209 protein-coding genes and 2 pseudogenes (2 of these 211 cut by a window edge) are annotated in these 229,908 nt (G+C 60.6%); 133 read left to right on the top strand and 78 right to left on the bottom strand.

The features are described from left to right. The 6 genes from C4J84_RS05050 to C4J84_RS05075 all read left to right on the top strand — a co-directional run. Positions 1-708, top strand: the 3' portion of a protein-coding gene (locus C4J84_RS05050; RefSeq protein WP_057724660.1) for a PhoH family protein. 687 nt of this gene lie to the left of the window's left edge; 708 of the gene's 1,395 nt are visible here — the last part of the coding sequence; its start codon lies beyond the left edge, outside the window; it ends in the stop codon at positions 706-708. Positions 709-783: 75 nt separating this feature from the next. Then, positions 784-1,257: a cyclic pyranopterin monophosphate synthase MoaC gene (gene moaC, locus C4J84_RS05055; protein ID WP_124369714.1), complete on the top strand. Its 474-nt coding sequence runs from the start codon at positions 784-786 to the stop codon at positions 1,255-1,257. Continuing rightward, entirely contained in the window at positions 1,254-1,496 is a 243-nt protein-coding gene (gene moaD / locus C4J84_RS05060; RefSeq protein WP_124369715.1) for a molybdopterin converting factor subunit 1, read from the top strand. Before moaC ends, moaD begins: the two co-directional genes overlap by 4 nt. A gap of 2 nt (positions 1,497-1,498) precedes the next feature. Then, a complete protein-coding gene (moaE, locus tag C4J84_RS05065) occupies positions 1,499-1,951 on the top strand; it encodes a molybdopterin synthase catalytic subunit MoaE (protein ID WP_124369716.1) in 453 nt (150 codons plus the stop codon). A 237-nt stretch (positions 1,952-2,188) separates the two neighbouring features. Further along, positions 2,189-4,156 carry a hypothetical protein gene (locus C4J84_RS05070; protein WP_124369717.1) on the top strand — a complete coding sequence of 656 codons (1,968 nt, stop codon included), beginning with the start codon at positions 2,189-2,191 and terminating at the stop codon, positions 4,154-4,156. Positions 4,157-4,195: 39 nt separating this feature from the next. Further along, complete coding sequence (locus C4J84_RS05075; protein WP_124435014.1) at positions 4,196-9,076, top strand: RHS repeat-associated core domain-containing protein; 4,881 nt, start codon at positions 4,196-4,198, stop codon at positions 9,074-9,076. A 60-nt stretch (positions 9,077-9,136) separates the two neighbouring features. Here C4J84_RS05075 and rhlB read toward each other — a convergent pair whose 3' ends face one another. Further along, positions 9,137-10,603, bottom strand: coding sequence for an ATP-dependent RNA helicase RhlB (gene rhlB, locus C4J84_RS05080; RefSeq protein WP_124435015.1), 1,467 nt, complete (start codon positions 10,601-10,603; stop codon positions 9,137-9,139). 95 nt (positions 10,604-10,698) lie between these two features. Beyond that, positions 10,699-11,355 (bottom strand): alpha/beta hydrolase, encoded by a 657-nt coding sequence (locus C4J84_RS05085; RefSeq protein ID WP_124435016.1) that lies wholly within the window; start codon positions 11,353-11,355, stop codon positions 10,699-10,701. 345 nt (positions 11,356-11,700) lie between these two features. Here C4J84_RS05085 and C4J84_RS05090 point away from each other — a divergent pair, with 345 nt between their 5' ends. From C4J84_RS05090 to C4J84_RS05105, 4 genes are all read left to right on the top strand, one after another. Next, the gene (locus tag C4J84_RS05090) at positions 11,701-12,732 is read left to right on the top strand and encodes an amino acid ABC transporter substrate-binding protein (protein WP_048723770.1); all 1,032 of its coding nucleotides are present in this window, start codon (positions 11,701-11,703) and stop codon (positions 12,730-12,732) included. 72 nt (positions 12,733-12,804) lie between these two features. After that, the gene (locus C4J84_RS05095) at positions 12,805-13,986 is read left to right on the top strand and encodes an amino acid ABC transporter permease (protein WP_124435017.1); all 1,182 of its coding nucleotides are present in this window, start codon (positions 12,805-12,807) and stop codon (positions 13,984-13,986) included. A gap of 10 nt (positions 13,987-13,996) precedes the next feature. After that, positions 13,997-15,094, top strand: a complete 1,098-nt coding sequence (locus C4J84_RS05100; protein WP_124361406.1) for an amino acid ABC transporter permease — start codon at positions 13,997-13,999, stop codon at positions 15,092-15,094. Between the two features lie 11 nt (positions 15,095-15,105). Further along, positions 15,106-15,870 (top strand): amino acid ABC transporter ATP-binding protein, encoded by a 765-nt coding sequence (locus C4J84_RS05105; RefSeq protein WP_003171943.1) that lies wholly within the window; start codon positions 15,106-15,108, stop codon positions 15,868-15,870. A gap of 53 nt (positions 15,871-15,923) precedes the next feature. Here the strand turns inward: C4J84_RS05105 and C4J84_RS05110 are convergent, their stop codons facing one another. Together C4J84_RS05110 and C4J84_RS05115 are read right to left on the bottom strand one after the other, a co-directional pair. Next, on the bottom strand, positions 15,924-16,406 hold the full coding sequence (locus C4J84_RS05110; RefSeq protein ID WP_124369720.1) for a type II toxin-antitoxin system MqsA family antitoxin: 483 nt from the start codon (positions 16,404-16,406) through the stop codon (positions 15,924-15,926). Beyond that, a complete protein-coding gene (locus tag C4J84_RS05115; RefSeq protein ID WP_124428742.1) occupies positions 16,403-16,714 on the bottom strand; it encodes a type II toxin-antitoxin system MqsR family toxin in 312 nt (103 codons plus the stop codon). The genes C4J84_RS05110 and C4J84_RS05115 overlap by 4 nt, the downstream gene beginning before the upstream one ends. Before the next feature lie 159 nt (positions 16,715-16,873). Between C4J84_RS05115 and C4J84_RS05120 the strand changes: the two genes are divergently transcribed. The 8 genes from C4J84_RS05120 (at position 16,874) to dacB (ending at position 25,630) form a co-directional block, all read left to right on the top strand. Beyond that, a complete protein-coding gene (locus C4J84_RS05120; protein WP_124406339.1) occupies positions 16,874-17,533 on the top strand; it encodes a FadR/GntR family transcriptional regulator in 660 nt (219 codons plus the stop codon). Further along, the gene (locus C4J84_RS05125) at positions 17,523-18,797 is read left to right on the top strand and encodes a CynX/NimT family MFS transporter (RefSeq protein WP_124435018.1); all 1,275 of its coding nucleotides are present in this window, start codon (positions 17,523-17,525) and stop codon (positions 18,795-18,797) included. Before C4J84_RS05120 ends, C4J84_RS05125 begins: the two co-directional genes overlap by 11 nt. A 227-nt stretch (positions 18,798-19,024) precedes the next feature. Next, the gene (locus C4J84_RS05130) at positions 19,025-19,840 is read left to right on the top strand and encodes a response regulator (RefSeq protein WP_124369724.1); all 816 of its coding nucleotides are present in this window, start codon (positions 19,025-19,027) and stop codon (positions 19,838-19,840) included. Between the two features lie 197 nt (positions 19,841-20,037). Next, positions 20,038-20,673, top strand: a complete 636-nt coding sequence (locus C4J84_RS05135; RefSeq protein WP_124369725.1) for a response regulator transcription factor — start codon at positions 20,038-20,040, stop codon at positions 20,671-20,673. Between the two features lie 69 nt (positions 20,674-20,742). Beyond that, positions 20,743-21,213, top strand: a complete 471-nt coding sequence (locus C4J84_RS05140; protein WP_124361412.1) for a nuclear transport factor 2 family protein — start codon at positions 20,743-20,745, stop codon at positions 21,211-21,213. Between the two features lie 36 nt (positions 21,214-21,249). Continuing rightward, a complete protein-coding gene (locus C4J84_RS05145) occupies positions 21,250-21,522 on the top strand; it encodes a GIY-YIG nuclease family protein (RefSeq protein ID WP_124361413.1) in 273 nt (90 codons plus the stop codon). A 133-nt stretch (positions 21,523-21,655) separates the two neighbouring features. Beyond that, entirely contained in the window at positions 21,656-24,070 is a 2,415-nt protein-coding gene (locus C4J84_RS05150) for a TonB-dependent receptor (RefSeq protein ID WP_124369726.1), read from the top strand. Between the two features lie 102 nt (positions 24,071-24,172). Then, positions 24,173-25,630 (top strand): D-alanyl-D-alanine carboxypeptidase/D-alanyl-D-alanine-endopeptidase, encoded by a 1,458-nt coding sequence (gene dacB / locus C4J84_RS05155; protein WP_124369727.1) that lies wholly within the window; start codon positions 24,173-24,175, stop codon positions 25,628-25,630. A 1-nt stretch (position 25,631) separates the two neighbouring features. Here dacB and C4J84_RS05160 read toward each other — a convergent pair whose 3' ends face one another. Beyond that, the gene (locus C4J84_RS05160; protein WP_124369728.1) at positions 25,632-26,411 is read right to left on the bottom strand and encodes an IclR family transcriptional regulator; all 780 of its coding nucleotides are present in this window, start codon (positions 26,409-26,411) and stop codon (positions 25,632-25,634) included. Positions 26,412-26,531: 120 nt separating this feature from the next. On the opposite strand from C4J84_RS05160, the gene hmgA reads away from it, so the two are divergent. The 4 genes from hmgA (at position 26,532) to C4J84_RS05180 (ending at position 31,274) form a co-directional block, all read left to right on the top strand. Then, positions 26,532-27,815 carry a homogentisate 1,2-dioxygenase gene (hmgA, locus tag C4J84_RS05165; protein ID WP_124369729.1) on the top strand — a complete coding sequence of 428 codons (1,284 nt, stop codon included), beginning with the start codon at positions 26,532-26,534 and terminating at the stop codon, positions 27,813-27,815. 3 nt (positions 27,816-27,818) lie between these two features. Then, positions 27,819-29,105: a fumarylacetoacetase gene (fahA, locus tag C4J84_RS05170; protein WP_124369730.1), complete on the top strand. Its 1,287-nt coding sequence runs from the start codon at positions 27,819-27,821 to the stop codon at positions 29,103-29,105. A 12-nt stretch (positions 29,106-29,117) separates the two neighbouring features. Next, entirely contained in the window at positions 29,118-29,750 is a 633-nt protein-coding gene (gene maiA, locus C4J84_RS05175) for a maleylacetoacetate isomerase (RefSeq protein WP_124369731.1), read from the top strand. A 162-nt stretch (positions 29,751-29,912) separates the two neighbouring features. Then, complete coding sequence (locus tag C4J84_RS05180) at positions 29,913-31,274, top strand: aromatic acid/H+ symport family MFS transporter (protein ID WP_124369732.1); 1,362 nt, start codon at positions 29,913-29,915, stop codon at positions 31,272-31,274. Here the strand turns inward: C4J84_RS05180 and C4J84_RS05185 are convergent. Next, positions 31,271-32,074 (bottom strand): SirB1 family protein, encoded by an 804-nt coding sequence (locus C4J84_RS05185; protein WP_124435019.1) that lies wholly within the window; start codon positions 32,072-32,074, stop codon positions 31,271-31,273. The two genes, C4J84_RS05180 and C4J84_RS05185, sit on opposite strands and share 4 nt — an antisense overlap. Positions 32,075-32,262: 188 nt before the next feature. Between C4J84_RS05185 and C4J84_RS05190 the strand changes: the two genes are divergently transcribed. Further along, entirely contained in the window at positions 32,263-33,282 is a 1,020-nt protein-coding gene (locus C4J84_RS05190; protein ID WP_124369734.1) for a Glu/Leu/Phe/Val dehydrogenase dimerization domain-containing protein, read from the top strand. A 54-nt stretch (positions 33,283-33,336) separates the two neighbouring features. Here C4J84_RS05190 and C4J84_RS05195 read toward each other — a convergent pair whose 3' ends face one another. Further along, positions 33,337-33,597, bottom strand: coding sequence for a YebG family protein (locus tag C4J84_RS05195; protein ID WP_003171979.1), 261 nt, complete (start codon positions 33,595-33,597; stop codon positions 33,337-33,339). A 275-nt stretch (positions 33,598-33,872) separates the two neighbouring features. On the opposite strand from C4J84_RS05195, the gene C4J84_RS05200 reads away from it, so the two are divergent. The 3 genes from C4J84_RS05200 (at position 33,873) to C4J84_RS05210 (ending at position 35,101) form a co-directional block, all read left to right on the top strand. Beyond that, positions 33,873-34,133, top strand: coding sequence for a DUF6124 family protein (locus C4J84_RS05200; RefSeq protein WP_124369735.1), 261 nt, complete (start codon positions 33,873-33,875; stop codon positions 34,131-34,133). 176 nt (positions 34,134-34,309) lie between these two features. After that, positions 34,310-34,492 (top strand): antitoxin, encoded by a 183-nt coding sequence (locus tag C4J84_RS05205; RefSeq protein WP_124369736.1) that lies wholly within the window; start codon positions 34,310-34,312, stop codon positions 34,490-34,492. Between the two features lie 120 nt (positions 34,493-34,612). Continuing rightward, the gene (locus C4J84_RS05210) at positions 34,613-35,101 is read left to right on the top strand and encodes a phosphate-starvation-inducible protein PsiE (RefSeq protein WP_057724703.1); all 489 of its coding nucleotides are present in this window, start codon (positions 34,613-34,615) and stop codon (positions 35,099-35,101) included. Here the strand turns inward: C4J84_RS05210 and C4J84_RS05215 are convergent. Together C4J84_RS05215 and C4J84_RS05220 are read right to left on the bottom strand one after the other, a co-directional pair. Beyond that, complete coding sequence (locus tag C4J84_RS05215; RefSeq protein WP_124435020.1) at positions 35,098-35,415, bottom strand: DUF3509 domain-containing protein; 318 nt, start codon at positions 35,413-35,415, stop codon at positions 35,098-35,100. The genes C4J84_RS05210 and C4J84_RS05215 overlap by 4 nt on opposite strands. Before the next feature lie 325 nt (positions 35,416-35,740). Then, on the bottom strand, positions 35,741-37,117 hold the full coding sequence (locus C4J84_RS05220) for an L-serine ammonia-lyase (RefSeq protein ID WP_124369738.1): 1,377 nt from the start codon (positions 37,115-37,117) through the stop codon (positions 35,741-35,743). Positions 37,118-37,253: 136 nt separating this feature from the next. Between C4J84_RS05220 and C4J84_RS05225 the strand changes: the two genes are divergently transcribed. Continuing rightward, positions 37,254-38,201 (top strand): LysR substrate-binding domain-containing protein, encoded by a 948-nt coding sequence (locus C4J84_RS05225; RefSeq protein ID WP_124369739.1) that lies wholly within the window; start codon positions 37,254-37,256, stop codon positions 38,199-38,201. A 213-nt stretch (positions 38,202-38,414) separates the two neighbouring features. Then, positions 38,415-38,825, top strand: a complete 411-nt coding sequence (locus C4J84_RS05230) for an HPF/RaiA family ribosome-associated protein (protein ID WP_124365933.1) — start codon at positions 38,415-38,417, stop codon at positions 38,823-38,825. A gap of 56 nt (positions 38,826-38,881) precedes the next feature. Here the strand turns inward: C4J84_RS05230 and C4J84_RS05235 are convergent, their stop codons facing one another. Continuing rightward, positions 38,882-40,393, bottom strand: coding sequence for an MFS transporter (locus tag C4J84_RS05235; RefSeq protein WP_124435021.1), 1,512 nt, complete (start codon positions 40,391-40,393; stop codon positions 38,882-38,884). 104 nt (positions 40,394-40,497) lie between these two features. Between C4J84_RS05235 and C4J84_RS05240 the strand changes: the two genes are divergently transcribed. After that, positions 40,498-41,370 carry a LysR family transcriptional regulator gene (locus C4J84_RS05240; protein WP_124369741.1) on the top strand — a complete coding sequence of 291 codons (873 nt, stop codon included), beginning with the start codon at positions 40,498-40,500 and terminating at the stop codon, positions 41,368-41,370. Between the two features lie 160 nt (positions 41,371-41,530). Here C4J84_RS05240 and fecA read toward each other — a convergent pair whose 3' ends face one another. From fecA to C4J84_RS05255, 3 genes are all read right to left on the bottom strand, one after another. Next, entirely contained in the window at positions 41,531-43,867 is a 2,337-nt protein-coding gene (fecA, locus tag C4J84_RS05245; RefSeq protein ID WP_124369742.1) for a TonB-dependent Fe(3+) dicitrate receptor FecA, read from the bottom strand. Positions 43,868-43,958: 91 nt separating this feature from the next. Further along, positions 43,959-44,900 (bottom strand): FecR domain-containing protein, encoded by a 942-nt coding sequence (locus C4J84_RS05250; protein WP_124369743.1) that lies wholly within the window; start codon positions 44,898-44,900, stop codon positions 43,959-43,961. After that, positions 44,897-45,385, bottom strand: a complete 489-nt coding sequence (locus C4J84_RS05255; RefSeq protein ID WP_124369744.1) for a sigma-70 family RNA polymerase sigma factor — start codon at positions 45,383-45,385, stop codon at positions 44,897-44,899. Before C4J84_RS05255 ends, C4J84_RS05250 begins: the two co-directional genes overlap by 4 nt. 169 nt (positions 45,386-45,554) lie before the next feature. Here C4J84_RS05255 and C4J84_RS05260 point away from each other — a divergent pair, with 169 nt between their 5' ends. From C4J84_RS05260 to C4J84_RS05280, 5 genes are read left to right on the top strand one after another with little or no spacing between them, the layout of a single operon-like run. Further along, entirely contained in the window at positions 45,555-45,857 is a 303-nt protein-coding gene (locus C4J84_RS05260) for a DUF3649 domain-containing protein (protein ID WP_124369745.1), read from the top strand. Continuing rightward, positions 45,854-47,428 carry a PepSY domain-containing protein gene (locus C4J84_RS05265; protein WP_124435022.1) on the top strand — a complete coding sequence of 525 codons (1,575 nt, stop codon included), beginning with the start codon at positions 45,854-45,856 and terminating at the stop codon, positions 47,426-47,428. Before C4J84_RS05260 ends, C4J84_RS05265 begins: the two co-directional genes overlap by 4 nt. Then, positions 47,429-47,755: a DUF3325 domain-containing protein gene (locus C4J84_RS05270; protein WP_124435023.1), complete on the top strand. Its 327-nt coding sequence runs from the start codon at positions 47,429-47,431 to the stop codon at positions 47,753-47,755. 7 nt (positions 47,756-47,762) lie between these two features. Continuing rightward, complete coding sequence (locus tag C4J84_RS05275; RefSeq protein ID WP_124435024.1) at positions 47,763-48,341, top strand: RNA polymerase sigma factor; 579 nt, start codon at positions 47,763-47,765, stop codon at positions 48,339-48,341. Further along, a complete protein-coding gene (locus C4J84_RS05280) occupies positions 48,338-49,315 on the top strand; it encodes a FecR family protein (protein ID WP_124435025.1) in 978 nt (325 codons plus the stop codon). Before C4J84_RS05275 ends, C4J84_RS05280 begins: the two co-directional genes overlap by 4 nt. A 137-nt stretch (positions 49,316-49,452) precedes the next feature. Here the strand turns inward: C4J84_RS05280 and C4J84_RS05285 are convergent, their stop codons facing one another. Continuing rightward, positions 49,453-49,803 (bottom strand): glutaredoxin family protein, encoded by a 351-nt coding sequence (locus tag C4J84_RS05285; protein ID WP_124435026.1) that lies wholly within the window; start codon positions 49,801-49,803, stop codon positions 49,453-49,455. Further along, positions 49,803-50,807: a nucleoid-associated protein YejK gene (yejK, locus tag C4J84_RS05290; protein WP_057701465.1), complete on the bottom strand. Its 1,005-nt coding sequence runs from the start codon at positions 50,805-50,807 to the stop codon at positions 49,803-49,805. Before yejK ends, C4J84_RS05285 begins: the two co-directional genes overlap by 1 nt. A 395-nt stretch (positions 50,808-51,202) precedes the next feature. Between yejK and C4J84_RS05295 the strand changes: the two genes are divergently transcribed. After that, positions 51,203-51,484, top strand: coding sequence for an HU family DNA-binding protein (locus C4J84_RS05295; protein WP_003188840.1), 282 nt, complete (start codon positions 51,203-51,205; stop codon positions 51,482-51,484). Between the two features lie 62 nt (positions 51,485-51,546). Here the strand turns inward: C4J84_RS05295 and rlmF are convergent, their stop codons facing one another. From rlmF to C4J84_RS05320, 5 genes are all read right to left on the bottom strand, one after another. Further along, on the bottom strand, positions 51,547-52,566 hold the full coding sequence (rlmF, locus tag C4J84_RS05300) for a 23S rRNA (adenine(1618)-N(6))-methyltransferase RlmF (RefSeq protein WP_124406363.1): 1,020 nt from the start codon (positions 52,564-52,566) through the stop codon (positions 51,547-51,549). Positions 52,567-52,780: 214 nt separating this feature from the next. Beyond that, positions 52,781-55,627, bottom strand: a complete 2,847-nt coding sequence (locus C4J84_RS05305; protein WP_124369752.1) for a valine--tRNA ligase — start codon at positions 55,625-55,627, stop codon at positions 52,781-52,783. Between the two features lie 211 nt (positions 55,628-55,838). Further along, on the bottom strand, positions 55,839-56,213 hold the full coding sequence (locus C4J84_RS05310) for a DNA polymerase III subunit chi (RefSeq protein WP_124369753.1): 375 nt from the start codon (positions 56,211-56,213) through the stop codon (positions 55,839-55,841). 7 nt (positions 56,214-56,220) lie between these two features. Further along, positions 56,221-56,649, bottom strand: a complete 429-nt coding sequence (locus tag C4J84_RS05315) for a DNA polymerase III subunit chi (protein WP_124369754.1) — start codon at positions 56,647-56,649, stop codon at positions 56,221-56,223. 55 nt (positions 56,650-56,704) lie between these two features. Further along, a complete protein-coding gene (locus C4J84_RS05320) occupies positions 56,705-58,195 on the bottom strand; it encodes a leucyl aminopeptidase (protein ID WP_124406366.1) in 1,491 nt (496 codons plus the stop codon). A gap of 282 nt (positions 58,196-58,477) precedes the next feature. Between C4J84_RS05320 and lptF the strand changes: the two genes are divergently transcribed. The 10 genes from lptF (at position 58,478) to tadA (ending at position 68,948) form a co-directional block, all read left to right on the top strand. Further along, entirely contained in the window at positions 58,478-59,596 is a 1,119-nt protein-coding gene (gene lptF / locus C4J84_RS05325; protein ID WP_124435027.1) for an LPS export ABC transporter permease LptF, read from the top strand. Then, positions 59,589-60,668 carry an LPS export ABC transporter permease LptG gene (gene lptG, locus C4J84_RS05330; RefSeq protein WP_124428766.1) on the top strand — a complete coding sequence of 360 codons (1,080 nt, stop codon included), beginning with the start codon at positions 59,589-59,591 and terminating at the stop codon, positions 60,666-60,668. The genes lptF and lptG overlap by 8 nt, the downstream gene beginning before the upstream one ends. Before the next feature lie 151 nt (positions 60,669-60,819). Beyond that, a complete protein-coding gene (gene lepA / locus C4J84_RS05335) occupies positions 60,820-62,619 on the top strand; it encodes a translation elongation factor 4 (RefSeq protein WP_003210439.1) in 1,800 nt (599 codons plus the stop codon). Between the two features lie 5 nt (positions 62,620-62,624). Further along, positions 62,625-63,479, top strand: a complete 855-nt coding sequence (gene lepB, locus C4J84_RS05340; RefSeq protein WP_124361445.1) for a signal peptidase I — start codon at positions 62,625-62,627, stop codon at positions 63,477-63,479. Positions 63,480-63,626: 147 nt separating this feature from the next. After that, a complete protein-coding gene (gene rnc / locus C4J84_RS05345) occupies positions 63,627-64,316 on the top strand; it encodes a ribonuclease III (RefSeq protein WP_003188856.1) in 690 nt (229 codons plus the stop codon). Further along, on the top strand, positions 64,309-65,211 hold the full coding sequence (era, locus tag C4J84_RS05350; protein ID WP_029297473.1) for a GTPase Era: 903 nt from the start codon (positions 64,309-64,311) through the stop codon (positions 65,209-65,211). Before rnc ends, era begins: the two co-directional genes overlap by 8 nt. Positions 65,212-65,353: 142 nt before the next feature. Then, positions 65,354-66,043, top strand: coding sequence for a DNA repair protein RecO (gene recO, locus C4J84_RS05355; RefSeq protein ID WP_124435028.1), 690 nt, complete (start codon positions 65,354-65,356; stop codon positions 66,041-66,043). A gap of 51 nt (positions 66,044-66,094) precedes the next feature. After that, the gene (gene pdxJ / locus C4J84_RS05360) at positions 66,095-66,838 is read left to right on the top strand and encodes a pyridoxine 5'-phosphate synthase (protein ID WP_124365952.1); all 744 of its coding nucleotides are present in this window, start codon (positions 66,095-66,097) and stop codon (positions 66,836-66,838) included. Positions 66,839-67,071: 233 nt separating this feature from the next. Then, a complete protein-coding gene (locus C4J84_RS05365; protein WP_124435029.1) occupies positions 67,072-68,454 on the top strand; it encodes a multicopper oxidase family protein in 1,383 nt (460 codons plus the stop codon). Beyond that, positions 68,454-68,948 carry a tRNA adenosine(34) deaminase TadA gene (tadA, locus tag C4J84_RS05370; protein ID WP_124361449.1) on the top strand — a complete coding sequence of 165 codons (495 nt, stop codon included), beginning with the start codon at positions 68,454-68,456 and terminating at the stop codon, positions 68,946-68,948. Before C4J84_RS05365 ends, tadA begins: the two co-directional genes overlap by 1 nt. Positions 68,949-69,086: 138 nt before the next feature. Here the strand turns inward: tadA and cmoB are convergent, their stop codons facing one another. The 3 genes from cmoB to C4J84_RS05385 form a co-directional block, all read right to left on the bottom strand. Next, on the bottom strand, positions 69,087-70,043 hold the full coding sequence (gene cmoB, locus C4J84_RS05375; RefSeq protein WP_124435030.1) for a tRNA 5-methoxyuridine(34)/uridine 5-oxyacetic acid(34) synthase CmoB: 957 nt from the start codon (positions 70,041-70,043) through the stop codon (positions 69,087-69,089). After that, complete coding sequence (cmoA, locus tag C4J84_RS05380; protein ID WP_124413932.1) at positions 70,040-70,783, bottom strand: carboxy-S-adenosyl-L-methionine synthase CmoA; 744 nt, start codon at positions 70,781-70,783, stop codon at positions 70,040-70,042. Before cmoA ends, cmoB begins: the two co-directional genes overlap by 4 nt. A 111-nt stretch (positions 70,784-70,894) precedes the next feature. Next, entirely contained in the window at positions 70,895-71,284 is a 390-nt protein-coding gene (locus tag C4J84_RS05385) for a protease inhibitor I42 family protein (protein WP_124369762.1), read from the bottom strand. 230 nt (positions 71,285-71,514) lie between these two features. Between C4J84_RS05385 and C4J84_RS26375 the strand changes: the two genes are divergently transcribed. Further along, positions 71,515-71,823: a transposase gene (locus tag C4J84_RS26375; protein WP_256658866.1), complete on the top strand. Its 309-nt coding sequence runs from the start codon at positions 71,515-71,517 to the stop codon at positions 71,821-71,823. An 8-nt stretch (positions 71,824-71,831) separates the two neighbouring features. Next, positions 71,832-72,662, top strand: a complete 831-nt coding sequence (locus C4J84_RS05390) for an IS3 family transposase (RefSeq protein ID WP_256660177.1) — start codon at positions 71,832-71,834, stop codon at positions 72,660-72,662. Positions 72,663-72,740: 78 nt separating this feature from the next. On the opposite strand, the gene lon is transcribed toward C4J84_RS05390, so the two are convergent. Further along, complete coding sequence (gene lon / locus C4J84_RS05395; protein WP_124361454.1) at positions 72,741-75,158, bottom strand: endopeptidase La; 2,418 nt, start codon at positions 75,156-75,158, stop codon at positions 72,741-72,743. Between the two features lie 109 nt (positions 75,159-75,267). Next, entirely contained in the window at positions 75,268-76,257 is a 990-nt protein-coding gene (locus tag C4J84_RS05400) for a GntR family transcriptional regulator (RefSeq protein ID WP_124369763.1), read from the bottom strand. Between the two features lie 345 nt (positions 76,258-76,602). Here C4J84_RS05400 and C4J84_RS05405 point away from each other — a divergent pair, with 345 nt between their 5' ends. The 8 genes from C4J84_RS05405 to C4J84_RS05440 all read left to right on the top strand — a co-directional run bounded on the left by C4J84_RS05405 (position 76,603) and on the right by C4J84_RS05440 (position 84,419). Continuing rightward, positions 76,603-77,952 (top strand): amidase, encoded by a 1,350-nt coding sequence (locus C4J84_RS05405; RefSeq protein WP_124369764.1) that lies wholly within the window; start codon positions 76,603-76,605, stop codon positions 77,950-77,952. Then, on the top strand, positions 77,945-78,823 hold the full coding sequence (locus C4J84_RS05410; RefSeq protein WP_003234086.1) for a polysaccharide deacetylase: 879 nt from the start codon (positions 77,945-77,947) through the stop codon (positions 78,821-78,823). Before C4J84_RS05405 ends, C4J84_RS05410 begins: the two co-directional genes overlap by 8 nt. A gap of 22 nt (positions 78,824-78,845) precedes the next feature. Next, positions 78,846-80,186 (top strand): MFS transporter, encoded by a 1,341-nt coding sequence (locus C4J84_RS05415; protein ID WP_124435031.1) that lies wholly within the window; start codon positions 78,846-78,848, stop codon positions 80,184-80,186. Positions 80,187-80,196: 10 nt separating this feature from the next. Continuing rightward, complete coding sequence (locus C4J84_RS05420) at positions 80,197-80,958, top strand: SDR family NAD(P)-dependent oxidoreductase (RefSeq protein ID WP_124435032.1); 762 nt, start codon at positions 80,197-80,199, stop codon at positions 80,956-80,958. Between the two features lie 137 nt (positions 80,959-81,095). After that, positions 81,096-81,845 (top strand): SDR family NAD(P)-dependent oxidoreductase, encoded by a 750-nt coding sequence (locus C4J84_RS05425; RefSeq protein ID WP_124435033.1) that lies wholly within the window; start codon positions 81,096-81,098, stop codon positions 81,843-81,845. A 13-nt stretch (positions 81,846-81,858) separates the two neighbouring features. Then, on the top strand, positions 81,859-82,161 hold the full coding sequence (locus C4J84_RS05430) for a hypothetical protein (RefSeq protein ID WP_124361460.1): 303 nt from the start codon (positions 81,859-81,861) through the stop codon (positions 82,159-82,161). A gap of 111 nt (positions 82,162-82,272) precedes the next feature. Further along, positions 82,273-83,247, top strand: coding sequence for a GTP-binding protein (locus tag C4J84_RS05435; protein WP_124369768.1), 975 nt, complete (start codon positions 82,273-82,275; stop codon positions 83,245-83,247). Further along, a complete protein-coding gene (locus tag C4J84_RS05440) occupies positions 83,244-84,419 on the top strand; it encodes a PotD/PotF family extracellular solute-binding protein (protein WP_124369769.1) in 1,176 nt (391 codons plus the stop codon). The genes C4J84_RS05435 and C4J84_RS05440 overlap by 4 nt, the downstream gene beginning before the upstream one ends. Positions 84,420-84,500: 81 nt before the next feature. Here the strand turns inward: C4J84_RS05440 and C4J84_RS05445 are convergent, their stop codons facing one another. Together C4J84_RS05445 and C4J84_RS05455 are read right to left on the bottom strand one after the other, a co-directional pair. Then, positions 84,501-86,918 carry a glucose/quinate/shikimate family membrane-bound PQQ-dependent dehydrogenase gene (locus tag C4J84_RS05445; RefSeq protein ID WP_124369770.1) on the bottom strand — a complete coding sequence of 806 codons (2,418 nt, stop codon included), beginning with the start codon at positions 86,916-86,918 and terminating at the stop codon, positions 84,501-84,503. Positions 86,919-87,359: 441 nt separating this feature from the next. Beyond that, entirely contained in the window at positions 87,360-89,378 is a 2,019-nt protein-coding gene (locus tag C4J84_RS05455) for a TonB-dependent receptor (protein WP_124369772.1), read from the bottom strand. Positions 89,379-89,547: 169 nt separating this feature from the next. Here C4J84_RS05455 and C4J84_RS05460 point away from each other — a divergent pair, with 169 nt between their 5' ends. Then, positions 89,548-89,781, top strand: a complete 234-nt coding sequence (locus C4J84_RS05460; protein WP_024073644.1) for a VF530 family DNA-binding protein — start codon at positions 89,548-89,550, stop codon at positions 89,779-89,781. A gap of 4 nt (positions 89,782-89,785) precedes the next feature. Continuing rightward, positions 89,786-90,403, top strand: coding sequence for a Pr6Pr family membrane protein (locus C4J84_RS05465; protein WP_124369773.1), 618 nt, complete (start codon positions 89,786-89,788; stop codon positions 90,401-90,403). 134 nt (positions 90,404-90,537) lie between these two features. Here the strand turns inward: C4J84_RS05465 and C4J84_RS05470 are convergent, their stop codons facing one another. After that, a complete protein-coding gene (locus tag C4J84_RS05470) occupies positions 90,538-91,305 on the bottom strand; it encodes a siderophore-interacting protein (protein WP_124369774.1) in 768 nt (255 codons plus the stop codon). Continuing rightward, positions 91,302-91,850, bottom strand: a complete 549-nt coding sequence (locus C4J84_RS05475; RefSeq protein ID WP_124369775.1) for a PadR family transcriptional regulator — start codon at positions 91,848-91,850, stop codon at positions 91,302-91,304. The genes C4J84_RS05470 and C4J84_RS05475 overlap by 4 nt, the downstream gene beginning before the upstream one ends. 517 nt (positions 91,851-92,367) lie before the next feature. On the opposite strand from C4J84_RS05475, the gene C4J84_RS05480 reads away from it, so the two are divergent. The 7 genes from C4J84_RS05480 to C4J84_RS05510 all read left to right on the top strand — a co-directional run bounded on the left by C4J84_RS05480 (position 92,368) and on the right by C4J84_RS05510 (position 100,040). After that, positions 92,368-92,859, top strand: coding sequence for a CS1 type fimbrial major subunit (locus C4J84_RS05480; RefSeq protein ID WP_124369776.1), 492 nt, complete (start codon positions 92,368-92,370; stop codon positions 92,857-92,859). A 122-nt stretch (positions 92,860-92,981) separates the two neighbouring features. Then, positions 92,982-95,507, top strand: coding sequence for a CS1-pili formation C-terminal domain-containing protein (locus tag C4J84_RS05485; RefSeq protein WP_124369777.1), 2,526 nt, complete (start codon positions 92,982-92,984; stop codon positions 95,505-95,507). Between the two features lie 35 nt (positions 95,508-95,542). Next, positions 95,543-96,739 (top strand): hypothetical protein, encoded by a 1,197-nt coding sequence (locus C4J84_RS05490; protein ID WP_124435034.1) that lies wholly within the window; start codon positions 95,543-95,545, stop codon positions 96,737-96,739. Positions 96,740-96,750: 11 nt separating this feature from the next. Further along, positions 96,751-97,488 carry a molecular chaperone gene (locus C4J84_RS05495; protein WP_124365973.1) on the top strand — a complete coding sequence of 246 codons (738 nt, stop codon included), beginning with the start codon at positions 96,751-96,753 and terminating at the stop codon, positions 97,486-97,488. Then, on the top strand, positions 97,488-97,997 hold the full coding sequence (locus C4J84_RS05500) for a CS1 type fimbrial major subunit (protein WP_124435035.1): 510 nt from the start codon (positions 97,488-97,490) through the stop codon (positions 97,995-97,997). The genes C4J84_RS05495 and C4J84_RS05500 overlap by 1 nt, the downstream gene beginning before the upstream one ends. A 25-nt stretch (positions 97,998-98,022) precedes the next feature. Continuing rightward, positions 98,023-98,748, top strand: coding sequence for a molecular chaperone (locus tag C4J84_RS05505; RefSeq protein ID WP_124403208.1), 726 nt, complete (start codon positions 98,023-98,025; stop codon positions 98,746-98,748). A gap of 65 nt (positions 98,749-98,813) precedes the next feature. Next, positions 98,814-100,040, top strand: a complete 1,227-nt coding sequence (locus tag C4J84_RS05510; RefSeq protein WP_256681384.1) for a hypothetical protein — start codon at positions 98,814-98,816, stop codon at positions 100,038-100,040. 48 nt (positions 100,041-100,088) lie between these two features. On the opposite strand, the gene C4J84_RS05515 is transcribed toward C4J84_RS05510, so the two are convergent. Beyond that, positions 100,089-105,182 (bottom strand): NEL-type E3 ubiquitin ligase domain-containing protein, encoded by a 5,094-nt coding sequence (locus tag C4J84_RS05515; protein ID WP_124435036.1) that lies wholly within the window; start codon positions 105,180-105,182, stop codon positions 100,089-100,091. A 62-nt stretch (positions 105,183-105,244) separates the two neighbouring features. Next, positions 105,245-108,415 (bottom strand): transglycosylase domain-containing protein, encoded by a 3,171-nt coding sequence (locus tag C4J84_RS05520; RefSeq protein ID WP_124435037.1) that lies wholly within the window; start codon positions 108,413-108,415, stop codon positions 105,245-105,247. 377 nt (positions 108,416-108,792) lie between these two features. Here C4J84_RS05520 and C4J84_RS05525 point away from each other — a divergent pair, with 377 nt between their 5' ends. Further along, positions 108,793-110,205, top strand: a complete 1,413-nt coding sequence (locus tag C4J84_RS05525) for an amino acid permease (RefSeq protein WP_124369782.1) — start codon at positions 108,793-108,795, stop codon at positions 110,203-110,205. Positions 110,206-110,634: 429 nt separating this feature from the next. Here the strand turns inward: C4J84_RS05525 and C4J84_RS05530 are convergent, their stop codons facing one another. After that, positions 110,635-111,759, bottom strand: a complete 1,125-nt coding sequence (locus C4J84_RS05530) for an OpgC family protein (RefSeq protein ID WP_124435038.1) — start codon at positions 111,757-111,759, stop codon at positions 110,635-110,637. A gap of 174 nt (positions 111,760-111,933) precedes the next feature. Beyond that, positions 111,934-113,550 carry an FMN-binding glutamate synthase family protein gene (locus C4J84_RS05535; protein ID WP_124435039.1) on the bottom strand — a complete coding sequence of 539 codons (1,617 nt, stop codon included), beginning with the start codon at positions 113,548-113,550 and terminating at the stop codon, positions 111,934-111,936. A gap of 141 nt (positions 113,551-113,691) precedes the next feature. Here C4J84_RS05535 and C4J84_RS05540 point away from each other — a divergent pair, with 141 nt between their 5' ends. Then, positions 113,692-114,207 carry a hypothetical protein gene (locus C4J84_RS05540; protein WP_124435040.1) on the top strand — a complete coding sequence of 172 codons (516 nt, stop codon included), beginning with the start codon at positions 113,692-113,694 and terminating at the stop codon, positions 114,205-114,207. A gap of 30 nt (positions 114,208-114,237) precedes the next feature. Here C4J84_RS05540 and C4J84_RS05545 read toward each other — a convergent pair whose 3' ends face one another. The 4 genes from C4J84_RS05545 to C4J84_RS05560 are packed head-to-tail and all read right to left on the bottom strand — an operon-like array spanning position 114,238 to position 120,304. Continuing rightward, positions 114,238-115,617, bottom strand: coding sequence for an ATP-binding protein (locus C4J84_RS05545; protein ID WP_124435041.1), 1,380 nt, complete (start codon positions 115,615-115,617; stop codon positions 114,238-114,240). Next, on the bottom strand, positions 115,614-117,440 hold the full coding sequence (locus C4J84_RS05550; protein ID WP_124435042.1) for a DAHL domain-containing protein: 1,827 nt from the start codon (positions 117,438-117,440) through the stop codon (positions 115,614-115,616). The genes C4J84_RS05545 and C4J84_RS05550 overlap by 4 nt, the downstream gene beginning before the upstream one ends. After that, the gene (locus tag C4J84_RS05555) at positions 117,437-118,405 is read right to left on the bottom strand and encodes a cytochrome-c peroxidase (protein WP_124435043.1); all 969 of its coding nucleotides are present in this window, start codon (positions 118,403-118,405) and stop codon (positions 117,437-117,439) included. Before C4J84_RS05555 ends, C4J84_RS05550 begins: the two co-directional genes overlap by 4 nt. A gap of 24 nt (positions 118,406-118,429) precedes the next feature. Then, entirely contained in the window at positions 118,430-120,304 is a 1,875-nt protein-coding gene (locus tag C4J84_RS05560) for a bifunctional diguanylate cyclase/phosphodiesterase (RefSeq protein ID WP_124435044.1), read from the bottom strand. Between the two features lie 221 nt (positions 120,305-120,525). On the opposite strand from C4J84_RS05560, the gene C4J84_RS05565 reads away from it, so the two are divergent. From C4J84_RS05565 to C4J84_RS05575, 3 genes are read left to right on the top strand one after another with little or no spacing between them, the layout of a single operon-like run. After that, entirely contained in the window at positions 120,526-121,839 is a 1,314-nt protein-coding gene (locus C4J84_RS05565) for an HD domain-containing phosphohydrolase (RefSeq protein ID WP_124369793.1), read from the top strand. Beyond that, entirely contained in the window at positions 121,836-122,249 is a 414-nt protein-coding gene (locus C4J84_RS05570; RefSeq protein ID WP_124435045.1) for an NUDIX domain-containing protein, read from the top strand. Before C4J84_RS05565 ends, C4J84_RS05570 begins: the two co-directional genes overlap by 4 nt. After that, complete coding sequence (locus C4J84_RS05575; protein WP_124435046.1) at positions 122,246-122,755, top strand: GNAT family N-acetyltransferase; 510 nt, start codon at positions 122,246-122,248, stop codon at positions 122,753-122,755. The genes C4J84_RS05570 and C4J84_RS05575 overlap by 4 nt, the downstream gene beginning before the upstream one ends. Positions 122,756-122,762: 7 nt before the next feature. Here the strand turns inward: C4J84_RS05575 and C4J84_RS05580 are convergent, their stop codons facing one another. Next, positions 122,763-126,944 carry a dermonecrotic toxin domain-containing protein gene (locus C4J84_RS05580; protein ID WP_124435047.1) on the bottom strand — a complete coding sequence of 1,394 codons (4,182 nt, stop codon included), beginning with the start codon at positions 126,942-126,944 and terminating at the stop codon, positions 122,763-122,765. Positions 126,945-127,576: 632 nt separating this feature from the next. Then, entirely contained in the window at positions 127,577-128,494 is a 918-nt protein-coding gene (gene metR / locus C4J84_RS05585) for a transcriptional regulator MetR (protein WP_124435048.1), read from the bottom strand. Positions 128,495-128,676: 182 nt separating this feature from the next. On the opposite strand from metR, the gene C4J84_RS05590 reads away from it, so the two are divergent. The 5 genes from C4J84_RS05590 to C4J84_RS05610 all read left to right on the top strand — a co-directional run bounded on the left by C4J84_RS05590 (position 128,677) and on the right by C4J84_RS05610 (position 132,321). Beyond that, positions 128,677-129,696: an alpha/beta fold hydrolase gene (locus tag C4J84_RS05590; protein WP_124435049.1), complete on the top strand. Its 1,020-nt coding sequence runs from the start codon at positions 128,677-128,679 to the stop codon at positions 129,694-129,696. A 56-nt stretch (positions 129,697-129,752) separates the two neighbouring features. Then, positions 129,753-130,406, top strand: a complete 654-nt coding sequence (locus C4J84_RS05595; protein ID WP_124435050.1) for a DsbA family oxidoreductase — start codon at positions 129,753-129,755, stop codon at positions 130,404-130,406. Positions 130,407-130,622: 216 nt separating this feature from the next. Next, complete coding sequence (locus C4J84_RS05600) at positions 130,623-131,543, top strand: arginase (RefSeq protein WP_124365992.1); 921 nt, start codon at positions 130,623-130,625, stop codon at positions 131,541-131,543. After that, positions 131,540-131,920, top strand: a complete 381-nt coding sequence (locus C4J84_RS05605) for an EamA family transporter (protein ID WP_124435051.1) — start codon at positions 131,540-131,542, stop codon at positions 131,918-131,920. Before C4J84_RS05600 ends, C4J84_RS05605 begins: the two co-directional genes overlap by 4 nt. Beyond that, positions 131,917-132,321: an EamA family transporter gene (locus C4J84_RS05610; protein WP_124365994.1), complete on the top strand. Its 405-nt coding sequence runs from the start codon at positions 131,917-131,919 to the stop codon at positions 132,319-132,321. Before C4J84_RS05605 ends, C4J84_RS05610 begins: the two co-directional genes overlap by 4 nt. A gap of 132 nt (positions 132,322-132,453) precedes the next feature. Here C4J84_RS05610 and C4J84_RS05615 read toward each other — a convergent pair whose 3' ends face one another. Continuing rightward, positions 132,454-133,209 carry a MipA/OmpV family protein gene (locus C4J84_RS05615; protein WP_124435052.1) on the bottom strand — a complete coding sequence of 252 codons (756 nt, stop codon included), beginning with the start codon at positions 133,207-133,209 and terminating at the stop codon, positions 132,454-132,456. 231 nt (positions 133,210-133,440) lie between these two features. Here C4J84_RS05615 and C4J84_RS05620 point away from each other — a divergent pair, with 231 nt between their 5' ends. From C4J84_RS05620 to C4J84_RS05645, 6 genes are all read left to right on the top strand, one after another. Beyond that, positions 133,441-134,139, top strand: coding sequence for an MtnX-like HAD-IB family phosphatase (locus C4J84_RS05620; protein WP_124365996.1), 699 nt, complete (start codon positions 133,441-133,443; stop codon positions 134,137-134,139). Next, positions 134,132-135,526, top strand: coding sequence for an aspartate aminotransferase family protein (locus C4J84_RS05625; protein ID WP_124365997.1), 1,395 nt, complete (start codon positions 134,132-134,134; stop codon positions 135,524-135,526). Before C4J84_RS05620 ends, C4J84_RS05625 begins: the two co-directional genes overlap by 8 nt. After that, positions 135,523-136,434, top strand: a complete 912-nt coding sequence (locus tag C4J84_RS05630) for a carboxylesterase (protein ID WP_124435053.1) — start codon at positions 135,523-135,525, stop codon at positions 136,432-136,434. The genes C4J84_RS05625 and C4J84_RS05630 overlap by 4 nt, the downstream gene beginning before the upstream one ends. A gap of 79 nt (positions 136,435-136,513) precedes the next feature. Continuing rightward, positions 136,514-137,638 carry a GNAT family N-acetyltransferase gene (locus C4J84_RS05635; RefSeq protein WP_124435054.1) on the top strand — a complete coding sequence of 375 codons (1,125 nt, stop codon included), beginning with the start codon at positions 136,514-136,516 and terminating at the stop codon, positions 137,636-137,638. Further along, complete coding sequence (locus tag C4J84_RS05640; RefSeq protein WP_124435055.1) at positions 137,638-139,416, top strand: HAMP domain-containing sensor histidine kinase; 1,779 nt, start codon at positions 137,638-137,640, stop codon at positions 139,414-139,416. Before C4J84_RS05635 ends, C4J84_RS05640 begins: the two co-directional genes overlap by 1 nt. Next, positions 139,406-140,803: a sigma-54 dependent transcriptional regulator gene (locus tag C4J84_RS05645; RefSeq protein ID WP_124435056.1), complete on the top strand. Its 1,398-nt coding sequence runs from the start codon at positions 139,406-139,408 to the stop codon at positions 140,801-140,803. The genes C4J84_RS05640 and C4J84_RS05645 overlap by 11 nt, the downstream gene beginning before the upstream one ends. A 60-nt stretch (positions 140,804-140,863) precedes the next feature. Here C4J84_RS05645 and C4J84_RS05650 read toward each other — a convergent pair whose 3' ends face one another. From C4J84_RS05650 to C4J84_RS05700, 11 genes are all read right to left on the bottom strand, one after another. Further along, the gene (locus C4J84_RS05650) at positions 140,864-141,202 is read right to left on the bottom strand and encodes a GlpM family protein (protein WP_124361500.1); all 339 of its coding nucleotides are present in this window, start codon (positions 141,200-141,202) and stop codon (positions 140,864-140,866) included. Next, a complete protein-coding gene (locus C4J84_RS05655; protein ID WP_124369807.1) occupies positions 141,202-142,539 on the bottom strand; it encodes a sigma-54 dependent transcriptional regulator in 1,338 nt (445 codons plus the stop codon). The genes C4J84_RS05650 and C4J84_RS05655 overlap by 1 nt, the downstream gene beginning before the upstream one ends. After that, entirely contained in the window at positions 142,536-144,437 is a 1,902-nt protein-coding gene (locus C4J84_RS05660; RefSeq protein WP_124435057.1) for a sensor histidine kinase, read from the bottom strand. Before C4J84_RS05660 ends, C4J84_RS05655 begins: the two co-directional genes overlap by 4 nt. Positions 144,438-144,606: 169 nt before the next feature. After that, positions 144,607-145,341 carry an amino acid ABC transporter ATP-binding protein gene (locus C4J84_RS05665; RefSeq protein ID WP_124361503.1) on the bottom strand — a complete coding sequence of 245 codons (735 nt, stop codon included), beginning with the start codon at positions 145,339-145,341 and terminating at the stop codon, positions 144,607-144,609. Beyond that, positions 145,338-146,009 (bottom strand): amino acid ABC transporter permease, encoded by a 672-nt coding sequence (locus C4J84_RS05670; RefSeq protein ID WP_124403238.1) that lies wholly within the window; start codon positions 146,007-146,009, stop codon positions 145,338-145,340. The genes C4J84_RS05665 and C4J84_RS05670 overlap by 4 nt, the downstream gene beginning before the upstream one ends. Next, positions 146,009-146,755: an amino acid ABC transporter permease gene (locus C4J84_RS05675; protein ID WP_010564125.1), complete on the bottom strand. Its 747-nt coding sequence runs from the start codon at positions 146,753-146,755 to the stop codon at positions 146,009-146,011. The genes C4J84_RS05670 and C4J84_RS05675 overlap by 1 nt, the downstream gene beginning before the upstream one ends. Positions 146,756-146,947: 192 nt before the next feature. After that, entirely contained in the window at positions 146,948-147,874 is a 927-nt protein-coding gene (locus tag C4J84_RS05680) for a glutamate/aspartate ABC transporter substrate-binding protein (RefSeq protein WP_124369809.1), read from the bottom strand. Between the two features lie 391 nt (positions 147,875-148,265). Beyond that, a complete protein-coding gene (gene glpD / locus C4J84_RS05685; protein WP_124369810.1) occupies positions 148,266-149,804 on the bottom strand; it encodes a glycerol-3-phosphate dehydrogenase in 1,539 nt (512 codons plus the stop codon). A 249-nt stretch (positions 149,805-150,053) separates the two neighbouring features. Next, positions 150,054-150,809, bottom strand: a complete 756-nt coding sequence (locus C4J84_RS05690; RefSeq protein ID WP_124361506.1) for a DeoR/GlpR family transcriptional regulator — start codon at positions 150,807-150,809, stop codon at positions 150,054-150,056. 94 nt (positions 150,810-150,903) lie between these two features. Further along, entirely contained in the window at positions 150,904-152,409 is a 1,506-nt protein-coding gene (glpK, locus tag C4J84_RS05695) for a glycerol kinase GlpK (RefSeq protein ID WP_124361507.1), read from the bottom strand. A gap of 76 nt (positions 152,410-152,485) precedes the next feature. Next, the gene (locus tag C4J84_RS05700) at positions 152,486-153,340 is read right to left on the bottom strand and encodes an MIP/aquaporin family protein (RefSeq protein ID WP_124361508.1); all 855 of its coding nucleotides are present in this window, start codon (positions 153,338-153,340) and stop codon (positions 152,486-152,488) included. A 325-nt stretch (positions 153,341-153,665) separates the two neighbouring features. Between C4J84_RS05700 and ybaK the strand changes: the two genes are divergently transcribed. Next, a complete protein-coding gene (gene ybaK / locus C4J84_RS05705) occupies positions 153,666-154,136 on the top strand; it encodes a Cys-tRNA(Pro) deacylase (protein ID WP_124406407.1) in 471 nt (156 codons plus the stop codon). A 138-nt stretch (positions 154,137-154,274) separates the two neighbouring features. Here ybaK and C4J84_RS05710 read toward each other — a convergent pair whose 3' ends face one another. Both C4J84_RS05710 and argF read right to left on the bottom strand, forming a co-directional pair. Next, a complete protein-coding gene (locus C4J84_RS05710) occupies positions 154,275-155,318 on the bottom strand; it encodes an ABC transporter ATP-binding protein (RefSeq protein WP_124406408.1) in 1,044 nt (347 codons plus the stop codon). Then, positions 155,315-156,235, bottom strand: a complete 921-nt coding sequence (gene argF, locus C4J84_RS05715) for an ornithine carbamoyltransferase (protein WP_124366008.1) — start codon at positions 156,233-156,235, stop codon at positions 155,315-155,317. Before argF ends, C4J84_RS05710 begins: the two co-directional genes overlap by 4 nt. A 433-nt stretch (positions 156,236-156,668) precedes the next feature. Between argF and C4J84_RS05725 the strand changes: the two genes are divergently transcribed. After that, complete coding sequence (locus tag C4J84_RS05725) at positions 156,669-158,777, top strand: molybdopterin oxidoreductase family protein (protein ID WP_124435058.1); 2,109 nt, start codon at positions 156,669-156,671, stop codon at positions 158,775-158,777. 99 nt (positions 158,778-158,876) lie between these two features. Further along, positions 158,877-159,215, top strand: coding sequence for a Grx4 family monothiol glutaredoxin (grxD, locus tag C4J84_RS05730; protein ID WP_110624405.1), 339 nt, complete (start codon positions 158,877-158,879; stop codon positions 159,213-159,215). Between the two features lie 191 nt (positions 159,216-159,406). On the opposite strand, the gene bfr is transcribed toward grxD, so the two are convergent. Both bfr and C4J84_RS05740 read right to left on the bottom strand, forming a co-directional pair. Continuing rightward, complete coding sequence (gene bfr / locus C4J84_RS05735) at positions 159,407-159,877, bottom strand: bacterioferritin (protein WP_124435059.1); 471 nt, start codon at positions 159,875-159,877, stop codon at positions 159,407-159,409. Between the two features lie 200 nt (positions 159,878-160,077). After that, the gene (locus tag C4J84_RS05740) at positions 160,078-160,296 is read right to left on the bottom strand and encodes a bacterioferritin-associated ferredoxin (protein ID WP_124365113.1); all 219 of its coding nucleotides are present in this window, start codon (positions 160,294-160,296) and stop codon (positions 160,078-160,080) included. A gap of 245 nt (positions 160,297-160,541) precedes the next feature. On the opposite strand from C4J84_RS05740, the gene C4J84_RS05745 reads away from it, so the two are divergent. Continuing rightward, positions 160,542-161,144 (top strand): peroxiredoxin, encoded by a 603-nt coding sequence (locus C4J84_RS05745; protein ID WP_124361514.1) that lies wholly within the window; start codon positions 160,542-160,544, stop codon positions 161,142-161,144. Between the two features lie 65 nt (positions 161,145-161,209). On the opposite strand, the gene rnt is transcribed toward C4J84_RS05745, so the two are convergent. Together rnt and pyrC are read right to left on the bottom strand one after the other, a co-directional pair. Continuing rightward, positions 161,210-161,884 carry a ribonuclease T gene (rnt, locus tag C4J84_RS05750; RefSeq protein WP_124435060.1) on the bottom strand — a complete coding sequence of 225 codons (675 nt, stop codon included), beginning with the start codon at positions 161,882-161,884 and terminating at the stop codon, positions 161,210-161,212. Next, the gene (gene pyrC / locus C4J84_RS05755; protein ID WP_124361516.1) at positions 161,881-162,927 is read right to left on the bottom strand and encodes a dihydroorotase; all 1,047 of its coding nucleotides are present in this window, start codon (positions 162,925-162,927) and stop codon (positions 161,881-161,883) included. Before pyrC ends, rnt begins: the two co-directional genes overlap by 4 nt. 156 nt (positions 162,928-163,083) lie before the next feature. Between pyrC and C4J84_RS05760 the strand changes: the two genes are divergently transcribed. The 3 genes from C4J84_RS05760 (at position 163,084) to C4J84_RS05770 (ending at position 166,599) form a co-directional block, all read left to right on the top strand. Beyond that, positions 163,084-163,992: an OmpA family protein gene (locus C4J84_RS05760; protein ID WP_124369816.1), complete on the top strand. Its 909-nt coding sequence runs from the start codon at positions 163,084-163,086 to the stop codon at positions 163,990-163,992. Between the two features lie 129 nt (positions 163,993-164,121). Further along, positions 164,122-165,339: an argininosuccinate synthase gene (locus C4J84_RS05765; RefSeq protein WP_065886002.1), complete on the top strand. Its 1,218-nt coding sequence runs from the start codon at positions 164,122-164,124 to the stop codon at positions 165,337-165,339. 627 nt (positions 165,340-165,966) lie between these two features. Further along, positions 165,967-166,599, top strand: a complete 633-nt coding sequence (locus tag C4J84_RS05770; RefSeq protein ID WP_003188986.1) for a response regulator transcription factor — start codon at positions 165,967-165,969, stop codon at positions 166,597-166,599. A gap of 87 nt (positions 166,600-166,686) precedes the next feature. Here the strand turns inward: C4J84_RS05770 and C4J84_RS05775 are convergent, their stop codons facing one another. The 4 genes from C4J84_RS05775 to metG form a co-directional block, all read right to left on the bottom strand. Next, positions 166,687-166,869, bottom strand: a complete 183-nt coding sequence (locus tag C4J84_RS05775) for a PA3496 family putative envelope integrity protein (protein WP_124361519.1) — start codon at positions 166,867-166,869, stop codon at positions 166,687-166,689. 106 nt (positions 166,870-166,975) lie between these two features. After that, entirely contained in the window at positions 166,976-167,614 is a 639-nt protein-coding gene (gene nth / locus C4J84_RS05780) for an endonuclease III (protein WP_124361520.1), read from the bottom strand. A gap of 69 nt (positions 167,615-167,683) precedes the next feature. Then, positions 167,684-168,658, bottom strand: coding sequence for an electron transport complex subunit RsxB (gene rsxB / locus C4J84_RS05785; protein WP_124369817.1), 975 nt, complete (start codon positions 168,656-168,658; stop codon positions 167,684-167,686). Between the two features lie 87 nt (positions 168,659-168,745). Next, positions 168,746-170,797 (bottom strand): methionine--tRNA ligase, encoded by a 2,052-nt coding sequence (gene metG / locus C4J84_RS05790; RefSeq protein WP_124369818.1) that lies wholly within the window; start codon positions 170,795-170,797, stop codon positions 168,746-168,748. Positions 170,798-170,969: 172 nt separating this feature from the next. Here metG and apbC point away from each other — a divergent pair, with 172 nt between their 5' ends. Beyond that, positions 170,970-172,064 carry an iron-sulfur cluster carrier protein ApbC gene (gene apbC, locus C4J84_RS05795; RefSeq protein WP_124369819.1) on the top strand — a complete coding sequence of 365 codons (1,095 nt, stop codon included), beginning with the start codon at positions 170,970-170,972 and terminating at the stop codon, positions 172,062-172,064. A 453-nt stretch (positions 172,065-172,517) separates the two neighbouring features. Here the strand turns inward: apbC and fdxA are convergent, their stop codons facing one another. The 4 genes from fdxA to C4J84_RS05815 all read right to left on the bottom strand — a co-directional run bounded on the left by fdxA (position 172,518) and on the right by C4J84_RS05815 (position 176,611). After that, entirely contained in the window at positions 172,518-172,841 is a 324-nt protein-coding gene (gene fdxA / locus C4J84_RS05800; RefSeq protein ID WP_124361524.1) for a ferredoxin FdxA, read from the bottom strand. Positions 172,842-172,983: 142 nt separating this feature from the next. Beyond that, positions 172,984-175,575, bottom strand: a complete 2,592-nt coding sequence (gene mutS, locus C4J84_RS05805; protein WP_124369820.1) for a DNA mismatch repair protein MutS — start codon at positions 175,573-175,575, stop codon at positions 172,984-172,986. A 183-nt stretch (positions 175,576-175,758) separates the two neighbouring features. Further along, the gene (locus tag C4J84_RS05810; protein WP_124366017.1) at positions 175,759-176,130 is read right to left on the bottom strand and encodes a hypothetical protein; all 372 of its coding nucleotides are present in this window, start codon (positions 176,128-176,130) and stop codon (positions 175,759-175,761) included. Beyond that, positions 176,123-176,611, bottom strand: coding sequence for a Panacea domain-containing protein (locus C4J84_RS05815; protein WP_124366018.1), 489 nt, complete (start codon positions 176,609-176,611; stop codon positions 176,123-176,125). Before C4J84_RS05815 ends, C4J84_RS05810 begins: the two co-directional genes overlap by 8 nt. A gap of 263 nt (positions 176,612-176,874) precedes the next feature. Between C4J84_RS05815 and C4J84_RS05820 the strand changes: the two genes are divergently transcribed. From C4J84_RS05820 to recX, 23 genes are all read left to right on the top strand, one after another. Next, positions 176,875-177,609, top strand: coding sequence for an XRE family transcriptional regulator (locus C4J84_RS05820; protein ID WP_124361528.1), 735 nt, complete (start codon positions 176,875-176,877; stop codon positions 177,607-177,609). A gap of 590 nt (positions 177,610-178,199) precedes the next feature. After that, positions 178,200-178,538 (top strand): phage holin family protein, encoded by a 339-nt coding sequence (locus C4J84_RS05825; protein WP_124357270.1) that lies wholly within the window; start codon positions 178,200-178,202, stop codon positions 178,536-178,538. Between the two features lie 19 nt (positions 178,539-178,557). After that, positions 178,558-179,073: a hypothetical protein gene (locus tag C4J84_RS05830; protein WP_124369821.1), complete on the top strand. Its 516-nt coding sequence runs from the start codon at positions 178,558-178,560 to the stop codon at positions 179,071-179,073. 3 nt (positions 179,074-179,076) lie between these two features. After that, positions 179,077-179,685 carry a phage baseplate assembly protein V gene (locus tag C4J84_RS05835; protein WP_124369822.1) on the top strand — a complete coding sequence of 203 codons (609 nt, stop codon included), beginning with the start codon at positions 179,077-179,079 and terminating at the stop codon, positions 179,683-179,685. A gap of 12 nt (positions 179,686-179,697) precedes the next feature. Beyond that, complete coding sequence (locus tag C4J84_RS05840) at positions 179,698-180,030, top strand: phage baseplate protein (RefSeq protein ID WP_124361531.1); 333 nt, start codon at positions 179,698-179,700, stop codon at positions 180,028-180,030. Then, positions 180,027-181,022, top strand: coding sequence for a baseplate J/gp47 family protein (locus tag C4J84_RS05845; RefSeq protein ID WP_124369823.1), 996 nt, complete (start codon positions 180,027-180,029; stop codon positions 181,020-181,022). The genes C4J84_RS05840 and C4J84_RS05845 overlap by 4 nt, the downstream gene beginning before the upstream one ends. Continuing rightward, positions 181,019-181,657, top strand: a complete 639-nt coding sequence (locus C4J84_RS05850) for a phage tail protein I (RefSeq protein ID WP_124369824.1) — start codon at positions 181,019-181,021, stop codon at positions 181,655-181,657. Before C4J84_RS05845 ends, C4J84_RS05850 begins: the two co-directional genes overlap by 4 nt. Continuing rightward, the gene (locus C4J84_RS05855) at positions 181,654-182,184 is read left to right on the top strand and encodes a hypothetical protein (protein ID WP_124435061.1); all 531 of its coding nucleotides are present in this window, start codon (positions 181,654-181,656) and stop codon (positions 182,182-182,184) included. Before C4J84_RS05850 ends, C4J84_RS05855 begins: the two co-directional genes overlap by 4 nt. Before the next feature lie 48 nt (positions 182,185-182,232). After that, positions 182,233-183,015, top strand: coding sequence for a phage tail protein (locus C4J84_RS05860; protein ID WP_124369826.1), 783 nt, complete (start codon positions 182,233-182,235; stop codon positions 183,013-183,015). A gap of 2 nt (positions 183,016-183,017) precedes the next feature. Beyond that, positions 183,018-183,320 carry a hypothetical protein gene (locus C4J84_RS05865; protein WP_164487764.1) on the top strand — a complete coding sequence of 101 codons (303 nt, stop codon included), beginning with the start codon at positions 183,018-183,020 and terminating at the stop codon, positions 183,318-183,320. 88 nt (positions 183,321-183,408) lie between these two features. Next, positions 183,409-183,582 carry a hypothetical protein gene (locus C4J84_RS26220; RefSeq protein ID WP_164487812.1) on the top strand — a complete coding sequence of 58 codons (174 nt, stop codon included), beginning with the start codon at positions 183,409-183,411 and terminating at the stop codon, positions 183,580-183,582. Between the two features lie 2 nt (positions 183,583-183,584). Continuing rightward, positions 183,585-184,751: a phage tail protein gene (locus C4J84_RS05870; RefSeq protein ID WP_124366027.1), complete on the top strand. Its 1,167-nt coding sequence runs from the start codon at positions 183,585-183,587 to the stop codon at positions 184,749-184,751. Continuing rightward, positions 184,751-185,257 (top strand): phage major tail tube protein, encoded by a 507-nt coding sequence (locus C4J84_RS05875; RefSeq protein ID WP_124366028.1) that lies wholly within the window; start codon positions 184,751-184,753, stop codon positions 185,255-185,257. Before C4J84_RS05870 ends, C4J84_RS05875 begins: the two co-directional genes overlap by 1 nt. Before the next feature lie 52 nt (positions 185,258-185,309). Further along, complete coding sequence (locus C4J84_RS05880) at positions 185,310-185,891, top strand: phage tail assembly protein (RefSeq protein WP_124361539.1); 582 nt, start codon at positions 185,310-185,312, stop codon at positions 185,889-185,891. Between the two features lie 128 nt (positions 185,892-186,019). Further along, positions 186,020-188,239 carry a phage tail tape measure protein gene (locus tag C4J84_RS05885; protein ID WP_124369828.1) on the top strand — a complete coding sequence of 740 codons (2,220 nt, stop codon included), beginning with the start codon at positions 186,020-186,022 and terminating at the stop codon, positions 188,237-188,239. Beyond that, positions 188,239-188,622, top strand: coding sequence for a phage tail protein (locus C4J84_RS05890; RefSeq protein WP_124369829.1), 384 nt, complete (start codon positions 188,239-188,241; stop codon positions 188,620-188,622). Before C4J84_RS05885 ends, C4J84_RS05890 begins: the two co-directional genes overlap by 1 nt. Further along, positions 188,615-188,827: a tail protein X gene (locus C4J84_RS05895; RefSeq protein WP_124361542.1), complete on the top strand. Its 213-nt coding sequence runs from the start codon at positions 188,615-188,617 to the stop codon at positions 188,825-188,827. The genes C4J84_RS05890 and C4J84_RS05895 overlap by 8 nt, the downstream gene beginning before the upstream one ends. A 9-nt stretch (positions 188,828-188,836) precedes the next feature. After that, positions 188,837-189,838, top strand: a complete 1,002-nt coding sequence (locus C4J84_RS05900) for a contractile injection system protein, VgrG/Pvc8 family (protein ID WP_124369830.1) — start codon at positions 188,837-188,839, stop codon at positions 189,836-189,838. Positions 189,839-189,861: 23 nt separating this feature from the next. Further along, positions 189,862-190,419: a glycoside hydrolase family 19 protein gene (locus C4J84_RS05905; protein ID WP_124369831.1), complete on the top strand. Its 558-nt coding sequence runs from the start codon at positions 189,862-189,864 to the stop codon at positions 190,417-190,419. Further along, positions 190,407-190,901, top strand: coding sequence for a lysis system i-spanin subunit Rz (locus C4J84_RS05910; protein WP_124369832.1), 495 nt, complete (start codon positions 190,407-190,409; stop codon positions 190,899-190,901). The genes C4J84_RS05905 and C4J84_RS05910 overlap by 13 nt, the downstream gene beginning before the upstream one ends. Before the next feature lie 81 nt (positions 190,902-190,982). Further along, complete coding sequence (locus C4J84_RS05915) at positions 190,983-191,483, top strand: CinA family protein (RefSeq protein WP_124366035.1); 501 nt, start codon at positions 190,983-190,985, stop codon at positions 191,481-191,483. Positions 191,484-191,566: 83 nt separating this feature from the next. Further along, complete coding sequence (gene recA / locus C4J84_RS05920) at positions 191,567-192,625, top strand: recombinase RecA (protein ID WP_005785454.1); 1,059 nt, start codon at positions 191,567-191,569, stop codon at positions 192,623-192,625. An 8-nt stretch (positions 192,626-192,633) separates the two neighbouring features. Further along, positions 192,634-193,101 (top strand): recombination regulator RecX, encoded by a 468-nt coding sequence (recX, locus tag C4J84_RS05925; RefSeq protein ID WP_124366036.1) that lies wholly within the window; start codon positions 192,634-192,636, stop codon positions 193,099-193,101. Between the two features lie 60 nt (positions 193,102-193,161). Here recX and C4J84_RS05930 read toward each other — a convergent pair whose 3' ends face one another. Both C4J84_RS05930 and C4J84_RS05935 read right to left on the bottom strand, forming a co-directional pair. Beyond that, positions 193,162-194,274: a TIGR00730 family Rossman fold protein gene (locus C4J84_RS05930; protein ID WP_124369833.1), complete on the bottom strand. Its 1,113-nt coding sequence runs from the start codon at positions 194,272-194,274 to the stop codon at positions 193,162-193,164. 285 nt (positions 194,275-194,559) lie between these two features. Next, entirely contained in the window at positions 194,560-194,994 is a 435-nt protein-coding gene (locus C4J84_RS05935) for a PA3611 family quorum-sensing-regulated virulence factor (RefSeq protein ID WP_124369834.1), read from the bottom strand. Between the two features lie 178 nt (positions 194,995-195,172). Between C4J84_RS05935 and C4J84_RS05940 the strand changes: the two genes are divergently transcribed. The 3 genes from C4J84_RS05940 (at position 195,173) to C4J84_RS05950 (ending at position 197,232) form a co-directional block, all read left to right on the top strand. After that, positions 195,173-195,892, top strand: a complete 720-nt coding sequence (locus C4J84_RS05940; RefSeq protein WP_124369835.1) for a tRNA-uridine aminocarboxypropyltransferase — start codon at positions 195,173-195,175, stop codon at positions 195,890-195,892. Between the two features lie 251 nt (positions 195,893-196,143). Next, on the top strand, positions 196,144-196,794 hold the full coding sequence (gene erdR / locus C4J84_RS05945; protein WP_124361551.1) for a response regulator transcription factor ErdR: 651 nt from the start codon (positions 196,144-196,146) through the stop codon (positions 196,792-196,794). Positions 196,795-196,869: 75 nt separating this feature from the next. After that, on the top strand, positions 196,870-197,232 hold the full coding sequence (locus C4J84_RS05950) for a diacylglycerol kinase (protein ID WP_003189051.1): 363 nt from the start codon (positions 196,870-196,872) through the stop codon (positions 197,230-197,232). A 3-nt stretch (positions 197,233-197,235) separates the two neighbouring features. On the opposite strand, the gene C4J84_RS05955 is transcribed toward C4J84_RS05950, so the two are convergent. Continuing rightward, positions 197,236-198,162: a LysR family transcriptional regulator gene (locus tag C4J84_RS05955; RefSeq protein WP_010212678.1), complete on the bottom strand. Its 927-nt coding sequence runs from the start codon at positions 198,160-198,162 to the stop codon at positions 197,236-197,238. 124 nt (positions 198,163-198,286) lie between these two features. Between C4J84_RS05955 and fpr the strand changes: the two genes are divergently transcribed. Next, positions 198,287-199,066 carry a ferredoxin-NADP reductase gene (fpr, locus tag C4J84_RS05960; protein ID WP_003189055.1) on the top strand — a complete coding sequence of 260 codons (780 nt, stop codon included), beginning with the start codon at positions 198,287-198,289 and terminating at the stop codon, positions 199,064-199,066. Between the two features lie 123 nt (positions 199,067-199,189). On the opposite strand, the gene C4J84_RS05965 is transcribed toward fpr, so the two are convergent. The 6 genes from C4J84_RS05965 to rimO all read right to left on the bottom strand — a co-directional run bounded on the left by C4J84_RS05965 (position 199,190) and on the right by rimO (position 204,387). After that, positions 199,190-200,122 (bottom strand): transposase, encoded by a 933-nt coding sequence (locus C4J84_RS05965; protein ID WP_124369104.1) that lies wholly within the window; start codon positions 200,120-200,122, stop codon positions 199,190-199,192. A 302-nt stretch (positions 200,123-200,424) separates the two neighbouring features. Next, positions 200,425-201,120, bottom strand: coding sequence for a tRNA (N6-threonylcarbamoyladenosine(37)-N6)-methyltransferase TrmO (gene tsaA, locus C4J84_RS05970; RefSeq protein ID WP_124369836.1), 696 nt, complete (start codon positions 201,118-201,120; stop codon positions 200,425-200,427). Positions 201,121-201,123: 3 nt separating this feature from the next. Next, the gene (locus C4J84_RS05975; RefSeq protein WP_124369837.1) at positions 201,124-201,585 is read right to left on the bottom strand and encodes a DUF1456 family protein; all 462 of its coding nucleotides are present in this window, start codon (positions 201,583-201,585) and stop codon (positions 201,124-201,126) included. Positions 201,586-201,655: 70 nt separating this feature from the next. Further along, positions 201,656-202,366, bottom strand: coding sequence for an rRNA pseudouridine synthase (locus C4J84_RS05980; RefSeq protein WP_124369838.1), 711 nt, complete (start codon positions 202,364-202,366; stop codon positions 201,656-201,658). 109 nt (positions 202,367-202,475) lie between these two features. After that, positions 202,476-202,946, bottom strand: coding sequence for a GNAT family N-acetyltransferase (locus C4J84_RS05985; RefSeq protein ID WP_124369839.1), 471 nt, complete (start codon positions 202,944-202,946; stop codon positions 202,476-202,478). A gap of 100 nt (positions 202,947-203,046) precedes the next feature. Next, on the bottom strand, positions 203,047-204,387 hold the full coding sequence (gene rimO / locus C4J84_RS05990; RefSeq protein ID WP_124361557.1) for a 30S ribosomal protein S12 methylthiotransferase RimO: 1,341 nt from the start codon (positions 204,385-204,387) through the stop codon (positions 203,047-203,049). 149 nt (positions 204,388-204,536) lie between these two features. Between rimO and C4J84_RS05995 the strand changes: the two are divergent. After that, positions 204,537-204,954, top strand: a pseudogene (locus C4J84_RS05995) (hypothetical protein); the annotation flags it as partial. Continuing rightward, positions 204,927-205,313: pseudogene (locus C4J84_RS06000) on the top strand (hypothetical protein); the annotation flags it as partial. The pseudogenes C4J84_RS05995 and C4J84_RS06000, both read left to right, overlap by 28 nt. 9 nt (positions 205,314-205,322) lie before the next feature. Here C4J84_RS06000 and C4J84_RS06005 read toward each other — a convergent pair. Continuing rightward, complete coding sequence (locus tag C4J84_RS06005) at positions 205,323-205,616, bottom strand: DNA-binding transcriptional regulator (RefSeq protein WP_124369841.1); 294 nt, start codon at positions 205,614-205,616, stop codon at positions 205,323-205,325. Beyond that, positions 205,616-205,930, bottom strand: coding sequence for a hypothetical protein (locus C4J84_RS06010; RefSeq protein ID WP_124369842.1), 315 nt, complete (start codon positions 205,928-205,930; stop codon positions 205,616-205,618). Before C4J84_RS06010 ends, C4J84_RS06005 begins: the two co-directional genes overlap by 1 nt. A gap of 770 nt (positions 205,931-206,700) precedes the next feature. Here C4J84_RS06010 and C4J84_RS06015 point away from each other — a divergent pair. The 3 genes from C4J84_RS06015 (at position 206,701) to C4J84_RS06025 (ending at position 210,282) form a co-directional block, all read left to right on the top strand. Beyond that, the gene (locus tag C4J84_RS06015) at positions 206,701-208,602 is read left to right on the top strand and encodes a potassium transporter Kup (RefSeq protein ID WP_124361561.1); all 1,902 of its coding nucleotides are present in this window, start codon (positions 206,701-206,703) and stop codon (positions 208,600-208,602) included. A gap of 166 nt (positions 208,603-208,768) precedes the next feature. Continuing rightward, complete coding sequence (locus C4J84_RS06020; protein ID WP_124366074.1) at positions 208,769-209,875, top strand: NADH:flavin oxidoreductase/NADH oxidase; 1,107 nt, start codon at positions 208,769-208,771, stop codon at positions 209,873-209,875. Positions 209,876-210,096: 221 nt separating this feature from the next. Beyond that, positions 210,097-210,282, top strand: a complete 186-nt coding sequence (locus tag C4J84_RS06025; protein WP_124369843.1) for a hypothetical protein — start codon at positions 210,097-210,099, stop codon at positions 210,280-210,282. Positions 210,283-210,433: 151 nt separating this feature from the next. On the opposite strand, the gene C4J84_RS06030 is transcribed toward C4J84_RS06025, so the two are convergent. Continuing rightward, positions 210,434-212,059 carry a glucan biosynthesis protein D gene (locus C4J84_RS06030; RefSeq protein ID WP_124366076.1) on the bottom strand — a complete coding sequence of 542 codons (1,626 nt, stop codon included), beginning with the start codon at positions 212,057-212,059 and terminating at the stop codon, positions 210,434-210,436. 302 nt (positions 212,060-212,361) lie between these two features. Here C4J84_RS06030 and C4J84_RS06035 point away from each other — a divergent pair, with 302 nt between their 5' ends. From C4J84_RS06035 to C4J84_RS06070, 8 genes are all read left to right on the top strand, one after another. Further along, a complete protein-coding gene (locus C4J84_RS06035; protein ID WP_124369844.1) occupies positions 212,362-213,069 on the top strand; it encodes a tellurite resistance TerB family protein in 708 nt (235 codons plus the stop codon). Positions 213,070-213,260: 191 nt separating this feature from the next. After that, positions 213,261-214,883 carry a methyl-accepting chemotaxis protein gene (locus tag C4J84_RS06040; RefSeq protein ID WP_124366077.1) on the top strand — a complete coding sequence of 541 codons (1,623 nt, stop codon included), beginning with the start codon at positions 213,261-213,263 and terminating at the stop codon, positions 214,881-214,883. Further along, the gene (locus C4J84_RS06045; RefSeq protein ID WP_124369845.1) at positions 214,883-215,395 is read left to right on the top strand and encodes a chemotaxis protein CheW; all 513 of its coding nucleotides are present in this window, start codon (positions 214,883-214,885) and stop codon (positions 215,393-215,395) included. Before C4J84_RS06040 ends, C4J84_RS06045 begins: the two co-directional genes overlap by 1 nt. After that, complete coding sequence (locus C4J84_RS06050) at positions 215,392-216,651, top strand: protein-glutamate O-methyltransferase CheR (protein ID WP_124369846.1); 1,260 nt, start codon at positions 215,392-215,394, stop codon at positions 216,649-216,651. Before C4J84_RS06045 ends, C4J84_RS06050 begins: the two co-directional genes overlap by 4 nt. Continuing rightward, positions 216,648-217,349 carry a chemotaxis protein CheW gene (locus tag C4J84_RS06055; RefSeq protein ID WP_124369847.1) on the top strand — a complete coding sequence of 234 codons (702 nt, stop codon included), beginning with the start codon at positions 216,648-216,650 and terminating at the stop codon, positions 217,347-217,349. Before C4J84_RS06050 ends, C4J84_RS06055 begins: the two co-directional genes overlap by 4 nt. Continuing rightward, the gene (locus tag C4J84_RS06060; protein WP_124369848.1) at positions 217,346-219,613 is read left to right on the top strand and encodes a hybrid sensor histidine kinase/response regulator; all 2,268 of its coding nucleotides are present in this window, start codon (positions 217,346-217,348) and stop codon (positions 219,611-219,613) included. The genes C4J84_RS06055 and C4J84_RS06060 overlap by 4 nt, the downstream gene beginning before the upstream one ends. Then, positions 219,610-220,620: a chemotaxis response regulator protein-glutamate methylesterase gene (locus tag C4J84_RS06065; RefSeq protein WP_124369849.1), complete on the top strand. Its 1,011-nt coding sequence runs from the start codon at positions 219,610-219,612 to the stop codon at positions 220,618-220,620. The genes C4J84_RS06060 and C4J84_RS06065 overlap by 4 nt, the downstream gene beginning before the upstream one ends. A gap of 52 nt (positions 220,621-220,672) precedes the next feature. Beyond that, positions 220,673-221,674 (top strand): diguanylate cyclase, encoded by a 1,002-nt coding sequence (locus tag C4J84_RS06070; RefSeq protein WP_124369850.1) that lies wholly within the window; start codon positions 220,673-220,675, stop codon positions 221,672-221,674. 462 nt (positions 221,675-222,136) lie between these two features. Here the strand turns inward: C4J84_RS06070 and ltrA are convergent, their stop codons facing one another. Next, the gene (ltrA, locus tag C4J84_RS06080; protein WP_124370008.1) at positions 222,137-223,504 is read right to left on the bottom strand and encodes a group II intron reverse transcriptase/maturase; all 1,368 of its coding nucleotides are present in this window, start codon (positions 223,502-223,504) and stop codon (positions 222,137-222,139) included. Positions 223,505-224,147: 643 nt separating this feature from the next. Between ltrA and prfB the strand changes: the two genes are divergently transcribed. From prfB to C4J84_RS06110, 5 genes are all read left to right on the top strand, one after another. After that, a protein-coding gene (prfB, locus tag C4J84_RS06090; RefSeq protein WP_100226016.1) for a peptide chain release factor 2 occupies positions 224,148-225,243 on the top strand; the annotation gives its coding sequence in 2 pieces (ribosomal slippage) (positions 224,148-224,219 and positions 224,221-225,243; 1,095 coding nt in all). Positions 225,244-225,339: 96 nt separating this feature from the next. After that, positions 225,340-226,842 (top strand): lysine--tRNA ligase, encoded by a 1,503-nt coding sequence (gene lysS, locus C4J84_RS06095; RefSeq protein ID WP_124369851.1) that lies wholly within the window; start codon positions 225,340-225,342, stop codon positions 226,840-226,842. 106 nt (positions 226,843-226,948) lie between these two features. Then, positions 226,949-227,665, top strand: coding sequence for a TetR/AcrR family transcriptional regulator (locus tag C4J84_RS06100; RefSeq protein ID WP_124366085.1), 717 nt, complete (start codon positions 226,949-226,951; stop codon positions 227,663-227,665). 35 nt (positions 227,666-227,700) lie between these two features. Continuing rightward, positions 227,701-228,978, top strand: a complete 1,278-nt coding sequence (locus tag C4J84_RS06105) for a flavohemoglobin expression-modulating QEGLA motif protein (RefSeq protein WP_124361575.1) — start codon at positions 227,701-227,703, stop codon at positions 228,976-228,978. 41 nt (positions 228,979-229,019) lie between these two features. Continuing rightward, a protein-coding gene (locus C4J84_RS06110; RefSeq protein WP_124369852.1) for an alpha/beta hydrolase crosses the window boundary here: on the top strand, positions 229,020-229,908 show its 5' portion. 17 nt of this gene lie beyond the right edge of the window; 889 of the gene's 906 nt are visible here — the first part of the coding sequence; its start codon is at positions 229,020-229,022; the stop codon falls past the right edge of the window.

Genomic DNA, 229,908 nt, shown 5'->3' on the forward strand with positions numbered 1-229,908 from the left:
GAGATCCAGGTCGACAAGCTGCTGATCCTCGACCTGCATCAGGAACCCCTGTTGCACCAGGAAGCCTGGGGCCTGAAACCGCGCGATATCTACCAGAGCCTGGCGCTGTACGCGCTGCTCGACCCGGACATCCACCTGGTCAACCTGACCGGCGCCGCCGGCTCCGGCAAAACCATCCTGGCCCTGGCGGCTGCTATCGAGCAGACCATGGTGACCAAGCGCTATCGCCGCATCATCGCCACCCGTAGCGTGCAGGGCCTGGACCAGGAAATCGGCTTCCTGCCCGGCACCGAAGCGGAAAAAATGGAACCGTGGCTGGGGGCGATCACCGACAACCTCGAAGCCTTGCACATGGATGACGAAAACACCCATGGCAGCGTCGACTACATCCTCAGCAAAGTGCCATTGCAGTTCAAATCCCTCAACTACATCCGAGGCCGCAGCTTCCAGCAAAGCCTGATCCTGATCGATGAGTGCCAGAACCTCACCCCGCACCAGATGAAAACCATCATCACCCGTGCCGGCGCCGGTTCCAAAGTGGTGTGCCTGGGCAACCTGGCACAGATCGACACCCCTTACCTGTCCGCGACCAGCTCCGGGCTGACCTACCTGACGGAACGCTTCAAAGACTTCCCGAACGGCGTGCACATCGCGCTGCAAGGGGTGCCACGTTCGATCCTGGCCGAATACGCCGAATCACACCTGTAAACGCGGTCAATGTGGGAGGGAGCAAGCCCCCTCCCACATGGTTTACAATCGCTGCTCCTGATCAGGAGTATCGCTGTGCTGACTCATCTAGATTCCCAAGGTCGCGCCCACATGGTCGACGTCACCGACAAAGCCATGACGTTCCGTGAGGCGGTGGCCGAAGCGCGGGTGCGCATGTTGCCCGAAACCCTGCAAATGATTGTCGACGGCGCCCATCCCAAGGGCGACGTGTTCGCCGTGGCCCGCATCGCCGGGATCCAGGCGGCAAAAAAAACCAGCGACCTGATCCCTCTTTGCCACCCGCTGATGCTTACCGGCGTCAAGGTCGAACTGCGTGCCGAAGGCGCCGACGCCGTGTACATCCTGGCGCGCTGCAAACTCTCCGGCCAGACCGGCGTGGAGATGGAGGCCCTGACCGCCGCCAGCGTCGCGGCGCTGACGATCTACGACATGTGCAAGGCCGTGGACCGGGGCATGACCATCGAAAGTATTCGCCTGCTGGAAAAGCTTGGCGGTAAAAGCGGGCATTTCAAGGCGGACCAGGCATGAGCATCAACGTATTGTTTTTTGCGCGCTACAGCGAAGCGATCGGTCTGGATTCGCTGGAGATGGAAGGTGACTTCGCGACCGTCGACGCGGTGCGCCTTGCATTGGCTGGGGATCCGGGTTTTGAAGTGCTCAACGAGACCAGCCTGATGTGCGCCCGCAATCAGGAGCTGTGCTCCCTCGACGAGCCGTTGCAGGCCGGTGATGAAGTCGCCTTTTTCCCACCCGTGACCGGAGGCTGAACATGGCCATTCGTGTGCAGGTCGAAGCCTTTGATCCCGGCGCCGAAGTCAACGCGATGCATGCGGCCAATGTGGGCGTGGGCGCGGTGGTGAGCTTTGTCGGCTATGTGCGCGATTTCAATGATGGCCGCGAAGTGGCGGGGATGTTCCTGGAGCATTATCCCGGCATGACCGAAAAGGCCCTGGCCAAGATCGCCGTCGAGGCCGAGCAACGCTGGCCGCTGCTCAAATTGGAGGTGCTGCACCGCATCGGTGCCCTGGAACCCGGCGAGCCCATTGTCTTTGTAGCCGCCGCCAGCGCCCACCGCCAGGCCGCATTCGATGCCTGTGCATTTGTGATGGACTACCTGAAGACCCGCGCGCCGTTCTGGAAGAAGGAAAACACCAGTGAAGGGCCGCGCTGGGTGGAAGGGCGGGACAGTGATCATGTGGCGGCGGATCGTTGGAAAGCCTGACTTTCAGTCGGTGGTGCTTGCATAAATAAGTAGCCATCGCTGGTGTTTACGATTATGACGCCTTATTAAACTATTTCGATTTGATCTATCTGACTGTCAATTCTGACAGTTACCTTTGTTTTTTTATTGATCTCTAATCTCCTTAAACACCCCGCATTTAAGTGTGTGATGTTTCTCAATCGAATTGATTTTGACCAGTCTCTGTGCGTCGGCTGATATTGAGTTTTGGAGAGTAAAATGATCAGACAATCAAATAATATGAGACTTTCACACTTTAAAGTCAGGTTTGCTGACGGTACCGACTATACGGATGCGCTGTATGCCAATGGGCATCATCAGGTTGAAATTGTTGTTGAAGTTTTAAAAGAGGTTATAGGGAGGCTGGGTTCATGGAACAATGTCGCGTTAACTGATAGCGAGCGCGCTAGTATAAAAATCGTACCTGTATTAATGTCGGTGGATCAAAGTGAAGCGGTCGGGTGGGCCTTCGATACCGAGAAAAATGAATACGATTCAGGGCTTTGGAATCGCACGGGGGAAGCACCAGGCGGGCCTGGGCCAAATAGTGTTATTGTTGATCCGCGTATAGAAATTATCCGCCGATATGTGCGCGTCGAGGAGATTTCATCACTTGAACCTATACAGTTAATGGCAACCATTATGTTGGATGGCGAAGGCGTCACCCGTAGCTATTCCGAATACCCGACTGACTTTCAGTCGTCGGTGTTTATTGCTCCCGTCGCGCCGCCCGTATTGCTCTCTACAGAACTTGACTTGATAACTGACTACGACGCTTTGAGTGCGTATGCCGTTGATGTGGATATGTACTACTGGGAGGGTGTGAACGGCTTGTATTTTGTTCATAGTTATGGATTGGTCGAGCCGTTGCAGGTACCAAATGAAGGGACTTTTTTTCAAACGTCTTATGGTTTGGCGGGAATATTCAAAGGGGGCGTCTTCAAACACCGACCCGATGAAGAATTGCGTTTGAATATGATCCACCAGAATCTTCCGTCAGTCGATCCGAATGTAAATCCGATTGTTCGACGATTGAATAGTCGCGTCATGTGCGCCGTTAAACTTACTACTCCGATACCGGACCTTCCGCAGCGCGATACACAGAGTAGATGGTACCTGCGAGATAATTTCGGAACGACTCATGCGTTCAAGATTGTGCCTGCTGAAGGTGGTAACCGCCTGACAGTCGAACCCGTTCAATTGAAACGGCGGCCTAGACACTTAAAAATCATCCTTACCAATGGCCAGGATACAACTGATGCGCTATATGCCAATAGCCGCCACCAATGCAAAGTTTCTATTGAACTCAGTGTGGAGCAGGAAGGAGTTGATGGACTTTGGGAGGAAGTACGGCCACGGGCGGATGAGAAAGACAGTGCTACGATCACGCTGTATTCGGCTAATGCGAATGAGCCTTTGCCTGCCGGGTGGGCGTGCGATACAGCTCGAAATATATATGAGATCGGACTGTGGAATCGAAGTGTAGAAGGCGGAAAAGGGGATGAGGCAGAGGAGCAAATTACGCAAAAAATGGGGTTGCCGAATGCTATAGAGATAATTGATCGTTTTATGCGTTTAGAGACGGGCGCCTCAATGGAGGCCAGAAGGTTAATGGCCAGAATCGTTATAGATGGCAAGGTTTATACTACAAACTTTTCTGATGCTGAAATCAATTTCGATAGTTGGGTGCATATTTCGCCTCGGCAACCATTTCGAGTAAGGGTTGCTGATCTTGTACGTACTGTGGATCATGCTTATTGGGAGTTTAGTACGGATACCGATATTGATGTTTGGTATTGGCTGCCACCGCCGGGATTGAAGTTTGTCTCCCAAATGGGGCTGGACTCACCTATGTGGCTCTTTGATGAGGGAATATACTTTCAGACAACCTTCGTTCATAGAGCTGACAAGCATTATAGAAAGGTTGGCGTCGTCATAGGGCACGATATCCCTGGAGCAAATCCTAAGATTTATGATATTCACAGAACATTGCCAGATCCTACTCACAGAGTGCCATTTAATCGAGTAAATACGATTATGCGTGCGATGTGGGTTTCCGGTAAGAAAGGCATGCCTGAGGGAGACGCCAGAACACCTTGGCGCCTGCTGGATAATTATGGTTGCATGCATGCATATACGATGCAACGACGTGGAAATAATATTGAGTTGTTGGATTATGAGAACTGATTAAATTGCCGTGATTTTTCTTGAGCGCAGGAGCTTGACATGAATGTCTATTCCAATGCATTTAATTTTTCCTCGTACTTAAGCGGTTCAGTCGATCCGCGTACAGGTCAATATGGATGCCAGATCCGTTTGGCGCAATTCTCCCCTCAAGGGCCTATTGAAGTCAGTCGCAGCATTGTTTTGTCATTCTCCATGCTCAGCTCTGAAAGTACGCCATATGGATTGGGTTGGCGGCTGAGTAATACGCAGTTTGATCTCAGCAACGCCCAACTTACCTTGCTCAGCGGCGAGCAGTTTAAAACACAAGGTATGCCTTCAGTTGGCGGCGTGATGGTGTTCAAAGATCGAAAACTTAAAGATCTGGTAGTAAGACGCACAGATGAAACCACACTCCATGTGATTTATCGGGATGGCACTGTCGAAGTTTTGCAGCGTACCAGCAGCACACTCCCTTATCGGATCACTTCCATACGATTCGAAAATGGTGAAGTGTTCACCTTCCGCTACGCCGCGGGCGGCGCTCTCGAGCGGGTTCTCAATCACAAGCAGGAAGAGTTGCTGGTGCTGACCTATGCGAGTGGAGCCCTGCAAACGGCTGATGCGCGAGTGGAGGGTGGTCGTTACGCGCGCATGCGGTTTACTCAGACCAATGCTCGCCTCACCAGTGTTACCGCACCTTATGACCGTAGTGGCCCACCTGAGATCGCGGCCTATCAATTTACCTACCGGACACCGTTTCGTAATGGCCTGGTGGCGATCGAGCGGATGCAACTGCCTATGGGCGGGGATGAACGGATCAGCTACACCGAGAACGGCCATCAATATGGCAATAACCAGTTCATCCCTCGGGTGTCCAGTTGGACGCAAACCCCAGGTGCCAATCAACCTCCCATGATCCGGACTTATAGTTATAGTTCTGGCACAAATTTTACCGGGTTCCCCTATTCCGCTGGTTTTCATGAAGGGGAGGACAATCTGTATCTGATTGGCGGCGCCTATGACTATTGGACTAAGGAGCAAGTCATCGACTCGGCAAATGACAATGCCGTGCTGACCGTTACCTGTACCACCTACAACAAGTTCCACCTGCTGACCGAAGAATCGGTATTGCGTGAAGGTACGCGGGCCAAGACTACCATCGCCTATAACGTGGTCCCCGGCCTGTTCCCCGCCCAGCCCCCCAACCTCCAACTGCCGAAAACCATCACCAAGCGCTATGAACTGGTGGCCGGTGGCACGGCGCGTGAAGAAATCCAGCAGATCGAGACAGACGACTACGGCAACGAACTAAGCCGCACCGAGGCATCCGGGATTCGCACCGAATACACCTATTACCCGATTGCCGGCGAGAGCGGCAAGTGCCCGGCTGACCCTCATAATTTATTCCCGCGCTACCTCAAGCAAGAGCGCCTCATACCTGTGGGAGGCACGCCTGCACCCGTGCTCACGGAGTACACCCATACCCGCGTGCCGCAGACGGGCAGCAGTTACTTTGTTCTGCAGCAGTCGAGCAGCCAGGCCGGTGTATTTTCGATGCAGCAAAGCTACTACGAAACCCCCGGCGAGTTGGCTGGCCGGCTGAAGAGCAGCATCAGTACGGTCGACGGGCAGGTATTGGTCAGTGATTTCAGTTACACCGTTACAGGTGACAATCTTGTGGAAACCCGACGCCTGACGGGGCGCGAGGGGCAGTGGCTTGAGGCGGTACGCACGCTTTCGCTGCTCAATCGACGCCTGCTGTCGATGGCGCGAGACGGTGGCAGCACTCTCGCCTTGGCGTTTGATATAAGCGGCCGGCTGACGGAAGAAACGGTTTCCCCTGGAAAACCACTGCAAGCGAGTCGACGCTATGCCTACCATTTTGCGACGCAGGCTAAACGGGCCCATCTGATCACCACGGATGCACAAGGTAACAAGGCCATTACCTACTTCGACGGCGCTGGTCGTCAGGTATCCGAGGCTCAACTGATTGGCCCGAACCAGGACCAGGAGCGTGCCACCGCAACGTGGCGGTATGACGCGCTTGGGCAAACCGTGGAGACGGTCAATTTCGATTACCTGGCCGACCGACAGATTTCACTGAAGAGCACCCATTCCTACAACCGTTGGGGCAATGCCAGCCGTGTGGCTCGTTCTGATGGCAGCGTCGAGATCAATGAGTACGACCCGCTGCTGAATCAAACAGAGGAAGGCGTTGCAGGCGGTGAGCGGCTGGTGAGCTATTTCAATGCGCATAACCAACCGATAAAGGTGGAACGGCTGGACGCCAATAATAATAAAGTCGAAGTGGAGTCGCGCACCTACGATGGCCTGGGCCGATGCCTGTCGGTACTGGACGTCAACAAAAACAGTACTGAATATGCCTACGATACGTTTGGCCGACTGCAGACGGTTCTTCAAAAACCGGTAGATGGTACCCCGCAGCGGCTGCGCAAAACGGACTATGCCCCAGGTACCAGCGCTGAACTGGCCACTGCGATTACAGTCGATGGCAGGCGGCTGGGGACGCGCACTTACGACAGCCTGGGCCGAATGACCAGCCAGGCGCGAGGGACGGGGCAGGCTACGACCTGGGAGTATGAGGCGGGGTGGATCGAGCCGATCGCCATGGTGACCCCCCGTGGAGTTCGTCAGAGCCTGACCTATGACAAGGAGTTGGATGTAGCGAGTCGGATTGAGATGACAGGGCTCCCCGTGAGCACCTATCGGCATGACCCGATTAACGGAGCGTTGACCCGTTCGGAGACCAATGGCCTTATCCATGAGTTCTTTCTGGATGCCAACGGCCATACCGAAAAGGACGTTCAAACCGCCAGCGGCACCACCTTGACCGCGCAGTACAGCTATTCCCCGGCAGGGCGCCTGCTTCATCAAACGGCTGCCGATGGCCAGAGCAGCCTACTTGAGTACGATACCCACGGACGATTCTCCCGGATGACCACCGGACCCATGGTCATTGAACAGTCCTACGATACGTTGGGCCGACCCGATAGCCTGACCACCGCCTATGACAATACGCGAGTCGTTACCAAGGTGTCCTACGATTCGCTGGGGCGGGAAGCCGAGCGCCGCTTTGAGCAAAACGGCGCGCTGTTGCAGGTGATGAGCAGCACCTATCACACCAACAGTATGTTGGCGACTCGGTTTCTCCGGAATGCAAGTTCGCAGGTGGTGATCGGTGAAACCTTCGCCTACGATGCCTACCTGCGACTTAGAACCTACCGCTGTGAAGGCCTTGAACATCCGAAGGATCGACTGGGGCGTGCCATCACCGGGCAAGACTTCAGCTTTGATAACCTCAATAACATCACACGGGTAGTGACCACTTTTGCCGATGGCACCCAAGATACGTGCGAGCGTTTTTTCACCGGCGCCGACCCCACCCAACTGACCCGCCTGACCCACACGCTTCCGGTACAGAGTTTCACAGCGGCCTATGATGCCGCCGGCAACTTGCAGGCGAGTCCTGCAGGCCAGGCCTATACCTATGATGGTTTCGAGCAACTGACTGCTGTGCAGGCCAATGCCTTCAATTATAGCTATCGGTACGATGCCGAAGCCCGGCAGGTCGTCGCTGCCCGCAGCAATGAGCCGCCCGTGATGCTGGCATACGCCGGGGACCGCCTTGATACCCTGGTTGAAGGCAGCAGGAAGATTCGCTACTTCGACGGTGCGGACCAGGTGATGGCGCGTACTGGCGGGGTGGAAGGCCCGCAACTGCATATGAACGATGCCGCCGGCAGCGTCCGCGGGATTTCGTCCCCGGGCCAGGCACCTGTGGGTCGCCACTACACGCCTTATGGTGATACGCAGATCCCTCTGGATGACGGTAAACCCCGCACCATGGCCGATTTGCAACTGCCTGCATTCAACGGCCAGCGGCTGGATGCGGCGATCAACCTGTATTTCCTGGGCAACGGTCAGCGTGCCTACGATCCAGACTTGATGATGTTCTTGCAGCCCGATTCGTTGAGTCCGTTTGATGAGGGAGGGATCAACAGCTACGCCTATTGTGCCGGTAACCCGATTAACCTGATGGACCCCAGTGGGTTGTGGCCTAGTTGGTTGAAGTGGGCGTTGACCGGCGTTGCGTTGGCGCTGGCGGTAGTAACACTGGGGTTTGGGGCAGTTGCTCTTGCGGGAGCGGTAGCGGTGTATGGGGCAGCGTCTATTGCTACGGGACTCGCAGCGGCTCTAACGACGGCGACGGCGGTGGCGGTGCCAGCCGCTACGGGAGCTTTGGCCGGGGCGGGCGCCGCAGCCGCTGCGACTGCCGTTGCGACTACGGCAGCCGCAGCGGCGTGGGTGATCGCCTCCAAGACAGCGCTTGTCGTCGGGGCGGGGCTTGGTGTTGTAAGCGGGACGCTGAGTGTCACCGCGATGGCTATTGCCGAGGTCGACAAAGCCATGGGGTGGGACCGTTCGGGCCACATCCGAAATCTTGGTTGGGCATCCTTCGGATTCTCTTTGGCCTCATTGGCAGTGAGTGTGGCGGGGGCCTATACCTCGGCGCATATGGCCTACAGTTCTGCTGCTGCAAAGTTTTCAGGTGTCGGCACACTGAAAGACGCACCCATCGGCACTGCGCTATCCGCCGCAGGCAAGCGTATGGTGGGCTTAACCTACAAGTTCACTGATAAAACCGGCATCACCCGATTCAGCCAGACTTTCGGGGCTACGCGGGCGGTGTTGAGGTTTACTAACCTTGGTCGCTCGATCGAAAGTAGATTCTTCTCGCCGGTCACACCCGCATCGCAGGGGGGCGGGGATGGCGGGGCTGCTTCGACCCAGCCCCAATCGCAACCTGCTGTTAGGCGGTTGGTCGATATGCCGAGCGGCAGTGCCGGCTACTACCAGGCATTCAGAGACGAGGCGTCGCGCGTTCGCCAGCCCATCATGGGGGAATTGTATCGGGGGTAGTGCCAGCGTTTGCCGGCGTGGCGCCCTGTGGAGCGAGTTCGCTCCACAGGGGCATGTTCCTTACGGGTGCTTACGTTCCACAGCCCGCAACAGATGCGTCGGTGGCGTCTCGCAACTGATCTTGCGCCCCAGCAGCGTCTCGATCGACGGCAGCTGATACGAATCATCTTCCCCGGCAAAGCTGATCGAAACGCCCGCCGCACCCGCACGGCCGGTGCGGCCAATGCGGTGCACGTAGTCGTCCGGCATTTCCGGCAGGGTGAAGTTGATCACGTGGCTGATGCCGTCGATGTGAATCCCGCGGCCGGCCACATCGGTGGCCACCAACACGCGGATCTTGCCTTCGCGAAAGCCTTCCAGGGTCTTGATGCGCTTATGCTGCGGCACGTCGCCCGACAGTTGCGCGGCGTTGACGCCATCACGCACCAGGCGCTCTTCGATGCGGCGCACTTCGTCCTTTCGGTTGGCAAATACCATCACCCGCTCCCAACCGTTGTCGTTGATCAGGTTATAGAGCAGCTTGTACTTGTCGGCACCGGCGACGGCGTAGATGTGTTGCTCGACGTTTTCGCTGGCGACGTTGAGTGCTTCGATCTCGACGATGGACGGGTCGGTGGTCCACTGCTTGGCGAGGTTCATCACGTCTTCGGTGAAGGTCGCGGAGAACAGCAGGGTCTGGCGCTCGGCCTTTGGCGGGGTCTGGCGAATGATCTGACGCACCTGTGGGATGAAACCCATGTCGAGCATGCGGTCGGCTTCGTCCAGCACCATCACTTCGACCATGTCCAGGTGTACATCGCCGCGCTGGTTGAAGTCGAGCAGGCGGCCTGGGGTCGCGACGAGGATGTCGCAATGACGGGCCTCAAGGTGCTTGAGCTGTTTGTCGAAGTCCATGCCGCCGACGAACGTCATCACGTTGAGGCCGGTGTACTTGGTCAAGTCGGCAGCGTCTTTGGCGATCTGCACCACCAGCTCCCGGGTAGGGGCGATGATCAGCGCGCGCGGCTCGCCCATGTAGCGCTCTTTCGGCGGCGGCGTTTGCAACAGTTGGGTGATGATCGAGATCAGGAACGCGGCGGTCTTGCCGGTGCCGGTCTGGGCACGGCCGATAGCATCTTTGCCGGCGAGGGTAAAGCCCAGCACCTGCGCCTGGATCGGCGTGCAGTACGGGAAGCCCAGGTCCTGGATGGCGTGCATCAGTTCCGGGGCCAGGTTGAAGTCATGGAAACGGGTTTTGCCTTCCTGGGGCTCGACGACGAAGTCTTCGAGTTTCCACGGCGTAACGGGCGGCTTGGGCGCGCGTTCGCGGCGTGGTTTGGCGACAGGCACGGCGACGATCTCTGCGGGCTCGGCCTGTTCGGGCGCTGTCACCGAGGCTGTTTTCGGTGCGGCGGCAGGTGCGATCCGCTCGGGCTGCCTAGCGTCATTGCGGTTGCCGGGCTTGGGAGCGGGAGCACTGGGAACAGGCGCGAGCGGCTCAGCCTCGCTTTTGCCGAACATCTTCTTGAGTGCTTTGAGCACGGTCATCTCATTAATTGGTTAAGGAATGTACGCCGGCCAGTGTAATGCAAGAATCGGGCGCGGCGTAGTGCGTCTGTCATACAACTACATCAACGCGGGTTTCAGCGCAGGCGCTCGGTCAGCCAGGTGCGGATATCGCGTATCTCTTCGGGTAACACTTCGTGGCCCATTGGGTATTCCTGCCATGTCACGGTGACACTACGGTGCTTTAAATGCTCGTAGGCGCTGCGGCCCATGGCGTTTTGCACCACCTCGTCATACTGGCCATGCAGGCACAGGACAGGGATGCGTTGCTGGCTGGCGGATAATTCCAGCGTATCGTCGAAGGTTGGCGCGTAGGTGGAGAGGGCGATCACGCCACCCAGCGGGCCCTGCCATTGTTTAAACGCAGTGTGGAAAACCACTGCGCCGCCCTGGGAAAAGCCCGCCAGGAAAACCCGCGAAGCGTCTATCCCGGTTCTCTTCTGCGCCTCGATCAAATCCGTGACCATTGTGGTCGACGCTTCCAGTTCTTCCAGGCTGATGGAACGGGCTGGGCTCATGGCCCTGATGTCGTACCAACTCGGCATCTCGTAGCCACCATTGATCGTCACCGCACGGGTGGGCGCCTGGGGCAAAACGAAGCGGGTGGTCAGTAAAGTTTGCTGCAGCATTTCGGCTACCGGCAGGAAGTCGTAGCGGTCGGCGCCCAGGCCATGCAGCCAGATAACACAGGCATCTGCGGGCTTGGCGGGCTCAAGTATCAAGGGTTCGGTCATGTCTGCTCCATAGCTGTGCGGGCGCTCCGATTAAGTGCGTCGGAACGGTGCGCGACAGGTTGATCTGTTAAGAGAATGTCGCAAGGGTGAATCTTTTGCCATTGAACATCGCCGTCAGCGACTCAGCCAGCACTCTGGTACGGGCCTTGCTATGTGTAGGTCGATGTCAGAACTCTCCTAGGGCGGTAACACTATCAGTGACTGCCGCTTGTGGGAAAGCAACTGGAATTACCGCAAAAATCTCATGCTGCTCGACCCCAAAAAAAGCCAACACGGGTCGATATCGCCTCATAAGGGTGCGCTGAGGTTGGAGCTCCGACACAACAAGAGCAACTGGAGGTTTGAATGAAGGTATTGAAATCCACCCTGGCCATCGTGACCGCGGCCGCTGTATTGGGTGTCAGTGGTTTTGCCCAAGCTGGCGCCACCCTGGATGCCGTGCAGAAGAAAGGCTTCGTGCAGTGTGGCGTGAGTGACGGCCTGCCGGGTTTCTCGGTGCCGGATGCCAGCGGCAAGATCCTCGGGATCGACGCTGACGTGTGCCGCGCCGTGGCCGCCGCCGTTTTCGGTGACGCAACCAAGGTCAAGTTCAGCCAGTTGAACGCCAAGGAGCGTTTCACCGCGCTTCAATCGGGCGAAGTCGACATCCTGTCGCGCAACACCACCATGACCAGCTCTCGCGATGCGGGCATGGGCCTGAAATTCCCGGGCTTCATCACCTACTACGACGGCATCGGCTTCCTGGTTAACAACAAGCTGGGCGTCAAGAGCGCCAAGGAACTGGACGGTGCAACCATTTGCATCCAGGCCGGTACCACCACCGAGCTGAACGTTTCCGACTACTTCCGTGGCAACAACCTCAAATACACCCCGATCACCTTCGACACCTCCGATGAAAGCGCCAAGTCGCTGGAATCCGGGCGTTGCGACGTACTGACCTCCGACAAGTCCCAACTGTTCGCCCAGCGCAGCAAGCTGGCCGCGCCGAAGGACTACGTGGTTCTGCCGGAAACCATTTCCAAGGAACCGCTGGGCCCGGTCGTGCGTAATGGCGACGACGAGTGGCTGGCCATCGTGCGCTGGGTTGGCTACGCCATGCTCAACGCTGAAGAAGCCGGCATCACCTCGAAAAACGTCGAAGCTGAAGCCAAGTCCACCAAGAACCCGGACGTCGCGCGTCTGCTCGGTGCTGACGGCGAATACGGCAAAGACCTGAAAGTGAAGAAAGACTGGGTCGTACAGATCGTCAAGCAAGTCGGTAACTACGGCGAAGTGTTCGAGCGCAACCTGGGCAAGAGCACCCCGCTGGAAATCGACCGTGGCCTGAACGCCCTGTGGAACGCCGGCGGCATTCAATACGCACCCCCTGTGCGCTGATCGCTGATGGTTCTGTCACCCGGTGGGCCAACCGCCGGGTGATGTTCTGTTCCATTCTTTTCGGGGCACTTCATGCAAAATCAAATCGGCGCACCCAAGCAGAAGCTCAGCTTCAGCGATCCCAAAGTGCGTGCGTGGCTCTTCCAGATCATCACGATAGTGGCGGTGGTCTCGCTGGGCTGGTACCTCTTCAATAACACCCAGACCAACCTGCAGCACCGGGGTATTACCTCGGGTTTCGACTTCCTTGAGCGCAGTGCCGGCTTTGGCATCGCGCAGCATTTGATCGACTACACCGAATCGGACAGCTATGCCCGCGTCTTTGTGATCGGCCTGCTCAACACCTTGCTGGTGACCGTGATCGGCGTGGTGCTGGCGACCCTGCTCGGCTTCATCATCGGCGTGGCACGCTTGTCGCCCAACTGGATGATCAACAAGCTGGCGACGGTGTACGTGGAAGTGTTCCGCAACATTCCGCCGTTGCTGCAGATCCTGTTCTGGTATTTCGCGGTGTTCCTGACCATGCCGGGGCCGCGCAACAGCCACAACTTCGGTGACACCTTCTTCGTCAGCAGCCGTGGCTTGAACATGCCGGCGGCGCTTGCCGCCGACGGTTTCTGGCCGTTCGTGATCAGTGTGGTCGTGGCCATCGTGGCAATCGTGCTGATGGCGCGGTGGGCCAACAAGCGCTTTGAAGCCACCGGCGTACCCTTCCACAAGTTCTGGGCGGGCCTGGCGCTGTTCATCGTGATCCCGACGCTGTGCGCGCTGGTCTTCGGCGTGCCGCTGCATTGGGAGATGCCGAAGCTTTCAGGTTTCAACTTCGTCGGCGGCTGGGTCCTGATTCCCGAACTGCTGGCCCTGACCCTGGCGCTGACTGTTTATACCGCGGCGTTTATCGCGGAGATCGTGCGCTCGGGTATCAAGTCCGTCAGCCACGGCCAGACCGAAGCGGCGCGTTCCCTGGGCCTGCGCCCCGGGCCGACGTTGCGCAAGGTCATCATCCCGCAAGCGTTGCGGGTGATCATTCCGCCGTTGACCAGCCAATACCTGAACCTGGCGAAAAACTCGTCGCTGGCCGCCGGTATCGGTTACCCGGAAATGGTTTCGCTGTTTGCCGGCACGGTGCTCAACCAGACCGGCCAGGCCATCGAAGTCATTGCCATCACCATGAGCGTGTACCTGGCGATCAGCATCAGCATTTCCCTGCTGATGAACTGGTACAACAAGCGCATTGCGCTGATCGAGCGGTGAGGAAACCTGCATGAGTTCGCATACGTTCAAACCTGATATGCCGCCGCCGAGCAAAGTCTTCGGGCCGATGGCATGGATGCGCGCCAACCTGTTTTCCAGTTGGCTCAACACCCTGCTGACCTTGTTGGCGTTCTACCTGATCTACCTGGTGGTGCCGCCGATTCTGAGCTGGGCGATCATCGACGCCAACTGGGTCGGCACCACGCGCGCCGATTGCACCAAGGAGGGCGCCTGCTGGGTGTTCATCCAACAGCGCTTCGGGCAGTTCATGTACGGCTACTACCCCGGCGACCTGCGCTGGCGCGTGGACCTCACCGTATGGCTGGCCATCGTCGGCGTGGCGCCGTTGTTCATCTCGCGTTTTCAACGCAAGGCGGTCTACGGCCTGAGCTTTCTGGTGCTGTACCCGATCATCGCGTTCTTCCTCCTGCATGGCGGGATCTTCGGCCTGACCAACGTGGCGACCAGCCAATGGGGCGGCCTGATGCTGACCCTGGTAATCGCCACCGTCGGCATCGCCGGCGCTTTGCCCCTGGGCATCATGTTGGCGCTGGGACGGCGTTCGAACATGCCGGCCATTCGTGTGGTCTGCGTGACCTTCATCGAATTCTGGCGCGGCGTGCCGTTGATCACCGTGCTGTTCATGTCCTCCGTGATGCTGCCGTTGTTCCTGCCCGAAGGCATGGGCATCGACAAGCTGCTGCGCGCGTTGATCGGCGTGATCCTGTTCCAGTCGGCCTATGTGGCTGAAGTGGTGCGCGGTGGTTTGCAGGCGATTCCCAAGGGCCAGTACGAAGCGGCCGCAGCGATGGGCCTCGGCTACTGGCGTTCGATGGGCCTGGTGATTCTGCCGCAAGCCTTGAAGATGGTGATCCCGGGGATCGTCAACACGTTTATCGCGTTGTTCAAGGACACCAGCCTGGTGATCATCATTGGCCTGTTCGACCTGCTCAACAGCGTCAAGCAAGCCGCCGCCGACCCGAAATGGCTGGGCATGGCCACTGAAGGCTATGTGTTCGCCGCCCTGGTGTTCTGGATTTTCTGTTTTGGTATGTCGCGCTATTCCATTCATTTGGAACACAAGCTCGACACAGGCCACAAGCGTTAGGAGTTGATGTGATGAGCGAAGCGATCAAACAGCCTGTGAGCCCTGAAGGCATTATCCAGATGCAGGGCGTCAACAAATGGTACGGCCAGTTCCATGTGTTGAAAGACATCAACCTCAACGTCAAGCAGGGCGAGCGTATCGTGCTGTGCGGCCCGTCGGGTTCGGGCAAGTCCACCACCATCCGCTGCCTCAACCGTCTGGAAGAACACCAGCAGGGCCGCATCGTGGTCGATGGCGTGGAATTGACCAACGACCTCAAGCAGATCGAGGCGATCCGCCGTGAAGTCGGCATGGTGTTCCAGCACTTCAACCTGTTCCCGCACCTGACCATCTTGCAGAACTGCACGCTGGCGCCGATGTGGGTGCGCAAGATGCCCAAGCGCAAGGCCGAAGAAATCGCCATGCACTACCTTGAGCGCGTGCGCATTCCGGAGCAGGCGCATAAGTTTCCGGGGCAACTGTCCGGCGGCCAGCAACAGCGCGTGGCGATTGCCCGCGCGCTGTGCATGAAGCCGAAAATCATGCTGTTTGATGAGCCGACGTCGGCCCTCGACCCGGAAATGGTGAAGGAAGTACTCGACACCATGATCGGCCTGGCCGAAGACGGCATGACCATGTTGTGCGTGACCCACGAAATGGGCTTTGCCCGCACCGTGGCCAATCGCGTGATCTTCATGGACAAGGGCGAGATCGTAGAACAGGCGGCGCCGAATGATTTCTTCGACAACCCGCAGAACGATCGGACCAAGTTGTTCTTGAGCCAGATTCTGCATTGATGGATGCTTGAAAAAATAAACCCGGCCTGGCCGGGTTTGTTTTTTTAGAGGGTTCAGGAGGCCTTGAGCGCTTCCCGGTCCGTATTGATGGTGTGGCTGAATCCCCGCATGTCAGCGCCCTCGGCCAATACTCTGGCATCGGCAAGTAAGTGCGGGTATCGATCCAATAGCCGCATCAGCAGCACCAAGGGTTTGGAGGGCAGAAGCTCGCCGCGCTCGTAGCGTGAAAAAGCGTTGTGACCGCCACCGGATAGCAGCTCGACCGTTTCCTTTTGCGTAAGGTGCAGCTTGCGACGGATGCGTTTCATTTCGGTGCCGATCATTTGCCGTGCGGCGTGGACGAGTTCATCACCGGCCGCGCCGTGGCGCTCAGCGCTGTCAGGATCATGCATGCCGTCCCCACACTGCTGGCATTCCCAACCCGACAAATTATCGACACGCCGCTCCATACCGTTGACACGCAGGGTTTCGCTGCGGTTTTCGAAGCGCGTCATAGCGTCGGGTGCACCGCAGATGAAGCAATGTTGAGTTCTCATGAGCTCTTCTTCTTAAAGGAGATCACTGGAGGGTTACCGACTGAGCAGTAAGTGACCTTGATGTAAATCTCCAGACCGTGTGAATTGATGTGATACACGTCCTGCCACACCCGATGATCGGCATAGGTGGTCATTGATTTGTACAACATCCTGTTTTGCAATTCGAAAATGACCTCTTGCATCTCAGGGATGTCGAGGCCGAGACGCCAACCCGTTTCCTTTGCCGCGAGCGTAAAGGCCCGCTTTCCGAGCCGCCTGACATCCGCCTTGATCACCGCCAGATCGTAATGAGGTGTGTACTTTTCCATAAGACACCTGAGTCCAATAATTACCCTCTGAGGGTAATTTTACCAATCGAAAATTCTGTTCTTTTTCCTGCCTGAAAATCCTAGTGCGTTGCCTTTGTAGGCAACTCCGAATAGGCTGTAGGAAAATTCATCCTATGATTGGACGAAAGCGTAAAGCTCATGACAGACATCGCCCCGTTGATCAAACGCTCCCTGGTGGACCAAGCCCTGGAGCAGTTGCGCTGGCGCATAACCGAAGGAAAATGGGCCATCGGCGAACGCCTGCCCACCGAACCGGAGCTCTCCGCCGAGCTAGGCATCAGCCGCAACACCGTACGAGAGGCCATGCGTGTATTGGCGTTTTCCGGCTTGATCGAAATCCGCCAGGGCGATGGCAGCTATTTGCGTTCGATGACCGACCCGCTGGGGGCGATGCGTGCGTTGTCCCATTGCTCGCTGGAACAGGCGCAGGAAACGCGGCAGATCCTCGAAGTGGAAGCCATCGGGCTCGCGGCGTTGCGCCGTAGCGATGACGACCTCGTCGCGCTACGCCAAGCCCTCCAGGCCAGCGCCGCGTTGTATCACGGTGAACTGGAGGCCTACATCAGCGCCGACCTGGTGTTCCACCAACGCTTGGTGGACGCGGCGCACAACCCAGCCCTAAGCGAGCTGTACCTTTATTTTTCAAGCATCGTCGGTGCCCAACTGCGCCAGACCCTGAACACCTCGCCGCGTCGCCAGGCCGTGTTCGACCTGCATATCGCCCTGCTCGACGCCGTGGAACACCAAGACCCGGAACGCGCCAAATCCCTCTGCCGGCAGTTGATCAATGAACCTTGAAGCCCCAAACAAGCAACGTGCAACCGAACTGGAAGAACTGCTGATCGATGCCGAAGCCGACGACGAGCTGGTCCAGCAGCACGAGCCGGTGGTCAGCCGGCCGTGGCTGTTGCTGCTCGGCCTGGTCCTGGTGGCGTTGAACCTGCGCCCGGCGTTGTCGAGCCTGTCGCCGCTGCTCAGCGAAGTGTCCGCCAGCCTGGGTTTGTCGGGGGCCAGGGCCGGTTTGCTGACCACCTTGCCGGTGCTGTGCCTGGGGCTGTTCGCGCCGCTGGCGCCGATCCTGGCCCGGCGTTTTGGCGCCGAGCGCGTGGTCCTGGGGATTCTGCTGACACTCGCCGGCGGCATCATCCTGCGCAGTTCTCTCGGGGAATTCGGGCTGTTCGCCGGTAGTCTGCTGGCCGGTGCGAGCATCGGCATCATCGGTGTGTTGCTGCCGGGCATCGTCAAGCGTGATTTCGCCAGGCAGGCCGGCGCCATGACCGGTGTCTACTCCATGGCCCTGTGCCTGGGCGCGGCCCTGGCTGCTGGCGCGACCGTGCCCTTGAGCCATTATTTCGCGGGCAGTTGGGCCATCGGCCTGGGCTTCTGGATGGTCCCGGCCCTGGTGGCGGCGCTGTTCTGGTTTCCCCAGGTCGGCCAGAAACACAGCGCCCATCAGGTGGCTTACCGGGTCAAGGGCTTGCTGCGCGACCCGCTGGCCTGGCAGGTCACCGTGTACATGGGCCTGCAATCCTCCCTGGCCTACATCGTGTTCGGCTGGTTGCCATCGATCCTGATCGGCCGCGGCCTGAGCGCCACCGAGGCCGGGCTGGCGCTGTCGGGCTCGATCATCCTGCAGTTGTTCAGTTCCCTGGCCGCGCCGTGGCTGGCCACACGCGGCAAGGACCAGCGCCTGGCAATCGTGGTGGTAATGCTGCTGACGCTCGGCGGTCTGTTCGGTTGCCTGTATGCGCCACTCGATGGCCTGTGGGGCTGGGCGATACTGCTGGGCCTGGGGCAGGGCGGTACCTTCAGCCTGGCGCTGACCTTGATCGTGCTGCGCTCCCGGGATTCCCATGTTGCCGCCAACCTGTCAGGCATGGCCCAGGGCATTGGCTACACCCTCGCGTCGATGGGCCCGTTTGCGGTCGGCCTGGTGCATGACTGGACCGGCGGTTGGGCGGCGATCGGTTGGATCTTCGCCGTGATCGGACTCGGCGCGATTATCGCGGGCCTTGGCGCCGGTCGTGCACGCTACGTAAACGTCACCAGCGAGAAAGTCTGAAGGCAGACACTTTCGACAGTGCCTGCATGGCACGCCACTCCAGTGCGCTGCCAGTGGATAGTGGCTTTTTCGTAGTTGTTGTATCGGCTTTCAATCACTCAAAAGGTTATCTGTTTCTGGTCGATAACGCCCAAAAGGATTAGGCAATCATTCCTGCATAGGGCCCCCATGGCGATTGCATCAGTGTCACAGGTTGCCGCTGGATCAATAGCCATGGAGAGGGAGTGATGGTTTCGCCGCAAGGTTCAACCCCAGGAGCGAGCCGCAAACCAGATCTGCCGGTTGTCCCCCCGCTTCATTGGCAGCACATGAATATCCTGGTGGTGGAGGATCATTCAGCCTACCGGCTGCTGTTGGGCTGGATGTTGCAGAAGCTGGGCCTGGGGTACGAGTTGGCCGCCGATGGGTTCATGGGGCTGAAGGCGTTTACCCGCCGGCCCTTTGATTTGGTGATCTGCGATTGCCAGATGCCGTTTATGGATGGTTACAGCATGGCCAGCGCCATTCGCCAGCATGAGCACGACCACGGATTGAGGCGAGTACCGATCATTGCCTTGACCGCCAATCTGCAAAACGATACCCCCCGGCGCTGTCGCGAAGCGGGCATGGATGCCTGGCTGCTCAAACCACTGACCCTGGAACAATTGCACGCCGTGCTGATGCACTGGCTGCCTGGCAGTGATGCTCCGCAAGCCGGCCAGGAGACTGCGCCAGCCCCTGGCTGGCCAACCCGCGCCACGCTTGTCGCGACGTTTGGCAGCGACGCGATCGTCGATCAGCTGCTCGAAGGCCTGCTGGTGGAAGCCTGGGAAGACTATCGCGTCTTGCGCCAAGCCTGTTCAACGCGCAACGCCTCACTGGCTGCCGAACGCCTGCATCGCCTGGTGGGTAGCCTGGTATTTCTGGGCGGCAGCGACCTTGAGTCCACTGCCACGCAATTGATCGAGCAGGTCCAGTCCGGCGATGTTGCTTCCCACTCGGTGCAACTGGAGCTGTTCCAGGCACGTTTGTGCGTTTATCTCGAATACTTGTCCCGTCTCTGAATCCGCGCCTGCAAGGGCTTTTCGTTTCCGAGTGAGCTGGTTTTGACTGTAGGTGTTTTCCTGTTGTTTTGTAGGCAAAAATTTAGCTAGTACAGAACATTGGGCGTGGCTGCAAGTGACGCTTTGTTAGCTGTTGTTGATGATTGCCGGCGGAGGTATTTTGCGCTGATTCAAGTTGCAATCATTCGTGGGTACCTATGCTTCGAGTAATTATTGCTGACGATCACCCTATTGTTCGCATCGGGCAAAGGGTCGTGATCGAGGCGAATGGAAGATGCACAGTGGTCGGTGAGGCCGAAGGTCCTGATCAGTTGCTTGACGTGTTGAGCACAACCCCGTGCGACGTGCTGGTCACGGATTTCGCCATGCCAGGCGGCCAGCAGGCCGATGGCTACGGTTTGTTGGGCCTGCTGCATCGCCAGTATCCGCAGGTGCCGGTGATTGTGGTGACGATGTTCGCCAGCATCGCCATCTTGCGTGCAGCTTTTTCCCATGGTGTGCGCGGCGTGGTCGCCAAGAGTGCTTCGGCCAAGGAGTTGCCCCAGGCGATCAAGGCCGTGTGTGCGGGCCAGACCTTCACCAGCGAATCCCTGCGCTTGCAGTTGGTGGAGTCGGGGGTGGGCGACCAGTCCGGGCAGCCTAAATTGTCCGACAAGGAACGCGAGGTGGTGCGAATGTTGGCCAGCGGCATGACAGTCAGCCAGATTGCGGCACAGGTCAACCGCAGTATTTCCACCATCAGCAAGCAGAAAAGCACGGCCATGCAACGTTTGAGTATTTCGACGGATGTCGATTTGTTTGCTTATGCGCGCGATACGGGAATGGTGCCGTAGAAAGCAATGGCATTCTCGTGTTACGCGGACTATCGTTCGGCATCCCTGTTCATCCTGCGAAAACTGCCCATGAGTGATGCCCATAACGCCCTGATCACTGAGTTCTATAGCGCCTTTCAGCGCCTGGATGCCGAAGCCATGGCCGCCTGTTATACCCAGGACGTGGTGTTCAGCGATCCGGCCTTCGGCGAACTGCGCGGGCAGGACGCCGGCGACATGTGGCGCATGCTCACCACTCGGGCCAAGGATTTTTCCCTGACCTTTGACAACGTGCGCAGCGAGGGCAACGCGGGCAGCGCGCACTGGGTGGCGACCTACCTGTTCAGCGCAACCGGCAATACGGTGGTCAACGATATTCAGGCGCGCTTCGTGTTTCGTGACGGCAGGATTTGCGAGCATCACGACCATTTCGACCTGTGGCGCTGGTCGCGCCAGGCGTTGGGCACCAAGGGCCTGTTACTGGGCTGGACGCCCTTGGTGAAAAACGCCGTACGCGCCCAGGCGCGCAAAGGTTTGAAGGCATTCCAGGCCGGTCGTTGATAAGCTGGGTGCTTCTGTACAGTGCCGAATCCCGTCGTGAACACGCCTGAATCCAAACCCTGGTTCGTCTACCTGGTGCGCGCCGCCAATGGCTCGCTGTATTGCGGCATCAGCAATGACCCGGTGCGCCGGTTCGCCACTCATCAAAGCGGCAAGGGCGCGCGGTTTTTCCTCTCCAGCCCGGCCGTTGCGCTGGTGTATACCGAGCAATGTGCGAGCAAAGGCGAAGCACTGCGCCAGGAACGCTTGATCAAGAAATTGAAGAAGAGCGCCAAGGAGTGCCTGGCGACCAGTGCTTCATCAGGCTGACTGACAGGTTCCCATCAGGCGCCATAACAAAATATTTGCAAACAAGGGTGAGGTAAACCGCTCGCCCATCCGTGTAGTGCTTGAAACTGCGATCAATTCGCATTAACAGCGTTTTTACACGGGTGCTCACAGCATGAAATCGACGGCGGGCGGTAGGCTCAAACAATGGCTGGGAGCCTCGGTATTTTCAGTCTCGGCGCTGGCGTTGCTGCCCTTGGCCGTGGCACAGGCGCAGGAACAGCAAAGCGCCCAGTTCACGTTTGCTCTGGCGGCCAAACCACTGCCCCAGGCGCTGAGTGATTTCAGCCGGGTCACCGGGATCAGCGTGATCTATACCGATGAAGCGCCTTACGGCCTCAACGCCCCGGCGCTCAACGGGCAGATGAGCGCGACCCAGGCGCTGCAACGCCTGCTGGGCAACTCCGGCTTCACCTTCCGCCAGATCGACGCCCGTACCCTGGCGCTGGAACCGCTGCCCGCCGACGGCGCGGTCAATCTCGGCGCCACCACCATCAGCGCTGCCAGCCCTGGCCAGGACAGCACCAGCTACCAGCCGCCGCCGACCAGCTCGGTGATGCGCTCCCAGGGCCTGCTGCTGGAAACCCCGCAAACCGTCAACGTGGTACCCGCCCAGGTCTTGCGCGATCAACAACCGCGCAACCTGGATGACGCGCTGGGCAATATCAGCGGCATCACCCAGTCCAACACCCTTGGCAGCACCCAGGACGCGGTGATGCTGCGCGGCTTCGGCGACAACCGTAACGGCTCGATCATGAAGGACGGCATGCCGGTGGTGCAGGGCCGTGCGTTGAACGCCACCGCCGACCGCGTGGAAGTGCTCAAGGGGCCGTCGTCGTTGCTGTACGGCATCCAGGACCCGGGCGGCGTGGTCAACATCGTCAGCAAAAAGCCCGAGTTGGTGCAGTCCACGTCCTTGACCGCGCGCGGCTCGACCTTCGGCAGCGGCAAGAATGGCAGTGGCGGCAGCCTGGATACCACCGGCCCGATTGGCGACGGCGGCCTGGCCTATCGCCTGATCGTCGACCATGAAGACGAAGACTACTGGCGCAACTACGGCACCCACCGCGAAACGCTGGTGGCGCCGTCGCTGGGTTGGTATGGCGACTCGACCCAAGTGGTGTTCGCCTATGAGCACCGCGAGTTTCTGTCGCCGTTCGACCGCGGCACGGCCATCGATCCAAAAACCAATCACCCGCTGAACATCCCTGCGACGCGCCGCCTGGATGAGCCGTTCAACAATATGGAAGGCCGCTCCGACCTGTACCGCCTGACCGTCGACCACGACCTGAACGACGACTGGAAGGCCCACTTCGGCTACAGCTGGAACCGTGAAACCTATGACGCCAGCCAGGTGCGCGTGGTCAAGGTCAACACCAACGGCACCCTCACCCGCAGCATGGATGGCACCCAAGGCGCGCTGACCACTGACCGCTTCGCCACCGCCAGCCTTGAAGGCAAGGTCGATGTGGCGGGCATGCGCCACGACCTGGTGTTCGGGCTGGACGATGAATACCGCAAAATCCACCGCGCCGAGCTGATTCGCCAGGCGCCACGCGGCAGTTTCAACTACAACGATCCGGTCTACGGCAACGAAGTGGCGGGCTCCAATGTCAGCGCGCCGGACAGCAACCAGACCGATCTGCTGCGCAGCGATTCGCTGTTCTTCCAGGACGCCATCCACCTGAACGACCAATGGATCCTGGTGGGCGGCGCGCGCTACCAGATGTACGACCAATACGCCGGCAAAGGCGTGCCGTTCACTGCCAACACCGACGGCAACGGCCAGAAGTGGGTGCCGCGTGCCGGGCTGGTGTATCGCTACACCGACGAACTGTCGTTCTACGGCAGCTACACCGAGTCGTTCAAACCCAACTCCACCATTGCGCCGCTGGCCAACAAAACGGTGCTGGAGGGCAGCCTGCAGCCGGAAGAATCCAAGGCCTGGGAGCTGGGTACCAAGTTCGACCTGCCGGGGCGCATCACCGCGAGCGCCGCGCTGTTCACCATCGATAAGCGCAACGTGCTGGTGCAGGTGGGCGAGGGGCTGACCTCGGTCTACAGCGTGGCGGGCAAGGTGCGTTCCCGTGGCCTGGAGCTGGATGCCAGCGGCCAACTGAGCGATAAGTGGAGCCTGATCGGCAGTTACGCCTACACCGATGCCGAGGTCACCGACGACCCGACGCTCAAAGGCAATCGCCTGCAAAACGTGGCGAAAAATACCGCGTCGCTGTCGGCCGTGTATGACTTCGGCAGCCTGCTGGGTGGCGATCAGCTGCGCGTCGGTGCCGGTGCGCGCTACGTGGGCGAGCGGGCAGGGGATGCGGCCAACAGCTTCGAATTGCCGAGCTATACCGTGGCCGATGCGTTCGCCAGCTATGACACCAAAATCGACGGGCAGAAGGTCAAGTTCCAGCTCAATGTGAAAAACCTTTTCGACCGCACTTACTACACCTCTTCGGTGAACACACAGTTCGTGTCCATCGGTGATGCGCGGCAGGTGTCGGTGTCCAGCACCCTTACCTTCTGACCGGATTTGCTTTTTTGTGGGAGGAGGGGGATTGCACCCTCCCACATTGACACCTGAGCTGTTAGCGTTGCCGGCATTCGATGCCTACGGAAAACGCTACTGATGCACTTTGGACGATGGTTACACACCAGCGCGCTGCTGGTCGGCTTGAGCTTGTTACTGGGCGGCTGCGCCAGCGTTTCACACCTCGCCACCCCAGCGGCGCTCGACCAACTGTTGGCCGACCCGGCGTTGCGTGGCGCCACGGTTTCACTGACGGTGCGCGACGTACGCAGCGGCGACATGCTGTATCAACACAATCCGAGCACGCGGTTGGTGCCGGCTTCCAACCTCAAGCTGCTGACCACCACGGCGGCGATGGATGTGCTGGGCGCGCAATACCGCTTCGCCACGCAGCTGCTCAGTGACGGCACGCGCCAGGGCGAACGCCTGACCGGCAACCTGTACCTGCGCGGCCTCGGCGACCCGACCTTGCAGCTCGCCGACTACCAGGCCCTGGCGGCGCAATTGGCCAGCCAGGGCATCCGCCAGGTCCAGGGCGACCTGGTGTTCGACGACACCTGGTTCGACGCTGAGCGCTTGGGGGTCGATTGGTCCCAGGATGATGAAACAACCTATTACGGCGCGCAGATTTCGGCGCTGACCGTGGCGCCCAACGCCGATTTCGACGCCGGCAGCGTGCTGGTCACGGCCACGGCACCGATGCGGACCGGCCTGCCGGTGACGGTCGAGATTTATCCGCCCACCGACTACCTTCAACTGAGCAACCGCGCCCTCAGCGGGCCGGGCAACACCTATGGCGTCAACCGCCGGCATGGCACCAACCTGTTGCAGCTCAGCGGCACCGTTGCGCCGGGCAGGCAGAGCGAGCAACTGGTCAGCGTATGGGAGCCGACGCAACTGGTGGCCAACCTGTTCGAGCAGGCGCTGGCGCGGCAATGCATCCAGGTGATGGGGCGCCGGGTGATCGGTGCTGCGAGCCCGGCCACGGCGAACGTGCTGGTCGAGCATCGATCGGCGCCCTTGCAGGAATTGATCACGCCGCTGCTCAAGCTCTCCAACAACAACATGTCCGAAGCCTTGCTCAAAGCCATGGGCCGCAAGACCGCCAACAGCGGCACGGCGGCGGCGGGCGTGGCGGCGGTGGCCGGGTTTCTCGAGCGACAGGGGGTGGATACGAGTACCTTGAGCCAGGTGGACGGCTCGGGCCTGTCACGGCGTAACCTGCTGTCGTCGCAAACCCTGACCGACCTGCTGCTGGCCGCAAGCAAACAGCCGTGGTTCGATGCCTGGTACAACGCATTGCCAATTGCCGGCAACAGCGATCGTATGACCGGCGGCAGCTTGCGCTATCGGCTGCACGCCACGGCCGCCGAGAACAACCTGCACGGCAAGACCGGTTCCATGAGCGGGGTGTCGTCCCTGAGCGGTTACCTCACAGATGCCCAAGGACGGCGACTGGTGTTTGCGATGATCAGCAATAACTACCTGAGCGACACCGCCAGCATCCATGCTCTGGAAAACCGCCTGGCCGTGGCTCTGGCGCAGTGGCACGACTGACTCAGGGCTGATAACCCATACGCCAACTCACGGCCCGGGTCGCCGCCAGCAAGCGCTGCGCCGCCGGGCCGTCTTCATCGGCGTGGAACAGCGAAGTAGGGCCGACCACGGTCATCACCGCCGCCACGTGCCCCACGGCGTTGAACACCGGCGCCGACAACGCATCCACCCCCGGCATCAGCAAACCATGCACAAAGTGCAGGCCACGCTGGCGGATCTGCTCGCAGGTGATGGCGTAGGCCTGGTCGTCCGCCAGGGTATGGGCGGTGCCGGCCTGGATTTCGCGCTCGCGCAATTCCACGGTTTCCCGAGTCGGCAGATAGGCGCTGAACACCAGCCCGGTGGACGAACTGAGCAGCGGCAAGACTGAACCCAGTTGCGTCACCACCGTAACCGCGCGCACCGCCGGTTCGATGTGCACCACGGTCGCGCCCTGGTTGCCCCACACCGCCAGAAAGCAGGTTTCATTCAAGTCATCGCGCAGCTCCGCCAGGGGCATCGCGCCGACTTTCAGCACATCCATGCTGCCCAGCGCAGCCAAGCCTACGCGCAAGGCTTCGCGCCCCAGGCCATAGTGGTTGGTGGCGGCGTTCTGTTCAGCAAAGCCCGAGGCGATCAGCGCCTGCAGGTAACGATGGACCTTGCTCGCCGGCATCTGCACATGCTCGGCCAGGCGCGACAGTGAAGTGGCCGGCGACAGTTCGGCCAGGGCCTTGAGGATATCGGTGCCCACTTCGGCCGAGCGGACTTTCTGTTTACCGGTGTCGCGGGGCTTTTCCATGGGGGTGCGAGAATCCGAGAGATGAGTGGGCGTCTTTATAGCTTGACGGTCCATGGCGATCAAATTACGTTAAGCGTAACTCGATTACGATAAAAACAACTGACCCCCAGAGGATGCTCCATGAACCTCGAATACCTGTCGGGCTTCGGCAATGAATTCGCCAGCGAAGCCCTGCCCGGCGCGCTGCCCGTCGGCCAGAACTCGCCGCAGAAAGCGCCCTACGGGCTGTACACCGAACTGTTCTCCGGCACCGCGTTCACCATGGCGCGCAGCGAAGCCCGGCGTACCTGGCTGTACCGCATCCAGCCATCGGCCAATCACCCGGCCTTTAGCAAATTGGAGCGGCAGTTGGCCGGCGGACCTCTGGGCGCGGTGACGCCGAACCGGCTGCGCTGGAGCCCGCTGGACATCCCAGGCGAGCCGACTGACTTTATCGACGGGCTCGTAGGCATGGTCGCCAACGCCGGGTCGCAAAAGCCGTCAGGCATCAGCATCCACACTTACCGCGCCAACCGCTCGATGGAGCGCGTGTTCTTCAATGCCGACGGCGAACTGTTGATCGTGCCCGAACAGGGCCGTTTGCGTATCGCCACGGAGCTGGGCGTGCTGGAGGTCGAGCCGCTGGAGATTGTGGTACTGCCACGCGGGCTCAAGTTCCGCGTCGAACTGCTCGACGCCCAAGCTCGTGGCTACGTCGCCGAAAACCATGGCGCACCGCTGCGCCTGCCGGACCTGGGCCCCATCGGCAGCAACGGCCTGGCCAATCCGCGCGACTTCCTCAGCCCGGTCGCCCACTACGAAGACCTCAAGCAGCCGACCACGCTGGTGCAGAAATTCCTCGGCGAACTCTGGGCCTGCGAGCTCGACCATTCGCCGCTTAACGTGGTCGCCTGGCACGGCAATAACGTGCCGTACAAGTACGACCTGCGTCGCTTCAACACCCTCGGCACGGTGAGTTTCGATCACCCGGACCCGTCGATTTTCACCGTATTGACCTCGCCCACCAGCGTGCACGGCCTGGCCAACCTTGACTTCGTGATCTTCCCGCCGCGCTGGATGGTGGCCGAGAACACCTTCCGCCCGCCGTGGTTCCACCGCAACCTGATGAATGAATACATGGGCCTGATCCAGGGTGCCTACGACGCCAAGGCCGAGGGTTTCCTGCCCGGCGGTGCGTCGCTGCACAGCTGCATGAGCGCCCATGGCCCGGACGGCGAGACCTGTACCAAAGCGATCAACGCGGACCTGGCGCCGCACAAGATCGACAACACCATGGCCTTCATGTTCGAGACCAGCCAGGTGCTGCGCCCCACCCAGTTCGCCCTGGAATGCCCGCAACTGCAACCCGCTTATGACGCGTGCTGGGCTTCGCTGCCCGCCACCTTCAACCCGAATCGGAGATAACCCATGACTCAACCCACACAGACCCGCAGCTGGGTCGCCTCCGCCAACGGTCACGCGGATTTCCCCCTGCAGAACCTGCCGCTGGGGGTGTTCAGCATCAACGGCTCGGCGCCGCGCAGTGGCGTGGCGATTGGCGACGCGATCCTTGACCTGCACGCCGCCCTGGATGAGTTTGACGGTGAAGCGCGGCGTGCGGTCGAGGCGACTGCGGGCGGCCAGTTGAACGCCTTTTTCGAACTCGGCCGCGGCCCACGCGTGGCCTTGCGCGAGCGCCTGCTGGAACTGCTCGCCGAAGGCAGCAAGCTGCAAACCCGCGAGGCGCAGGTGTTGCACCGTGCCGCCGATTGTCAGATGCACTTGCCTGCCAAAATCAATGATTACACCGACTTCTATGTCGGCATCGAACACGCGCAGAACGTCGGCAAACTGTTCCGTCCCGACAACCCGCTATTGCCCAACTACAAGTACGTGCCGATTGGCTATCACGGCCGTGCCTCGACCATTCGTCCCTCGGGTACGGATGTGCGCCGCCCCAAGGGCCAGACACTGCCGGCCGGCCAGGCCGAGCCCACCTTCGGCCCCTGCGCCCGCTTGGACTATGAACTGGAACTGGGCATCTGGATCGGCCAGGGCAACACCATGGGCGACGCGATTGCCATCGGCGAAGCGGCCGAACATATCGCCGGTTTCTGCCTGCTCAACGACTGGTCGGCACGCGATATCCAAGCCTGGGAATACCAGCCGCTCGGGCCGTTCCTGTCCAAGAGCTTCATCACCAGCATCTCGCCCTGGGTCGTCACGGCCGAAGCGCTGGAGCCGTTCCGCAAGGCGCAACCGCCGCGACCCGAAGGCGATCCGCAGCCGTTGCCCTACCTGCTGGACCCTCGCGATCAAAAGGCCGGCGCCTTCGATATCGAGCTGGAAGTGCTGCTGACCACCGCATCGATGCGTGAGCAGAACCTGCCGGCCCATCGCCTGACCCTGAGCAACACCCAGCATATGTACTGGACCGTGGCGCAAATGGTTGCGCACCACAGCGTCAACGGCTGCCAGCTGCAGGCCGGTGACCTGTTTGGTTCGGGCACGCTGTCGGGGCCGCAGCCAGGGCAGTTCGGCAGCCTGCTGGAGATCACCGAAGGCGGCAAAAAACCGATTGAACTGGCCTCCGGCGAGGTGCGCAAATTCCTCGAAGACGGCGATGAAATCATCCTGCGTGCGCGCTGCAACCGCGAAGGCTTTGCCTCCATCGGTTTCGGCGAATGCCGTGGCACTGTGGTCGGCGCACGCTGAGGGGGCGGGGTGATGGAACTCTATACGTACTATCGTTCGACCGCGTCCTACCGGGTGCGCATCGCCCTGGCGCTCAAGGGCCTGGATTTCACGGCGGTGCCGATCAATCTGCTGGTGCCGGCAGGTGGAGCCAATCGCCAGCCCGAGTACCTGGCGATCAATCCACAAGGGCGTGTGCCTGCCTTGCGCAGCGACGGTGAACTGTTGATTCAGTCCCAGGCGATCGTCGAATACCTGGAGGAACGTTATCCCCAGGTACCGCTGCTCTCCAAAGACCTGGCGGCGCGTGCCCACGAACGCGCCGTGGCATCGATCATCGCCTGTGATATTCACCCGTTGCACAACTCCAGCACCCAGAACCTGCTGCGCCAGTGGGGCCATGATGAGGCGCAATTGCTCGAGTGGATCGCGCATTGGATCAGCCAGGGACTCGGTGCGGTGGAGCAGTTGATTGGCGATCACGGGTTCTGCTTTGGCGAACAGCCGGGCATGGCCGATGCGTTCCTGATCCCGCAGCTGTATGCAGCCGAGCGTTTCAAGGTGCCGTTGGCGGCGTACCCGCGTATCGGGCGGGTGGCCGCACTGGCGGCGCAGCATCCGGCGTTCGTGCAGGCGCACCCGGCCAATCAACCTGACACACCATAATTCCCATAACTTGCACAGAAACAAAATGTGGGAGGGGGCTTGCCCCCGATAGCGGTGTGCCAGCTATGAATATGTCGACTGGCACACCGCCATCGGGAGCAAGCCCCCTCCCACAGTTTTTGATCAGCGCCAGCCAATAAAAATAATGAAAGGTACCTTGCGATGCACAATCAGATTGCCAGCTTTCGCGCGGCACTCGACGCCCGTCCGGTGTCGCGCTATCAGTGGTTGATTCTCCTGCTATTGGCATTGCTACTGGTGACCGATGGCTACGACGCCCAGGTGCTCGGCTATGTCGTGCCGGCATTGGCCAAGGACTGGGGCCTGGAAAAAGCCGCGTTCGGCCCGGTATTCAGCGCCAACCTGCTCGGCCTCACAGTGGGCTCGCTGCTGGTGACGCCACTGGCGGACCGGTTCGGTGTGCGGCGCATTCTACTGGCCTGTGTGCTGATCTACGCCAGCCTCACCGTATTGATGGTGTTCGCCAACTCCCTGACCACGCTGATGGCCGCACGCTTTATCTGCGGCATCGGCATGGGCGGCGCGATGCCCAGCGCCATGGCCTTGATGTCGGAATATTCGCCGCCACGCATGCGCACCCTGATGGTGACCCTGGCAGCCTGTGGCTTCTCGTTCGGCGGCGCGGCCGGTGGGTTTGTGGCGGCGGGGTTTATCGACGGTTTCGGTTGGCAGGCGGTGTTCCTGGCGGGCGGTGTTACGCCGCTGCTGTTGTTTCCGTTCCTGGTGTGGCGGTTGCCCGAATCCCTGCCGCGCTTGCTGCGCGATGCGCCGCCCTACGCGCGCTTGCACAAGGTCACGGCGCGCATGTTGCCCGATTGGCGGGCGCCCCTGGCGAGCGAGGCGCAGAATCGCCAGGAGCAGGGCGGCCGGTTGACCGTGGTGGAGCTGTTCCGTAACGGCTACGCGCGCCCCACGGTGCTGATCTGGGCGACCTTTTTCGTCAGCCTGATCCTGCTGTATTTCATGATCAGCTGGCTGCCGTCGCTGTTGCTTGAAAGCGGGCTGGCGCTGAACCAGGCCAACCTGGTGACCTCGCTGTTCCTGTTTGCCGGCACAGTGGGCGCCATCGGCATGGCCTGGTTCGCCGATCGGCTGAAAAGCAAAGTGCGCCTGTTGTCCGCTGTGCTGGCAGCGGCGGCGGTGTGCACTGTGCTGCTGGGCCTGAACCATGACAATCCGCGTTACCTGGTGGCGTGCGTGTTTGCCGCCGGGTTCTGCATCATCGGCGGGCAACTGACCCTCAATGCGTTCGCCAGTAATTTCTACCCGGCGCACGTGCGCGCCACCGGCACGGGCTGGGCATTGGGTGTGGGGCGATTCGGCTCGATCCTGGGGCCGTTGTTCGGCAGCCTGCTGCTGGCGATGCATATTCCGGTGCAGCAGATTTTCTTCTTCTGTGCGATCCCAGCAGTGATTGCGGCGCTGTTGATTATTCAGGTGCGATCGCCCGGCGTGAGCGAAGCCATGAAGCCGTCGCCGGGCGACCTGCTCAAGGCGCGTTAATGCACCACTGAATTGGGCGGCAGGTGCCCCAGCCGCTCGGTCAGGCGCAGGCGCTGGATAGGGTCTTCGCTGAGCATCAGCGCGTGTTCCAGGTCAAACCGCTCGGCGCTCGGGCAGTCCAGGCGCTGATACAGGCTGGCCCGCGCCAGGTAGTCGGCGGCGCTGGCATTGCCCAGTTCGAGCACACGCTCGGCATCCGCCAGGGCGGCCAGTGGTTCGTCGTTGGCGAGGTACAGCTGGCGCAGGTTACGTGACAGCCGCTGCAGGATCGCGCGCGGATCGGCGCTGTGCAGGTGCTCTGCCTGCAGTTTGAGATTGGCTCCGTACTGGCGGTGCAGCAGTTCGCGACAGTCGTTGGGGTACAGCCGCCGACCGCCGCAGGGGTCCAGCAGGTGATCGGCGCCGGGTACCCGCAGCAGGAAGTGGCCGGGGAAATTCACCCCGACCAGGGGTATCTCCAGGCGCCGCGCCAGCTCCAGCGCGATCAGGCCCAGGGCCAGGGGTTGCCCGCGTTTACGTTGCAATACCTTGTCCAGCAACGCGGCGGCGGGGCGCAGCGGGGTGAAGTCATCCTGGGCAAAGCCCAGGTCGTTCATGCAGCGCAGCAGCGGCTGGCCCAGTTCATCGGCCGGCAACGTGGGCATGCCCAGGCTGACCTGTTGTTGCAGCAGGCCGAACGCCTGCAGGATCAGTTGTGGCTGTACGCCAGCATCATGCTCGGCCGCAATCCACAGCGCGGCTTCGAACAGCGCAGGGGGTGAACGGTCCAGGCAGGCGAAAAAGGCTGTGCGGGGATTCATTGCATTCTCCGGCGGATGCCCTCGTTTTAGCCTTGCTGCGAATTTTCGTCCAGCATCTTAAGTAAATATCCCACGCTCTTATGCCGCGAGTCCCACGAAACGGGGACGCTTATTCCAGTGCGATCGAGCAGTTTGCTGTTGTCAGCCTATACTTGGGCCACTACCAGAAGTGATTCGGGAGCACGACGATGTTTGCGCTCATGCACAGCACCCGCCTGGAATCGCTGCACCTGAGCGTCGACCCGGTGAGCGGGCTGAAGGCGATCATCGCCATTCATAACAGCCGCCTGGGCCCGGCCCTGGGCGGCTGCCGCTATCTTGCCTACCCCGATGATGAAAGTGCCGTGGCGGATGCCGCGCGCCTGGCTCAAGGCATGAGCTACAAGGCCGCTTTGGCGGGCTTGCCGGTGGGCGGCGGCACGGCGGTGATCCTGCGCCCCGCCCATGTGGAGAGCCGCGCAAGCCTGTTTGAAGCCTTCGGTCGCTGTGTGGAGCAACTGGGCGGGCGCTACATTACCGCCATCGACAGCGGCACCTCGGTCGCCGACATGGATTGCATCGCCCAACACACCCGGTTCGTCACCAGCACCACGGCCGCCGGCGACCCTGCACCGCATGCGGCCATGGGGGTGTTCACCGGCATCCGCGCCACCGCCATGGCCCGCTTGGGCAGCGACAACCTCGAAGGTCTGCGCGTGGCGGTGCAGGGCCTGGGCAATGTCGGTTACGCCCTGGCCGAACAACTGCACGCGGCAGGCGCCGAACTGCTGGTCAGCGACATCGACCACGGCAAGGTGCAACTGGCCATGGAGCAATTGGGCGCCCACCCCATCGCCAACGACGCTTTGCTCAGCACGCCCTGCGACATCCTCGCGCCTTGCGGCCTGGGTGCGGTGTTCAATCGCCAGAGCGTCGGCCAGCTGCGCTGCGCCGCCGTGGCCGGCTCCGCCAGCGCGCAATTGACCAACCTGCAAGTGGCCGACCAACTGGAAGGGCGCGGCATCCTCTACGCCCCTGACTACGTGATCAATTCCGGCGGCCTGATCTACGTCGCGCTCAAACACAGCGGCGCGGAGCTGCCGAGCATCACCGCGCACCTGTCCAACATCGGCAAGCGCCTGACCGAAGTCTACGCTCATGCCCAAGCCGAAAAACGCTCCCCGGCACGGGTCGCGGACGAACTCGCCGAGCGCCTGCTGTACCAATGACCAGGCATTAAAAAGGCCCTGAATCCATGATTCAGGGCCTGTTCAATTCGGGCTTTATTCCGCCGCCGCGTTCAGCAACTCGGACAACGCGTCCGGCTGGCTCTTGAACGCCTTGGCAAATACATCGCGGTTCTTCGCCATGTAGATCCCGGCTTCCTCCACCTGCTGCTCGCTCAAGGACGGCACGGCTTTTTGCAACACTTCTGCCAGCAACTCAGCGAGTTCAAGCATCTTGTCATGACGGTCAGCTTCGGCTTTATCCATGAACAAACGCTCCAGATCTCGGCTGCTGCGGTATACCACTTCGACGGCCATTCACCACCTCACATGCCTTCACGATAGTTGTCTTTTGCGACTACTGTATTTATATACAGCGAAAAGCATAAGCCAAACGCCGGGGTTTGGATAGTAGGTTTTTAATGTAGTTGGGAAATGGGGGGTTGCTACAGCGGAAATTTCGCACAGCACGTCGAGGTTGCTGAGCAATCCTACGGTGGCTTACCTTTCACGGGCTTTGCATTCGCATGGCCGAGCTTGGCGGCTCGATTTAAGGGAAGGAGAACCTACGTGTTTACTTTTGGAGTCGTACCATGGAAAGAAATACCTCAGTCAATACCGACCATCTGAATCTAGAGCCGCCTGTCACGCTTTTCAGTGTAACCCCTAACAATGACACGGAAACTTTGCTGGCCAACGCCAGTGAAACCTTGAACAGCGCCCGTGAAATGGCCGACACGCTGGCCTTCGACCTTGAAGGTCCTCAACGAAGCTTGGCGTTGGCTATTCACCAACTGTTAGAACTAGGCGGTTTGTTGGTGGACCGGGCGCTGGAACAAGTCGCGCCCGTCTGAGGCCCTCAACACCTTTGCCGAGCGAGTTGGTTGTGGCGAGCGAGCTTGCTCGCGCTGGCTGCGCAGCAGCCCCAATTCAGGCAAAGGTGTACTTCGAGAGAGATCACAGTGACAGGCATTGGGGGCGCTGCGCACCCATCGGGAGCAAGCTCCCTCGCCACACAAGAGGCGTTCATATGAAAAATGAGTGTTTTGAAAGCCCTCAAAGCTGGGATGACGAGCCGGCCTACGACCAATGGTTTCGAGCCAAGGTGCAAAAAGCCTTGGATGACCCATGCTCAGGCATTTCTCATGAAGAAGTCATGAGCGAGATGAACGCACTCATCGAGTCGAAGCTTTCACTCCATCAAGCCGATTAAGTGCCTAATATCAGCCTGCCACCATCTCACTACCCGGCCTCTGGCCTTTTTTCTGCATGCAGAACAACCGTCACGTCCCTCCCGCATTATCCGGTCGAGCCGACCTAAGGAAACATCATCGTGAAAATCAACTGGGCCGAAAAGCTGCGTCAACAAGTCCATGGGCTGGCCGAGTCGCTGGGCAATCTGTTTGTGGAGTCGTTCCACTACCTGGCGCTGTTCGCCATCGGGGCGGTCACTGCCTGGGCGGCGGTGATGGAGTTTCTCGGGATGCTGGAGAACGGGCATATCAAGATCGATGACATCTTGCTGCTGTTCATCTACCTGGAATTGGGCGCCATGGTCGGGATCTATTTCAAGACCAACCACATGCCGGTGCGTTTCCTGATCTACGTGGCAATCACCGCGCTGACGCGTCTGCTGATCTCCAACGTGTCCCATCACAACCCGCCGGACGTGGGCATTATCTACCTGTGCGGTGGGATTCTGCTGCTGGCCTTCGCGATTCTGGTGGTGCGCTACGCGTCGTCGGCCTTTCCGTCGGTGAAGGTCGAAGGCCCGCGTCGCAAGGGGGAGGCGAGCCTGGAAACCGAGAAGGGCGAGCTTTAAAGCCCGACGCTGAACGGCAGGTTACGGGTGGGCGGTGGCTGCAAGAGCTTGTGATTGTCGCCATCGGTCATCACCGCGAGGATTTCCATGGCGCTGTGACCCTGCTCGATGGCGATGCCGAACTGGATGCTTTGCACCAGGCGCTTGAGCCGTTGCGGGTCGTTGCGTTGTTCGGCGCTGATCATGCGTTTGGCCACTACGCCGCTGTCATCGGAGAGGGCGAGCATGATGCTGCCGTCCAGCCGCTGGATGCTCAGGTTGACGCGGTATTGCGGGCTGAAGGTGTCGGTGATGATCTGAAAAGGGTTGTCCATGGTGCGTTACCGCCTGATAAGAACATGCAGTCATTGACGACCGGTGTCGGGAATAGTTCGTGGTGCCTGACCACCGGCCAAAGTCCGTTTTCCTCAGAGGCTGTACAGCAAGGGCCGTGCCGTACAGCGCACTGCCAGACGATCAGCAACCCATGTGGGAGGGGGCTTGCCCCCGATAGCGGTCTTCCAGCCGAGCATTTATTGGCTGACACACCGCTATCGGGGGCAAGCCCCCTCTCACATTTGATACAGGTTGTGCCTGGGAACGGTGATCCGTTTCAGGGCAGTACGCAAAAAACGACCGCTGACGGCGCAGTCATCCCGGTCAGCACTCCACCCAGCTGACCGCCAGGCCGCCCCGTGACGTTTCTTTGTATTTATCATGCATGTCGGCGCCGGTATCGCGCATGGTGCGGATCACCCGGTCGAGGGAAATGAAGTGCTTGCCGTCGCCGCGCAGGGCCATTTGGGTGGCATTGATCGCTTTGACCGCCGCGATGGCGTTGCGCTCGATGCACGGCACCTGCACGAGCCCGCCAACCGGGTCACAGGTCAGGCCGAGGTTGTGTTCCAGGCCGATTTCGGCGGCGTTTTCCAGTTGCTCAGGTGTAGCGCCGAGGATCTCTGCCAGCCCGGCGGCGGCCATGGCGCAGGCCGAGCCGACTTCGCCCTGGCAGCCGACTTCGGCACCGGAGATCGAGGCGTTCTTCTTGCAGAGGATGCCGACGGCGGCGGCAGCCAGAAAGAAATTGACGACGTCGTCATCGCACGCGTCGGCGTTGAACTTCATGTAGTAATGCAGCACCGCCGGGATGATCCCTGCCGCGCCATTGGTCGGTGCGGTGACCATGCGTCCGCCAGCGGCGTTTTCTTCGTTGACGGCGAGGGCGAACAGGTTGACCCACTCCATGGCTGATAAGGTCGAAGTGATCACGTTGGGCTTGCCGATTTCCAACAGGCTGCGGTGCAATTTCGCAGCGCGACGCGGTACATCCAGGCCGCCGGGCAGAATGCCTTCATCGCGCAGGCCTTGTTCCACACACTCGCGCATCACCGACCAGATATGCAGCAGGCCGCTGCGGATGTCTGCGTCGCTGCGCCATGCCCGTTCGTTGGCCATCATCAACTGCGAAACCCGCAGGCCGTGCTGGTTGCACAAGGCCAACAGCTCGACGGCGCTGGAAAACTCGTAGGGCAATTGCACATCGCTGGTGGGCGCAATGCCCGACGCGGCTTCGGCAGCTTCGATGATGAAACCACCGCCCACCGAATAATAGGTTTGCTCGCTTAGCAGGCCGCTGTCGCCATAGGCGTGCAGGGACATGGCGTTGGGGTGGTAGGGCAGGCTTTCGTCGAGCAGCAGCAGGTCGGTGTGCCAGTCGAAGGCAATGTTCTGCTGGCCGGCGAGGAGCAGTTGGCCGGACTCGCGCAGTTGCTGGATGCGTGCGTTGATCGAGGTGGGGTCGATGCGATCCGGCCATTCTCCCATCAAGCCCATCACACAGGCGCGGTCGGTAGCGTGGCCGACGCCGGTAGCTGACAGCGAACCGTATAAACGCACTTCGACGCGGCGGGTTTCACTGAGCAATCGTTGGTCGGTCAGCGCCTGAGCAAAGGTCGCCGCAGCGCGCATCGGGCCGACGGTATGGGAGCTGGACGGGCCAATGCCCACCTTGAATAGATCGAAAACGCTGATAGCCATGCTAAAGCCTTACAAGCAATGGAGTAGAAATCGCTGCCATGTTTGTAGAGCAGTCGGGATTGACGCGATACTGAGCCTCTGGATCGGCACTGACCAACGAATTATCCTAAGACACTCTTTAGCAGGACTAAACGCTATGACCCGTCCCCTTCATGGCCAGACGTATGTCTGGCTGCATGTGTTTTCATGCGCTGCACGGCATTTGTCGTTCACCCGCTGCGCCGAAGAACTGCACATCACGCCGGGGGCGGTGAGCCAGCAGATTCGCCAGTTGGAGGAGCGCCTGGGCTTTCGACTGTTTCATCGGCGCGCCAGGGGCGTGGAGCTCAGCGCCGAAGGGCAACGCCTGGCGGCGGTGGTGGGGGAGGCCTATGGCAGCATTGACGCCGAATTACAGCGTCTGGACGCCGGGATGATCAGCGGCACCTTGCGCCTGCGTTCGATCCCGTCGTTTCTTGGCAAATGGCTGACCCCGCGTCTGCCACGCTTGCAGCAGCGCTTTCCAGACATTCAACTGCGCCTGGTCGCCGAAGACAGCAGCATCGCCCTGCACGAGGGCGACTTCGACCTGGCCATCGACCTGAACGACGGTAGCTACCCAGGCCTGTTATCCACAGCGCTGCTGGACGAACAGATCTTTCCGGTCTGCGCCCCCAGCCTGCTACGCGGGCGCCCGCCGCTGCATGGGCCGGCGGACCTTGTGCATTTCCCGCTGTTGCACGACATCACCGCCTGGCGTGGGAGTTATGAGTATGCCGAGTGGGAGTTTTACCTGGATGCCATTGGTTACCACGACGCCGATGTACGCCGCGGGCACACCTTCAACCGCAACCACCTGACCATCGAAGCCGCCATCGCCGGTATGGGCGTCGCGATTGCGCGACGCACATTGCTCAACGATGAACTGGAACGCGGCAGCCTGATCGTGCCGTTCGGCCTGGCCGTGCCCAACCACAAACGCTACGTGCTGCTGTATGCGCCAGGCGCATTGAACCATCCGGGCGTGCGCGCAGTGCATGATTGGCTGGTGGAGGAGGCGGGGGTTTTCCGGGCATTGCACCCAATGGGAGCGGGGCAATTGTGAGGATCTTCAGGGGTAAGAAGATGTAACTAACTCCCCACCCTAACAGCGTTTCTGCTTGTCGTCAGGGTTAATTTGTAATGTAGGATTTATCTTTGCAAAGGGGTTGAATTGTTTCAGCGAGTGCTCAATTGTGTAATCAGGAGGTCATGGTTTCACCACCCCGGTGTTGCAGTTTGTGATCTCTGGCGAGCTAGCTGAAATAAGGGAAGAACTATGCAAATCCAAGTCAATAGCGATAACCATATTGAAAGCAGCATCCGACTGGAGGAGTGGGTACGTACTACCATTGAGAGCACGCTCGAACGTTATGAAGAAGACCTGACCCGTGTCGAGGTCTACCTGCGGGATGAGAACGGCGACAAGCCCGGTCCCCACGATTTAAGTTGCCGTCTGGAGGCACGTCCAAAAGGCCATCAAGCGATTTCGGTCTGCCATAAAGCCGATACGCTGGAACAAGCGATCGATGGCGCGGCCACCAAGCTCGACCACGCGCTGGACCATCTGTTCGGCAAACTGCAAGGCAAGCCCCGCGCTGCCGGTAAAAACCAGCCGACCACCAAAGTCAATGAAGATGAGCTTGAACAGGAGTTTCTGGAAAAAGAACGGGCCGTATTCAACGGCTGATAGTTTTTTTCACTCCCCATTGAAAACGGGCCTGCACATGCAGGCCCGTTTTTCGTTTAACGGCGCTGTTTGAAGAAATACCCGCTAAGCATCGCCAGCCCGCAAGCACCCAACCCTGCAAAGAGCATGGCCCAGCCGGCGCCGTTGCGCAGCGCCGCCTGGGCCTCGTTGAACGCCAATCCCGGCGCGTCCAGCTTGCCCGCCGCGATGTGCTGGCTGAGGGCCGGCCAATCCATTGCCGTGCTTGGCGGCAATACCTCGGCCAGGTAATGGCTGATCCCCAGCAACAGCACCAGGCCCATCAACGCGATGTTGAGCGCCAGGGTGATCAGCCGTGCGCTGAAGTCGATACCTGAGGCCATGCCCGCGCGGTCAGCCGAGACGGCGCCCGTAGTGGTGTTGGTGGTCGGCGAGTTGGTCAGCGCCAGGCCGATGCCGGCGATCACGCAACTGAGCAGTACCATCAGCGCGCTTGGCTGCGCGGCGCCATTGGCGGCGGCCATTGCCAGAAACCCCGCGCCCATCGTCGCCAGGCCCACCGGGATGATGCGTTCGGCGCCGTAGCGCAGGGCCAGGCGCTCGGCCAGCGGCGGCACCAGCAAGGTGGGCAAGGTGTAGGCGAGCAGGGCGCCGCCGGTGGTCAGGGTGTCGTAGCCCAGGCCGGCCTGGAAATACAGCGGCAGGTAGATCATGAACGGCCAGAAGCTGAAGTTCATGCCGATCGAGCCCATCAGTGCACCGGTGAAGCGCTGGATGCACAACACCGAAAAATCGAACATCGGATGGGCGCTGCGTTTTTCAACCACGATGAACAGCAGCAACGCCACCAGCGCCAAACCCGCCCAGCCGAGCATGCCCGGTGTGGTGAAGCCATGCTCGGTGCCCTGGGTGATGAAGTACACCAGGGTGAACACCGCCAGCGTCAAGGTCAGCATGCCGGCGATATCGAGGCGATGGCTGGCCGGGTCGCGGGATTCCTGCACGCTGATGCGCAACAGCACCAAGGTGAACAGGGTGAGCGGCACATGCGCAAGAAACACCCAGCGCCAGTCCGCGACTGCCAGGATCAGCGCACCGACCATCGGCCCGAACCCCAGGCCCACGCCGGCAATCACGCCCCAGATCGCGAATGCCCGGGCGCGTGCCGCCGGTTCCCGAAACAAGTGCGACAGTATCGCGAACTGGCAGATCATCATCGCGCCGGCGCCGATGCCCTGGACGAAACGCGCCACGATCAGCGTCGGTGCGTCGTTGGCCAAGCCACAGGCCAGCGAGGCCAGGCCGAAGACCCACAGGCACAGCACCAGCATGCGTCGACGCCCAAAGCGATCGGCCAGGGTGCCCGCCGCCATCAGCACGCTGGTGCAGGCCAGGGTGTAAGCATTCATGATCCATTGGGCATCTTGAAACCCCGTGCCCAGTTCGCGTTCCAGGGTGGGCAGGGTGACCGGCACGCTGGAGATTTCCAGGCCGAACATCAGGGCCACAAGGCATACGGCGGTGAGCGCCAGACCGTTTCTGGCGACATGCGGTGGGCTGAGGGCCGATAGCGTGGCGACGGGTGGCATGGGATGTTCCTTTCGAGAGGGGGAGGGATTATTCTCTCGGGAATCTGGTTCTTTATTTGCGATGATTTTTCCATGGATAAGGGAATACAGGGCGACAAATTAACATGACTACTCCACGTTTTGATGGCGTCGAACTGTTCGTGCAAATCGTCGAGAGCGGCAGCCTGAGCGCAGCCGCCGAGCGCCTGAATCTCACCCGTTCGGCAGTGGGCAAGGGCCTGGCGCGGTTGGAAGCGCGGCTGGGCACTTGCCTGTTGCAACGCTCTACGCGCCGCCAGCGTCTGACCGAGGATGGGCAGGCGTACTACGAACACTGTCTGCGCGCGCTGGCAGAGCTGGAGGCGGCCGAGTCGGTGCTGGAAAGCGGCCGCCAGCAGCCACGCGGGCGCTTGCGGGCGAGTTTGCCACTGGCGTTTGGTCACCACTATGCCGCGCCTGCGCTGTGGGGCTTGATGGACCGCTATCCGCAATTGGAGATCGATATCAGTTTCTCCGACCGCATGATAGATCTGGCGCAGGAAGGCTTCGATCTTGCCGTGCGCATCGGCCCACTGCCAGATACCGACCGCCTGAGTGCGCGGCGCCTGGGCGAGCAGGTCATGGGCCTGGCGGCGTCGCCCGCGTATTTGCAGTGCGCGGAGCCCATTGAACGGATTGAAGACTTGTCGGCTCATCGCGGCATTGCTTACCGCAGCAACAGCGCCTATCGCTCGCGGCTGATCACGCCCTTGGTGCTGGACGACCTCCAGGCCGTGGCCGATGCGGCCATCGCGGGTGTGGGGCTGGCCTGGTTGCCGAGTTGGTTGATCGCCCACTATGCGCTGCGCGGGCAACTGGCGGCGGTGCTGGCCGATTTCCGCGAACAGCCGGCCCCCATCCATGTGATCTGGCCGACGGCGCCGCACATGCCGGCCAAGACCCGATGCGCCATTGATGCGCTGGTCGCGGCCACCCCCAGTTGCCTGGCGGGGAGTTAAAGGACCTCATCGGATCTCTAAGCGGTACTCGGTCCAAATGTGGGAGGGGGCTTGCTCCCGATAGCGGTGGGTCAGTTAAAAATATACTGACTGACACTCCGCCATCGGGAGCAAGCCCCCTCCCACATTTGGATTTGTTGTGATCTACAAAGGCAGGCAGTCAGAACGCGATAGACGTTTGCACGTACACCGTGCGCGGCTCACCCACGTACTTGCCCTTGTTGTTATCGTCGAACGAGCGCGTGTAGTACTGCTTGTTGAAGATATTTTTCACGCCGACCGCGACGTTCAAATCCGACAGCTGTGGGCCGAAGTCATACGCTGCGCGGCTGCTGAACAGCATGTAGCCGGGGATGCGTCCATTCGCGCCGTCGGCGCTTTCGGCCTGGGTGTTGGCGTTGTTGGCGAATTGGCTGCTCTGGTAGCTGCTGTCCAGGTTGAGCTTCCACGGGCCTTCGGTGTAACCCACGCCGAGGGTGCCTTTGTGCCTGGACGAGAAGGGCACGCGGTTGCCTTTGTTCGGGCCGTCTTCGCGGATGGTCGCGTCGACATACGCATAGGTGGCGTACAAATCGAAGCCGGCCAGTGCCGGGTTCAAGCCGTCGAGGGCATAGTTGATGCTCGACTCGATGCCCTGGTGCCGCGTTTCACCGCGTGCGATCACGGTGTCATTGGTTTGGTTGCTGTCGTATTGGTTGTCGAAATTGATCAGGAACGCACCGATTTCCGCGCGCAGGCTGCCGTTGTCATAGCGCGTACCGAGCTCCCAGGTGCGGGCTTTTTCCGGTTTCACTTCGCCGCTGCTCACGCGGTTGGGCATCTGGCTGTACTGCACGCTGCCGAACGAGCCTTCAGTGTTGGCGTAGAGGTTCCAGTCGTCGGTGAGGTGGTAGAGCACGTTCAACGCCGGCAGCGCAGTGTTGTAGTCGCCCTTGTAGTTGACGTTGCTCAGGTTGTTGGTCTGCTGGGACTTGATCATCTCGTAGCGGATGCCCGGCGTGAGGGTCCACTTGCCGATATCGATGCGGTCGTCGATGAAGAACGCATTGGCCTCGGTGCCGCCGCGCGTGTCGCGGTCGTTGCGGCTGTCGGTGGTCGGGATTTGCTGGTTGGCCGCAATCGGCGTGCGGTAGCGCAGCTCGTGGCCGGCTTCATTGATGTAGCGGTAGCCGACGCCGACTTCGTGTGTGGTGGGGCCGAGGTCGAAGCCTTGGGCGAAGCGGGTTTCCAGGCCGCGTACCCAGTACTCGCGCGGTGACAGCGAGAGGAAGTTGCCCTGGTCGAGGTAACCGCTGCGCAGCGTCTTGGTGAAGAAGCTGTTGACCGTGAACTCACGGCGGTCCTGCTCGTAGCGGTAGCCTAAGTTGACCATCGTACGGCGGCCCCAGAACTTATCGTAGGGGCGGGTCGACTGGTACGGGTCAGCCTTGTAGTCCTTGACGTTCAAGCCGCCGGGCATATCGGCCTGACCTTCGTAGTACTGCGCCATGGCGTTGAAGCTGTTGGCGTCGTCCAGTTGGTATTTGCCCTTGAGGATCAGGTCGTCGATGCGCGTGTCACTGTTTTCGCGCCAGTCGCCGCCACGGGTGCCGGAGTACAGGAGCGCGCCGCCCAGGCCATTGTCGGCGGTGCCACCGGCCAGCAGGTTGCCGGTGGTCTTGAAGCCGTCGTGGCTGGAGGACGGGCTGGTTTCGGTTTGCAGGCCGCCTTTGACGGTGGGCGCATCCGGGATCGCACGGGTCACGAAGTTGACGATGCCGCCGACGTTTTGCGGGCCGTAGCGCACCGCGCCGCCGCCGCGTACCACGTCGACCGCGTCCATGTTGCCCATGCTGATCGGTGCGAATGACAGTTGCGGCTGGCCATATGGTGCGAAAGGCACGGGAATGCCGTCCATCAATACCGTGGAGCGCGACGCCAGGCGTGGGTTGAGCCCGCGAATACCGAAGTTCAGCGCCATGTCGTGGCTGCCGGTGCCGTTGTTGTCCGGGGCGTTGACGCCGGGGATGCGGTTGAGCACGTCGCGGGCCTGGGTCGCGCCCTGGCGTTCGAAGGCTTCGCGGCGGATCACATCGCGCGCGCCGGGGTGTTCGAACACGTTGGTCTGCGCCGCATCGCCAAGCCAGTCGCCGACCACGTTAGAGGTCTGCAGTTCTAGAGTAGCCGGGGCGCTGGCCGGCTGCAGGCTGTAGGCGTTGTCGCCCTCGGCGCGGGCTTGCAGGCCGCTGCCTTCCAACAGTTTATTCAGGCCTTCGGCGGCGCTGTAGGTGCCCGACAAGCCGGGGCTTTGCAGGCCGGCGGTGACCTCGGAGCCGAAAGACACCAGCACCGAGGCTTCACGGCCGAACTGGTTCAGGGCCGCTTCCAGACTCGTCGGTGCGATGTGATAGGCCTTGGCTTCGGCCGCCATCACTGGGGGCAGCGCGGTCAGGCTGAGGCTGGCGCCGAGGAGGAATTGGCGCAGGGTACGGGCAAGAAGCGTCGGTTGCAGGGGCATGAAGGGCGGTCCTGAGAAGGAAGGATCAAGATGGCTTTCCTTCTCTGTCACGCGAGGACGGGAAAACGGCTCACTGTTTTTCTGAATAATTTCAGGCGCGGGCCTGAACCGTCACCCAGTAGCGGGTGAAGCGTCGCACGGTGACCGGCAGGCTGACTTCCAACAGGTCGAGGATGCGTTCGCTGTCATCCAGTGGATAGCTGCCCGACAGCAACAGGTTTGCCACCTGCGGGTCGCAATTGAGCTGGCCGCGACGGTAGCGCCCGAGTTCGCCGAGAAAATCCTCCAGGCGCATATGCGCAGCCACCAGCATGCCGTCTGCCCAGGCACCGCTGTTGGCGTCAGTGGGGCGAGGGCTGTCCCAGCCTTTGCGGGTGTAATTGACCTGATGCGCGGTCTCGACGCTCAGCGGCAGGCCGCTGTAGTGGTTGGGCATCACATCGACCCGGCCGTCGAGCACCGCCAATTGAGTATGGTCGCTGAACTGCCGCACGTTCAGGCGCGCCGCCTGGCTGCTGAGCAGACCCTGGCTGGTGAGTACGCGCAGCGGCGTGGCACCGGCGCGGGCGGTCAGCAGGATTTCACCTTCGAGCAGGCGGATCAGTCGCTGCTGGCTATCGACATGCACATCCACCGCGCTGCCGGTGTTGAGCTGCAACTGGCTGCCGTCGGCCAACTGCACGGTGCGGCGCTGGCCGACGGGGCTGCGGTAGTCGGCGGTCAGCGGCGGCAGAATACGCTGCTGGCGCAGGCTCCAGGCTGCCGCCGAACCGGCGCCGAGGATCAACAACAGCTTCAGCGCCTGGCGCCGGCTGTTGGACGTCGGTGCATTCAACGCCGCGTGCGCCAGGGGCGAAGGCACGCCGCGCAGGCGCTGGTTGACGCGCTGGATCTGGTCCCACGCGCGCTGGTGCTCGCTGTGCGCATCCAGCCATTGCTGCCAGGCGGCCTGTTGGCGCGGGTCGAGCGTGCCTTGCTGCATTTGCAGCAACCAGTGCACGGCTTGTTCGGCGACGGGGGGCGAGATGTTCATAGGGCGAAGTAGCAGCGCAGGGCGGCTTTATGCAGATGGCGTTTGACCGTGGCAATGGAGATGCCCAGCTGCGCACCGATTTGCGCATAGGTAAGGCCATCGAGCTGGGCCAGCAGGAAGGCGCGCTTGACCTGGACCGGCAAGCCGTCGAGCAATTGGTCCAACTCCACCAGGGTTTGCAGGATGATGGCGCGGTCTTCCTCAGACGGCGTCACCTGCTCCGGCAATTGTGCCAGGGCATCGAGGTAGGCGCGTTCCAGGTCCTGGCGACGGTAAAAGTTGAACAGCACGCGCTTGGCGACAGTGGTGAGAAAGGCGCGGGGCTCGTTCAGCGTTGGCGCTTCCCGTGCGCTGAGTACACGGATGAAGGTGTCCTGGGCCAGGTCGGCGGCGCTTTCCGGGCAGCCGAGCTTGCGTCGCAACCAGCCGGTAAGCCAGTGATGATGGTCGTTATACAGAACTTCGACGGTGTTGGACGGCGGCAACGGGATCACTCCATCAGCATCGGCATGCTTTAGAGAACAAGAATTGTTCGCATTGTAGGGGCGGGGGCGCGGTTCGGCAATCCGCGAAGCCGGTGATTCATCCGTTCTCTTTTGCTTATGAGAATATTTATCATTAATATTGCGTGCTGATGAACTTGGCGCCTGTCGCATGAACAGCAAAACCCCACTGCCCGCGTCCTATCGCCTTGCCGTCACCTCCCGGGTGTTGGCGGCGGTGGTCGGCGGTTATCTGATGGCCTCCCTCGCCGCTATCTGCCTCGCACTGTGGCTGCCCACGGCCCGCGCCGATGCGGTGATCACCGGCATGATGAGTTCGTTCGTGTTCTACCTGCTGGCGGTGCTCTGGTGTTTTGCCTGCCGCACGGCATGGCGTGCCTGGGTGGGGGTGATGCTGCCAAGCGCGCTGTTCGCCACCCTGGCGGGCATCGGTTTCTGGGTGGCGCGCACATGAAGGAAGGCTTTCGCCAAGCCATGGCCTGGCTGCACACCTGGGCGGGGTTGATCTTCGGCTGGCTGCTGTTCGCGATTTTCCTGACCGGCACCCTGGCTTATTTCAAGGACGAAATAACCCACTGGATGCAGCCCGAAGTGCAGGCCCACCCGTTGGACGACGCGCGCAGCCTCGGCGTGGCGCAGCGCTATCTGCAGCAACAGGCGCCTACCGCCGCGCGTTGGTTCATCACCTTGCCCACCCGCCGCGACCCCGGCCTGTCGGTGATGTGGCAAGACAAGGTCGACCCCGGCAAGCGCGGCAATTTCACCCAGAAAATCCTCGACCCGGTCAGCGGCCAAGCGGTGCAAGCCCGTGAAAGCATGGGTGGCGAATTCTTCTACCGTTTCCACTTCCAGCTGCAAATGCCTTACCCGTGGGGCCGCTGGCTGTCGACCATCGCCGCCATGGTGATGTTCGTCGCGCTGATCACCGGCATCATCACCCACAAGAAAATTTTCAAGGACTTCTTCACCTTCCGCCCGCGCAAAGGCCAGCGTTCCTGGCTGGACGGGCACAACGCGGTGGGCGTGCTGGTGTTGCCGTTTCACCTGATGATCACCTACAGCAGCCTGGTGATTTTCATGAACATGGTGATGCCGGCGCCGATCATGGCTTCGTATGGCAACGACAGCCGTGCGTTCTTCAATGAGGTGTTCCCCAGCTCCGATAATGCGCCGGCGCTCGGCCAGCCGGGCACCTTGCTGGCATTGTGGCCGATGTACCAGCAGGCGCAGCAACAGTGGGCGGGTGGGCATGTCGGACGCTTGGCGGTGAATAATCCGAGTGACGTCAACGCCTCGGTGAATGTGTTCCGCGCCGGGTCCGACAGCGTGGTGCAGGATTTCGGCAGCAGCCTATCGTTCAGCGGCACCACGGGCGAGCTGTTGCGGGCCAGTGGCGAGCCGTCGTTGCCGGCGGTCATCGGCGGCGGTTTCTACGGTTTGCACATGGGCCATTTCGCCGGCCCGGTGCTGCGCTGGCTGTACTTTGTCTGTGGCCTGGCCGGCACGGCGATGATCGGCACCGGGCTGGTGATCTGGCTGGGCAAGCGCCAGCTCAAGCACGCCAAAACCGGCGTGATGCCTTTTGAGCTGCGCCTGGTGGAAGTGTTGAATGTCGCCAGCATGTCCGGCCTGGTGATCGCCATCGCACTGTTTTTCTGGGCGAACCGGTTGTTGCCGGTGAGCTTCGCCGCGCGTTCCGACTGGGAAGTGCGCGCGTTCTTTATCGCCTGGGCCCTGAGCCTGCTGCACGCGCTGTTGCGGCGCGGCCGCCCGGCGTGGGTCGAGCAATTGAGCGTGGGGGCGCTGCTGTTTATCGCCATCCCGTTGGTCAATGCACTGACCACTTCACACCCTTTGGGCGTTTCCCTGATGAGTGGCGACTGGGCCATGGCCGGCTTCGACCTGACGTGCCTGGCCTGCGGCCTGTTTCTGGGCTGGGCCGCCTGGAAGATGCAGCGCCGCACGGCAACGCAGCCCAAGGCGCCGCGCGCAGGTGCATTGACGTTCAAACAGGAGGCCAACTGAATGCTGCTCGCGCTGCTCATGTGCTATGCCGGGTTTACTGCGCTGTGCCTGTCGACCGACCGTCATCACGGCGAGTTGCTGCGCAGCAAACCTTCGCCTTTACGGCGTCTGGGGTTGCGTGCGGCCGGTTGGTTGCTGCTGACGCTGTCGCCCTGGCCGGCGGTGGCCGTCACGGGGTGGGGCCAGGGGTTGGTGGAGTGGTGCGCGGTGTTGATGCTCAGCGCTTTGCTGCTGGTGCTGCTGCTGCCGTATCGGCCACGGCTGGCGTTGATCCTCGCGGGCGTCGGCCTGCTGGCCAGCCCGGTCGCGGCGTTCGGCCTGTTCTGAGTTGCCCATGATGATCAGCCCTGCGCCGAAACCTCAAGACCGTCCGCAGCCGGACGCCGCCGGTGGGCGGGCGCATTTCCTGCAGGTGTTCCTGTCCCAGCGTTCGCAGATGGAGGCGCTGGTCAGCCGCCGTGTCGGTTGCCGCGCCACCGCGGCGGACCTGGTGCAAGACCTGTTCCTGCGCTTCTGGCGTCGCCCACTGGTGCAGGTCGAAGAGCTCAGCACCTACCTGCTGCGCTGCGCCAGCAATATCGCCATCGACCATTTGCGCAGCGAAGGCGCCCGCGTGCGCAGTAATGAAGGCTGGTTGCCGGAACAGCAGGGCAACCAGGGCTGCGAACCCCAGGCGGCCCTCGAAGCGGGCAATGATTTGCGGCATGTCGAAGCCGCCTTGCGCAGTTTGCCCGAGCGCACTCGCCAGATTTTCCTGCTCAACCGCATCCACGGCCGCAAATACGCGCAAATCGCCAAGGCGATGGGCGTGTCTCAAAGTGCCGTGGAAAAACATATGATGCGTGCCCTCCAAGCCTGCAAGGCGAGCCTGAGCGAACCGTCGGCCCCACGCACGCCAGGAAAAGCACCGTGAACGTGACGCCCACGCCCGCCCAGGAACAGGCCGCGCTCGCCTGGCTGAGCCTGCTGCACGACCAGCCCAGCAGTGGCGATCAGGCCAGCTTCAGCCAATGGCTGCGGGCCGACCCCGCCCATGTCCAAGCCTATGCCCAGGCCCAGGTGCTGTGGGAGTTGAGCGAAGTTCCGGCACGCGCGTTGGCCGACGAAGACGCGCAGGCGTTGCAGGGCTACCTCAATGCGATGAACCGTTCCACGCGCTCGCGCACGTTGCGCTGGTCTGGCGCCTTGGCCACGGCCGCCTGTGTGTTGTTGATGGTGGCGATGGGCGCCGGTTGGCAACCGTCGCGCTGGGTGGATGACTTCGGCGCCGATTACGTGACGGCGCCAGGGGAGGTGCGGACCGTGACCCTGGCCGATCAGTCCCACGTTACCCTCGACGCCGACAGCGCCATTGCCGTGGATTTCAGCCACGGCGAGCGGCATGTCCAACTGCGCCGAGGGGCCGGATTTTTTCAGGTTGTCCATACCGGCCAGCCGTTTATGGTCGAGGCGGGCAGCGGAGAAACGCGAGTGCTGGGCACGCAGTTCGAAGTGCGCCTGCAACCGGCGGGGGCACAGGTGACCGTGTTGTCCGGCCGGGTCGGGGTGACGCCCTCCAAACAGGCGCCGCAGCAAATTCTGACGGCAGGCCAGCAAGTAGCCTACGCCGAGGGTGTAGCCGAGCCGTTGCATGCGGTAGACAGCGAAGCACGCCTGGCCTGGCGCGATGGATGGCTCAATTACTACAAGGCGCCGCTGGCCGAGGTGATCGAGGATTTGGCGCGCTATTATCCCGGCCGCATCCTGTTGCTCAATGACGAGATGGGCGCCAGACGCGTCAGCGGCAGCTTTCCAAGCAAGGACCCGGCAGCGGTGCTGAATGCCCTGCAAGCGGTGCTGGGCTTTGAGCAGCACACAGTGCTGGGCCGGATGATTGTGTTGCGCTAAGCCCGCACCACAAAACCAATGTGGAAGGGGGCTTGCCCCCGATTGCGGTGGGTCAGCTACCCATAGGCTGGCTGACAGACTGCTATCGGGGGCAAGCCCCCTCCCACATTTGATCTGCGGTGTTTCATGCTGTGGTGTTACTTCAACGCCGCCATGATCGCATCCGGGTTGTAATCGCGGATCAACGTGCCATTGACGTCGACAAACGGAATCCCGCCCCCGCCCAATGCTTCATACGCCTTGCGCGCCTGGGCGTCCTTTTCGATATCGAAGGCCTGGTAAGAAATGCCTTTCTGGTCCAGGAAACGCCGGGTCTGCTTGCAGTAGCCGCACCACTCGGTGGCGTAGAGCACCACGCGCGCCGAGGCGCGTACCTGCTCCGAAACCACCTGCGAGGGGTTGAACAGCCGCTCGATCTTGCCCCAGTTCTGAATCACCACGACCACCAGCAGCACCAGCAGGACTTTCTTGAGCACGCCGCCAAGCATCAGTTACGGCGCTTGAGCTGATCGGTCAGTTGGGTCGGCAGGCCTTTGATGATCAAGGTGCCGGCGGCTTCGTCGTACTCGATCTTGTCGCCCAGCAGGTGCGCTTCAAAGCTGATGGACAAGCCTTCGGCGCGGCCGGTGAAGCGGCGGAACTGGTTGAGGGTGCGTTTGTCGGCAGGGATTTCCGGCGACAGGCCGTAGTCCTTGTTGCGGATGTGGTCGTAGAACGCCTTGGGCCGATCTTCATCGATCAAACCGGACAGTTCTTCCAGGCCCATGGGCTCGCCGAGCTTGGCCTGGCTGCTGGCGTAGTCCACCAGGGTCTTGGTTTTCTCGCGGGCCGATTCGTCCGGCAGGTCTTCACTTTCAACGAAGTCGCTGAACGCCTTGAGCAGGGTGCGGGTTTCGCCCGGGCCGTCGACGCCTTCCTGGCAGCCGATAAAGTCGCGGAAATACTCCGAAACCTTCTTGCCGTTCTTGCCTTTGATAAAGGAGATGTATTGCTTGGACTGCTTGTTGTTCTGCCACTCGGAGACGTTGATCCGCGCCGCCAGGTGCAGTTGGCCCAGGTCCAGGTGGCGCGAGGGAGTCACGTCCAGCTCGTCGGTCACCGCCACACCTTCGCTGTGGTGCAGCAGGGCGATGGCCAGGTAGTCGGTCATGCCTTGCTGGTAGTGGGCAAACAGCACATGGCCGCCAGTGGACAGGTTGGACTCTTCCATCAGCTTCTGCAGATGCTCCACAGCCGTACGGCTGAAAGCGGTGAAATCCTGACCACCGTCAAAGTATTCCTTCAACCAGCCGCTGAACGGGTGCGCGCCGGACTCGGCATGGAAGAAACCCCAGGCCTTGCCTTGTTTGGCGTTGTAGCTCTCGTTGAGGTCGGCGAGCATGTTCTCGATGGCGGCGGATTCGGACAGCTCCGAGTCACGGGCATGCAGAACTGCGGGTGTGCCGTCGGGTTTTTTGTCGATCAGGTGGACGATGCAATGACGGATCGGCATAGGCTTCTCGGCTGGTTGAAGGGGAGCGGTGAGCCTCCCCAAAAAGTTGCCCAGTGTACCGCACCCATTGGTCAAGACGCGCCTGGAAGGGCGTTTTGGACGTTGTCCGACCGGGTATATGCCTTTTTTTCACGGTTTAGAGCGATAAAGCTGACCAAATGGGTATGTTGAGGCGGATATTTCCCCGTCTCTGTGCTAGTTTTGCCCGGTCTTACGCCAAGTCTCGGCGTTAAGCGTGCATTCAGCATTTGTCAGGTCGAACCAATCCCCGTTTCAAGCATCTATAACCCCGTTCTCCGAGGTTATAGCCGGGGTGCCAGGCCAAGAAGGTCGGGCTCGACGGCTGACACTGCACTCTGCAATCCATATGAATTTGATAGGGAAGGAACACCACAATGGCTATTACTAAAGACCAACTGATCGCCGACCTGGCTGAAGCAGTAGACGCACCGAAAACTACCGTGCGCGCTCTGCTGGACCAACTGAGCCAGGTTGTTGCTGATCAGCTGGAAAACGGCGGCGAAATCACTCTGCCAGGCGTTGGCAAACTGAAAGTGACCGAGCGTCCTGCCCGTACTGGCCGTAACCCTTCGACTGGCGCTGCCATCGAAATCGCTGCCAAGAAAGTTATCAAGCTGGTTGTGGCCAAAGGCCTGACCGACGCTGTTAACAAGTAAGACGCAGTAAAAAAAACCGTGCACCGGAGCGATCCGGGCACGGTTTTTTGTTGCCTGCGATATCAGTCGCGAACCCAGCGCTGGCGCCAGAGCTGCTGTTCGTTCTTGGTCTGGAAGGTCCAGGCGACGAACCGGCTTTGCTTCTGCCCCTGGGACATTTCCACCACCTGGCTTTCCAACACGCCGGCTTTTTTCAGCGCAGTCTCGATCGCCGGCAGGTTCGACGCTTTTGACACCAGGGTGCTGAACCACAACACCTTGTGGGCAAAGTGCGCACTTTCAGCGATCAATTGCGTGACGAAACGCGCTTCACCGCCCTCGCACCACAGCTCGGCCGATTGGCCGCCGAAGTTCAACACCGGCAACTTGCGCTTGGGATCGGCCTTGCCCAAGGCGCGCCATTTACGCTCGCTGCCCTTGGTCGCTTCATCCATCGAGGCATGGAACGGCGGGTTGCACATGGTCAGGTCAAAGCGCTCGGCAGGCTCCAGCAGGCCCAGCAGGATATGCTTGGGGTTGGGTTGCAGGCGCAGCTGGATGACTTTGCTCAGGTCGTTGGACTGCACGATGGCCTTGGCGGCGGCCACGGCGATAGGATCGACCTCCGAGCCCAGGAAGTTCCAGCGGTACTCCATATAGCCAATCAGCGGGTAGACGCAATTGGCGCCCATGCCGATGTCCAGCACCTTGACGATGGAACCGCGCGGAATCTTGCCGTCGTTGACGCTGGCCAGCAGGTCGGCCAGGCAGTGCACATAGTCGGCACGCCCCGGCACCGGCGGGCACAGGTAATCGGCCGGGATGTCCCAGTGCTGGATGCCATAGAAAGCCTTGAGCAGCGCCCGGTTGAACACCCGCACCGCGTCCGGGTTGGCGAAGTCGATGCTTTCCTTGCCGTAGGGGTTGATGATCACAAATTGCGCCAGTTCCGGCGTGGTCTTGATCAGCGCCGGGAAGTCGTAACGGCCGGTGTGGCGGTTGCGCGGGTGCAGGGTAGCCTCTTTGCGCGGCGCGACGGGTTTGGCCGTGGCTGCGGTTTTAGGCTTCTTGCGTGGAGGTTTTGGCGTAGTGGGGGCGGTCATGATGATTCTGGTGTTGGCTCAAAGTGATGGGCATTGTCACACATCCTGAGCCCAACTCGTTCAAATGTGGGAGGGGGCTTGCTCCCGATGGCAGTATGTCAGTCATTTATCTGCCAGCTGACCCACCGCCATCGGGAGCAAGCCCCCTCCCACATTGACCGCATGCACAAAAAAAGAGACCCGAAGGTCTCTTTTTTTTCACACGGTTTGGCCCTTACAGGCTGGCAATCCGTGCATGTTGTTCCGCCAGCTTGCCCAGGGCTTGTTCAGCCTCGGCCAACTTGGCGCGTTCTTTGTCGATCACTTCGGCCGGCGCCTTGTCGACGAAGGCCGCGTTGGACAGCTTGCCGCCCACTCGCTGCACTTCGCCTTGCAGGCGGGCGATTTCCTTGTCGAGTCGGGCCAGTTCCGCGCCCTTGTCGATCAGGCCGGCCATCGGCACCAGTACTTCCATGTCGCCGACCAGCGCGGTCGCCGACAGCGGTGCTTCGGCGCCATCAGCCAATACGGTAATCGACTCCAGTTTCGCCAGCTTCTTGAGCAGCGCATCGTTCTCGCTGAGGCGACGCTGGTCTTCGGCACTGGCGTTCTTGACGAACACGGCCAGCGGCTTGCCCGGACCGATATTCATCTCGGCGCGGATGTTGCGCGTGCCGAGCATCAAGGTCTTGAGCCATTCGATATCGCTTTCGGCGGCCTCATCGATACGTGCTTCGTTGGCCACAGGCCAAGGTTGCAGCATGATGGTCTTGCCTTCGATACCGGCCAGCGGCGCCAGGCGCTGCCAGATTTCTTCGGTGATGAACGGCATGAACGGATGCGCCAGGCGCAACGCCACTTCCAGCACGCGCACCAGGGTGCGACGGGTGCCGCGCTGGCGCTCGAGCGGCGCGTTTTCGTCCCACAGCACTGGCTTGGACAGTTCCAGGTACCAGTCGCAATACTGGTTCCAGATGAACTCGTACAAGGCTTGTGCGGCCAGGTCGAACCGGAACTGGTCGAGCTGGCGGGTCACTTCGGCTTCGGTACGCTGCAGCTGCGAGATGATCCAGCGGTCGGCCAGGCTCAGCTCAAAGGCTTCGCCGTTCTGGCCGCAGTCTTCGCCTTTATCCAGCACATAGCGCGCGGCGTTCCAGATCTTGTTGCAGAAGTTGCGATAGCCTTCGACGCGGCCCATGTCGAACTTGATGTCGCGGCCGGTGGACGCCAGCGAGCAGAACGTGAAACGCAGGGCGTCGGTGCCGTAGCTGGCGATGCCGTCGGCGAACTCGTCGCGGGTCTGCTTTTCGATCTTTTTCGCCAGCTTCGGCTGCATCAGGCCCGAGGTGCGTTTCTGCACCAGGGTTTCCAGGTCGATGCCGTCGATGATGTCCAGCGGGTCCAGGACGTTGCCCTTGGACTTGGACATCTTCTGGCCCTGGCCATCGCGTACCAGACCGTGCACGTAGACGGTCTTGAACGGTACCTGCGGCGTGCCGTCTTCGTTCTTCACCAAATGCATGGTCAGCATGATCATCCGGGCAACCCAGAAGAAAATGATGTCGAAGCCGGTGACCAGCACGTCGGTGGAGTGGAATTTCTTCAGGAATTCGGTCTGTTGCGGCCAGCCCAGGGTGGAGAAGGTCCACAGGCCGGAGCTGAACCAGGTGTCCAGTACATCGTTGTCCTGTTGCAGCGCGATGTCGGCGCCGAGGTTGTGCTTGGCACGCACTTCGGCTTCGTCGCGGCCTACGTAGACCTTGCCCGACTCGTCGTACCAGGCCGGAATGCGGTGGCCCCACCACAACTGACGGCTGATGCACCAATCCTGGATGTCGCGCATCCACGAGAAGTACATGTTCTCGTACTGTTTGGGCACGAACTGGATGCGACCGTCTTCAACGGCGGCAATCGCAGGCTCGGCCAGCGGCTTGGTCGACACGTACCACTGGTCGGTCAACCACGGCTCGATCACAGTGCCGGAGCGGTCGCCCTTCGGCACTTTCAGGCCGTGGTCGTCCACGCTCACCAGCAAACCTGCGGCATCGAAAGCGGCAACGATCTGCTTGCGTGCTTCGAAACGGTCGAGGCCGGCGTATTCGGCCGGGATCTTGCCGTCGATGCTCTCGTTCAGCGTACCGTCCAGGTTGAATACCTGGCAGGCCGGCAGTACGGCGGCGTTCTTGTCGAAGATATTGAGCAGCGGCAGGTTGTGGCGCTTGCCGACTTCGTAGTCGTTGAAATCGTGGGCCGGGGTGATTTTCACGCAGCCGGTGCCGAATTCAGGGTCGCAGTAGTCATCAGCGATGATCGGGATGCGCCGGCCTACCAGCGGCAGCTCGACGAACTTGCCGATCAGGGCCTGGTAGCGCGCGTCGTTCGGGTTAACCGCGACAGCGGCGTCGCCGAGCATGGTTTCCGGACGGGTGGTGGCGACGATCAGGTAAGCGTTGCCTTCAGCGGTCTTGGCGCCGTCAGCCAGCGGATACTTGAGGTTCCACAGGAAGCCTTTCTCGTCGTGGTTCTCCACTTCGAGGTCGGAAATCGCCGTGTGCAGCTTGGTGTCCCAGTTGACCAGGCGCTTGCCGCGGTAGATCAGGCCGTCTTCATGCAAGCGCACGAAGGCTTCCTTCACCGCTTCCGAGAGGCCGTCATCCATGGTGAAACGCTCGCGGCTCCAGTCCACGGACGAACCCAGGCGACGGATCTGACGGCTGATATTGCCGCCGGACTGGTCTTTCCATTCCCAGATTTTCTCCAGGAATTTCTCGCGGCCCAGGTCGTGACGGCTTTGGCCGGTGGCTTCCAGCTGGCGTTCCACCAGCATCTGGGTGGCGATGCCGGCGTGGTCGGTGCCCGGCTGCCACAGCGTGTTACGGCCTTGCATGCGGCGGAAACGGATCAACGCATCCATGATCGCATTGTTGAAGCCATGGCCCATGTGCAGGCTGCCAGTGACGTTCGGCGGTGGGATCATGATGGTGTACGAGTCGCCCGCACCTTGTGGGGCGAAATAGTTCTCGGACTCCCAGGTGTTGTACCAGGAAGTTTCGATAGCGTGGGGCTGATAGGTCTTATCCATGCGCGGCGGGACCCTAGTTGGCATTTATTCAGGAAAGCCGGCAAGTATAACGGGGGATAGGGCGAAGGGCGAGGCGAAGACAGGCTTGAGGTGCACGCGATCCAATGTGGGAGGGGGCTTGCTCCCGATAGCGGTGGATCAGTCACAACATCACTGACTGACACTCAGCTATCGGGAGCAAGCCCCCTCCCACATTGGATCTTTGTCTGGCTCAGGATTGGTACTGACTCAGCAGTCGCTCCATCCGCGCATCCATCCGCCGCTTGATCTCGGCTTCGATGTGCGGGGCAAAGTCGGCGATCACGTCTTGCATGATCAGTTGCGCGGCGGCGCGCAGTTCGTTGTCCAGGTGCAGCAGCAATGCGTCGGGCGCTTTTTCTGCGGCGGGAGCGGGCGGCGTGGCCACGGGCTTGGGCGCAGCCGGCTGGTGGTCGACCATGTCGGACAACAATGGAATCTGTACCCCGGCCTCGACCGATTCGGTCAACAGCGGCGGTTGCAGGTCATCATCACCGAGCAACTGACGGATGGACTCGAGGTCGTCCAGCAAGTGGTCGTCTTTTTTCATCGGGTTGGGCGTGTCCATCATGTACTCAAAGTCGTTGTAGCCGGTGATCCTGCAGAGAATAGCCCTGTTCGCGGTAGAAACGGAAACTCTCCCGCGCGGCCTGACGAATAGCCGGGTCCTCCACCACCACTTCCGCCACACGGGCGAAGTCCTTGGCGAAGGCCGGCACTTTCAGGTCGAGGTTGACCAGCAGGTCATGGTGGTCGCCGCAACTGTCGCCCAGACCCAGCACGACCAAGCCGTCGGGTTCGGATTCGGCGGGGCCGTGGGGCACGAAGCTTTCGCCCTTGAAGCGCCAGAGGCGGGCATCGAGGTCCTCGCGTTGGGCGGCATCGCTGCAATGCAGGTAGATGCGATGGCCCATGCGCCAGGCTTTTTCGGTGAGCTTGCAGGCAAAGTCCAGCCGCGCTGAAGGATCGGCGCTGGGCAGGATGTAGAAATCGACTTGGGTCATTGCGGTTCCTGGAGCCCGAGGCGGCTATATGAATAGCCGCCCGGGATCTTCAGTTTCAGGCCTTGGCGCGGTCCAGCAGGTACTGGGTCAGCAGGGGGACCGGACGGCCAGTGGCGCCCTTGTCCTTGCCGCCGCTGGTCCATGCCGTACCGGCGATGTCCAGGTGCGCCCAGTTGAAGTTCTTGGCAAACCGCGACAGGAAGCACGCTGCGGTGATGGTGCCGGCTTTCGGCCCGCCAATATTGGCGATGTCGGCGAACGGGCTGTCCAGTTGCTCCTGGTACTCGTCGAACAGCGGCAGTTGCCAGGCGCGGTCGTCGGCGGCCTTGCCGGCGCTGAGCAATTGCTCGATCAGCTCGTCGTTATTGCCCAGCAGGCCCGATGTGTGGGCGCCCAGGGCAACCACGCAGGCACCGGTCAAGGTGGCGATGTCGATCACTGCCTGCGGCTTGAAGCGTTCGGCGTAGGTCAGCGCGTCGCACAGCACCAGGCGGCCTTCGGCGTCGGTGTTGAGGATTTCCACGGTCTGGCCGCTCATGGTCGTGACGATATCGCCTGGGCGCGCAGCACCGCCGCTCGGCATGTTCTCGGCGCAGGCCAGGATGCACACCAGGTTGATCGGCAGCTTGAGTTCCAGCACGGCGCGCAGGGTGCCGAACACGCTGGCGGCGCCGCCCATGTCGTACTTCATCTCATCCATGCCGGCGCCCGGCTTGAGGCTGATGCCGCCGGTGTCGAAGGTGATGCCTTTGCCGACCAATGCGTATGGTTTCTCGGACTTCTTGCCGCCGTTGTACTGCATCACGATCAGGCGTGGCGGCTGGTCGCTGCCCTGGCCCACGGCATAGAAGGAGCCCATGCCCAGGTCCTTGATCTTTTTCTCGTCCAGCACTTCGACCTTGAGGCCCTTGAATTCTTTGCCCAGCGCCTTGGCCTGTTCGCCGAGGAAGGTTGGGTGGCAGATGTTCGGCGGCAGGTTGCCCAGGTCGCGGGTGAACGACATGCCGTTGGCGATAGCCGTTGCATGAGTGACGGCGCGCTCGACTTCAGCCTGGGCAGCCTTGATGGTCAGCAGGGTGATTTTTTTCAGCGCGCGGGGTTCGGCTTTCTGGCTCTTGAACTGGTCGAAAACGTAGCCGCCGTCCACCAGGCTTTCGGCCAGCAGACGGGTCTTGCCGTAGCTGTCACGGCCTTTTACGACGATTTCATCGAGTGCCAGTGCCGCATCGCTGCCGCCCAGGCCTTTAAGGGTGGTAAGGATGGCGCTGATGATCTTGCGGAACGGACGGTCGCCCAGTTCGGCGTCCTTGCCCACACCCACCAGCAATACGCGCTCAGCCTTGAGGTTCGGCAGGCTCTGCAACAGCAGGCTCTGGCCGACTTTGCCGGCCAGGTCGCCGCGCTTGAGCACGGCGCTGATGGCGCCGCCGCTCAGTTCATCGAGTTGCTTGGCGGCAACGCCGAGTTTGCGGCCTTCGCCGACAGCGACCACGAGGGTGGCGGTTTTCAACGTTTCGGGGCTAACGCTTTTTACAACCAATTCCATTTTCGGGTCCCTTATAAGGTCGGTGAGCCTGGCACGTGTACCCAGGCTTTAAAGCGTGGCAGCCTTGTAAACCGCCAGCGACAAAGGCCGCAGTTTGAACCTCGCCGGCGGAGCCTGACAACCCTCGAAGCACGCTTTGTGCGTGCGCATGAGGTTGCGCAGTGACAGGCGCGGTCAATCACAGGATAATGCGCCATCTTTTTAGCCGGCCCGCGCAAACGGGTCGACTCGGTATGCTTGCTTGTTTGGCCGCCTTAGCCTGACAACCCTGGAGTGTCTGGTTTGATCGTCTTCCGTTATCTATCCCGCGAAGTCCTGTTGACCCTGAGTGCCGTGAGTGCGGTATTGCTGGTCATCATCATGAGTGGTCGTTTCGTCAAATTCCTTGCGCAGGCCGCCTCGGGCGCCCTGGATCCGGGCTCTTTGTTCCTGATCATGGGCTTTCGCCTGCCGGGCTTCTTGCAACTGATCCTGCCGCTCGGCCTGTTCCTTGGCATCCTGCTGGCATATGGCCGGCTGTATCTCGAAAGCGAGATGACCGTGCTGTCGGCCACCGGCATGAGCCAGCAGCGCCTGCTGGCCACGACCATGGTGCCGGCCGCCGGCGTTGCCCTGTTGGTGGCTTGGTTGAGCCTGAGCCTGGCGCCTCAGGGGGCCATGCAGTTCCAGCTGTTGCTGAACAAGCAGGACGCGATGACCGAGTTCGACACCCTCGAACCCGGGCGCTTCCAGGCGCTCAACGACGGCACGCGCGTGACCTATACCGAAGAAATGACCGAAGACCGTTCCAACCTGAGCGGCGTGTTCATTTCCCAGAAAAACCTCGGCAAGGACCAGAAAGATCGGGGCATCTCGATCCTGGTGGCCGACGGCGGCCGCCAGGAAGTGCGCCCCGACGGCAGCCGCTACCTGATCCTGGACAACGGCTATCGCTACGATGGCAGCCCGGGGTTGGCCGATTACCGTGTGATCAAGTACGACACCTACGGCGTCATGCTGCCCAAACCCGAGATCAGCGACGAAGTCACCGACCGCGATGCGCTCCCGACCGCATCGCTGTTCGGTAGCCAGGAGCTGCGCTCGATCGCCGAGCTGCAATGGCGCCTGTCGCTGCCGCTGCTGGTATTCATCGTGACCTTGATGGCTGTGCCGCTGTCGCGCGTCAACCCGCGTCAGGGCCGATTCCTCAAGCTGCTGCCGGCAATCCTGTTGTATATGGCGTACCTGACCATCCTGATTTCCGCCCGTGGCTCCCTGGAGAAGGGCAAGATTCCGCCCGCCCTGGGCCTGTGGTGGGTCCACGGGATTTTCCTGGTGATCGGCCTGGGGCTTCTCTACTGGGAGCCTATCCGTTTGAAAATGAAGAGCCGTCGTGGCCTGAAGGAGTTGGCTCGTGGCTAAGCTCGATCGCTACATTGGTAGCAGCGTACTGATCGCCATCCTGGCGGTATTGGGCATCATCCTGGGCCTGGCCTCGCTGTTTGCGTTCATCGACGAAGTGGGCAACGTCACCGATACCTACACGGTCACCGACGTGCTGAGCTTCGTGGCGCTGACCGCGCCGCGCCGGCTCTACGACATGATGCCGATGGCCGGCCTGATCGGCTGCCTGATCGGCCTGGGCACCCTGGCCAGCAACAGCGAATTGACCATCATGCGCGCGGCGGGCGTGTCCATCGGGCGTATCGTCTGGGCGGTGATGAAGCCAATGCTGCTGCTGATGGCGTGCAGCGTGCTGATCGGCGAATACGTCGCGCCACCGTCCGAAGCCACCGCCCAGGCCAATCGCGCCCTGGCCCAGGGTTCGGGCGATGCGCAAAGTTCCAAGCACGGCCTGTGGCACCGCCAGGGTGACCAGTTCATCCACATCAACGCCGTGCAGCCAGGTGGGCTGTTGGTCGGGGTGACGCGCTACACGTTCGACAAGGAGCGGCACATGCTGAGCTCCAGTTTCGCCAAGCGCGCGCAGTATGACGGTGAAAAATGGCAACTGAGCGACGTCACCACCACGCTCTTCCATAACGTGGGCCAAGGCATCAAGGCCAGTACCGAAGTGGTCAATGAGCCCACCCAGGCATGGGACATCGCGCTCAAGCCGGAACTGCTCAATACCGTGATCATGGTCCCGGAAACCCTGCCGATCTCGGGGCTGTGGAGCTACATCCACTACCTCAAGGACCAGGGCCTGAACAATGGTCGCTACTGGCTGGCGTTCTGGGTCAAGGTGCTGCAGCCGGTGGTCACCGCCGCGCTGGTATTGATGGCGATCTCCTTTATCTTCGGCCCGTTGCGTTCCGTGACCCTCGGCCAGCGGGTATTCACCGGCGTGCTGGTGGGCTTCACCTTCCGCATCGCCCAGGACCTGCTGGGGCCGTCGAGCCTGGTATTTGGCTTCTCGCCGCTGTTTGCAGTGCTGGTGCCGACGTTTATCTGCGCCGTGGCCGGGTTCTGGTTGTTGCGCCGAGCCGGTTGATTGCGCGCTTATGCATAAAAAATGCCCCGCTTATCCCAGCGGGGCATTTTTGTTCTGGTCAGCAAAGATGACGTCTGGCCTGAGCATCAGGTACAATTCCCGGCTATTTTTCAGCGGGCAATCTGCCTGCAGCCTTTTTGAGTGTTGATCCGTGAGTGATTTGAGTCATATCCGCAATTTCTCCATCATCGCCCACATTGACCATGGCAAGTCGACGCTGGCCGATCGATTCATCCAGATGTGCGGCGGCCTTGCCGAGCGTGAGATGGAAGCCCAGGTCCTGGACTCCATGGACCTCGAGCGTGAACGCGGGATCACCATCAAGGCCCATAGCGTCACCCTGTACTACACCGCCAAAGACGGTATCAAGTACCAGCTGAACTTCATTGACACCCCCGGCCATGTTGACTTCACCTACGAAGTCAGCCGCTCGCTGGCGGCCTGTGAAGGTGCCTTGCTGGTGGTCGACGCCGGCCAGGGCGTCGAGGCTCAGTCCGTAGCCAACTGCTATACCGCCATCGAGCAGGGCCTGGAGGTCATGCCAGTGCTGAACAAGATCGACCTGCCCCAGGCCGATCCGGACCGCGTAAAAGAAGAAATCGAGAAAATCATCGGCATTGACGCCACCGACGCCGTCGAGTGCAGCGCCAAGACCGGCCTTGGCGTCGACGAAGTGCTCGAGCGCCTGGTCAAGACCATTCCGGCCCCTACCGGTAACTACGAAGATCCGCTGCAGGCGTTGATCATCGATTCCTGGTTCGACAACTACCTGGGCGTCGTGTCCCTGGTGCGCGTACGCCACGGCCGCGTGAAGAAGGGCGACAAGATCCTGGTCAAATCCACCGGCAAGATCCACCTGGTGGACAGCGTCGGTGTGTTCAACCCCAAGCACACGGCCACCACGGACCTGAAAGCCGGCGAAGTGGGCTTCATCATCGCGGGTATCAAGGACATTCACGGCGCGCCGGTAGGTGACACCCTGACCTTGAGTTCAACCCCCGATGTCGACGTGCTGCCGGGCTTCAAGCGCATTCAGCCGCAGGTCTACGCCGGCCTGTTCCCGGTCAGTTCCGACGACTTCGAAGACTTCCGCGAAGCCCTGCAGAAGCTGACCCTCAACGACTCGTCCCTGCAGTACACCCCGGAAAGCTCCGACGCCCTGGGCTTCGGTTTCCGTTGCGGGTTCCTGGGCATGCTGCACATGGAGATCATCCAGGAGCGCCTGGAGCGCGAGTACGACCTGGACCTGATCACCACCGCGCCAACGGTTATTTTCGAGCTGGCGCTGAAAACCGGTGAAACGATTTACGTCGACAACCCGTCCAAGCTTCCAGATCTGTCTTCCATCGAAGATATGCGCGAGCCGATCGTGCGGGCCAATATCCTGGTTCCGCAGGAACACCTGGGCAACGTCATCACCCTGTGTATCGAAAAACGTGGCGTGCAGCACGACATGTTGTTCCTCGGTACCCAGGTGCAAGTGACCTACGATTTGCCGATGAACGAAGTGGTCCTGGACTTCTTCGACCGTCTCAAATCCACCAGCCGCGGCTATGCTTCGCTGGATTACCATTTCGATCGTTACCAATCGGCTAATCTGGTGAAACTGGATGTGCTGATCAACGGCGACAAGGTCGATGCCCTGGCATTGATCGTGCACAAGGACAATGCGCACTACAAAGGTCGCCAGTTGACCGAGAAGATGAAAGAACTGATTCCGCGCCAGATGTTCGACGTCGCGATCCAGGCCGCCATCGGCGGGCAGATCATTGCGCGGACCTCCGTCAAGGCACTCAGAAAGAACGTACTGGCCAAATGCTACGGCGGTGACGTAAGCCGTAAGCGCAAGCTGCTTGAGAAGCAAAAGGCCGGTAAAAAACGCATGAAGCAAGTGGGCAACGTGGAAATTCCACAAGAAGCCTTCCTTGCGGTGCTCAGGTTGGATAGTTAGGTCCTATGTCACTAAATTTCCCGCTGTTGCTGGTCATCGCCGTCGCCGTTTGCGGCCTCCTGGCGTTGCTCGATCTGGTGTTCTTCGCCCCGCGTCGGCGGGCGGCTATCGCCTCCTATCAGGGCAGCGTCAGCCAGCCCGATGCGGTGGTGGTCGAGAAGCTGAACAAGGAGCCCTTGCTGGTTGAATACGGCAAGTCGTTCTTCCCGGTGTTGTTCATCGTGCTGGTGCTGCGTTCGTTCCTGGTGGAGCCGTTCCAGATTCCGTCGGGGTCGATGAAACCTACCCTGGACGTGGGCGACTTCATCCTGGTGAACAAGTTTTCCTACGGGATCCGCTTGCCGGTGATCGACAAGAAGGTCATCGAAGTCGGTGACCCCCAGCGCGGTGATGTGATGGTGTTCCGCTACCCAAGCGACCCGAACGTCAACTACATCAAGCGGGTGGTCGGCCTGCCGGGCGACGTTATCCGCTACACCAGTGACAAGCGCCTGTTCGTCAACGGTGAGTCGGTGGCCGAGAAACTGCTGGGCGCCGAGCCGAATACCTTGGGCAGCGCCGAGCTGTACCAGGAAAAACTCGGTACGGTCGAGCACCAGATCCGCAAGGAAATGAGCCGCTACCGCGCGATGCCCGATGGCCAGTGGAAAGTGCCTGCCGGGCACTATTTCATGATGGGCGACAACCGCGACAACTCCAATGACAGCCGCTACTGGGACGACCCCACTATTCCCAAGGACCTGCTGGGCATGGTGCCCGACGAGAATATTGTCGGCAAAGCCTTCGCGGTCTGGATGAGTTGGCCGGAACCCAAGCTCAGCCATCTGCCGAACTTCTCGCGGGTAGGGCTGATCAAGTAATACAAGCGGCGCTGTGAACACAGCGCCGAATGCTTTTCTGGGGCTTGGACATTTTCCGATGCCCCGTAGTACCCATCAGGATTTGAATTTGAACACTGCGTCAATCGTCGATGGCCGCCGGTGCCACCAACTAGATATGGATAAACCGTGACCGTTTCTCTCAGTCGTCTCGAGCGTCAGCTCGGCTACACCTTCAAGGACCAGGAATTGATGGTCCTTGCCCTCACACACCGCAGCTTTGCAGGGCGCAATAACGAGCGCCTGGAATTCCTCGGTGACGCCATCCTCAACTTCGCCGCCGGTGAGGCGCTCTTCGAGCGTTTTCCCCAGGCCCGTGAAGGCCAGCTTTCGCGCCTGCGTGCACGCCTTGTGAAAGGCGAGACCCTGGCCGTTCTGGCCCGAGGTTTCGGCCTGGGCGAGTACCTGCGGCTGGGCTCCGGTGAATTGAAAAGCGGCGGTTTCCGGCGCGAGTCGATCCTGGCTGATGCCCTGGAAGCATTGATCGGTGCGATCTACCTCGATGCCGGGATGGAGACGGCCAAGGAGCGCGTAGTCGCCTGGCTGGCGTCGGAAATCGAGAGCCTGACGCTGGTCGACACCAACAAAGATCCGAAGACCCGCCTGCAGGAATACCTGCAATCGCGCGGTTGCGAACTGCCACGCTACGAAGTGGTGGATATCCAGGGTGAGCCGCATTGCCGCGTGTTCTTCGTGGAATGTGAAATCACCTTACTGAACGAAAAAAGCCGAGGTCAGGGTGTGAGCCGTCGTATTGCCGAACAGGTAGCGGCCGCTGCAGCACTGATTGCCCTGGGCGTGGAGAATGGCCATGACTGATTCAACCGCAACACGCTGTGGCTATGTTGCCATCGTCGGCCGCCCGAACGTGGGCAAGTCCACGCTGCTGAACCACATCCTCGGCCAGAAGCTCGCGATCACCTCGCGCAAGCCGCAGACCACCCGCCACAACATGCTGGGCATCAAGACCGAAGGCAACGTGCAAGCGGTCTATGTGGATACCCCTGGCATGCACAAAGGCGGCGAAAAGGCGCTTAACCGCTACATGAACAAGACCGCTTCGGCGGCGTTGAAAGACGTCGACGTGGTGATCTTCGTGGTTGACCGCACCAAGTGGACCGACGAAGACCAGATGGTCCTCGAGCGTGTGCAGTACGTCACCGGCCCCTTGATCGTCGCGCTGAACAAGACCGACCGCATCGAAGACAAAGCCGAGCTGATGCCGCACCTGAGCTGGCTGCAGGAACAACTGCCGAACGCCCAGATCATGCCGATCTCGGCGCAGCACGGCCACAACCTCGAAGCCCTGGAACGCGTGATCGCCGGCTACCTGCCGGAGAACGAGCATTTCTTCCCGGAAGATCAGATCACCGACCGCAGTAGCCGCTTCCTTGCCGCCGAACTGGTGCGCGAGAAAATCATGCGCCAGATGGGCGCCGAGCTGCCATACCAGATCACCGTTGAAATCGAAGAGTTCAAGCAGCAGGGCAAAACCCTGCACATTCATGCCTTGATCCTCGTTGAGCGTGACGGCCAGAAGAAAATCATCATTGGCGACAAGGGCGAGCGCATCAAGCGCATCGGCACCGAGGCGCGCAAGGACATGGAATTGCTGTTCGATTCCAAAATCATGCTTAACCTGTGGGTGAAGGTTAAGGGTGGCTGGTCCGATGATGAGCGTGCGTTGCGCTCCCTCGGTTACGGCGACCTGTAAGCACACCGCAGGGCTGAAAATGTGGGAGGGGGCTTGCTCCCGATAGCGGTGGGTCAGTTAACCAATCAGTGACTGAGCCACCGTCATCGGGAGCAAGCCCCCTCCCACATTAGGTTTATGTTGTTTTCAAGATCGAGAACCCATGTCCCCAACCCCACCCCCCAGCCAGCTCGCCTACGTCCTGCACAGCCGCGCCTACCGTGAGACCAGCGCGCTGGTGGACTTCCTCACGCCTCAAGGTCGTCTGCGCGCGGTTTTGCGCAGTGCGCGGGGCAAGGCCGGTACGTTGGCGCGGCCCTTCGTGGCGCTGGACGTGGAGTTTCGTGGCAAGGGCGAGTTGAAGAACGTGGGCCGCCTGGAAAGCGTTGGCACCTCTGCCTGGCTCAATGGCGATGCGCTGTTCAGCGGGCTCTATCTCAATGAGCTGCTGATCCGCCTGTTGCCCGCCGAAGACCCGCACCCGGCGGTCTTCGATCACTACGCCGCTACCTTGCTCGCCCTCGCTGAAGGCCGTCCCCTGGAGCCGCTGCTGCGCGCCTTCGAATGGCGCCTGCTGGATGACCTGGGCTACGGTTTTGAACTGCACAACGACCTGCACGGTGAACCCGTCGCCGCCGACGGCATGTACCGCCTGCAAGTAGACGCAGGCCTTGAGCGTGTGTACTTGTTGCAACCTGGTCTGTTCCAGGGCACCGAACTGCTGGCCATGAGCGAGGCGGACTGGACCGCCCCCGGCGCCTTGTCCGCCGCCAAGCGCCTGATGCGCCAGGCCCTGGCCGTGCACCTGGGCGGACGGCCGCTGGTCAGTCGCGAGTTGTTTCGAAAGCCCTGACATCCCCGTGTATGCTGTGCACCGATTCTTTCCCTTTTCAGGAGCGCTTCCGTGAGCACCAGCAATCGCATTCTTCTTGGCGTCAACATCGACCACGTCGCCACCCTGCGCCAGGCCCGGGGCACCCGTTACCCTGACCCGGTCAAGGCTGCGCTGGACGCCGAAGAAGCGGGTGCCGACGGCATCACCGTGCACCTGCGCGAAGACCGCCGCCACATCCAGGAGCGCGACGTGCTGCTGCTCAAAGACGTGCTGCAGACCCGCATGAACTTCGAAATGGGCGTCACCGAAGAAATGATGGCGTTCGCCGAGCGCATCCGCCCGGCGCACATTTGCCTGGTGCCGGAAACCCGCCAGGAACTGACCACCGAAGGCGGCCTCGACGTGGCTGGCCAGGAAGCGCGGATCAAGGCGGCGGTGGAGCGCCTGTCGAAGATCGGCAGCGAAGTGTCGTTGTTCATCGATGCCGACGAGCGCCAGATCGAAGCCTCGCGCCGCGTCGGCGCGCCGGCGATCGAACTGCACACCGGCCGCTACGCCGATGCCACCACGCCGACCGAAGTGGCCGAGGAGCTGCAACGCATCATCGACGGTGTGAACTGCGGCCTCACTGAAGGCCTGATCGTCAACGCCGGCCATGGCCTGCACTACCACAACGTCGAAGCCGTGGCCGCGATCAAGGGCATCAACGAACTGAACATCGGGCACGCGCTGGTGGCTCATGCGCTGTTCGTCGGGTTCAAAGGCGCCGTGGCCGAGATGAAAGCCCTGATTCTGGCCGCCGCCAAGCACTAGAAAACAATGCAAATCCAATGTGGGAGGGGGCTTGCTCCCGATAGCGGTGGATCAGTCAATATATGTACTGACTGACACCCTGCTATCGGGAGCAAGCCCCCTCCCACATTGGGACCCCAGTGAATTGTAGAATTGCACCATGCGGCAATGCGAACCCTTACTGTTTAGCCCGCGCAGGTGTATCGTATCTGCCCTTTGCGGGCCCTGGCCTGCGACAGATACGTGAGGTTGTTGTGTCCCAATCGTTTTCCCGTCGACAGATCCTCGGTGGCCTTGCTGGCCTGGCCGTCGTAGGTGTGGGCGCCGGTGGCGCCTATCGCTACTGGCTGGGCAAGGTTGCCGATGCCAACGCAGGAAGCGACTACCAACTCATCGCCGCGCCGCTCGATGTGGAACTGGTGCCGGGCCACACCACCCAAGCCTGGGCGTTCGGCCCCTCTGCGCCGGGCACCGAGCTGCGCGTACGCCAGGGCGAATGGCTGCGGGTGCGCTTTATCAACCACCTGCCGGTCGCCACCACCATCCACTGGCATGGCATCCGCCTGCCGCTGGAAATGGACGGCGTGCCCTACGTCTCGCAATTGCCGGTATTGCCAGGGGAATACTTCGACTACAAGTTCCGCGTGCCCGACGCCGGCAGCTACTGGTACCACCCCCATGTGAACAGCAGCGAAGAACTCGGCCGTGGCCTGGTCGGGCCGTTGATCATCGAAGAGCGTGAGCCCACCGGCTTCAAGCACGAACGCACCCTCAGCCTGAAAAGCTGGCACGTGGATGAAGAGGGCGCCTTCGTGGCGTTCAGTATTCCCCGCGAGGCGGCGCGTGGCGGTACGGCGGGGCGTCTGTCCACCATCAACGGCGTGGCCCAGGCGGTGATCGACCTGCCGGCCGGGCAGATCACCCGCGTGCGCCTGCTCAACCTGGACAACACCCTGACTTACCGCCTCAACATCCCGGATGTCGAAGCGCAGATCTACGCGCTGGACGGCAACCCCATCGAGCCGCGCCCGCTGGGCAAGGAATACTGGCTGGGCCCTGGCATGCGTATTTGCCTGGCGATCAAGGCGCCGCCGGCGGGCGAAGAGCTGTCGATCCGCAATGGCCCGGTGCGTCTGGGTACGTTCCGCTCGGTGGCCAATACCGACGCGCCGGGCGAATGGCCGCCCGCATTGCCGCCCAACCCGGTTGCCGAACCGGACCTGGCCAATGCAGAGAAACTCAACTTCAATTTCGAGTGGGTCGGCTCGGTGTCGGTCAACCTCGATAACGGCAAGCCGCCGAGTTTGTGGCAGATCAACGGCCAGGCCTGGGACATCACCGACAAAACCTGCGCCGACCGCCCGATCGCCAAGTTGGAGAAGGGCAAGAGCTATATTTTCGAATTGAAGAACATGACCCAGTACCAGCACCCGATCCACCTGCACGGCATGAGTTTCAAGGTGATTGCCTCGAACCGCCACAAGGTCATCCCGTATTTCACCGACACCTATCTGCTGGGCAAGAACGAACGCGCCCGCGTGGCGTTGGTGGCGGATAACCCAGGCGTGTGGATGTTCCACTGCCACGTGATCGACCATATGGAAACCGGCCTGATGGCCGCCATCGAGGTGGCGTAATGCGCCAGATTCGCCCGGCGATCATCGACCGCAGCCGCGACCAGGACTTCATGCGCGAAGCCCTGGCACTTGCCGCCCAGGGCGCGGCGCTGGGCGAAGTGCCGGTGGGCGCGGTTCTGGTGCAAAACGGTGAGATCATCGGCCGCGGTTTCAACTGCCCGATCAGCGGCAATGACCCCAGCGCGCATGCCGAAATGGTCGCAATCCGTGCCGCTGCGCAAGCGATCAGCAACTATCGCCTGGTGGGCAGCACGCTGTACGTGACGTTGGAGCCGTGCAGCATGTGCGCCGGCCTGATCGTGCATTCGCGGGTGGCGCGGGTGGTGTACGGCGCGCTGGAGCCCAAGGCCGGGATTGTGCAGAGCCAGGGGCAGTTTTTTACCCAGGGGTTTCTTAACCATAAGGTGCTGTTTGAAGGCGGCGTGCTGGCCGAGGAGTGCGGCACGGTCTTGAGTGAGTTCTTCAAGGCCCGCCGGGCCAAGCCACCGCTCTAAAGAACACTGATAAGCAAATGTGGGGGGGGGCTTGCTCCCGATGGCGGTGGGTCAGCTACAACCATGTTGACTGACACACTGCTATCGGGAGCAAGCCCCCTCCCACATTTAGATCCCTGTTGTTTCAGGAATATGGGGCTACTTTCTGGCGATGATCACCGCCCGCATCGGCGCCGGCAGCCCTTCAATCGTCTTGCTGGGATCTTCCGGATCGAGAAAGTCACTCAGCGACTGGTATTTCATCCACTCGGTCCCACGCTGTTCCTCCACCGTGGTCACGCTCACATCCACGCAACGCACGTCACTGAAACCGGCGCGACGCAGCCATAGCATCAACGCCGGGACCGAGGGCAGGAACCACACGTTACGCATTTGCGCGTAGCGGTCTTCCGGTACCAGCACTTGTTGCTGGTCGCCTTCCACCACCAGGGTTTCCAGCACCAGTTCACCGCCCTTGACCAGGGTGTCCTTCAGCGCCAGTAGATGTTCGATCGGCGAACGACGGTGATAGAACACGCCCATGGAAAACACCGTGTCGAAGCCTTCAAGGTTCGCCGGCAAGTCTTCGAACGGGAACGGCAGGTGCCAGGCCCTGGGTGCTGACAGGTACCGCTGCACCGCCTGGAACTGGCAGAAGAACAGCCAGTTCGGGTCGACGCCAATCACGCTGTCGGCGCCGGCGCCGAGCATGCGCCACATGTAGTAGCCGTTGCCGCAGCCCACGTCGAGGATGCGCTTGCCGTTCAAATCCAGGTGCGGCGCCACCCGCGACCACTTCCAGTCCGAGCGCCATTCGGTGTCCACATGCACGCCGAACAGGTGGAATGGCCCCTTGCGCCACGGGCTCAGGCCCATCAGTGCGGTGTGCATTTGCGCACGGGTGGCGTCATCGCAGTCAGTGTCCAGCACCAGGCCTGTGAGCAGGTCGACTTGGCTGGGCTGGATCTTCGGCAGCGCGTCCAATGCACTTTGCCAGCGCTCCAGGTCGCCATGGCCTTTTTCCATTTTGCTATCGAGCTGCGCTTGCAGGCCCTGGGCCCACACGGCCAAGGGAGTGCCGACCAGGTGGCGGGCGAGGGGAGACAAATCAATCATGGCAAGGCAATCAACGAGGCAAAGTTAAGACACTGGAACCACGGCACGACTTTCGAGAACCCGGCCGCCAGCAGGCGTTCGCGGTGTTCTTCGAGGCTGTCGGGCTTCATGACGTTTTCGATGGCGCTGCGCTTCTGGGCGATTTCCAGTTCGCTGTAGCCGTTGGCGCGTTTGAACGCGATATGCAGGTCGGTGAGCAACGCCTGTTCCTGGGTATCGTTGAAGCGCAGCTTTTCCGAGAGGATCAATGCACCGCCCGGCAGCAGCGATTGACGGATGCGCCCGAGCAAGGCCAGGCGTTCATCAGGTGCGATGAATTGCAGGGTGAAGTTCAGCGCGACCACCGAGGCCGGCTGGAAGTGCAGGGCGAGGATATCGCCCTCGATCACCTCCACCGGCAGCAATTCCTGGAACATCGAATCCTGGCCATTGAGGTATTCGCGGCAGCGTTCGACCATCGCCGTCGAGTTATCCACCGCGATCACCCGGCACCCGTCGGTACGCACATGGCGGCGCAGGGCCTGGGTCACGGCGCCCAGGGACGAGCCCAGGTCATACAGCACACTGCCCGGCTGGGCGAACTGGGCGGCGAGCACGCCGAGGTTTTCAACGATGGTCGGGTAACCGGGCACCGAGCGCTTGATCATGTCCGGGAACACCCGCACCACGTCTTCGTTAAAGGCGAAGTCCGGCACCTGGGGCAGGGGCTGGGCGAATAGGCGATCGGGTTCTTTGCTCACGGTTGTTCCGGCGACGAGGAAGGAAAGGCCGGCATTTTAGCCAACTTGGCCCGCGGATGCGCGGGTTGTCTGATGGAAAGCCGAGGGCCGGCAGCGGCTGAGGTCAGCCCGTCAGTTCACCGTAATGGCGCAGTCGAACGTCTGGGCGGGTTCGGCCTCCGGCTCCCACGGTTGCTGGGAGGTCAGGCGCAAACGGCCTTGCCCGGCGGTAAAGGCCTGGAAGCGCCAGGTGGACTGGCCGCCGCCACCGATCACGCCGGATTCGCTGCTGCTGTACACCTCCGGGCTCAGCGCCCGCAACACGCCGCCGGCGGAGTCCTGGATGGCCCAGCGGTAGCCGGTGGTGGGGTTGCTGGGCAGGGTGAGGATCAGGTTCTGACCGGAAGTGAGCTGGAGCGGGCAGGCGCTCTGGTCGTCCACGCTGATGTTTTGCTTCGGCGCGCTGGCGCATGCGGCCAGCAGGGCAAGGCTCAAGGGGAGAAACAGGCGGGCAACGGTCATGGGGGCTCCGGTTGTACACGACGAAGGGCGAGCATAACCGAAGATGAGACAAGGTGTGACAGGAGGGGGGTTGTGTTGGCAGGTCTGGCCTCATCGGGAGCAAGCCCCCTCCCACACTTGACCGGGTACATTCTTTGGAATGCGGTCAAAATGTGGGAGGGGGCTTGAACTGGCCTAATGATCCCGGACACCTCTTAAGGGCGATATGATTCGCCCAATCAGGAGGTTCCATGCAACAGCGAAAGACCTACACCCACGAGTTCAAGCAACGTGCTGCAAGCATGGTTCTTGATGATAACTGCTCAGTTCCCGACGTCTGTGCATCGATGGACGTTGGCCCTACGGCTCTGCGCCGCTGGGTTGATCAGGTTCGTAAAGAGCGTCACAAAGGGCAGCCAGTGGCAGGTACCAAGGCTATCAGCGACGAACAGCGAGAGCTTCAACAGCTACGAGCCAAGGTCAAGCGCCTGGAGAGTGAGGCTGAAATCTTAAAAAAGGCTACGGCTCTCTTGATGTCGGATCCCGATCGTTTTTCCTGATCGAGGAACTGAGGGAGTCGAGTTCATATCCGACCAGCCTGCTTTGCAGTGCGCTAGGCGTTTCTCGCAGCGCGTTTTATGACTGGATTAAGCGTCGCTCAGCGCCAAATACCAAGCGTGACGCGCTTAGAGCAAAAGTCGTGCAACTGCATGTCGAAAGCCGAGAAAGCGCAGGCGCGCGGATGATCTCTCAGCGCCTGAAGGCCCAGCAGATCAAGGTGGGGAGGTATTTAGTCGCAAGACTCATGGCGGAGGCAAATCTGGCCAGCAGGCAGCGCCGCCGCCATCAGTATCGCTCTAGAGGCGTCGAAGCATTTGTGGCCAAGAACCTGCTTGAGCGTAACTTCGAGCCAACCGCAATTAATCAAGTCTGGTGCGGCGACGTTACCAGCCTAATGGTTGGGAAACGCTGGTATCACTTGGCAGTGGTCATTGATCTGTTCGCCCGCCGAATCGTTGGCTGGGCGTTTTCTCTGATCAATGACGCCAACCTGGTTAGCAAGGCGCTGAGAATGGCGGTGGAGGTTCGAGGCAAACATGCAGGCTTGATGTTTCATTCGGATCAAGGCTGCCAATACACCAGCCAGCTCTTTCAGTCCGCGTTGCTGGAGTATGGGATAACCCAAAGCATGAGCCGCAGAGGGCAGTGCTGGGACAATGCACCAACAGAGCGTTTCTTTGGGACGCTCAAATCAGAGTGGGTGCCCACCAAGGGCTATATGACAGTTGAAGAAGCCAAGCAGGATATGACCAGCTTCTTCATGCGATACAACCGAATCAGGCTCCACAGCTACAACAACTACCTGTCGCCAATAGCCATGGAGCAAAAAGCGGCATAAACACCGTAATCGGTGTCCGGGATTACTTGACCAGTTCAGCTTGCCCCCGATAGCGCCAGCTCAGACACTACATAACTGTCAGAACAACACTTTGGCCACATCCGCAAAGCGCTTGGCAAAGTGCACCGTCATCCCTTCCTTAAGGTACTCCGGCAACTCCTCAAAACTGCCACGATTGGGCTCCGGCAAGATCAACTCGTGAATCTTCTGGCGCCGCGCCGCGATCACCTTTTCCCGCACGCCGCCAATCGGCAGCACATGCCCGGTCAACGTCAGTTCGCCGGTCATGGCCACGCCTTTTTTCGGCGGCTGGTTGCGTGCCAGGGACAGCAGCGCGCTGGCCATGGTCACGCCCGCGCTCGGCCCGTCTTTTGGCGTGGCGCCTTCCGGTACGTGCAAATGGACGAAGGCTTCATCGAAGAACTTCGGATCACCGCCAAACGACTTCAGGTTGGAGCTGATGAAGCTGTAGGCGATTTCTGCGGATTCCTTCATCACGTCACCCAGTTGCCCGGTGAGCTTGAAGCCGCGATTGAGCGTGTGGATGCGCGTCGCTTCGATCGGCAAGGTCGCGCCACCCATGCTGGTCCAGGCCAGGCCGGTAATCACACCGGTGCCCGACAGCACTTGTTCATTGCGAAACACCGGCATGCCCAGGGAGGCTTCCAGGTCCTTGTTAGCGATCTTGATCACCGAATTCGGCTCATCCAGCAGCTTGACCACCGCCTTGCGCACCAGTTTGCCCAGCTGTTTCTCCAACTGACGCACGCCGGCTTCCCGCGCATAGCCATCGATCAACGCACGCAGGGCGCCGTCGCTGATGCTCAGGCTGGTTTTTGCCACGCCGGCTTTTTCCAGCTGCTTGGGCCACAGGTGGCGCTTGGCGATGGCGACTTTTTCTTCGGTGATGTAGCCCGACAGGCGAATCACTTCCATGCGGTCGAGCAACGGGCCGGGGATCGAGTCCAGGGTGTTGGCGGTGCACACGAACAGCACCTTGGACAGGTCCAGGCGCAGGTCCAGGTAGTGGTCGAGGAATTCGACGTTCTGCTCGGGATCGAGGGTTTCAAGCAGCGCCGAGGCCGGGTCGCCCTGGAAGCTCTGGCCCATCTTGTCGATCTCGTCGAGCATGATCACCGGGTTCATCACTTCCACATCCTTGAGCGCCTGCACCAGCTTGCCCGGCAGCGCGCCGATGTAGGTGCGGCGGTGGCCCTTGATCTCGGCCTCGTCGCGCATGCCGCCGACACTGAAGCGGTAGAACGGCCGCCCCAGGGACTCGGCGATGGATTTACCGACGCTGGTCTTGCCCACGCCCGGCGGGCCCACCAGCAGCACGATGGAACCGGCGACCTCACCTTTATAGGCGCCTACCGCGAGGAACTCGAGGATGCGGCTCTTGATGTCATCCAGGCCCGCATGATGCTTATCCAACACCTTGCGCGCGTGTTTCAGGTCGAGTTTGTCTTCGCCATACACGCCCCACGGTACCGAAGTGGCCCAGTCCAGGTAGTTACGGGTGACGGCGTATTCCGGCGAGCCGGTTTCGAGGATCGACAGCTTGTTGAGTTCTTCATCGATACGTTTCTGCGCCTGGGCCGGCAGCGTCTTGCCCACCAGTCGCTGCTCGAATTGTTCGACATCGGCGCTGCGGTCGTCCTTGGTCAGGCCCAGCTCTTGCTGGATGACCTTGAGCTGTTCCTTGAGGAAGAACTCGCGCTGATGCTCGCCGATCTTGCGGTTCACTTCGGCGGAGAGTTCTTTTTGCAGGCGCGCGACTTCGACCTCTTTGCGCAGCATCGGCAAAACTTTTTCCATGCGTTTGAGCATGGGCACGCAATCGAGCACTTCCTGCAACTCGTTACCGGTGGCCGAGGTCAGCGCAGCGGCGAAGTCGGTGAGCGGTGACGGGTCGTTGGGGCTGAAGCGGTTGAGGTAGTTCTTCAACTCTTCGCTGTACAGCGGGTTGAGCGGCAGCAGTTCCTTGATCGCATTGATCAGCGCCATGCCGTAGGCCTTGACCTCGTCGGTCGGCTCGCTCGGCTGGTGCGGGTATTCGACCTCCACCAGGTACGGTGGGCGGTGGTGCTTGAGCCAGGTCTTGATGCGCACGCGCGTCAGGCCCTGGGCCACGAATTGCAGCTTGCCGTTTTCGCGGCTGGCGTGGTGCACCTTGACCAGGGTGCCGTACAGCGGCAGGGCAGAGGTGTCGAAATGGCGCGGGTCTTCGGGCGGTGTATCCATGAAAAACAGGGCGAGGGAATGGTGGTCGGATTTGCTCACCAGTTCCAGGGTTTCGGCCCAGGGTTCTTCATTGACGATGACCGGCAACACCTGCGCCGGAAAAAACGGCCGGTTGTGGATCGGGATGATGTAGACCTTGTCCGGCAGGTTTTGCCCAGGCAGGGCCAGGCCGGTGTTGGACGAAGTTTCAGCGTTTTCGGGGTCGGCGTAGTCGTTCAGGTCGTAATCAGGGACGTCTTGCTGGTCGCTCATGGGGCACCTGCATAAGGAAGTATGCAGCTTAGATGGGGCAGGGCAGCGGTGGTTTCAATGGTAGGGGTGAGATAGGAACATATTACATAAAGTTACTGCAGCGACGCGGTCAGCTGATTTTGTGGAGGTAGGCCGGCAGTGGCTGCTCGGGCAGTACCGAGAGCACCTTCAAGCGCTGCAACATTCGCTGCCGCGCCCGTTGCAGGTGTTCGCGCAGGTTCAGCGCGGCGGCATCGAAGGCGCCGTGGAGCAAAAGCTCCAGGATCAGGCGATGTTCGGCGAGCATGGCCGGATCGGCGCCGATTCCCAGCAATCGATGGAAAATCCGACTGATGATCATCGGGCTCTGGCCCTGGCGGATCAGCGCGGCGATCTTGCGGTTCTGCAGGCCGGCCAGGCAGCGCTGGTGCAAGTCCTCTTCGATCTGCTCGATGGCTTCCAGGCTGCATTGCGGGTTCTGCTGGGCCGCCGTGACCCGCTGCAACATGGCTTCGAGGACTTCCCGGTCGAGGCCCGGCGCGCTCTGGCGCAAGGCCTCGGGTTCCAGGCAGGCGCGCAGTTCGTAGTCTTCGGTGACTTCCCGCGCGGTCAACGGCCCGGCCAACCATTGGGAGTAGGGCTCTTTCTCCACCAGGCCACGGTCGCGCAGGCGCATCAGCGCTTCGCGGACCACGGCGCGGCTGACGCCGTAGTGGTCGGCGGCGGCTTGTTCGTCCAGGCGGTAATGGCCAAAGGCGATGCAGGTGGACAGTGCTGCGCCGATTTCCTCGACGATCCGCTCGCCCAGGGGCCGGGTGTCCACCAGTTCGTCGTCGCCGTTGAGGCCCAGGTGCGCGTGGCTCAGGGGCAGGCGCAGCGGCTCCACGGCCAGGCCTTCGGGATTGATCAGGTAGCCACGGCCGTTGAAGCGGCAGATCAGGCCCTCATCGTGCAGCAGGTCCAGCGCCTTGCGCACCGGCACGCGGCTGGTGCCGAACAGCTCGGCCAGCGGCGCCTCCAGCAGCACAAGCCCGTGGCGCGCGGTGCCGTTGACGATTGCGTCACGCATTACCTTGTGAATCATCGCGTAACGGGATGCCGGGGCGGACACTGGTTTCATCTGCTTCTCTGGGTCATGAGTGCTAGGGCGTGACGATGGCTGGGGATTCTCTCATAGATGGGCCTGTCACTCCGCGCCACGTCGGTGGCACTTTTTTGGGGCCTTTGGCACCGGGTTGTTACTTTTTTGCACCAAAATGTATGTATTAATTAAAGATACGTTATTTCATTGAAGGGCAGACCCACCGCTGACCTTCAAATATTTTGCTTCTTACAAAAGCCTCTATCCCGTGGATATTGGCGAAAAGCCGAAATAATACGCGCGGACACACAAAGAGACTGGCACGAAAGCTGCCTCTACAAAACGTACATTTTATAAATATATACGTTTTATGAGGTGATCTTCATGTCAGACGCCACGTCAATGGCCGAAGCGTTCGCCACCGGTCGCAGCGACCCGGTGCAAGTGCTCGAACAAGCGCTTGCCCGCGCGAGCACGGCGCCCAGCGTGTTCATCTCGCTGTGCACCGAGCGTGCCTTGCGTGAGGCGCAAGCGTCCGCCGCGCGCTGGCGTGCCGGTCAGCCGCTGAGTGTGTTCGACGGTGTGCCCCTGGCCTGGAAGGACTTGTTTGACGTGGCCGGCAGCATCACCACCGCAGGCGCCGCTTATCGCCGCGAGGCGCCGGCCGCTTTGCTCGATGCGCCAAGCGTGGGGCTGTTGTGCCGCGCCGGGATGGTCAGCGTGGGCAAGACCAACCTCAGTGAGCTGGCGTATTCGGGCCTGGGCCTGAACCCGCATTTCGGCACGCCCCACAACCCCAACAGCAGCGACCAGCCGCGGATTCCCGGCGGTTCGTCATCCGGTTCGGCCGTGGCCGTGGCAGCCGGGATCGTGCCGATTGCCATGGGCACCGACACCGCTGGCTCGATCCGCATTCCCGCCGCCCTGAATGGCGTGGTGGGCTACCGCAGTAGCTGCCGCCGCTACAGCCGCGACGGCGTGTTTCCATTGGCCCGCAGCCTCGACAGCCTCGGCCCGCTGACCCGCAGCGTGCGCGATGCGCTGGCCATCGACGACCTGCTCCATGGCCGTGCGCAAACCCACGTTGCCCGCAGCCTGAAGGGCCAGCGTTTCGTGCTCGAGCAAGGCGCGCTGGAAGGCATTGAACCGGCGGTGCGCGATAACCTGCTGCGCGCGGTGGACCAGCTCAAGGCTGCCGGCGCGTTGATCGACCTGCGCCCCTGCGCCGCCTTCCAGGCCGCCCTCGACCTGATCCGGCAGCACGGCTGGCTTGGCGCTTTCGAAGCCTTCGCCCTGCACCAGGCCCTGCTCGACAGCCCTGACGCCGAGCAGCTCGACCCCCGCGTGCGTCGCCGCCTCGAAGCCGCGCGCGGCTTGCCAGCCAGCCAACTGATCCACCTGACCGACGCCCGCAGACGTCTGCAGAACCAACTGAGCGACGACCTCGACGGCGCTCTGCTGATCACCCCGACCGTCGCTCACGTCGCCCCGGCGCTGGCGCCGCTGGAGGCCGACGACGAATTGTTCGTCAGCACCAACCTGGCAACCCTGCGCCTGACCATGCCCGGCAGCCTGCTCGACATGCCGGGCGTCAGCCTGCCCAGCGGCCGCGATGCCCTGGGCCTGCCCACCGGGCTGCTGCTCAGCGCCCCTTGCGGCGAAGACGCGCGCTTGCTCAGGGCCGCGCTGTCGGTCGAAACCGCCCTCAACCCTAAGGAGACACACCATGGCTAAAGACATCCTCTGTGCATTTGGCGTCGACGTTGACGCCGTCGCCGGCTGGCTCGGGTCCTACGGCGGCGAAGACTCGCCGGACGACATCTCCCGCGGCCTGTTCGCCGGTGAAATCGGCGCGCCGCGCCTGCTCAAATTGTTCGAGCGCTACGGCCTGCGCACCACGTGGTTTATCCCCGGCCACTCGATGGAAACCTTCCCCGAGCAGATGAAGGCCGTGGCCGACGCCGGCCATGAAATCGGCGTGCACGGCTACAGTCACGAAAACCCCATCGCGATGACCGCCGAGCAGGAGGAAATCGTCCTCGATAAATCCATCGAACTGATCACCCAGGTCACCGGCAAGCGCCCCACCGGCTACGTCGCGCCGTGGTGGGAATTCAGCAAAGTCACCAACGAGCTGCTGCTGAAGAAAGGCATCAAGTACGACCACAGCCTGATGCACAACGACTTCCATCCCTACTACGTGCGCAAGGGCGATAGCTGGACCAAGATCGACTACAGCCAGCACCCCGACACCTGGATGAAACCCCTGGTGCGCGGCGAGGAAACCGACCTGGTGGAAATCCCGGCCAACTGGTACCTCGACGACCTGCCGCCAATGATGTTCATCAAGAAAGCCCCCAACAGCCACGGCTTCGTCAACCCGCGTCACCTGGAAGAAATGTGGCGCGACCAGTTCGACTGGGTCTACCGCGAACATGAACACGCGGTGTTCACCATGACCATCCACCCCGACGTGTCCGGCCGCCCGCAAGTGCTGCTGATGCTTGAGCGTTTGATCGAACACATCCAGAGCCATGCCGGTGTGCGCTTCGTCACCTTCGATGAAATCGCCGACGACTTTATCCGCCGTCAACCCCGCACCTGACCCCCACCCCGAGGCGCGCTCCATGTCTATCTACAACAAGCTTGACCTGACTGGCTGGAAACCCCGCCAACTGACGTCCCAGGAAGTGCGCTTCGCCACCTGGATCGCGTTCTTCGCCTGGGTGTTCGCGGTGTATGACTTCATCCTGTTCGGCACCTTGCTGCCGGAGATCGGCCGGCACTTTGGCTGGGGGGAAGTGGAGCAGGCGCAAATCGCGACCTGGGTGGCGGTGGGTACGGCGGTGGTCGCGTTCGCCATCGGTCCCGTCGTCGATAAACTGGGGCGCCGCCAGGGGATTATTCTGACCGTGGCCGGCTCCGCACTGTGCTCGGCGCTCACCGCGATTGGCGGGGCGTGGGGCAAGTCACCGCTGATCCTGATTCGCTCGCTGGGTGGCTTGGGGTATGCCGAGGAAACCGTCAATGCGACGTATCTGAGTGAGCTGTACGGCGCCTCGCAAGATCCGAAGCTGACCAAGCGTCGCGGCTTCATCTACAGCCTGGTACAAGGCGGCTGGCCGGTCGGGGCCTTGATCGCCGCGGGGTTGACCGCGCTGCTGCTGCCGATTATCGGCTGGCAGGGCTGCTTCGTCTTCGCCGCGATCCCGGCCATCGTGATCGCGATCATGGCGCGCAAGCTCAAGGAAAGCCCGCAGTTCCAGATTCACCAGCGCATCAGCCAACTGCGTAAACGCGGTGCGGTGAGCGAGGCGCAGAACGTCGCCGCGACCTACGGCGTGGATTATGACGAACACAGCAAGGCGGGCCTCAAGGCTGCATTCCGGGGCCCGGCGCGGCGCGCCACCCTGGTGATCGGCGCCGCGCTGTTGCTCAACTGGGCGGCGATCCAGGTGTTCAGCGTGCTGGGTACCTCGGTGATCGTCAGCGTGCACCACATCTCGTTCGAGAACTCGCTGATCATCCTCGTGCTGTCGAACCTGGTGGGCTATTGCGGTTACCTCAGCCACGGCTGGATGGGCGACAAGATCGGGCGGCGCAACGTGATCGGCCTGGGTTGGATGCTCGGCGGCCTGGCATTCGCCGGGATGCTGTTCGGGCCGAGCAACATGCCGATGGTGGTCGGGCTGTACAGCCTGGGCCTGTTCTTCCTGATCGGGCCGTACTCGGCAGCGCTGTTCTTCATCAGCGAAAGTTTCCCCACCAGCATCCGCGCCACCGGTGGCGCAATCATCCATGCCATGGGCCCGATTGGCGCCGTGTTGGCCGGGTTTGGCGCCACCCAGGTGTTGTCCGCCGGCAGCGACTGGCAGACGGCCGCGCTGTGGTTCGGCGCGCTGCCGTGCTTCTTGTCCGGCGCGTTGATGTTTGCCGCGCGCCATGTGCGTCCGGAAACCGTTCAGTAAGGAGTTCTCGATGAGCCGTAAAGTTGCCTTGATTACCGGTGCCGCCAGCGGCATCGGCCAAGCCCTTGCCGTGGCCTACGGGCGCAGCGGCGTGGCGGTGGTGGGCGGGTATTACCCGGCCGATCCCCATGATCCGCACAGCACGGTTGCCCTGGTGGAAGCAGCCGGTGGAGAGTGCCTGATGGTCGCGCTGGACGTGGGCGACAGCGCCTCGGTGGATGCCATGGCCGAGCAGGCGGTGCAGCACTTCGGGCGCCTCGATTACGCGGTGGCCAATGCCGGCTTGTTGCGTCGCGCGCCGTTGCTGGAAATGAGCGATGCGTTGTGGGATGAGATGCTCAATATCGACCTCACGGGGGTGATGCGCACCTTCCGCGCGGCGACCCGGCATATGACCGAAGGCGGCGCGCTGGTAGCGATTTCTTCGATTGCCGGCGGCGTGTATGGCTGGCAGGAACACAGCCATTACGCGGCGGCCAAGGCCGGGGTGCCGGGGTTGTGTCGTTCGCTGGCGGTGGAACTGGCGGCCAGGGGCATTCGCTGCAATGCGGTGATCCCGGGGTTGATCGAGACGCCGCAGTCATTGGATGCGAAGAATTCGCTGGGGCCTGAAGGGTTGGCCAAGGCTGCCAAGGCAATCCCGCTGGGTCGGGTAGGGCGGGCGGATGAAGTGGCGTCGCTGGTGCAGTTCTTGACCAGTGATGCATCGAGCTACGTGACCGGGCAAAGCATCATCATCGACGGCGGCCTGACCGTGCGCTGGCCTGACTGAACGTACTCAATCGAAAAATGTGGGAGGGGGCTTGCTCCCGATAGCGGTGGGTCAGTCACTGATGTTTTGTCTGGGCCATTGCTATCGGGAGCAAGCCCCCTCCCACAGGGGAACTGTGTTTTTTCGGGAGTTTTTGTATGAAGCAACTGACTAACCGCCGCGCCGTCATCACCGGGGCCGGCAGCGGCATCGGTGCCGCCATTGCCCAGGCTTACGCGGTCGAGGGCGCTCGCCTGGTGTTGGCCGACCGCAACGCCGCGAGCCTGGCCGAAGTCGCGATCACCTGTCGCAACCTGGGTGCCGAGGTGTTCGAGTGCCTGGCCGATGTCGGTACCGTCGAAGGCGCCCAGGCCAGCGTCGACCGGTGCGTCGAGCAGTTCGGCGGGATCGACATCCTGGTCAACAATGCCGGCATGCTGACCCAGGCGCGTTGCGTCGATCTCTCCCTCGAGATGTGGAACGACATGCTGCGGGTCGACCTCACCAGCGTGTTCATCGCCAGCCAGCGCGCCTTGCCGCATATGCTCGCGCAGCGCTGGGGGCGGATCATCAACGTTGCCTCGCAACTGGGCATCAAGGGCGGTGCCGAGCTTTGCCACTACGCCGCGGCCAAGGCCGGGGTGATCGGCTTCACCAAGTCCCTGGCCCTGGAAGTGGCCAAGGACAATGTGCTGGTCAACGCCATCGCCCCAGGCCCGATCGAAACCCCGCTGGTGGGCGGCATCAGCGACAGCTGGAAACGCGCCAAGGCCGCCGAGCTGCCTCTGGGCCGGTTCGGCCTGGCGGACGAAGTCGCGCCCACCGCCGTGCTGCTGGCCAGTACCCCGGGCGGTAACCTGTTCGTCGGCCAGACCCTCGGCCCGAACGCCGGCGATGTCATGCCATGAGCGGGGCTTAGCCATGTGCGGACTCTGCGGCCTGCTCGGCGAAGACTTGCATTGGAGCGACCCCTTGGGCGATGCACTGCCCAGGCGTCGCGAGCGCCTGCGCCGGATCGCGGCGATCAACCAGGTGCTGGCGGTGTTTCGGCTCAAGGTCGAGGATTTCCAGGGCGCGTCGTACCTGTTGCTCGGCGCGACCGGCAAGCAGGCCCTGGCCAGCGGCCTGGATCAACTCTGGCAGGCGGCCGAAACCATGCTCGGCCGCCCGCTGGATCCCCTTGACCCGCGTCTACTTGACCACCTGGAAAACACCCCACTGTAGGAGCGAGCTTGCTCGCGAAAAACGTCAACCCTAACGCGTGTTGTCTGGATGTACCTGGCGCTCTCGGGTTTTTCGCGAGCAAGCTCGCTCCTACAGGGGGCGGAGGTAAATATGAGCATTGCTCTGAATGTGATCACCGGTTTCCTCGGCAGCGGCAAAACCACCTTGCTCAAGCGCCTGTTGCAGGGCGAAAGCCTGGGCGACACCGCGCTACTGATCAATGAGTTCGGCGATGTCGGCATTGATCATCTGCTGGTGGAGGAAGTCGCACCAGACACCGTCCTGCTGCCCAGCGGCTGTGTGTGCTGCTCGATTCGCGGCGAGTTGAAAGACGCACTGCTCGGCCTGTTGCAACGCCGTGAACGCGGGGAAATCCCGGCCTTCAAACGGGTGATCCTGGAAACCACCGGCCTGGCCGACCCGGCGCCGATCCTCGCCACGCTGAACAACGACATGCAACTGCGCGGGCGTTTTCATATCGGCCTGGTGATCACCCTGGTCGATGCCAGCCATGCCGCCTTGCAGGAACGCCTGCACCCGGAGTGGCTGGCCCAGGTGGCGGCGGCCGACCGGCTGTTGCTGAGCAAGACCGACCTGGTCGACGATTGCGCCGCGCTGCGCGAGCACCTGCACGCCCTCAACGGCGGTACGTTGATCCTCGATACCCAGGCGATTCACAGCGGCGATCAACTGCTGCTCGGCGAGGGCGTGCGCGGCACCGAGCCCGCCGTCGAGGTCAGTCGCTGGCAACTGCATCAACCCGCCACCGCCAACCACGGCGCGGCGCAGGTGTGCTGCCTGACTTTCGAGCAACCGCTGGACTGGGTCGGGTTCGGGGTGTGGTTGTCGATGCTGCTAAGATGCCACGGCGAACGAATCCTTCGCGTCAAAGGACTGCTCAACGTGAACGCAAGCTCGGCCCCCATCGTCATCCATGGTGTACAGCACTGCCTGCATGCCCCGGTGCATTTGCCTGCCTGGCCTGGCACTGAGCGCCAGTCGCGCCTGGTGTTTATCCTGCGCGGCCTCGACCCCGCGCTGTTGCGCCGTTCCTTCGACGTGTTCGCGCGGCGGTTCGCGGCATGATCACACTGCGCGTGCTCGGCACCTCCGTGACCTTGCTCGAATGCCTGCGCGTGCGGGCCGAGCAGGAGCTGGGCATTCGCCTGGTGTACCAGGTGCATGATGTGGAACAAGCCCAGCGTATTGCGGTGATGCAGCCGGACAGCTACGACCTCTACGACCAGTGGTTCCACAACGTCGACTTTGTGTGGCCGGCGCGGGCGATCCAGCCGATCGACACGCGGCGCATCGCGCTGTGGCATGAGATCAACGACTTGCCCAAGCGCGGTCGACTCTCGCCCAACGACCGCCTGGGCAGTGGCAGCGTGCCGAGTGAGCGGCTGTTCGTGCAGCACGACGGCAGCCTCGGCAGCAGCGTAACCGAGCGCATCAGCATGCTGCCGCTGACCCACAACGCCGACAGTTTTGCCTATCGCCCCGAGCGTTTGCCCGAAGGTTTCTGCCACGGCAACGAAAGCTGGGGCTGGCTGCTCGACCCGGCGTGGCGCGCGCGCACCGCCCTGCAAAGCGACGCCGCCATCGGTGCCCTGGATGCCGCGCTCGCCGTGCAGGGTGCGGGGCTGGCGCAGTTCCGGGACATCGGCAACATGAGCATCGAGGAGATCGATGTGCTGGCCGAGATCCTGGTGCGCAAGCAGAAGGAGGGGCACTTTGCGGCGTTCTGGTCGGACGACGAAGAAGCCGCGCAATTGATGCTCAGCCCGAGCATCGACATCCAGAGCCTGTGGTCGCCGACCTTGATGCGCCTGCACCGTGCCGGGGTGAAATACCGGCTCGCCGTGCCGCGCGAAGGCTATCGCGCCTGGTTCGGCGGCTTGTCGTTGTCGCGCCATGCCCAGGGGCCGGTGCTGGATGCGGCCTATGCCTACCTGAACTGGTGGTTGTCCGGCTGGCCTGGGGCGGTGATGGCGCGCCAGGGTTACTACATCGGTAACCCGGCGCGTACCCGCGATCATCTGAGCAGCGCGGAGTGGGATTACTGGTACGCCGGCAAGCCTGCGCGTGAAGAGCTGTCGGGCAGCGATGGCTTGCCATTGATCGACATCGGCGAGGTGCGCGACGGCGGCTCCTATGAGCAGCGCATGGGGCACATTGCGGTGTGGAACTCGGTGATGGACGAGCACAACTACCTGGTGCGCCGTTGGGGCGATTTCATGCGCGCACGTTGCCTGTAAAACCCACGACGGCTTATCAGGCGTGCACAAAAAAGGCGGCTACCCATCAGGTAGCCGCCTTTGTTTTACCGCCGGGTTTACTTAATCCGGCAGTTTGAACGCCATCACGTAGTCACCCTGCTTGGTGCCCAGGGAACCGTGACCGCCGGCCATGACCAGCACGTATTGCTTGCCGTCCTTGCCGGTGTAGGTCATCGGGGTGGTTTGCGCGCCTGCAGGCAGGCGGCCTTCCCACAGTTGCTTGCCGTTTTTTACGTCGTAGGCACGCAGGTACTGGTCGAGGGTGCCGCTCAGGAACGCTACGCCACCTGCAGTGGTGAACGTACCGCCCAGGCTTGGCACGCCCATGGTCAGCGGGATCGGAACCGGCGAGCTGTCACGCACGGTGCCGTTCTTGTGCATCCAGATGGTTTGGTGGGTGGTCAGGTCGACCGCCGCCACGTAACCCCAGGCTGGCGCCTGGCACGGCAGGCCCAGCGGCGAGAGCAGCGCTTCGAGGATCACACCGTACGGCGCGCCTTTGTTCGGCTGTACGCCTTGGGTTTCGCTGACACGTGGGCCTTGCTTGGCGATATCGGCGGCCGGGATCAGTTTCGATTTGAACGCCATGTAGCTCGGGTTCACGAAAGCGATCTGGCGGACCGGGTCAACCGAGATGCCGCCCCAGTCGAACACGCCGAAGTTACCTGGGTAGACGATCGAGCCTTGCAGCGACGGCGGCGTGAACGGGCCGTCGTAGCGCATCGACTTGAAGTCGATCCGGCACAGCATCTGGTCGAACGGTGTCACGCCCCACATATCGCGTTCTTTCAACGGCGGCGGCATGAAGTTCAGGTCAGACTTCGGCTGGGTAGGGGAGGTGCGATCGCCGGCAACGGCGCCCTGTGGTACCGGGATTTCATTGATCGGCACTACCGGTTGGCCGGTGGCACGGTCCAGCACGTAGATGCTGCCTTGCTTGGTCGACGCCATCACCGCTTGCTTGACGCCGTCAGCGGTCTTGATGTCGATCAGCGAAGGCTGGCCGCCCACGTCCATGTCCCACAGGTCGTGGTGGGTGAACTGGAAGGTCCACTTCACGTGGCCGCTGTCGATGTCCAGGGCGGTCAGGCCGGCAGCGTATTTTTCGGAGTCATCGGTACGGTCACCGCCGTACTGGTCGGGCATCTGGTTGCCCATCGGCAGGTAGAGCATGCCGAGTTTTTCATCCACGGCGAACATGGACCACATGTTCGGCGAGTTGCGGGTGTAGGTCTTGCCCTCGGCCAACGGGGTGGTGTCGTCCGGGTTGCCGCTGTCCCAGTTCCACACCAGCTTGCCGGTGTGCACGTCGAACGCACGGATCACGCCGCTTGGCTCGTCGGTGGAGACGTTGTCGGTCACGTGACCGCCGATCACCACCAGATTTTTGGTCACGGCCGGTGGCGAGGTGGAGTAGTAACCGCCTGGGGCGAAGGTGCCGATATTGGCACGCAGGTCGACCTGGCCTTTGTCACCGAAGTCTTCGCACATCTTGCCGGTGTCGGCGTTCAGGGCGATCAGGCGGGTGTCGGCAGTCGGCACGAAGATGCGTTTCGGGCAGGCGGTCGGCGCGGCGGCCGGGCTGGCGCTGCCAGTCGGGCTCTGCTCGGAGGCGTAGGCGGCGTCATCATGATACGACACGCCACGGCAGGTCATGTGCGCCCAACCCTTGAAGTTCTCGGCACCCTGGGTGGTGATCTTCGGGTCGAAACGCCAGATTTCCTTGCCGGTGTCCGGGTCCAGGGCAATCACCTGGCTGTGCGGGGTGCACACGTACAGCATGCCGTTGACTTTCAGCGGGGTGTTTTCCGCGGTGGTTTCACCGGGATCGCCTGCGCCCGGAATGTCACCGGTACGGAAGGTCCAGGCCGGCACCAGCTTGTGCGCGTTTTCCGGCGTGATCTGGGCCAGTGGCGAGTAACGGTCGCCGAAGGCCGAGCGGCCGTACGAATTCCAGTCGCCATCGGCCTGGGCAGGTGCAGCGCTGGCCATGCCCGGCACCGCATCGCGGTCCAGTTGGCCGGTCTTGACCATTTCACCGGGGTTGGTGAATTGGCTGGCCAGGGCGGCAGCGCCCGCCAGCACCACGGCCACGCTCAGGGCGCCGGTGCCCAACGGCGCGGCTTGACCACGCAGCAACGGACGGCGAAACCATGGCAACAACATGACGATGCCCAAGGCGAACAGCAGGGCCAGGCGCGGCACCAACTGCCACCAGTCCAAGCCGACTTCCCATAGCGCCCACACCGTGCTGGCGAACAGCACCAGTGCGTACAGGCCCAGCGCAGCGCGGCGGGTGGCCAGCAGCAAAACGCCGGTCAAGGCGATGCCGATACCGGCCAGCAGGTAATACAGCGAGCCGCCGAGCATGCTCAGCTTGACCCCACCGGCCAGCAAGGCCAGCCCCATGATCAGCAGCAAGACGCCTAGCAACCTGGGCAGCAGGCGGCTTGGGCTTGAGGCACCATCAGTGCTCATAGTGTGTTTCTCCGTTACGTTGGAATTATGTAAGCCCGTGCTTCACTCACTGTAGATGACGATTCGGCGCGGGCTTGGTTCAGCGTTATTTTTGGTTTTTTCTGTGGATAACTCGGTTATCCACAGGCGGGCAATAAACCCCCAGGCGCAGGTCGATTTAAGACAGCGCTGTCTTTGCGTGAAGGGAAGATTCGGCAAATGGGGTCAGACCGGGGGGTGAAGCGTTTCAGGTTGTTGCGAAGGATAATGCGGCGGGGCGTTTAGAGAAAGGGTGAATCGCAAGATGCATCATTTCAGATTTGGTAACAGTGACTCAGTGTCGCGGCAAAACAGTGTGGGAGGGGGCTTGCTCCCGATGGCGGTGGGTCAGTCATTTAATGTGCCGACTGGCGCACCGCTATCGGGAGCAAGCCCCCTCCCACAGGGGATTTTCGGCGCGGTTTAAAAAGTGGTGCGGATGCCGACTTGCACGCTGCGCCCCGGCGCCGGCGCAATATCGCGCAGGATCGAGCTGGCGTAGCGCACGGTCTGGTTGGTCAGGTTTTCGCCATTGACGAACGCCAGCCACTGGCTGCTGCCGACGTTGAAGTGATAACCCGCGCTCGCGCCGAGGGTGGTATAGCCATCGGTGCCGCTTTCGTTACTCGGCACGCGCCCTTGGCCGGCGGCATGTTCTACGTCGATGCGCGCCTGCCAGCGATCCAGCTCCCATAGCAAACCGCTGTTCAAGCGCAGCGGCGCAATGCGCGGCAGGGCTTCGCCGGTGTCCAGGTTGGTTGCACGCGTGTAGTCGCCCGACAGCTCCAGGGCGAACTTGCCGTAGGCGCTTTCGCCAAGTTTCCAGTGATCCTGGGCTTCGAAGCCGGCGAAACGTGCGCGTACCCCGGAGTAGGTGTACTCGGGAATACCGCCTGCGTCTTCTTCACCTTCATCGTTCAACGTACGCCCCGTGCCGAGCAAACCGATGTAGTTGGAGAAGCGGCTGTAGAACACGCCAAAGCTGCCCTTGTGGATGCCATTGTCAAAGCGCAGGGCCAGGTCGCTGGACACGGCTTTTTCCTTCGACAGGTTGGCGTCGCCCAATTCATAAGTGCCGGTGGCGACGTGAGCACCATTGGCGTACAGCTCGTAGAACGTCGGGGCGCGCTCGGTGTAGCCCAGGGTGGCGGCCAACGACCAGATCGGCGTCAGGCTGTAGACCGCGCCGGACGACAGGCTGCCTGCGGTGAAGGCATTGGCCTTGTCGGCATTGGCGAAGCGCGCATTGCCCTTGGCATCCGGGTCAACGCTGGTATGTTCCAGGCGCCCGCCGAGGCTGAGGGTGAGGCGCTCGGTGGCGTGCATCTGCTCAAGAATGAACAGTGCGCCGGCGTTGGTATCGGTCTGGGGCACGAAGGCTTCTTCGCCCAGGGCCGAAAATTCGTTGCGGGTCACTTGCGCGCCGACCACGCCGTCGAATGGCCCGATGGGCTGGTGGCGGGCTTCCACGCGGGCTTCATAGCCTTTGTTCTTGAAGGTGGTGCCGGTCTCGCCCCCTTCGATCTCGCGGTGCTGGTAGTCGGTGTAGCCTGCGTCGATTTTCACCGAGGTAAACGGGCCTTGCAGGTTGCGGATTTCGGAGGCGAACGCGTAGTGCTCCTGTTGCATGCGGATGCGCACGTCCTGCTCGGCGGGCGAGCCGTAGTTGCTGTCGTAGTTGCTGTAGGACAGGCCCGCGTAGCCATCATCCCAGGTGTAGGACCCACCCACCGCGCCGCCATCCTGGCGCCCATCGCTGTTGCCCAGGCGACCGTTTTTGCCGGGGCCTGCGTCGGTTTCGGGCGCATGACGGCTGCGCGCATCACTTGGAATTTTCAGGTCGTTGAACTCCCGCGCGTTGGCGTCCAGGTGCAAGGCGAAGGTGCCGTCGCCGGCTTCCAGCTTGCCCGCGCTGCTGCGCGTGGTGTCGGCACCGCCGTAGCGCAGTTCACCGGCACCGTGGATGCCCTCGATGGCTGCGGTGGGGATGCGGTTGTCGAAGGTGTTGACCACCCCGCCGATGGCGCTGCCGCCGTATAACAAGGCCGCCGGGCCGCGCACGATTTCGATGCGCTCGACGTTGATCGGGTCCAGCGGCACGGCGTGGTCATAGGACAGTGATGACGCATCCAGCGCGCCCACGCCGTTGCGCAGCAGGCGAATACGGTCACCGTCCTGGCCACGGATGATCGGCCGGCTGGCACCGGGGCCAAAGTACGAAGACGATACGCCCGGCTGTTTGTTCAGGGTTTCGCCCAGGCTGCCTTTTTGTTGCAGGGTCAGGTCGTCGCCCTCCAGCACGGTGGTGGGCGAGGCGAGTTGCGCGCTGCCCAGGGGATTGCCAGTGATGATTTGCGATGGCAGTTCCAGGGCGTGGGCTTCGGAGCAGATCAGCAGGGCGGCGGCGAGGGGCGACAGGCGCCAGAGACAGGAGAGCGACATCGGACATTCCTTGGCAGGATCTTGATAAGTATCGTTACAATATAACATCTCTTTTTTCGCTGAAAAGGGGAACTTTTACCGACGGGCTATATTCAATGCAGTGCTTCCACCGGTACGCCCCGTCCGCTAAGGTGCGCGGCTGTGTTTTCTCTCTCGCAAAAGGCCCGGCATGACCGCGACAAGCAACGACCCACTTCACGGCGTGACCCTGCAACACGTCCTCACTACCCTGGTGGAACACTACGAATGGGCAGGCCTGGCCGAACGCATTGATATCCGCTGCTTCAAGAGCGATCCCAGCATCAAGTCGAGCCTGACCTTCCTGCGCAAGACCCCATGGGCGCGGGAAAAAGTTGAAGGCTTGTACGTCAAGCTGATGCGCACCAAACGCCCGCTGGACTGAGCCCGTGAAGCGTTTTGTGACAGCGGCCGCGTTGGCCGGTTGGGTGGGGCTGGCGATTCAGCAATACCTGATTCTGTATTCGCGCTGGTCCAGCGGTGCCAGCTTGCTGGGCGGATTGATCAGTTTCTTCAGTTTTTTCACGGTACTGACCAATACCTTGGTCGTCGTGGTGCTGAGCTATTGGCTGGTCAAGCGCGAATCGGCCGGCAAGCGGTTTTTCCTCGCGCCGGGTATCAGCAGTGGTATTGCCGCGAGCATTGTCGTGGTAAGCCTGGCCTACAACCTGTTGCTGCGGCACTTATGGAGCCCCGAGGGCTTTCAATTCATTGCCGATGAATTGCTGCACGACGTGATGCCGGTGCTGTTTCTGATCTTTTGGTGGCGGTGCGTGCCCAAGGGCACCTTGCGCCTCAAGCACATTGCCGGGTGGGTGGTTTACCCCCTGGTGTACTTCGCCTATGTGCTGTTGCGCGGGCATTTGCTGGGGCAGTATCAATACCCGTTCATGGATGTGGGCAGCCTGGGTTACCCGCAGGTGTTCTTGAATGCCGGGGGGATTTTGCTGGGGTTTATCGTCATTGCGTTGGCGGTAGTGGGGCTGGATAACCGCCTGAAAAGGTGACCCACGATCTAAAGTGGGCACAGTCAGTGTGGGAGGGGGCTTGCTCCCGATGGCGGTGTGTCAGAACAAATTTATTTACTGATCCACCGCCATCGGGAGCAAGCCCCCTCCCACAGTTTTGACCGAGTTCAGGGTTAATCTTCTTCGCTGCCTTCCGCACGCCAGTAGCCCGCCGCCTTCAAGAACTCCTCATTGACCTTGTGCGTATCCAGCAACACCCGCCGCACCTGGCGCGACAGCTTGGTTTCGGTCGCGACAAAGCTGTACAACTTTCCGCCGGGCAACGTCAGGTTGCGCACGACCTCAAGCAGGTCTGCCTCGCCGCGCACCACCCAGATAATCTCGACATCCGCCGCGCTCTCCAGCACTTGCTGCTCTGCGGCATCGGCAATTTCGATCACCGCCAGCACCTTGCGCCCGGCGGGCAGTTCTTCCAGGCGCCGGCCGATGGCGGGCAGGGCGGTTTCATCGCCGATCAGCAGGTAGCTGTCGAAGATATCCGGCACGATCATCGAACCTCGTGGCCCACCGATATACAGGTGCTGGCCGACTTGCGCCTGCTCGGCCCAGGTGGACGCTGGGCCATCGCCGTGCAGCACGAAGTCGATATCCAGTTCGCCAATGCTCAGGTCGTAACGCCGTGGCGTGTAATCGCGCATCGCCGGTTGTGGGCCGTCGCCCTTGATGGTGAACGTCGGGCTTTCCAGGGCCGCTTGTTCGGCGGCGTTCTGCGGGAACAGCAGCTTGATGTGATCATCGCTGCCCAGGCTGACAAAGCCCGCCAGTTCCGGGCCGCCCAACGTAATGCGGCGCATGCGCGGGGTGATGTCCACCACCCGCAGTACCTGCAGGCGGCGGCGTTTGACTTCGTGGGTCACGCGATGAATGGCTTGTGTGTTCATTGGTCTTTCCCGTCGGCAATGGCTTGCGCGGTGCGGTTGAGCAGCGCCGCGACACGCGTGATTTCGTCCGGGCTCCAGCGCCCGTGGTGCGAATGCAAGGCATGGCGCAGGTTGTGCACCGCCTCGTGGATTTCCGGTGGCCGGTCGTGGCCGCGCAGCGAGCGTTTGCTTACGTCCATGCGCATGCGAATGCCTTCGAGGGCAACCGCCTGTTCGCTCAATAACAGACGACCGGCATCGGTGATTGTGTAGCGTTTTTTTCCGCCCTCGGCGTCGCCCGTGATCAATTCGCTTTCTTCGAGAAAGGTCAGCGTGGGGTAGATCACCCCGGGGCTGGGGCTGTAGGCGCCGTCGAACAGGGTTTCGATCCGGCGGATCAGGTCGTAGCCGTGGCAGGGCATTTCGGCGATCAGCGCCGGTAGCAGCAATTTCAGATCACCCGGCGCAAAGACGCGCGGGCCACGCTCGGCCCGTTCGCGGCTGGAGCGTTTGTCAAAGATGTCGCGGCCGCTACCGGTTGCGCGGTGCGAGTGAGGGTCTTTCATTGTCGTGCTCTCTGAAAAATCAAGATACAACTTAAGATATATCTTATCCTGCGTAAAGGCCTTCTCCGATGAGCGGTTCGGCGGCCGCCAAAGGCGATGACGGACTGGTAACGACTAACATACCGAGTTATTAAAAAACTAAGCCAGGATTAAAAGATTGAGTTAATACTCTAATTAGATGTTTAATTAAGCCTCGTTATATCGCCATGTAATACGTTTCTGACAGTCCGGGTTTTTAGCGCGCGAAAGTCATGAGTTTATAGTGTCTTTGTAGGACATGTATTACAGGTGCTGATGGCATTATTTGGCTTTTTTGTTTTTGTCTCACTGGCCATATGGCCTATGGCTACATGCTTTAGAGAAGGCTCTGGCTTACTTTGATTTTAATTCGGTGGAAGATATGCCTGCGTCCTAAGACACAGTCGGATCTTGCAAAGCTGTGCTCTTTAAATGCGTGAGAAAGTTGCAAGCTGATCGGGCTTTCAACTCAATTAAAGCGATATACAGGTACCTAATAATGCTTAAGAAAACTGCTTTCGTACTGCCACTGGTTATGTTGGCCTTCGGTTCTTCCAGCGTCTTTGCCGCCGGTGAAGCCACCAGCGTCATCAACATCAAGGCAACCATTCCTACCAAACAGTTCCATGCACAACCGCTCAACCCGGACTTCGGTCGCGATGAGACCATGACCTACAACACTGTGACCGGTAACCTGAGCAGCCTGCGCGAAACCTACGCGGTAAAAAATACCGACGGTTCGGTCAAGGCTTACATCGAAGGCGGTCCAGCTTCCCTGAGCAACGGCACTGCGTCCATTGCCCTGACCACTTCCTTCAACGGCGTCACCCTGACCGGCTCGCCGCTGGAAGTTGTCGATGATGCCAGTTCCACTCCAGGTACCCAGGCTGACCTGGTTATTGTTCCAGCCAAACCTGCCGACACGGATGCGGGTCTCTTCACCACCAACTTCACCGTGGTCTTCGACCACGAGCCTCGCGTCACCCTGTGAGCGCAATAAGTTGACCCGTAAGCGTCGTTTTATTGGGTAGCGATTACCGATCAACAGGCAGTGTCCCTGTCGGTTGATCGGCCTTTATTGTGTTGAAAATCCGTATTCAGAGTATTCCGTTCATGTTCCCGATGACTCCCATCGCGGCAGCGCTTGCCCTGTTGTTTTGTGCGGGTGCGTTAGCTGCTCCAGTGGCCGATGGCACAACACCGCGCAGTTTGCTGGCTCAGGCCAAGGGTTTGCCGGCGGACTTTGAAGAGCACTTTTTCGATGTGCCCCTGGCGGTTCGAGTTGAGCGTGACCAAGAGTTCGTAGGGGAGGCAATGATTGTCTTGTCTCGTGAAGACACCCTGACCCTTCTTTCGTTTAACGACCATGAAGGAAGCCCGGTCAAGGACGATGAACGTGAGCGCTGGGCCGAGTACCTCAAGCAGCAAGTGCCACTGGGCGCCTGCGAGAGTAACTGCCCCGACCAGTTGCTGGCCGTGCACTACAACCTGGAAAAATCCCTGGTCTCACTGCTGACCGAGAACGCCGAGCGCGACACCGAAAGCCGGCGTTACCACGAGCTTCCCCACGAGGGCAGCGCAGGCCTGATTGTGCGTAACCAACTGAACCTTAACGGCGGCCAGGGCCAGGACACGGGCGGGCGTTTTGGGATTGACGCCAGCAGCAGCCTGGGCAATTGGAGCCAGGTGTTGAACGCGCAGTTTTCGCGCCTCGGCGGCCCCGATAACGACGCCCTCAACCATGCGGTGTACTCGCTCTACACCCAGCGCGAACTGGAAGGCCAGTTCCTGCGCCTGGGCTATTTCACGCCCAATGCCGAAGGTCTCACCCGGCAATTGCGCACCTTCGGCGCCAGCCCCGACACCGCCATCGGCGTGATGTACGGCAGCTCCGACACCTTGATGATCAACAACCCCAAGGCCAGCATCTATCCGATTGCCATTACCGCCAACCGCCAGGGTTCGGTGGAGATTTATCGCAATGGCCTGTTGATCAACACCCAGCCCGTCACCAGTGGCCTGCAGAACCTGGACACACGTCCGTTGCCCGGCGGGATCTATGAGGTCGAAGTGCGCCTGATAGAAGACGGCCAGGTCACTAACACCACCCAGGAATTGGTCTACAAGCCCAGCAACTGGCGTAACAACGATGACCGCTGGCGCTATAACGTATTTGCCGGCCAGGAAAGCAAGTTGCTCAGCAACTGGGATGAACAGTCCAGTGGCGACACGACCGCTGGCGTTTCCCTCAACTACCTGGCCCACCCGCGCGTGGTGTTGGGCGTTTCGGGGCGCCAGGTTAAAGACCGCATGCAATACGGCACCTCCATCGACTGGACGCTGGCCAGCTCCGCCAGCGTGTACGCCAACGTCTACCAGACCGACAACTACGGCACCGGTGTCGACCTCAACGGGCTCTATAACTATGGCGCCGGTACGGTGGTGTTTAACCATACCCGCAGCTGGCTGGACACCCGCAACACCTACGAATACCTGCCCGATGGCACGCGCATTCGCCAGGTGAATGTGTTTGTCGGCCAGACCAGTAACTCCTCGATTTCCCTGAATCACCGGCTCAGTAACTTGCGTTCGGTGAGTGCCAGACTGTCCCACACCGAAGGTAACGTAGAAGGCGTTGGCCTGGACCTGGGCTGGAGCGAGCGCACCCATCTGTTTGGCAGCGACGCCAACTGGCGCTTGTCCTTGTATGACCGGCCGGGCAGTGCCAGCACTGGCGACAAGCGTAATCGCGGCGTCGATCTGAGTGTCAGCCTGGCCCTTGGCGGCCCGGGTGAACAGTGGTCCGCCAGCCTCGGGACGCGCACCGCCCGGGACGGCTCACGCGATAACAACGCCTCTGTGACCTATCGCAAAGACCTGCAAGATCACCTGCTGCAAAGCGTCTCGGCCACGGCAATTACCGACACCTACGGCATCGGCATGTCGGGCATGGCCAGCTTTGAAACCGACGCCCTGCAGGGCGATGCGTTTGTGCAGCAATCGTCGTTCAACAATGAGCTGAGCGGTGGCTTGAACCTGGAGAGCACCCTCGCCCTCGGCCGCCAGAAGATGGTCCTCACCAGCCAGTATTCCGGTACCGGCGCGGGAATGATTGTCGACGTCGAGACCGATATCGACGACATCGCCCTGCGCGCCGATGACTTCAGTGGCGGCAGCACCCCGTTGCGGATTGGGCGCAATTTTATCCCGATCACGGCCTACAAGGGTGGCGCGGTGACGTTTGACTTCGAGGGTAACCACGCGCCTTCGGCCTCGATCCAGCCGCACCGTGTCAGTTACCACCTGAACAAGGGCGGGGTGGAATACCTCAAGGTCAACGTGATGCAAACCGTGACCGTCCTCGGGCGCCTGGTCGACCCGCAGGGCAAACCGCTCAAGGGCCATCACGTCATCAACCACGCCACCCGTGGGGTGAGTGAAGTGGATGGTTTCTTCTCCCTGGAGATGAACGCCAGCTCGCCGACCCTGGAGGTGCGCCACAACAATCAGTTGCTGTGCCAGTTCCGTCTTGATCCGTCCAAAGCGCCCAGCGAAAACAATGTGCTGATGATTGGTGATCTGCGCTGCACGCCGGACACCTTGGCCGATTCCACCCTTAACGCTCAGACCGCTGGTTGAATGTCATGACGAGACCATCCCTCAGCATGAAAACCATGAGCGCACTGTTTAGTCAGGTTGTGGCCGTGGCAGCGGCCCTGTTGTTCAGCTCGTCGGCGTCAGGCGTTACTGAAGAGATCACGGCAGTGTTCCGTCCGGATCCCGGCAACCCGATGGTGAACCAGTTTGAGAACACCACGCCGCCTGGAGGGTATTGCCGTGATCACCCGACGTATTGTCAAAATGGGGTGTTCAGCATCAATTTTCCGATCAACTTCAACGCCGTCGTTCCGATTCAGCCTTTGGACCAGATACGTAACGGGCCGATGTTCCAAGTCCCTTCTTCGTTAACGGCAGTGACTGTCCGACACCGGGAAAAGGGGCATACAGAGCAGGTTCTGTTGCGGGTCAGCGGTATAGGCGGAGCCCATGAGCAGACGCAGCCACTGCATGAGGGTACATGGGAGGGGGGCAACTGGGTCAATGCTCCATCCCCGTGTCAATATGGCGGCGTAGGGTATGGCAACGCTTACTATTACGGGTTTTTCTGGCGGGTACCTCCAGGCGCTGGTGTTTGCTTCAAGCGCCCTACGCACATCCTCCCTGATTTCAAATACTCGAACTTGAGTATTTCCTATGAACTGATCACACCGAACCCTCTGGGTATGTTATCGGGCACTTATGAGGGGACTCATAGTTTTCTGATCGGCCCTGGCCAGGACTTCGACATGGGTGACGTCATGTTGCCCGACGACAACGTATTAACGCTCAACTTCGTTCTGGACGTGGAGCACGCCCTTAAGGTCGAGCTTCCTGCGGGCGGTAATCGTATTGAGTTGGTCCCTCAGGGCGGCTGGCAAACCTGGTTGAACCAGGGCCGCAAACCCGCGCGGTTGTTCCGCGATCAGACTTTCAACATCTACGTGTCGTCGCGTTTCAAGATGCAGTTGGAGTGCGAGCGTGTAATCGGCGACACCTGCGCCTTGAAAAACGGTGACGGCCACAAGGTCCCCCTGGATATCAGCGTAAGCCTTCCCCACGGCCTGACTCGTCCCGATGGCTCCAGCGTTGATCGTCAACCTTTGTTCTTGAGCGGTGCTGGTACCGAGGAGTTCCAGCCAGGGTTCTACGTCAATCACCGCCCGGGAACGCTGCATTTTGAGGTCAAGAAAGAACATGCCGACACGATGGTGGCGCAGGGAGGCACCACCTATTCGGGGCAGGTGACGGTCGTTTGGGATTCGGAGCTTTGAGGTATATGTCCATGAAACATCTATTCGCGCTGTGCGCGCTCTGCTGGCTGCCGCTGTCACAGGCCGCGCCGAATATCAATGTCGGGGTGTTCTACGACTACCTCGACGGCGATAAATCCACCTACCTCAAGCGCGTGTTCAATGGCGGCGACAGCACGGCGTTTATCAAGGTCGCGGTGATGGAAATTGTCTACAACGCTGACGGCACGTCTGAGGAAGTGGAGCTTAAGAGCAACGCCGACAACACCGCCCGCGACGGTCTGATGGCCACCCCGGCGCGCATGATCGTACCGGCCAATGGCATGCAGAGCACACGCTTGCTGTACCTGGGCGAGCGCGAAAGCGAACGCTATTTTCGCCTGCGCTTCGTGCCGGTAATGCCCGAAAAAGACGATGAGTTTGGCGTCTCCAGCGACGATCGCGAGGCCTACAAAAACAGCCTGTCGGCAGGCGTCACGGTGTTGGCGGGATTCGGCACGGTGTTTTTCGTGCGCCCCAAAACCACTCGGTTTGACACGCGCACCGAAGAGCGTGAGGGCGAGTACGGGTTGCGCAACGCGGGCAACAGCGTAGTAGTAGTCGATGAGTTCAAGGACTGCTCCACCGCTGAACCCCAGGACTGCCAGCCCACCACCAAGAGCCACATCCTGCCCGGTCGCGATTTCAGCTTTACCAAGCAGGCCGGTCGTACCTACCGCTTTACCTTGATCGAGGGCGGCGAGAAAAACACACATGAGGTCAAAGGCTGATGGTCATTGAGAGAGCCCATGCGGGCAAATTCCGCAAAGTCCTGGGGATGTTGCTGCTGGTGATCGGGGTGTTGCTCAGTGCCCAGGCCTTGGCCATTCGCGAAGTGCAGGTCTTCGACGTGTCGGTGACCATTCCCACCCGCGACTTTTATGTGCTGCCGATCCACCCCGGATTCCTGGAGCGTGAGCAGGAAATGGCCTGGCAACTGGTGCCGGGCACCCTTAAACCGCTACGTGAACACTTCGATGTGAAGAACAGCGGCGGCGGCATTGCGGCGCGCCTGAACCAGGCGCCCGTCCTGTCCAACGGCCCTCGTTCTATTGCGTTGAACGTCACCTTCAACGGCCAGGTGTTGAGCCTGGACGAAACCCTGGTGGTGCCGGAAGCCGAAGCCCGTGCCGGTAAACGGGTGTTGTTGGAGATTGCCGCGGTAGAGCCTGAGGGCGGTTATACGCCGGGTGAATACTTTGGCAGCGTACATCTGCTGTTTGATGCGGTGAGGCCGTGATGTCGAGCGATTTAGCGAGGTGCTTATGAAATATCTATCTGCTGTATTGGTGTGCTGCCTGTGGTCCGTCAATGTCCAGGCCGGGCCGGCCATTCATGTCGGGGATTTTTACGACTACTTGAGTGGCGATAAAAACAACTACCTCAAGCGCATATTCAATGGCGGCACCAGTACCGCCTTCGTCAAGATCAACGTGACCGAGATGCTCTACAAGCCTGACGGCACGTATGACGAAGTCCCGATCAAGAACCAGTCGGACGCTCTGATCGCCAGCCCGGCGCGCCTGATCGTGCCGGCCACCGGCATGCAGAACACGCGTTTTGTGTTTATGGGCGAACGTGACCGCGAGCGTTACTTCCGGGTGCGCTACCTGCCCGTAGCGCCGGAGAAAGACGACGAGTTCCTGGCCACGGAAGAGGAGCGCAAGGCTTATGAGGACAAGATCGCGGGCGGCGTGCGGGTGATGGCCGGCTACGGCACGGTATTTTTCGTGCGGCCCAAGGACAGCCGTTATGACACTCGGATCGAAAACGGTGGCCGCAACTACACCTTGCGCAACGCCGGCAACACGGTGGTGGTGGTGGATGAGTTCAAGGACTGTTCGGCCAGCAATCGAACCGATTGTGCACCCACTACCAAAAACCACATCTTCCCGGGGCGGGTGTTCAGTTTCGAGAAACAGGCCGGGCGCGTGTACCGCTTTCATGTGGTGGAAGGCGGGACTGACAGGATTGTGGAAGTAAAGGGCTGAATCGTCGCGGCCCAGTACCTGTACGTGTCGGCCTCGGTCAGGTGAATAACAAAGTAGGTAACGTCATGCCCATACGCAAAAAACTATCCGTCGCGCTGATGCTGGCAGCCAGTGTATTTTCGTGGCCTGCACAGGCTGCGGATCAGGAGATCCGGGCGACGTTCGTTCCCGATCCATCCAACCCGATGGTCAACCAGTTTGAGAATAAAACGCCCCAGGCGGGCGTCTGCGCTCAGTGGATGGCGGCCCGTTGCAAGCAACTGGGTATTTTCAGTCTCAGGCTTCCACAGCTTGCGTTCGTTACGGGAACGGGGATTGAAGCGAACCATGAAGACCCGAGACAAGGCTTCATGCTCACAGTGCCTTCCAGTTGGCGGGATGTGGAGGTGGTCCACGGGTCCGGCGACACAGAAATCGTGCAGATGCGCATTGCCGGTGTCGGTGGCGGCTGGAATATGTCCTATCCGCCGGGGGTGAGTGCCTGGGCGCGCCCAGGGGTGCCCTGGCAGTCGGCGTGGCAGTCCGCCCCGGCTCCCTGCGTGAGTACCAACTTTCTCGTGGCGGCTCTCGCCTATGCCCAGTTTTTCTGGCTGACGCCCGAGGGCGCAGGGGCATGTGCAAGGACGCCGTCGGTGACGATTCCTCACTTCCGCTGGAGCGGGCTCGACTATGCGTATGAACTGCGTACCCCCAACCCGTTGACCATGCAGACCGGTGAGTACCGTGGCGCGTTGTCTTACACCATTGGCAGGGGCATGGACTTTGATATGGGGGATGAACTGAGCCCCAATATCGACAGGGTGACGCTCAATTTTGTCCTGAGTGTGGTACATGCCCTCAAGGTCGATATCCCTCCGGGGGGTAACCGCATCGAGTTGGTCCCCCAGGGGGGGTGGCAAAACTGGCTCAATCATGGACGTACGCCGTCGCGGCTGTTCCGCGATCAAACCTTTGTGATCGCCGCCAGTTCGCGTTTCAAGATGCAACTTGAATGCTCCGTTATTGCAGGCAATACCTGTGGTTTGCGCAATAACAATGGCGATGAGGTACCCGTGCAGGTTGCCGTCAGCCTGCCCTATGGCTTGGCCGGTCAGGACGATCAGGCGGTCAGCCGTCGCCCCTTGCGCCTCGACGGCATCGGTACCGAGCTGTTCCATCCGCGCTATTACGTCAATGATCGGCCAGGCACCCTGCACTTTGAGGTGACCAGGGATGACGTGGCCGAAATGCTCAAGCGGCCGGGCAGTACCTATTCGGGCATGGTCACGGTGATCTGGGACTCCGAGGTGTAATGCTCTGCGGGTGAAACAGTGACCGGCAGTGGCTTGTGACGCGTTCGGTTATCCGTACGCGTCCAGCAGTGCCTGTCGCGTCAAACGGCGCGCCAATTCGTCGTAGTCATCCTGGATGTCACTGTAAAGCCGTTGCACGGTGGCATCGGAGAAGGGTTCTTCGGCCAGCACCACGGTATGGGGGATCGTCAGTTCATTGGCCAGCGTGATGATCTGTTCGCGCAAACGTGCCTTGCGCTCAGGCGTCACCTCGGCGCCGATCCATTCCGTATGGGCATCCCGTAGATCCTCCAGTTGGCTGCCGGCGTGTGTGCGTTTCTCGGCTTGAGCCTTGAACGCTTCCAGATGGGCGTCATGCAGGTAGTCGGCCCAGAACGGTTGCTCAAGAATGCCATTGACCAGGCCGTCGCCCTGGGACAGCTCGATAACCTGGCGCACCGCAGTATCCAGGTGTTCTTGAGTCAGCCCGGCCGTGTTGCGGTAGACCATGTGTTCGGACAGCCACGGCAGGTCGAGACGGCGTTTGAGCCCGGTTTGGTAGGCGAGGTACACCTGCACATCATCGACCTGGTTTTCATCGCTGCCAAACGCCTGGCCCAATCCGCCCTCGCTTTCTGGCGCGATGCGATGCTGGATTTCCTTGTGGGCGATTTGGTTGATCTGCTCCAGGCGCCAGGTCTGTTTGGCCAGTGTCACCAGGTTACGTTCGAGTTGAGGGCTGTTGTCATTGCGGATGATTTCCAGCAGGGTTTCCACGCCGATGCGGTTGAACGTATGGGCCCCGGCATCTGCGCACAGGGACGGTGCGCCGGCCAAACTGAATATCCGCTCGCGAAAGCCGGTGTTCTCATAGGCACGAAACACCACCTGCCAGACTCGCTGGGAGAGGTCCTCGCGACCTTGTTCAAACAACTGCGCATCGATTTCGGTTTGAAAACCTGCAGGCGGCTGCAACAGTCTGAACACCTCGAATAAACCCTGGGAGCCGTGTTCCGCTTCCACCTCGTCCCACACCTTCTGTGCCGTGGTGCGCTGTTCAGGTGTCAGGCCAACCATCCAGAATTGGCTGTCGGTTTTACCGCCGCGAGGCGTGGTGCGGTAAGGGTCGATCCCCTGGGCCCGGCGATAACTGACGAAGCGTTGTTCATCCTCGAACTCAAGCCTGGTCATATCCAGCCAACTGTTGGCCACAATCCTGGCGGCGGGAGTTTCTGGCGCAAACACGGGGACGGTGTTGATCGCCGTGTTTCTCAGGTCCAGCTCCAGCAGAGCGGGCCTCGGGCTTTCCAGCCCTTGCGGCCATTGAGTGATACCGGTTCTGTTGAGTATCAGCAGGCGCAGCTCCGGCATTTGGCTGACATCCGGTGGGGTTTCCAGGCGGGTATTACCTTCCAGATTCAACGCGCGCAACTGTGGGCATTGTTTAAGCGTGGCGTGGTCGGAGGGCGACCATGCAATAGGGTTGTCACCCAGGTTCAGGGCGGTCAGGCCGTTCATGGGCAGTATCTGCGACGGCACTTTGTCGAGACGATTGGCCGACAGGTCCAGGTTGCGCAGGTTGTGGAAATTATCGAGAAAGGGTAATTCGCGATCGCCCAGCGCAGAGCCGCTGAGCTTCAAGCGGGTGACATGACTGAAGTCTGCTCGCAGTGGTCCCAGGCGTTCCAGGTGAAGACCCAGGGCCAGCCCGTTCAAGTCCAGCAGGGTACCGCGGGTTTTCGCTTCCATCGGTTGCATGCGCAGGTAGGCGCCGTCTTCCCAGCAGGCAGTCAACTCATGGATGACCTGGTTTCGAGTGTGTATTTCAAGCAGGGCTTGATCGGTGCTTGCCATGGGATCTACGAGTGGTTTTTTGCGGAACCTGTTCATGTCTTCGTGCAGCGTCGCATGGTCAGCTTCAAGTGTGCCGAGCAGTTGCTCGCCTTGCATAGTGCTCAGGCGGGGCAGCACTTTCTGGATCTGTTCCTCAGTCAAACGCGGGCACAGCTTCATCAGCGTTTCCCGAGGGGTCGGCGGCTGTGGGGGTTGCCTCAGGACCCAGCGGCGGAAAGCCCCCCACATGGGTTTTTGCAGTAAGTGTTGTGTGGTGCGCTGCTCAGCCGGGGATAGCGGGCTGTCCGCTATCACGCTGCGGCGTTCGGCCGGTGGCGCCAGTTGCGATTTGAGCCATTCCTTGAAGTTCGCGCCTTGACCTGGCCGGTAGTCAAGCGTGTCCGTGGGCACCACGCGCAACAACGCTTCATAAAAGCTGTACTGCGGCGGGGGAGTGGAAGGCGACGCAGCGTGCAGTTGGTAACGCCCCTGGCCCTTGTACAGGAGTATTTTTTTCGTGCCCGCGTCGGCCGGCCCCACCTGGCAACGCAGGCTGCCGCTGGGCGTCTGATCGTGAATGGCAATGTTCAAGTCGCCCAGGGCATCGGTGTGCAGGCGCACGATATTGAGGGCCATGCGCTCGGTGTCCGGGGTCAGCAAGGCGTCGTGGTAGAGGCCTTCACTGGCATGGCTGGCGCGGACTTCATTGGCCAGTTCCCGGGCCAGGTTTTTCAGGCGCAAGGGGATGCGCCGTTCACGGCTCATCACGCTCGATTCTTGTGGCGAGGTGCGCAGCAGCAACGTTGCCACCAGGTCTTTGGGCAATAGCGCAAACTGCTGTTGAATCAGTCGGCCCTGCGGGGTATTGAGCGCTTCATGGGTGCTGTAAAGGTGGTTGAACACGCTGGTGTTCTGCTGCACCAACTCATTGGCCAGGCGCTCACGCAGCGCCATGACGGGTTCGGGCACGGTTTGCGCGCCGGGCGCTGCAAGCAAGGCCATCCGCTCGGTGTCGCTCAGGAACGCGCTGACCTGTTCGAACCACTGGCCGGCTTCCACAGCCTGATAGCTGAGGCGCAAAGTGTCGGCAGCGCTGGCGTCAGTGGCGCCGTAGACGATGGAGTGGCCGGTCAAGTCGCTGTTGACGAACACCCGGATGGCTTTGTTTGCCGGCCAACCCTGGAGTTCGGTAGTGGTTTGCACCGTCCAGTTGGTCGGCAGGTCCGCACTGGCCCCGGTGCGAACCTGCTGCGGGGCACTCTCGAGTTGCTGGCGCAGCTTTATCCGCTTGAGGCTGTCGGCCAATAGCGGCGGTGGGGTGTCGCGTTGGGCATACATCATGCGCAAGGCGTCATCGTGGGTGCCGCTGGTCTGGCAGGCCTGTTCAAGTTGGGCGGGGCTGAGGTCCTCCACCGCAGGCCCGAGGCGCCGACGCAGCGTCTCGCTGTCCCAGGTGTTGGGGGCCTCGCCTTCATGGACCCACGCGCCACTGGGGTGATGCTCGATGCTGGGTGAATAGGCGTCGGGACGGGTGGGATGCTTGATGCGATGGGTGTGGTGGATGGCGTCGTGTTCGATGACGTAGTGCCGGTTATCCAGCGGCAGGACTTTGTGGTTCTGGTGCGTATGCAGGCCCAGTTCATCGGGCTGAGAATCGCTCGCCAGCTGCAGGTTGTCGTGGGCGTAAGGCGCCAGGTCCGGGTTCCACAGGCGCTGTTGCCCGTCGACTTCAACCGCGCGCAAATTGTCGACGAAGAGCGAGCGTTTGAACGCGCTCGCGACTTCTCCACCGACGGCGAAGAGTCCCAGTTGGATCGTATCGGTTGCGACCGTGACGAGGTGGTCGGCGGCTTCTATAAACTGCCCTTCGGCCAGGTCCACCACGCCTTCGATCACATCGCTGGCCAGTTGGTAGGCGGTGTATGCCAGCATCAGCTCGCCGAGGAACGGCACGAACGGAGTGATGACCAGCAGCGCGACATTGAAAATATCCGAGAGGATTTTTGTGAAGTTGTCCCACCAGGCCCAGCGCTCTGCTCTGTCGGCGTCGGCCGTAGCCACCGCGATGCTGCGTGCGTCGTTGAGTATCTTGTTGAAGGATTGCTGGTAGCGGTATTCCCATAGATCGCCCTCGATGGCGGGCGAGGAGAAGTGCAGTTTGGGATTGTCCAGCGGCGCTTCCCGCCATTGAGGGCGCGGGTCCAGTGGCTGCGCCGGGTGCCACCGAACGTTGGAGAGCCGCTGATTGAGTCCGGCAAAGAAATGCCCGCGTTGATTATGGTCGACAAACTGGCTGAAGAACTGTTGGTAGGTTTGCCCCTGGCGAGATGGTATCGACGCATTGGTTTGCAGCTTGCGGGTCAGGTCGAGCATGAACGCAAGGCTGGAGGTGTACTCCTTGACGGGACTCTCGGGGTCATGGGGGATGTAGGCGATCAGTTTCGAGGCGCTGGAAACCCGATCCAGGTCAGCGGCGATCAGCAGGATACCGCTCAGTGAAGCATCGAGGATGTGCAGTTGATAGAACCGCATCACGCCCCGTTCACCGCGCAACGCGCGCATCAACACGTGGTAGGCCGCGGCACTCAGGTCCGCGACCTGTTGGCCGTCGGTGGGCAGGCAAGCCAGGTGCGCCGCCGCCTTGAGCGCGGCTTTCTGGCTGGCGATAACCTGGTTTTTCAAGGTGGTGCGAGCGCTGAGGTCCGTTGGCAGCAAGTAGTTGTTCAGGTGTTGTTGATAGCGTGCGCCGAGGTCCAGTTCACGGCACAAGGCCTTGAACTGTGGGATGGACATCGTGTCGCTCAACGCCAGGGGCTGGAAGTGGCCACGGTAGTCGGGACGGGTGATATAGCTGGAGTCGCTTTCGAAGGATTCCCCGATGGCAAAGTTCTGCAAGGCCGCGTCGAGCAATGACACCTTGCGGCCGGTCACGCCCTTGAAAAAACTGTGGGCGTACCAAGGCAGTTTCTTGGCGATATACAGGTGCAGAAACGTTGCTTTGACGTCCAGGTCAAGGTGGTACTTGTCCAGAATGGCTTGTTTGAGCAGGGGTTCGGCAAAGGCATACACGTCCTGTATGTCGCGCAGTTGTCGGTCCACGGCGTTTTGCGTCCGCCAGCCTTCAGCATTGGCCGCCTGCAGGGCTTGATGCTCTGCGGGGAGGGCGCGGGTGTAAGCGGGCAGTCGAGAAAGGTCGGCGGCGCTCATCTGATGGGCCCGGGCCAGGGAGGTCGTGGCAAGCCAGTCCGGAATTGTTTGTTTGATCAAGTCATAATGAGGGCCTTTATAGGCGCGCGCAGGCGTGCTGGAAGGCAGTAAACGTATAGGCATCAAGTTGAACTCGTTAAGTGGCTCGAGTGCTTAGCCTATCCGTCGAAATCAACAACAAACGTTCAATATATTGCAGCTAAGTCGGGACTGAAATGTGCGGGTTGTTCGGTGTGCGAATGCAGAATTTGTGCACTGAATGTGCCGGGCTCCCCCGGCTGGCACTGCGTCCGGCTGCCGGGTTGCAGATAAGGGCTGAGCAGCGGCGCCATGCCCTTGAGCACTTGCACCGGCAATGCCGAGGTGAAGGTGAAGCCTTGGGCCGAGGCGCCGGGGACGAATGCGGTCAGCGTGCCGAAATGGCGGTCGCCGATATAGAACACAAAGGTGGCGGTGCGGTTGATCGCCTTGGAGCTGAGTAGGCGCCCGCCGGCACCGATTGCTTCGATGCGGTTGTCGCCGGTGCCGGTCTTGCCGCCCATGGCCAGGGGTGTGCCGTCAGCCAGTTTGAAGCTGCCGGCCACACGTTTTGCGGTACCGGCATCCACCACCTGGGACAACGCCTCGCGCAAGGCGTTGGCGACTTCACTGGGCATGACCCGCTTGCCTCGGTCCGGGTTGTTGACCAGGCGGGTTTCATACGGGGTGCCGGCGGCAAAGTGCAGGCTGTCGATACGTACGGTCGGCTCGCGCACACCGTCATTGAGAATGATCCCGACCAGCTCCGCCAGGGCCGCCGGGCGGTCTCCCGAGCTGCCAATGGCGGTGGCCAGGGACGGCACCAGGTGATCGAACGGGTAGCCCACAGCCTGCCAGCGTTGATGAATATCCAGGAACGCTTCGATCTCCAGCATGGTGCGGATGCGACTGTCGCGGGCGCTCTTGTGGCGGCTCTTGAACAGCCAGCCGTAGACTTCCTGGCGTTCGTGTTCACTGGCGGCGACGGCCTGGGTGAAGGTGGCGTCGGGGTGGTTCAGCAGGTAACTGAGCAGCCACAAATCCAGTGGATGGACCTTGGCGATATAGCCTTGGTCCGGCAGGTCGTAGGCGCCGGGACCGTAATCCTTGTAGAGCTTGGCCAGGCGTTCATCGGTGAGTTTTTCCGGGGCCTTGGTGGGCAGGTGCGCGCGCACGAAACGGTTGAAGCTGTCCTGGTTGGCCTGGGGCAGCAGATAACGGTGCACCGCGGCCAGGCGCATGGCGGTGGGGTGCATGCTGTCGAGAAAGGTGTCGAGCCGGGCCTGGGTGTCTTTGTTGCGGTAGCGCTTCCAGAAGCGCAGCAGGAAGGTGGTGCCCTCGCGGTCGGCGAATTGCGCCAGGTACTCCTGGCGGCGTGGGTCGCTGTCGTCCTTGAGCAACTCGGCGCTGCTGTTGGGGCCCTGATAGGTGCTGTAGCGCACCAGGTCGCGCATCAGGCGAATGAACGGCAGGTTGATCGACTCACGCAGGGCCTCGCGCAGCGTGGGGTTACGTCCGTTGTCTTCGTTGCGAAAGTTATTGAAGTGGTGCAGGCCGCCACCGGTGAAAAAGCGTTCGCCAGGGCTGGCCGAATATTTCCGCTCGAGCGCCGCGTCGAGCATCTTCGGCAGGCTCCGGTCGCGGTTTTGCGCCAGGTAATCCACGGCCCAGCGCGACAGGCGATCCTGCTCGTCGACGCTGATCTTTTTCAGCTCGGCGGGGGGCTGGTCGGCATAACGATCGTGCAGTTCGCTGATGATCTGCAGGTAGGTGGTCAGCACCCGCAGCTTGGCGGTGGAGCCCAGTTCCAGCTTGCTGCTCTCGTTGATATCGAAGGGTTGGTCGGTGTTGTCGGTCTGTACCCGCACCCGTGCGCCATCGGCGGTCATCTCATAGAGCGTGAAGCTGTAGCGCACTTGCGCGGTGCTGGCGGGCGTCAACAGGCGTGGGCCGAGCAAGCCGATTTGCCCGGCGAAGGCGGGGTCGGCCAGGTGCTTGAGGTAGGTGGTGGCTTGGGTTTGCAAGTCATCCTGCAAGGTGCTGGTGGCGGACAGGTCCAGGCGGTCGAGGTCGTACAGCGGGCGATTGAGCAGGGCGGCCAGGCGGCTGCGGGCAACACTGATGCCTTTGTTGGTTTCAATCGGTTGAATCGTCGGCTGTTGCAGCCAATCGCGATAGCTCACCTTGCTGGCCAGGGCGGCCTGTGCCAGGGCCGGGTCGATGACCGCGTTCTGCGCGAGCAGGCGAATGTGGCTGTCGGTCAGGTTCGCCAGTTCGGCGTGGCCCTTGGACAGGTAGTGCGAGGGCCGGCGCTGGGCGATCATCAATGACAACACTTCACGCAGGGCCAGGCCTTTTTGCCCGAGGTTTTGCGTGCTGCTGTCGGAGAGCAGGGCGTTGGTGCGGTTGAAGTCGGCGCCGTACCACACCCGCAACCCTTCGGCCAGGCCATGCACTTCACCGTGACCGGGCACGGCGGACAACGGCACGCTGTTGAGGTAGTCGCGCACGATATTGCGGCGTGCCTGCAAGGTCTGCGGACCCTCCTGGTAGGCGCGTACGCTGGCGGAAAACATCTGCCGCAGTTTCTCGCCGCCCGACAGGGTCAGGCCGTCGGGGGAGTGACGGTACTTTTCCAGCTGGGTCGCGAGGGTGCTGCCACCGGCGGTCTGTCCGGGCAAATGCAGGAGCCTGGCCACTTGTGACCAGGCCGCTTTGGCGAAGCGCGGCCAGTCCACCGCCGGGTTGGCTTCGGGCTGAGCCGGGTCGAGCAGGTCGCGGTCCTCGATGAACAGCAGGCTGTTGACCACCACCGGCGGGATCGCGGCGAAGTTTTCGTACAGTTGTTGCGGATAGTTGTATTGGTAGAGCGGCACGGCGCGGCAGTCGGTGATGGACAGCCCGGCCTGGATTTTTTCCGCGTAAGGCACGAACAGGCCCTTGGCGCTGTAGTCCATCAATTCGGCCGAAAAGCGCGCCTGGGTTTCAATCACATAACCGCGTTTGAGCAAGCGTGGCAGGAACGTGCCGAGGTCGCTGTAACCGAGACGCCGGTCGAAGGGACCGGCGCCGGGATAGGCGATTGCCGGGCTGGGGCCGGGCTCCAACCGATAGGTCAGGTCACGGGCCAGGCGGCTGAGTTCCTGGGCCTGCAGGCGTGAGGTGCGCAGCTCCTTGGCGACGGCAAACCCCAGGGCCGTCAGCGCCACCAACACAATCAACCAGAACAGGCGCCGTGCGTAACGAGGCCTGGGTTTATTTTTGGATAAAGGCGCTGGGTCCGAACTGCCATGTACTTTCGCAGCCTTGCTCGATTCGGTTTGCCACAGTGCGTCCATAGTCGATTGATCCCTTCACGCAGATAGATCGGACTTGCCTGAAGTTTAGTCGCTGATGGCTGGGTGTGAGGGAATTGTGTTTTGAGTGTAGGAATATTCCGATGGATCTGCAGCGGCGCCTCCGCGACGTTTTGTCGCCCGATGCAGGTCAGATGCTCCTGTAAAATTGCATTTTGACCCACGCTTCCCCTAAATTGCCTCGTTTTTATAGTGAAAGGCCCTACTCCGGGCTTTTTATACTGCACGCCCCGTTGATCTTGCCTGGCAAGACAGGCCCGTCCATGAGGCGGCCCCGGTTTCAACAAGGGCGCAGGCTTACCGGCTTGCACCGTGGAAACTCGACGGACAATCCAATAACAAGATGAGGTTGTATCCCTATGCCAGTCGGCAACCAACTGCCCCATGGCGAGACCGCTTCAGGCGGCCCGCTCAAACGCGAATTGGGTGAACGGCATATTCGCCTGATGGCCCTCGGTGCCTGTATCGGTGTCGGTCTGTTCCTCGGCTCGGCCAAGGCCATCGAAATGGCCGGCCCGGCCATCATGCTGTCCTACATCATCGGTGGCCTGGCTATCCTGGTGATCATGCGTGCCCTCGGCGAGATGGCCGTACACAACCCGGTCGCCGGTTCCTTCAGCCGTTATGCACAGGACTACCTCGGCCCGTTGGCCGGTTTCCTGACCGGCTGGAACTACTGGTTCCTGTGGTTGGTGACCTGCATCGCGGAAATCACCGCCGTGGCGGTGTACATGGGCGTCTGGTTCCCCGACACCCCACGCTGGATCTGGGCCCTGGCGGCGCTGATCAGCATGGGCACCATCAACCTGATCGCGGTCAAGGCCTTCGGTGAGTTCGAATTCTGGTTCGCGCTGATCAAGATCGTCACTATCATTGCCATGGTGATCGGCGGCGTCGGCATCATCGCTTTCGGTTTCGGCAATGACGGCGTGGCGCTGGGCATTTCCAACCTGTGGACCCATGGCGGCTTCATGCCCAACGGCGTGCAAGGCGTATTGATGTCGTTGCAGATGGTGATGTTCGCCTACCTGGGCGTGGAGATGATCGGCCTCACCGCCGGTGAAGCGCGCAACCCGCAGAAGACCATCCCCAGCGCCATCGGCTCGGTGTTCTGGCGCATCCTGCTGTTCTATGTGGGCGCGTTGTTCGTCATCCTGTCGATCTACCCGTGGAATGAAATCGGCACCCAGGGCAGCCCGTTCGTGATGACGTTCGAGCGCCTGGGTATCAAGACCGCAGCGGGCATCATCAACTTCGTGGTGATCACCGCAGCGTTGTCGTCGTGCAACGGCGGCATCTTCAGCACCGGGCGCATGCTCTACAGCCTGGCGCAGAACGGCCAGGCGCCCGCGACGTTCGGCACCACCTCGAGCAATGGCGTGCCACGCAAAGCGCTGCTGCTGTCGATCTTTGCCTTGCTGCTGGGCGTGTTGCTCAACTACCTGGTGCCGGACCAGGTGTTCGTGTGGGTCACCTCCATCGCCACCTTCGGCGCGATCTGGACCTGGCTGATGATCCTGCTGGCCCAGCTCAAATTCCGCAAAGGCCTGAGCCCGGCCGAGCAGGCGGGCCTCAAGTACCGCATGTGGCTGTACCCGGTCAGCTCATACCTGGCGCTGGCGTTCCTGGTGCTGGTGGTGGGCCTGATGGCTTACTTCCCGGACACCCGCGTGGCGCTGTATGTAGGGCCTGCGTTTCTGGTGTTGTTGACGGTGTTGTTCTACGTGTTCAAGTTGCAGCCGACCAATGGGGCGGTGCGTTCTGCAGCCTGAGGGCTTGCCTGGGATGGTGGTGTGTCAGTCACACCGCCATCGGGGGCTTGCCCCCTCCCACATTTAGACCTGCAGCGACAACGCGATTCGTGCTGGTCCTGATTGGGCGCATAGCGTTGTCCTGATCGAATAAACGCCGCAAAACCCATGTGGGAGGGGGCTTGCTCCCGATAGCAGTGTGTCAGTCAGCTTATGTGTAGCTGATACACCGCCATCGGGAGCAAGCCCCCTCCCACATTTAGACCTGCAGCGACAACGCGATTTGTGCTGGTCCTGATTGGGCGCATAGCATTGTCCTGATCGAATAAACGCCGCAAAACCCATGTGGGAGGGGGCTTGCTCCCGATAGCAGTGTGTCAGTCAGCTTATGTGCAGCTGACCCACCGCCATCGGGAGCAAGCCCCCTCCCACATGTCAATCAGCTCGGCACTAACCAGGCGCGGGCACAGCGGCTCTGCGCTGGTCCAATTGCTTGTTGAATTCCAGCCACGCGGCAAACAGCATCATCACTGCGGCCCCCACCAGCGCGGTGAATATCCGCATGGCGAAGGTGTCACCGGTCAGGGCGTTGGCCATGTCCGCCAACGGCGCCAACACTACACCCAGGCAAAAGACTTCCAGCGAGTAGCGCCCCATCCGCCCCAGTTGCCGGGCCAGTGCATGTTGCGTCCAGCCGACACCGGGGAGCAATTTGGCGGTGACATAGGCCAGGGCCAAAAAGTGCAGCAAGCGCACCGGTGACAGGTCGGTCTTGCTGATGGGGTACAGCCATTCCCCGATCAGGCGTGGCATCCAGGCGTCGTGCACCTCGGGCCAGCGCCACGACAGGGTGATCACGCAGCTCGTCAGCACATACGCCGCAGCCGCCAGGAACAACGGTTGGCGCAGCACAGGCCGCTGGTCAGCCGGGCGTGCCGAACGCAAGGCCGCCGCGCCGCCGAGGATAAACAAGCACTGCCAGGTCACCGGGTTGAAGTACCAGACCCCGCCGTTGCTGGCCGGCAGGTTCCAGCCCTGCCAGGGCGCCAGCAGGTACACCGCCACAGAAACGCCCACCGCGACCCTCGGCACCCGCAACAGCAACGGCAGCGTGAGGGGCAGGCTCAGAATCAGCACGATATACAACGGCAAAGGGTCGGTCAGGTTGGGCTTGAACCGCAGCAGCAATTCATCGACCAGGGCCTGCTGGGTATTGTTGAGGAAATACTCCAGGCCCATCTCCTGCACGAGGTCGCGGGTTTCGATATGGCTGTTGGCGAATATCACGATGCCCATCAACAGCGCCAGCAGGAAGATGTGCACCACGTAGAGCGTCCACACCCGGCGCAGGATTCTTAAACAGGCGATGAAATAACCATCACGCTGCAGGATCTTGCCGTACGCCAGCACCGCCGCGTAGCCGGCCAGGAATACGAAGATTTCGGCGGCGTCACTGAACCCGATGTTCTGCACGGTGACATAGGCCAGGGGATTGTGGGGCACGTGATCCCAGAAAATGCAGATCAACGCCAGGCCCCGAAAAAAATCGATGCGCGGGTCGCGTCCGTTCAGCATGGCAGCGGGCTCTTGAACAAGTTGTTGAGTAAGAGTGGCGAGCGCGCGCGTTGTCGTACGCCGCACGTCAGGCGGGCGCAGGTTGGCGGTATTTGTAAGCGATTGCAAAAGGCTGGGTATTACCGAATGTCTCAATGGCCTGCCCGAAGGCCGGGCAGGCTTCAACCGTGTGAATCAGGCGGCGGCTTCATGCGGTTCAAAACTGTCCGCCCGCGCCATCTGCCACATCCGCGAATAGAACTCGCCATTCACCTCGCCGGTGAGCAGCTCGCCCGGTTTGAGGAACACATGCAGCTGCGAGAACAGCTTGATCTCGGTCGCCGACATGCGTCGCACCAAGTGCTTGGCCGACAACTGCGAAGGATGCTCCAGCCCGGCGGCGGCGAGCATTTCCGCCAGGGCGTGGAGGGTATTGCGGTGGAAGTTGAACACGCGCTGGGCCTTGTCCGGTACCACCAGCGCACGTTGGCGCAGTGGGTCTTGAGTGGCGACGCCGGTCGGGCATTTATTGGTGTGACAGCTCTGCGACTGAATGCAGCCGATGGCGAACATAAAGCCGCGCGCCGAGTTGGCCCAGTCGGCGCCGATGGCCAGCACGCTGGCGATGTCGAAGGCACTGACGATCTTTCCGCTGGCGCCGAGCTTGATCTTGTCGCGCAGGTTCAGGCCCACCAGAGTGTTGTGCACGAACAGCAGGCCCTCGCGCAGCGGCACGCCGATGTGGTCGGTGAATTCCACCGGTGCCGCGCCCGTGCCGCCTTCCTTGCCGTCGACCACGATAAAGTCCGGCAGGATGCCGGTTTCGAGCATGGCTTTGGCGATGCCCATGAACTCCCAGGGGTGGCCCAGGCAGAACTTGAACCCCACCGGTTTACCGCCGGACAACTCGCGAAGCCGGGCGATGAATTGCATCAGTTCGATCGGCGTGGAAAATGCGCTGTGGCGTGACGGCGAGATGCAGTCCTCACCCATCATGATGCCGCGGGTGTCGGCGATTTCCCGCGTGACTTTATGCTTGGGCAGGATCCCGCCATGGCCCGGTTTGGCGCCCTGGCTCATCTTGATCTCGATCATGCGCACTTGCGGGTCTTGCGCTTGGGTGGCAAAGCGTTCCGGGTCAAAGCGGCCGTCACTGGTACGGCAGCCGAAGTAACCGCTACCCAGCTCCCAAGTGAGGTCGCCGCCGTTTTCGCGGTGGTAGGGGCTGATGCTGCCTTCGCCGGTGTCGTGGGCGAAGTTGCCGAGTTTGGCGCCCTGGTTCAGCGCGCGAATGGCGTTGGCGCTCAGTGAGCCGAAACTCATCGCCGAAATATTGAACACCGACGCCGAGTACGGCTGTGTGCACTGCGGGCCGCCGACGATTACGCGAAACGCGCTGGGGTCGCTCAACGGCGCGGGCCGCATGGAGTGGCCGATGAATTCAAAGCCCGACTGATAGACGTCGATCAAGGTACCGAAGGGCTTGTCTGCGGTTTCGTTCTTGGCGCGTGAATACACCAGCGAACGTTGGGCCCGGGAGAAGGGCAGGGCATCGCTGTCGGATTCGAGCAGGTACTGGCGGATTTCCGGGCGGATGGCTTCCACCAGATAACGGATATTGCCCAGGATCGGGTAGTTGCGGCGCACGGCGTGGGGGCTTTGCAGCAGGTCGAAGATGCCGATCAAACTGAGCAGGCCGGTGACTATCGTGATGGGCCACAGCCATTCATGTTCGATAAAGGGCAGGCTGGCAAGGGTGAACAGGATGCATACGGCAAAGAACGCGTAACGGCTTAGTAACGACAGGCTCATACGGTTTTCCTTGGTTCGGACTCTTGAGGTCGATCCGCCATTCTGCGCCTGTACTGAAACAGGGGACAAGGATCGGAGGCTCTGGGGCGGCATTTGCCAGGCGCGGGCCATGGAACCGTTCGGCGAAAGGCGGCCACTATCGTGCAGGACGCCCTTTCTCTCATGCTCTTGGAGTCATCGCTCATGTCGAACATATCTGCCGCTTTCGGCCCTTCCATCATTCATCAAGGCGCGTCCGCCGCGATCGACCCTGAGCAGCGAATGCAATCCGCTCAGCACCACCACACTTCCCACGCGTACCGCGACGGCACCCCACCGGGAAAATTCCAGCGGTTTGCCGCTGACGCGGCCAAGAGCCTGTGGTTTATCCCAGGCATGAGCAACGTGTTGCAGGGAATTGCAAAGGCTAAGCCAGGCCTTGATGGCACCATCAGCGGGGCGCTGGACGGGTTTCGTAAAACCCGCGAAGACGGTTTTGACAAGGCGCTTCTCGGTGCGGTTACCGGCGATTACCATGCGATAGCCAACGGTTACCTCAATGCGGTGGTAAGGAACGACGCCACGCCTGAGTCCGTCAAAAAAGGGCTGCGCGAAGGTTTAGGCTTGTTAGACCTGGCCGCGACGCTGCGCCAGCAAAAAATAGCGCTGCAGGCTTGATGGGTAACTGGCCGTACCCGGCGGCGTGCCCTACGCCGCCGTCTGCCGAATCGGCAGCACCACCCGAAACGTCGTGCCCTTGCCCAGCTCGCTGCTGACCGAGATATGCCCACGGTGTTTCTTGACGATGCCGTAGGACAATGACAGCCCCAACCCGGTGCCTTCGCCCACCGGCTTGGTGGTGAAGAACGGGTCGAAAATCTTCTGCACGGTGTCGGGCGCGATGCCGCAGCCGTTGTCCGCCACTTCCAACCAGATGGTGTCGCCGTCCACGCCGTTGCTGATGGTGATGGTGCCGCGCTCCGGCCCCATGGCCTGGGCGGCGTTGATCACCAGGTTCATCACCACCTGGTTGAGCTGCGAGGCCAGGCATTCGATGTCCGGCAGGGGCGTGTAGTGCTTGACCACATCGGCCTTGTACTTGAGTTCGCTGGCGACGATGTTCAGCGTCGAATCGATGCCCTGTTGCAGGTTGGCGAACTGCCAGGTCTGGTCGTTATCCACTCGCGAGAAGTTCTTCAGGTCCTTGACGATCTGTACCACGCGGCCAATGCCGTCCTTGGACTCGCGGATCAGCACCGGAATGTCTTCCTTGAGAAACTCCAGTTCCAACTCTGTGCGCAACGCCTTGAGCCGCTCGCGCTGGTCCTGCGTCGGGATCAGCGCTTCGCTGTGTTGATAAGCCTCCAGCATCTGTTGCAACTGGTTGAAGTAGCTGTCGAGGGTGCTGAGGTTGGATGAGATGAAGCCCACCGGGTTGTTGATCTCATGGGCGACGCCGGCCGCGAGTTGCCCCAGTGAGGCCAGCTTCTCCGACTGCACCAACTGGCTTTCCAGGTGCTTGCGCTCGTTGATTTCCAACTGCAACGCCTGGGTGCGTTGTTCCACCAGCTGTTCCAGATGCTGGGTTTGCAGGGACGCGCGCCGGGCCATGTCCCATTTATTGGCCAGGGTGTTGGCCATTTGCTGGACTTCGATGTTGTCGAACGGTTTCTTCAGGATCAGCAAGCGGTCATAGGCGTTCAGGCGCGACAGCAGGTCATCCCAGGAATAATCCGAGTACGCGGTGCATACCACCACTTGCAGGTCGGGTGCGACCTTCCACAGTTGCTCGATGGTCTTCGCGCCGTCCCAGCCTTGGGGCATGCGCATATCCACGAAGGCCAGCGCGTAAGGGCGTTGCTCGGCCATGGCGGTGCTCAGCAAGGCCAGGCCTTCTTCGCCGCCATAGGCGCAGTGCAGCTCGAACGCCTGGGCCTGCGGCTGGGCGGTATCGCCAAACAGTGCCGACTCCATCTCGTCCAGCGCCTCGTTGGATGGCGCGCTCGGCATCAGGATCTTGCGAAAATCCTCATGAATGGACGGGGTGTCATCGATCAGCAGGATGCGCCGGTTGGGAGGCTGGTTCATGCGGTACTTCCGACAAGGGTCAGGGGAATCGTCAAGGTAAACACCGCGCCAAGGCCCGGTCCGTCGCTGTGAGCCGTGAGTTGGCCGTGCATTTCCACGGCGGCCAGGGCGCAGCTGTGCAGGCCGAAGCCGTGGCCTTCCTTGCGGGTGGTAAAGCCGTGGGTGAAGATCCGCGTCATATTCTCGACCGGTATGCCTTCGCCGTCGTCCTTCACACTGATTTTAAGGGTCTGGTCATCTACCTGTTCGACCCTCAGGGTGATTTGCCGTGGCCGCTCGGAAAGACCGGTCATGGCGTACTTGGCGTTGCTGATCAGGTTGACCATGATCAGCAGCAACCGGTGTTTGTCCCCCAGAATCTGCGGCACCGGCGCGTATTCCTTGACCACCGTGACGTGGTGACGACTCAGGGCGCCGGCGTTCATGCGCAAGGCATCGTCCATCAGGGCACCGATATCCACAGGCTCCAGCAGCTTGGAAGCGCCGGCATAGGATTGCTGGGTCGAGACGATGTCCTTGATGTGGTCGACGCTTTTGCTCAACTGCGCCAGCTCATCGCTCATGCCTTGCTGCTCGCTGGCAATCGCGTCCACCAGTTGGTTCAGATAGGCCGGCAGCAATTTGCCTTTTTCATCCTCGGTGAGGAAGGTGCCCAGGTCGCCCTGATGCGCGTTGATCAGTTGCATGGCCTTGCCCAGGCCCTGGGCCTTGCTGCTGCGCAGTTTGCGGCTGACCAGGTCGGCGGAAATATTCACGCTGTTGAGCACGTTGCCGACGTTGTGCAGCACGTTGGTGGCGATCTCGGCCATGCCTGCCTGGCGGGCGCTGTCGAGCAGTTCGCTCTGGGCGTCCTTGAGTTGCTGCGTGCGCCGTTCCACCCGTTGCTCCAGGGTTTCGTTGGCCGATTGCAAGGCGCGGTTGACGCGGTTGATCTCGGCGAAACTGCGCAGCAGGCGCACGGCCAGGTAGAGCAGCAGCACCACCAGCAACGTCGAGAACACCAGCAGATAGCGGTGGTATTGATGTTCGATGAGGTCGGCGGCCTGCTGGTCCTGATCGAGGTGGGTGGTCAGCGCGTCGAGGTGCTCGGCCACGGGTACGGCGGCAATCCGTTCGAGCAGGCTGTTGACCACCGGCTGTTCGCGCAGGATCAGCGAAATATGATTGCTGAGGATATCCACCGGCGCCTGGAACTCAACCGGCAGGCTCTGTTTGTTGATCGCCAGTTTGCCCAGGCCCACCAGGATATCGGCAGCGCGTTCGTCGCTGGTGACTTGGGCGAACTCCAGGCTGCTGAGCAGCAGGTCGTAGGTGTCGGTGGCCACGCCCTGCAGTTTCAGCCGGCCTTCATCGTCCATGCTGCTGAATTGGGCCTGGATGTCATCTTCGGCGGTCGGCAGAAACGCCAGCGAATTACGCAATACCGCGTTGTGGGATTTGAACTGGTCCACCAACCGGGCTTTGTCCTGGATGGCCGCCTGATAGGCCGCCTGGCTGGCTTGCCAACCCGGCAGGTCGGCAGCGCTGTGGTAGGAGTCGCGGCTCGCAAGTTCAGCGCCGATCCGGGTCATTTCCGTCAGGGGCATGACCAGCGGGTCGTAGTTGTGGGTAATCGCGATCCGCGCCTTGAGCACTTCGCTGTCCCACTGGGCATTGAGTTGCTGGAGCTGGCGGATCAGGTCTCGCGACTGGGTATAAGTGGCTGTCTGGTCGCGGGAAGACTTGAGGTACAAAAACACCAGCGTGGAGGCCAGGAACAGGGTCATCAGGCCAAGCAGCACCTGACTGGCGCGGCGGCGATACAGGCGTGACAAGCGTCTCATAGGGGCTTACCCGCCCAGTTACCGGTCAGGGTCTTGAGAAATTGAATGATGAGGTCCTTGTCTTCCTGGGTCGGGTTACGCCCCAGTTGGTACTTGAACATCACATCGACCGCTTCTTCCAGGGTCTTGGCCGAAGCGTCGTGAAAATACGGTGCGGTGACGGCGACATTGCGCAGGCTGGGCACCTTGAACACATAGCGGTCCTCTTCGTCCTTTGTCAGCAGGTAGCGCCCCAGGTCCGACTCCTGCGGGTTGCCGCGTGCCTGGAAGTAATCGCCCATCACTCCGAATTTCTGGAACATATTGCCGCCGATGTTCACGCCCTGGTGGCAGGCAATGCAGCCGTACTCCTTGAAGCGCTGGTAGCCGTACTTTTCCTGGGTGGTCAGTATCGCGGTGTTGCCCTGCAGATACTGATCGAACCGCGAGTCGGGCGTAAGCAGCGTGCGCTCGTAGGTAGCCAGTGCGTTTTGCACGTTGGCGGCGCTGAGGCCATCGGGGTAAGACTGGGCGAAGGCGCGTTGGTAGACGGGCAGGGCCGCCAGGTTCTGCACCACGGTGTTCCAGTCACTGCCCATTTCCACGGGGCTGGTGACCACCTGATCAACCTGTGCTTCCAGAGTGTCTACCCGACCATTCCAGAACTGCTTGAAGTTCAGGCTGGCGTTGAACACCGAAGGCGTGTTGAGCACCACAGGTTTACCGTCAAAGCCGATCGAGAACGGCTTGTTGTCGGCGCCGCCGGATTCCAGGCGGTGACAGCTGGCGCAGGACAGCGTGTTATTCGCCGACAAGCGCGGCTCGTTGAACAACTGGCGGCCCAGTTCAACCTTGGCCGGGTCCAGCGCCGGTATTGCCGGCATGGGCTTGAGCGCCTCGTTCAGCGGTGCGGCGGCCAGCGGTGCGCCGCTGCCCAGGCACAACGCGAGAATGAAGCCGGTACGGACAGTTGAAACATGGCTCAAGCGAGCACTCCTTGCGGCCTGGGGCTATTGATCGGGCATCAGTGTCGCGCTACCCACCTGCAGCAACTGGACGAAATCCTGCGGCGCCAACGCTTTGCTGAAGAGAAAACCCTGGCCCCCCTCACAGCGCTGGGCTTTGAGGAAATTCAGTTGGTCGATGGTTTCCACGCCTTCGGCAATTATTTCCAGTTTCAGGCTTTTACCCATGCCGATGATAGCCCTGATCAGTTGTTCGTCCTGACTATTAATGCTCAGGCCGTGCACGAAGGATTGGTCGATCTTCAGCACATCGATGGGAAAGCGCCGCAGGTAGCTGAGGCTGGAGTAGCCGGTGCCGAAATCATCCAGGGCCAGGCGCACCCCCAGCGCCTTGATCCTTTGCAGGATCGCCACGGTTTCATCGACGTTCTGCATCAGCACGCTTTCGGTAATTTCCAGCTCCAGCAGGGCGGGCGGCAGGCCGGTTTGTTCGAGGATGGCGGCCAGGTTGTCGACGAAGTTGCGTTGGCGAAAGTCGATCGCCGAAATATTCACCGACATGCGCAGCGGCGCCAGGCCCATGTGCCGCCAGGCTTGGGCTTGTGCGCAGGCCTGGCGCAGTACCCACTGGGTCAGGCGCACGATCAGGCCGCTGTCTTCGGCGACCGGAATGAACTCGGCCGGCCTGACCCAGCCGGACCTTGGATGAAACCAGCGTGTCAGCGCCTCCGCGCCGACGATCCGCCCGGATTCCAGTTCCAGCTTGGGCTGGTAGTGCAGCACCAACTCATCGCGCTCCAGCGCCTGGCGTAGCGCGCTCTCCAGGTTTTGCTGGTGTCGGGCGCGCAGGTTCATGTCTTCGGTATAAAAACTGAAGTCGTTCGGGCCGCGCTCCTTGCTGGTGTGCATGGCGGTTTCAGCTTGCTTGATCAACCCCACCGCGTTGGCGCTGTCGTTGGGGTAAACGCTGATCCCAAGGCTGGCGGTCACGCTCAGGTCCTGCCCGGCGACGTGCCGCGTCGCGCTGATGGCATTCAGCACTTTTTGCGCAATGTGCTGGGTTTGCTGGGGGTGCTGGATATCGTTGAGCAGGATCACGAACTCATCGGCGCCGTAGCGAAACACCGAATCAGAGGCCCGTACCGTTGCCACCAGGTTCTGGCTGACCTGCTCGAGCACTTCATCGCCTACCGGGTAGCCCAGGGCATTGTTGATGCGCTTGAAGCGGTCGAGCCCGATAAACATCACCGCCAGTTGCGTGTCGTGTCGCCGGCCCAGGGCGATGGCCTGGGTCAGCCGGTCGCCCAGCAGCGTACTGTTGGGCAGCCCGGTGAGGGCGTCGTATTGCAACAGGTGCGAGACCTTGAGCAGTTCCTGCACGCGTTCTTCGATGGTGCGCTCCAGGCTGATCACTTTGAGCGCCGCGTCCTGGGCCAGTTGCCATTTCCACGTCAGGGCGCTGGCCATCTGGCGGATTTCCAGGTGATCGAATGGCTTTTTCAGAATCAGCAACTGGTCGTTGTACTTCAAGCGCGCTTCGATCGCCTCGAAGGAATAGTCGGAATAGGCCGTGCACAGGGCAATTTGCAGGTTGGGGTCGACGTCCCACAGTTGTTCGATGGTTTGCAGCCCGTCCCAACCGGGGGGCATGCGCATGTCGATAAACACCAGCGCATAGGGCGCCTGGGCCTGCAGTGCCTTGTTCACCAGCGCCAGCGCTTCCTGGCCCTGGTAGGCAGAATCCAGCTCGAATGCCTGGCGTACCGGCGCGGCGGTGCCGAAAAGGGCCGACTCCAAGGTGTCCAGCGAGGGCTCGCCGTGCTCATCGGCGCAGAGGATCTTGCGAAAATCCTGGTGGATCGAAGCCGCGTCATCGACGATCAGGATGCGACGGTTGGCCCGCCCTGATTCCGGGGTCATGGTGCCCTGCGCCTGTGCAGAAGACTCGACGGCATAACGATTCCTTCCCTGGTTTTACAATCAAAGGGGTGTGAACATGCAGTGACAGCATAGCTGAGCTCCCTTGATATCGACGGCCAGTTGGCGTCAAATCAACAGCATTTTCGCGCTGCTGGCCTGGATCGGCATGGCGCACCGGTTCAATCGAGCTTCACATCGTTTAATTTGAAGGCAGAGTCGCCATGGATGAACAACTCGCTACGAAGTCCGCTGTGCTGCTGGTCGACGATGAAGAGTCGATCCTCAACAGCCTGCGCCGCCTGTTGCGCAGCCAGCCTTACGAGGTGGTGTTGGCCACCAGCGGTGCCCAGGCGCTGGAGATCATGGCAACCCGGCCCATCGACCTGGTGATGAGCGATGCGCGCATGCCCGGTATGGACGGGGCCACGCTGTTGGCGCAAGTCCACCGCCTGTACCCGGCCACCGGCCGCATCCTGCTCACCGGTTACGCCGACCTGACCACCATCGTCAAGGCGATCAACGACGGGCAGATTCACCGCTACATCAGCAAACCCTGGAACGACGAAGAGTTGCAGTTGGTCTTGCAGCAGACCCTCGAACATCAGCGGCTTGAACGCCTCACACGGGAGCAGAACGACCAGCTCAAAACGCTGAACGCCACGCTGGAAAAGCGTGTGACGGCGCGTACCGCCGAACTGCAACAGACCGCCGACATGCTCGACCTGGCCTACGACGAGCTCAAGCGCAGCTACGTGACCGGTACCGAAGTGTTTTCGTTGCTGGCCAACCTGCGGTTGCCCAAGGACAAGCAGACCAACCGCGCGTTGATCGAGCTGATCCGCGTGTACTGCGCCGCCCAGGTCATGGATGAAGCCAGCACCCGCGACCTGACCATGGCTGCGGCGCTGTACAACATCGGCAAACTGAGCTGGACCGACAGCATGATGGTTGCGCCGTCCGACAAGCTGTACAGCACCGACCGCGCGCTGTATCGCGAATACCCGACCCAGAGCGAGTCGCTGTTGATGACCCTGGAGCCGATGAAGGATGCGGCGCGGATCATTCGTCATCACCAGGAGCGTTGGGACGGCTCGGGGTTTCCCGACCACCTCAAGGGCGAGGCGATCCCGGCGGGTTCGCGGCTGCTGAAATTGGCCGTGGACTTCATCGAGCTGCAAAAAGGCCTGATCCTGGAGCGGCACTTGAACAGCGATGAAGCGTTGCTGTATATCCGCAAGTACGCCGGGCGCCTTTACGACCCGGAGTTGGTCGAGGATTTTGTGCAGGCCTGCGCCACCTTCCTCAGCGACGTGACCCTGGGCGACCCCACGGTCAAAGTCCTCACCACCCGCGAACTTGAAGACGGCATGGTCCTGGCGCGCAACCTCAACGCCGACAACGGCATGCTTCTGCTCAACGCCGGCAAGGTGCTGAACCTGCCGCTGGTGGACAAGCTGATCGCGTTCGAGTCGATGGAGGGCGCAAAATACAGCGTATTTATCAAACAACCCGACGAGATAACGATTCCCACATGAGCCCTTCAATTATCCGCATCGCTGCCGCGGTCCTGATCGACAAACACGGCCAGACCTTGCTGGTGCGCAAACGCGGGACCCTGGCCTTCATGCAGCCCGGCGGCAAGATTGACGCTGGCGAACAACCGGTCGAGGCGCTGGCCCGCGAGCTGCGGGAAGAACTGAACCTGCATATCGATCCGGCACAAGCTGTGTACCTCGGCCAGTTCTCGGGGCCTGCGGCCAACGAGCCGGGCTTCACCGTGCAGGCCGACATGTTCCAGCTGCACATCGACGTGGCGGTGTCCCCGGCCGCTGAAATTGAAGAAATACGCTGGATCGACCCCATGGGCGACGGCGGCCTGCCATTGGCGCCGCTGAGCCGTGACCAGATCCTGCCGCTGTACCGTGCGTCGCTGATCGGCGCATGACGATTCGCCCACTCAACGCCTGCGATGCCGAGGCCTATCGGGCATTGATGCTCGAGGCCTATGACGCTTATCCCCAGGCGTTCACCTCCAGCGTCGCCGAGCGCGCAGCGATGCCGTTGAGTTGGTGGCAAAAGCGCCTGGACGGTGCGTTGGACCGTTTGCTCGGCGCATATGCCGGCGACGCACTGGTCGGCATCGTCGGCCTGGCGTTCGAGCCTCGGGAGAAAGCGCGGCACAAGGTGACGTTGTTCGGCATGTACGTGACTCCAGCCCATCAACGCAACGGCCTGGGCCGCCGGTTGGTGCAGGCGGCACTCGACCAGGCACGCGAGCACCCGCACCTCAAGGTGGTCCAACTGACCGTCACCGCCGGCAATGACGCCGCCTTTGCGTTGTACCGGCGCTGCGGCTTTATCCAGTACGGCCTGGAACCGTTGGCGGTGCGGGTGGGCCTGGACTACTTCGACAAGATCCACATGTGGCGTGAGCTGCGCGGCGAGGGTTAAGGGGGCATTACATTCCCCAGGCGACCGACCTCGTATCGTGATAATCAAAGATACCTCGGAGTACGAAGACATCTTTGCCATCCTCTTTTGCGGTGCGCTCAATGGCCACCCGCCATCGACCACGGCCCGCGCCTGCCTCTATCTGGGGTAAATCAGTATAGGTGTAGTTGCCGATTTTTTTGCGGCTGACACGACCTGCCTGAATGTCCTGAGTGATCTGCTCGAGTTTGTTTCTCGCACTCTCTGATAGCAGCGGACTTTGCGCTTCTAACAACTCGTCCTGCTTCACGATGTTGACCGCGGGGTCTCGGACCGTTGGGGGAGCCGGGGACGGTGTCGGTGCAGGGGACGGTTTTTCAATTTTTTTGATGGGTACACGGGGGGCGTCAAACTCTAAAGACGCTGAAAACCGAGGGAGGTTCTTTTCAAAATCCGTGACGGCGACACTGTCGATCATTCTTACGTCAGACTCACCGCTCTTGTATGTACCGCGTGACATGGCGACATAGGGAATGCCGGATTTTTTAAAGTCTTCGGCGTAGGAGACCACGCCAAGTTCTTTGAGCTTTTCCTTGAATTTTATTGTTCTGAACAGGGTTAAGGATTTTTGTACTTCTGGGTTCGACAAAAGCGATTCCAGCGCCTCTTCGCGCGTAATTTTATTATCGGTAGCTATTCGGGTAAGCGTTTGTTGGCGTCCTTTTTCGTTTAGAAACGCCTTGAGCGAATCCGATGACCAAGTTGAAAGTTTATAATTTTCATCAAATTTATCCAGGCTCTTCATCTGCTTGGGTGTGATCGCATAACCTACAAACTGTGCGTTTGTGTCGGGGTCCTGAATTTTAATGGAGGCTCGGATTTCTTTTGAAAAGTTATCGTTTTTGCCAATTAGTCTTTTTATTTTTTTAAACAATTTATCTTTGTCCAACGGGAGCAGGGGAGGGACCAGGTTCGAGGTTGATCTGTTTATGTGAACGTAGATGTCCGCCTCCGAATGCAGCCTCAACAATGCTTCACGTAATTCATCTTTGGCGCGTGGGCTTAAATTCCGCTGCCCCGAGATCCTGCGACGAAAGGTGGCTTCGTCGATATTACCCATCTGCTGTCGTACGTTCGCCAGCAGCGCTCGCTTCTGTGGCTCCGTCATTTCTTTAATGAGGGGTTCGAAATACCTTAACTGCTCATCTGTCGAGTAGATACCAAGCGCCGCGATCAGGTCGGCATCGACTTGCTGTTCAGGCGTGAGCCCGCGCAGCATGCCCATCACCGTGCCGCCGCCCGCTGTCGTGCGTTCGAAACGTGGCTTCCAGCTTTTTGCGTCGCCCGGCACCACCATAAAGTTCGCGCTGTTTCCTGCCGGGTCTTTTACATAGCGCGCACCGTCTTCGACAAAGGACTGAAACAGGTGATAACGCCCGCCTTCATCCCTCATCGCGATCAGTTGATTATTGTATTTGTCAAAAAAACACGGGGCGTTGCCCGATGTGCGCCACAGCGTGTAGTGGTTCGCCTGGGCAAATTCTTCCACGTCAAAGAATGCGTCGATCGGTTGGGGTAACCGATACGCGGCAACATCGACCCAGGCCGGCTCCAACGGCCGGATCGAAGCCTTTGTGACCGCGATGCGTGCCCTGTGGTGGGTGCCGATTTTTCGGACCAGCCCCGGCATACGGCGGCCCAGTTGTCTGGCCAGGCTTAGCCCTTTCTCTATGCCCCTGCGCACAAACGTCTGTGCGGCCTTGCCGGGCACCAGGCCGATAAAAAGATCGGCCACTTCAATGCCGAACATAAAGGCGTTTACGGTGGACTCGCGGGAAATCTGCGCATTGCTGCGTGAACGGAAAGCGGCATGCGCGAGTTGAAACCCAAGCTGCACCAGATACAAATACGCGTGAAAATTGCCGGTTATCGTTGTTAAGGCATAGCGGTGCATGCCGCGTGTGTCGCTGAAGATCCGTGAGCGCTCGTGCGCATCGTTAGTGGCCATGCGCGCGCTGAAGTAGGCTCGCCATTGCGGTTTTGCCTTCAGCGCGTCCAGCTCTTTCAGGCCGTTGGCCAGTTCCCTGAACGGCGCTTCATCCGGGGCATCCGGTGTATACAGCACGCAGACGCCGCCAGGCGTGGTGCCTTTTCGCTGAATGATCAACACGCCGTTGATCACTTGCCCCCCTCGGCCTTCATCCAGTGCGCCGCCCATCACCAACAGGTTCACGTCGATCTCGAACGCGCTGACCCGGGGGCGTTCTGTGGAATCGGGGTACTCGACCACCGCCTTTATCCAGTCAAGCCCGCTCCCGGGCGTCTTGAATATAAACAGCTTGTAAACATCGGGATTCAACCGGCTCTCCAGGGCGTCCTTGTGCATTTTCGCCGCGTTGGCGCGCTGCCAGGCGGTGGCGAAGCTGTTGCCTTCGCTGCCCTGCGCAAAGGTTGACCTCAGGTACTCGGCGTATTTTCCTCCAATGTCGGCTTCCTGGGCGAGCGCGCGTAAATCCGAATCGCCAAGCGTGCCCTTGGTGTTGCCGTCGGTATCGACAAGGGTGGCGGTGGCGCTGATGGTTCTGTGGAAGTCATGCGCGGACCATGGGTCGACATTGCGCTGGGCGTAACTGCCCAGTGTGCGCAGGTCTATGACGACCTGGCTCTTCCAGGTGCCACTGGTCAGTGTCTGGCCTTCCAGAAACCGTGGGATGCTTATCTTTTCATCGGCGGTGATGTAAACGACCGAGGTGTTCTCGTCGCGATACCCCATCAACTCCACCGGCAGGGAGGCGGATATACGCAGATGAACCAGGCTTTTATACGGGGCAATATCCACATCGGCATAGGCCGGTTTCTGTTTTTTCAGGACCTTGTCTGTGTGTTCGAGTGAAAACGCTTCCAGCGTCTGAACCTTTTCAAGAAGAGGCATGAGCGCTGTATTGCTGTCACTCATCGCCTGTTCCAATTGCCTGTAGCGGGCCTGTTCGTGCACGTCGGCAGTTTTCAGCCACTCGGGTTCGCGCACCTCTATCAGGCGCAGATTACGTGTGGCAAAGGCATCGGTGATATCCAGATACTGGGTGATGTCCGCCGCCAGATCGAGTTCGCCGGCCACCGGCAATGCCTCCTTGCGCAGGGCTTCGCGCACAGCAAAATATTGTCGAATTCGCACTGAGCGAACACAGTGCGCCACGATATCGGCCTCTATCGTTGGCGGGCTTGCGGCCAGCACGGGCAAACCGGGCAGCCCTGCGCGGGCCGTTTTCGACAGGCTTGCGAGCAGGCGCTTGCCGGCCGGGCCGCCTTCGCGTATGCGCGCCGCCACGGCCTGATTCAAACGGTCCAGGTTTTCATATTCCTCAAACGCCTCGCCCGGGCTGTACAGCATCACGCTGCCCGTAGGCGGAGCCTTGCCCGTGGCGTTGAGGATGAATGCCGCGGCGAACTCGCTGCCGTCCTCCAGCATCAGCCGGTATACCGCGGGCCTGTTGTCGATGGCGAAGGCCTTTTCCCGCGCCGCCGCAGTGGGGTACTTGAGCACATTGTCGGCCAGTGTCCGCCCGGCCGCCGACAACGTGCCATCCACCGTGCGCAGCGCCAGTTGATGGGCCAGCACCTGGCGACGCAAGGCAATCAGTTGTTCCTCCGGGTCGGGTTGGTCGTCCTCGGCGGTGTCCCAGAACGCGTTCAGACTTTGGATGACGGCGATTTCCGTCGAGCCGGCCAGCTGCGCCGCCGTGCCGTTTGAAGACAGGTGCTTGTCCGCGTCCAGTGTGTTGGGTTCCCGGTAGAAGGCACCGCTCTGTTGGGTCAGATAGGTGCCGCCGTCTGGCGCGCGCAACCGGGTGAGCAACGACCCCAGCGGCTCGCTGAACAAGAGTTGCCGTTGCCCCTCCTGGTCCTCCCGGTAACGGCTGTAAAAGATCTGCTTGGGGTTGATGGGCCGGGGCGAATGGGGAAAGGCTTCAGTCAATTTATGCTGATACACCCTGCCCAGGCTTGGCTGTGCCTGTATCAGGTCGTTGGTTTGGACGTTGAGTTTGGCAAGCTCGCCGATGAGGTGCTCCTGCTGGTCCTCGGTCGAAGACGCCGGGGGTACCACAGGCCACGTCACGGGCTGAAAAGTGACGAGAGGCGTGTCTTTGGCCTGGATCGGTTGTGGATCGTCACCCTGTCGGGCTGGGGAAGAAGGCAATGAAGTGTGCATGCGCGAACCCTTACTAAAGGGCGCAGGTTGAGGGAGGGTGCCGTGCGCCCGGATGAATGTGAGGGTCGAGTGTAGGCGCGGCGCCAAGAGGCCCAGCGGTGCATGTGTCTCGGACAGCCGAGCACTATGCCGGGTTGGTCTCAGGTAACGCATAGGTATCCACGATGCGAAGCGAGCCGCTCTTGCTTGTGATCTTGCTTTTGATCCAGGCGCCCCGTTAAACCACGCTGGCCGGAATTCGACAGTGATTTGGGGGGTAAACCGGCAGGGATGCCGGTTTAGCCGCCCCGCGCCATGGATGGCGCGTGGCGGCGGCCCCCCAAATCACTGTCGGATTACGGGCACACCGAGCCTAAGCGAGGTGCCGAGTGGTGGGGCAAGAGCGTTTTGCTTACTTTTGCGCTTTTCAAAAGTGAGCCGCCGTAAGGGCGGAACCCATAGCAGCCGTTACCGCAGCAACGGATATGTACTCGTACTGATCCAGCATCTCGGTCGGCTGTCAGGCCGCAATCGGGGGCAAGCCCCCTCCCACATTTGGAACGCGGCATCAGTTAGAGAGGCTTCGGCTTCCGAGCCGCCACAGGTTCAGGGTCGTGCCAAGTTGGCAGGTAACGGGAAGCCTATCGCGGGCCTCAGCGCACCGCACTCACGCCATCGAGCGTCGAAAATGACGTGTCCTTGGCCGTCAGCAAGAAGTCACGCATGTACGGCGCATCGAGCATGTCCGCGCGAATCCCCGCATACAGCGTGGCGAACAAACCTTTCTCGCCCAGCCGCTTGGCCTTCACATAACCGCGTGAGCTGTACTCGTGCAGCGCCCAGTGGGGCATGCCGCACACGCCACGGCCGCTGGCCACCAGTTGCATCATCATCACCGTGAGTTCCGAGGTGCGCACCTGGGCGGGTTCCACGTCGGCCGGCTCCAGAAAGCGGGTGAAGATGTCCAGGCGATCACGCTCCACCGGGTAGGTGATCAGGGTTTCCGTCAGCAGGTCTCGCGGCACGATGTACGATTTATTCGCCAGCGGGTGCTGATTGGCCACGGCGAGCATGGCTTCGTAGGTGAACAGCGGCACATAAGTGATGCCCGGCAGCTCCAGCGGGTCGGACGTCACCACCAGGTCGAGGTCGCCACGGGCCAGGGCCGGCAGCGGCGCGAAGGCAAAGCCCGAGGCCAGGTCGAGCTCGACTTCGGGCCAGGCATCGCGGAACTGGTCGATGGTCGGCATCAGCCATTGGAAGCAGCTGTGGCATTCGATGGCCATGTGCAGGCGCCCGGCGGTGCCGCCGGCCAGGCGTGCGATGTCGCGCTCGGCGCCGCGCAGCAGGGGTAGGGTGGCGTCCGCCAGTTGCAGCAGGCGCAGGCCGGCGCTGGTGAAACGCACCGGTTTGGTCTTGCGCACGAACAGCGGCATGCCCAGACGCTCTTCGAGTTCCTTGAATTGGTGAGACAGCGCGGACTGGGTCAGGTGCAGGCGCTCGGCCGCCTCCACCAGGCTGTCGGCTTCGCGCAGGGCGTGCAGGGTCTTGAGGTGACGGATCTCGAGCACGGGCTCTCCATGAAGACAATTTGTGACGAAGCGGAATGGCGTGAGTTTGTCTCATGTTGCAGCGCATGTCGACCAGGACCGCCTGGCACTCTTCATCAAACTGTCATCGAACTGTGGCAGCGCGCTTGAACAAACTTCATCAGACTCGCGCTCTACTGGGGTTCTGCGTTTCGGTGTTTTTCATGCGCGTGTTGCTTTTACTAGCCGCTCTGTTGTTCGGCCTGCCGTCTTTTGCGGCTTCTCGATGTGACGTCAATGTCCCGACCCAAACGGTCGACCTGGCTCAGGTAAGCATCGCCTACCAGAGTATCGGGCGTGCGTCCGACCCTGCCTTGCTGTTGGTGATGGGCCTGGGCGGGCAGTTGATCCACTGGCCTGACGAAGTGGTTGTCGCGCTGTGCCAGCAAGGTTTTCGGGTAATCCGCTACGACAATCGCGATGTTGGCCTGTCCACCTGGCGCCAGGCACCGGCCAGCGCCAACCTGACTTTCGAGGTGCTGCGCTACAAGCTCGGCCTGCCGGTGGCGGCGCCCTACACGCTGACCGACATGGCCGACGATGCCTTGGGTTTGATGGATGCGTTGCAGGTCCGGCAATTTCATGTGCTGGGGGCGAGCATGGGCGGCATGATCGCCCAGCACCTGGCGGCGATGGCGCCGCAGCGGGTGGAAAGCCTGACCCTGATCATGACCAGCTCCGGCGCCGAAGGCCTGCCGGCCCCGAATGCGGCACTGGTGCAGTTGCTGTCGCGGCGCAGCGCGCCTAATCGTGAGGTGGCGTTGGAACAGCAGGCGGATTTGCTTGCGGCACTGGGCAGCCCGAATGTGCAGGATGATCGCCAGGCATTGCTGCATCAGGCGGCGCTGTCCTATGACCGTGCGTTCAACCCCGAAGGCGTGAAGCGCCAGATCATGGCGATCCTCGCCGAGCCGAGCCGCGTGCCGTTGCTCAACCAGCTGCGGGTGCCGACCCTGGTGGTTCATGGCACCGCCGACCCGTTGCTGCCGGTGATGCACGGCGTTCATCTGGCCGCGCATATCCAGGGCAGCCAGTTGAAATTGATTCCAGGCCTGGCCCACCGTTTCCAGGAAGCGTTCAAGGCGCCGTTGCTGGCGGCGGTGCTGCCTTACCTGCAAGCCCATCGCGAAGATACCGCGCACTGGGCGCAGATCGACCTGGGCGCGCCTTCGAAGCTGCTGTGAAGGTGGTGTATCGTGTCGCTTTTGCGGCGCATTAATGCCAGCGAGGTGGCCTGCCCATGAGTACTCCCCTGAAAATCGATTTCATCAGCGACGTGTCTTGCCCCTGGTGCATCATCGGCCTGCGCGGCTTGACCGAGGCCCTTGATGAGCTTGGCGCCGAGGTGCAGGCCGAGATTCATTTCCAGCCGTTCGAATTGAACCCGAACATGCCCGCCGACGGGCAAAACATCGTTGAGCACATCGCCGAGAAATACGGCTCCAGCGCCGAAGAGTCCCAGGCCAACCGCGAGCGAATTCGCGACATGGGTGCCACGTTGGGTTTTGCCTTTCGCACCGATGGCCAGAGCCGTATCTACAACACCTTCGATGCGCACCGTCTGTTGCATTGGGCCGGGTTGGAAGGCTTGCAATACAACCTCAAGGAGGCGCTGTTCAAGGCCTATTTCACCGACGGCCAGGATCCCTCCGACCACGCGACCCTGGCGATCATCGCTGAAAGCGTCGGCCTGGACCTCAAGCGCGCCGCCGAGATTCTCGCCAGCGACGAATATGCAGCAGAGGTGCGTGAGCAGGAGAAGCTGTGGATCACCCGTGGCGTGACCTCGGTGCCGACCATCGTGTTCAACGACCAGTACGCTGTGAGCGGTGGGCAGCCGGCAGAAGCCTTTGTTGGGGCGATTCGCCAGATCATTAGTGAGTCCAAAAACTAAAGCCAGACACCGATCAAAATGTGGGAGGGGGCTTGCTCCCGATAGCGGTGCATCAGTCAATATATGCGCTGACTGACCCGCCGCTATCGGGAGCAAGCCCCCTCCCACATTGGTTTTGTGTAGGTCCCGATATACCCCTGGCCCATCCCTTGCATTGACCCCCTAAAGCCCATCCGGCCTGCGGTTGGGCGCTGCCATTAGGGATGAAGCACTGCCTTGAATATTCTTGACCTCGACCACAGCCTCACCGCTCAGGCGCCGATTGCCCAGCGGTTGGCCAGCGGCCGGGCCACGCGCCTGGATCTGCTGGACCTGGGCCCGAAACTGCGCCTCTGGTCCACCGAAAAAACCTGGAAACGTTTCGTCGAGCGCCTGGCCCAGCGGCCACGGCCCAGGGATGCGCGCCCGGAAATCCTGTTCGTCGGCTCCGGCGACTATCACCACCTCACGCCGGCGTTTCTCGCCGACTTGAAAGAACCCATCAGCCTGATCCACTTCGACAACCACCCCGACTGGGTGCGCTTTGCGCCCAAGCGCCACTGTGGTTCGTGGGTCAACCGCGCGCTGAAGATGCCGGCGATCAAACGCATCGTCACCCTGGGCCCTTGCAGCGACGACCTGCATAACCCGCAGTTGCGCGGCGGTAACCTCGGCGCCCTCAAGCGCGGGCAGTTGCAGCTGTTCCCCTGGCAGCACCCTCCGTCGAAAGTCTGGGGCCGGGTCGGCGATGGCGCCGGGCACCGACAGCAGGAAAATCACCTGCACTGGCGCAACCTGGCGGAGCTGGACTGGACCACGTTCCTGGACCAGATGATCGCCAGCCTGCCCACCGACGCGGTCTGGATCACCCTCGACAAAGACGTGCTCGCCAGTGAAGACGCCGCCACCAATTGGGACCAGGGCGGCATGCGCCTGAGCCACTTGCTCCAGGCCCTGCGGGCGTTGGCGGCGCATAAACGCATCATTGGCATCGACGTGTGCGGCGAGTTCGCCGCGCCTGCCTTCAGCAACGCGTTCAAGCGCTGGGAAGCCAAATCCGACCAGCCCCCGCCCGAGCGTTGGAGCGCGCAGGATTTGCAGCGCAATGCCGCAACCAATGCGGCGCTGATCGATCTGTTCGAGGAGTTGTTCCCGTGAGCCTGACCGTCATGATGTTGCTGGCGCTTTCCATCGTGCTCGATGTGATCGGCCAGTTGTGTTTCAAGCTGGGCGTGGACCGTTTGCCGCAACTCGATGGCGGTTTCCGTCTGCGCGCGTTCTGGGGCCAGGTGTTCAATGCGCCGCTGCTCTGGGCCGGCATCGGGGCCTATGTCATCGAGTTTTTCGTCTGGCTCGAAGCCTTGTCCCGTGCGCCATTGAGCCTGCTGTTTCCGCTGGCAGCGTTGGCCTATTGCCTGGTGGTGCTGGCGGGCCGTTGGGTGCTCAAGGAGACCGTCAGCCGACGGCGTTGGCTGGGCACGCTGGTGATTACGGTTGGGGTGATGTTGGTGGCGATTGCGGGGGGCCAGGCATGAGTACGCAAACCGTCGACACGGGCTGGTTGCATGGGCGGCTTGGCACGCTGGTGCTGTGGGCGCTGTTGATCGCCACTGAAAGTGCCGGGCAGTTGTTTACCAAGGTGGCCGGTGATCAATTGGGGCAGATGGATTTCACCTGGCAGTGGCTGGCGGATGTCGCGCGCAACCCGGGAATTCTGGCGGCGATTGCCAGTTATATCAGCGCGTTTTTCGTGTGGATGCTGATCCTGCGGCGCAGCAGTCTGTCGTTGGCCTTTCCGTTGAGTTCGCTGGTATTTGTGGCGGTACTGCTGGGGTCTTGGCTGGGGTTGGGGGAGCACATCAGTCCGCTGCATTGGGTGGGGGTTGTGGTGATCATTGCCGGTATCGCCCTGCTGGCCGAAGGCGAAGAGAACTGAAACACGATCCCATGTGGGAGGGGGCTTGCTCCCGATAGCGGTGTATCAGCCAAAGGTGTATTGACTGACCCACCGCTATCGGGAGCAAGTCGAATCGTCGCACCGCCCCTCCCACATTTTGACCGAGGTGAATCAATCGAATGTGTAGCTGATCGCCGTCTGCACCTGGCCCTGGTTCACCTCGCCGGCTTGCCTGACGATGCTGCTGTTGGCCGCCGAGCCGACCAGGTGCACCCAACTCGCACTGGTCAGCAATGACCAGTTGCGCGCCAGGGGGAACTGGAAGCTCTGGCTCAAGGTGACGTTCTGGAAACCGCCACTGGCGTTATAGGCCTTGAACCCCGTGGCGGCCGCCTCGTTATCGTCCACCCCGAAAAACGTCTGGTTCTGGCGCGCGTCGGCAAAGTGCGCCACCAGGCCGCTGCTGCCGATAATCCCACCGCCCAGCGGGTAACCGAGTTCACCGCCGACCTTGCCCAGCACCCCGCTCTGGGAATGACCACCGCCCACGGCCTGGCCCAGCTGCGCGTAGACCCGCCAGAAATCGGCCGGCGCGTACTGGACGAAACCGCCGACCTCGGCCATGTCCGACACATTGCGCAGGCCTTGCAGCGCACCATTGGAGGTACGCCCCGACAAATAATTGATGTACGGGCCGGCGGTGAGGCCGTGGGCGTTCAGCGCGCTCCAGGTCAAGCCGTCATCGGTGCTCAGGCTGACGTCACCCCAGTCCAGGTCCAGGTAGGGCACGGGGCGGGTTTCGTAGCGGCTGCCGGTCGGGTCGTGGGGTTGGTAGCTGACGCCTGCGCCGACGTCTCCGGTAATGCCTTCGGCCTGCGCGCTCAGGCTCAGCAGCCCGACGAGCGCAGCGCATGTGATCCTTAACATGGTCACAGTTCCTGATGAGTGAACAGGCGCGCATGAACGCGCAAACCCTGGCGCCTGCGCAAGCACTCATCTTGTTTGTAGCAAGCTACAAAAATTGTAGCTTGCAGCGCACCTGTCGCTCGGAATATCCAGAAACCCCCCAGCCCCGCTGGGCTTTGGCCAATTGGCACACTCCCTGCTCTACCGGTAAGGCAAGCGCATACAGCGCGCCTCTTTCCAAAGGTAGACGCAATGATCCAATGGCATATCGTGTGTGACTTCGACGGGACCATCACCCCCACCGATGTCATCGACAACGTCCTCCAACGCTTCGCCGGTCCCGAATGGGAAACCATCGAACAGGAATGGCTGGACGGGCATATCGGCTCACGCGAATGCCTGAGCCGCCAACTGGCGCTGATCAAGGCGACCCCGAGCGAGTTGCTGGCCTATTTCGACAGTGTCGAGATCGACCCGGACTTTCCGGATTTCGTCGATCACGTCATGGGCCTGGGCGCGACCATCGAAGTGGTCAGCGACGGCATCGAGCAGGGCATCGCGCGCATTCTGTCGCGCAACTATGTGACCTTGCTGCCGATCCTCGCCAACCGTCTGCGCCAGGTCGACCAGAACAGCTGGCGCATCGACTTCCCGTATGCAAGCGATGCCTGCCGCGCCGCTTCCGGCAACTGCAAATGCAAATCCACGCCGCGCAACAAGCGCGTGCTGGTGATCGGCGACGGCAAGTCCGATATGTGCGTGGCCTCCACCGCCGACTTCGTGTTCGCCAAGGGCAGCCTCGCCGAGTATTGCGTCGCCCACCAGATTCCCCATGCGCGCTTCGACACCTTTGCCGAAGTGCCTGCATTGCTGGCGCAACTGCCACAAGGCATCGCCGCCAACGCCACATCCTTTACTGCCGACACTCAGGAAATTTTCCATCATGTCTGATATCCGTATCGCTACCACTGAAGACCAGATCCTTCTGGATAAGGAAGCCAAGTACTGCTCCTACGGCGACACCGTGCATTACATCGAGCCGCCGCGTATTTTCAGCCGTTGCGAAGGCTCCTACGTATGGGACACCGAAGACCAGGCCTACCTCGACCTGCAGATGTGGTACTCGGCCGTCAACTTCGGCTACGCCAACCCGCGCCTGAACAACGCATTGAAGCAACAGATCGACACCCTGCCGCAGATTGCCAGCCAGTACCTGCACAAGGGCAAGATCGAGCTGTCGGAAATGATCGCGGTGGACGCCAAGAACAAGTTCGGCCTCGACGGTCGCGTGCACTTCAACGTCGGTGGTTCGCAGTCGATTGAAGACTCGTTGAAAGTGGTGCGTAACGCGTCCAACGGCAAGAGCCTGATGTTCGCCTTCGAAGGCGGCTACCACGGGCGCACCCTCGGCGCCTCGTCGATCACCTCCAGCTTCCGCTACCGTCGCCGCTATGGCCACTTTGGCGAGCGCGCCAACTTCATCCCGTTCCCTTATCACTTCCGTGGCCCCAAGGGCATGACCAAGGAAGAGTACGGCAGCCATTGTGTGCAGCAATTCGCGCGGTTGTTCGAGACTGAATACAACGGCGTCTGGGACCCGAAAACCAACCAGTGCGAATACGCGGCGTTCTACGTCGAGCCGATCCAGGGCACCGGCGGCTACGTGATCCCGCCGATGAACTTCTATCGCGAGCTCAAGCACGTACTGGACCAGCACGGCATCCTGATGGTCAGCGACGAAATCCAGATGGGTTTCTACCGCACCGGCAAACTGTGGTCGATCGAGCACTTCGACGTGCAGCCGGACGTGATCGTGTTCGGCAAGGCGCTGACCAACGGCCTCAACCCGCTGGGTGGCATCTGGGCCCGTGAAGAGTTGATCAACCCGAAAATCTTCCCGCCAGGTTCGACCCACTCCACCTTCGCCTCCAACCCTTTGGGCACCGCGGTCGGCCTGGAAATGTTCAAGATGACCAGCGAGGTCGACTACGGCGCGATGGTCATGGCCAAGGGCAAATACTTCCTCGAAGGCCTGCAGGATTTGCAGAAACGTTTTCCGATCATCGGCGACGTCGACGGCCTGGGCCTGGCGCTGCGCTGCGAAATCTGCGGCCCGGACGGTTTCACCCCAGACAAGGCAACCCTGGACTACATGGTCGAAGAAGGCATGAAAGGCGACATGCTGGTGGATGGCCAGAAGCTCGGCCTGATCCTCGACGTGGGCGGCTACTACAAGAACGTGATCACCCTGGCGCCGTCCCTGGAAATCAGCTACCCGGAAATCGAGCTGGGCCTGAAGCTGCTCGAGCAACTGCTGGTGCGAGCGACCACACGGTGAGTGGCGGCGAGATCGACCTCGGTGAAGGTGATGCCGGCTTCGTTCTCGGTGCTGGTCCGGTCGGGATCCTGTTGATTCACGGCCTGACCGGCACCCCGACGGAATTGCGCCAGGTCGCCAGGGGGCTGGTCAAGGCGGGCAACTGCACGGTGTACGTGCCCACCCTGGCCGGGCACTGCGGTGATAACAGCGACTTGCAGGCCACCGGCTGGCGGGACTGGTACGAAGGGGTGCGCAAGACCTTCGCACAGATCGAGCGGCGTCACGCGCAAGTGTTCGTTGGCGGCTTGTCCATGGGCGCGGTGATGTCGATGTATGTGGCCGCCGAACACCCTGGGCGAGTTGCCGGGCTGCTGATGTATTCCACCACCTTGAAGTACGACGGCTGGAGCATCAACAAACTGGCGTTTCTGACGCCGTTGCTGATGAAGATTCCGTTCGGCGTGCACCTGTGCAGCTTCGAAGAAAAGCCGCCCTACGGCATCAAGAACGAACGCCTGCGGGCCGTCGTCGAGCGGCAGATGAAGCAAGGAGAGAGCAGCGAGGCGGGGTTGCTGACCATGGAAGGTATCACCGTGCGCGAGTTGCACCGTCTGAACGCCGTGGTCAGGAAACGCATGCCCGAGGTCAAGGTACCGACGCTGGTGCTGCACTCCATCGAGGACGACATCACCAGCCGCTGGAACGCCGATTACGTGGAGCGCCACCTCGGTGGCCCGGTGACCAAGATCCTGCTGGATAACTGCTACCACATGATCACGGTCGACCTGCAATACCGCCGTGTGATCGAGTTGAGCGCCGCGTTTGTCGAGCAGCACATTCGGTCCGTCGAACCTGAGCTGTTGTGGCGAGGGAGCTTGCTCCCGCTGGGCAGCGAAGCTGCCCTGAAACCGGCTGCCTCTTTTTAGCTGGAAGAACTCACTGCTGTTGAGGGGGCTGCTTCGCAGCCCAGCGGGAGCAAGCTCCCTCGCCACAAAGGGATCAGATGTGATAACCACCCAAGCCTACCCGACTCTCCGGGCCATCCAGCGCGATGCCTGGAATGACTGTTTTCCCGGTGCCCTGGAGGACTGGGATTATTACCTCGCCGTGGAAAACGCCGCGATCGATGACTTTCAGTGGCGTTACCTGGCGGTTTACGAAGAGGGAACGCTGGCGGCAGTGGCTGTCGCGTTCATCACCCATTATCGTCTCGACACGACACTGTCGGGCGCCGGCAAGCGCTTGACCGAGCGTGTGGCGCGACTGTGGCCGGGTCTGTTGCAACTGGGGTTGTATGCCCTCGGTTCGCCGGTGGCCGAGCGCTGCGACGTCGGTTTTGCCAGTGGCGTGGCGGATGCGCGGCGCCCGCAGTTGCTCAAGCACTTGCTGGAGGTCGCGCGCCGGGATGCGGATGACTTTGGCATCGGCCTGCTGGCAGTCAAGGACGCACCGAGCAACGACCCGCATTGGGCCGAAAGTTGCCGTGCGGCTGGCTTTCAAAGCATGCCGAGCCTGCCCACGGGCGTGTTGCCGCTGCCCTACGGCTCAGTGGACGCTTACCTTGGCTCGCTGGGTAAATCCACGCGCAAAGACCTGCGCCGCAAACTGCGCGCACCGGGGCCGCGGGTGGAGTGGCGGCACAACATCGATGATGTGCTTCCCGAGGTCATGCGCCTCTATGAAGCCACGCTGATGCGCGCGGACTTGCAGTTCGAACGCCTGCCCGCCGGTTACTTCACGGGGATTCTCGAACAACTGCAAGCGCGTGCGGTGTGTGTTCTTTACTGGGTGGACGAGCACCTGGTGGCGTTCAACCTGATCCTGCTCGACGAGCATCGGCTGATCGATAAGTTTTTCGGGCATGACATCGCGTTCAGCCGTGAGTACAACCTGTACTTCCGTAGCTGGCTGACCAATGTCGACTACTGTATTCAACACAATATTGCGGTGTACGAGTGCGGCCAGGCCGGGTATGCCAGTAAACTGCGCCTGGGCTGCCAGTTCCAGGGCAACAGCCTGTTCTTCCGCCACCGCAATCGGTGGGTCAACGGCGTGCTCAAGTTAGTCAAAATGTTGTTCCGACCGGATCGTTCCGACCCTGCCATGGCTGCTGCGATAAGCGAAACCTGATGATCACCAAGACCCGCCAGAAAGCCCGCCCCTTTGCCATTTCGCGCTGGAGCGTCCAGCGCAAGCTGGTGCTGGCCTTCTGGCTGGTCAGCGTCATTCCGACCATGATCGCGGCGGAATTGGCCGCCACCACGTTGTCGCAGATTTTCGACAGCAACGTGCGTATCTGGCTGCAGGAGTCGACCAAGATCGTCAAGGACGAGATCGGCGACATCCTTCACGACAACGCGCGCATGGCCAAGCTGTTCCTGCGCTACACCAGCCCACCCTCATCGCGGCAGGCCGAACGGCATGACCGGCTCACCGCCGACATCGCCGATGCCACCGACATCGATGTGGTGGCGCTGATTCGTAGCAGTGATCACAAGGTGGTGTTCAGCACCGCCGCCGACGACATCGTCAAGCAGATCAACCTGACCAGCAACACGGTATTGCAGACCGTACAGGTGGCCGGCGTCAGCACGGGCCTGGTGGTATCGACCTTCGAGACCAACCGCGATGGGGTCGATTATCTGTTGCTTGTGGCCACTTACCTGGACAGCAGCTTCCTCACCAGCGTGGCCGATGTGCATTCTCTTGACCTGCGCCTGTACCTGGCCAATGCCACGGGGTTTTCCGAGATATTTTCCACCCAGCGCTTCGAAAACCATCCGGCGCGCATCCCGAAGAATGTCGAAGCCGAGCTGCGCAGCACCCGGCAGCCGAGCGAGCAGTTCACCAATCAGTACAGCGGTTTGTACTGGCCGATATTCAACGATGCCGGCGAGCTGCAAGGCGTAATCTTCAGCGGCTTGCTGCGCCATACGAGCCTGGTGGGGCTGGTGAATCAGAGCAACTTGTTCGTGCTGATTTTCCTGGTCAGCTCGGCGCTGTCACTGGCGGCAGGGGTGTGGGTGTCGCGGCGCCTGACCCAGCCGCTGCGGGATCTGTCCCAAGGCGTGAACGCGGTGATTTCCGGCAACTACGCGCACCGGGTAGAGGTCAGCGGCGGCGACGAGCTGGCGCAACTGAGCAGCACCTTCAACCACATGACTGAACGCCTGGGCGAATTGCATCACCTGGAAGCCCAACTGCGCCGGCGTGATCGCCTGCATGCCCTGGGTGAAGTCGCCATGGGCCTGGCCCATGAAATCCGCAACCCGTTAGGGATCATCAAGACGGCCACTCAACTGTTGCACCGGCGCGCCGACCTTCCGGACGCCGACAAACGCCACTTGGAGTACGTGATCAGCGAGGTCAGCCGGATCAACGACCTGATCACCGAATTCCTCGACTTCGCCAAGCCCAATCCGCCGATACGCGTACAGCAACCGGCACGCCCGTTGGTGGAAGACATCCTCGGCTTCTGTGGCCCGGAGTTGAGTACTCACAATATCGATGCCCAGATTGACGACCAGGCGCCTGACGCCACGCTCTACGCGGATGCCAAGCAGCTCAAGCAGGCCTGCCTGAACCTGATTCTCAACGCCATCGACGCGATGCCTGAAGGCGGGCGCCTCACCCTGGGTATCCGCAGCGTGGGTGACACTACCGTGATCAGCATCGCCGATACCGGCCAGGGCATCCCGGCGGATATGGTCGAGCGCATTTTCACGCCGTTCGTCACCACCAAGGCCTCGGGCACGGGGCTGGGCCTGGCCAAGGTCTATTCGATCATGGAGAGTCACGACGCCAGCATCGAGTGCGTCAGTGAGAAAGATGCCGGCGCCACCTTCAACCTGTACATTCCGGCTAACGGTGAAGACGACGGCGAGGATGAGAACAGGCATGACGCATAACGTATTGGTGGTCGACGACGAGCCCAAGCTCTGCGACCTGTTGTCATCCGCCCTGAGCCAGAACGGCATCCAGGTGTTTACCGCCGGCAATGGCCTGCACGCGCTCAAGGTGCTGGAGCAGGAGGACATCGACCTGGTCATCAGCGACTGGCGCATGCCGGGCATGGACGGGCCGGCGTTGCTGGCCGAGATCAAGCAGCGTTATCCGCAGTTGCCGGTAATCGTGATGACGGCCTACAGCACGGTGAAAAATGCCGTGCAATCGATGCGCAACGGCGCCTACGACTACATTGCCAAGCCGTTCGATATCGACGAGCTGGACATCACCGTGGCCAAGGCCCTGCAGTTTCGCGACATCATGCGCGATAACGCGCGCCTGCGTGCCGAGCTGGATGAACATGCACAATTCGACAGCCTGGTCGGTGACAGTCCAGCGTTTCGTAAAGTGTTGCAAGCGGTGGACTCGGTGCGCGACAGCAGCGCAACCATCCTGCTGACCGGCGAAAGCGGCACCGGCAAGGAAATGGTCGCCCGTGCGATCCACAAGCATGGCAGCCGTGCCGACCAACCGTTCGTGGCGGTCAATTGCGCGGCGATTCCTGAGGGGCTGCTGGAAAGCGAGATGTTCGGTCATCGCAAAGGCGCTTTCACCGGCGCCGTGGCCGACCGGGTAGGGCGCTTCATGCAGGCCGACAAGGGCACGCTGTTTCTTGATGAAGTCGGTGATATGCCGTTGGCCTTGCAGGCCAAGATTTTGCGTGCCTTGCAGGAACGGGTCATCGAACCGGTGGGTGATCCCCGCGAGCGCAAGGTGGACGTGCGGGTGATTGCCGCGACCAACAAGAACCTGCTGGACGCGGTGGCCAACAAGGAATTTCGCGAAGACCTGTATTACCGGCTGAATGTCTTCCCGATTCCTTTGCCGGCCCTGCGCGAGCGCGTGGAAGACATCGCACCCCTGGCCCGGCACTTCGCCCGCACCCTCAGTGCGACCGCCGGCAAACGCATCACCGGGTTCAGCCCGGAAGCCTTGCAGGCCATGGCGGCGTACCACTGGCCGGGCAATATCCGTGAGCTGCAAAACTGCGTGGAGCGGGCCACTATCGTGGCCGCTTCGCCAGTGATCGAGGATATCGATTTGCCGGGGTATCTGTTTGCTTCGAAACCGAGCGAGGGCAGGGTGACGGCGATCCTCAGCGACGGGCCGGGTGTGCCACCGGACCTGGATGCGGCGCTGGCGGAAGTGGAGAAAGCCTACATTCTGGCGGCGTTGCAGGAGAGCAATGGCGTGCAGGCCGCGGCGGCAGCGAAGATCGGTATCTCGGAGCGCAGCTTCTGGTACCGCCTGAAAAAGCTGGGCATCCAAGTCGACAAAATAGTCCGCTGACACACTGTGATCAAACTGTGGGAGGGGCAAGCCCCCTCCCACAGTTTTGACCGCGTTGGGTCAGGTGTGCAGGCGTACCCAGACGCTTACCAGGACGGTTGCCGCCATCAACCAGGCCACTGCGGCCACGGCGAGCGACGCCTCCAACCGCATCCGATCCACCATCACATACAACGTCGCCAAGTACACAAAGTACGGAATGATCGACCACATCCCAAACACAATGGTGGTCTTCAGATCCTCGACCGAGCGGCCCTTGCCGACGATGTAGTGGGCAATCAGCGCGAAGGTCGGAAACAGCGGCACCAAGCCTGCGATGTAATAGTTTTTGGTCTTGGCCAGTGCGGCCAATATAAGCACCACCGCCGCGCCGAGGGCGGCTTTCAAGAATAGATCCATCAGTGACTCAACCCGTATTTTTTGACCTTGTCGAACAGCGTGGTCTTGGCCATCCCCAGTTCCTGGCTGGCCTGAGTCAGGTTGCCGCCGCTGCGTTGCAGGGCGTCAACGAGCAGGTTGCGTTCGAAGGCTTCCACCGCCTCGGTAAAGGCCAGGCCGTGGGTGCTGCCGCCCGTGCCGCTTTTCTTGAACGCGGGCAGGCCCAGGGCGAAGCGTTCGGCGACGTTGCGCAGTTCGCGTACGTTGCCCGGCCAGTCGTGGCTCATCAGGCTCGACAGAGTCTGGTTGTCCAGCTCCGGGGCGATGCGATCGAAGCGCAGTGAGGACTGCTGCAGGAAGTGTTCGAACAACTGCAGGATATCTTCACGGCGCTCGCGCAGTGGCGGCAGTTCCAGGGTGACCACATTGAGACGGTAGTACAGGTCGCTGCGGAACTGGCTGGCGCGGCTCAGTTCATCGAGGTCGGACTTGGTGGCGGCGATCACCCGGCAATCCACGGCCACGCTCTGGTTCGAACCCAGGCGTTCGAGGGTGCGCTCCTGCAGGACCCGCAGCAGTTTGATCTGCAGGTTGATCGGCATGCTTTCCACTTCATCGAGAAACAGCGTGCCCTCATGGGCGTGCTCGATCTTGCCGATGCGGCGCTTGCCGGCGCCGGTAAACGCGTTGGCTTCGTGGCCGAAGATCTCGCTTTCGAACAGGTTCTCCGGCAGCCCACCGCAGTTCAGGGCGACGAACTGGTGGGCGTGGCGCCGGCTGAAGTCATGCAGGCAGCGCGCGACCAGCTCCTTGCCGGTGCCGGTTTCGCCTTCGATCAGCACGTTGGCCGACGTGTCGGCAACGTTGGTGATCAGTTCGCGCAGGTTTTGCATCGCCGGCGAGCGCCCGATGATGCGGCCCTCCAACGAATCGCGCTCGGCCAGTTGGCGCCGCAGCGACCAGACTTCCCGCGCCAGCCCACGCTGTTCAAGGGCACGACGGGCGACGTCTACCAGGCGTTCGGGGGAGAAGGGTTTTTCCATGAAGTCGTAGGCGCCGTTGCGCATGGCGCCGACCGCCATGGAGATGTCGCCATGCCCGGTGATCAGCACCACCGGCAGGCTTTTATCCAGCGCCTTGAGGCGAGTGAGCAAGGCCAGGCCATCGATGCCCGGCAGGCGAATATCACTGATGACAATGCCGGCAAAATTCTCGCCGATATGGGTCAACGCTTCTTCGGCACTGCCCACGCCAACGCTGGGAATGTCTTCCAGCGCCAATGCCTGCTGGCAACCCAGCAGCACGTGAGGGTCATCTTCGACGATCAGGACGGTGAGGTCTTGGGGTTCAATATTCATGTCGACTCAACTTTTTCAGCGCCCGCCAGCGGCAGGTTCAGGACAAACGCGGTACCACCAGCGGCCGGATGTTCCACGGCTAGGCTGCCGCCGGTGGCCGCCGCAAGGCTTGCGGAGAGGGTCAGGCCCAGGCCCAGCCCTTGCTCGCCGGGCTTGGTGGTGAAGAAGGGCTCGAACAGGTGTTTGCGTGCCTCGGGGTCGATGCCGTGGCCATTGTCGCGCACCCGCAGGCGATATTTGCCCTCGGCGCTCTGGCCTTCCAGCCACAACTGCGGCGCCGGTTGCGCCTGCATCGCATCGAGGGCGTTGCCGATCAGGTTGACCAGGATCTGCTCCAGGCGCGTCTGATCGATCTGCAACTGGGCATGGGTGAAGTCACGGTGCACGGCCAGGGGCAGGTTGTCCAGGCGCGCGCCGAGTACCTGGAACGCGGCGTCCACCGCCTTGGCCAGGTTCGCTTCGCCCTGGTCGTCACCGCGCCGGGCGAACGAGCGCAGGCTGGCGGTGATGCGACCCATGCGATCGATCAGTTCGTTGATGGTCTTGAGGTTGGCGCTGGCGGTGTCCAGGGCCCCACGTTCGAGGAAGCGCACGGTGTTGCCGGACAGGGTGCGCAGCGCGGCCAGGGGTTGGTTCAATTCGTGGGCGATGCTGGTGGACATCTGGCCGATCGCTGCGAGTTTGCCGGCCTGCACCAGTTCGTCCTGGGCACGGCGCAAAGTCTCTTCGGCCTGGCGCCGTTCGCGGATCTGGCCTTTGAGGCGTTCATTGCTGGCGCGCAGGTCGGCGGTGCGTTCGGCAATCCGTCGTTCCAGCTGGCTGTTGGCTTCCTGCAAGGCCTCCCGTGCGGCGAGGCGGGTGGCGATGACCTTGCGCCGCTCGTTCCAGGCAATCAGCAAAAACGCGACCAAGCCAAACGCGACGGCGACCAGGATGCCCTGGTTGATCGCGGCGCGGCGTAGTTCATTCAGCGGGGTGAGCAGGGTGAAGTTCCACGGTGTGTCATTCAGTGGCCGGGTTTGCGCCAGGTAACTGACTTCTTGCTTGTCGTTGACCACTTCGCTGTTGGCCGGGAAGGTCAGCTTTTCGCTGCCTTCGTTCAGCCGCTCGCGGGCCAGGGGCTCCAGGGCGTCCAGTGTCGACCAGTAATATTGCAGGCTGTTAGCCAGCCGGTCCCTGGTGTCTTCGCTCAGGGGACGCACGGCCTTGAGGCGGCGGGCCGGGTCACTGGACAGGATGATGATGCCGTTTTCGTCGCTGACAAAAGCTTCGAGGCGCGCGCGTTGCCAGCGCTCTTCAAGCGCTTCCAGGCGGACCTTGACCACGGCGACGCCGATGATCTTGCCATGCTCTTCCAGGCCGTGGGCCAGGTAGTAGCCGGGTTCGCCGTTGGTGCTGCCGATGCCGTAGAAACGACCGGGCTGGCCGCGCACGGCGTTCTGGAAATAGGCGCGAAAGGACAGGTCTTCACCCTGGTAACTGTCGGCGTCGCGCCAGTTACTGGTGGCCAGCACTCGGCCGGTGGTATCCATCACGTAGATGGCGCGGCTGCGGCTGCGGCGGTTCAAGCCTTCGAGGTAATCGTTGACGGTCTTGCGGGTTTCCTGGTTGGGGTCAGCCAGGAGCAGGGAAACGCTGGATTCCAGCTCAAGCAGGCTGGGCAGGTAGGTGTATTTGCTCAGTTCGCTTTCGACGGTGCGAGCGTGCAACTCCAACTGGCGTTCGCCATTGTCGCTGAGGGTGCGGATGCCATAGTACTCACTGACCCAGAGGCCGATATAACCCAAGCCGATCATCAGGGCGATGATCAACGGCGGCAGGAACAGTTGACGTATCAGGCGAGGCTTCACGGCAAGTGATGGCGGCGCAGCGCGATAGGGGGTGGGGTCGCATTTCATCACAGATGCCTTGGGTCAACCAGCGCTGCCGGCCTGTGCGGTCAGTGTGGGAGGGGGCTTGCCCCCGATTGCAGTGTGTCAGTCGGTATATCTGTCGCTGATCTACCGCTATCGGGGGCAAGCCCCCTCCCACATTGGTCCGGTCTCTTCAGTGGATGCGCTGTAATACTTAGTGCTGCAGGATTTTCTCAAGGAAGTGCTGCGCACGTTCGGAGCGGGCGCTGATGTCGCCGAAGAACTCTTCTTTCGGGCAGTCTTCGATGATCTTGCCGGCGTCCATGAAGATTACGCGGTCGGCCACTTTGCGGGCGAAGCCCATTTCGTGGGTGACGCACATCATGGTCATGCCTTCGTGGGCCAACTGCACCATCACGTCGAGCACTTCGTTGACCATTTCCGGGTCCAGCGCCGAGGTCGGTTCGTCGAACAGCATGACGATCGGGTCCATGGCCAGGGCGCGGGCAATCGCCACGCGTTGTTGCTGGCCACCGGACAGTTGGCCTGGGTGCTTGTGGGCATGGGCCGACAGGCCGACGCGCTCAAGCAGTTGCAGGCCTTTCTTGGTGGCTTCTTCCTTGCTGCGGCCGAGCACCTTGATCTGCGCGATGGTCAGGTTCTCGGTGATGGTCAGGTGCGGGAACAGTTCGAAGTGCTGGAACACCATGCCCACGCGCGAGCGCAGTTTCGGCAGGTTGGTCTTCGGGTCGGCGATGGAAGTGCCATCGACGATCACGTCGCCCTTCTGGAACGGCTCCAGCGCATTCACGCACTTGATCAGGGTGGACTTGCCCGAGCCGGACGGCCCGCACACCACGATCACTTCGCCTTTTTTAACCTCGGTGCTGCAGTCGGTCAGCACCTGGAAGTCGCCATACCACTTGTTGATGTTCTTGATAGAGATCATACGGCAAACCTTTTTTGCAGACGCTTGACCAGCAGCGAGGCGGAAAAGCTGATGATGAAGTAGACGACACCGGCGAAGATCAGGAACTCATTGGAGCGGCCGATGATGTCGCCGTTGGAACGGGCAGAGTTGAGGAAGTCCACCAGGCCCACGGTGTAGACCAGCGACGTGTCCTGGAACAGGATGATGCTCTGCTGCAGCAGCAGCGGGGTCATCTTGCGAAACGCCTGGGGCAGGATGATCAGGCGCATGGTCTGGCCGTAGGTCATGCCCATCGCCTGCGCGGCGGCCATCTGGCCCTTGGCGATCGACTGCACGCCGGCCCGCACGATTTCGCAGAAGTACGCGGCTTCGAACATCATGAAGGCCACGACGCATGAGGTGAACGCGCCGATCGGCGTGTCTTCACCGGTGATCCAGCGCAGCACGAACGGCACCGCCAGGTAGAACCAGGTGATCACCAACAGCAGCGGGATCGAACGGAAGTAGTTCACATAGGCGCCGGCCACACGGGACAGCAGCTTGCTGGACGACAGGCGCATCAGCGCGAGGATCGTACCCAGGATGATGCCGCCGACCACGCCCATGACCATCAACTGCAGGGTCATGACCATGCCGTTCCACAGGCCCGGGATCGCGGGAATGATGCCGCTGAAATCGAAGTCCATTATTTACCCCCCACGGAGATCAGGCCGGGCACCGCGACTTTCTTCTCGACCACGCGCATCAGCAGCATCAGGCTCATGTTCAGGGTGAAGTAGATCAGCGTGGCCAGGGTGAAGGCTTCAAACAGGTTGGCCGAAAACTCGGCGGTCTGCTTGGTTTGCGCCAGCAGTTCCATCAGGCCGATCAAGGACGCCACGGAGGAGTTCTTGAACACGTTGAGGAATTCGGAGGTAAGCGGCGGAATGATGATGCGATAGGCCTGGGGCAGCAGCACGTTCCAGTAGATCTGCGGCAGCTTGAAGCCCATGGCGCGCGCGGCGGCTTCCTGGCCACGGGGCAGCGCCTGGATGCCGGTGCGCACTTGTTCACACACACGGGCGGCGGTGAACAGGCCCAGGCACACGACGACGCTCAGGTAGGCCGAGGTGGTCGGGTTCAAATCTTGTTTGTACCAGTCCTGCAGGTTCTGCGGCAGCAGATCGGGTATCAGGAAATACCAGATGAACAGCTGAACCAGCAGCGGCACGTTACGAAACAGTTCCACGTAGCAGGTCGCGATGCCCGATACGATGCGGTTTGGCACGGTGCGCATGACCCCCAGAATGGAGCCCAGCAGCAAGGCAATGATCCATGCCACGACAGCGATGGCGATGGTCCAGCCCAGGCCGGCGATGTACCAGTCGAGATAAGTCTCGCTGCCAACGCCGGTGGACTTGAAGAACACGCCCCAGTCCCAGTTGTAATTCATTAGGGTCTCCCCTCGAGATCGATCGATGTACAAGCACCCGCTTGGGACAGTCCGTTCCCTCCTGACGTTGAACGTCAGGCACACGCAATCGGCTCGAAAACCGCCAGGTCGAGTGTTCCAAGTTAAAGCCAGCAGGTAATTACAAACGCCTGAGGGAGTTTGGCTCCCTCAGGCGATAAGGTTAGCCAGGTTTTAGATCTTTACTTCCGGAGCCGGTTTGTCGCTCGGGTTCTTGATCAGTTCCTTGACCTTGTCGCTCATCGGGAAGTTGAGGTTCAGGCCTTTTGGTGGAATCGGGCTTTCAAACCACTTGGCGTAGATCTTGTTGATTTCGCCGGACTTGTACAGGCTGGCGATGGCGTCATCCACGGCTTTCTTGAAGTCCGGGTCGCCTTTGCGAACCATGCACGCGTAGGCTTCGAAGGACTGCGGAGTACCGGTGATCACCCAGTCATCCGGCTTCTTGGCCTTGGCTTCTTCGCCGGCCAGCAGGGCGTCGTCCATCATGAAGGCAACCGCGCGGCCGCTTTCGAGCATCTGGAAGGATTCGCCGTGGTCTTTGGCGGAGATGACGTTCATGCCCATCTGCTTGTCGGCGTTCATCGCCTTGATGATGCGCTCGGACGTGGTGCCGGCGGTGGTCACGACGTTCTTGCCTTTCAGGTCGGCAAAGTCAACGTAGGACGGTTTGCCATCCTTGTCTTTCTTGACCAGCAGACGGGTGCCGATTTCGAAGATGTTGGTGGTGAAGTCAACTTGCTGGGCGCGTTCGGCGTTGTTGGTGGTGGAGCCGCATTCCAGGTCCGCGGTGCCGTTCTGGATCAGCGGAATACGGGTCTGCGACGTCACCAGGTTGTATTTGACCTTCAGATCGGGCTTGTTCAGGTCTTTTTTCAGGGCTTCAACGACGGCCAGTTGAATGTCATGGGAATAGCCCACGGGTTTGCCCGAGCCATCCGCAATGTAGGAAAACGGGATAGAGCTGTCGCGGTGAGCGAGAGTGATAGTGCCGGAGTCGTTGATTTTCTTCAGCGTGCCGGTGAGTTCGGCGGCGAAAACTGGAGTGCTGATCAGAGCGGCAGCGATAGCTGCGCCCAGGATATGGGGAACGATGCGCATCAATACTTCCTCGACATTTGTTTTTCTTATAAAGCCAGCTAAACGGCTCTCTTGTACAGCGAATGCCTTGACGGCTGCTGAGGCGTCTCAGGCAATCGTCAGGAAGTGTAGAGCATGAGTCGTGCCATACCCGAAACAAAAGCTTAACTTGATGATTTATATGAGTATTAAATTTTCATGACGGCAACGGTTCAGGGATCGGGTACGGCAAACCGAATGAGGGGAGGTGTTGTGTTCGGAAAACCGAATGCCCAGCCCGGCTACTGTAGGAGCGAGGCGGGCGGCCAGCCCTTGCTCGCGAAAAACGCAAAAACGCCGCGTTTATTCCGGATAAACGCGGCGCTCTCAGGTTTTTCGCGAGCAAGCTCGCTCCTACAGTGGGGGGGAGCGGTCAGGCGGCTTCGGTCTTGCTGCGGTTCTGTTCAACCTTGGACAGGTAGCGTTGCAGGTTGTCCTGCTCTGCTGCAGTGGTGAACAGGCCCAGCTTGGTGCGGCGCCACAGCACGTCCTGAGGCTGGGTTACCCATTCTTCGGCGCACAGGTAATCGACTTCGCGGGTGTAAAGGCCACCGCCCAGGTGCTCACCCAGATCAGCCAGGGTTTGCACACCTTCCAGCAGGCGCCAGGTGCGGCTGCCGTAGGTGGTCGACCAGCGACGGGCGATCTCGCTCGGCACCCAGTCGAACTTGCTGCGAATGGCCTCGGCCAGGGCTTCTGGCGTGGTCATGTCTTCGCCGCCCGGCAGACTGGCCTTGGCGGTCCAGCTTGGGCGCATCTGGGTGAAGTACGGCGCCAGTTGCGCCATGGCCGATTCGGCGAGCTTGCGGTAAGTCGTCAGCTTGCCGCCGAACACCGACAGGATCGGCGCCTCGCCGCTGCCGCCGGACAGCGACAGGGTGTAGTCGCGGGTAATGGCCGACGGGTTGTCCGATTCGTCGTTGCACAGCGGGCGCACGCCCGAATAGGTGTGGACGATATCGTCACGACTCAGCTGTTTCTTGAAGTGTGCGTTGACCACCTTGAGCATGTAGTCGGTTTCGCCTTCGGTGATCGTAACTTTCGCCGGATCACCGGTGTATTCGCGGTCGGTGGTGCCGATGATGGTCAGGTGATTGAGGTACGGAATCGTGAAGACGATGCGCTGGTCTTCGTTCTGCAGAATGTGCGCATGTGCACCTTCGTAGAGTTTCGGCACGATCAGGTGGCTGCCCTGGATCAGGCGAATGCCGTAAGGCGAATCCAGCTTCAGGTCGTCCTTAATGAACTTGGCGACCCACGGGCCGGCGGCGTTCACCAGCGCCCGGGCGCGGATCGAGAACAGGCTGCCATCGGCGCGTTCCATGTTCATTTCCCACAAGCCGTTGCTGCGGTGGGCACTGACGCAACGGGTCTGGGTGTGGATATGGGCGCCTTTCTCGCGCGCGGCCATCGCGTTGAGCACCACGAGGCGGGCGTCGTCGACCCAGCAGTCGGAATATTCGAAGCCTTTGGTGATTTCGCTTTTCAGCGGGCTGTCGGCACCGAACTTGAGGCTTTTCGAACCGGCCAGCTTCTCGCGCTTGCCCAGGTGGTCATACAGGAACAGGCCGGCACGAATCATCCAGGCCGGACGCAGGTGCGGACGGTGCGGCAACACAAAGCGCATCTGCTTGACGATGTGCGGGGCCTTCTCCAGCAGCACTTCACGCTCGGCCAGGGCTTCGCGTACCAGGCGGAACTCGTAATGTTCCAGGTAGCGCAAGCCACCGTGGATCAGCTTGCTGCTGGCAGAAGACGTGTGGCTGGCCAGGTCGTCCTTTTCGCAAAGGAATACCGACAAACCGCGCCCGGCTGCGTCTGCTGCAATGCCAACGCCATTGATCCCGCCGCCGATTACGGCAACGTCATAGACTTCGGCAAGCGGTGGTGCAGGCAAGGTAGAAGGGTTCATCGGCTGGCCTCGCGATCTTTTCGTATTGGAATTCGAACATTAATGTTCATTTGCGAAAATGGTAGCTGATAAATGCGCGCGCTGCCAGCCAACTTCGATTGAAAAAACTCATCGAAGGGTAGGGAAAGGAAAATTTGTGAACTGATAGTTCCCACGCTCCGCGTGGGAATTGAGCCCATGACGCTCTGCGTCACAGCGGACGCGGAGCGTCCTGCGGTGCATTCCCACGCGGAGCGTGGGAACGAGAAGTCAGACGACTTCCAAACGAACCTTATGCTGATTCAACAACTGCACCAACGCCGGCACCGGCTGCTGATCAGTCACCAGGCAGTCCACCAGACTGATCGGCCCCAGGCGGATCATGGCGTTGCGCCCGAACTTGCTGGAGTCCGCGGCCAGAATCACTTGTCGCGCATTGGCGATGATCGCCTGGGAAACCCGCACTTCCTGATAGTCAAAATCCAGCAGGCTGCCATCCTCATCGATGCCACTGATACCCACCAACGCAAAGTCGACCTTGAACTGATTGATGAAATCAACACTGGCCTGGCCTACCACGCCGCCGTCACGACGCACATTGCCGCCGGTCAGCAACACATCGAAGTCGTCCTTGGCACTGAGCATGGTGGCGACGTTGAGGTTGTTGGTGATGATTTTCAGGTGATGGTGATTGAGCAGCGCACGGGCGATGGATTCGGTGGTGGTGCCGATATTGATGAACAATGAGGCGTGATCGGGGATCTGCGCCGCGATGGCTTCGCCGATACGCTGTTTTTCATCGCGCATCTGGTCGGCACGCATGGCGTACGCGGTGTTCTCGACACTGGAGTCATAGGCTGCGCCGCCGTGGTAGCGGCGCAGCAGATTGGCGTCCGCCAGCTGGTTGATATCGCGGCGGATGGTTTGCGGGGTGACAACGAACAACTGCGCCATTTCCTCGATACTGACGTAGCCGCGTTCGCGGACCAGTTCGAGGATTTGTTGTTGGCGGGGAGGCAGATTCATGGGGCGTCCTTTGGGCTGCCATACAAAAGTGGCCCATGATGACGCAGGAATCCGCTCCCTGCCAGTTACAACCGGTGTAGATCCGGCGCTTGGCTTATTCGGCGCCTTCGTGCGGCTCCCAGTCGCGGGTGCGGCTGACTGCTTTTTGCCAGCCTGCGTAGAGTTTCTCTTTAGCCGCTTCATCGAGCTGTGGTTCGAATTCGCGCTCGATCACCGCCTTGCCGCGCAATTCGTCGAGGCTGCCCCAGAAGCCACAGGCCAGGCCTGCCAGGTAAGCAGCGCCGAGGGCGGTGGTTTCGCGCATTTGCGGACGCTCGACCTGGGTACCGAGGATATCGGCCTGGAATTGCATCAGGAAGTTGTTGGCGACTGCGCCGCCGTCCACACGCAGGGCTTTGAGGCGTTCGCCCGAGTCCTGTTGCATGGCGTCGAGCACGTCACGGGTCTGGTAGGCAATCGACTCCAGGGCTGCACGAATAATGTGATCCACGCGTACGCCACGGGTCAGGCCGAACAATGCGCCACGGGCATACGGGTCCCAGTACGGCGCGCCCAGGCCGGTGAAGGCCGGGACCAGGTAAACGCCGTTGCTGTCCTTGACCTTGCCGGCAAAGTATTCGGTGTCGTGGGCGTCGTTGATGATTTTCAACTCGTCACGCAACCACTGCACGGTGGATCCGCCGTTGAAGACTGCGCCTTCCAGTGCGTAGGCCACTTCGCCGCGCGGGCCGCAAGCGATGGTGGTGAGCATGCCATGCTTGGATTTCACCGCTTTGTCGCCGGTGTTCATCAGCAGGAAGCAGCCGGTGCCATAGGTGTTTTTGGCCTGGCCGGGCTCGACGCACATCTGGCCGAACAGCGCGGCTTGCTGGTCGCCAGCAATGCCGCCGATGGCGATGCCACTTTTGGTGCGGCCGTAGATCTCGGACGAAGATTTAACTTCCGGCAGCATTTCCCGTGGAACGTCCAGAATCTCCAGCATCTTCGCATCCCATTCCAGGGTGTGGATGTTGAAGAGCATGGTGCGCGAAGCATTGGTGTAGTCGGTGACGTGGGTCTTGCCGCCGGTAAATTTCCAGATCAGCCAGCTGTCGATGGTGCCGAACAGCAACTCGCCGTTGCGCGCACGCTCGCGGCTGCCTTCGACGTTGTCGAGAATCCACTTGAGTTTGGTACCGGAGAAGTAGGGGTCGGTGACCAGGCCCGTGGTGTCGCTGATGTATTGCTCGTGGCCGTCGCGCTTGAGCTGCTGGCAGATCTCGGTACTGCGGCGGCACTGCCAGACGATGGCGTTGTAGATCGGGCGGCCGGTGACCTTGTCCCATACCACGGTGGTTTCGCGCTGGTTGGTGATGCCGATGGCGGCGACCTGGTCGTGGTGCAGGCCAGCCTGGGCCAGCGCCTCAACCATCACCGCGCTCTGGGTGGCGAAGATTTCCATCGGGTCATGCTCGACCCAACCTGCCTGCGGGTAATGCTGGACGAACTCGCGCTGGGCGGTGCACACCACGTTGGCGTCACGATCGAAGATGATCGCGCGGGAACTGGTGGTGCCCTGATCGAGGGCAATGATGTAGTTCTTATTCTGAAGGTCGGTCATGTCAATTGCCTTGGACGAAATAAGGAAGTCAGAAATCAGCCGGGGTCACGAAGGGCAGGGACCCTGGCTGGCGCTTTCAGGAAATACGGGTGTTGCCGTTGACAGCCGTGTCAGTTGTTTCAGCTATAGCAGGTGCGGCGCTCGGCAGGTGACGGGCAATCAGCCCGCGATACGCTGCAGCGCCGAGGCATGCGCCCACAATTGGTGCGAAAATCGGTACCAGGAAGTAAGGAATATCGCGACCGCCAGTAAAGGCCATTTCACCCCAGCCGGCGAAAAAGGTCATCAGCTTGGGCCCGAAATCCCGCGCCGGGTTCATCGCAAAGCCGGTCAGCGGGCCCATCGCACTGCCAATCACGGCGATCAACAGGCCGATCAGCAGCGGCGCCAGCGGGCCACGGGGCAGGCCATTGTTGTCGTCCGTCAGGGCCATGATCACACCCATCAGGATCGCGGTGATGACCATTTCCACCAGGAACGCCTGGGCCGTGCTGAGCAATGCATGGGGGTAGGTGGAGAACACCGAGGCCAACTCCAGGCTGGCCTGGGAGCCACGCACCATGTGGTGGGTTTGTTCGTAATCGAAAAACAGATTGCTGTAGAGCGTGTACACCAGCGCGGCGGAGCAGAAGGCGCCGGCGATTTGGGCGAGGATGTAGAACGGCAGTTTGCGTTTTTCGAAATCGGCGAAAATACACAGAGCGATACTCACCGCCGGATTGAGGTGAGCCCCGGAAATACCGGCACTCAGGTAGATCGCCATGCTCACGCCGACCCCCCAGATAATGCTGATTTCCCACAAGCCAAAGCTCGCACCCGCGACCTTGAGCGCAGCGACGCAGCCGGTACCGAAGAAGATCAGCAGCGCAGTGCCGAGGAATTCGGCCATGCATTGGCTCGAAAGTGAAGGCTGTTGAAGAGCAGTTGTCATGGAAAACCTCAGTTGTTGTTCTTGTCTGGCGCAGGCCTCAACGGGCCGTTGCGCGATTTTCACCGTGACGAGGATCCCCATCCTGTGTCACGGCTTACTGCTCGAGTACCGAGGGCTATTCCTACAGTATTCGGAAACGAAAAAATATAGACAAGAATGACCGCTGTCAAAGGTCGAAAGTGAACTGCCAGTCACTTTCGAACTATAGGTTTGATGAATGATCACGCTCATCACATTAAATAGGGTTGGCGGATAGGGCGGACTAGAGCGTTTTGTGCGGGGTTGGCCTAGAATCGAGTCTCAGTTTTCTAAGCCCGGAGAGGTCATGACCCCCGCATTGGATTTGTTGAAAAAAGTTCGCGCCGAACATCGCATCCATAGTTATGAGCACGATCCCAAGGCGGCTTCGTATGGCCTGGAGGCCGCAGAGAAATTGGCTCTCGACCCGGCGCAGGTGTTCAAGACCTTGCTTGCCAGCAGTGAGAAGGGCGAATTGTTGGTGGCGGTGGTGCCGGTCGTCGGAAGTCTGGATCTGAAAGCCCTGGCTCACGCGGCGGGCGTCAAGAAAGTCGAAATGGCCGACCCGGCGGCGGCGCAGCGCTCCACCGGGTATCTATTGGGCGGCATCAGCCCTTTGGGGCAAAAGAAGCGCTTGCGCACGTTCATCGATGTGACGGCGCAGCCGTTTGCGACGATTTTTGTCAGTGCCGGCCGGAGAGGGTTGGAAGTAGAGTTGCCAGCCAGGGTGTTGGCTGAGCATACCCAGGCCATCTTCGCGCCGATTGGCCGGGCCTGATTTAAACCCTGCGCAGGTCCGAATGTGGGAGGGGCTTGCCCCCGATGGCGGTGGGCCAGCTAGAGATAAGCTGACTGACCCACCGCTATCGGGAGCAAGCCCCCTCCCACATTTGATCCGGTTTCGACAGCTGGATGCTTATGCCTGGAACAGGACTAGGTGCTCTGCGGCCACTCGAATGCCCACATCCGTGCCCATCTGCTGATCGACGTGGCTGGGGAAAATCGATTCCAGCTGCGCGCCCGTCGGCAGTTGCAGACGGTACAGCGTTGACGCACCGAGGAAGGTCTTGCCAACAATCCGCGCTTTGAGTGCACTGTCCGGCGCATAGACGATGTCATCCGGGCGCAGCAGCACCTTCACCGCGCCACCGGTGGGCCAGGTATAAGCACGGTTGCCACGCAGCTCGCCCAGCTCAGTGCTGACGGACTCAGGCGAGCTCAATTGACCCTGGATGAAATAGCCCTGGCCGATAAAGCTGGCCACATACGGCGTCTGCGGTTCGTGGTAGAGGTTGTAGGGCGTGTCCCACTGCTCAAGACGGCCCTCCTTGAACACGCCCACGTGATCGCTTACGGCGAAGGCTTCTTCCTGGTCATGGGTGACCAGGATCGCGCTGGTGCCGCGCGCCTTGAGAATGTCGCGCACTTCATGGCTGAGCTTGCGCCGTAGTTCGCCATCCAGGTTGGAAAAGGGTTCGTCCAGCAGCAGTAGCTGCGGCTCCGGCGCCAGGGCGCGGGCGAGGGCGACACGTTGCTGCTGGCCACCGGAAAGCTCGTGGGGGAAGCGTTTGCCCAGGTCTTTGAGGTTGACCAGTTCCAGCAATTCGGCCACCACGCGATCTTTATGTGGGTGCTTGCGGATGCCGAAGGCGATGTTGTCGGCCACGCTCAGATGAGGAAACAGCGCGTAGTCCTGGAACACCATGCCGATACGACGTTTCTCCGGTGCCAGCGTGAAGCCGGCACTGGAGATCACTTCGCCCGCCAGGCTGATTTCGCCTTCGTGCACCGGCTCGAACCCCGCAATTGCACGCAGGGTGGTGGTCTTGCCGCAACCCGAGGAGCCCAGCAGGCAGCCGATGTCGCCAGCGTTGAGGTGCAGATTGAGGTTCTGCACCACCCGTTGATCTTGATAGCCGCATGCCAGATTGCGCAGGTTCAGCAGTAATGGCTGGCTCATGCGTGGTGGTACGACGGCGGGACGAGAAATTCGAGCAGGGCCTTTTGCGCATGCAGACGGTTTTCGGCCTGGTCCCAGGCGACCGAGCGTGGGTCGTCGAGCAGGTCGAGGCTGATTTCTTCGCCACGGTGGGCAGGCAGGCAGTGCATGAACAGCGCGTCCGGCGCGGCCAGGTCGAGCAGGGCACGGGTCACCTGGAACGGCGCGAACAGGGCCAGGCGCTTGGCGGTTTCGTCTTCCTGGCCCATGGAGGTCCAGACGTCGGTGCTGACCAGATGGGCGCCGACCACCGCGTCTTTCGGATCGCGCAGCAGTTGCACGCGACCATCGGCCTTGGCCAGGAACTCGGCGCTGGGTTCGTAACCCTCGGGGCAGGCGATACGCAGGTGGAAGTCGAACTGGATCGCGGCTTCTATATAGCTGTTGCACATATTATTGCCGTCGCCGATCCAGGCCACGGTCTTGCCCTGGATCGAGCCGCGGTGCTCGAGGAAGGTTTGCATGTCGGCCAGCAACTGGCACGGATGCAGGTCATCGGACAGGCCGTTGATCACCGGCACGCGCGAGTTGGCGGCAAATTCGGTCAAGGTGCTGTGGGCGAAGGTGCGGATCATCACGGCGTCGAGCATGCGCGACATCACGATGGCGCAATCGCTGATCGGCTCGCCACGGCCCAATTGGGTATCGCGCGGCGACAGGAAGATCGCCTGGCCGCCCAGTTGGATCATGCCGGCTTCGAAGGACAAGCGGGTGCGGGTCGAGGACTTCTCGAAAATCATCCCGAGCACGCGGTTTTTCAGAGGCTCGAACAGTACACCGCGGTTACGCAGGTCTTTAAGCTCAATGCCTCGACGGATCACGCTGACCAGCTCTTCGGGCGTGCAATCCATCAGGGAGAGAAAGTGCCTTGCGCTCATCATTAACTACCTTTTGCAACAGACCGCAGATACTCAAAGCCTTGTTTATTGTGACAACGGGCGAGACCTGCGGCGAAAGCCGCACGGGGCGACGAAATAGGGGAAGGCGCGATATTGACATTAAATGTCGCGTCTTACCAATAGGGCTACGGTTTTTAAGGGTGTTCAAGCAGGGCGCCGAAGCGCTTTTGAAGACGATTTCCTGACAGCAGCGGCCCATTTGTACACTGGCGCCGAGACCTTTTGCAATGCGCAGGGGCGGCTCCGGGCCTGGTTTTAGCGGTTTCAGGCGCGTGCGGGGAGGTTTCCGAAACATTTGCTCACTCTTGGCCCTGCTTTGGCCTATGGCTGCCGATTCACCGCGCGAACGTTGCTGGCGCACCGAGCGGTCGCGGCCCATAGTTGAACAAAGCCCTTATAAAAGAGACTGGCCATGACCAAGACTCTCCATCACCGTGCCTGCCACCTATGCGAAGCGATCTGCGGCCTCACCCTGGAAACCAGCCAAGGCGACGACGGCAGCCTGGCGATCACCTCGATCAAGGGCGACCCGCTGGACACCTTCAGTCGGGGGCACATCTGCCCGAAAGCGGTGGCGTTGCAGGATATCCAGAATGACCCGGACCGCCTGCGCCAGCCTATGTTGCGGGTGGGTAATGAATGGCAGCCAATCCCGTGGGAAGACGCCTTTGCGCTGGTAGCCGAACGCCTCGCGGGCATTCAGGCCCGGCACGGGCAGAATGCGGTGGCGGTGTATCAGGGCAACCCCAGCGTGCATAATTACGGGCTGATGACCCACAGCAACTACTTTCTCGGCCTGTTGAAAACGCGTAACCGGTACTCCGCGACGTCGGTAGACCAACTGCCCCACCACCTCTCCAGCCACCTGATGTACGGCCATGGCTTGTTGCTGCCGATTCCGGACATCGATCACACCGACTTCATGTTGATCCTGGGCGCCAATCCTCTTGCCTCCAACGGCAGCATCATGACCGTGCCCGACGTGGAGAAGCGCCTCAAGGCCATTCAGGCCCGAGGCGGCAAAGTGGTGGTGGTCGACCCTCGCCGCAGCGAGACGGCGGCGATTGCCGATCAGCACCTGTTCGTGCGTCCTGGCGGTGACGCGGCCTTATTGTTCGGGCTGCTCAACACCCTGTTCGCCGAGGGCTTGACCCGCGACAGCCATTTACCGGTTGAGGGTTTGGAGACCGTGCGCCAAGCGATCGCCGGGTTTACCGCCGAGGCCATGAGCCACCAGTGTGCGGTGCCTGCCGAGCAGATCCGCCAACTGGCGCGGGACTTCGCGGCGGCGGATAAAGCGGTGTGCTACGGCCGCATGGGCGTCTCCACCCAGGCGTTCGGCACGCTGTGTCATTGGCTGGTGCAACTGATCAACCTGGTGACCGGCAATCTGGATCGGGTAGGCGGCGCCTTGTGCACCACGCCAGCGGTGGATTTGGTGGCCTCGACCGGCGGCGGGTATTTCAATCGCTGGCAGAGCCGCGTGTCCGGGCGGCCCGAGTACGGGGGAGAGCTGCCGGTGTCTGCCCTGGCCGAAGAAATGCTCACCGAAGGCGAAGGGCAAATCCGTGCCCTGGTGACGGTGGCCGGCAACCCGGTATTGTCAACGCCCAACGGCCGGCAGCTGGAGCAGGCGCTGGATGGGTTGGAGTTCATGGTCAGTATCGACCTCTACATCAACGAGACCACGCGTTATGCCGATCTGATCCTGCCGTCCACGTCGGCACTGGAGAATGATCACTACGACACCACCTTCAATATGTTCGCGGTACGCAACGTCACGCGCTTCAATCGCGCGATCCTGCCCAAGCCTGAAGGAGCGCTGCACGACTGGGAAATCTTCGTCGGCCTGGCCAAGGCGTTTGCGGCCCACACCGGCGTGGTGCTCAAGCCGACGATGCCACCCGCGCAGATGATCGACTTCGGATTGCGCGCCGGGACTTACGGGGATGCATCGGCGCGCAAGCTGTCGGTGGCGATGCTGACAGATCATCCCCATGGTGTGGACCTGGGGCCGCTCCAGCCAAACCTGGCCGAGCGGCTGAAAACCGCCGATGGCAAGGTGCAGGCGGCGCCGCTAGTGATCCTGGCGGACCTGGCGCGTTTTGCGGCGCAACCGGTGCCCGTGGCTGACGAACTGCTGCTGATTGGCCGTCGCCATGTGCGCAGTAATAATTCCTGGATGCATAACTATCATCGGCTGGTGAAGGGTAAGCCGCGCCATCAACTGCTGATGCATCCTGATGACCTGGCCAGTCGGCAATTGAACGACGGTCAGCGGGTGCGGGTCAGTTCGCGCATCGGCATGGTCGAAGTCGAGGTGGTCGCCAGCACGGACATGATGCCTGGCGTAGTCAGCCTGCCGCATGGCTGGGGGCACGGGCGCCCGGGTGTGCAGATGAGCATCGCCAGCGGCCAGCCGGGGGCAAGTGCGAATGATTTGACCGATGAGCGGCAGTTGGACGAGCTCTCCGGCAACGCGGCGCTCAATGGCGTGCCCGTGAAAGTTGCAGCGGCGTGAGGCTGGCTGTCGGCGCGCCCGAGCATCCTGCAGGTTTTTTGCGTTACAATGCGCCACCGTGCCGACCCGTGAGTCGCAAAGTTCCTGCAGAGGTGTTCCATGGATATCATCGAAACGATCAAAGAGCAGATTGCCAACAACACCATTCTGCTTTACATGAAAGGCGCGCCAAACGCTCCCCAGTGCGGTTTCTCCGCGAAAGCGTCCCAGGCCATCATGGCGTGTGGCGAGAAGTTCGCTTACGTGGATATCCTGCAGAACCCGGAAATTCGCGCCAACCTGCCTAAATACGCCAACTGGCCGACTTTCCCGCAGTTGTGGGTGGCCGGTGAACTGGTTGGCGGTAGCGACATCATCACTGAGATGGCAGCTGATGGCTCGTTGCAAGCGCTGATCAAAGATGCAGCGGAAAAAGCGGCAGCCAAGACTGAAGCTTGATGCTTTGGTAAAAGGCCGCGCAATAAAAAGCCCCGCCTCTCGTAAGAGGGCGGGGCTTTTTTTGGCTTCTCTGTAGGAGCGAGCTTGCTCGCGAAGCACTTAAGGCCCCCGCGTTTATCCAGAATGAACGCGTTGCCTGGGCGTTTTTCGCGAGCAAGCTCGCTCCTACAGTAAAACAAGAACTACGGGGGTTATTCGCCCATCTGCGATTGCAGGTAGTTCTCCAGGCTGACTTTGTCGATCAGGTCCAGTTGGGTTTCCAGCCAGTCGATGTGTTCTTCCTGGTCTTCAAGGATATCCTCGAGCAATTCGCGGCTGCCGTAGTCGCCAGTGGCTTCGCAGTGAGCGATGGCGGCCTTGAGGTCGCTGTGGCTCTTGCGTTCAAAACCCAGGTCGCTGCTGATCATTTCCTGGGTATGCTCGCCGATATTCAGCTTGCCCAGGTCCTGTACATTCGGCAGGCCTTCGAGGAACAGGATGCGTTTGATCAGCGCATCGGCGTCCTTCATGGCCTTGATCGATTCCTTGTATTCGCGTTTGCCCAGCTTTTCCAGGCCCCAATCGTCATACATGCGGGCATGCAGAAAGTACTGATTGATCGCGACCAGTTCATTGGCAAGGATTTTGTTGAGTTGCTGGATGACTGTGATGTCGCCTTTCATGACTGGGGTCCTGCCCTGTAATCGCTGTGTAGGGGCAGAGTTTGAGCGGCGAAAATCCTGGTGTCAAACCTAAGTTATTGAATAATAAATGAAAATTAATCGGAATAAGAATGTTTGTGTTCCGCGTCTTGACGCTAACTAATTGAATTGCAGGCATAAAAAAACCGGACACGGAGTCCGGTTCTTTAAAACACGCCTATTTAAGCGTGTGTAAATTCTGCTGAGTAGGGCACGCCAGCCTGGGCTGTCTGCAACTGCGTGAGGGTTTCCCGTACCACTTGCTTGGCGAGGCATGCGCATTTACCGCACTGGCTGGCAACGCCGGTGGTTTCGCGCACTTCCTTGTAGCTGCAGCAACCTTCATAGATTGCTTCGCGGATTTGTCCGTCGGTGACGCCAGTACAGAGGCACACATACATAAGGGAGAACCGTCGCGGGTTTAGGGCTTGAGTGCGATGGATCTTAATGTTAACGAGAATGATTGTCAAAGTAGTTTCATCAACGATCGCACGCACATTGCCTGCGCGCTGACGAACGGTTTTTTCGGTGTATGATGGTCAGTCTTTACGAAGCGTGACCGCGTCACAGGTTTGTCGCTGAGACAAGGCAGACTCGACGCTGGTCCTGTTACTTCAATCGTCACCCCTTCATCAGGAGATATCCAATGAGCGTACTCGTCGGCAAACAAGCCCCGGATTTCGACGTACCCGCTGTTCTCGGCAATGGCGAAATCGTAGACAGCTTCAAACTGTCTGAAGCCATCAAAGGCAAATACGGCCTGGTGTTCTTCTACCCGCTGGACTTCACCTTCGTCTGCCCATCCGAGCTGATCGCGCTGGATCACCGCATGGACGATTTCAAGGCGCGCAATGTTGAAGTGGTCGCCGTTTCCATCGACTCCCACTTCACTCACAACGCCTGGCGCAACACCGCCATCAATGATGGCGGCATCGGCAAAGTCCAATACACCATGGCAGCCGATATGAAGCACGATATCGCCAAGGCCTACGACGTTGAATCCGAAGGCGGCGTGGCATTCCGTGGCGCGTTCCTGATCGACGACAAGGGCGTTGTGCGCTCGCAGATCATCAACGACCTGCCGCTGGGCCGTAACATGGAAGAGCTGATCCGTCTGGTCGACGCTCTGCAATTCCACGAAGAGCACGGTGAAGTCTGCCCTGCCAACTGGAAAAAAGGCGACAAAGGCATGACCGCTTCCACCGAAGGTGTTGCGGCTTACCTGACCGAGAACGCTGGCAAGCTGTAAGCCAGATTCAAGGTAGAAAAAAACCGGCCTGGAAAGGCCGGTTTTTTTATGCGCGCGATTCAACCTCAGTCGTTGAAATCTTCCCAGCCGCCCATCTGTTTCCAGCGATTGACGATGCCACAGAACAGCTCGGCGGTCTTCTCGGTGTCGTAGCGGGCCGAATGGGCTTCGCGACCGTCGAAATCGATACCGGCGGCCTGGCAGGCTTTTGCCAGTACGGTCTGACCATAGGCCAGGCCGGCGAGCGTAGCGGTGTCGAAGCTGGAGAATGGATGAAACGGGTTACGTTTCATGTCCAGGCGCGCCACGGCGGCGTTCAGGAAGCCCAGATCGAAACTGCTGTTGTGCCCGACCAGGATCGCGCGTTTGCAGCCATTGGCCTTCAGCGCCTTGCGTACGCCACGGAAGATGTCGGTCAGCGCCGCTTCTTCACTCACAGCCATGCGCAAGGGGTGATCGAGCTTGATCCCGGTGAACTCCAGGGCTGCCGCTTCGATGTTGGCCCCTACAAACGGCTCGACGCGGAAGAAGTGGGTGTGTTCCGGGTACACGAAGCCTTGCTCGTCCATGCCGATGGTGGTCGCGGCAATTTCCAGCAAGGCATCGGTGGCGCAATTGAAGCCGCCGGTTTCTACGTCGACAACGACAGGCAGGTAGCCACGGAAACGTTCGGCCATCGGGTGGCGCGAACCGCCTCCACCGGCGTGTTCCTGGTCGTCATCGTAATGGTTTTCACTCACTTGCTTTCCTCCAGCAGGCGCCAGCGCAGTGTTTCACCGGCGCGCAGCGGGATAACGGTCAACTCGCCAAAGGGCAGGCTGGCAGGGGCGGTCCAGTCTTCACGAACCAGGGTAATGCGGTCGGTATTCGCCGGCAGGCCATAGAAGCGCGGGCCATTGAGGCTGGCGAAGCCTTCGAGCTTGTCCAGGGCGTTGCGTTGTTCGAACGCTTCCGCGTACAGCTCGATAGCGGCAAACGCGGTGTAGCATCCTGCGCAACCGCAGGCGGCTTCCTTGGCGTGCTGCGCGTGGGGCGCGGAGTCGGTGCCGAGGAAGAACTTCGGGCTGCCGCTGGTGGCGGCATCCAGCAAAGCCACCTGATGGGTGTTGCGCTTGAGGATCGGCAAGCAGTAGAAATGCGGCCGAATCCCGCCCACCAGCATGTGGTTGCGGTTGTACAACAGGTGATGTGCGGTGATGGTCGCGCCGACGTTGGCCGAAGCCTCGGTGACGAACTGCACGGCCTCTGCGGTGGTGATGTGTTCGAACACCACCTTGAGCGTCGGAAACAGCTCGACCACGCGGCGCATGTGCTCGTCGATGAAGATCTTCTCGCGATCGAACACGTCGACATCGCCACGGGTGACTTCACCGTGGATCAACAGCGGCATGCCAACCTCAGCCATGGCTTCGATGGCCGGCAGGATCTTGTCGATGCTGGTGACGCCGGAATCGGAGTTGGTGGTCGCGCCCGCCGGGTACAACTTGGCGGCGTAAACGTAACCGCTGGCCTTGGCCTCACGAATTTCTTCAGGCTGGGTGCGGTCGGTAAGGTAGAGCACCATCAGCGGTTCGAAGCGGCTGCCGGCCGGGCGCACAGCGAGGATTCGCTGGCGATAGGCATCGGCTTCGGCCGCGTTACGCACCGGGGGTACCAGGTTAGGCATGATGATGGCACGGCCAAACGTGCGCGCTACATCGGCCACGGTTTGGGGCAACGCAGCACCATCGCGAAGATGAATATGCCAGTCGTCGGGACGCAGCAGGGTCAGGCGGTCGGACATTGGGGATTCCAGGCGGGTCAATCTGGAGGGAATGCTACCGGAAAAGACTCGTGCAGGCACTCGCTATCAAGTTTTGCAGGATGCGACCGATAGCTCTGGGTATGCCTTAACGATGTATGACGCTTTGAAGTGTTGTAGAAACCAGTGGAGCCTCCCGTGCGCCAGCATTATCTAGCCCTGCTCAGTGTGTTCGCCAGCCTGCCCGCGATGGCCCTCACGTTCCAGACACGTCTGGAGAATATTGAGTGGAAGGTGGAGGGCGATCAGTTCGAGTGCCGACTGACCCAGCCGATCACCGATTTCGGCTCGGGTGAGTTCGTGCGCCGGGCGGGTGAGCAGGCGACATTTCGTCTGAAAGCCTTTAACGGTTCGCTTGGTGCCGGCTCTGCCACGTTACTGGCCGCCGCCGCGCCCTGGCAACCGGGCCGCGGCGATATCAACCTCGGTGCGGTACGCGTCGGCAGTGGTGATGTGCTGTTTAACAGCTCTCAGGCCCAGGCCGGGCGGCTGTTTACCGGCTTGCTCGAAGGACGCAGCCCGACCGTGCGACATTACGGTCGCGAGGGTGGTTACTCGGAGATTCGCCTGCTGCCGGTGAAATTCAACAAGGCCTACACCGACTATCAGCTGTGTACTACCAAGCTGTTGCCGATGAATTACGATCAGGTCAAGCAGACGGAAGTCGGCTTCCCCGGTGGTGGCATCGAGCTGGATGCCGCGGCCAAGAAGAAGCTGTCGGTGATTGTCGCGTTCATGAAGGCCGACCCCACCGTCAACCATATCGAGTTGAACGGCCATTCGGATAACAGCGGCAACCGCTTGACCAACCGCGATGTCTCGCGACGCCGCGCCTTGGCGGTGATGGACTACTTCAAGGCCAATGGCATCCAGGAGTCGCAGATCACCCTGCGCTTCCACGGCGAAAGCTACCCCTTGGCGCCCAACACCAATGCCGCCAACCGCGCCCGCAACCGTCGGGTCAACGTGCAGCTCGAGCGCGTAGCGGCGCCCGAGAAGCCGGCACCCCAGGCCGCCGCACCCAGCAACCCCGCCGCCACCTCATAACGTGCGACCATCGGTCGCGCGTTCGACATAATCTGTCGCTTTATCTTCATTTGCTGTCGCGCCCCTGTAATTTCACGGTTTTGATCGGTAGAATCGTCGCCTTTCCGTACAACCCCGTGGAGTGATGGCATGGCCGACGTAAACAAGGTCGTTCTCGCGTATTCCGGCGGCCTGGACACTTCGGTGATCCTCAAGTGGCTGCAGGATACTTATAACTGTGAAGTGGTGACCTTCACCGCTGACCTGGGTCAGGGCGAAGAGGTCGAACCTGCACGCGCCAAGGCGCAAGCCATGGGCGTGAAAGAGATCTACATTGACGACCTGCGCGAAGAGTTCGTCCGCGATTTTGTCTACCCGATGTTTCGCGCCAATACTGTCTACGAAGGCGAGTACCTGCTCGGTACCTCCATCGCCCGTCCGCTGATCGCCAAGCGCCTGATCGAAATCGCCAACGAAACCGGCGCAGATGCCATTTCCCATGGCGCCACCGGCAAGGGCAACGACCAGGTGCGTTTCGAACTGGGTGCCTACGCCCTCAAGCCTGGCGTGAAAGTGATCGCGCCTTGGCGTGAATGGGACCTGCTGTCCCGTGAAAAGCTGATGGATTACGCTGAAAAGCACGCGATCCCGATCGAGCGTCACGGCAAGAAGAAGTCCCCGTACTCGATGGATGCCAACCTGTTGCACATCTCCTATGAAGGCGGCGTGCTGGAAGACACCTGGACCGAGCACGAAGAAGACATGTGGAAATGGACCGTCTCCCCGGAGAACGCTCCAGACAAGCCGCAATATCTGGAACTGACCTACCGCAACGGCGACATCGTCGCGCTGGATGGTGTCGAGATGACCCCAGCCACCGTACTGGCAACCTTGAACCGTATCGGTGGTGAACACGGTATCGGCCGTCTCGACATCGTCGAGAACCGTTACGTGGGTATGAAGTCCCGCGGCTGCTATGAAACACCGGGTGGCACTATCATGCTGCGCGCTCACCGCGCCATCGAGTCCATTACCCTGGACCGTGAAGTGGCCCACCTCAAAGATGAGCTGATGCCCAAGTACGCCAGTCTGATTTACACCGGTTACTGGTGGAGCCCTGAGCGTCTGATGCTGCAGCAGATGATCGACGCCTCCCAGGCTCATGTGAACGGTGTCGTGCGCCTGAAGCTGTACAAGGGCAATGTGATCGTGACCGGTCGCAAGTCTGATGAGTCATTGTTCGACGCCAACATCGCTACCTTCGAGGAGGATGGCGGTGCCTACAATCAGGCAGATGCCGCGGGCTTCATCAAGTTGAACGCCTTGCGCATGCGCATCGCGGCCAACAAAGGCCGCAAGTTGTTCTGACTGTTTCGCTTGTCCTGAAAAGGCCCCTTATGCAAGGGGCTTTTTTTTGTCCTGAATATACCCATACGGGCATTAATTGAGGTGCGACGTTTACAAACGTTTAGTGTTTGTTTAAGGGATCTGCTTAAAAACCATACAGATGTTTTTTAATTTCAGCATTTTACTTCTCCAAGGAAAGGTTTTTTACATCTGAATAGGAACTATGTCTTACAGAATTTTCACTCATGTAGGAGCAATTGAGATGTAATTTATGGAATTTTCTGTAGGAAAATGGAGTGTGTATAAATATGTTAAATGGAACTGAAACTGATGCGGTTTTTTTAGCCCTTCGTTTACGTTGCGGTGTCATACAAGGGGCATTTCCTGAAAGACGTGTGCGCCACGTTTACCGCGTACACCCGGGGCTGAGGATATTTCACTCAAAATATGTACGAGCAGGGAAAGGTCTGAAAGGCTCCATAAAGCCGAATACTTCAAAGTTGGCGAATTTTTGTAGGTTAATTCCTATCTTTCTGTGGGTTGGGTCTCTGCCTACTGTTGCTCGGGGGGGGACGCTATGCCAACTAGCAGATGACTAGGCTATTGTGCTTTCTCTAAATAATTCGAACAGCGAAATTGGACTTTCTCATGAATAAAGTGCTGATCGTGGATGATCATCCCGTCATTCGGCTTGCTGTGCGCATGCTAATGGAGCGTCATGGTTATGAGGTCGTTGCCGAGACTGATAACGGTGTCGATGCGTTACAACTTGCGCGGGAACATATGCCGGACATTGTCATACTGGATATTGGAATACCCAAGCTCGATGGCCTTGAAGTTATTTGTCGGTTAGCTTCAACCAAGCAAGCCGTATCGTTCAAGGTCCTGGTGCTGACGTCCCAGGCGCCTGGTCATTTTTCCATGCGCTGCATGCAGGCCGGGGCTGCGGGCTACGTGTGCAAGCAGCAGGACTTGACCGAGTTGCTGAGCGCCATCAAGGCAGTGCTTTCCGGCTACAGCTATTTCCCGAACCAGGCGCTCAATTCGGTACGCTCCACGATGGGCAACGCCAGTGAAGCTGACATGGTTGAACGTTTGTCGGGGCGGGAAATGATGGTGCTCCAGCAACTGGCCCGTGGCAAAACCAATAAGGAAATCGCCGATGGCATGTTCCTCAGCAACAAGACCGTCAGCACCTACAAGACGCGCCTGCTATTGAAGCTCAATGCCCGCTCCCTGGTCGACTTGATAGAACTGGCCCAACGCAATGGCTTGGTGTGAGCAGGGCGCTCCGCCGCTCTGACGTTCCTGTAACAACCGGCACAAAAAAGCCTCCGTCAGGGAGGCTTCCGACCGTCTGCCAGAGGGTCAAAGATCGAAGTCGTAATCGGCCAATTGTTTCTGTAAGCGTCGCTCTTCCAGAAGATTGTCGATAGTTCGGCGTTTGCTCAAATTGGTCTTGGCTACCTCTGCGACGGGCGCTGGCGCCTCATCGTCTTCCAGCTCCACCAGGTCGTCATCAACTTCGATTTGTTCTTTGCCAGTGCTCATAGGTTCACTCCAGGCTAAGACTGCCGTTGGCGCCCCTTATAGCGATAATCCACGAACGGGTAAAAAAGATTTTTTCAATCGATGGATAGAGAAAACCCCGGAACCCTCAATCGTCGGATGTCTTGTGCTTGTATTCGCATAAATCTTCGATCCTGCAGCTGCCACATCGAGGCTTGCGCGCCTGGCAAACATAGCGCCCGTGAAGAATCAGCCAATGGTGTGAATCGAGCAGATAGGGCTTGGGCACGAATTTCATCAGTTGTTTTTCGACCTCGACCACATTCTTGCCGCGAGCGATGCCGGTTCGGTTGCTGACGCGAAAAATATGGGTGTCCACCGCCATGGTGAGTTGACGGAATGCGGTGTTGAGCACCACGTTAGCGGTCTTGCGCCCGACTCCGGGCAGCGCTTCCAGGGCTTCCCGGGTTTGCGGCACTTCGCTGGCGTGTAGCTCCATGAGCAGGCGGCACGTCTCGATCACGTTCTTGGCCTTGCTGTTGTAAAGGCCGATGGTCTTGATGTACTCCGATAATCCCTCCACACCCAAGGCATAAATAGCCTCTGGCGTATTCGCCACCGGGAATAGCTTGGCCGTGGCCTTGTTGACGCCAACGTCGGTGGATTGGGCCGACAGGATCACCGCGATCAACAGCTCGAACGGCGAGGAGTACGCCAGTTCAGTCTTGGGTTCCGGATTGTCTTCGTGAAACCTGCGGAAAATTTCCAGGCGTTTTGCAGCGTTCATAAGGGCGGACGTTTCCTTGCAGGCGGTCGACGTGATTGTAGCAATACACAGTGCAGCATCAGCTGTGGGTCAGGTGTTGCCGGTAGCGTCGGCTTCGGCATCATGCAGCGTCTGCTCGGCGGCGTTCAGCGCGGCGCTCAGGCTGGCCAGTTGTTGTTTATCTGCCTGTTGATCCTGGGCCTTTTTCAACTCGGCCCGGCGCATCGCCAGTTGAATCTTGGCGCGTTTGAGCTCAGGGCCCTGGGTGGTCGGCAGCGTTGGCGGGCTGTTGCCTTCCAGCGCGGTAAGCGCCTGCTCCGAGGCTTCGAACTGCCTTTGCAGGACAATCAATTGCGACTGCTGCTCATAAGTCGGCGGATGCCCAAACGCCTTCAGGGACTTGTGCAGTTGAGCACGGCTCATGGCGAGATTGATTTTGGCTTGCTTGATCGCGGCATCCTGAACGGCCTGGTGGGGATCAGCTTGTGCCGCTGCCACGGGGGCCGTGCGTTTGGCCCGCGCCAGGCGTTCGGCGAGCTTGCAGGCTTCCTCACGTTGCAGGCGCGCGTTGCGCTGTTCGAAACGCCGCCGAGCGCGGTCGCGTTTGAGGCCACGTTCGTGCCGTTCGTGATCGCTGCCCGCCAGGCCGCCTACGATAGGCAAGACGTCAGCGATTGGGCGCAGCTCGATGCAGTCGACAGGGCAGGGCGCTACACACAGGTCGCAGCCGGTGCACTCGTCGATAATTACCGTATGCATCAACTTGGCGGCGCCCACGATGGCGTCCACCGGGCAAGCCTGGATGCATTTGGTGCAACCGATGCATTCGGCCTCACGGATATAGGCGACCTGCGCCGGCGCGTCTCCACGGCTGTTATCCAGGGCCAGCACTGGCACACGCAGCAATTGCGCGAGCCCGGCGATGGTTTCCTGGCCTCCGGGTGGGCACTTGTTGATTGCCTCGCCGTTGGCGATGCCTTCGGCGTAAGGCTTGCAGCCCGGGTGCCCGCACTTGCCGCATTGAGTCTGCGGTAGCAGCGCGTCGATACGTTGAATGAGGTTCATGCTTTGATCATAGCGTTGACGCCAGGCCCACCGGTGCAGGCAGGCTGAAAAGCCCCGGCGTCGAAGCGCCAGGGCATCTTGCAGGGTTTACTTGATGCGTTGACCCGGCTTGGCGCCGCTGTCCGGGCTCAGCAGGTAGATTTCTTCGCCGCCAGGGCCAGCCGCCATCACCATGCCTTCAGATATGCCGAACTTCATTTTTCGTGGCTTCAGGTTGGCGACCATCATGGTCAGGCGACCATCGAGCTTGGACGGGTCCGGGTAAGCGCTCTTGATGCCGGAGAACACATTGCGTCGCTCGCCGCCCAAATCCAGGGTCAGGCGCAGCAGCTTGTCGGCACCTTCCACGGCTTCGGCCTTGACGATCAGTGCAACGCGCAAGTCCACGGCGGCAAAGGTGTCGAACTCGATTTCATCGGAAATAGGGTCCTTGGCCAGCTCGCCATTACCTGCGGGCGCAGTCGAACCGGTATCCGTCTGGCTGGCGACCAGGTCTTCTTTCGAAGCGTCGGACATGGCCTGGACTTTCACCGGGTCGATGCGGGTCATCAGGGGCTTGAACGCGTTCAACTGGTGGTTGCTGAGCAGCTTGGCGTGGTCATTCCAGGTCAGTGGCGCGACGTTGAGGAACGCTTCTGCGTCGGCGGCCAGCAGCGGCAGCACCGGCTTGAGGAAGATCACCAACTGACGGAACAGGTTGATGCCGGTGGCGCAGATCGCCTGAACCTCGGCCTCTTTGCCTTCCTGCTTGTTCAGCGACCAGGGTGCCTTGTCCGCAATCCAGGCATTGGCACGGTCAGCCAGGCCCATGATTTCGCGCATTGCACGGGCAAAGTCACGGGCTTCATAGGCGTCGGCGATGCTCGGCGCGGCGGCCAGGAACGCATCGGTCAGTTCCGGAGCGGCATTTTCAGCGACCAGTACCCCCGCATTTCCCTTGTGGATGAACCCGGCACAACGGCTGGCGATATTGACGACCTTGCCGACCAGATCCGAGTTGACCTTCTGGACGAAGTCTTCCAGATTCAGGTCTAGGTCGTCGACGCCACGGCCCAGCTTGGATGCATAGTAGTAACGCAGATACTCCGGCGACAGGTGGTCCAGGTAGGTGCGCGCCTTGATAAAGGTGCCACGGGACTTGGACATCTTCTGCCCGTTCACCGTCAGGTAGCCGTGCACGGCAATGCCGGTCGGCTTGCGGAAGCCCGAACCTTCAAGCATCGCCGGCCAGAACAGTGCGTGGAAGTTGACGATGTCCTTGCCGATGAAGTGGTACAGCTCAGCGGTGGAGTCTTTGCCCCAGAACGCATCGAAGTCCAGCTCTGGCGTGCGGTCGCAGAGGTTCTTGAAGCTGGCCATGTAGCCAATCGGCGCATCCAGCCACACGTAGAAGTACTTGCCCGGCTCGCCCGGGATTTCAAAGCCGAAGTACGGCGCATCGCGGGAGATGTCCCACTGCTGCAAGCCGCTGTCGAGCCATTCGGCGAGCTTGTTGGCCACGGCGTCCTGCAGGGTGCCGCTGCGCGTCCAGGTTTGCAGCATCTGCTGGAAATCCGGAAGCTTGAAGAAGAAGTGCTGGGAATCCTTGAGCACCGGGGTGGCGCCGGAGATGGCCGACTTCGGATCCTTCAAGTCAGTCGGGGCATAAGTTGCGCCGCATTTTTCGCAGTTGTCGCCGTACTGGTCTGCGGTGCCGCATTTCGGGCAGGTGCCCTTGATGAAGCGGTCGGCCAGGAACATTTTCTTTTCCGGATCGAAGTACTGGGTGACCGACCGCTGGTCGATGTGCCCGGCTTCCTTCAATCGCAGGTAGATCTGGCTCGAAAGCTCACGATTTTCGTCGGAGTGGGTCGAATGGAAGTTGTCGAAATCCACCAGGAACTCGGCAAAGTCGGCGCTGTGTTCAGCCTGCACATTGGCGATCAGTTGTTCCGGGGTGATGCCTTCCTTTTCGGCGCGCAACATGATGGCCGAACCGTGGGCGTCGTCCGCGCAGACGTAAATGCATTGATTGCCGCGATGCTTCTGGAAGCGCACCCACATATCGGTCTGGATGTACTCAAGCATATGGCCAAGATGGATGGAACCATTGGCATAGGGCAGGGCGCTGGTGACGAGGATCTTGCGTGGCTCGGACATGGGGCTCGGCTACTTGATGAAACGGAGGTCGGCCACTATAAAGCGCCGGGAAATTTATTTCACCCCGTGGTGCTGTTTCAGAATTTTCCATCCCTGCGAAAGCATGCCGCTGGCGGTCTGGAACGGTTAGGATAGCCGCCTGTTTCAGTCAGTCTTTTTTCGGGAGTTGCCCATGAGCGCCGTCAATCGCGCAGCGGTGGAAGCCGTTCTTCGCCAGTACACCGACCCCTATTTGAACCAGGACCCGGTCAGTGCCGGCTGTGTACGGGCTATCGAGGTCCAGGGTGACCAGGTATCGGTCCGGTTGGAGCTGGGCTATGCCGCTGGCCTGTTCAAAAGCGGATGGGCGCAGATGTTGCAAATAGCCATCGAAGGCCTCAATGGCGTGCGCTCGGCCAAGGTCGATATCCAGTGCGTGATCGCGCCGCACAAGGCCCAGGCGCAGATCCCTGGCCTGGCCAACGTCAAAAATGTGATCGCCGTGGCGTCGGGCAAGGGCGGTGTGGGTAAATCCACCACCGCCGCCAACCTGGCCCTGGCCCTGGCCCGCGAAGGCGCGCGCGTGGGCATCCTCGACGCCGATATCTATGGGCCCAGCCAGGGTGTGATGTTCGGCATCGCCGAGGGCACACGGCCGAAGGTCAAGGACCAGAAGTGGTTTGTGCCGATCGAGTCCCTGGGCGTGGAGGTCATGTCCATGGCTTTCCTGACCGATGACAACACGCCGATGGTCTGGCGCGGGCCGATGGTCTCCGGTGCGTTGCTGCAACTGGTCACCCAGACCGCCTGGGGCGATTTGGACTACCTGGTAATCGACATGCCGCCCGGTACTGGCGATATCCAGCTGACCCTGGCGCAGAAAGTCCCGGTGGCCGGCTCGGTGATCGTCACCACGCCTCAGGACCTGGCATTGCTGGACGCGAAGAAAGGCGTGGAAATGTTTCGCAAGGTCAACATCCCGGTGCTGGGTGTGGTGGAAAACATGGCCGTTCACATCTGCTCCAACTGCGGCCATGCCGAGCATCTGTTCGGTGAGGGTGGTGGCGAGAAGCTGGCGACTCAATACGGTGTCGAACTGCTGGCCTCATTGCCGCTGTCGATGGCCATTCGTGAACAGGCCGACGGCGGCAAGCCCACTGTGGCTGCCGAGCCCGATGGTCAGATTGCCATGGTCTACCAGGAGTTGGCCCGCCATGTGGGCGCCAGGATAGTGTTGCAGGAAGCGATTGCTCCCGCGATGCCGACGATCACGGTCAGCGACGACTGAACCTTGCGTAGGAACGTTACCTGTCAGGCTCGTTACGCTTTTTCCGCAGTAACCTGTGTAAGCATTCGCTTACTTTTTTGTAGGTATTCGGTTTTTTTACAGGGTGTGAGCGTCTCGAATCCGTGAGCGATGTTTCTAACTGATTGAAATAAAACAGTTATTTATCTCTGTGTAAACGCCCGCGCCCTGCAGTCGCCCAGTTGGATCCCGTTGAACTTATTTTGGGATTCTCTAACATCAGCCCTGTGTCCACGGATTGGCACGGCCATCAAGGAATGATGGTTTGAAGGAATGTCGCAGGATGCGATCATCAGGACGATGAAAAGGAATACAGGGACTAGGGAAAAAATGTGGGCGGGTCATACCGCCCCTTTTTTCGCCTGTAGAAAAGTGAAACCGACTACGTAGAAACGCAAAAAGGCCCGCAAGGGGCCTTTTGGGACGGTGACGCTATCAGCGTTCGAGCTGTGCAATCTTACCTTTTTTGCCGTCCCACTCCGCTGCATCGGGCATCGGATCTTTGCGTTCAGTGATGTTCGGCCAAATCTCTGCCAGCTCGACGTTCAACTGAATAAATTCCTGCATCTCTGCCGGGACTTCGTCCTCGGAGAAAATCGCAACGGCCGGGCATTCTGGTTCACACAGGGCGCAGTCAATGCACTCGTCCGGGTGAATGACCAGGAAATTCGGGCCTTCGTAGAAGCAGTCCACCGGACACACTTCTACGCAGTCGGTGTACTTGCACTTGATGCAGTTGTCGGTGACGACGAAGGTCATTTCTAATTTTCTCCTCAGGCGGCGGCAGCGAAACCCTGTGTGGCAGGGCTCGCGAGGTTCGGGAGCGATAGTCTGCAGGCCAGGCTCATAGCCCGCAGCATCCCAAACCGCGCGAGAGTCTACCAGCTTGCAAGCGTCAGCGTTATATCCGAGTCTTCAGTGCATATAACATTTCGAGCGCTTTGCGTGGGGTCAAGTCATCCACGTCGAGCTTAGCCAACTCATCGAGTACCGGATGGGGCAGGCTGGCGAACATATCGCTCTGATGCGGCACCGCGGATTTCTTGCTGGCCTTGGCTGGGCTGGCAACGACCGTTTCATGGGGCAGGGCCGTGGTTTCAAGGCGGCTGAGGTGCTCGCGGGCGCGGGTGATCACATCATTGGGCACACCGGCCAATTGTGCCACCGCCAAACCATAACTCTGGCTGGCCGGGCCCGGCAGCACATGGTGCAGGAACACGATGCGCTCGTTGTGCTCGGTGGCATTGAGGTGCACGTTGGCTACCAGCGGCTCGCTTTCCGGTAAAACGGTCAGTTCGAAGTAGTGAGTAGCAAACAACGTATAGGCGCGCAGATGAGCCAGGCGTTCGGCCGCCGCCCAGGCCAGCGACAGGCCGTCGAATGTGCTGGTGCCGCGCCCCACTTCGTCCATCAGCACCAGGCTACGCTCGGTGGCGTTGTGCAGGATGTTGGCGGTTTCGCTCATTTCCACCATAAACGTCGAACGCCCACCGGCGAGGTCATCACTGGAACCGATCCGGGTAAAAATCCGGTCCACCAGGGACAGCTCGCAACTGGCCGCCGGCACGAAGCTGCCGATGTGGGCCAGCAGCACGATCAATGCGGTCTGGCGCATATAGGTGGATTTACCACCCATGTTCGGACCGGTAATCACCAGCATGCGGGTGTCGTCGTCCAGCGACAGGTCGTTGGCGACGAACGGCGTGGTCAGCACCTGCTCTACCACCGGGTGGCGCCCTTGCACGATACGCATGCACGGTTCGCTGACAAACCGTGGGCAGTTCAAATCCAGGTTCAGCGCACGCTCCGCGAGGTTGCTCAACACATCCAGCTCCGCCAGGGCGGCTGCGGTGTCTTGTAGCGGTGCCAGGCGGCCGATCAAGTCTTCGAGCAAGGCTTCATAAAGCATTTTTTCCCGCGCCAGTGCGCGGCTTTTGGCCGACAGCGCCTTGTCTTCGAAGGCTTTAAGCTCTGGAGTGATAAACCGCTCGGCGCCTTTGAGGGTCTGGCGACGTTGATAATCGATAGGCGCCGACTCGGCCTGCTTGCTCGGCAACTCGATAAAATAGCCGTGCACCCGGTTGTAACCGACCTTCAGATTGGCCAGCCCGGTGCGGGCTTTTTCGCGCGCCTCCAGGTCAATCAGGAACTGCCCGGCGTTTTCGCTCAGCGATTGCAGCTCATCCAGTTCACTGTCGTAACCCGTCTTCAGAACACCGCCATCACGGATGATCGCCGGCGGGTTGTCGATAATGGCCTTTTCCAGCAGGGCCGCGAGATCCGGGTATGTGCCGGCGGTGACGGCCAACTGCTGCAGGTGCGCAGTGTCCAGCTCGGTCATCGCCGCCTGCAATTGTGGCAGGGCACCGAGGGCATCGCGCAGGCGCGCCAGGTCACGTGGACGCGCGTTGCGTAGGCCGATTCGCGCCAGGATGCGCTCTATATCGCCAATTTCTTTGAGTTGCGGCTGCAGCTTTTCAAAGCGATAGCCGTCCAGCAGGCAGGTAATGGAAGACTGACGCGCTTGCAGCACGCTCAAATCCCGCAGCGGACGGTTCAGCCAGCGGGTCAGCAAGCGGCTGCCCATGGCGGTCTGGCAGCGGTCGACCACCGATTGCAGCGTATTGTCACGCCCGCCCGACAAGTTGGTATCCAGTTCCAGGTTGCGACGGCTGGCGCCATCGAGTACCACGGTATCGTCCAGACGCTCATGGCGCAGGCTGCGCAAGTGCGGCAAAGCAGTGCGCTGGGTTTCCTTGGCGTAGCTGAGCAGGCAGCCGGCGGCGCCGATGGCCAGGGTCAAGGTTTCGCAACCGAAACCTTTGAGGTCCTGCACGGAGAATTGCTGACACAGGCTTTTAAGCGCCGAATCTCGCTCGAAATCCCATGGTGCGCGCCGCTTGGTCCCTCGGCGCTTCTCCGCCGGCAGGTCCTTGGGCCAATCGTCCGGAATCAACAACTCCACCGGGTTGATACGTTCCAACTCCGCCAGCAGGTTCTCCCAACCCTTGATCTCCAGCACGCTGAAATTGCCGCTGGTGATATCCAGTACCGACAGGCCGAACAAACGCTCATCACCCAGGACAGCTGCGATCAAGTTATCGCGCCGCTCATCCAGCAGCGCCTCATCACTCACCGTCCCCGGCGTAATAATGCGCACCACCTGGCGTTCCACCGGCCCCTTGCTGGTCGCCGGATCGCCGATCTGCTCACAGATCACCACCGACTCGCCCAGCTTCACCAGCTTGACCAGGTAACCTTCCAACGAATGGTAAGGAATCCCACACATCGGAATCGACTGTCCCGCCGATTGCCCACGCGCGGTCAGGGTGATATCCAGCAACTTGGCGGCCTTCTTCGCATCCTCATAGAAGATCTCGTAGAAGTCGCCCATGCGATAGAACATCAACTGATCAGGGTGCTGGTTCTTCAGGCGCCAGTACTGCTGCATCATTGGAGTGTGGGAGGACAGATCGGAGGCGTTTTTACTCATTGGGTAATAGGCAAATTCGTTGAAAGTGATGGGGCAAAGGGCGCGCTTGGCCCAGCATTTTTTGCGATGGCGGCAAGGTTAACACGCGAGGTCGGGGGTTCGCAGTTTGCAAAAGGCCAGGTAATACGCGGGAAGAAAAGCGGCTATGCATTAAAGGTGCACGAAGTGCCGTCTGTAGAGGCTTTACTTTGCCCTGCGACCGCTGGCAGGAAACAAACCTCTGATAACACCCAGGAAAGCCGCAAACAGATTGATCGAAGTTGCGGTGGTGATGGCCATTAACACGTTATCCGAGAACGGCGCTTTACCGGAGTAATACGTCGACCAGCCATTCCACACGAGGAGGACCGCCCAGAAGATCACGCCGCAGGCAGCAAACCAAAAGGCGCGCCCCGCATATTTCTTGCGCAGCTGCCTTTCGGCCTTCTGGTCTTTCAGATTCTGGTTTCTTTCATCGTCGGTGCCTATGGCTTGCTCGCCACCGGCTTGGGAGTCCTGGTCAGGCCCCGCCATGGGGGGCAGGGTGAGTTCCAGGTTGTCGAGTTCTTCACTCACGGATGCGGCTCTTTGGGTGAATGAGTGCTGCCATGTCTTCCCAGTCAATGGCGGAACCGTCGGCGCCCTTGAGGGCCCAGGCTGTGCCGTCCTCGTGGGAAAGGTTGGACAGTTGAGTGCCGGACCATTTGCCGTATTTGTTAATGATCCGGTCAATCAAACGATGGGTGTAGGTATCGCTCTCAGGAACCCTCGGTGTAACAAAGACAATGTCTTCGTCGTCGGGCTTCAAATTGCTGAGCAGCGAAGTCACGGGACGGCTGCCGTAGGATTTCAACTCATGGTAAAGCGATGGAATGACCGGGCCATATTGCCAGCGGGCAAAGTGGTCATCCATAAGCGGTTGATCCCGCTCGCGCAGATGCCAGGACTGGGTATAGAACAGCAGCTTTTGCAGCTTCATCGGCGTCAGGCCTGAAAGCTTGCCTTCCTTCGCGCGTTCAATGAAGGCGTTAGCGACAGCTAGAGCTGAATAAGCCATGAGCACCTCCGTCGTTGCTGGCTAGGTTGTTACAGAGTTTATACATAGGCCCTGAATTGTCGATAAGCAAGGGCGGCTGTCAATCTGCGCCCTTTTTACATCTGGTCGCCTGCGAGTATATGAAGTCGCACGGAATGATAGAGGCTGTTTGACTGTTCGTATATACAGTATTTTGTTTCAGATTCGCCTAATCAGCTTGTTTAATGCATAAATATGCAAATTAGCATTTGCCATCCGCAAAAACTCTCGTCACTATTCCGGTTATGCAAAAACGCAACGTTTCTATCGTCTTGAAAGAGCTGCTGGATCGCGACCGAATCTCCCCCACGGAGCTTCATCGGCGCACTGGCGTGCCTCAATCCACCCTGTCCCGGATCCTCAGCGGCAAGATCGTTGATCCGTCGGACAAACACATCTCACGCATCGCCGAATACTTCCGCGTCAGCACCGACCACCTGCGCGGACGCGCAGCGGTAGGTACCTTGCGTGATGACGGGCGCGACCCGATGCATTCGGAACTCAAGGACATAAGCCTGTGGGACGACGACACCCCCGTTAATGATGACGAGGTGTCGATCCCCTTTCTGCGTGAGGTTGAATTGGCTGCTGGATCAGGAAGATTCGTCATCGAGGAAAGCGAGAAGGCCAGCCTGCGCTTTGGAAAGCGCAGCCTGCGGCATAACGGCGTGCAGTTCGACCAGGCCAAATGCGTGACGGTACGTGGCAACAGCATGTTGCCGGTGCTGCGCGATGGCGCGACGGTGGGGGTGAATGCCGGCAAGAGCGGGATTGGCGACATCGTCGATGGTGACCTGTATGCCATCAATCATAATGGCCAGCTGCGGGTGAAACAGCTCTACCGCCTGCCGTCCGGGATTCGTCTGCGCAGTTTCAATCGTGACGAGCATCCGGACGAGGACTACAGCTTTCAGGATATCCAGGATGAGCAGATCAGCATCCTCGGCCATGTGTTCTGGTGGGGCATGTATGCCCGCTGACCTACTTACGTAAGGCAAAGCCCGCCAACGAGCGGGCTTTTTTTCGTCTGCAGAAAACCGGCAAACCCTCTGCCCGTCAGGCTTTTCATGCATGAGCGCATCCGTTTGGCAAAAATAAATGCATTTGTGCATTGACTGTATATGCATACATGCATATTCTTCACCTCAAGCCAGCCAACAAGGCCTGGTGGAGGCGGCAAGGATGCTGCCAAGGAAGACAAGGAAGGCACGTAACACCGGCAAGGACGCCATCGAAGCGATGGCAAGGATGCCAGGCAACACCGGCAAGGATGCCGACGCTCTTTAGTGGTAGCGCTTCAAAAACAGGCAGCGATGAACCGGCCTTAACGGTTCAGAGGGTTGGCAACTGACCCGGGTGTGCAGCGTAAAGCACCAGAAGCAGTTATCCGGCAGACAGGGATCGTGGTCGGAAAAACATTGAGGAAAGGACCGTACCGCGCCAGTAGCGCCGAAAGTCCGCAGACAGCATTACTGAAAAGCCTGGGCAACCGGGCTTTTTGGAATGCCTACCTATCGAAGTATGTGTAATTGAAAAACGGACTATTCAGTGCTCAGCCAGGAGGCGTGACATGACAAACGAACAACAAGCGTTAGCGGAAATGCCTATCTGGCTGGTGATTATATTGGCGTTGATCGGCGGGGTGTCCGGCGAAATGTGGCGCGCCGACAAGGAGGGCGCCCGCGGCTGGTCGCTGATTCGGCGCCTGGCGCTCCGCTCCGGGGCGTGCATGGTCTGCGGGGTTTCGGCCCTGATGCTGTGCTACGCCGCCGGTATGTCCATCTGGACCGCCGGCGCCATTGGTTGCCTGACCGCCATGGCCGGTGCCGACGTGGCCATCGGCCTTTATGAGCGCTGGGCGGCCAAGCGCATCGGGATCAATGAAGGTTCCCGTCAGGACCCGCAGTAACCGCAAGGACGCTACTCAAATGACCCTTATCGAAAAGCCATCCCAACTCCCCCAGGCTATCGGCGTGGCGCTGCATGCAGCCTTCCCCGACCTCAGGGTCGGCAGCCACCAGGACTTCCAGAGCGACGCAGAAAAAACCGGCGTGATGGTCACCGTTGAAGGCAGTGGCCCTGGCATCCGCTCTCGCGAAGGCCGCAAGGCCCATGCCCTGGCCATTTCGCTCACCGTCATGGTTGCCCCCGGCGCCTTGCCGTTCGATGCCTGCGACCTGGCCAGCCAGTTGATGGACTTGGTGCTGGACAACCGTTGGAGCCTGCCCCAGTCCCAGTGCGATTTGCCAACCAATATCGTCGCCGCTCCCTCCGGGCGTGCAACCGCAGCCACGGACTATGACACCTGGACAGTGTCCTTCACTCAAACCCTCTACCTCGGACCGATGTTGCTCGATGATCCTACAGGCCAACCGCTGTTTGCCTCTACCTGGGACGTCTTGGACATCGATGACCCCGATCAATACAAGCCCTTGGCGGAGTAGCCCATGTTCGACACGCTGTTACGCATGCAACTGGGGCCGATTGTCGAGCGCCTGGCGGAGATGGAGGCCCAACTCGAAGACCTCTACCGACGCGCTGAAAGCTTCTGCCGAATTGGCATTTGCCAACAGGTCGACGCCGCCAGCAATACCTGCAGGGTCAGCCACGGCGAGTTGCTCACGCCGGCCATCCGCTTCTTCAACCCCAGCGCCGGTGCGCAAACCGAAACCCGTATTCCATCCGTGGGCGAGCAATGCCTGCTGCTCAACTACGGCGGTGGGGAAGGGGGCTCACAGTCTGTGGCGCTGTTCGGCCTCAACAGTAGTCTCTTTCCGCCTGTTTCCACTGTGCCCTCCTTGACCCGGCGACGCCATCAGGACGGCACGCAGAGCGACTACGACGACGCCAGTCATACGTTTAACTGGGTCAACGGGCCGACGATGCTCAGCGCTTCCCGCGAACAGGTCGACGTCAAGGTCGGCGCCGCCAGTCTGACCCTCAGCCCGCAGGGCATCATCCTGCAAATCGGCGGCACCGCACTGTTACTGGATGCCGGCGGCGCTCACTTCAGCGGCCCGGTGATAGACCACCAAGGTCGAGTCATCAGCCCCTGATAAGGACATTCCATGATCGGCATCGATCGCAATACCGGGGCAGCCGTCGATGACTGGCTGCAATTCGTGCAGCGCGCCACCCGAGCGCTGACCACACCCGTCGGCACGCGGCAGAAGCGTCCGCTGTATGGCTCGCTGATCCCGCAACTGCTCGGGCAGAACCTTGGCGATGACCTGCTGCTGCTCGCTCAAAGCCATGCCGCCCAGGCGTTTTACAACGCGCAGAACGGCATCGGCGATTTCCAGCCCGAGGTCATCGTCGCCACCCGCCAGGGCGCCGGGCTGCTGCTGCGCTTTGCCGGTACCTGGAAAAACCGCCAACAATCCTTCGAGGTCGTGACATGAGCATGCTGATCCCTGGCCAGAACCAACTGGCCGAGCCGGCGATTATTGCAGTCGATGAGTTCGAGCCGCTGCTCGCCGAATTCAAGGCGTTCGTGGTCGATTACGTTGCCACCCGTGCGCCGCAAAGCGCGGCCAAACTCGAGGTCAGCCTCGACAACGAAAGTGAACTGCTGACGTTGGCGCTCGAGGCCTTCTGCGTGCGCCTGCAAACCCATGAGCGCAAATACAATGCACGCATCAAGCAGATGCTGGCGTGGTGGGCCACCGGCAGTAATCTGGATGCGCGCTTGGCTGACATGGGCCTTGAACGCCAGGTGCTCGATCCCGGTGACCCGGCGGCCTTCCCGCCCGTGCCGCCGACCCTGGAAAGCGACGACGATGCTCGCTTGCGTTATTACCTAGCGCCCCATGCCCCGGCTGCCGGCTCGCGGATGCAGTATCGCCGCGAAGTGTTCACCCTCGGCGAGCGACCCACGGTCAAGGTACAGAGCGCCTCGCCGGGCGTGGTGACTGTCAACTACACCTTCGACCCGGACGGCTATGCGGCACAGGTCAAGGACGGCAATGGCCGTCGCACCGCGCCCGGCGAGGTGATGGTCACCGTGTTGTCTCGTGAGGGCGACGGTACCCCCTCTGCCGATTTGCTTGACGGTGTACGCCGACATTTCGCACGGCCGGATGTACGGCCGGAAACCGATCTCGTCACCGTCCAGGGCGCACAAATTCAACCCTACAAGATTCGCGTCATCGCCAAAATCAACGCCGGCCCGGACTCGGGCCTGACCCAAGTGGCGGCGCAGCAATTGCTGCAGACTTACGCGGACTCCTGTCATCGCCTGGAAGGACGCGTCGACCCCAGCTGGATCGATTACGCCATCCACAGCGCAGGGGCGGCGCAACTGCAAATCCTCGAACCGCTGGCGCCGATTGTCAGCAGCGCGTTCCAGGCCCCGTATTGCACGGGTGTCGAGGTGGAGGTGCGTACGCTATGAGTGAATCTGACGCGAGTTTGTTGCCGGCCAACAGTTCACCGCTGGAAAAAGCCCTGGACTTGGGCTTCGGCCAGTTGCTCGAGCGAGTCACGCCGCCGTTTCCGGCGTTGATGAACCCACTGCAAACCCCCAGCGAATTTCTTCCTTACCTGGCCGCCGACCGCGGGGTCAGCGAATGGGATGCCGACGCCAGCGAATCGGAAAAGCGCCTGACCGTGGCCTTGTCCTGGCAGATCCAGCGCCAGGCCGGCACACCCAAGGCGCTGAGCTATGCGGTGGAGTCACTGGGATTCACCCCCAACATCAGCGCCTGGTATCAGCAGCGGCCAATCGGTACGCCCTATACCTTCGACGTGCAGGCGATCATTGGGCGCAGTTGGTCCAGTGGCGACCACAACCGGCTCATCCGCCGCATCAACGCAGCCAAAAGCGAGCGGGATCAGGCGACGATTACGGTTGTTCACGAAACCGAAGGTCGGCTTGCGTTGACGCAGGTCCTTCATGCCCCGCTAAGCGACGGCGAGCTGTATTTAAACGGCGCGCTGCCGGAGTTGGCGTTGGTTGCTCGACTTAACAGTGTCGGCGTTGCCCGGCACTACACCATTAACGACTACGACCTCAGGGCGCAGCCATGACAGATGAAATCACGCGCCTGGTGCGCTTCACCTTCAAGGGTTTGGATGAAGTGCTGCAGGCAAAGAATCAGGGCCTCAAAGCCGAAATCACCCACATCGGCGCCGGTACTGGTCGCTACAACCCAGACGGTACAGAAGTGGCCTTGCGCGATGAGCGCCAACGGGTCGCCATCGTGGATTACGAAGACCTGGGCGAGCGCCAACTCAGGATGGCCGCGCTGTTTGACGGCGACGGTGAGTATGAGATTGGCGAGTTCGGTTTTTACCTCGCCAGTGGAACCTTGCTGGCGGTGTATTCCGTGGAAGGGAAGTTGCTGACGTATAAAGCAGCGGCGGCGCGGGTACTGCAGAAGTTCACACTGGATATTTCGCCGTTGCCGGCGGATAGCGTGACGATTGTGGTGGGGAATGAAAACTTGAATGTGTTGTTGGCTGAGGAGATCGCAATTATGGCGGCGGCTTCGGTTGGCAATATGTCGCGGCACGTTGATTTGATGTTTAGGGTCATGCAGTTGGAAGCACAGTAGGGCCGCTTACAAAAACGCTGGAAAGACTAAATTGACAGGGAGTTAATGATGGGAATTGAAACGACTATCACGAAGGTTGTGGATGCATGTAATAAGCTGACGGAAACGGTCACCAATCAGATTGGCAAGATTGATGCGCAGGTAGATGCTGCATCGAGCCAGTTTACGATTTGGCGAAGTAGCGTGCAGGCTAAGGATATCAACGGTCGTGCATCTTATTCGCAAATAATTGATCTCACCGGCCTATCCACCGAAATTTTCTATCCGGTTTGGTGGCGTATGCCAGGTAATGAACAAGGGATTTCGGAAATAATCATTTCCAGAAACTATGCGCAAAACCATGAGTTGAACCCGTTTAATAACAATTTTGAACCTCACGTTGCTGGTTTAAATCTTCAAATGGAAGGCTGTGGTATTCCTTGGAACGGCGATGCGAATTTTTTGGCGATAAAACGAGTCTCTCAAACCTATCGAGAAACTGTTCGTAGAGCGCAGTTTGCAATGCTGTCCTTCGTTCGTCCGGTTACGGGGCTGAAGCCGATTTGGCTTAACTTGACACCAGGTGTTTTAACCACCTCTCCACAAGAGTCTGGGTGCTATTTACGTGGTGGCTTAAGTTATCTTGTAACTAAAAGCTTTCAAGAACCGGTGAAGTTTAGTCGTATAGATGAGGAAGTCGAGCTTAGTCGGGCAGTTACTCCTGAGTACGAGATTTCTTGGAAGGTAAAGCCGTTCGTGATGGCAGCCCCAGAGCTGGGTGATACATATCCTGAAAGTAACACTGCTTATACATTGGATAATGATAAACGCTATGCAGTGAAAGGAGTATGACCATGGCCCGCACTATCAAAAAGCTGCTACTGGGCTCGGGTGAAACACTTATCAATGTTCCTTTGGACCGTCCAACATTGATTTCGCTTGGATTTAGCGAGTCTCGCGCCGAGGAGCTTTGCAAGGAAGCTGAGAGCGCTGCAAAGCTGGAGGAGGCTATTACTGCACGTCGTACTCTTTACGCTACCCAGGCCGATCCTCTGTTTCTGGAATGGCAATACGACGAAACCCCAGAAAAAGAAAAGGCATGGCGCGATAAAGTCGCCGAAATCAAGGCGTCGTATCCCTTGCCCGACCGCATCTGACCACCACCGCGAAAGCGGTTTTTTTTTCGCCCTCCCAAAGCCCCTCCCCGCAGGGGCTTTGGCGTTTCTCACCCGGAGAATCCTACCCATGCCCACCCGCCAAACCTACACCGTCCTCATCCCTTTCCCCATCGGTAACGGCCACTGGTCCATCGCTGGCGAGGAGCTTGAATTGCTGGACGTCGAAGCATCCGCCCTGCGCACCGCCGGCCGCCTGGAACTGACCAGCGTCCTCAACTCCACCCCCAAGAAGGCTGACTAATCATGGCTGAGGTTTTGAACTTCGAGCACAACGGCATCACCGTGAATGCCACCGAATCCCCCGAGGCCATGGGTGGCCTGGGTGATAACGTCATCGGCCTGGTAGGCACTGCCCCCAACGCCCATGCATCGATCCCGAAAAACGCCCCGTTCCGCATCAACAGCTTTACCACCCAGGCGCTGCTGGACCCTACCGGTACCGAGTCGGGCACGCTGTTCCAAGCGGTGTACCAGATCCTCAAAGTGGTGAAGGTGCCGGTCTATGTGGTCATCGTCGAAGAAGGCGCCACCCCGGCCGACACGGTCAACAATGTGATCGGCGGCAACGACCCCGTCACCGGCCGCAAACTCGGCCTGGCTGCCCTGGGCAGCGTGCCTGAAGACCTGACCATCATCGGCGCCCCGGGCTTTACCGGCACCAAGGCTGTGGCCGGCGAGTTCGCCTCCTTCGGCAAGCGCATCAAGGCCCGTGTGGTGCTGGATGGCAAGGACGCTTCGGTTGCCGATCAAGTGACCTACAGCGGCGAACTGGGCGGCGCGGACCTCGGCTTCGACCGTTGCCTGTTGGTGCACAACATGCCGTCGGTGTATTCCAAGGCCGCGAAAAAGAACGTGTTCCTGTCGCCGTCCTCGTTGGCCATCGCCGCGCTTGCCAAGGTCAAGCAATGGGAAAGCCCAGGTAATCAGGTGACCTTCGCCGAAGACGTTTCCCGCGTCGTCGAGTACAACATCCTCGACACCTCCACCGAAGGCGACCTGCTCAACCGTTACGGCGTGAGCTACTACGCCCGCACGGTGCTCGGCGGTTTCTCGCTGCTGGGTAACCGTTCCATCACCGGCAAGTTCATCAGCTACGTCGGCCTCGAAGACGCCATCAGCCGCAAGCTGGTCAAGGCCGGCCAGAAGGCCATGGCCAAGAACCTCACCAAGTCCTTCATGGACCAGGAGGTCAAACGCATCAATGACTGGCTGCAAACCCTGGTTGCCGACGAAACCATCCCTGGCGGCAGCGTCTACCTGCACCCGGAATTGAACAGCGTCGAGAAGTACAAGAACGGCACCTGGTTCATCGTCATTGACTACGGCCGCTACGCGCCGAACGAACACATGGTTTATCAACTCAACGCCCGCGATGAAATCATCGAGCAGTTCCTGGAGGACGTTCTCTAATGTTTACCAACCGAGTCAGACAGGCCATTGCGGCCACCCTTCAAGGCCTGCCGTTGTCGGCCACGGTCGATTCCTTTACGCCGCCGAAGATCGAGTTCGAAATGGACCCGATGACCGGCGGGCGTTTCATCGCCGAAGAGGTGGCCAAAAGCGCCAAGGTGCTGGGCGCAACCCTGGTGTTGCAAGGGGTGGGTGCAGAAATTCTGCTCGCGCTTGGCGTCACGCAGGGTGATGACATCCTGTTGAACGTGCGCGAAGCCGGCCAGGACCAGGACGGCAAGACCTACTTCACCTACCACACCGTAGGCGGCAAGTTGAAGTCTCTGGCCGAAACCGCGCTGACGATGAACGCCAAGCCGGTCACCACCCTGGAGCTGTCCTGCCGCACCTACAGCCGTCTGGAAAACGGTATTCCGGTGATCGACATCGATGTGCGCACCCAGAAGTTCGTGCTCAACGGCGTCGACATTCTCGGCGACGCGCGCCGCGCCGTGCTGATGCCTTAATCCCCCTGGGGGCGGGTCAGCTCGCCTCCATACCCCATCAAGGAATTGCCCCATGGCCTGGATGCCTCCGTTACACATCCTGCTGTCCCCAATCACCGCCGACACCGGCGTCGTGATCGAGCAGATTCAACTGAAACCGTTGTTCTACGCGCCACAAAAAGAAGCCCTGGCACGCGCCGGTGATGACGAGGATGACCAGTTTTTCGAACTGGCAAAGCTCGCCACCGGCCTGTCGGAAAAAGAACTCGACCAACTCAAACGCCCGGACTACGTCAGCATCGCGCAGTACGTACACGAGATGTCGACCCAGCCTGCATCGTTCTTCCTCGATCAAGCCGATGCGCCACGCGAATCGTTGACCTGCGAACAGGTCGCGCTGCTGCTGCCCCTTGAGGCCAGCGGCCGCACGCTCACCCACGTCACCCTGGAAATGCCCGCCCTGCGCGCCACCAAAGTGATGAAAAAGCTGCCCACCAATAAAGAACGTGCCGAGTTCATCACCGCGCATTGCGCCGGCCTGATGATTCCCGATCTCGCCGGACTCACCGTGCCCGACTGGACAGAGTTGCAGGGGCGCATCGACGATTTTTTAAACAAACCGGCGGACTTCTTTCGGAACGCGACATCGAAGTGATCCTCGATGTAGTACCGCTGGTTTACTCGGTAAGCGAAGCGGAAATCCTCGATTGGAATGCCGGGAAAGCAATGCGCCGCTATGACATCGCGATCAGTCGCCTTGGGCTCAAACAGGAGTAGAGCGGGATGGCAGACAGTAACTATGCGGGCGGGTCGGCCATCGTCAAGGACGGCTGGCTGACTCAAGGCTCGCTGGCACAGGGTGGGGGGCAGGCCAGCCTCAACCCGTTCGCGCAAACGCTGACGGGTCCGGCTGAGGCTGTGCCGGGGAGTGCTGCGAACCTGGCATTGGCATTGGCCGATGCCAGCCTGCAGATCAATCATCTGGCCGAAGGCCAGGGCCGGCTCGTGGAGACGCTCGAGCTGTTCAACGTCTCGCTGCTCAAGGTGATGGACGCTCGGCAAGCCGACGCCGAGCCGGCGGGAGCGAGCGATACCACTACCAGCACGACGGCCAATGCAGGCACACCGTCGCAGGCACTGGATGCCGCGATGACCGACCTGGGCCAACTGTTGCAATTCGTCGGACGCGAGCGCAAGTCAATGCGTGAAGCCAACCTCGCCATGGCGTCGGAGCCTGTGGTGGCGGCCAGTGGCGCAAGCGCCGTTGACCTTGCGAAGGTCGAGTACGTTGCCGCCAAGTCGGGTATCGGCAGCGACCGAGTTGACGCTTCAGGCAATATCGACCAGGCCGGGCGCCAGGCTGACCTGCAGCAATTCGCCCGCGACGCCGCGATCATGGCGACGGCATTCAAAATCGATGTCAAGCATGCCGGCGACCTCATGGGCGGCTGGCGCGAGTCAATGCATCTGGACCGCGCACAAACCCTGGACTTGGCCGACGCGACAACTGTGCTGGGCAATGTTGTCTCGCTCAAGGCCGAATCGGCGGATATCGCAGCAATCGTGCAACATCAGGGTGCTGCCGCGACGGATGCGGGCATGAGCCCCGCGCAGGCGGCGGCGCTGTCGGCGGCGTTGCTGAGTGCAGGTAATAGCAAAGGCGCTGCTGGCCTCGGGCTGGAAAAAATCAGTGCTGCCCTGGCTAAAGGCGACAGCGCTTCCCCTGGGCAGCGTAACGCTTGGGCAGCGCTAAAGCTTGACCCCGACGTGTTGTCCGGCGGAATGAAACAGGATGCTGCGCAGACTCTGGTCACCGTGCTGGAGGCACTCAAAGCGCAACCGGCCGAAAGGCAGGCGGCGCTGGCGACGCAACTGTTCGACGGTAACCAGGCGATTCTGAGCCTGGTGCCGATGATCGACACTGTGAAGCTGGCCTTTTCGCAAGTGGCCGACACATCCAGCTACGCCACATCGGCGCTGGGGGATCATGGCGCTCTCCTGCGTTCGGCAGCGGTTCGCGCCGATTCCACCCAGGCCCGTCGGCAGGCCTACGAGGCCAGTACTACACGTTTGCAAACCGCTTCCGACGCCGCCCTGGCGCCCGTTGTGGATACCTCGCTGACGGCGATGACCAGTTTGGTCAATGGTGTGAGTTGGTTGGCCGAAGCCCTGCCTCAGGCCACCGCCGCCGTCACGCTGGCGGGTGCTGCGCTGGGGCCGTTGATTTCCGGCGTTTTCGATGCCGTGAAAGACAAGGTCTTTGAAAAGGTCGCCGGGAAAATTCTTGGCGAAGGCGGTGCCGTCGACTCATCCGCCCGCCCGCAGCACTCTGGAGGTAACGACGCACCTGCAGGCAAACGCACGCCGGGTTCGGCGCCGGGCGCTGGTGGGTCGCGCAGAACGGCGAAGGCCAGCAAAGTCGCCAAGGGGGCTGCGTTGGGGTTGGTGCTGGCGAACGCCGGAGTCGATGTCACCAAGGGCGCGCTGTCGGGGAATCTGGGTGAAGCGGTTGGCACCAGCGTGGGCTCGGTAGGCGGCGGGGTCGCCGGTGGTTTTGCCGGTGAGTTCGCCGGCATGGCGCTTGGCCGAGCTGTCGGTACGCTGGCGGGGGCGGTGATCGGTTCGGTTGTGCCGGGTGCCGGCACGCTGCTGGGTGGCGTCATGGGCGGCGTTGCCGGTGGTGCCATCGGCAAGGTGGTCGGCGGTGCCGTCGGGACGTTCGTCGGCAGCGACGTTGGCGCCTGGCTGGCTGAAAAAGTGATGGGGTCCGAGGATCGCTTGCCGTCTCCCACGGAGGTCAGCACTCACCTCAATACCCCTCAAGCCGATAACCGCCAAATCAATTTTGCCCCGCAAATCACTATCAACGCGCCGGAACAAGCCAGCTATCAGCAATTGGCGACACTCGTGGTGCAACAGATCGAAGCGCAATTTACCCCGCTGTCGATGGACAACCTGCTGGCGACGCGACGTGGCGCAGCACTCACCGATGGAGCTGTGTGATGCGACAACAGATGGTGTTGGGCACGTTTATTTTCGGGCTGTCGCGCGGGTTCGCCTACGACACCCTGGATCGTGGAAGCACTGGTGGCTGGGTCAGCCTGAACATCATTGCTGGCAAACCCAAGTCCAGCCAAGTGGGCCAGGATCTCGAAACACTGGCCTTTGGCGGCAAGGCAGCGCGTGCCAAGGGCATGCAGCGCCTGGATGAGTTGCGCGCCTTGCAAAACCTGCGGGCACCGTTGCCGTTGGTGGACGGCCTGGGGCGTAACTGGGGTTTGTGGACCATCAAGTCGATCAGCGAAAAGCAAACCAGCGTGATCGACGACGGTACGGCGATGGCGATCGGTTGGTCGCTGGTATTGGAGGAGTTCGTCAATGCGTAGGGTTCGAAGTATCGCTGGCGACTCGGTGAACCTGCTGCTCTACCGAGAGCTGGGGCGTTGTGATGATGCCGCAGAAGAAGCGCTGTGGCGCTTGAATCCGGAGCTGGGGGAAAAGGGCGCGGTATTGCCGGCAGGCGTCAGCGTGCTGGTGCCCGAATTGGATGCGCAACCTGCTGCGAGCCGGCCGGTTTCAGCCTGGGATTAAGGAGCGATCATGGCACTTGGATTCACACCTGTAGTGGAGCTGTATGGCGCCAATGCTGCGCTGTTCAACGAGCGGCTATTGGAATGGGAGCATGTCGACGCAGCGGGCTTTGTCTCCGACCAGCTCACGTTGACCCTCGATATCGAGGGCCTTGAAGGGTTGCCCGAGCTGGGCGGCAAAATCGGCTTGCGCGTGGGGTACCTTGAGTCCGGCCTGGTGGATAAGGGCGTGTTCAAGATCACTCAGCGAACACCGTCCCTGTTCCCGATGCGCTTGGCGCTGGTGGCCACGGCAGCGCCGTTCGATGATCACGAATTCAAGCAGCGCCGTACCGCCAGCCATGGGCCGATAACCTTGGGCGCACTGTTTCGCCAATTGACCAGCCGCTACGGTTTTTCGCCGCGTGTGGCGCCTGAACTCGAGCGCGAGCAGATCGCGCACATCGATCAGACCAATGAAAGCGACATGGCCTTTCTGACCAGGCTGGCCAAACGCTTCGATGCGGTGGCCAAGCCTGTCGACGAGCTGTATGTACTGGGGCGTAAAGGCCAGATCAAGTCACTATCGGGCAAGGCGTTGCCGGATGTGCGGTTGTCGGTTACCCGTGACAATCGCCCGGGTGACCGGGCCTTCATCAGCGCCAGCTTCATCGAAGCCAGCCGTGCCAAATACAACGGCGCGCAAACGTCTTGGTGGGATGCGGCGGCCGGCAAAAAGCACGTCGTAGAAGTAGGTACCGCGCCGTTCAAGGTGGTGACGCAGCGCTACCAGAGCGAGGACGAAGCGCGCTCAGCGGCGCAGGGAGAGATGCGGCGTGTGGGGCGGGAAGGGCTGCAGATCAATGTGGTTTGCCCCGGTAATCCGTCGTTGGCCGCTGAAGGCTTGCTGCTGCTGGACGAGTCGTGGCCAAGCTTTATGCAGGGGCGCTGGTCAATCAAGAAGGTGACGGCCAGTGGTAAACGAGCAGACGGCTATCGGTGCACGATCCAGGCCAGCGGTTTGTCGGTGTAGACACTTTTTCAGAGTAAAAACCAATGCTGATAACACTTGCCCAGCTTCTGGGTGTGATGCCTGGGGCCCGCCTTCGAGCGGGCATTTTTTTGTCCCCTTTAAATGCAGCCTTCGTTCGGTATGAGATTAGCAGTGCCAAACGCATCGCCGCCTTCCTCGCCCAGATCGGCCACGAATCCGCCGAATTGCGCTACGTGCGCGAGCTGGGCAGCGATCACTACCTCAGCAAGTACGACACCGGCACCCTGTCCGCCCGCTTGGGCAATACCCCGGAGGCGGATGGTGATGGGCAGAAGTACCGGGGCAGGGGGCTGATTCAGGTCACGGGACGGCGCAACTACCTGGCGTGCAGCCAGGCACTGTTTGACGATGATCGCCTGCTGCAACAACCGCAGCTGCTCGAACAACCCCAATGGGCCTGCGAATCCGCCGCCTGGTTCTGGCAAACCAACGGCCTCAACGAATTGGCCGACAAGGACCAGTTCACCACCATTACCCGGCGTATCAACGGCGGCCTGAACGGCCTGCAGGATCGCGTGCAATTGTGGGAGCGGGCGAAGGCGGTGTTATGCGTTTCCTAGGCTGGTTGCGCTGGGTCGGCATTTGCCTGCTGCTTGCGCTGGTGTGGCAAGTGCAGGCCTGGCGCTATGGTGCGCAGCTTGAGCGGCAGGCGGCGGGTCATGCGCTGGCGCTGAGCCAGCAACGCCAGGCCGCGTTCGAACAGCAACAGGCAGAACAACAAAAGCGCCTGGCCCTGGAGCAACAGCTCAACGCCAGCGACCAACAACACACCCAGGAGTTGAGCGATGCCCAACGTAACCAAGCTGCTCTGCGCGACCGCCTGGCCACTGCTGATGTGCGGTTGTCAGTCCTTCTCGACAGCGCCGCCACTGGCTGCACAGTGCCTGCCACCTCCGCCCCCGGCGGCGTGGTTCATGCAGCCCCACGAGCCCGACTTGACCCGGCGCATGCTCAGCGAATTATCCGCATCACCGACGACGGCGATAACGCCCTGATCGCCTTGCGTGCCTGCCAGGCCTATGTGCGAGCCGTCGCGCGTTAGTCTTTTGATGCACTCTGCAACTTGCATGACCGATGGGCTGCTGTAGGGTAGGCGAACCACCGCCCATTCCTGGAGATGACCGTGAAGGAAATCACTCAACTGGCTGCTGAACTGGGGCGCCGTTTGCAGGTGCTCAATGCCCATGTCACCACCGCCGAGTCCTGCACCGGCGGCGGTATTGCCGAAGCCATCACGCGCATACCGGGCAGTTCGGCGTGGTTCGAGGCGGGCTATGTTACCTATTCCAACCGACAGAAGACCCGGCAATTGAACGTACCGGAAAAGCTGTTTTCCAAAGTTGGCGCCGTCAGCCAGGAAGTGGTCGAAGCGATGGTGCGAGGGGCACAGGAAAAAAGCCTGGCACGGTTTGCCGTGGCGGTCAGCGGCGTGGCGGGCCCGGACGGTGGTACGCGGGACAAGCCGGTGGGCACGGTATGGCTGGCGTTCGGTGTGGGCGATGAGGTCACGGCCGAGCTTGCGCACTTCCCCGGTAACCGCGATGAAGTCCGCCGACAAACGGTAAAAGCCGCGCTGGAGGGCTTGTTGCGACGAGCTGCAGCAGAAATAGACAATCAGGGGTAGGCGATCTTCGATCTTTGTGGAACAATACTGTCTACTTATACAGGTGTTGGCCGTCAGGCCTTATTGATTACGTGAGGACTTTAATGGACGACAACAAGAAGAAAGCCTTGGCTGCGGCCCTGGGTCAGATCGAACGTCAATTCGGCAAGGGTGCCGTAATGCGTATGGGCGATCACGACCGTCAGGCGATCCCGGCTATCTCCACTGGCTCTCTGGGTCTGGATATCGCGCTCGGCATTGGCGGCCTGCCAAAAGGCCGTATCGTTGAGATCTACGGTCCTGAATCTTCCGGTAAAACCACCCTGACCCTGTCGGTGATCGCCCAGGCTCAGAAAATGGGCGCCACCTGCGCATTTGTCGATGCCGAGCACGCCCTGGATCCTGAATACGCCGGCAAGCTGGGCGTCAACGTCGACGACCTGCTGGTTTCCCAGCCAGACACCGGTGAGCAAGCCCTGGAAATCACCGACATGCTGGTGCGCTCCAACGCCATCGACGTGATCGTGGTCGACTCCGTGGCTGCCCTGGTACCCAAGGCAGAAATCGAAGGCGAAATGGGCGACATGCACGTGGGCCTGCAAGCCCGTCTGATGTCCCAGGCGCTGCGTAAAATCACCGGCAACATCAAGAACGCCAACTGCCTGGTGATCTTCATCAACCAGATCCGTATGAAAATCGGTGTGATGTTCGGCAGCCCGGAAACCACCACCGGTGGTAACGCGCTGAAGTTCTACGCTTCGGTTCGTCTGGATATCCGTCGTACCGGCGCGGTGAAGGAAGGTGACGAGGTTGTCGGTAGCGAAACCCGCGTCAAAGTCGTGAAGAACAAGGTAGCCCCGCCTTTCCGTCAGGCAGAATTCCAGATTCTTTATGGCAAAGGCATCTACCTGAACGGCGAGATGATCGACCTGGGCGTGTTGCACGGTTTTGTCGAGAAGTCCGGTGCATGGTATGCCTACAACGGCAGCAAGATCGGTCAGGGCAAGGCCAACTCGGCCAAATTCCTGGCAGACAACCCGGATATCGCCGCCACGCTTGAGAAGCAGATTCGCGACAAGCTGCTGACCCCTGCGCCAGACGTCAAAGCCGCCGCCAACCGTGAGCCGGTTGACGAGATGGAAGAAGCCGACACTGACATCTGAAGCAAACGATGACTGTTGTACTGGATACACTCGTTGCCGTTCGGCGCACTGCAATGGACCTGCTCGCACGGCGCGAGCATGGTCGAGTCGAGTTGACACGCAAATTGCGTCAGCGCGGCGCAGAGCCTGAAATGATCGAAACGGCCCTCGACCGTTTAACGGAAGAAGGGCTGCTATCGGAAGCCCGATACCTCGAAAGCTTTGTGTCCTACCGCGCGCGCTCCGGTTATGGCCCTGCGCGGATTCGCGAAGAGTTGAGCCAGCGCGGCCTGCAACGTGCCGATATCGACCTCGCCCTGCGTGAGTGCGGTATCAGTTGGCAGTCGCAGCTGGAAGAGACTTGGCGCCGCAAGTTTTCAGGGCATCTGCCAATTGATGCCAGGGAGCGTGCGAAGCAAGGCCGCTTCCTGAGCTATCGCGGGTTTTCGATGGACATGATCAGCCGCTTGTTAAGCGGTCGGGACATGGACGACTGAACGCCACAAAACGAAAGGCCCACTATGAAAATAGTGGGCCTTTTTTTTCGCCTGCAAAAATCACGCAGGCTCTGGCGCCACTCGCTGCTGCGTCTCGCCCTGAGCCTGGGCCCAGTTTTCTGGCAGGTTGATGTAATCCACCAATTCGCGCAATCGCCCCTGGTCACGGCCATTGAAGTTGAAGACCAGTCGCGTCAGGTGACTGAACCTTGGCTCGTCATGGTCTTCGCCTGTGTAGGCAAGCTGCTGGAATGCTCCGCTCAGCCGCAGGCTGGCAAACTCATCCTGCAAATGCGCCAGGGCTCGATCACTGAGTGGATGATTCATACGCACTACGAACTCACGCTTCAGCCAGCGCGTTGAATGGAAATTGGCATAAAACCGATTGATCTCGTCCACGGCTTCTTCTGCGCTGTATACCAGGCGTATGAGTTTGAGGTCGGTCGGCAGGATATAGCGATTAGCCTCCAACTGGCTGCGGATAAAGTCCAGGGCGCCTTGCCAGAAGCCGCCGCCGGGTGCGTCCAGCAGGACCACCGGCACTAGCGGGCTTTTGCCGGTCTGGATCAGGGTCAGCACTTCCAGGGCTTCGTCCAGGGTGCCGAAACCACCTGGGCACAGGATCAGTGCGTTGGCTTCCTTGACGAAAAACAGTTTGCGGGTAAAGAAGAAGTGGAAGGACAGCAGGTTGTCGGTGCCGTCGATGGTCGGATTGGCATGTTGTTCAAACGGCAGGGTGATGTTGAACCCCAGGCTGTGCTCCAGGCCCGCGCCCTCATGCGCCGCAGCCATGATGCCGCCGCCGCCGCCGGTGATGACCATCAGGTCGGAACGCGCCAACGTCGCGCCTACCTCTCGAGCCAATGCATACAGGGGGCTTTCCACCGGAGTACGTGCCGAGCCGAACACCGTCACCTTGCGCCGCCCCTTGAACTGTTCGAGCACACGAAAGGCGTGGTCCAACTCACGTATGGCGCGCAAGGTGATCTTGGCGTTCCAACGATCGCGGTCGTCCTGGGCCATGCGCAGAACGGTGAGGATCATGTCGCGATACAAGGGGATATTTGCACTGTTGGGGGCAATCAATTGGAGTTGCGCGTCCACCTGTTGCGTGAGGTCGGTGCCATTTTGTTCAAAAAGCTGGAGCAGGGAGTCATTCGATTCATAAGGCATTCAACTTCTCCTTCTTCACAGGGCCTGGGTAGCCGACGAGCGTCGGCAGGGGCCACGACACTGCATGTGTCGTTGCTTGCCGCAGGAGGGCAGGCCTCTTTTGCCCTGAAAAAACGTTGCAGAACAGCAGTGGATGCTGCTGCGGGCGGGCGGATGGAATGATGCGATCATGGGCCGAAAAACCCTTGGCTGGCAACCGCTTATTGGTCACTCGTTATGGCGTTAGTGGTGGAAGCGGGGGGAGTGCGCGTCGCCAGGCAGCCACGCGCGAAAGGCAAGCCAGGGTTACTTTTTCTTCTTGGTCGGAGCCGGGCAGTCGGCTTCGGCGAATTTTACCGAGGCTACAGGACGGTTGGTCTTGTTCTCGGTAATTTCGTAGCGCATGACCGCGCCCTTCGCCATCAGCTCGCGGTAGCCTGGGTTGGTGCAGACACTGCGGCCCAGTTGGAAATACACCGCCTTGGGATTGGCACGCATCTGTTCGGCGCGGTCAGGCTGCACGCTCAGATGATCGATCAGTTGCGTGCCTTCAACGGTGTAGGCCACTTCCAAGGTTTTCTCATCGATTTCCCGGGGCAGGTCCTTGTTGCTTTCGGTCGCGACGCTTTGCAGCTTCCGGTTCATTTGCGCCTCCAGCAGCGAGGCTGCGTGGGCGCCCATAGGCAAGGCCAGCGCAATAGCGACGGATGGGGCAACGAGGCGCAGCATGGAACGCAGCATCAAACTCTCCTGATTCGGTTACTGGTGCATAGACCAGCCACTGCGCTGTGCGTTCAGTGGCGCGCAATTATAGGTGAGCGCTGGCCACTACAGCCAGGCGTATCGCTGGTAAACTGCGCCCACTTCAATTGCTCTTGAGTGACCCCGTGTCGATTTACCCGTCTGTATGGCGCATCCGATGAGCCACGCCGTCTCCCGCTTGCGTGCCCAGCGCCTGGCCCGAGCCGTCAGGCCTTTCCTTAATCGGGGATCGCGTGCCGAGCGGTGCACCGGTTGCCGAGTGATTCCCGAGTATTGCCTGTGCGCATGGCGACCAACGGTTCAGGCCAACGCTGCCATGTGCCTGTTGATGCACGACGTCGAACCGATGAAGCCCAGTAACACCGGATGGCTGATCGCCGACGTTATCGACGACACCACGGCGTTCGCCTGGTCGCGCACCGAAGTCGATCCGGACCTGCTCACCTTGCTGGCCGATCCGCAGTGGCAGCCGTACATCGTGTTCCCCGGCGAATTCGTGGCGCCCGAGCGGGTGGTCAGCGCGGTGAATACGCAGGCGGGCAAGCGCCCACTGTTCATCCTGCTGGACGGCACTTGGAGCGAAGCGCGCAAGATGTTTCGCAAGAGCCCCTACCTGGAGCATTTGCCTGTGCTGAGCCTGGCGCCGGAGCAGCTGTCACGCTACAAGTTGCGCCGCTCCAAGCGTGATGATCATTTCTGCACCGCCGAGGTTGCCGCGCTGTGTCTGGAGTTGGCTGATGATCAGCTCGCCAGCGAAGTCCTGGACGCCTACCTCGATGTATTCAGCACGCATTATCTGGCCGCCAAGTTTCAGTTGCCTCTGGACGCGACGGACAGTGTCCACACGCGTTTGGCGCCTTATATCCCCGCGGCCTGACCCCTCGACGTTCGCATGATGGCACCTTAATCGCGTAACCCGCTAAAATCCCCATGGGCGTAGCGCTTGACCCCCCAGGCTGCGCTGGGCATGCTGGGCGCCGATTGGGGCGCTAGCTTGGTTTTTCGACGTTGTTTCGCATGTTTTTGACGTTGAGCGTGCCCCGTGGCGATGGCTGCCTGGCTGTTGCCTTGTGTACTGGCGGACCCTGAACCCATCAGGGCTCCCCTAAAAACAGGATCATTTAATCAATGGCCACATACGAAATCCTGATAGCCGATGACCACCCGCTGTTTCGCAGTGCGCTGCATCAGGCCGTAACCCTGGGCCTTGGCCCGGACGTGCGCCTGGTCGAAGTCGCCAGCATTGCCGAGCTGGAAGCCCGCCTGACTGAAAAATCCGACTGGGACCTGGTGCTGCTCGACCTGAACATGCCCGGCGCCTATGGTTTTTCGGGATTGGTGCTGCTGCGCGGGCAATATCCGCAGATTCCCGTGGTGATGGTCTCGGCCCAGGAAGACGCCGATGTGGTGGTGCGCTCCAAGGAGTTCGGCGCCAGCGGCTTCATTCCCAAGTCCAGCGCGATGGAAGATATCCAAAAGGCTGTGCGTGCCGTACTGGACGGTGATGTGTCCTGGCCACCGCAAGCGTTTGAAGAAATCAACGTGTCCGAGGAAGCCAAGGCGGCCCGTGATGGCTTGGCCAGTTTGACGCCCCAGCAGTTCCGCGTATTGACCATGGTCTGCGAGGGCTTGTTGAACAAGCAGATTGCCTACGAGCTGAGCGTGTCGGAAGCGACCATCAAGGCCCACGTCACGGCGATTTTCCGCAAGTTGGGGGTGCGAACGCGCACCCAGGCGGCGTTGCTCTTGCAACAACTTGAGTCAATTTCGCAGCATTAAGTTACAACCGGTTCACGCTTTTTTGACTTTGCGTGATCTAGCTTCCCCACTTCTTTGGTTCAGTTGCCTACATCTATGTCGCCTTTCAAGGGTCAAACCGGTATCAAACGTATCTTCAACGCAGGGGGCTATTCCCTGGATGGCCTGCGCGCGGCTTTCACCGGCGAGGCGGCGTTCCGCCAGTTGGTACTGCTGAACGTCATCCTGATTCCGTTGAGTTTTTTCCTGCAGGTCAGCCGCGTCGAACGGGCGTTGCTGATTGCCGTGTGCCTGCTGGCGCTGATCGTCGAATTGCTCAATTCTGCGGTGGAAGCGGCGATCGACCGCATTTCCCTGGACCGCCACCCGCTGTCGAAAAACGCCAAGGACATGGGCAGCGCCGCGCAGTTCGTGGCCTTGACCATGATCACGCTGGTGTGGGCGGTCATTCTGATCTAACGATCAGGCGATGCTCGGCAATACGATTTCGTCGCTGCGCTGAACCCCGGCGGTAAAAGCGCGGCACAGTTCCAGGAACTCGCGCATCGCCGAGGTCTGGTACTTCTGCTTATGCCAGATAAAGTAGAACTGCCGGGCCAGGTCCAGGTCCGGCGTTTCTACCGGCACCAGGCTGCCACGGCGGAACGCATCGCGCAGTGCCAGTCGCGAAATGCAACCAATCCCCAACCCCGACTCCACTGCTCGTTTGATCGCCTCGGTGTGTTCCAGCTCCAGGCGGATATTCAGTGCGCTGCGATGATGGCGCATAGCCTGATCAAATGTCAGGCGCGTGCCTGAGCCTTGTTCCCGCAGGATCCACGCCTCATGGGTCAGCTCATCCATGCTGGCCACGCCACGCTTGGCCAAGTGATGCTGGGGCGCGCAGAACACCACCAGCTCATCTTCCACCCAGGTCTGCACCTCGATGTCCGGATGGCTGCAATCGCCTTCAATCAGACCCAGGTCAATTTCGTAATGCGCCACCTGATGCACGATATGCGCAGTGTTTTGCACATGCAGTTTCACCTGACTCTCGGGGTGCTGCTGCATGAAGCTGCCGATCAGCAGGGTGGCCAGGTAATTGCCGATGGTCAGGGTGGCGCCCACGGCCAGTGAGCCAAAGCCGGACTTGCCGTTGAGCAGGTCCTCGATCTCTTTCGCCTGATCCAGCAGTGCCACCGCTTGAGGCAGCAATTGATGCCCGAGCGCATTGAGGCTCAGGCGTTTGCCGGCGCGGTCGAATAATTGGCAGCTGGATTGGCGCTCCAGCTCGGTAATCGACGTGCTGGCGGCGGATTGGGATAAGGCCAGAAGGCCAGCAGCGCGGGAGACGCTTTCCTGCTGGGCGACGGCGACGAAGACTTGCAGTTGACGGAGAGTGAATCGCATATCGATATAACCGATAACCCTTATCTTAATAATCCAGTTAACAGATATTGTCGCCGCCATTAGAATGCTGTGCAATTGCGCACTTCACCTTTGGCGCAGGCCCATTTCCAGGAGTCCCCCGTACATGAGCAACATGAACCACGAGCGTGTCCTCAGTGTTCATCACTGGAACGACACTCTGTTCAGCTTCAAGTGCACCCGCGATCCGGGTTTGCGCTTCGAGAACGGTCAGTTCGTGATGATCGGCCTGCAACAGCCCAACGGCCGCCCGCTCATGCGCGCCTATTCCATTGCCAGCCCGAACTGGGAAGAGCATCTGGAATTCTTCAGCATCAAGGTGCCGGATGGCCCGCTGACTTCCCAGTTGCAGCATTTGAAGGAAGGCGACGAGATCATCATCAGCAAAAAACCGACAGGCACCCTGGTGCTTGACGATTTGAAGCCGGGCAAACACCTGTACCTGCTCAGCACCGGCACGGGCCTCGCGCCATTCATGAGCGTGATCCAGGACCCGGAGACCTACGAGCGTTTCGAAAAAGTGATCCTGTGCCACGGCGTGCGTTACGTCAACGAAGTCGCCTACCGCGAATTCATCACCGAGCACCTGCCGCAGAACGAATTCTTCGGCGAGGCCCTGCGTGACAAGTTGATCTACTACCCGACCGTGACCCGCGAGCCGTTCGAAAACGAGGGGCGCCTGACCGACCTGATGCGCAGCGGCAAGCTGTTCAGCGACATCGGCCTGCCACCGATCAACCCCGAAGACGACCGCGCCATGCTGTGCGGTAGCCCAAGCATGTTGGATGAGACCAGCGAAGTGTTGAACAGCTTTGGTCTGAAAGTTTCGCCGCGCATGCGTGAGCCGGGTGATTACCTGATCGAGCGTGCGTTCGTCGAAAAATAAACGCGATCAAACAATGTGGGAGCAACTGTCTTAATGGATTCAATTCAGAAGTCATTTCTCATAGGCAGCAAAGCTCCCACAGCCTTAGGCCGTGCGATGTTGAACGAAGTAGCTGCTACCGCGCTAAGCGGTGCGCTCTATCCATTCAGTACGGTCGCGCAGCATCGCGTTCAGGCGTACCAACAAAACGCGCATACAGGCGATCAACGCGACTTTGGCGCATTTCCCTTTATCACGTAGCGCCTTATATCGAGTCCCGAATTCTGGCTGGTCCCGGATGACCACCCAACAGGCCATGTAAAGTGAGCGACGAGCTGAAAACCTTCCGCCACTGATATGACGTGCACCTTTATGCCTTCCGCTGTCGTTGTTGTACGGAGCGAGTCCCGCTAATGCTGCGATAGGGCGTCCGCCAATTTCTCCCAGCTCGGGCAGGTAAGCCATAAGACTGGTGGCAGTAACCAACCCGATGCCTTTGACTGAACACAGTCGAGCCACCTTTTCGCTATCTAGCTCGTTCGCACTTTGACGAATTAGTTGATCTATCGCCTCCACTGCCGTGTTCAAATAGTCGATATGGCTCTGCAATGCAGGCTTTACCGCATCGCAGGAAGCAGTTTTCAGGCGTCGTCTGTCGTCATCTCTTTGCTGAACAAAATGTTCCCGCTGCTGGACCAACGCGCGCAGCTTGTCGTGTTCCGGGCTTGTGATTCGGGCACTTGGCGAGTCTAGAATGGCTGCATAGTGCGCCAGAGACTTTGCGTCTATCGGGTCGGTTTTGGCTTTTTGACCCATCGCTCTGGAAAACTCTTTGGCGCGACGGGGGTTAACGCACATAACCTCAAGGCCGGCAGCCTGGGCCGCTTTGACGACTTTGCGCTCGTAGCCGCCCGTGGCTTCCACCAACACGCGATTAACCTGGTAAAGCATTAGCCAACCGATCAACGCCGGTAACTCTCTTTCAGTGTTGGAACAGCTTACCCCAGCTTCAAGTGAATGAATCCGAACCTCAAGACTGTCTTTGGAAACATCAATGCCTGCGGAACAGGAAAACATGGCCAAATCCTCTTACACTTAGAGTGAGAGCGCTCTGGCTTGGCCCACGCTTGTAACTGTTCGAGGTGGGCTCGTTCAACTGTTCGGGCTCATGTCCAGAGCGGAGAGGTGAGTAGCAGCGTGGGCTCCCACACGTGCTTTAAGCACTCGGGGCATTCAGCTTGCTACTCACCGCTCTCACCCTCAGTCTAATCCTGACTCAAGACACAAGGGGGCTTGCCCCCGATTGCGGTGGATCAGTCATGATGAGTGACTGGCACACTGCTATCGGGGGCAAGCCCCCTCCCACATTTGTTTCCGGTTTATTTGGCCGGCACCACTTCCAGCACACAAATCAGCCCCGCCTCGGGATAGTGCCAACGCACATCCACGTCCCAGAATTGCGCACCGTATTCGCGCTCAGGCCCGGGCGTCTGGTAGGCAGGGCGCGGATCCTGCGCCAGGCACTGATCGATCAACTCCACCAACGGCTCCCCAAGACGCTGCGCATGGCCCTGGGCCTGTTGCAGTGCAGTCTTGAGCCACTGCACGCCAATCAGCTGCGGCGCACCGCTGGCGATGCTGTTGGTGGCGGTATCAACGCTGTCGGCATAGGGCACATACGGCTTGATATCCAGCACCGGCGTGCCGTCGAGCAAATCGATCCCGGAAATCCACAGGCGCCCCGGTTCTACCTTGTCCAGCTTTACCACCGACTGGCCGATGCCATTGGGGCGATGGGTCGCGCGGGTGGCGAATACGCCCATGGCCGTGTTGCCGCCCAGGCGTGGCGGGCGCACTTTAAGGCGTGGCTTGTCTTCCAGCGCCTGGTGGAACAGAAACAGCAGCCACACATGGCTGACCTGCTCCAGGCCCTGCACCGCTTCGCCGCCATCGAACGGCGCCACCAGCTCCAGCACACCGCGGGCGGCTGGCGCCAGTTGCGGCTGGCGCGGGATAGCGAACTTCTCCTTGAAGCAGGAGCGTACGAAGCCGACGGGCGCGACCTGATAACTCATGGCTTACGCGCGAACCCGCAGCGTCAGCCCCTTGAGGAAGTTGCGCAGCAACTGGTCACCACAGGTGCGGTAGTTGGTGTGACCGAACTTGCGGAACAGTGCGCTCAGCTCCGGCTTGGACACTGGGAACTCGGCAGCCTTGAGGATGGCGTGCATGTCGTCTTCCTTCAATTCGAAGGCCACGCGCAGTTTTTTCAGGATGATGTTGTTGGTCACCGGGGTTTCGATCGGCTGCGGTGGACGGCTTTCGTCCTTGCCGCGCTTGAACATGACCAAGCCATCGAGGAAATGCGCCATCACCTCATCCGGGCAGAACACGAAGCCTTCTTCCTCATCTTTCTTGAGGTAAGTCAGCAGGTCTTCCTTGGTTACGTCCATGCCGCCGAGCTTGATGATCTCGACCATCTTGTTGTCGCTGATGTCGAGCATGTAGCGCACGCTGCGCAGTACGTCGTTGTGAATCATGGTGGGCAATCCTGGTTTTCAACGGGGTAGACACCGCCCAGTCAGGCAGTGTCGGGAAAAGGGCACCGGCTTAGAACTTCTCTTTGCCGGACAGGTAACGCCATTGGCCCACGGGCACCTTGCCAATGGAGACGCCACCGATGCGAATGCGCCGGATGGCGACGACTTTCAAGCCAACGGCTTCGCAGAACAGCGCTATCACCCCCGGCTGCGGGTTTTTCAGCGCAAACCGCAGGCGGTTCTCGTTCTGCCAGCTGGCTTTCACGGCCGGCAGCTCCTTGCCTTTGTAGGTCAGGCCGTGGTTCAGGCGGTTGAGGCCGTGGGCGGCCATGTCGCCCTCGACTTCCACCACGTATTCCTGCTCGATCTTGGCGGCATCGGCGGTCAACTTGCGCAGAATCTTCCAATCCTGGGTGAACACCAGCAGGCCGCTGGCCTTGGCTTGCAGGTCGGCACTGGCGGTCAGGCGCAGGAAGTGACCCTTGAGCGGGCGCTTGCTGAAGCGGTGCTCTTCCGACAGCGTCTCGGCGCTGATCGACGCCATGGCCGTCTCGGCATCCATGCCCGCCGGAGCGTGCAGCAGGATGGTCACCGGCTCCGGCACGGTGGCTTTGGCTTGCGGGTCCAGCTCGACCTTTTGGGTGGTGACCTTGAACTGCGGTTCGTCGATCACTTCACCGTCCACCGTGACCCAGCCGCCTTCGATAAACAGCTCAGCCTCCCGACGGGAGCAACCGACCAGTTCGATAAGGCGTTTGGAGAGGCGTATGGGGTCAGTCATGACAAGGGCCGTAACAAAAGGGGGCGGCTATTGTACCTGTGTGGGGCCGGTTAATCCCGGCCCCATTTCAGCACGGTGCTTTATTGATAAAGCCCGATTCAAAAGGTGGTCAGCCACTGCCTATGCGCTGCTGCTGGCGCAGGCGCATATGCAGCAACGGATAAGGCTGGCCCAGGCCGTCGTGTTCCGTGCGTCCGATCACTTCAAAGCCTTGCTTGAAATAGAACCCCAGCGCCTGCGGGTTCTGCTCGTTCACGTCCAGCTCATCGGCATTCATGCACTCGATCGCATAGCGCAGCAATTGCCGGCCCAGGCCCTGGCCTCGAAAGGGTGGGTCGATAAACAGCATTTCGACCTTGCCCGCAGCCACCCCGGCGAACCCGGTGATGCGTTGGCGCGTGTCCTTGGTGCAGATCAGCATTACGGCGTCCAGATAGCGAGTCAGCACCTGGTTTTTCAGGCGCAGGATGTAGCTGTCCGGCAAGAAGTCGTGGGTAGCCCGCACCGAGGCCTCCCAAATGCGCGTCAACTCTGGGTAGTCGCAGGTTTTAGGTGTGTGGATGACCGAATGCTGACGCATGCCCGCGACCCTTTGCCTTATGGGGAGTGATGGGCAAAACGATAGACGTAAAAAAGCCCCGCATCCTGTTCAGGAGCGGGGCTTTTTCATTTTTTTACAATCAATCGCGCTTTTCAGCCCACAAGTCATACTCGTCGGCGTCAGTCACCGTGCACCACACCTTATCGCCTGGTTTCAAACCGCTGGCATCGTCGATAAATACGTTACCGTCGATTTCCGGCGCATCGAAGAAGCAACGGCCAACCGCGCCTTGCTCGTCGACTTCGTCGATCAGTACTTCGATCTCCTTGCCGATGCGCAGTTGCAGACGCGCCGAGCTGATCGCCTGCTGGTGCGCCATGAAGCGCTCCCAACGGTCTTGCTTGACGTCGTCCGGCACCACGGCCAGGTCCAGCAGGTTGGCCGGGGCGCCTTCAACCGGCGAGTACTGGAAGCAGCCGACGCGGTCCAGCTGGGCTTCGGTCAGCCAGTCCAGCAGGTACTGGAAGTCTTCCTCGGTTTCGCCAGGAAAACCGACGATAAAGGTCGAGCGGATGATCAGTTCCGGGCAGATTTCGCGCCAGTTCTTGATGCGCGCCAGGGTCTTGTCTTCGAAGGCCGGGCGTTTCATGGCCTTGAGCACCTTGGGGCTCGCGTGCTGGAACGGGATGTCCAGGTACGGCAGGATCTTGCCGGCGGCCATCAATGGGATCAGCTCGTCAACGTGCGGGTACGGGTAAACGTAATGCAGGCGCACCCACACGCCCAGGCTGCTCAAGGCTTCGCAGAGTTCGGTCATGCGGGTTTTCACCGGCGCGCCATTCCAGAAACCGGTGCGGTATTTGACGTCGACGCCATAGGCGCTGGTGTCCTGGGAAATCACCAGCAGCTCTTTCACGCCGGATTTGACCAGGCGCTGGGCTTCGTCCAGCACGTCGCCGACCGGACGACTGACCAGCTTGCCGCGCATCGACGGAATGATGCAGAAGCTGCAGCTGTGGTTGCAGCCTTCGGAAATCTTCAGGTAAGCGTAGTGACGCGGGGTCAGCTTGATGCCTTGCGGCGGCACCAGGTCGATCAGCGGGTTGTGGTCCTGGCGCGGCGGCACCACGGCGTGTACGGCGTTGACCACCTGCTCATACTGCTGCGGGCCGGTCACGGCAAGCACGCTTGGGTGGACGTTGCGGATATTGCCTTCTTCCACGCCCATGCAGCCGGTCACGATGACCTTGCCGTTTTCCTTGATGGCTTCGCCGATCACTTCCAGGGATTCAGCCTTGGCCGAGTCGATAAAGCCGCAGGTGTTGACCACCACCACGTCGGCGTCCTGGTAAGTGGACACGACGTCATAGCCTTCCATACGCAGTTGCGTGAGGATGCGCTCGGAGTCAACCAGAGCCTTCGGGCAACCCAGGGATACAAAGCCGACCTTGGGGTTGGCTTTTGCGATGGTGGTGGACATGTCTAACCTCGGTATTGAATGACGCCGCCAGTCGGGCACGACACGGCGGTACACGGGCGTTTGTGACGCCTCTGATCAAAAAGTGCGCAATTCTAGCGGCGGGCCGCGCACTTGACCAGCTTTATGCAGGGAAATGCGACGAGTGCTCGCTTGACCTGCGCGCCGTTCTGGTCGAGATCAGCCAGTAAACCGAATTGCGCCTTCGCGTCCCGGATCTGCCCTACGCCGGCGTCAAGGCGCCGTTTTTTCTACAGCCTGGCCGCTGGCTACCAAGCCATGGACAGCCTGGCCCGGGTTTTCAACATCCCTGACTTCATCTGGCAGCAGCAGGGCGACGGGAAAGTGTTCTTGGGCAGTTGGGCTGACAGCTTCTTTGGGGTTCGCCCATCGCTACAGCTGCCGGTGGAACTGTTCGACGACTACCAGGGCAATCAAGGCGCGATGATTGCAGCCCTTCCCGGGTTGCGACCAGGTGCAACAATCAACCATGGCGAGCGTATCACCAGTGTGGCGCTCATCGACAACCAGATGGTCATCCGATGGACGACGCAATCCGCCGCAGCGTAGAACGACAATTCCCTGAACTTACCGGCGGTTACCACCTGCCACGCTTTGCACGGGTTGTCACCGTGGCCGATGCCCCGGCCGGCGCCGGGATCTGTGATGACTTCCGGCCGCGCTATGCGGTCGACATCGAGGTCATGGGGCCTGACGGCGAGCCAGACACAAAGCTGCCGATCTTGGCCGGCGTGCCTTTGCCGCTGCCCACCGGTGGCGAGGAAATGGGCATCTATGCCTTTCCCGAGGAAGGCACCCAGTTGGTGGTGTGCTTTGCATACGGTCTGCCGCACAAGCCCTATATCCAAACGATCCTACCCCACGGCCTGAGCATGCCCAGCGTGCCGAAGGGCGACCAGGTGTGGCAGGTCAACGTCCTAGCGTTGCTCAAGAGCCGCTAATACGTGCCCAGGATCATTGTGTATGGCGCGCAGGAGTGCCCGTGCGGGGCCTTCTGGCTCCCGCCGACCTTGCTCCCAGTTTTGGAGCGTTCCCACCGCGACATCAATCGCTTTGGCAAAACGTGCCTGGGAAAGTCCTGTGGCCTTGCGGATCATTTTGACCTTCACCGCATCCACATGGAACTCACGGGACGGCGGGCGTTCGCCACGGTCAATCTCGTCCATCTGGGTCATGCTTTCGACCAGGCGGTTGAACAGATTCTTTTCCATCATTTCCACCCTTTGTTTAACTCTGCCAGTACTTTCTTTTCCGCTGGGGATAGATCGTCTTTTATCCCCTTACGGTAGATCAGGATCAGCCTGATCTGGTAAGCCGCCGATAGGTAGAAATAGATCACCCGAACCCCACCGCTCTTACCTTTCCCGTTCGCGCTCCAGCGGACCTTCCTCAGTCCGTTGGTGCTTTGGATCACATCACCAGCCGTTGGGTTTTCGGCTAGGTACTCCTGAAATTCGCGGTAGCTTTCATCGCTCAGAAGCTCGCCAAGATCTTCCGTGAAGATGGGGGACTCAATGAATATCACCTAATGCGCTATCCGTCATTGGCGTACTGTTGAGGGTAGCTGCTCATGATCCGCGATGCAACATCGTTCGCGAATGGAGGGCCGGGGGTCATTAGTCCCGCGGAGCATCCCTAAGATGCTCAGGGAGCTTTGCTTGAGCGACGAGACGTTTGTGCTCTTTGGTAACCAACGGGAGTAGCAGATCGCTGAGGATACTAGCCAACCTAATGGCCGTGGCCTCGTCCAGCCTGTTAACTGTTCCTGTCCGGCCGGAAGCGCAACTGACCTGTTTTTCTGTGATGCCCATTCCGACCAGAACACCGTCAATGAACGTAGTTAAGTGGTCGTTTTCACGGAGTAACACTCTGCTTTCGGGCGCTTCCTGAAAGTCCCAATCGACTTTAAAACGCTTGCCTACTTTTAGGGAGTGCCGGCTTGCTCTTCATGTTTTGCCCATGAGCTGGTGATGGTTGGGTCCGAACCTTACACCTGGTGCTGGCCAGGGTGAAATTCTTAACCTCGGTATTGAATGACGCCGCCAGTCGGGCACGACACGGCGGTACACAGGCGTTTGTGACGCCTCTGATCAAAAAGTGCGCAATTCTGGCGGCGGGTGACCAGCTTTATGCAGGGAAATGCGACGAGTGCTGCGCTATGCTTCGCGCCGTTGCGCGTAGGTAAAATCCTAAGGTCAACAAAACGTCTGTTACGTGAAGTAAAACAGCGCATGCTAGGGGCCGTTTGGGCACGTTGTTTATAAAAGACCTCAGGTCAAAGGGCAGGAGTGGTTGATGGGTCAGGCAAGTAGTCAGGCAGCGGGTGCCGAGCATTCAAACGCCAAGCCGATTGGCATGCTGGTGGCAGCGGTCGGGGTGGTGTACGGCGATATCGGCACCAGCCCGCTCTACACCCTTAAAGAGGTGTTCAACGGCGGTTATGGGGTGCAGGTCAACCATGACGGCGTATTGGGGATCCTGGCGCTGATCTTCTGGTCGCTGATCTGGGTCGTGTCGATCAAGTACATGCTGTTTGTGCTGCGCGCCGATAACCAGGGCGAAGGCGGCATCATGGCACTGACCGCCCTGGCGCGCCGTGCGGCGGGGGAGCGCAGGAAGTTGCGTAGTTTCCTGGTGGTGTGCGGCTTGTGCGGCGCGGCGCTGTTTTACGGCGACAGCATGATCACCCCGGCGATTTCGGTATTGTCGGCCGTCGAGGGCCTGGAACTGGCTTTCGATGGCCTGGAACGGTGGGTAGTCCCTATCGCGCTGGTGGTACTGGTGGCGCTGTTCCTGATCCAGAAACACGGCACTGACCGCATCGGCAAGCTGTTCGGCCCGGTGATGGTGACCTGGTTCCTGGTGCTCGGCGGCCTCGGTGTGTATGGCATCACCCTGCACCCTGAGGTGCTCAGTGCCATGAACCCGATGTGGGCCGTGCGCTTCTTCGAGGCGCACCCCGGAATTGGCGTGGCCATCCTCGGCGCAGTGGTGCTGGCCCTGACCGGGGCGGAAGCGCTTTACGCCGACATGGGCCACTTCGGCCGCAAACCCATCGCCCGCGCCTGGTTCATCCTGGTGCTGCCGGCGCTGGTGCTCAACTATTTCGGCCAGGGCGCCATGCTGCTGGGCGATCCGGAAGCGGCCCGCAACCCGTTCTACCTGTTGGCGCCGAGCTGGGCGCTGGTCCCGCTGGTGGTGCTGTCGACCCTGGCCACGGTGATTGCGTCCCAGGCGGTGATTTCCGGTGCGTTCTCGTTGACGCGCCAGGCGATCCAGTTGGGCTATATCCCGCGCATGCACATTCAACACACCTCCAGTGCCGAACAGGGCCAGATCTATATCGGCGCGGTGAACTGGTCGCTGATGGTCGGCGTGATCCTGCTGGTGCTGGGCTTCGAGTCTTCCGGTGCGCTGGCGTCGGCCTATGGCGTAGCGGTGACCGGCACCATGCTGATGACCACGATCCTGGTGTCTGCGGTGATGCTGCTGCTGTGGAAATGGCCGCCGGTGCTGGCGGTGCCGGTGTTGCTCTGCTGCCTGTTGGTAGACGGGCTGTACTTTGCCGCCAACGTGCCGAAGATCATCCAGGGCGGTGCCTTCCCGGTATTGGCCGGGATCGTGCTGTTCGTGCTGATGACCACCTGGAAGCGCGGCAAGCAATTGCTCGTCGAGCGCCTCGACGAAGGTGGCCTGCCGCTGCCGATATTCATCAGCAGTATCCGCGTGCAGCCGCCCCATCGTGTGCAGGGCACGGCGGTGTTCCTCACGGCGCGGCCCGACGCCGTGCCCCACGCGCTGTTGCACAACCTGCTGCATAACCAGGTGCTGCACGAGCAGGTGGTGCTGCTGACCGTGGTCTACGAAGACATCCCGCGTGTGCCTGCGACGCGGCGTTTCGAAGTAGACGCCTATGGCGAAGGGTTCTTCCGGGTGATCCTGCACTTCGGCTTTACCGATGAGCCGGACGTGCCCGAGGCGCTGAAGCTGTGCCATCTGGACGAACTGGATTTCAGCCCGATGCGCACCACCTACTTCCTGAGCCGTGAAACCGTGATCGCCTCGCGCATCAAGGGTATGGCGCGTTGGCGCGAAGCGTTGTTCGCGTTCATGCTGAAGAATGCCAACGGCAACCTGCGCTTCTTCAAACTCCCGGTCAACCGGGTGATCGAACTGGGCACCCAGGTCGAAATGTAAGGCGCTGTCCTGCGGGAGCCGGCAATCGGCTCCCGGTTTACTTCTGAACCGTTTACCTCTGAACCCTTTACCTCTGAACCCTGTGCGATCCGTCGTTGTCGACTAGGCTCTAAGCACCATGAAAGAGAGCCTTGGAGCTTGCCCACAGAACCCGAAGAGGTGCGCCATGAGTCAGCTGCTCGAACCCTACACCCTGCGTCAACTCACCCTGTTGAACCGCATCGCGGTCTCACCGATGTGCCAGTACTCAAGTGAGGATGGCCTGGCCAACGACTGGCACCTGGTGCACCTGGGCAGCCGCGCCGTCGGTGGCGCCGGGCTGATTTTTACCGAAGCCACCGCCGTGACCGCCGATGGCCGCATCACCGCCCAGGACCTGGGCCTGTGGAAAGACGAACAGATCGAACCCCTGCAACGCATTACGCGCTTCATTGCGGCCCAAGGCGCGGTGGCGGGTATTCAGTTGGCGCACGCCGGGCGCAAGGCCAGCACGTATCGGCCCTGGATTGGCAAGCATGGCAGCGTCAAGCCAGCAGACGGTGGCTGGGTGCCGGTCGGCCCATCGCCCATCGCATTCGACCCCCAGCACACGCAACCCACGCCGCTGGACGAAGGGCAGATCCAGCAGGTGATCGCCGATTTCGTCGCCGCCGCCAAGCGTGCATTGACGGCCGGCTTCGAAGTGGTAGAGATCCATGCCGCCCACGGTTACCTGCTGCATCAGTTCCTGTCGCCCATCAGCAACCAGCGTCAGGACCAGTACGGCGGCTCGTTCGAAAACCGCATCCGCCTGGTCCTTGAGGTCACCCGCGCGGTGCGCGACGTGTGGCCCCAGGACTTGCCGCTGTTCGTGCGCGTGTCGGCCACCGACTGGGTGGAGGACGGCTGGAACCCCGATGAAACCGTCGAACTGGCGCGCCGCCTGAAAGACCTGGGCGTGGACTTGATCGACGTGTCCTCCGGCGGCACCGCCGCCAACGCCGAAATCCCCACCGGCCCCGGCTACCAGACGCGCTTTGCCGAGCGCGTGCGCAAAGAGTCGGGCATCGCCACCGGCACGGTCGGCATGATCACCGAACCGGCCCAGGCCGAACACATCCTGCGCACCTGCCAGGCCGACCTCATCTTCCTCGCCCGTGAATTGTTGCGCGATCCGTACTGGCCGCTGCATGCCGACGATGACCTGGGCGGGCGCAAGGCGATCTGGCCGGCGCAATATCAGCGGGCGACGCACCGCGACCAGCCGATTCATGAGTCCGATCTCAGGGATTGATCCTTAGCGTATGCCTACAGAGCCCACCCTGATCCGGTGGGTTTTTTTTGCCCGCCTATATGAAGAAGGCGGATTTAAGCGACGAATGCATGGGAATCGACTGTAGGTATTTATTACCGATCTAATTATTTAAGTTAATACTCTAAAAAAATCCCACACGTAACTGGATTCTTTCTAAGCTTAAGGCAGGAGTATTGGATCGATATCAGGAGAAGTAGTCCATGGCCAAGTCCTATGGTGTAGCGGGTGGGGTGTTATCTTTTCTGACCCGCAGGATGTTCTTGCGTGGCCGCAGATTGAGTTCGGATGAAGTTGAATTGCTGGCGCATTATCGCGCCCTCACCGAGAGCGACCAGGTAGCGATGCGCTATCTGATCGGGGCGATGAAAACCGTGTCGCGGTTCTGAATGACGAAACGGGCTCGCCACGATGCCCGTCAGGCAAGGCGAACACGGTACCTGTGGCGAGGGAGCTTGCTCCCGCTGGACTGCGCAGCAGTTCCATCGTTTGGGGCCGCTTCGCGGCCCAGCGGGAGCAAGCTCCCTCGCCACAGATGGTTCAGGTGTATTTGCGCTTGTCCGGCGCGGGCGGGAAGTACTGATACAGCCAGGTTTCGCTCAAGGTGCGGTCCTGGGTGCGGATAAACAAGCGCAGCTCTACCGGCTCCACGCTGTCGCTGGTGGGGTACCAGTCGAACAGAATGCGATAGCCCTTGATGTTATCGAGCACCAGCACGCTGAAGTCTTTCACCTCGCCGTGGGAGCAGGTGACCACCGGCTCTATGCCCGTGCCGGGTGGCAAACGGTCCAGGCCGCCGCCCTTGAAGTCCACGGCAAAGCGGCGTGCCCATACCTCAGGGTAATGCTCGCCCGGGGCCCAACCTTCGGTGAACCCACCCATGCCTGAACGGGTCGCGTCGACCTGGGCCAGCGGTGTGCTCACCGGCGGCAGGGCGCTCCAGTAGAGCTTGTAGCCGTAGTTGAGCGAATCACCGGCCGCCACCGGCTTTTTCGGGGTCCAGAAGGCCACGATGTTATCGAGGGTTTCGCCGGTGGTCGGAATTTCCAGCAGGTCGATCGAGCCCTCACCCCAAGCGGTGGTGGGTTCCACCCACAGGCTGGGGCGCTTGCTGTACCAGTCCACCGTGTCCTGGTAACTGGCGAATTCGTGGTCGGTTTGGACCAGGCCAAAACCTTTGGGATTAGTGTCGGCGAATGCGTTGAATTGCAGCTTGGCCGGGTTGTTCAGCGGGCGGCAGATCCACTCGCCGTTGCCGCGCCACATGGCCAGTCGGTCCGAGTCGTGAATTTGTGGGTGGATGGTGTCGCACATTCGCCGCTCATGCGTGCCGCAACTGAACATGCTGGTCATTGGCGCAATCCCCAGCTGTTCGATGGCGGTGCGCGCGTTGATATGCGCGTCGATGGCCATCACTACTTGATTGGCCTGGCAGTCGATATCGAAGCGGTAGGCGCCGGTAGCGCTGGGCGAATCGAGCAGGGCGTAGACCACGAAGCGGGTGGCGTTCTTGTCCGGGGTTTCGAACCAGAACTGCGTGAAGTCAGGGAATTCCTCACGTTTTTTCGCATAGGTGTCAATCGCCAGGCCGCGCGCCGACAGGCCGTACTGGCCGGTGGAGTCCACTGCACGGAAGTAGCTGGCACCGAGGAACGACAGCACGTCATGCCGGTCCAGCTCCGGCGCCTTGAACAGCTTGAAGCCGGAGAAACCCAGATCGCCGGTCAGTTGTTTAGTGTCGACCGTGGTTTTTTCATAGTTGAACAGCGAAGGGCGGAAGTGCACTTCGCGGGCCTCGCGGGTGTTGGGGTCGACGCTGTGCATGCGCACCGGCGTCTTGAAACCCATGCCGACGTGGAAAAACTGCACGTCCAACTGCCCCTTCAGTTCCTTCCATAACGAATGGTTGGCGTCATAGCCGATGGCGTTGAAATTCTGTGGCGTCATGGTCGCCAAGGTGGGTGGCAGCACCTGCCGAGTATCTTTATACGCGCTGCCGGCGAGCTGCTTGGCCTGGGCTTTGAGCGTTTCAAAATCGAATGCCACGGCCTTGCCATCGGCGGCACGGTTCCCGGCCCAGGCCTGCGCGGCCAACAGGCCACTGGCCGACAAACCGGTGTAGGCCGCAATGGCCATGGACGCTTTGAGCAAATTCCTGCGGTGCATAGAGACAACCTGTCGTGAGCGAATCCCGCGCCGTTCCTGGCACGTAACGGATCAGAAATAACGGTTCGGACATGCCTTCGGCCAAACGCAACGGACAATAAACAGACGCCGGATAGCTTAAGCGGTTCGATGGTGAAGGAAAAATCATTGATGGCGGGATGATGGCGCCGCTGTGCAACAAGACATTTCTGATATCAGGATGAGCGTTACATCTGGAAGCACTCTAGATCGGGGCTTTTTTGCACTTAGTTTTACGCTGGGGGCCTATTGGTCCTACGAACCCAAGTGTCTGGAGGCTACGCATGAATACCCGTGGATTGCTCGATCAGTTGCTCAAGTCTGGTCAGGACATGTTGCAGAACAAGGCTGGCGGCCAGCGCCCATCAGCCGACAAAGGCGCCCTCGGTGGGCTGCTTGGCGGCGGCGGGCTCGGCAGTTTGCTCGGAGGCGCCGGCGGTGGCGCACTGGCGGCCGGCGCCATGGGCTTGCTGCTGGGCAACAAAAAAGCCCGCAAATTCGGCGGCAAGGCCCTGACCTACGGAGGCCTGGCCGCCTTGGGGGTCATCGCCTACAAAGCCTATGGCAATTGGCAGGCGCAGCAGGCCAGCGCGCCCCAGGGTGAGCCGCAGACCATCGACCGCCTGCCGCCGGCCCAGGTCGAGCAGCACAGTCAGGGCATTCTCAAGGCGCTGGTTGCCGCCGCCAAGGCCGACGGCCACGTGGATGAGCGTGAACGCGCGTTGATCGAAGGCGAGTTCACCAAACTCGACAACGACCGCGAGCTGCAAACCTGGCTGCACGCGGAGCTGAACAAACCCCTCGACCCGGCCGACGTCGCCCGCGCCGCCAGCACCCCGGAGATGGCCGCCGAAATGTACATCGCCAGCGTGATGCTGGTGGACGAGGAAAACTTCATGGAGAAGGCCTACCTGGACGAACTGGCGCGCCAACTGAAACTTGAGCCGGGTTTGAAGGTAGAGCTGGAGAAACAGGTACGCCTCAACGCATAAGCAGCGCCGTGCATCCATTCAAGTGTGGGGAGAGCAAGCCTCTCCCACATTTAAATCGAGGCTGGTTTGAGCCGCCGCAATGGCGCAGCCCAATACTGGCACCGTTGCCAAAACCCCCGAAAACCATTGATTAATAGACGCCTTCGCTCAGCTATACTCCCCTCCATTTGAATGGCTTGCGAGGAATTACTGTGAAGAACTGGACCCTGCGCCAACGGATTTTGGCGAGCTTTGCGGTAATCATCGCGATCATGCTGCTGATGGTCGTGCTCTCGTATTCACGGCTGCTGAAAATCGAATCCAGCGAAACCCTGGTCCGGGACGACGCCGTGCCTGGCGTGTTTTTAAGCTCGATGATTCGCAGCGCCTGGGTCGACAGCTACCTGCAAACCCAGGAGTTGGTGGGGATCCACAAGAACCAGGGCGTTTCCGAGGTCGAAAAGCAAGGCTACAAGTCTTTCGAAACGCGCCTTGAAAAGTACATGGCCGATTACACGAAAACCATCAGCTCCACTCAGGACCGCAACGAGTTCGATGCCTTCGAAAAGCTGCATCAGAGCTACAACCAGACCCTCGCCAAGGTGCTCGAGGCGCAGCAGAACAACAACGCCGCCGAGGCACTCAAGCTGTTCAACGAACAACTGACGCCCGCCTGGGTCGCCGGCCGCATGAAACTCAATGACATCATCCTCGCGAATAAACAGGTCGCCGACGGCGCCACCGACGCCATCGACAGTGCCGTCGAGGCCGCAAAAATCAGCATGGGCGTCTCGCTGCTGCTGGCGATTCTTGCTGCTGCGCTGTGTGGCCTGCTGTTGATGCGCGCAATCATGGCGCCGATGCAGCGCATCGTCGATATCCTCGAAACCATGCGCACCGGCGACCTGAGCAAGCGCCTGAATCTGGAGCGCAAGGACGAGTTCAACGTGGTTGAAACCGGCTTCAACGACATGATGACCGAACTGACCGCTCTGGTTTCCCAGGCACAGCGCTCGTCGGTGCAGGTCACGACCTCGGTGACCGAGATCGCCGCTACCTCCAAGCAGCAGCAGGCGACCGCCACTGAAACCGCCGCCACCACCACTGAAATCGGCGCCACCTCCCGTGAAATCGCCGCGACCTCCAAGGACCTGGTGCGCACCATGATCGAAGTGTCCACCGCCGCCGACCAGGCCTCGGTCGCCGCCGGTTCCGGTCAGCAGGGCCTGGCGCGCATGGAAGAAACCATGCACTCGGTGATGGGCGCCGCCGACCTGGTCAATGCCAAGCTGGCGATCCTCAATGAAAAGGCCGGCAACATCAACCAGGTGGTGGTGACCATCGTCAAAGTGGCGGACCAGACCAACCTGCTGTCCCTCAACGCCGCCATCGAGGCCGAGAAAGCCGGTGAGTACGGGCGCGGTTTTGCCGTGGTCGCCACCGAAGTACGCCGCCTGGCCGACCAGACCGCCGTCGCGACGTACGACATCGAGCAGATGGTGCGTGAGATCCAGTCGGCGGTGTCGGCCGGGGTGATGGGCATGGACAAGTTCTCCGAGGAAGTGCGCCGAGGCATGTTCGAAGTGCAGCAGGTGGGTGAGCAACTGTCGCAAATCATCCATCAAGTGCAGGCCCTCGCGCCGCGAGTGCTGATGGTCAATGAAGGCATGCAGGCCCAGGCCACCGGCGCCGAGCAGATCAACCACGCGCTGGTGCAACTGGGCGATGCCAGCAGCCAGACCGTCGAGTCCCTGCGCCAGGCCAGTTTTGCCATCGATGAACTGAGCCAGGTTGCGGTCGGTCTGCGCAGCGGCGTGTCGCGTTTCAAAGTCTGATGAGCGACCTCGCGGCTAAACGCGGCGCCGTCCCGGCAGCGAAAAAGGCGTTGTTCCTGGTGTTCCACATCGGCAGTGAACGCTTTGCCCTCAAGGCGACGGAAGTGGTCGAGGTGCTGCCGCGCCTGCCGCTCAAGCCCATCGCTCATGCACCGGCGTGGGTGGCGGGCATCTTTGCCCATCGTGGCGCGCTGGTGCCGGTCATCGACCTGAGCGCCTTGACGTTCGGCGTTGCGGCCCAAGCGCGTACCAGCACGCGGCTGGTGCTGGTCAATTATCAGCCACAGCCCTGGAGCGAAGCGCGTTGGCTGGGGCTGATTCTGGAACAGGCTACCGACACCTTGCGTTGCGACCCCGCCGAATTCCAGCCCTATGGCCTGGATAACCGCCAGGCGCCTTACCTGGGGCCGGTGCGCGAAGATGCGCTGGGCTTGATGCAATGGATTGGTGTCGCCGAGCTGTTGACCGATGACGTGCGCGCCTTGCTGTTTTCCAGCGAGTTGAGCCTATGAGCAGTGACCCGCGCTTCTGGGCCTTCCTTAAAGAGCGCATCGGCCTGGACGTCGCCTCGGTGGGCGAGGCGATCATCGAGCGCGCGGTGCGTCAGCGTTGCCAGTTGGCCCAGGCGCAGACGGCAGAGGCGTACTGGCAGCTCCTGCACAGCTCCCATGATGAGCAGCAGGCGCTGATCGAAGCGGTGATCGTCCCCGAGACCTGGTTTTTCCGCTACCCCGAGTCCTTTGCCACCTTGGCCCGCCTGGCACACGCACGGTTGGCCGAGATCAAGCAGATGCGCGCCTTGCGCATTCTCAGCCTGCCATGCTCCACCGGCGAAGAGCCCTATTCGATTGCCATGGCCCTGCTTGACGCGGGCCTGGCGCCGCACCAATTCAAGGTACAAGGAATGGACGTCAGCCCGCTGTCCGTGGAGCGTGCCCGCCGCGGTGTGTACGGCAAGAACTCGTTTCGTGGCGGCGACCTTGAATTTCGCGACCGTCACTTCACTGAAGACGGCGGTACCTATCGCATCGCCGACCGGGTTCGCGAACAGGTGCGCCTGCAAGTCGGCAACTTGCTCGACCCGGCACTGCTGGCCAACGAACCCACCTACGACTTTGTGTTCTGTCGCAACCTGCTGATCTACTTCGACCAGCCCACCCAGAAGCAAGTTTTCGACGTGCTCAAGGAACTGACGCACGTGGACGGCGTGCTGTTTATCGGCCCGGCCGAAGGCGGCCTGCTGGGGCGCCATGGCATGCGTTCGATTGGTGTGCCGCAGTCCTTTGCGTTCAGTCGGCATGTGGAACCGGTCGCACCCGCCCCGGTGTTTGTACCGATGCCGGCGCCCGCGTCGCAACGCAGTCCGGCGCCGATCGCGCTCAAGCCGCGCCCGTTCAGCACGGCCGGCACCCAGGCGGCACCGGTCAAAGCGCCGCCCCCGGAGGCAGGCGAGATGCTCAACCAGATCGCCACCTTGGCCAATCAAGGCAAAAGTGCCGAGGCCCGTGCTGCCTGCGAACGTTATTTGAACAGCCATCCGCCGGCCGCCGCCGTGTTCTACTGGCTGGGCCTGCTCAGCGATGTCGCCGGCAGCGCCGTGGAGGCGCAGAGTTATTACCGCAAAGCCTTGTACCTGGAACCGCAGCATCCGCAGGCCTTGATGCACCTGGCCGCGTTGCTCGAGTCTCAGGGCGACAGTGCGGGGGCGCGCCGTTTGCAGGCGCGCGCCGCGCGTAGCGAGCGAGCTGACAGTGAGTCCAAACGATGAGTAGCCCTGACGCGCTCGACACCGCAGGCCTGGACCTGACCCTGGCCGACACCCAAGCCATTGATGACTGCTGGAACCGCATCGGCATTCATGGCGACAAATCCTGCCCCTTGCTGGCAGAGCACATCCATTGCCGCAACTGCTCGGTGTATTCCGCCGCCGCCACGCGCCTGCTCGACCGCTATGCGCTGCAGCAGGACGACCGGCCTGCGCAGGCGGCTGGCGAGCTCGCTCACCAGGTGGTCACCCGCTCCTTGCTGATGTTCCGCCTCGGCGAAGAATGGCTGGGCATTGCCACCCGTTGCCTGGTGGAAGTGGCGCCGTTGCAACCGATCCACTCGTTGCCTCACCAGCGTTCCCGGGCCTTGCTGGGCGTGGCCAACGTGCGCGGGGCATTGGTGGCCTGCCTGTCGCTGGTGGAATTGCTCGGCCTGGACAGCAGCAGCACCGGCGTCACTGGCGGGCGCATCATGCCGCGCATGCTGATCATTGCCGCGCAGGATGGCCCGGTGGTCGTGCCGGTGGACGAAGTGGATGGCATCCATGCCATCGATGAGCGCACCTTGAACGCCGCGTCGGCCTCCGGCACCCAGGCCAGCGCGCGCTTCACCCAGGGTGTCGTGCAGTGGAAAGGTCGCAGCCTGCGCTGGCTGGACGAAGCCCAATTGCTGTCCGCCGTGACCCGGAGCCTCGCATGACCCCCGACCAGATGCGCGATGCCTCGCTGTTGGAATTGTTCAGCCTGGAAGCCGACGCGCAAACCCAAGTGCTCAGCGCAGGCCTGCTCGCGCTGGAGCGCAACCCGACCCAGGCCGACCAGCTCGAGGCCTGCATGCGCGCCGCGCATTCGCTCAAGGGCGCGGCGCGGATTGTCGGCGTGGAGGCCGGCGTCAGCGTGGCCCATGTCATGGAGGATTGCCTGGTCAGCGCCCAGGAAAGCCGCTTGTACCTGCAGCCCGAACATATCGACGCGTTGCTGCAGGGCACGGATTTACTGATGCGCATCGCCACCCCGGGCAATGATGTCGGGCCTGCGGATATTGCCGCCTATGTGGCGCTGATGGAGCGCTTGCTGGACCCGTCGCAATCCAGCGCCATGCTCGCGCCGAAACCCGCGCCCGCGCCGGTAATCGAAGCGCTGGCGCCGGAACCTGAGCCAGCGCCAGCCGTGCCGAGCGAGCCGCCGCGTCAGAGCAAACCGATGACCGAAGGCGGCGAGCGCGTGCTGCGGGTCACGGCCGAGCGCTTGAACAGCCTGCTGGACCTGTCCAGCAAGTCGCTGGTGGAAACCCAGCGACTCAAGCCTTACCTCGTCAGCCTGCAGCGCCTCAAACGCATTCAAAGCAACAGCCTGCGCGCTCTGGATGTGCTGGACGGTCACCTCAAGGTCGTCGATTTGAACCTCGAGGCCCAGGAAGCTCTGGCCGATACCCGCCGCTTGTTGAGCGAAGCCCAGGCGTTGCTGGCGGAAAAAAATGCTGAGCTGGACGAGTACACCTGGCAGGCCGGCCAGCGGGCCCAGGTGCTCTACGACACTGCATTGGCCTGTCGCATGCGCCCGTTTGCCGATGTGCTGACCGGACAGGCGCGCATGGTGCGCGACCTCGGTCGCAGCCTGGGCAAGCAAGTGCGCCTGGAGATCGAAGGGGAGAAGACCCAGGTCGACCGTGACGTGCTGGAAAAGCTCGAGGCGCCACTGACGCACCTGCTGCGCAATGCCGTCGACCATGGCATTGAAATGCCCGAGCAGCGGCTGCTGGCGGGCAAGCCGGCGGAAGGCTTGATTCGCCTGCGCGCGTCGCATCAAGCCGGACTGCTGGTGCTGGAGTTGAGCGATGACGGTAACGGCGTCGACCTTGAGCGCCTGCGCGGCACCATTGTCGACCGGCACTTGTCCCCCGTGGAAACCGCGCTGCGCCTGAGCGAGGAGGAACTGCTGACGTTTCTGTTCCTGCCGGGGTTCAGCTTGCGCGACAAGGTCACCGAAGTGTCCGGTCGCGGCGTAGGCCTGGATGCGGTGCAGCATATGGTGCGTCAATTGCGCGGTGCGGTGGTGCTGGAGCAGGCGGCAGGGCAGGGCAGCCGTTTTCATCTGGAGGTGCCGCTGACCCTGTCCGTGGTGCGCAGCCTGGTGGTGGAAGTCGGCGAAGAGGCGTATGCCTTCCCACTGGCGCACATCGAACGCATGTGCGACCTGGCCCCCGAGGACATTGTGCAGCTGGAAGGTCGCCAGCATTTCTGGCACGAGGGCCGGCATGTCGGCCTGGTCGCCGCCAGCCAGTTGTTGCAGCGTCCACCGGGGCAGACCCCTTCGGAAACCTTGAAAGTGGTGGTGATCCGTGAGCGCGATGCCGTGTATGGGATTGCCGTGGAACGTTTCATCGGCGAGCGCACCCTGGTGGTGTTGCCGCTGGATGCTCGCTTGGGCAAGGTCCAGGATATTTCCGCAGGCGCGTTGCTCGACGATGGCTCGGTGGCCTTGATCGTCGACGTGGAAGACATGCTGCGTTCGGTGGACAAGTTGCTCAACACCGGCCGCCTGGAGCGCATCGCAAGGCGCAGCCAGCAGGCCACCGAAGCGCCGCGCAAGCGCGTGCTGGTGGTGGACGACTCGCTGACCGTGCGTGAGCTGCAACGCAAGTTATTACTCAATCGCGGTTATGAAGTGGCCGTCGCGGTCGATGGCATGGATGGCTGGAACGCATTGCGCTCCGAGGATTTCGACCTGCTTATCACAGATATTGATATGCCACGCATGGACGGTATTGAATTGGTCACACTCTTGCGCCGTGACAGTCGCCTGCAATCGTTGCCGGTGATGGTGGTTTCCTACAAGGATCGTGAAGAAGACCGACGCCGTGGCCTCGACGCCGGCGCCGACTATTATTTAGCCAAAGCCAGCTTCCACGACGACGCCCTGCTCGACGCCGTGGTTGAATTGATTGGAGGCGCCCGGGCATGAGGATTGCAATCGTCAATGACATGCCGTTGGCCGTCGAGGCGTTGCGTCGCGCCTTGAGTTTCGAACCTGCCCATGAAGTGGTGTGGGTGGCCAGCAATGGCCTGGAAGCGGTGCAGCGTTGCGCTGAGGTGACGCCGGATCTGATCCTGATGGACTTGATCATGCCGGTGATGGACGGCGTGGAAGCGACCCGCCAGATCATGGCCGATACGCCATGCCCGATCGTGATCGTCACCGTGGACCGCCAGGCCAACGTCAGCCGAGTCTTTGAAGCCATGGGCCACGGCGCGTTGGATGTGGTGGACACGCCGGCGCTGGGGGTGGGCAACCCCAAGGATGCGGCGGCGCCGTTGTTGCGCAAGATCCTCAATATTGGCTGGCTGATCGGCCAGCGCGGCAGCCGCGTACGCGCTGAAACCGCGCCGCAGCGCAGCACCGGCAAGCGCCAAAGCCTGGTGGCCATCGGTTCGTCGGCGGGTGGCCCCGCGGCTCTGGAAGTGCTGCTCAAGGGGTTGCCGCGTGACTTTCCTGCCGCGATCGTACTGGTGCAGCATGTGGATCAGGTGTTCGCCGCCGGTATGGCCGAGTGGTTGAGCAGCGCGTCCGGCCTGCCGGTGCGCCTGGCCCGTGAAGGGGAGCCGCCCCAAAGCGGGGTGGTCTTGCTGGCCGGTACCAACCACCATATTCGCTTGTTGAAAAATGGCACGCTAGCCTATACCGCAGAGCCGGTGAACGAAATTTACCGGCCTTCCATCGATGTGTTTTTTGAAAGTGTCGCCAGCCATTGGAACGGTGACGCCGTCGGCGTACTGCTGACCGGCATGGGGCGCGACGGGGCCCAGGGCCTCAAGTTGATGCGAGAACAAGGCTATTTGACCATCGCCCAGGACCAGAACAGTTCGGCGGTGTATGGCATGCCCAAAGCGGCAGCGGCGATTGACGCCGCTGTTGAAATTCGCCCACTGGACAGAATTGCGCCGCGACTGCTGGAGGTCTTTGCAAAATGATCGAACATCTCCCGCTGTGCTGGTTTGCAGGCAGTAATTCAGGTGACTGCACATGATTGATTTACAACTCGACGGCTTCAAGACCGACGAAAACGCCGCCATGGTGCTGCTGGTCGACGACCAGGCCATGATCGGGGAAGCCGTGCGGCGCGGCCTGGCCCATGAAGAAAATATCGACTTCCACTTTTGCGCCGACCCGCACCAGGCGATCTCCCAGGCGATTCGCATCAAGCCGACGGTGATTCTGCAAGACCTGGTCATGCCCGGCCTCGACGGCCTGACCCTGGTGCGCGAATACCGCAATCACCCGGCCACGGCGAATATCCCGATCATCGTGCTCTCCACCAAAGAGGACCCGCTGATCAAGAGCGCAGCCTTTGCGGCCGGCGCCAACGATTACCTGGTCAAGCTGCCGGACAATATCGAACTGGTGGCGCGCATTCGCTATCACTCGCGCTCCTACATGACCCTGTTGCAGCGGGACGCGGCTTACCGCGCGTTGCGGGTCAGCCAGCAACAGTTGCTGGACACCAACCTGGTGCTGCAACGGCTGATGAATTCCGATGGTTTGACCGGGCTGTCCAATCGCCGTCACTTCGACGAATACCTGGAACTGGAATGGCGCCGTGCCATGCGCGACCAGACCCAACTCTCCTTGTTGATGATCGACGTGGACTTCTTCAAGACCTTCAACGACAGCTTCGGTCACGTCGAAGGCGACGAAGCGCTGCGCAAGGTCGCCGCCACCATCCGCGATGCCAGCAGCCGTCCTTCGGACCTGCCGGCGCGTTACGGCGGTGAAGAATTCGCCCTGGTGCTGCCCAACACCTCGCCGGGCGGTGCGCGGCTGGTCGCGGAAAAACTGCGCATGGCGGTGGCCGCGCTGAACATCCCGCATATCGCGCCGGCGGAAGGCGCGAGCCTGACCATCAGCATTGGCTTGTCGACTCTGACCCCGGTGCAAGGTACGGATTGCCGCCAGTTGATCATGGCAGCGGACAAGGGGTTGTACATGGCAAAGAACAATGGGCGCAATCAGGTCGGCATCGAGTAACTCAAGGCCGGCTCAGAGCCAAATGTGAGAGGGGGCTTGCCCCCGATGGCGGTGTGTCAGCTCAGGATAAACTGACAGACAGACTGCATCGGGGCACAGGTATCTACACAATTTTGCAGCAGCCTCCGGTAACCACGATGCGAAGCGAGCCGCTCTTGATCTTGATCTTAAGCGCCCCGTTAAACCACGCTGGCCGGAATTCGGCATTGATTTGGAGGGTAAACCGGCAGGGATGCCGGTTTAGCCGCCCCGCGCCATGATGGCGCGTGGCGGCGGCCCTCCAAATCAATGTCGGATTACGGGCACACCGAGCCTAGGCGAGGTGCCGAGTGGTGGGGCAAGAGCCCTTTTGGTTACTTTTGGGGCTCTTTTCCAAATCGGCATAGGGGGCGGCCATCTGGCCGCTCCCCTGCCACACCACCCGGCATGCGGGTCCGCACCGGGCGGTTCGAGAAGTTCAGGTTAACTGAGGCGGGGAAGCCCCAGCCGATCAAACCACGCGACCGTCAGAACGCTATGAATCAGCCCGGCGCTGTTGTGCCAGATCCTGTGGCTATCCACCGCTATTTGCGCAGCTAGATCCGGGGTCGCCCCCATCCTGCACAGCTCACGATAGGTCGTCCTGCCGGTCTTCCACTGCTTGAGCTGGATTGCCCTGAGTCTTCGACGTATCCATCCATCCAGCCGTTTCCACATCGCTATGGTTTGCGACAGGCAGAAATACGCCTTCCAGCCCAGTAGGTACGGCCTCAATCTTCCAATGACCTGCTCCAGGCTTCGACCGCCGTTACGCGAAGTCAATTCCCGGATGCGTTGTTTGAAAGCCTGGAGTGCCTTGTTTGTTGCCCAGCGCCTGATCTTTCCGTCGGGTGTCAGCCAGAAGCCGTACCCAAGGAATTTTCGACCGAACACACTGGCAACTGCGCTCTTGCCTTCGTTCATGCGCAACCCAAGGCGACCGTAGAGGCGTTGGAGCACTGCCATCACCCGCAGGCCGGCTTTGGGGCTGCGTACATAAACATTGGCATCGTCCGCATACCTGACGAAGCAATGACCTCTTCGTTCCAGTTCCTTGTCCACTTCATCCAGCACCACATTCGCCAACAGCGGTGAAAGCGGGCCGCCTTGCGGCGTCCCCTGCCTGTTGATCACTACGTCTTTTCCGATCAACGTCCCGCAGTTCAGGTAGGCCCGGATCAGGCACAGTACGCCCCGATCAGTCACCCTCCTGCTCAGTCGGGCGATCAGCAGGTCATGGTTGACGCAATCGAAAAACTGCTCGATATCGACATCCACCACAACCTGACGCCCCGAATGGATATATTGCTGCGCCGCCAGAACGGCCTGGTGAGCGCTGCGCCCCGGACGAAAGCCGTAGCTGTGTTCACTGAAACCAGGATCCAGCAACGGCTGGAGAACCTGCAATAGTGCCTGCTGAATGAGTCTGTCCGTGACCGTCGGGATGCCAAGCTTGCGCTCGCCACCATCCGGTTTCGGGATCAGGACCCTGCGCACGGGAGCAGGCCGGTATTCACCTGCCAGTAACTGGCTGCGTATTCCCGGCCATGCCGTTTTCAGGTGTTGCACGGTTTCGTCGATCGTCAGACCGTCCACACCCGCAACACCTTTGTTAGAACGCACCCGTTTGAGGGCAAGCAGTAAGTTTTCTTTGCTAAGGGCTGCTTGTAGCAGCCCCTCTCCTGTGGGGTTTGGATCATGTCGCGGACAGCCAGCTTCAACGCTGGACGCGCAGCTTGGAGATTCACCCTTCGCCGTCGCTTCCCGCCCCGGTTGCCCGGGCATCTGTTGCATGGCCTGCTGTATCGTCATGTCAAACCGCTTTTCTTCTCGTTTGGTCCTTCACTGCCAAGCAGCTACTACGACCTCTGCTGACTTCTCGCTCCGGCTCACACCGTCGCCCTTTCAGGCATGAGGCGAGATCTCCCCGGGTAAGAACGCCATCCTTCACCTCACAACCGCCGCATTTACGTATCCGGCCTTTAGGCCACAAGAGCTTCGCAGGCACTTGGCTGCTCGCCCTGACCGAATCCGCCTCAGATGCGATTCGTGTACCTCGGCTCGAGGTTTATGCTCCACGCTTCCTCCCCACAGTCGGTCACCCTTCTGCAGTTGCGCTTCGCTTCGTTCGCTGTGGCCAGCTTACGAGAGGACTTTCACCTCCAAGATGGCGCCCATGCCGGGCGCACAAGTGACCCGCCGTAAGGGCGGAACCCTAAGCCGCCGTTACCGCAGCAACGGATATGTACTCGCTCTGATCCAACATAATGGTCTGCTGCCAGGCCGCCATCGGGGGCAAGTCGAATCGTCGCACCGCCCCTCCCACATTTAGATCTTCATTGGCCTTGGGATTGTGTACAAATCCGCGCCTTTTCGGCTAGGCGGGCTGCCGTTTCCAGGCGTTTGCCGTTATACTCGCCGGCTTTCAAAAGTTCGCCAACGAGTGCTGCCCGCCATGGAAATCAACCCGATCCTGAACACCATCAAGGACCTGTCCGAGCGCTCCGAAACTATTCGGGGGTATCTTTGACTACGATCAAAAGCATGAGCGTCTGACCGAAGTCAATCGCGAGCTTGAAGATCCGAGTGTCTGGAACAAACCTGAATATGCCCAGGAACTGGGCCGCGAGCGCGCTGCGCTGGCGCAGATCGTCGACACGCTCGACGAGCTGAACACCGGCCTGGCCGACTGCCGCGACCTGCTGGACATGGCCGTCGAAGAAGATGACGAAGGCGCAGTGGGCGATGTCGTCGCCGAGCTGGCCCGTCTCGAGGAAAACCTCGCCAAGCTTGAATTTCGCCGCATGTTCAGCCACGAAATGGACCCGAACAACGCCTACCTGGACATCCAGGCCGGTTCCGGCGGCACCGAGGCTCAGGACTGGGCCAACATCCTGCTGCGCATGTACCTGCGCTGGGCCGACAAACGCGGTTTCGACGCGACCATCATGGAACTGTCCGCCGGTGAAGTAGCGGGCATCAAGGGCGCCACCGTGCACATCAAGGGTGAATACGCCTTTGGCTGGCTGCGTACCGAGATCGGCGTACACCGCCTGGTGCGCAAGAGCCCGTTCGACTCCGGTAACCGTCGCCATACCTCGTTCTCCGCTGTTTTCGTCTCGCCAGAGATCGATGACAAGGTGGAAATCGAGATCAACCCGGCCGACCTGCGTATCGACACCTACCGCTCCTCCGGTGCCGGTGGCCAGCACGTAAACACCACCGACTCGGCCGTCCGTATCACCCACGTACCGACCAACACCGTGGTCAGTTGCCAGAACGAGCGTTCCCAGCACGCGAACAAGGACACCGCCATGAAAATGTTGCGGGCCAAGTTGTACGAGCAGGAAATGCAGAAGCGCAACGCCGCTTCTCAAGCACTGGAAGACACCAAGTCGGACATCGGCTGGGGTCACCAGATCCGCTCCTATGTGCTCGATGCGTCGCGGATCAAGGATTTGCGCACTAACATCGAACGCAGCGACTGCGACAAGGTGCTCGACGGCGATATCGACGAATACCTGGAAGCCAGCCTGAAATCGGGCCTCTAAAGAACCCTGTAGGAGCGGGGGGGACGCCTAGTCCTTGCCTCGCGATCCCCAGCCGAAGGCTGGGGAAAACGTATCTGTGATGGAATTTCAAAAGACATGAGCGACCAACAACTCGACCCGCAAGCCCTGCAACAGGAAGAAAACTCCCTGATCGCCCTGCGCAAGGAAAAGCTTGCTGCCGAGCGCGCCAAGGGTAACGCCTTCCCCAACGACTTCCGCCGCGAAAACTACTGCGATGCCTTGCAGAAGCAGTACGCGGACAAGACCAAGGAAGAGCTGGCAGAAGCGGCGATCCCGGTCAAGGTGGCGGGTCGCATCATGCTCAACCGTGGCTCGTTCATGGTGATCCAGGACATGACCGGGCGTATCCAGGTCTACGTCAACCGCAAGACCCTTTCCGAAGAAACCCTGGCCTCGGTGAAAACCTGGGACATGGGCGACATCATCGCCGCCGAAGGCACCCTGGCCCGTTCCGGCAAGGGCGACCTGTATGTCGAAATGACCAGCGTACGCCTGCTGACCAAGTCGCTGCGCCCGCTGCCGGACAAGCACCACGGCCTGACCGACACCGAGCAGCGCTACCGCCAGCGCTACGTTGACCTGATCGTCAACGAAGACGTGCGCCAGACCTTCCGCGTGCGTTCGCAAGTCATCGCCCACATCCGCAGCTTCCTGATGCAGCGTGACTTCCTCGAAGTGGAAACGCCGATGCTGCAGACCATCCCCGGTGGTGCCGCAGCCAAGCCGTTCGAAACCCACCACAATGCGCTGGACCTGCCAATGTTCCTGCGTATCGCGCCGGAGCTGTACCTCAAGCGCCTGGTGGTTGGCGGCTTCGAGAAGGTGTTCGAGATCAACCGCAACTTCCGTAACGAAGGCGTCTCGACCCGACACAACCCTGAATTCACCATGTTGGAGTTCTACCAGGCCTACGCCGACTACGAAGACAACATGGACCTCACCGAAGAACTGTTCCGTGAGCTGGCGCAGCTTGTTCTCGGGACTACCGACGTGCCGTACGGCGACAAGGTCTTCCACTTCGGCGAGCCGTTCGTGCGCCTGTCGGTGTTCGACTCGATCCTCAAGTACAACCCTGAGCTGACCGCCGATGATCTGAACGACATCGACAAGGCCCGTGCCATCGCCAAGAAAGCCGGCGCCAAGGTGCTGGGCTTCGAAGGCCTGGGCAAACTGCAGGTGATGATTTTCGAGGAGCTGGTGGAGCACAAGCTGGAACAGCCGCACTTCATTACCCAGTACCCGTTCGAAGTGTCGCCGCTGGCCCGTCGCAACGATGACAACCCGAACGTCACCGACCGTTTCGAGCTGTTCATCGGTGGCCGCGAAATCGCCAACGCCTATTCCGAGCTGAACGACGCGGAAGATCAGGCCGAGCGCTTCATGGCCCAGGTGGCCGACAAGGACGCCGGCGACGACGAAGCCATGCACTACGATGCCGACTTCGTACGTGCGCTGGAATACGGCATGCCGCCAACCGCCGGTGAAGGTATCGGCATCGACCGCCTGGTGATGCTGTTGACCAACTCGCCGTCGATCCGCGATGTGATCTTGTTCCCGCACATGCGGCCACAAGCGTAACCGTAGCGAAATCCGAAGCCGCCTTTTATAAGGCGGCTTTTTTATGTGGCGTGTACTCGCGTCAAGCAAACAGCGCCAGGTTTTGTTCTATTCAAGGATGTGTGTGGTGAACCGCGTAATGGCTCAAGAAGGCGCCGCCGGCATTGCCGCTGCCGTGGCTGAAAGCGTCCAGTACCAAGGCCGCAAGGCCAGCCGCCGGGGCAGTGAACAACGCCGGCAAGACATTCTCGATGCGGCCATGCGCATCGTGGTCCGCGAGGGGGTCCGTGCCGTGCGCCACCGGGCGGTGGCGGCGGAGGCCGGCGTACCGTTGTCGGCGACCACCTACTATTTCAAAGACATCGATGACCTGCTCACCGACACCTTTGCCCAATACGTCGAGCGCAGCGCTGCCTTCATGGGCAAACTGTGGGTACGCAACGAAGGCCTGCTGCGCGAGATGGTCGCCTATGGCGATGGCAGCCCGGCGTCGCGTTCGCAGCTGGCCGATGACATTGCGCGGCTGACCGCCGACTACGTGCAGCGCCAACTGGCCAACCGCCGTGAATACCTGATGGCCGAACAGGCCTTCCGCCAGGAAGCCTTGTTGAATCCGCGCCTGGCCGAACTGGTACGCTCCCACCAGCAGATCCTGTTGCAGGGCACCGGGCAGTTTTTCCAGGTATTGGGCTCGCGCGAGCCGCAACAGGATGCCAAGGTGTTGACGGCGATTATCAGTCGGATGGAATATCAGGGCCTGTTGGGCGGCGCAGAGCCTCTGACCGGTGACGAGATGCTGGAGATACTCAAGCGTTACATGCACCTGGTATTGGCTTCGGTCTGATACCAGCAAGGCCACGTTTAAAGAGGAAGCACCGGGTGGACGATTACCAGCAGACGATACGCACCTTGTCCGATCGCATTGTGCTGGCGCAAACGCCGATCCGCGTCCTCGACGCCGTGAAGTGGGACGAGAATATTCGCCAGGGCTTTCTCAAGGCCAAGGGCAAGGCCATGCCCGCCGTGGATCGCGATTACTACCTGAACCGCCCGTTGTCGTTCGACTCCAGTGCGGTCAAGCTGGAATTCCAGAACATCGAGCGCGACATCACCCGCCGCCTCGGCCAGTTCAGCCCGGTAGGGCAGATCATGCGCCGTATGTGCCGGGAGTACCGCATGGTCGTGCGTATGCTCGAAGCCCGTGGCACCGAGGATTTCGGCCTGATTTCCCAGGAACTCTACGGCGCCGCGTCCGACGCCTTCCACGCCGGTGACCCGACCCTGGCCGACCTGGGCCTGATGCTCTCGGACTACCTGAACAATATCGACGGCCGTGGCGACCTCAAGGACGAAGCCAAGACCTTGACCGCCAAGGACGCCGTCGCCTTGCTGCAAACGCGCTTGAACAAAGTGTTCGGCGAGGCCGAAGAAACCATCCGCGTGTTCGAATCCGATGGCATCGTCGCCGACGCGGCGGCGGGCGCCGACTACATCAAGATCCGCGCCGACGCGATGTTCAACGACCGTGACGTGCGCGCCCTGGAAGTGCACGAAGGCCTGGTGCATGTGGGCACCACTCTCAATGGCCAGAACCAGCCGATCTGCACGTTCCTGTCCAAGGGCCCACCCTCATCCACCGTGACCCAGGAAGGCCTGGCGATCCTGATGGAGATCATCACGTTCGCCTCCTACCCCAGCCGGCTGCGCAAACTGACCAACCGCACCCGCGCCATTCATATGGTGGAGGAGGGCGCCGACTTCCTGCAGGTGTTCGAATTCTTCCGCGAGCAAGGCTTTGAAATGGCTGAAAGCTACGGCAACGCCAGTCGCGTGTTCCGTGGCTCGGTGCCCACTGGCTTGCCGTTTACCAAGGATCTGTCCTACCTCAAGGGCTTTATCATGGTCTACAACTACATCCAGTTGGCCGTGCGCAAGGGCAAGTTGGAGCAAGTGCCGTTGTTGTTCTGCGGCAAGACCACGCTTGAAGATATGCGCACCTTGCGCCAACTGGTCGATGAAGGCCTGGTGGTGCCGCCCAAATACCTGCCCGAACAGTTCCGCGACATGAACGCACTGGCTGCGTGGATGTGCTTCTCCAACTTCCTCAACCATTTGAGCCTGGACCGCATCGAGGCGGACTACTCCAATATCCTGTAAGGATGCTGGCTATTTTCAACTCACCCACGAGGCTTCAACGGATGAGAATCCTCGGCATTCTTTGCCTGCTACTCACATTGAACGGCTGCAGCTCCCTGCTGTTCTACCCGGAGCCCGGCCTGCCGTTCACGCCGCAAAAAGCCCACCTTGCGTACCGCGACGTCACCCTCACCACCGCCGACGGCGTAAAGCTGCACGCCTGGTGGCTACCCGCCAAGCCCGGCGTGCCACTCAGAGGCACGGTGCTGCACCTGCACGGCAATGGCGGCAATCTGGCCTGGCATCTGGGCGGGAGTTGGTGGTTGCCGGAGCAGGGCTACCAAGTGCTGTTGCTCGACTATCGCGGCTATGGGCTCTCCGAAGGCAAGCCGTCATTGCCGGCGATTTATCAGGATGTGGACGCCGCGTTCAGTTGGCTCGATCAGGCGCCCGAAGTCCGCGGCCAGCCGCTGATCGTCCTTGGCCAGAGCCTGGGCGGTGCGTTAGCCGTGCATTATCTGGCGGCCCACCCCGAGCGCCAGTCCCGGCTCAAGGCCCTGGTATTGGATGGCGTGCCCGCCAGTTATCGTGACGTGGGACAATTTGCCCTGAGCACGTCCTGGTTAACATGGCCGTTGCAGGTCCCTCTGTCCTGGCTGGTGCCCGACGCCGACAGCGCGATCAACGCCATGCCCCGACTGACTGGCGTGCCCAAGCTGCTGTTTCACAGCCTGGATGATCCGATCGTGCCCTTGGCCAACGGTATCCGCCTGTACCAGGCGGCACCGGCGCCCAGGGTGTTGCAACTGACGCGAGGTGGGCATGTGCAGACATTTGCCGACAAGACCTGGCAAACCGTGATGCTGCGTTACCTGGATGACCCGCTGCACTTCAACGGCCTGCGGCGTCTCGGCGAAATCCCGAATTATCCCCTACCTGAAGCTGACCCAT

This window comes from Pseudomonas sp. R11-23-07, assembly GCF_003852295.1.
Classification (GTDB): domain Bacteria; phylum Pseudomonadota; class Gammaproteobacteria; order Pseudomonadales; family Pseudomonadaceae; genus Aquipseudomonas.

Bases quoted from the DNA above. Each gene is read 5' to 3' on its own strand.
- C4J84_RS05565 (WP_124369793.1), top strand. From the start codon at position 120,526: ATGGATGAACAACTCGCTACGAAGTCCGCTGTGCTGCTGGTCGACGAT.
- C4J84_RS05930 (WP_124369833.1), bottom strand. From the start codon at position 194,274: ATGCCTTATGAATCGAATGACTCCCTGCTCCAGCTTTTTGAACAAAAT.
- C4J84_RS05560 (WP_124435044.1), bottom strand. From the start codon at position 120,304: ATGACCCCGGAATCAGGGCGGGCCAACCGTCGCATCCTGATCGTCGAT.
- C4J84_RS05670 (WP_124403238.1), bottom strand. From the start codon at position 146,009: ATGGACTTCGATTTCAGCGGCATCATTCCCGCGATCCCGGGCCTGTGG.
- C4J84_RS05615 (WP_124435052.1), bottom strand. From the start codon at position 133,209: ATGTTAAGGATCACATGCGCTGCGCTCGTCGGGCTGCTGAGCCTGAGC.
- ybaK (WP_124406407.1), top strand. From the start codon at position 153,666: ATGACCCCCGCATTGGATTTGTTGAAAAAAGTTCGCGCCGAACATCGC.
- C4J84_RS05130 (WP_124369724.1), top strand. From the start codon at position 19,025: ATGGTTTCGCCGCAAGGTTCAACCCCAGGAGCGAGCCGCAAACCAGAT.
- C4J84_RS05895 (WP_124361542.1), top strand. From the start codon at position 188,615: ATGCGTAGGGTTCGAAGTATCGCTGGCGACTCGGTGAACCTGCTGCTC.
- C4J84_RS05385 (WP_124369762.1), bottom strand. From the start codon at position 71,284: ATGACCGTTGCCCGCCTGTTTCTCCCCTTGAGCCTTGCCCTGCTGGCC.
- C4J84_RS05865 (WP_164487764.1), top strand. From the start codon at position 183,018: ATGGCCCGCACTATCAAAAAGCTGCTACTGGGCTCGGGTGAAACACTT.
- C4J84_RS05485 (WP_124369777.1), top strand. From the start codon at position 92,982: ATGTTCCCGATGACTCCCATCGCGGCAGCGCTTGCCCTGTTGTTTTGT.
- C4J84_RS05475 (WP_124369775.1), bottom strand. From the start codon at position 91,850: ATGAAAGACCCTCACTCGCACCGCGCAACCGGTAGCGGCCGCGACATC.
- nth (WP_124361520.1), bottom strand. From the start codon at position 167,614: ATGAACGCTGCAAAACGCCTGGAAATTTTCCGCAGGTTTCACGAAGAC.
- C4J84_RS05125 (WP_124435018.1), top strand. From the start codon at position 17,523: ATGAACCTTGAAGCCCCAAACAAGCAACGTGCAACCGAACTGGAAGAA.
- C4J84_RS05850 (WP_124369824.1), top strand. From the start codon at position 181,019: ATGAGTGAATCTGACGCGAGTTTGTTGCCGGCCAACAGTTCACCGCTG.
- C4J84_RS05590 (WP_124435049.1), top strand. From the start codon at position 128,677: ATGCGCGTGTTGCTTTTACTAGCCGCTCTGTTGTTCGGCCTGCCGTCT.
- C4J84_RS05935 (WP_124369834.1), bottom strand. From the start codon at position 194,994: ATGCTGCGTTCCATGCTGCGCCTCGTTGCCCCATCCGTCGCTATTGCG.
- C4J84_RS05765 (WP_065886002.1), top strand. From the start codon at position 164,122: ATGGCCGACGTAAACAAGGTCGTTCTCGCGTATTCCGGCGGCCTGGAC.
- C4J84_RS05435 (WP_124369768.1), top strand. From the start codon at position 82,273: ATGAGCATTGCTCTGAATGTGATCACCGGTTTCCTCGGCAGCGGCAAA.
- rhlB (WP_124435015.1), bottom strand. From the start codon at position 10,603: ATGACCGTGCTCAAAGCACTCAAGAAGATGTTCGGCAAAAGCGAGGCT.
- C4J84_RS05205 (WP_124369736.1), top strand. From the start codon at position 34,310: ATGAAAAATGAGTGTTTTGAAAGCCCTCAAAGCTGGGATGACGAGCCG.
- C4J84_RS05580 (WP_124435047.1), bottom strand. From the start codon at position 126,944: ATGCACACTTCATTGCCTTCTTCCCCAGCCCGACAGGGTGACGATCCA.
- C4J84_RS06055 (WP_124369847.1), top strand. From the start codon at position 216,648: ATGAGTAGCCCTGACGCGCTCGACACCGCAGGCCTGGACCTGACCCTG.
- C4J84_RS05195 (WP_003171979.1), bottom strand. From the start codon at position 33,597: ATGGCCGTCGAAGTGGTATACCGCAGCAGCCGAGATCTGGAGCGTTTG.
- C4J84_RS05775 (WP_124361519.1), bottom strand. From the start codon at position 166,869: ATGAGCACTGGCAAAGAACAAATCGAAGTTGATGACGACCTGGTGGAG.
- C4J84_RS05610 (WP_124365994.1), top strand. From the start codon at position 131,917: ATGAGTACGCAAACCGTCGACACGGGCTGGTTGCATGGGCGGCTTGGC.
- C4J84_RS05240 (WP_124369741.1), top strand. From the start codon at position 40,498: ATGACTACTCCACGTTTTGATGGCGTCGAACTGTTCGTGCAAATCGTC.
- ltrA (WP_124370008.1), bottom strand. From the start codon at position 223,504: ATGACGATACAGCAGGCCATGCAACAGATGCCCGGGCAACCGGGGCGG.
- C4J84_RS05225 (WP_124369739.1), top strand. From the start codon at position 37,254: ATGACCCGTCCCCTTCATGGCCAGACGTATGTCTGGCTGCATGTGTTT.
- C4J84_RS05980 (WP_124369838.1), bottom strand. From the start codon at position 202,366: ATGACTGACCCCATACGCCTCTCCAAACGCCTTATCGAACTGGTCGGT.
- C4J84_RS05745 (WP_124361514.1), top strand. From the start codon at position 160,542: ATGAGCGTACTCGTCGGCAAACAAGCCCCGGATTTCGACGTACCCGCT.
- fahA (WP_124369730.1), top strand. From the start codon at position 27,819: ATGACTCAACCCACACAGACCCGCAGCTGGGTCGCCTCCGCCAACGGT.
- C4J84_RS05825 (WP_124357270.1), top strand. From the start codon at position 178,200: ATGACAAACGAACAACAAGCGTTAGCGGAAATGCCTATCTGGCTGGTG.
- C4J84_RS05820 (WP_124361528.1), top strand. From the start codon at position 176,875: ATGCAAAAACGCAACGTTTCTATCGTCTTGAAAGAGCTGCTGGATCGC.
- C4J84_RS05495 (WP_124365973.1), top strand. From the start codon at position 96,751: ATGAAACATCTATTCGCGCTGTGCGCGCTCTGCTGGCTGCCGCTGTCA.
- C4J84_RS05890 (WP_124369829.1), top strand. From the start codon at position 188,239: ATGCGACAACAGATGGTGTTGGGCACGTTTATTTTCGGGCTGTCGCGC.
- C4J84_RS05120 (WP_124406339.1), top strand. From the start codon at position 16,874: ATGACAGACATCGCCCCGTTGATCAAACGCTCCCTGGTGGACCAAGCC.
- C4J84_RS05625 (WP_124365997.1), top strand. From the start codon at position 134,132: ATGTCTGATATCCGTATCGCTACCACTGAAGACCAGATCCTTCTGGAT.
- C4J84_RS05645 (WP_124435056.1), top strand. From the start codon at position 139,406: ATGACGCATAACGTATTGGTGGTCGACGACGAGCCCAAGCTCTGCGAC.
- erdR (WP_124361551.1), top strand. From the start codon at position 196,144: ATGGCCACATACGAAATCCTGATAGCCGATGACCACCCGCTGTTTCGC.
- recA (WP_005785454.1), top strand. From the start codon at position 191,567: ATGGACGACAACAAGAAGAAAGCCTTGGCTGCGGCCCTGGGTCAGATC.
- C4J84_RS05550 (WP_124435042.1), bottom strand. From the start codon at position 117,440: ATGAGACGCTTGTCACGCCTGTATCGCCGCCGCGCCAGTCAGGTGCTG.
- C4J84_RS05515 (WP_124435036.1), bottom strand. From the start codon at position 105,182: ATGCCTATACGTTTACTGCCTTCCAGCACGCCTGCGCGCGCCTATAAA.
- argF (WP_124366008.1), bottom strand. From the start codon at position 156,235: ATGAGCGCAAGGCACTTTCTCTCCCTGATGGATTGCACGCCCGAAGAG.
- C4J84_RS05660 (WP_124435057.1), bottom strand. From the start codon at position 144,437: ATGAAATGCGACCCCACCCCCTATCGCGCTGCGCCGCCATCACTTGCC.
- fdxA (WP_124361524.1), bottom strand. From the start codon at position 172,841: ATGACCTTCGTCGTCACCGACAACTGCATCAAGTGCAAGTACACCGAC.
- C4J84_RS05710 (WP_124406408.1), bottom strand. From the start codon at position 155,318: ATGAGCCAGCCATTACTGCTGAACCTGCGCAATCTGGCATGCGGCTAT.
- lon (WP_124361454.1), bottom strand. From the start codon at position 75,158: ATGAGCGACCAGCAAGACGTCCCTGATTACGACCTGAACGACTACGCC.
- C4J84_RS05305 (WP_124369752.1), bottom strand. From the start codon at position 55,627: ATGGATAAGACCTATCAGCCCCACGCTATCGAAACTTCCTGGTACAAC.
- era (WP_029297473.1), top strand. From the start codon at position 64,309: ATGACTGATTCAACCGCAACACGCTGTGGCTATGTTGCCATCGTCGGC.
- C4J84_RS05140 (WP_124361412.1), top strand. From the start codon at position 20,743: ATGAGTGATGCCCATAACGCCCTGATCACTGAGTTCTATAGCGCCTTT.
- C4J84_RS05965 (WP_124369104.1), bottom strand. From the start codon at position 200,122: ATGTTTTCCTGTTCCGCAGGCATTGATGTTTCCAAAGACAGTCTTGAG.
- C4J84_RS05460 (WP_024073644.1), top strand. From the start codon at position 89,548: ATGACCGCGACAAGCAACGACCCACTTCACGGCGTGACCCTGCAACAC.
- C4J84_RS05115 (WP_124428742.1), bottom strand. From the start codon at position 16,714: ATGGAAAAGTACACACCTCATTACGATCTGGCGGTGATCAAGGCGGAT.
- C4J84_RS05230 (WP_124365933.1), top strand. From the start codon at position 38,415: ATGCAAATCCAAGTCAATAGCGATAACCATATTGAAAGCAGCATCCGA.
- C4J84_RS05320 (WP_124406366.1), bottom strand. From the start codon at position 58,195: ATGGAATTGGTTGTAAAAAGCGTTAGCCCCGAAACGTTGAAAACCGCC.
- rlmF (WP_124406363.1), bottom strand. From the start codon at position 52,566: ATGACCGCCCCCACTACGCCAAAACCTCCACGCAAGAAGCCTAAAACC.
- dacB (WP_124369727.1), top strand. From the start codon at position 24,173: ATGCACTTTGGACGATGGTTACACACCAGCGCGCTGCTGGTCGGCTTG.
- C4J84_RS05655 (WP_124369807.1), bottom strand. From the start codon at position 142,539: ATGAATATTGAACCCCAAGACCTCACCGTCCTGATCGTCGAAGATGAC.
- pyrC (WP_124361516.1), bottom strand. From the start codon at position 162,927: ATGTCCGACCGCCTGACCCTGCTGCGTCCCGACGACTGGCATATTCAT.
- C4J84_RS05455 (WP_124369772.1), bottom strand. From the start codon at position 89,378: ATGTCGCTCTCCTGTCTCTGGCGCCTGTCGCCCCTCGCCGCCGCCCTG.
- C4J84_RS05090 (WP_048723770.1), top strand. From the start codon at position 11,701: ATGAAGGTATTGAAATCCACCCTGGCCATCGTGACCGCGGCCGCTGTA.
- hmgA (WP_124369729.1), top strand. From the start codon at position 26,532: ATGAACCTCGAATACCTGTCGGGCTTCGGCAATGAATTCGCCAGCGAA.
- C4J84_RS06070 (WP_124369850.1), top strand. From the start codon at position 220,673: ATGATTGATTTACAACTCGACGGCTTCAAGACCGACGAAAACGCCGCC.
- C4J84_RS05425 (WP_124435033.1), top strand. From the start codon at position 81,096: ATGAAGCAACTGACTAACCGCCGCGCCGTCATCACCGGGGCCGGCAGC.
- tadA (WP_124361449.1), top strand. From the start codon at position 68,454: ATGCGCCAGATTCGCCCGGCGATCATCGACCGCAGCCGCGACCAGGAC.
- C4J84_RS05260 (WP_124369745.1), top strand. From the start codon at position 45,555: ATGAACAGCAAAACCCCACTGCCCGCGTCCTATCGCCTTGCCGTCACC.
- mutS (WP_124369820.1), bottom strand. From the start codon at position 175,575: ATGAGTAAAAACGCCTCCGATCTGTCCTCCCACACTCCAATGATGCAG.
- C4J84_RS05075 (WP_124435014.1), top strand. From the start codon at position 4,196: ATGAATGTCTATTCCAATGCATTTAATTTTTCCTCGTACTTAAGCGGT.
- C4J84_RS05620 (WP_124365996.1), top strand. From the start codon at position 133,441: ATGATCCAATGGCATATCGTGTGTGACTTCGACGGGACCATCACCCCC.
- C4J84_RS05525 (WP_124369782.1), top strand. From the start codon at position 108,793: ATGCCAGTCGGCAACCAACTGCCCCATGGCGAGACCGCTTCAGGCGGC.
- C4J84_RS05940 (WP_124369835.1), top strand. From the start codon at position 195,173: ATGAGCCACGCCGTCTCCCGCTTGCGTGCCCAGCGCCTGGCCCGAGCC.
- C4J84_RS05200 (WP_124369735.1), top strand. From the start codon at position 33,873: ATGGAAAGAAATACCTCAGTCAATACCGACCATCTGAATCTAGAGCCG.
- bfr (WP_124435059.1), bottom strand. From the start codon at position 159,877: ATGAAAGGCGACATCACAGTCATCCAGCAACTCAACAAAATCCTTGCC.
- C4J84_RS05085 (WP_124435016.1), bottom strand. From the start codon at position 11,355: ATGACCGAACCCTTGATACTTGAGCCCGCCAAGCCCGCAGATGCCTGT.
- C4J84_RS06065 (WP_124369849.1), top strand. From the start codon at position 219,610: ATGAGGATTGCAATCGTCAATGACATGCCGTTGGCCGTCGAGGCGTTG.
- C4J84_RS05480 (WP_124369776.1), top strand. From the start codon at position 92,368: ATGCTTAAGAAAACTGCTTTCGTACTGCCACTGGTTATGTTGGCCTTC.
- C4J84_RS05830 (WP_124369821.1), top strand. From the start codon at position 178,558: ATGACCCTTATCGAAAAGCCATCCCAACTCCCCCAGGCTATCGGCGTG.
- yejK (WP_057701465.1), bottom strand. From the start codon at position 50,807: ATGCCGATCCGTCATTGCATCGTCCACCTGATCGACAAAAAACCCGAC.
- C4J84_RS05545 (WP_124435041.1), bottom strand. From the start codon at position 115,617: ATGAACCAGCCTCCCAACCGGCGCATCCTGCTGATCGATGACACCCCG.
- C4J84_RS05220 (WP_124369738.1), bottom strand. From the start codon at position 37,117: ATGGCTATCAGCGTTTTCGATCTATTCAAGGTGGGCATTGGCCCGTCC.
- C4J84_RS05905 (WP_124369831.1), top strand. From the start codon at position 189,862: ATGCTGATAACACTTGCCCAGCTTCTGGGTGTGATGCCTGGGGCCCGC.
- C4J84_RS05900 (WP_124369830.1), top strand. From the start codon at position 188,837: ATGGCACTTGGATTCACACCTGTAGTGGAGCTGTATGGCGCCAATGCT.
- cmoB (WP_124435030.1), bottom strand. From the start codon at position 70,043: ATGATTGATTTGTCTCCCCTCGCCCGCCACCTGGTCGGCACTCCCTTG.
- lysS (WP_124369851.1), top strand. From the start codon at position 225,340: ATGAGCGACCAACAACTCGACCCGCAAGCCCTGCAACAGGAAGAAAAC.
- fecA (WP_124369742.1), bottom strand. From the start codon at position 43,867: ATGCCCCTGCAACCGACGCTTCTTGCCCGTACCCTGCGCCAATTCCTC.
- C4J84_RS06005 (WP_124369841.1), bottom strand. From the start codon at position 205,616: ATGGAAAAGAATCTGTTCAACCGCCTGGTCGAAAGCATGACCCAGATG.
- metG (WP_124369818.1), bottom strand. From the start codon at position 170,797: ATGTCCGAGCCACGCAAGATCCTCGTCACCAGCGCCCTGCCCTATGCC.
- moaE (WP_124369716.1), top strand. From the start codon at position 1,499: ATGGCCATTCGTGTGCAGGTCGAAGCCTTTGATCCCGGCGCCGAAGTC.
- tsaA (WP_124369836.1), bottom strand. From the start codon at position 201,120: ATGAGTTATCAGGTCGCGCCCGTCGGCTTCGTACGCTCCTGCTTCAAG.
- C4J84_RS05490 (WP_124435034.1), top strand. From the start codon at position 95,543: ATGAGCGCACTGTTTAGTCAGGTTGTGGCCGTGGCAGCGGCCCTGTTG.
- C4J84_RS05725 (WP_124435058.1), top strand. From the start codon at position 156,669: ATGACCAAGACTCTCCATCACCGTGCCTGCCACCTATGCGAAGCGATC.
- moaD (WP_124369715.1), top strand. From the start codon at position 1,254: ATGAGCATCAACGTATTGTTTTTTGCGCGCTACAGCGAAGCGATCGGT.
- C4J84_RS05845 (WP_124369823.1), top strand. From the start codon at position 180,027: ATGAGCATGCTGATCCCTGGCCAGAACCAACTGGCCGAGCCGGCGATT.
- C4J84_RS26375 (WP_256658866.1), top strand. From the start codon at position 71,515: ATGCAACAGCGAAAGACCTACACCCACGAGTTCAAGCAACGTGCTGCA.
- C4J84_RS05470 (WP_124369774.1), bottom strand. From the start codon at position 91,305: ATGAACACACAAGCCATTCATCGCGTGACCCACGAAGTCAAACGCCGC.
- C4J84_RS05185 (WP_124435019.1), bottom strand. From the start codon at position 32,074: ATGAATCCCCGCACAGCCTTTTTCGCCTGCCTGGACCGTTCACCCCCT.
- C4J84_RS05530 (WP_124435038.1), bottom strand. From the start codon at position 111,759: ATGCTGAACGGACGCGACCCGCGCATCGATTTTTTTCGGGGCCTGGCG.
- C4J84_RS05520 (WP_124435037.1), bottom strand. From the start codon at position 108,415: ATGGACGCACTGTGGCAAACCGAATCGAGCAAGGCTGCGAAAGTACAT.
- C4J84_RS05095 (WP_124435017.1), top strand. From the start codon at position 12,805: ATGCAAAATCAAATCGGCGCACCCAAGCAGAAGCTCAGCTTCAGCGAT.
- C4J84_RS05690 (WP_124361506.1), bottom strand. From the start codon at position 150,809: ATGAATCTGCCTCCCCGCCAACAACAAATCCTCGAACTGGTCCGCGAA.
- C4J84_RS05835 (WP_124369822.1), top strand. From the start codon at position 179,077: ATGTTCGACACGCTGTTACGCATGCAACTGGGGCCGATTGTCGAGCGC.
- C4J84_RS05430 (WP_124361460.1), top strand. From the start codon at position 81,859: ATGTGCGGACTCTGCGGCCTGCTCGGCGAAGACTTGCATTGGAGCGAC.
- glpD (WP_124369810.1), bottom strand. From the start codon at position 149,804: ATGAACCCTTCTACCTTGCCTGCACCACCGCTTGCCGAAGTCTATGAC.
- C4J84_RS05860 (WP_124369826.1), top strand. From the start codon at position 182,233: ATGGGAATTGAAACGACTATCACGAAGGTTGTGGATGCATGTAATAAG.
- C4J84_RS05700 (WP_124361508.1), bottom strand. From the start codon at position 153,340: ATGACAACTGCTCTTCAACAGCCTTCACTTTCGAGCCAATGCATGGCC.
- rimO (WP_124361557.1), bottom strand. From the start codon at position 204,387: ATGTCCACCACCATCGCAAAAGCCAACCCCAAGGTCGGCTTTGTATCC.
- C4J84_RS05880 (WP_124361539.1), top strand. From the start codon at position 185,310: ATGGCCTGGATGCCTCCGTTACACATCCTGCTGTCCCCAATCACCGCC.
- C4J84_RS06015 (WP_124361561.1), top strand. From the start codon at position 206,701: ATGGGTCAGGCAAGTAGTCAGGCAGCGGGTGCCGAGCATTCAAACGCC.
- C4J84_RS05640 (WP_124435055.1), top strand. From the start codon at position 137,638: ATGATCACCAAGACCCGCCAGAAAGCCCGCCCCTTTGCCATTTCGCGC.
- C4J84_RS05190 (WP_124369734.1), top strand. From the start codon at position 32,263: ATGTTTGCGCTCATGCACAGCACCCGCCTGGAATCGCTGCACCTGAGC.
- C4J84_RS05180 (WP_124369732.1), top strand. From the start codon at position 29,913: ATGCACAATCAGATTGCCAGCTTTCGCGCGGCACTCGACGCCCGTCCG.
- C4J84_RS05215 (WP_124435020.1), bottom strand. From the start codon at position 35,415: ATGGACAACCCTTTTCAGATCATCACCGACACCTTCAGCCCGCAATAC.
- C4J84_RS26220 (WP_164487812.1), top strand. From the start codon at position 183,409: ATGCCCACCCGCCAAACCTACACCGTCCTCATCCCTTTCCCCATCGGT.
- C4J84_RS05985 (WP_124369839.1), bottom strand. From the start codon at position 202,946: ATGCGTCAGCATTCGGTCATCCACACACCTAAAACCTGCGACTACCCA.
- C4J84_RS05910 (WP_124369832.1), top strand. From the start codon at position 190,407: ATGCGTTTCCTAGGCTGGTTGCGCTGGGTCGGCATTTGCCTGCTGCTT.
- C4J84_RS05105 (WP_003171943.1), top strand. From the start codon at position 15,106: ATGAGCGAAGCGATCAAACAGCCTGTGAGCCCTGAAGGCATTATCCAG.
- C4J84_RS05310 (WP_124369753.1), bottom strand. From the start codon at position 56,213: ATGGACACGCCCAACCCGATGAAAAAAGACGACCACTTGCTGGACGAC.
- C4J84_RS05680 (WP_124369809.1), bottom strand. From the start codon at position 147,874: ATGCGCATCGTTCCCCATATCCTGGGCGCAGCTATCGCTGCCGCTCTG.
- glpK (WP_124361507.1), bottom strand. From the start codon at position 152,409: ATGACCGACCTTCAGAATAAGAACTACATCATTGCCCTCGATCAGGGC.
- fpr (WP_003189055.1), top strand. From the start codon at position 198,287: ATGAGCAACATGAACCACGAGCGTGTCCTCAGTGTTCATCACTGGAAC.
- C4J84_RS06025 (WP_124369843.1), top strand. From the start codon at position 210,097: ATGGCCAAGTCCTATGGTGTAGCGGGTGGGGTGTTATCTTTTCTGACC.
- C4J84_RS05275 (WP_124435024.1), top strand. From the start codon at position 47,763: ATGATGATCAGCCCTGCGCCGAAACCTCAAGACCGTCCGCAGCCGGAC.
- C4J84_RS05575 (WP_124435046.1), top strand. From the start codon at position 122,246: ATGACGATTCGCCCACTCAACGCCTGCGATGCCGAGGCCTATCGGGCA.
- C4J84_RS05295 (WP_003188840.1), top strand. From the start codon at position 51,203: ATGGCTATTACTAAAGACCAACTGATCGCCGACCTGGCTGAAGCAGTA.
- C4J84_RS06050 (WP_124369846.1), top strand. From the start codon at position 215,392: ATGAGCAGTGACCCGCGCTTCTGGGCCTTCCTTAAAGAGCGCATCGGC.
- C4J84_RS05885 (WP_124369828.1), top strand. From the start codon at position 186,020: ATGGCAGACAGTAACTATGCGGGCGGGTCGGCCATCGTCAAGGACGGC.
- C4J84_RS05500 (WP_124435035.1), top strand. From the start codon at position 97,488: ATGGTCATTGAGAGAGCCCATGCGGGCAAATTCCGCAAAGTCCTGGGG.
- C4J84_RS05510 (WP_256681384.1), top strand. From the start codon at position 98,814: ATGCCCATACGCAAAAAACTATCCGTCGCGCTGATGCTGGCAGCCAGT.
- C4J84_RS05740 (WP_124365113.1), bottom strand. From the start codon at position 160,296: ATGTATGTGTGCCTCTGTACTGGCGTCACCGACGGACAAATCCGCGAA.
- C4J84_RS06030 (WP_124366076.1), bottom strand. From the start codon at position 212,059: ATGCACCGCAGGAATTTGCTCAAAGCGTCCATGGCCATTGCGGCCTAC.
- maiA (WP_124369731.1), top strand. From the start codon at position 29,118: ATGGAACTCTATACGTACTATCGTTCGACCGCGTCCTACCGGGTGCGC.
- C4J84_RS05285 (WP_124435026.1), bottom strand. From the start codon at position 49,803: ATGCTTGGCGGCGTGCTCAAGAAAGTCCTGCTGGTGCTGCTGGTGGTC.
- C4J84_RS05150 (WP_124369726.1), top strand. From the start codon at position 21,656: ATGAAATCGACGGCGGGCGGTAGGCTCAAACAATGGCTGGGAGCCTCG.
- C4J84_RS05110 (WP_124369720.1), bottom strand. From the start codon at position 16,406: ATGAGAACTCAACATTGCTTCATCTGCGGTGCACCCGACGCTATGACG.
- C4J84_RS05570 (WP_124435045.1), top strand. From the start codon at position 121,836: ATGAGCCCTTCAATTATCCGCATCGCTGCCGCGGTCCTGATCGACAAA.
- C4J84_RS05315 (WP_124369754.1), bottom strand. From the start codon at position 56,649: ATGACCCAAGTCGATTTCTACATCCTGCCCAGCGCCGATCCTTCAGCG.
- grxD (WP_110624405.1), top strand. From the start codon at position 158,877: ATGGATATCATCGAAACGATCAAAGAGCAGATTGCCAACAACACCATT.
- C4J84_RS05840 (WP_124361531.1), top strand. From the start codon at position 179,698: ATGATCGGCATCGATCGCAATACCGGGGCAGCCGTCGATGACTGGCTG.
- C4J84_RS05595 (WP_124435050.1), top strand. From the start codon at position 129,753: ATGAGTACTCCCCTGAAAATCGATTTCATCAGCGACGTGTCTTGCCCC.
- C4J84_RS05160 (WP_124369728.1), bottom strand. From the start codon at position 26,411: ATGGAAAAGCCCCGCGACACCGGTAAACAGAAAGTCCGCTCGGCCGAA.
- C4J84_RS05950 (WP_003189051.1), top strand. From the start codon at position 196,870: ATGTCGCCTTTCAAGGGTCAAACCGGTATCAAACGTATCTTCAACGCA.
- C4J84_RS05770 (WP_003188986.1), top strand. From the start codon at position 165,967: ATGAATAAAGTGCTGATCGTGGATGATCATCCCGTCATTCGGCTTGCT.
- C4J84_RS05505 (WP_124403208.1), top strand. From the start codon at position 98,023: ATGAAATATCTATCTGCTGTATTGGTGTGCTGCCTGTGGTCCGTCAAT.
- C4J84_RS05675 (WP_010564125.1), bottom strand. From the start codon at position 146,755: ATGAATTACAACTGGGACTGGGGCGTGTTCTTCAAGTCCACCGGCGTT.
- C4J84_RS05410 (WP_003234086.1), top strand. From the start codon at position 77,945: ATGGCTAAAGACATCCTCTGTGCATTTGGCGTCGACGTTGACGCCGTC.
- C4J84_RS05855 (WP_124435061.1), top strand. From the start codon at position 181,654: ATGACAGATGAAATCACGCGCCTGGTGCGCTTCACCTTCAAGGGTTTG.
- C4J84_RS05650 (WP_124361500.1), bottom strand. From the start codon at position 141,202: ATGGATCTATTCTTGAAAGCCGCCCTCGGCGCGGCGGTGGTGCTTATA.
- C4J84_RS05870 (WP_124366027.1), top strand. From the start codon at position 183,585: ATGGCTGAGGTTTTGAACTTCGAGCACAACGGCATCACCGTGAATGCC.
- C4J84_RS05135 (WP_124369725.1), top strand. From the start codon at position 20,038: ATGCTTCGAGTAATTATTGCTGACGATCACCCTATTGTTCGCATCGGG.
- C4J84_RS05420 (WP_124435032.1), top strand. From the start codon at position 80,197: ATGAGCCGTAAAGTTGCCTTGATTACCGGTGCCGCCAGCGGCATCGGC.
- C4J84_RS05955 (WP_010212678.1), bottom strand. From the start codon at position 198,162: ATGCGATTCACTCTCCGTCAACTGCAAGTCTTCGTCGCCGTCGCCCAG.
- C4J84_RS06045 (WP_124369845.1), top strand. From the start codon at position 214,883: ATGAGCGACCTCGCGGCTAAACGCGGCGCCGTCCCGGCAGCGAAAAAG.
- C4J84_RS05875 (WP_124366028.1), top strand. From the start codon at position 184,751: ATGTTTACCAACCGAGTCAGACAGGCCATTGCGGCCACCCTTCAAGGC.
- C4J84_RS06035 (WP_124369844.1), top strand. From the start codon at position 212,362: ATGAATACCCGTGGATTGCTCGATCAGTTGCTCAAGTCTGGTCAGGAC.
- apbC (WP_124369819.1), top strand. From the start codon at position 170,970: ATGAGCGCCGTCAATCGCGCAGCGGTGGAAGCCGTTCTTCGCCAGTAC.
- C4J84_RS05070 (WP_124369717.1), top strand. From the start codon at position 2,189: ATGATCAGACAATCAAATAATATGAGACTTTCACACTTTAAAGTCAGG.
- C4J84_RS05415 (WP_124435031.1), top strand. From the start codon at position 78,846: ATGTCTATCTACAACAAGCTTGACCTGACTGGCTGGAAACCCCGCCAA.
- C4J84_RS05815 (WP_124366018.1), bottom strand. From the start codon at position 176,611: ATGGCTTATTCAGCTCTAGCTGTCGCTAACGCCTTCATTGAACGCGCG.
- C4J84_RS05250 (WP_124369743.1), bottom strand. From the start codon at position 44,900: ATGAACATCTCGCCCCCCGTCGCCGAACAAGCCGTGCACTGGTTGCTG.
- C4J84_RS05975 (WP_124369837.1), bottom strand. From the start codon at position 201,585: ATGATTCACAACGACGTACTGCGCAGCGTGCGCTACATGCTCGACATC.
- recX (WP_124366036.1), top strand. From the start codon at position 192,634: ATGACTGTTGTACTGGATACACTCGTTGCCGTTCGGCGCACTGCAATG.
- recO (WP_124435028.1), top strand. From the start codon at position 65,354: ATGTCCCCAACCCCACCCCCCAGCCAGCTCGCCTACGTCCTGCACAGC.
- C4J84_RS05665 (WP_124361503.1), bottom strand. From the start codon at position 145,341: ATGATCTCTATCAAGAACATCAACAAGTGGTATGGCGACTTCCAGGTG.
- lepB (WP_124361445.1), top strand. From the start codon at position 62,625: ATGTCACTAAATTTCCCGCTGTTGCTGGTCATCGCCGTCGCCGTTTGC.
- C4J84_RS05440 (WP_124369769.1), top strand. From the start codon at position 83,244: ATGATCACACTGCGCGTGCTCGGCACCTCCGTGACCTTGCTCGAATGC.
- C4J84_RS05270 (WP_124435023.1), top strand. From the start codon at position 47,429: ATGCTGCTCGCGCTGCTCATGTGCTATGCCGGGTTTACTGCGCTGTGC.
- rsxB (WP_124369817.1), bottom strand. From the start codon at position 168,658: ATGAACCTCATTCAACGTATCGACGCGCTGCTACCGCAGACTCAATGC.
- C4J84_RS05405 (WP_124369764.1), top strand. From the start codon at position 76,603: ATGTCAGACGCCACGTCAATGGCCGAAGCGTTCGCCACCGGTCGCAGC.
- C4J84_RS06060 (WP_124369848.1), top strand. From the start codon at position 217,346: ATGACCCCCGACCAGATGCGCGATGCCTCGCTGTTGGAATTGTTCAGC.
- C4J84_RS05235 (WP_124435021.1), bottom strand. From the start codon at position 40,393: ATGCCACCCGTCGCCACGCTATCGGCCCTCAGCCCACCGCATGTCGCC.
- C4J84_RS06020 (WP_124366074.1), top strand. From the start codon at position 208,769: ATGAGTCAGCTGCTCGAACCCTACACCCTGCGTCAACTCACCCTGTTG.
- C4J84_RS05445 (WP_124369770.1), bottom strand. From the start codon at position 86,918: ATGAGCACTGATGGTGCCTCAAGCCCAAGCCGCCTGCTGCCCAGGTTG.
- C4J84_RS05400 (WP_124369763.1), bottom strand. From the start codon at position 76,257: ATGAAACCAGTGTCCGCCCCGGCATCCCGTTACGCGATGATTCACAAG.
- C4J84_RS05100 (WP_124361406.1), top strand. From the start codon at position 13,997: ATGAGTTCGCATACGTTCAAACCTGATATGCCGCCGCCGAGCAAAGTC.
- C4J84_RS05535 (WP_124435039.1), bottom strand. From the start codon at position 113,550: ATGAGCCTGTCGTTACTAAGCCGTTACGCGTTCTTTGCCGTATGCATC.
- C4J84_RS05265 (WP_124435022.1), top strand. From the start codon at position 45,854: ATGAAGGAAGGCTTTCGCCAAGCCATGGCCTGGCTGCACACCTGGGCG.